General features: G+C 57.7%; 207 protein-coding genes, 4 tRNA genes and 2 pseudogenes (2 of these 213 only partly in view). 80 read left to right on the forward strand and 133 right to left on the reverse strand.

The window, feature by feature from the left end; translation table 11 throughout:
- On the forward strand, positions 1 to 55 hold the 3' portion of the coding sequence (locus HUW35_RS17285) for a nicotinate phosphoribosyltransferase (protein ID WP_181253464.1). The gene continues 1,361 nt to the left of window position 1, outside the view; 55 of the gene's 1,416 nt are visible here — the last part of the coding sequence; its start codon lies beyond the left edge, outside the window; its stop codon occupies positions 53 to 55.
- Positions 56 to 156: 101 nt separating this feature from the next.
- Complete coding sequence (locus tag HUW35_RS17290) at positions 157 to 993, forward strand: ADP-ribosylglycohydrolase family protein (RefSeq protein WP_181253465.1); 837 nt, start codon at positions 157 to 159, stop codon at positions 991 to 993.
- Positions 994 to 1,012: 19 nt separating this feature from the next.
- On the opposite strand, the gene HUW35_RS17295 is transcribed toward HUW35_RS17290, so the two are convergent.
- Entirely contained in the window at positions 1,013 to 1,480 is a 468-nt protein-coding gene (locus HUW35_RS17295) for a hypothetical protein (protein WP_181253466.1), read from the reverse strand.
- 27 nt (positions 1,481 to 1,507) lie between these two features.
- Positions 1,508 to 2,221 carry an NUDIX domain-containing protein gene (locus HUW35_RS17300; RefSeq protein ID WP_181253467.1) on the reverse strand — a complete coding sequence of 238 codons (714 nt, stop codon included), beginning with the start codon at positions 2,219 to 2,221 and terminating at the stop codon, positions 1,508 to 1,510.
- A 159-nt stretch (positions 2,222 to 2,380) separates the two neighbouring features.
- On the opposite strand from HUW35_RS17300, the gene HUW35_RS17305 reads away from it, so the two are divergent.
- The 9 genes from HUW35_RS17305 to HUW35_RS17345 all read left to right on the forward strand — a co-directional run bounded on the left by HUW35_RS17305 (position 2,381) and on the right by HUW35_RS17345 (position 11,435).
- A complete protein-coding gene (locus HUW35_RS17305; protein WP_181253468.1) occupies positions 2,381 to 3,403 on the forward strand; it encodes an SPFH domain-containing protein in 1,023 nt (340 codons plus the stop codon).
- Positions 3,400 to 4,341: a sugar kinase gene (locus tag HUW35_RS17310; RefSeq protein WP_181253469.1), complete on the forward strand. Its 942-nt coding sequence runs from the start codon at positions 3,400 to 3,402 to the stop codon at positions 4,339 to 4,341. Before HUW35_RS17305 ends, HUW35_RS17310 begins: the two co-directional genes overlap by 4 nt.
- Before the next feature lie 233 nt (positions 4,342 to 4,574).
- The gene (locus HUW35_RS17315; protein WP_181253470.1) at positions 4,575 to 5,204 is read left to right on the forward strand and encodes a hypothetical protein; all 630 of its coding nucleotides are present in this window, start codon (positions 4,575 to 4,577) and stop codon (positions 5,202 to 5,204) included.
- Between the two features lie 330 nt (positions 5,205 to 5,534).
- Positions 5,535 to 5,765 (forward strand): AlpA family transcriptional regulator, encoded by a 231-nt coding sequence (locus HUW35_RS17320; RefSeq protein WP_181253471.1) that lies wholly within the window; start codon positions 5,535 to 5,537, stop codon positions 5,763 to 5,765.
- Positions 5,766 to 5,774: 9 nt separating this feature from the next.
- Entirely contained in the window at positions 5,775 to 7,430 is a 1,656-nt protein-coding gene (locus HUW35_RS17325; protein ID WP_181253472.1) for a replication endonuclease, read from the forward strand.
- A 149-nt stretch (positions 7,431 to 7,579) separates the two neighbouring features.
- The gene (locus tag HUW35_RS17330) at positions 7,580 to 8,053 is read left to right on the forward strand and encodes a hypothetical protein (protein ID WP_181253473.1); all 474 of its coding nucleotides are present in this window, start codon (positions 7,580 to 7,582) and stop codon (positions 8,051 to 8,053) included.
- A gap of 200 nt (positions 8,054 to 8,253) precedes the next feature.
- Entirely contained in the window at positions 8,254 to 9,084 is an 831-nt protein-coding gene (locus HUW35_RS17335) for an abortive infection family protein (RefSeq protein ID WP_181253474.1), read from the forward strand.
- A gap of 148 nt (positions 9,085 to 9,232) precedes the next feature.
- Positions 9,233 to 10,915 carry an antiviral reverse transcriptase Drt4 gene (gene drt4, locus HUW35_RS17340; RefSeq protein WP_181253475.1) on the forward strand — a complete coding sequence of 561 codons (1,683 nt, stop codon included), beginning with the start codon at positions 9,233 to 9,235 and terminating at the stop codon, positions 10,913 to 10,915.
- 142 nt (positions 10,916 to 11,057) lie between these two features.
- Positions 11,058 to 11,435, forward strand: coding sequence for a hypothetical protein (locus tag HUW35_RS17345; RefSeq protein ID WP_181253476.1), 378 nt, complete (start codon positions 11,058 to 11,060; stop codon positions 11,433 to 11,435).
- Positions 11,436 to 11,620: 185 nt separating this feature from the next.
- Here the strand turns inward: HUW35_RS17345 and HUW35_RS17350 are convergent.
- The 10 genes from HUW35_RS17350 to HUW35_RS17395 all read right to left on the reverse strand — a co-directional run bounded on the left by HUW35_RS17350 (position 11,621) and on the right by HUW35_RS17395 (position 19,752).
- Positions 11,621 to 11,697: transfer RNA gene (locus HUW35_RS17350), tRNA-Pro, on the reverse strand.
- A 137-nt stretch (positions 11,698 to 11,834) separates the two neighbouring features.
- A complete protein-coding gene (locus tag HUW35_RS17355) occupies positions 11,835 to 12,200 on the reverse strand; it encodes a MerR family transcriptional regulator (protein ID WP_181253477.1) in 366 nt (121 codons plus the stop codon).
- Complete coding sequence (gene ihfA / locus HUW35_RS17360) at positions 12,181 to 12,486, reverse strand: integration host factor subunit alpha (protein ID WP_043315900.1); 306 nt, start codon at positions 12,484 to 12,486, stop codon at positions 12,181 to 12,183. The genes HUW35_RS17355 and ihfA overlap by 20 nt, the downstream gene beginning before the upstream one ends.
- Before the next feature lie 130 nt (positions 12,487 to 12,616).
- Positions 12,617 to 14,995 (reverse strand): phenylalanine--tRNA ligase subunit beta, encoded by a 2,379-nt coding sequence (gene pheT, locus HUW35_RS17365; protein WP_181253478.1) that lies wholly within the window; start codon positions 14,993 to 14,995, stop codon positions 12,617 to 12,619.
- A gap of 80 nt (positions 14,996 to 15,075) precedes the next feature.
- Positions 15,076 to 16,089: a phenylalanine--tRNA ligase subunit alpha gene (gene pheS / locus HUW35_RS17370; protein ID WP_181253479.1), complete on the reverse strand. Its 1,014-nt coding sequence runs from the start codon at positions 16,087 to 16,089 to the stop codon at positions 15,076 to 15,078.
- A 193-nt stretch (positions 16,090 to 16,282) separates the two neighbouring features.
- Positions 16,283 to 16,642 carry a 50S ribosomal protein L20 gene (gene rplT / locus HUW35_RS17375; protein ID WP_010131381.1) on the reverse strand — a complete coding sequence of 120 codons (360 nt, stop codon included), beginning with the start codon at positions 16,640 to 16,642 and terminating at the stop codon, positions 16,283 to 16,285.
- Between the two features lie 36 nt (positions 16,643 to 16,678).
- Positions 16,679 to 16,873, reverse strand: coding sequence for a 50S ribosomal protein L35 (gene rpmI / locus HUW35_RS17380; RefSeq protein WP_010131383.1), 195 nt, complete (start codon positions 16,871 to 16,873; stop codon positions 16,679 to 16,681).
- 141 nt (positions 16,874 to 17,014) lie between these two features.
- Positions 17,015 to 17,542 (reverse strand): translation initiation factor IF-3, encoded by a 528-nt coding sequence (gene infC / locus HUW35_RS17385; protein ID WP_078086019.1) that lies wholly within the window; start codon positions 17,540 to 17,542, stop codon positions 17,015 to 17,017.
- Positions 17,543 to 17,597: 55 nt separating this feature from the next.
- Positions 17,598 to 19,544: a threonine--tRNA ligase gene (gene thrS, locus HUW35_RS17390; protein ID WP_181253480.1), complete on the reverse strand. Its 1,947-nt coding sequence runs from the start codon at positions 19,542 to 19,544 to the stop codon at positions 17,598 to 17,600.
- Between the two features lie 131 nt (positions 19,545 to 19,675).
- Positions 19,676 to 19,752 (reverse strand) — tRNA-Val (locus tag HUW35_RS17395).
- Positions 19,753 to 20,195: 443 nt separating this feature from the next.
- Between HUW35_RS17395 and HUW35_RS17400 the strand changes: the two genes are divergently transcribed.
- The 5 genes from HUW35_RS17400 to HUW35_RS17420 all read left to right on the forward strand — a co-directional run bounded on the left by HUW35_RS17400 (position 20,196) and on the right by HUW35_RS17420 (position 25,389).
- The gene (locus tag HUW35_RS17400; protein ID WP_066965008.1) at positions 20,196 to 21,188 is read left to right on the forward strand and encodes a DMT family transporter; all 993 of its coding nucleotides are present in this window, start codon (positions 20,196 to 20,198) and stop codon (positions 21,186 to 21,188) included.
- Between the two features lie 236 nt (positions 21,189 to 21,424).
- Entirely contained in the window at positions 21,425 to 22,858 is a 1,434-nt protein-coding gene (locus tag HUW35_RS17405; protein ID WP_181253481.1) for a circularly permuted type 2 ATP-grasp protein, read from the forward strand.
- Positions 22,852 to 23,787, forward strand: a complete 936-nt coding sequence (locus HUW35_RS17410; protein ID WP_181253482.1) for an alpha-E domain-containing protein — start codon at positions 22,852 to 22,854, stop codon at positions 23,785 to 23,787. The genes HUW35_RS17405 and HUW35_RS17410 overlap by 7 nt, the downstream gene beginning before the upstream one ends.
- Complete coding sequence (locus HUW35_RS17415; RefSeq protein WP_181253483.1) at positions 23,784 to 24,611, forward strand: transglutaminase family protein; 828 nt, start codon at positions 23,784 to 23,786, stop codon at positions 24,609 to 24,611. The genes HUW35_RS17410 and HUW35_RS17415 overlap by 4 nt, the downstream gene beginning before the upstream one ends.
- A gap of 67 nt (positions 24,612 to 24,678) precedes the next feature.
- The gene (locus HUW35_RS17420) at positions 24,679 to 25,389 is read left to right on the forward strand and encodes a peptidase (protein ID WP_181253484.1); all 711 of its coding nucleotides are present in this window, start codon (positions 24,679 to 24,681) and stop codon (positions 25,387 to 25,389) included.
- A gap of 54 nt (positions 25,390 to 25,443) precedes the next feature.
- Here the strand turns inward: HUW35_RS17420 and HUW35_RS17425 are convergent, their stop codons facing one another.
- From HUW35_RS17425 to uvrB, 6 genes are all read right to left on the reverse strand, one after another.
- A complete protein-coding gene (locus HUW35_RS17425) occupies positions 25,444 to 26,766 on the reverse strand; it encodes an ABC transporter permease (protein ID WP_181253485.1) in 1,323 nt (440 codons plus the stop codon).
- Positions 26,763 to 27,986: an efflux RND transporter periplasmic adaptor subunit gene (locus HUW35_RS17430; protein ID WP_181253486.1), complete on the reverse strand. Its 1,224-nt coding sequence runs from the start codon at positions 27,984 to 27,986 to the stop codon at positions 26,763 to 26,765. The genes HUW35_RS17425 and HUW35_RS17430 overlap by 4 nt, the downstream gene beginning before the upstream one ends.
- Positions 27,983 to 28,999: an HlyD family secretion protein gene (locus HUW35_RS17435; RefSeq protein ID WP_181253487.1), complete on the reverse strand. Its 1,017-nt coding sequence runs from the start codon at positions 28,997 to 28,999 to the stop codon at positions 27,983 to 27,985. The genes HUW35_RS17430 and HUW35_RS17435 overlap by 4 nt, the downstream gene beginning before the upstream one ends.
- Positions 28,996 to 29,952, reverse strand: a complete 957-nt coding sequence (locus HUW35_RS17440; RefSeq protein ID WP_181253488.1) for an HlyD family secretion protein — start codon at positions 29,950 to 29,952, stop codon at positions 28,996 to 28,998. Before HUW35_RS17440 ends, HUW35_RS17435 begins: the two co-directional genes overlap by 4 nt.
- The gene (locus HUW35_RS17445; RefSeq protein WP_181253489.1) at positions 29,940 to 30,623 is read right to left on the reverse strand and encodes an ABC transporter ATP-binding protein; all 684 of its coding nucleotides are present in this window, start codon (positions 30,621 to 30,623) and stop codon (positions 29,940 to 29,942) included. The genes HUW35_RS17440 and HUW35_RS17445 overlap by 13 nt, the downstream gene beginning before the upstream one ends.
- A gap of 103 nt (positions 30,624 to 30,726) precedes the next feature.
- The gene (uvrB, locus tag HUW35_RS17450) at positions 30,727 to 32,736 is read right to left on the reverse strand and encodes an excinuclease ABC subunit UvrB (protein ID WP_181253490.1); all 2,010 of its coding nucleotides are present in this window, start codon (positions 32,734 to 32,736) and stop codon (positions 30,727 to 30,729) included.
- A 238-nt stretch (positions 32,737 to 32,974) separates the two neighbouring features.
- Here uvrB and HUW35_RS17455 point away from each other — a divergent pair.
- Positions 32,975 to 33,050 (forward strand) — tRNA-Asn (locus tag HUW35_RS17455).
- 94 nt (positions 33,051 to 33,144) lie between these two features.
- Positions 33,145 to 33,220: transfer RNA gene (locus HUW35_RS17460), tRNA-Asn, on the forward strand.
- Positions 33,221 to 33,370: 150 nt separating this feature from the next.
- Here the strand turns inward: HUW35_RS17460 and HUW35_RS17465 are convergent.
- From HUW35_RS17465 to gyrA, 14 genes are all read right to left on the reverse strand, one after another.
- Entirely contained in the window at positions 33,371 to 35,374 is a 2,004-nt protein-coding gene (locus HUW35_RS17465; RefSeq protein WP_255463364.1) for a nucleoside-diphosphate sugar epimerase/dehydratase, read from the reverse strand.
- A gap of 80 nt (positions 35,375 to 35,454) precedes the next feature.
- Positions 35,455 to 36,348, reverse strand: a complete 894-nt coding sequence (locus HUW35_RS17470) for a glycosyltransferase family 4 protein (RefSeq protein WP_181253491.1) — start codon at positions 36,346 to 36,348, stop codon at positions 35,455 to 35,457.
- Positions 36,348 to 37,280, reverse strand: coding sequence for an NAD-dependent epimerase/dehydratase family protein (locus HUW35_RS17475; RefSeq protein ID WP_181253492.1), 933 nt, complete (start codon positions 37,278 to 37,280; stop codon positions 36,348 to 36,350). The genes HUW35_RS17470 and HUW35_RS17475 overlap by 1 nt, the downstream gene beginning before the upstream one ends.
- A 99-nt stretch (positions 37,281 to 37,379) precedes the next feature.
- Entirely contained in the window at positions 37,380 to 37,682 is a 303-nt protein-coding gene (locus HUW35_RS17480) for a ComEA family DNA-binding protein (RefSeq protein WP_181253493.1), read from the reverse strand.
- A 189-nt stretch (positions 37,683 to 37,871) separates the two neighbouring features.
- Entirely contained in the window at positions 37,872 to 38,588 is a 717-nt protein-coding gene (pyrF, locus tag HUW35_RS17485) for an orotidine-5'-phosphate decarboxylase (RefSeq protein WP_181253494.1), read from the reverse strand.
- Positions 38,589 to 38,642: 54 nt separating this feature from the next.
- Complete coding sequence (gene lapB, locus HUW35_RS17490) at positions 38,643 to 39,833, reverse strand: lipopolysaccharide assembly protein LapB (protein ID WP_181253495.1); 1,191 nt, start codon at positions 39,831 to 39,833, stop codon at positions 38,643 to 38,645.
- Position 39,834: 1 nt separating this feature from the next.
- Complete coding sequence (locus HUW35_RS17495; protein ID WP_255463365.1) at positions 39,835 to 40,062, reverse strand: LapA family protein; 228 nt, start codon at positions 40,060 to 40,062, stop codon at positions 39,835 to 39,837.
- A gap of 157 nt (positions 40,063 to 40,219) precedes the next feature.
- Positions 40,220 to 40,528, reverse strand: a complete 309-nt coding sequence (ihfB, locus tag HUW35_RS17500) for an integration host factor subunit beta (RefSeq protein ID WP_181253496.1) — start codon at positions 40,526 to 40,528, stop codon at positions 40,220 to 40,222.
- 140 nt (positions 40,529 to 40,668) lie between these two features.
- The gene (gene rpsA / locus HUW35_RS17505; RefSeq protein ID WP_078086000.1) at positions 40,669 to 42,348 is read right to left on the reverse strand and encodes a 30S ribosomal protein S1; all 1,680 of its coding nucleotides are present in this window, start codon (positions 42,346 to 42,348) and stop codon (positions 40,669 to 40,671) included.
- A 181-nt stretch (positions 42,349 to 42,529) separates the two neighbouring features.
- The gene (gene cmk, locus HUW35_RS17510) at positions 42,530 to 43,216 is read right to left on the reverse strand and encodes a (d)CMP kinase (protein WP_181253497.1); all 687 of its coding nucleotides are present in this window, start codon (positions 43,214 to 43,216) and stop codon (positions 42,530 to 42,532) included.
- A gap of 70 nt (positions 43,217 to 43,286) precedes the next feature.
- Entirely contained in the window at positions 43,287 to 45,572 is a 2,286-nt protein-coding gene (locus HUW35_RS17515) for a bifunctional prephenate dehydrogenase/3-phosphoshikimate 1-carboxyvinyltransferase (protein WP_181253498.1), read from the reverse strand.
- A complete protein-coding gene (gene pheA, locus HUW35_RS17520; RefSeq protein WP_181253499.1) occupies positions 45,573 to 46,676 on the reverse strand; it encodes a prephenate dehydratase in 1,104 nt (367 codons plus the stop codon).
- 33 nt (positions 46,677 to 46,709) lie between these two features.
- Entirely contained in the window at positions 46,710 to 47,789 is a 1,080-nt protein-coding gene (serC, locus tag HUW35_RS17525) for a 3-phosphoserine/phosphohydroxythreonine transaminase (protein WP_181253500.1), read from the reverse strand.
- A 220-nt stretch (positions 47,790 to 48,009) separates the two neighbouring features.
- Positions 48,010 to 50,589 (reverse strand): DNA gyrase subunit A, encoded by a 2,580-nt coding sequence (gene gyrA, locus HUW35_RS17530; RefSeq protein WP_181253501.1) that lies wholly within the window; start codon positions 50,587 to 50,589, stop codon positions 48,010 to 48,012.
- 246 nt (positions 50,590 to 50,835) lie between these two features.
- On the opposite strand from gyrA, the gene HUW35_RS17535 reads away from it, so the two are divergent.
- The 5 genes from HUW35_RS17535 to murQ all read left to right on the forward strand — a co-directional run bounded on the left by HUW35_RS17535 (position 50,836) and on the right by murQ (position 55,677).
- Positions 50,836 to 52,203: a TRZ/ATZ family hydrolase gene (locus HUW35_RS17535; RefSeq protein WP_181253502.1), complete on the forward strand. Its 1,368-nt coding sequence runs from the start codon at positions 50,836 to 50,838 to the stop codon at positions 52,201 to 52,203.
- Between the two features lie 120 nt (positions 52,204 to 52,323).
- On the forward strand, positions 52,324 to 53,028 hold the full coding sequence (gene ubiG, locus HUW35_RS17540) for a bifunctional 2-polyprenyl-6-hydroxyphenol methylase/3-demethylubiquinol 3-O-methyltransferase UbiG (protein WP_181253503.1): 705 nt from the start codon (positions 52,324 to 52,326) through the stop codon (positions 53,026 to 53,028).
- A gap of 18 nt (positions 53,029 to 53,046) precedes the next feature.
- The gene (locus HUW35_RS17545) at positions 53,047 to 53,715 is read left to right on the forward strand and encodes an HAD family hydrolase (protein ID WP_181253504.1); all 669 of its coding nucleotides are present in this window, start codon (positions 53,047 to 53,049) and stop codon (positions 53,713 to 53,715) included.
- Positions 53,716 to 53,793: 78 nt separating this feature from the next.
- Positions 53,794 to 54,537, forward strand: coding sequence for a YciK family oxidoreductase (locus HUW35_RS17550; RefSeq protein ID WP_305075985.1), 744 nt, complete (start codon positions 53,794 to 53,796; stop codon positions 54,535 to 54,537).
- A 192-nt stretch (positions 54,538 to 54,729) separates the two neighbouring features.
- A complete protein-coding gene (gene murQ, locus HUW35_RS17555; RefSeq protein WP_181253506.1) occupies positions 54,730 to 55,677 on the forward strand; it encodes an N-acetylmuramic acid 6-phosphate etherase in 948 nt (315 codons plus the stop codon).
- Positions 55,678 to 55,787: 110 nt separating this feature from the next.
- Here murQ and HUW35_RS17560 read toward each other — a convergent pair whose 3' ends face one another.
- Positions 55,788 to 56,126, reverse strand: a complete 339-nt coding sequence (locus HUW35_RS17560; protein ID WP_181253507.1) for a hypothetical protein — start codon at positions 56,124 to 56,126, stop codon at positions 55,788 to 55,790.
- Between the two features lie 162 nt (positions 56,127 to 56,288).
- Between HUW35_RS17560 and HUW35_RS17565 the strand changes: the two genes are divergently transcribed.
- The 4 genes from HUW35_RS17565 to HUW35_RS17580 all read left to right on the forward strand — a co-directional run bounded on the left by HUW35_RS17565 (position 56,289) and on the right by HUW35_RS17580 (position 60,188).
- Positions 56,289 to 56,750 (forward strand): hypothetical protein, encoded by a 462-nt coding sequence (locus HUW35_RS17565; protein WP_181253508.1) that lies wholly within the window; start codon positions 56,289 to 56,291, stop codon positions 56,748 to 56,750.
- Between the two features lie 315 nt (positions 56,751 to 57,065).
- A complete protein-coding gene (locus tag HUW35_RS17570; RefSeq protein ID WP_181253509.1) occupies positions 57,066 to 58,217 on the forward strand; it encodes an RNA polymerase sigma factor RpoD/SigA in 1,152 nt (383 codons plus the stop codon).
- A gap of 148 nt (positions 58,218 to 58,365) precedes the next feature.
- Positions 58,366 to 58,971: an acyloxyacyl hydrolase gene (locus tag HUW35_RS17575; RefSeq protein ID WP_181253510.1), complete on the forward strand. Its 606-nt coding sequence runs from the start codon at positions 58,366 to 58,368 to the stop codon at positions 58,969 to 58,971.
- Positions 58,972 to 59,174: 203 nt separating this feature from the next.
- Complete coding sequence (locus HUW35_RS17580; RefSeq protein ID WP_181253511.1) at positions 59,175 to 60,188, forward strand: glycosyltransferase family 4 protein; 1,014 nt, start codon at positions 59,175 to 59,177, stop codon at positions 60,186 to 60,188.
- Here the strand turns inward: HUW35_RS17580 and HUW35_RS17585 are convergent.
- Positions 60,167 to 61,315, reverse strand: coding sequence for a glycosyltransferase (locus HUW35_RS17585; RefSeq protein ID WP_181253512.1), 1,149 nt, complete (start codon positions 61,313 to 61,315; stop codon positions 60,167 to 60,169). The two genes, HUW35_RS17580 and HUW35_RS17585, sit on opposite strands and share 22 nt — an antisense overlap.
- A gap of 265 nt (positions 61,316 to 61,580) precedes the next feature.
- Between HUW35_RS17585 and HUW35_RS17590 the strand changes: the two genes are divergently transcribed.
- Together HUW35_RS17590 and HUW35_RS17595 are read left to right on the forward strand one after the other, a co-directional pair.
- Positions 61,581 to 62,501, forward strand: coding sequence for a TraB/GumN family protein (locus HUW35_RS17590; RefSeq protein ID WP_255463366.1), 921 nt, complete (start codon positions 61,581 to 61,583; stop codon positions 62,499 to 62,501).
- 330 nt (positions 62,502 to 62,831) lie between these two features.
- Positions 62,832 to 64,073, forward strand: coding sequence for an OprO/OprP family phosphate-selective porin (locus HUW35_RS17595; RefSeq protein WP_181253514.1), 1,242 nt, complete (start codon positions 62,832 to 62,834; stop codon positions 64,071 to 64,073).
- Positions 64,074 to 64,216: 143 nt separating this feature from the next.
- Here the strand turns inward: HUW35_RS17595 and HUW35_RS17600 are convergent, their stop codons facing one another.
- A complete protein-coding gene (locus HUW35_RS17600) occupies positions 64,217 to 67,768 on the reverse strand; it encodes an indolepyruvate ferredoxin oxidoreductase family protein (protein ID WP_181253515.1) in 3,552 nt (1,183 codons plus the stop codon).
- Positions 67,769 to 68,025: 257 nt separating this feature from the next.
- On the opposite strand from HUW35_RS17600, the gene HUW35_RS17605 reads away from it, so the two are divergent.
- Positions 68,026 to 68,496, forward strand: coding sequence for an Lrp/AsnC family transcriptional regulator (locus tag HUW35_RS17605; protein ID WP_078085981.1), 471 nt, complete (start codon positions 68,026 to 68,028; stop codon positions 68,494 to 68,496).
- A gap of 71 nt (positions 68,497 to 68,567) precedes the next feature.
- On the opposite strand, the gene HUW35_RS17610 is transcribed toward HUW35_RS17605, so the two are convergent.
- Positions 68,568 to 69,077 carry a shikimate kinase gene (locus tag HUW35_RS17610; RefSeq protein ID WP_181253516.1) on the reverse strand — a complete coding sequence of 170 codons (510 nt, stop codon included), beginning with the start codon at positions 69,075 to 69,077 and terminating at the stop codon, positions 68,568 to 68,570.
- Positions 69,078 to 69,131: 54 nt separating this feature from the next.
- The gene (locus HUW35_RS17615) at positions 69,132 to 69,854 is read right to left on the reverse strand and encodes a DapH/DapD/GlmU-related protein (RefSeq protein ID WP_181253517.1); all 723 of its coding nucleotides are present in this window, start codon (positions 69,852 to 69,854) and stop codon (positions 69,132 to 69,134) included.
- A 164-nt stretch (positions 69,855 to 70,018) separates the two neighbouring features.
- On the opposite strand from HUW35_RS17615, the gene HUW35_RS17620 reads away from it, so the two are divergent.
- Positions 70,019 to 70,651, forward strand: a complete 633-nt coding sequence (locus HUW35_RS17620; protein ID WP_181253518.1) for a class I SAM-dependent methyltransferase — start codon at positions 70,019 to 70,021, stop codon at positions 70,649 to 70,651.
- Here the strand turns inward: HUW35_RS17620 and HUW35_RS17625 are convergent.
- The 16 genes from HUW35_RS17625 to HUW35_RS17700 all read right to left on the reverse strand — a co-directional run bounded on the left by HUW35_RS17625 (position 70,577) and on the right by HUW35_RS17700 (position 90,851).
- The gene (locus tag HUW35_RS17625) at positions 70,577 to 71,695 is read right to left on the reverse strand and encodes a prenyltransferase (RefSeq protein WP_181253519.1); all 1,119 of its coding nucleotides are present in this window, start codon (positions 71,693 to 71,695) and stop codon (positions 70,577 to 70,579) included. The two genes, HUW35_RS17620 and HUW35_RS17625, sit on opposite strands and share 75 nt — an antisense overlap.
- Complete coding sequence (locus HUW35_RS17630; RefSeq protein WP_181253520.1) at positions 71,692 to 72,468, reverse strand: class I SAM-dependent methyltransferase; 777 nt, start codon at positions 72,466 to 72,468, stop codon at positions 71,692 to 71,694. The genes HUW35_RS17625 and HUW35_RS17630 overlap by 4 nt, the downstream gene beginning before the upstream one ends.
- A complete protein-coding gene (locus HUW35_RS17635; protein WP_181253521.1) occupies positions 72,468 to 73,880 on the reverse strand; it encodes a glycosyltransferase family 4 protein in 1,413 nt (470 codons plus the stop codon). The genes HUW35_RS17630 and HUW35_RS17635 overlap by 1 nt, the downstream gene beginning before the upstream one ends.
- Positions 73,881 to 74,125: 245 nt before the next feature.
- Positions 74,126 to 74,938, reverse strand: coding sequence for an OmpW family protein (locus HUW35_RS17640; protein WP_181253522.1), 813 nt, complete (start codon positions 74,936 to 74,938; stop codon positions 74,126 to 74,128).
- Positions 74,939 to 75,306: 368 nt separating this feature from the next.
- The gene (locus HUW35_RS17645; RefSeq protein ID WP_181253523.1) at positions 75,307 to 76,692 is read right to left on the reverse strand and encodes a glutamine synthetase family protein; all 1,386 of its coding nucleotides are present in this window, start codon (positions 76,690 to 76,692) and stop codon (positions 75,307 to 75,309) included.
- Between the two features lie 68 nt (positions 76,693 to 76,760).
- The gene (locus HUW35_RS17650; RefSeq protein ID WP_181253524.1) at positions 76,761 to 78,110 is read right to left on the reverse strand and encodes an aspartate aminotransferase family protein; all 1,350 of its coding nucleotides are present in this window, start codon (positions 78,108 to 78,110) and stop codon (positions 76,761 to 76,763) included.
- A 355-nt stretch (positions 78,111 to 78,465) separates the two neighbouring features.
- Positions 78,466 to 79,806, reverse strand: a complete 1,341-nt coding sequence (locus HUW35_RS17655) for a cyanophycinase (RefSeq protein WP_181253525.1) — start codon at positions 79,804 to 79,806, stop codon at positions 78,466 to 78,468.
- A complete protein-coding gene (locus HUW35_RS17660) occupies positions 79,803 to 80,204 on the reverse strand; it encodes a helix-turn-helix domain-containing protein (RefSeq protein WP_255463626.1) in 402 nt (133 codons plus the stop codon). The genes HUW35_RS17655 and HUW35_RS17660 overlap by 4 nt, the downstream gene beginning before the upstream one ends.
- A gap of 25 nt (positions 80,205 to 80,229) precedes the next feature.
- The gene (gene iadA / locus HUW35_RS17665; RefSeq protein ID WP_181253527.1) at positions 80,230 to 81,402 is read right to left on the reverse strand and encodes a beta-aspartyl-peptidase; all 1,173 of its coding nucleotides are present in this window, start codon (positions 81,400 to 81,402) and stop codon (positions 80,230 to 80,232) included.
- 16 nt (positions 81,403 to 81,418) lie between these two features.
- Positions 81,419 to 82,945, reverse strand: coding sequence for a putative basic amino acid antiporter YfcC (yfcC, locus tag HUW35_RS17670; RefSeq protein WP_181253528.1), 1,527 nt, complete (start codon positions 82,943 to 82,945; stop codon positions 81,419 to 81,421).
- Positions 82,946 to 83,026: 81 nt separating this feature from the next.
- Positions 83,027 to 85,894: a TonB-dependent siderophore receptor gene (locus tag HUW35_RS17675; protein ID WP_181253529.1), complete on the reverse strand. Its 2,868-nt coding sequence runs from the start codon at positions 85,892 to 85,894 to the stop codon at positions 83,027 to 83,029.
- Between the two features lie 759 nt (positions 85,895 to 86,653).
- Positions 86,654 to 88,069, reverse strand: coding sequence for a Type 1 glutamine amidotransferase-like domain-containing protein (locus HUW35_RS17680; RefSeq protein ID WP_181253530.1), 1,416 nt, complete (start codon positions 88,067 to 88,069; stop codon positions 86,654 to 86,656).
- 136 nt (positions 88,070 to 88,205) lie between these two features.
- A complete protein-coding gene (locus HUW35_RS17685; protein ID WP_181253531.1) occupies positions 88,206 to 88,514 on the reverse strand; it encodes a DUF6122 family protein in 309 nt (102 codons plus the stop codon).
- Entirely contained in the window at positions 88,514 to 89,188 is a 675-nt protein-coding gene (locus HUW35_RS17690) for a GntR family transcriptional regulator (protein WP_181253532.1), read from the reverse strand. Before HUW35_RS17690 ends, HUW35_RS17685 begins: the two co-directional genes overlap by 1 nt.
- Positions 89,189 to 89,243: 55 nt before the next feature.
- Positions 89,244 to 90,362: a hypothetical protein gene (locus tag HUW35_RS17695; RefSeq protein ID WP_181253533.1), complete on the reverse strand. Its 1,119-nt coding sequence runs from the start codon at positions 90,360 to 90,362 to the stop codon at positions 89,244 to 89,246.
- Positions 90,363 to 90,410: 48 nt separating this feature from the next.
- Positions 90,411 to 90,851, reverse strand: coding sequence for a VOC family protein (locus HUW35_RS17700; RefSeq protein WP_181253534.1), 441 nt, complete (start codon positions 90,849 to 90,851; stop codon positions 90,411 to 90,413).
- A gap of 168 nt (positions 90,852 to 91,019) precedes the next feature.
- Between HUW35_RS17700 and HUW35_RS17705 the strand changes: the two genes are divergently transcribed.
- The gene (locus tag HUW35_RS17705) at positions 91,020 to 92,120 is read left to right on the forward strand and encodes a hypothetical protein (RefSeq protein ID WP_255463369.1); all 1,101 of its coding nucleotides are present in this window, start codon (positions 91,020 to 91,022) and stop codon (positions 92,118 to 92,120) included.
- A gap of 100 nt (positions 92,121 to 92,220) precedes the next feature.
- Positions 92,221 to 92,943 carry an SIMPL domain-containing protein gene (locus HUW35_RS17710; RefSeq protein ID WP_181253536.1) on the forward strand — a complete coding sequence of 241 codons (723 nt, stop codon included), beginning with the start codon at positions 92,221 to 92,223 and terminating at the stop codon, positions 92,941 to 92,943.
- Between the two features lie 98 nt (positions 92,944 to 93,041).
- On the opposite strand, the gene HUW35_RS17715 is transcribed toward HUW35_RS17710, so the two are convergent.
- The 3 genes from HUW35_RS17715 to HUW35_RS17725 all read right to left on the reverse strand — a co-directional run bounded on the left by HUW35_RS17715 (position 93,042) and on the right by HUW35_RS17725 (position 98,671).
- Positions 93,042 to 94,364 (reverse strand): amidohydrolase family protein, encoded by a 1,323-nt coding sequence (locus tag HUW35_RS17715; protein WP_219932619.1) that lies wholly within the window; start codon positions 94,362 to 94,364, stop codon positions 93,042 to 93,044.
- Positions 94,365 to 94,534: 170 nt separating this feature from the next.
- Positions 94,535 to 97,381: a pitrilysin family protein gene (locus tag HUW35_RS17720; protein ID WP_181253537.1), complete on the reverse strand. Its 2,847-nt coding sequence runs from the start codon at positions 97,379 to 97,381 to the stop codon at positions 94,535 to 94,537.
- 201 nt (positions 97,382 to 97,582) lie between these two features.
- Positions 97,583 to 98,671 (reverse strand): Glu/Leu/Phe/Val dehydrogenase, encoded by a 1,089-nt coding sequence (locus HUW35_RS17725; RefSeq protein ID WP_181253538.1) that lies wholly within the window; start codon positions 98,669 to 98,671, stop codon positions 97,583 to 97,585.
- 372 nt (positions 98,672 to 99,043) lie between these two features.
- Here HUW35_RS17725 and HUW35_RS17730 point away from each other — a divergent pair, with 372 nt between their 5' ends.
- From HUW35_RS17730 to HUW35_RS17770, 9 genes are all read left to right on the forward strand, one after another.
- The gene (locus tag HUW35_RS17730) at positions 99,044 to 100,993 is read left to right on the forward strand and encodes a VacB/RNase II family 3'-5' exoribonuclease (RefSeq protein WP_181253539.1); all 1,950 of its coding nucleotides are present in this window, start codon (positions 99,044 to 99,046) and stop codon (positions 100,991 to 100,993) included.
- Between the two features lie 136 nt (positions 100,994 to 101,129).
- Positions 101,130 to 102,599 carry an aminoacyl-histidine dipeptidase gene (locus HUW35_RS17735; RefSeq protein WP_181253540.1) on the forward strand — a complete coding sequence of 490 codons (1,470 nt, stop codon included), beginning with the start codon at positions 101,130 to 101,132 and terminating at the stop codon, positions 102,597 to 102,599.
- Positions 102,600 to 102,787: 188 nt separating this feature from the next.
- Positions 102,788 to 103,282 carry a hypothetical protein gene (locus HUW35_RS17740; protein ID WP_181253541.1) on the forward strand — a complete coding sequence of 165 codons (495 nt, stop codon included), beginning with the start codon at positions 102,788 to 102,790 and terminating at the stop codon, positions 103,280 to 103,282.
- A 165-nt stretch (positions 103,283 to 103,447) separates the two neighbouring features.
- Positions 103,448 to 103,915: a Cys-tRNA(Pro) deacylase gene (gene ybaK / locus HUW35_RS17745; protein ID WP_181253542.1), complete on the forward strand. Its 468-nt coding sequence runs from the start codon at positions 103,448 to 103,450 to the stop codon at positions 103,913 to 103,915.
- Positions 103,916 to 103,945: 30 nt separating this feature from the next.
- Complete coding sequence (locus tag HUW35_RS17750; protein ID WP_181253543.1) at positions 103,946 to 104,584, forward strand: HAD hydrolase-like protein; 639 nt, start codon at positions 103,946 to 103,948, stop codon at positions 104,582 to 104,584.
- 43 nt (positions 104,585 to 104,627) lie between these two features.
- Positions 104,628 to 104,939 carry a YceK/YidQ family lipoprotein gene (locus HUW35_RS17755; RefSeq protein WP_181253544.1) on the forward strand — a complete coding sequence of 104 codons (312 nt, stop codon included), beginning with the start codon at positions 104,628 to 104,630 and terminating at the stop codon, positions 104,937 to 104,939.
- A gap of 132 nt (positions 104,940 to 105,071) precedes the next feature.
- Positions 105,072 to 106,064, forward strand: a complete 993-nt coding sequence (rdgC, locus tag HUW35_RS17760; RefSeq protein WP_181253545.1) for a recombination-associated protein RdgC — start codon at positions 105,072 to 105,074, stop codon at positions 106,062 to 106,064.
- A gap of 172 nt (positions 106,065 to 106,236) precedes the next feature.
- Positions 106,237 to 107,391 carry a hypothetical protein gene (locus tag HUW35_RS17765; RefSeq protein ID WP_181253546.1) on the forward strand — a complete coding sequence of 385 codons (1,155 nt, stop codon included), beginning with the start codon at positions 106,237 to 106,239 and terminating at the stop codon, positions 107,389 to 107,391.
- On the forward strand, positions 107,388 to 109,310 hold the full coding sequence (locus HUW35_RS17770) for a DUF3857 domain-containing protein (protein ID WP_181253547.1): 1,923 nt from the start codon (positions 107,388 to 107,390) through the stop codon (positions 109,308 to 109,310). The genes HUW35_RS17765 and HUW35_RS17770 overlap by 4 nt, the downstream gene beginning before the upstream one ends.
- A 16-nt stretch (positions 109,311 to 109,326) precedes the next feature.
- Here the strand turns inward: HUW35_RS17770 and gndA are convergent, their stop codons facing one another.
- A complete protein-coding gene (gndA, locus tag HUW35_RS17775; RefSeq protein ID WP_181253548.1) occupies positions 109,327 to 110,847 on the reverse strand; it encodes an NADP-dependent phosphogluconate dehydrogenase in 1,521 nt (506 codons plus the stop codon).
- 166 nt (positions 110,848 to 111,013) lie between these two features.
- On the opposite strand from gndA, the gene HUW35_RS17780 reads away from it, so the two are divergent.
- From HUW35_RS17780 to HUW35_RS17800, 5 genes are all read left to right on the forward strand, one after another.
- On the forward strand, positions 111,014 to 111,541 hold the full coding sequence (locus tag HUW35_RS17780; protein WP_181253549.1) for a PH domain-containing protein: 528 nt from the start codon (positions 111,014 to 111,016) through the stop codon (positions 111,539 to 111,541).
- 120 nt (positions 111,542 to 111,661) lie between these two features.
- Positions 111,662 to 112,408 (forward strand): PPC domain-containing protein, encoded by a 747-nt coding sequence (locus HUW35_RS17785; RefSeq protein WP_181253550.1) that lies wholly within the window; start codon positions 111,662 to 111,664, stop codon positions 112,406 to 112,408.
- Positions 112,401 to 113,252, forward strand: coding sequence for a triacylglycerol lipase (locus tag HUW35_RS17790; RefSeq protein WP_255463370.1), 852 nt, complete (start codon positions 112,401 to 112,403; stop codon positions 113,250 to 113,252). The genes HUW35_RS17785 and HUW35_RS17790 overlap by 8 nt, the downstream gene beginning before the upstream one ends.
- A gap of 124 nt (positions 113,253 to 113,376) precedes the next feature.
- Entirely contained in the window at positions 113,377 to 113,838 is a 462-nt protein-coding gene (locus HUW35_RS17795) for a hypothetical protein (protein WP_181253551.1), read from the forward strand.
- Between the two features lie 27 nt (positions 113,839 to 113,865).
- Positions 113,866 to 114,882 carry a mechanosensitive ion channel family protein gene (locus tag HUW35_RS17800; protein ID WP_181253552.1) on the forward strand — a complete coding sequence of 339 codons (1,017 nt, stop codon included), beginning with the start codon at positions 113,866 to 113,868 and terminating at the stop codon, positions 114,880 to 114,882.
- A 45-nt stretch (positions 114,883 to 114,927) separates the two neighbouring features.
- Here HUW35_RS17800 and HUW35_RS17805 read toward each other — a convergent pair whose 3' ends face one another.
- From HUW35_RS17805 to cysM, 11 genes are all read right to left on the reverse strand, one after another.
- Entirely contained in the window at positions 114,928 to 115,935 is a 1,008-nt protein-coding gene (locus HUW35_RS17805) for a tryptophan--tRNA ligase (RefSeq protein WP_181253553.1), read from the reverse strand.
- 84 nt (positions 115,936 to 116,019) lie between these two features.
- Positions 116,020 to 117,135 (reverse strand): DUF3524 domain-containing protein, encoded by a 1,116-nt coding sequence (locus HUW35_RS17810; protein WP_181253554.1) that lies wholly within the window; start codon positions 117,133 to 117,135, stop codon positions 116,020 to 116,022.
- 69 nt (positions 117,136 to 117,204) lie between these two features.
- Positions 117,205 to 118,101, reverse strand: coding sequence for an NAD(P)-dependent oxidoreductase (locus HUW35_RS17815; protein WP_181253555.1), 897 nt, complete (start codon positions 118,099 to 118,101; stop codon positions 117,205 to 117,207).
- 72 nt (positions 118,102 to 118,173) lie between these two features.
- The gene (locus tag HUW35_RS17820) at positions 118,174 to 118,974 is read right to left on the reverse strand and encodes an undecaprenyl-diphosphate phosphatase (protein WP_181253556.1); all 801 of its coding nucleotides are present in this window, start codon (positions 118,972 to 118,974) and stop codon (positions 118,174 to 118,176) included.
- Between the two features lie 69 nt (positions 118,975 to 119,043).
- The gene (gene tsaB, locus HUW35_RS17825; RefSeq protein WP_181253557.1) at positions 119,044 to 119,763 is read right to left on the reverse strand and encodes a tRNA (adenosine(37)-N6)-threonylcarbamoyltransferase complex dimerization subunit type 1 TsaB; all 720 of its coding nucleotides are present in this window, start codon (positions 119,761 to 119,763) and stop codon (positions 119,044 to 119,046) included.
- 283 nt (positions 119,764 to 120,046) lie between these two features.
- Positions 120,047 to 120,880, reverse strand: coding sequence for a hypothetical protein (locus tag HUW35_RS17830; protein ID WP_181253558.1), 834 nt, complete (start codon positions 120,878 to 120,880; stop codon positions 120,047 to 120,049).
- A gap of 486 nt (positions 120,881 to 121,366) precedes the next feature.
- Positions 121,367 to 122,377, reverse strand: a complete 1,011-nt coding sequence (gene hemH, locus HUW35_RS17835; protein WP_181253559.1) for a ferrochelatase — start codon at positions 122,375 to 122,377, stop codon at positions 121,367 to 121,369.
- Between the two features lie 346 nt (positions 122,378 to 122,723).
- On the reverse strand, positions 122,724 to 123,377 hold the full coding sequence (gene adk, locus HUW35_RS17840; protein WP_181253560.1) for an adenylate kinase: 654 nt from the start codon (positions 123,375 to 123,377) through the stop codon (positions 122,724 to 122,726).
- A gap of 218 nt (positions 123,378 to 123,595) precedes the next feature.
- Entirely contained in the window at positions 123,596 to 124,399 is an 804-nt protein-coding gene (gene mazG, locus HUW35_RS17845) for a nucleoside triphosphate pyrophosphohydrolase (RefSeq protein WP_181255780.1), read from the reverse strand.
- Between the two features lie 21 nt (positions 124,400 to 124,420).
- The gene (gene relA / locus HUW35_RS17850; protein ID WP_181253561.1) at positions 124,421 to 126,673 is read right to left on the reverse strand and encodes a GTP diphosphokinase; all 2,253 of its coding nucleotides are present in this window, start codon (positions 126,671 to 126,673) and stop codon (positions 124,421 to 124,423) included.
- A gap of 46 nt (positions 126,674 to 126,719) precedes the next feature.
- Positions 126,720 to 127,628 (reverse strand): cysteine synthase CysM, encoded by a 909-nt coding sequence (gene cysM / locus HUW35_RS17855; RefSeq protein ID WP_181255781.1) that lies wholly within the window; start codon positions 127,626 to 127,628, stop codon positions 126,720 to 126,722.
- A gap of 183 nt (positions 127,629 to 127,811) precedes the next feature.
- On the opposite strand from cysM, the gene HUW35_RS17860 reads away from it, so the two are divergent.
- Complete coding sequence (locus HUW35_RS17860) at positions 127,812 to 130,733, forward strand: response regulator (protein ID WP_255463371.1); 2,922 nt, start codon at positions 127,812 to 127,814, stop codon at positions 130,731 to 130,733.
- A gap of 12 nt (positions 130,734 to 130,745) precedes the next feature.
- On the opposite strand, the gene recO is transcribed toward HUW35_RS17860, so the two are convergent.
- The 7 genes from recO to HUW35_RS17895 all read right to left on the reverse strand — a co-directional run bounded on the left by recO (position 130,746) and on the right by HUW35_RS17895 (position 137,967).
- Entirely contained in the window at positions 130,746 to 131,504 is a 759-nt protein-coding gene (gene recO / locus HUW35_RS17865) for a DNA repair protein RecO (RefSeq protein ID WP_255463372.1), read from the reverse strand.
- A gap of 19 nt (positions 131,505 to 131,523) precedes the next feature.
- The gene (gene era, locus HUW35_RS17870) at positions 131,524 to 132,435 is read right to left on the reverse strand and encodes a GTPase Era (RefSeq protein ID WP_181253562.1); all 912 of its coding nucleotides are present in this window, start codon (positions 132,433 to 132,435) and stop codon (positions 131,524 to 131,526) included.
- A gap of 90 nt (positions 132,436 to 132,525) precedes the next feature.
- Complete coding sequence (gene rnc / locus HUW35_RS17875) at positions 132,526 to 133,206, reverse strand: ribonuclease III (RefSeq protein ID WP_181253563.1); 681 nt, start codon at positions 133,204 to 133,206, stop codon at positions 132,526 to 132,528.
- Positions 133,207 to 133,209: 3 nt separating this feature from the next.
- Positions 133,210 to 133,656, reverse strand: coding sequence for a DUF4845 domain-containing protein (locus tag HUW35_RS17880; protein ID WP_181253564.1), 447 nt, complete (start codon positions 133,654 to 133,656; stop codon positions 133,210 to 133,212).
- 69 nt (positions 133,657 to 133,725) lie between these two features.
- The gene (gene lepB, locus HUW35_RS17885) at positions 133,726 to 134,502 is read right to left on the reverse strand and encodes a signal peptidase I (protein WP_181253565.1); all 777 of its coding nucleotides are present in this window, start codon (positions 134,500 to 134,502) and stop codon (positions 133,726 to 133,728) included.
- A gap of 80 nt (positions 134,503 to 134,582) precedes the next feature.
- Positions 134,583 to 136,388 carry a translation elongation factor 4 gene (lepA, locus tag HUW35_RS17890; protein ID WP_181253566.1) on the reverse strand — a complete coding sequence of 602 codons (1,806 nt, stop codon included), beginning with the start codon at positions 136,386 to 136,388 and terminating at the stop codon, positions 134,583 to 134,585.
- Between the two features lie 178 nt (positions 136,389 to 136,566).
- On the reverse strand, positions 136,567 to 137,967 hold the full coding sequence (locus tag HUW35_RS17895) for a DegQ family serine endoprotease (RefSeq protein WP_181253567.1): 1,401 nt from the start codon (positions 137,965 to 137,967) through the stop codon (positions 136,567 to 136,569).
- A gap of 210 nt (positions 137,968 to 138,177) precedes the next feature.
- On the opposite strand from HUW35_RS17895, the gene mpaA reads away from it, so the two are divergent.
- Positions 138,178 to 138,912: a murein tripeptide amidase MpaA gene (gene mpaA, locus HUW35_RS17900; RefSeq protein WP_181253568.1), complete on the forward strand. Its 735-nt coding sequence runs from the start codon at positions 138,178 to 138,180 to the stop codon at positions 138,910 to 138,912.
- Between the two features lie 24 nt (positions 138,913 to 138,936).
- Here mpaA and ycjG read toward each other — a convergent pair whose 3' ends face one another.
- The 5 genes from ycjG to rpoE form a co-directional block, all read right to left on the reverse strand.
- Positions 138,937 to 139,884: an L-Ala-D/L-Glu epimerase gene (gene ycjG, locus HUW35_RS17905; protein WP_255463373.1), complete on the reverse strand. Its 948-nt coding sequence runs from the start codon at positions 139,882 to 139,884 to the stop codon at positions 138,937 to 138,939.
- 169 nt (positions 139,885 to 140,053) lie between these two features.
- The gene (locus HUW35_RS17910) at positions 140,054 to 140,539 is read right to left on the reverse strand and encodes a SoxR reducing system RseC family protein (protein WP_181253570.1); all 486 of its coding nucleotides are present in this window, start codon (positions 140,537 to 140,539) and stop codon (positions 140,054 to 140,056) included.
- A gap of 37 nt (positions 140,540 to 140,576) precedes the next feature.
- Entirely contained in the window at positions 140,577 to 141,626 is a 1,050-nt protein-coding gene (locus HUW35_RS17915) for a MucB/RseB C-terminal domain-containing protein (RefSeq protein WP_181253571.1), read from the reverse strand.
- An 86-nt stretch (positions 141,627 to 141,712) separates the two neighbouring features.
- Positions 141,713 to 142,402 (reverse strand): sigma-E factor negative regulatory protein, encoded by a 690-nt coding sequence (locus HUW35_RS17920; protein WP_181253572.1) that lies wholly within the window; start codon positions 142,400 to 142,402, stop codon positions 141,713 to 141,715.
- Positions 142,403 to 142,614: 212 nt separating this feature from the next.
- A complete protein-coding gene (gene rpoE, locus HUW35_RS17925; RefSeq protein ID WP_181253573.1) occupies positions 142,615 to 143,229 on the reverse strand; it encodes an RNA polymerase sigma factor RpoE in 615 nt (204 codons plus the stop codon).
- Between the two features lie 156 nt (positions 143,230 to 143,385).
- Here rpoE and nadB point away from each other — a divergent pair, with 156 nt between their 5' ends.
- On the forward strand, positions 143,386 to 145,083 hold the full coding sequence (gene nadB, locus HUW35_RS17930) for an L-aspartate oxidase (RefSeq protein WP_255463374.1): 1,698 nt from the start codon (positions 143,386 to 143,388) through the stop codon (positions 145,081 to 145,083).
- Between the two features lie 16 nt (positions 145,084 to 145,099).
- Here nadB and HUW35_RS17935 read toward each other — a convergent pair whose 3' ends face one another.
- Together HUW35_RS17935 and HUW35_RS17940 are read right to left on the reverse strand one after the other, a co-directional pair.
- Entirely contained in the window at positions 145,100 to 145,606 is a 507-nt protein-coding gene (locus tag HUW35_RS17935; RefSeq protein WP_370464605.1) for a protein YgfX, read from the reverse strand.
- Positions 145,581 to 145,826, reverse strand: coding sequence for a succinate dehydrogenase assembly factor 2 (locus HUW35_RS17940; RefSeq protein WP_181253575.1), 246 nt, complete (start codon positions 145,824 to 145,826; stop codon positions 145,581 to 145,583). The genes HUW35_RS17935 and HUW35_RS17940 overlap by 26 nt, the downstream gene beginning before the upstream one ends.
- Before the next feature lie 116 nt (positions 145,827 to 145,942).
- On the opposite strand from HUW35_RS17940, the gene HUW35_RS17945 reads away from it, so the two are divergent.
- Complete coding sequence (locus HUW35_RS17945; protein ID WP_181253576.1) at positions 145,943 to 146,995, forward strand: folate-binding protein YgfZ; 1,053 nt, start codon at positions 145,943 to 145,945, stop codon at positions 146,993 to 146,995.
- A 20-nt stretch (positions 146,996 to 147,015) separates the two neighbouring features.
- On the opposite strand, the gene ung is transcribed toward HUW35_RS17945, so the two are convergent.
- From ung to HUW35_RS17970, 5 genes are all read right to left on the reverse strand, one after another.
- The gene (gene ung / locus HUW35_RS17950) at positions 147,016 to 147,741 is read right to left on the reverse strand and encodes a uracil-DNA glycosylase (RefSeq protein WP_181255785.1); all 726 of its coding nucleotides are present in this window, start codon (positions 147,739 to 147,741) and stop codon (positions 147,016 to 147,018) included.
- 59 nt (positions 147,742 to 147,800) lie between these two features.
- Positions 147,801 to 148,385 (reverse strand): uracil-DNA glycosylase family protein, encoded by a 585-nt coding sequence (locus tag HUW35_RS17955; protein ID WP_255463376.1) that lies wholly within the window; start codon positions 148,383 to 148,385, stop codon positions 147,801 to 147,803.
- Between the two features lie 37 nt (positions 148,386 to 148,422).
- Positions 148,423 to 149,406, reverse strand: coding sequence for a hypothetical protein (locus HUW35_RS17960; RefSeq protein WP_181253577.1), 984 nt, complete (start codon positions 149,404 to 149,406; stop codon positions 148,423 to 148,425).
- 74 nt (positions 149,407 to 149,480) lie between these two features.
- Positions 149,481 to 149,963 carry a YajQ family cyclic di-GMP-binding protein gene (locus HUW35_RS17965; protein ID WP_181253578.1) on the reverse strand — a complete coding sequence of 161 codons (483 nt, stop codon included), beginning with the start codon at positions 149,961 to 149,963 and terminating at the stop codon, positions 149,481 to 149,483.
- Between the two features lie 78 nt (positions 149,964 to 150,041).
- Positions 150,042 to 150,578, reverse strand: a complete 537-nt coding sequence (locus HUW35_RS17970; RefSeq protein ID WP_181253579.1) for a YaeQ family protein — start codon at positions 150,576 to 150,578, stop codon at positions 150,042 to 150,044.
- Between the two features lie 96 nt (positions 150,579 to 150,674).
- Between HUW35_RS17970 and HUW35_RS17975 the strand changes: the two genes are divergently transcribed.
- Genes HUW35_RS17975 through HUW35_RS17990 form a run of 4 tightly spaced genes read left to right on the forward strand, consistent with a single transcriptional unit; the run spans position 150,675 to position 153,601 of the window.
- The gene (locus tag HUW35_RS17975; RefSeq protein ID WP_181253580.1) at positions 150,675 to 151,304 is read left to right on the forward strand and encodes a LemA family protein; all 630 of its coding nucleotides are present in this window, start codon (positions 150,675 to 150,677) and stop codon (positions 151,302 to 151,304) included.
- A 15-nt stretch (positions 151,305 to 151,319) separates the two neighbouring features.
- Positions 151,320 to 152,075, forward strand: coding sequence for a YgcG family protein (locus HUW35_RS17980; RefSeq protein ID WP_181253581.1), 756 nt, complete (start codon positions 151,320 to 151,322; stop codon positions 152,073 to 152,075).
- A 29-nt stretch (positions 152,076 to 152,104) separates the two neighbouring features.
- Positions 152,105 to 152,713 carry a TPM domain-containing protein gene (locus HUW35_RS17985; RefSeq protein WP_255463377.1) on the forward strand — a complete coding sequence of 203 codons (609 nt, stop codon included), beginning with the start codon at positions 152,105 to 152,107 and terminating at the stop codon, positions 152,711 to 152,713.
- 39 nt (positions 152,714 to 152,752) lie between these two features.
- On the forward strand, positions 152,753 to 153,601 hold the full coding sequence (locus HUW35_RS17990) for a PDZ domain-containing protein (protein ID WP_181253583.1): 849 nt from the start codon (positions 152,753 to 152,755) through the stop codon (positions 153,599 to 153,601).
- 108 nt (positions 153,602 to 153,709) lie between these two features.
- Here HUW35_RS17990 and lysS read toward each other — a convergent pair whose 3' ends face one another.
- Both lysS and prfB read right to left on the reverse strand, forming a co-directional pair.
- Positions 153,710 to 155,203: a lysine--tRNA ligase gene (gene lysS, locus HUW35_RS17995; RefSeq protein WP_181253584.1), complete on the reverse strand. Its 1,494-nt coding sequence runs from the start codon at positions 155,201 to 155,203 to the stop codon at positions 153,710 to 153,712.
- Between the two features lie 305 nt (positions 155,204 to 155,508).
- Positions 155,509 to 156,604, reverse strand: a protein-coding gene (prfB, locus tag HUW35_RS18000; RefSeq protein ID WP_181253585.1) for a peptide chain release factor 2 whose coding sequence is annotated in 2 segments (ribosomal slippage) — positions 155,509 to 156,531 and positions 156,533 to 156,604 — 1,095 coding nt in all. Because the reading frame shifts where the segments join, the coding sequence is not laid out codon by codon here.
- Between the two features lie 230 nt (positions 156,605 to 156,834).
- Here prfB and HUW35_RS18005 point away from each other — a divergent pair.
- Positions 156,835 to 158,019, forward strand: a complete 1,185-nt coding sequence (locus tag HUW35_RS18005; protein ID WP_219932620.1) for a pectinesterase family protein — start codon at positions 156,835 to 156,837, stop codon at positions 158,017 to 158,019.
- A gap of 27 nt (positions 158,020 to 158,046) precedes the next feature.
- Here the strand turns inward: HUW35_RS18005 and HUW35_RS18010 are convergent, their stop codons facing one another.
- The 14 genes from HUW35_RS18010 to ffh all read right to left on the reverse strand — a co-directional run bounded on the left by HUW35_RS18010 (position 158,047) and on the right by ffh (position 171,215).
- Positions 158,047 to 158,436 carry a MerR family transcriptional regulator gene (locus HUW35_RS18010; protein WP_181253586.1) on the reverse strand — a complete coding sequence of 130 codons (390 nt, stop codon included), beginning with the start codon at positions 158,434 to 158,436 and terminating at the stop codon, positions 158,047 to 158,049.
- A gap of 81 nt (positions 158,437 to 158,517) precedes the next feature.
- On the reverse strand, positions 158,518 to 159,042 hold the full coding sequence (locus HUW35_RS18015) for a hypothetical protein (RefSeq protein ID WP_181253587.1): 525 nt from the start codon (positions 159,040 to 159,042) through the stop codon (positions 158,518 to 158,520).
- An 87-nt stretch (positions 159,043 to 159,129) separates the two neighbouring features.
- Entirely contained in the window at positions 159,130 to 159,756 is a 627-nt protein-coding gene (locus HUW35_RS18020) for a LysE family translocator (protein WP_181253588.1), read from the reverse strand.
- 25 nt (positions 159,757 to 159,781) lie between these two features.
- Positions 159,782 to 160,693, reverse strand: coding sequence for a DMT family transporter (locus HUW35_RS18025; protein ID WP_181253589.1), 912 nt, complete (start codon positions 160,691 to 160,693; stop codon positions 159,782 to 159,784).
- Between the two features lie 76 nt (positions 160,694 to 160,769).
- Entirely contained in the window at positions 160,770 to 162,500 is a 1,731-nt protein-coding gene (recJ, locus tag HUW35_RS18030) for a single-stranded-DNA-specific exonuclease RecJ (protein ID WP_181253590.1), read from the reverse strand.
- 97 nt (positions 162,501 to 162,597) lie between these two features.
- The gene (gene thrC / locus HUW35_RS18035) at positions 162,598 to 163,989 is read right to left on the reverse strand and encodes a threonine synthase (RefSeq protein WP_181253591.1); all 1,392 of its coding nucleotides are present in this window, start codon (positions 163,987 to 163,989) and stop codon (positions 162,598 to 162,600) included.
- Positions 163,990 to 164,075: 86 nt separating this feature from the next.
- Positions 164,076 to 165,383, reverse strand: coding sequence for a homoserine dehydrogenase (locus HUW35_RS18040; RefSeq protein ID WP_181255788.1), 1,308 nt, complete (start codon positions 165,381 to 165,383; stop codon positions 164,076 to 164,078).
- A 276-nt stretch (positions 165,384 to 165,659) separates the two neighbouring features.
- Positions 165,660 to 166,409: a DsbC family protein gene (locus HUW35_RS18045; RefSeq protein ID WP_181253592.1), complete on the reverse strand. Its 750-nt coding sequence runs from the start codon at positions 166,407 to 166,409 to the stop codon at positions 165,660 to 165,662.
- 140 nt (positions 166,410 to 166,549) lie between these two features.
- The gene (gene xerD / locus HUW35_RS18050) at positions 166,550 to 167,452 is read right to left on the reverse strand and encodes a site-specific tyrosine recombinase XerD (protein ID WP_181255789.1); all 903 of its coding nucleotides are present in this window, start codon (positions 167,450 to 167,452) and stop codon (positions 166,550 to 166,552) included.
- Positions 167,453 to 167,542: 90 nt separating this feature from the next.
- Positions 167,543 to 167,893, reverse strand: a complete 351-nt coding sequence (gene rplS / locus HUW35_RS18055; protein WP_066965310.1) for a 50S ribosomal protein L19 — start codon at positions 167,891 to 167,893, stop codon at positions 167,543 to 167,545.
- 78 nt (positions 167,894 to 167,971) lie between these two features.
- Positions 167,972 to 168,739, reverse strand: coding sequence for a tRNA (guanosine(37)-N1)-methyltransferase TrmD (gene trmD, locus HUW35_RS18060; RefSeq protein WP_181253593.1), 768 nt, complete (start codon positions 168,737 to 168,739; stop codon positions 167,972 to 167,974).
- Positions 168,739 to 169,293: a ribosome maturation factor RimM gene (rimM, locus tag HUW35_RS18065; protein ID WP_255463378.1), complete on the reverse strand. Its 555-nt coding sequence runs from the start codon at positions 169,291 to 169,293 to the stop codon at positions 168,739 to 168,741. The genes trmD and rimM overlap by 1 nt, the downstream gene beginning before the upstream one ends.
- Before the next feature lie 40 nt (positions 169,294 to 169,333).
- The gene (gene rpsP, locus HUW35_RS18070) at positions 169,334 to 169,573 is read right to left on the reverse strand and encodes a 30S ribosomal protein S16 (protein WP_078084810.1); all 240 of its coding nucleotides are present in this window, start codon (positions 169,571 to 169,573) and stop codon (positions 169,334 to 169,336) included.
- A gap of 214 nt (positions 169,574 to 169,787) precedes the next feature.
- A complete protein-coding gene (gene ffh, locus HUW35_RS18075) occupies positions 169,788 to 171,215 on the reverse strand; it encodes a signal recognition particle protein (protein WP_181253595.1) in 1,428 nt (475 codons plus the stop codon).
- Positions 171,216 to 171,345: 130 nt separating this feature from the next.
- Here ffh and HUW35_RS18080 point away from each other — a divergent pair, with 130 nt between their 5' ends.
- Both HUW35_RS18080 and HUW35_RS18085 read left to right on the forward strand, forming a co-directional pair.
- On the forward strand, positions 171,346 to 172,176 hold the full coding sequence (locus tag HUW35_RS18080; protein ID WP_255463379.1) for an inner membrane protein YpjD: 831 nt from the start codon (positions 171,346 to 171,348) through the stop codon (positions 172,174 to 172,176).
- A gap of 68 nt (positions 172,177 to 172,244) precedes the next feature.
- Positions 172,245 to 173,516, forward strand: a complete 1,272-nt coding sequence (locus HUW35_RS18085; RefSeq protein ID WP_181253596.1) for an HlyC/CorC family transporter — start codon at positions 172,245 to 172,247, stop codon at positions 173,514 to 173,516.
- 58 nt (positions 173,517 to 173,574) lie between these two features.
- Here the strand turns inward: HUW35_RS18085 and rnhB are convergent, their stop codons facing one another.
- The 15 genes from rnhB to rpsB all read right to left on the reverse strand — a co-directional run bounded on the left by rnhB (position 173,575) and on the right by rpsB (position 189,090).
- A complete protein-coding gene (rnhB, locus tag HUW35_RS18090) occupies positions 173,575 to 174,189 on the reverse strand; it encodes a ribonuclease HII (RefSeq protein WP_181253597.1) in 615 nt (204 codons plus the stop codon).
- A 21-nt stretch (positions 174,190 to 174,210) separates the two neighbouring features.
- Complete coding sequence (lpxB, locus tag HUW35_RS18095) at positions 174,211 to 175,338, reverse strand: lipid-A-disaccharide synthase (RefSeq protein ID WP_181255791.1); 1,128 nt, start codon at positions 175,336 to 175,338, stop codon at positions 174,211 to 174,213.
- 39 nt (positions 175,339 to 175,377) lie between these two features.
- Entirely contained in the window at positions 175,378 to 176,157 is a 780-nt protein-coding gene (gene lpxA / locus HUW35_RS18100) for an acyl-ACP--UDP-N-acetylglucosamine O-acyltransferase (RefSeq protein ID WP_181253598.1), read from the reverse strand.
- 174 nt (positions 176,158 to 176,331) lie between these two features.
- Entirely contained in the window at positions 176,332 to 176,769 is a 438-nt protein-coding gene (gene fabZ / locus HUW35_RS18105) for a 3-hydroxyacyl-ACP dehydratase FabZ (RefSeq protein ID WP_078084816.1), read from the reverse strand.
- Between the two features lie 95 nt (positions 176,770 to 176,864).
- Positions 176,865 to 177,962 carry a UDP-3-O-(3-hydroxymyristoyl)glucosamine N-acyltransferase gene (lpxD, locus tag HUW35_RS18110; protein ID WP_181253599.1) on the reverse strand — a complete coding sequence of 366 codons (1,098 nt, stop codon included), beginning with the start codon at positions 177,960 to 177,962 and terminating at the stop codon, positions 176,865 to 176,867.
- A gap of 30 nt (positions 177,963 to 177,992) precedes the next feature.
- Positions 177,993 to 178,508: an OmpH family outer membrane protein gene (locus HUW35_RS18115; protein WP_078084818.1), complete on the reverse strand. Its 516-nt coding sequence runs from the start codon at positions 178,506 to 178,508 to the stop codon at positions 177,993 to 177,995.
- A gap of 182 nt (positions 178,509 to 178,690) precedes the next feature.
- Positions 178,691 to 181,261, reverse strand: a complete 2,571-nt coding sequence (gene bamA / locus HUW35_RS18120; protein ID WP_181253600.1) for an outer membrane protein assembly factor BamA — start codon at positions 181,259 to 181,261, stop codon at positions 178,691 to 178,693.
- 84 nt (positions 181,262 to 181,345) lie between these two features.
- Entirely contained in the window at positions 181,346 to 182,704 is a 1,359-nt protein-coding gene (gene rseP, locus HUW35_RS18125) for an RIP metalloprotease RseP (RefSeq protein ID WP_181253601.1), read from the reverse strand.
- A gap of 9 nt (positions 182,705 to 182,713) precedes the next feature.
- Positions 182,714 to 183,946 carry a 1-deoxy-D-xylulose-5-phosphate reductoisomerase gene (ispC, locus tag HUW35_RS18130; protein WP_181253602.1) on the reverse strand — a complete coding sequence of 411 codons (1,233 nt, stop codon included), beginning with the start codon at positions 183,944 to 183,946 and terminating at the stop codon, positions 182,714 to 182,716.
- A gap of 124 nt (positions 183,947 to 184,070) precedes the next feature.
- Positions 184,071 to 184,916 carry a phosphatidate cytidylyltransferase gene (locus HUW35_RS18135; RefSeq protein ID WP_181253603.1) on the reverse strand — a complete coding sequence of 282 codons (846 nt, stop codon included), beginning with the start codon at positions 184,914 to 184,916 and terminating at the stop codon, positions 184,071 to 184,073.
- Between the two features lie 87 nt (positions 184,917 to 185,003).
- On the reverse strand, positions 185,004 to 185,765 hold the full coding sequence (uppS, locus tag HUW35_RS18140) for a polyprenyl diphosphate synthase (RefSeq protein WP_181253604.1): 762 nt from the start codon (positions 185,763 to 185,765) through the stop codon (positions 185,004 to 185,006).
- On the reverse strand, positions 185,765 to 186,322 hold the full coding sequence (frr, locus tag HUW35_RS18145; protein ID WP_181253605.1) for a ribosome recycling factor: 558 nt from the start codon (positions 186,320 to 186,322) through the stop codon (positions 185,765 to 185,767). Before frr ends, uppS begins: the two co-directional genes overlap by 1 nt.
- Positions 186,319 to 187,056 carry a UMP kinase gene (gene pyrH, locus HUW35_RS18150; RefSeq protein WP_078084825.1) on the reverse strand — a complete coding sequence of 246 codons (738 nt, stop codon included), beginning with the start codon at positions 187,054 to 187,056 and terminating at the stop codon, positions 186,319 to 186,321. Before pyrH ends, frr begins: the two co-directional genes overlap by 4 nt.
- 290 nt (positions 187,057 to 187,346) lie before the next feature.
- On the reverse strand, positions 187,347 to 188,210 hold the full coding sequence (gene tsf / locus HUW35_RS18155; RefSeq protein WP_181253606.1) for a translation elongation factor Ts: 864 nt from the start codon (positions 188,208 to 188,210) through the stop codon (positions 187,347 to 187,349).
- Positions 188,211 to 188,343: 133 nt separating this feature from the next.
- Complete coding sequence (gene rpsB / locus HUW35_RS18160; RefSeq protein ID WP_181253607.1) at positions 188,344 to 189,090, reverse strand: 30S ribosomal protein S2; 747 nt, start codon at positions 189,088 to 189,090, stop codon at positions 188,344 to 188,346.
- 583 nt (positions 189,091 to 189,673) lie between these two features.
- Here rpsB and map point away from each other — a divergent pair.
- The 8 genes from map to HUW35_RS18200 all read left to right on the forward strand — a co-directional run bounded on the left by map (position 189,674) and on the right by HUW35_RS18200 (position 200,369).
- On the forward strand, positions 189,674 to 190,444 hold the full coding sequence (gene map / locus HUW35_RS18165; RefSeq protein WP_181253608.1) for a type I methionyl aminopeptidase: 771 nt from the start codon (positions 189,674 to 189,676) through the stop codon (positions 190,442 to 190,444).
- A 134-nt stretch (positions 190,445 to 190,578) separates the two neighbouring features.
- Complete coding sequence (locus HUW35_RS18170) at positions 190,579 to 193,314, forward strand: [protein-PII] uridylyltransferase (protein WP_181253609.1); 2,736 nt, start codon at positions 190,579 to 190,581, stop codon at positions 193,312 to 193,314.
- A gap of 53 nt (positions 193,315 to 193,367) precedes the next feature.
- Complete coding sequence (gene dapC, locus HUW35_RS18175) at positions 193,368 to 194,543, forward strand: succinyldiaminopimelate transaminase (RefSeq protein ID WP_181253610.1); 1,176 nt, start codon at positions 193,368 to 193,370, stop codon at positions 194,541 to 194,543.
- A gap of 24 nt (positions 194,544 to 194,567) precedes the next feature.
- Positions 194,568 to 195,236: an endonuclease III gene (gene nth, locus HUW35_RS18180; protein ID WP_181253611.1), complete on the forward strand. Its 669-nt coding sequence runs from the start codon at positions 194,568 to 194,570 to the stop codon at positions 195,234 to 195,236.
- A 40-nt stretch (positions 195,237 to 195,276) separates the two neighbouring features.
- The gene (locus HUW35_RS18185) at positions 195,277 to 195,621 is read left to right on the forward strand and encodes an ArsC family reductase (protein WP_181253612.1); all 345 of its coding nucleotides are present in this window, start codon (positions 195,277 to 195,279) and stop codon (positions 195,619 to 195,621) included.
- Positions 195,622 to 195,694: 73 nt separating this feature from the next.
- Positions 195,695 to 196,726: a 2,3,4,5-tetrahydropyridine-2,6-dicarboxylate N-succinyltransferase gene (dapD, locus tag HUW35_RS18190; protein WP_181253613.1), complete on the forward strand. Its 1,032-nt coding sequence runs from the start codon at positions 195,695 to 195,697 to the stop codon at positions 196,724 to 196,726.
- Between the two features lie 417 nt (positions 196,727 to 197,143).
- Positions 197,144 to 198,274 carry a succinyl-diaminopimelate desuccinylase gene (gene dapE / locus HUW35_RS18195; RefSeq protein WP_181253614.1) on the forward strand — a complete coding sequence of 377 codons (1,131 nt, stop codon included), beginning with the start codon at positions 197,144 to 197,146 and terminating at the stop codon, positions 198,272 to 198,274.
- 139 nt (positions 198,275 to 198,413) lie between these two features.
- Positions 198,414 to 200,369, forward strand: a complete 1,956-nt coding sequence (locus HUW35_RS18200) for a S9 family peptidase (RefSeq protein ID WP_181253615.1) — start codon at positions 198,414 to 198,416, stop codon at positions 200,367 to 200,369.
- A 63-nt stretch (positions 200,370 to 200,432) separates the two neighbouring features.
- Here the strand turns inward: HUW35_RS18200 and HUW35_RS18205 are convergent, their stop codons facing one another.
- From HUW35_RS18205 to HUW35_RS18215, 3 genes are all read right to left on the reverse strand, one after another.
- Positions 200,433 to 200,810: a hypothetical protein gene (locus tag HUW35_RS18205; protein ID WP_181253616.1), complete on the reverse strand. Its 378-nt coding sequence runs from the start codon at positions 200,808 to 200,810 to the stop codon at positions 200,433 to 200,435.
- Between the two features lie 6 nt (positions 200,811 to 200,816).
- Entirely contained in the window at positions 200,817 to 201,368 is a 552-nt protein-coding gene (locus HUW35_RS18210) for a flavodoxin (RefSeq protein WP_181253617.1), read from the reverse strand.
- A gap of 324 nt (positions 201,369 to 201,692) precedes the next feature.
- A complete protein-coding gene (locus HUW35_RS18215; protein WP_181253618.1) occupies positions 201,693 to 202,187 on the reverse strand; it encodes a Spy/CpxP family protein refolding chaperone in 495 nt (164 codons plus the stop codon).
- A gap of 244 nt (positions 202,188 to 202,431) precedes the next feature.
- Here HUW35_RS18215 and HUW35_RS18220 point away from each other — a divergent pair, with 244 nt between their 5' ends.
- The 3 genes from HUW35_RS18220 (at position 202,432) to HUW35_RS18230 (ending at position 205,422) form a co-directional block, all read left to right on the forward strand.
- Positions 202,432 to 203,136 carry a response regulator transcription factor gene (locus HUW35_RS18220; RefSeq protein WP_181253619.1) on the forward strand — a complete coding sequence of 235 codons (705 nt, stop codon included), beginning with the start codon at positions 202,432 to 202,434 and terminating at the stop codon, positions 203,134 to 203,136.
- A gap of 5 nt (positions 203,137 to 203,141) precedes the next feature.
- Entirely contained in the window at positions 203,142 to 204,515 is a 1,374-nt protein-coding gene (locus HUW35_RS18225) for an ATP-binding protein (RefSeq protein ID WP_181253620.1), read from the forward strand.
- Positions 204,516 to 204,723: 208 nt separating this feature from the next.
- A complete protein-coding gene (locus HUW35_RS18230; protein WP_181253621.1) occupies positions 204,724 to 205,422 on the forward strand; it encodes an SRPBCC family protein in 699 nt (232 codons plus the stop codon).
- Between the two features lie 89 nt (positions 205,423 to 205,511).
- On the opposite strand, the gene rluB is transcribed toward HUW35_RS18230, so the two are convergent.
- The 5 genes and pseudogenes from rluB to HUW35_RS18255 all read right to left on the reverse strand — a co-directional run bounded on the left by rluB (position 205,512) and on the right by HUW35_RS18255 (position 210,490).
- The gene (rluB, locus tag HUW35_RS18235; RefSeq protein ID WP_255463380.1) at positions 205,512 to 206,486 is read right to left on the reverse strand and encodes a 23S rRNA pseudouridine(2605) synthase RluB; all 975 of its coding nucleotides are present in this window, start codon (positions 206,484 to 206,486) and stop codon (positions 205,512 to 205,514) included.
- Positions 206,483 to 207,550, reverse strand: coding sequence for an SMC-Scp complex subunit ScpB (scpB, locus tag HUW35_RS18240; RefSeq protein ID WP_181253622.1), 1,068 nt, complete (start codon positions 207,548 to 207,550; stop codon positions 206,483 to 206,485). Before scpB ends, rluB begins: the two co-directional genes overlap by 4 nt.
- 302 nt (positions 207,551 to 207,852) lie before the next feature.
- Positions 207,853 to 208,704 (reverse strand): annotated as a pseudogene (locus HUW35_RS18245) (ScpA family protein); the annotation flags it as partial.
- A 198-nt stretch (positions 208,705 to 208,902) separates the two neighbouring features.
- On the reverse strand, positions 208,903 to 209,526 hold the full coding sequence (locus tag HUW35_RS18250; protein WP_181255793.1) for an L-threonylcarbamoyladenylate synthase: 624 nt from the start codon (positions 209,524 to 209,526) through the stop codon (positions 208,903 to 208,905).
- 37 nt (positions 209,527 to 209,563) lie between these two features.
- Positions 209,564 to 210,490, reverse strand: a complete 927-nt coding sequence (locus HUW35_RS18255; RefSeq protein ID WP_181253623.1) for a PHP domain-containing protein — start codon at positions 210,488 to 210,490, stop codon at positions 209,564 to 209,566.
- 378 nt (positions 210,491 to 210,868) lie between these two features.
- Here HUW35_RS18255 and HUW35_RS18260 point away from each other — a divergent pair, with 378 nt between their 5' ends.
- The 8 genes from HUW35_RS18260 (at position 210,869) to HUW35_RS18295 (ending at position 217,527) form a co-directional block, all read left to right on the forward strand.
- Positions 210,869 to 211,645, forward strand: coding sequence for a VC0807 family protein (locus HUW35_RS18260; protein ID WP_255463381.1), 777 nt, complete (start codon positions 210,869 to 210,871; stop codon positions 211,643 to 211,645).
- 107 nt (positions 211,646 to 211,752) lie between these two features.
- Positions 211,753 to 212,052, forward strand: coding sequence for a YciI family protein (locus HUW35_RS18265; RefSeq protein ID WP_181253624.1), 300 nt, complete (start codon positions 211,753 to 211,755; stop codon positions 212,050 to 212,052).
- A gap of 68 nt (positions 212,053 to 212,120) precedes the next feature.
- Positions 212,121 to 212,804, forward strand: a complete 684-nt coding sequence (locus HUW35_RS18270; RefSeq protein ID WP_181253625.1) for a TIGR04211 family SH3 domain-containing protein — start codon at positions 212,121 to 212,123, stop codon at positions 212,802 to 212,804.
- Positions 212,805 to 212,927: 123 nt separating this feature from the next.
- A complete protein-coding gene (locus tag HUW35_RS18275; RefSeq protein ID WP_181253626.1) occupies positions 212,928 to 213,599 on the forward strand; it encodes a peptidylprolyl isomerase in 672 nt (223 codons plus the stop codon).
- Positions 213,596 to 214,351, forward strand: a complete 756-nt coding sequence (locus tag HUW35_RS18280; RefSeq protein WP_181253627.1) for a pyridoxine 5'-phosphate synthase — start codon at positions 213,596 to 213,598, stop codon at positions 214,349 to 214,351. The genes HUW35_RS18275 and HUW35_RS18280 overlap by 4 nt, the downstream gene beginning before the upstream one ends.
- On the forward strand, positions 214,352 to 215,263 hold the full coding sequence (locus HUW35_RS18285; RefSeq protein WP_181253628.1) for a Rossmann-like and DUF2520 domain-containing protein: 912 nt from the start codon (positions 214,352 to 214,354) through the stop codon (positions 215,261 to 215,263).
- Positions 215,260 to 216,030 (forward strand): RNA methyltransferase, encoded by a 771-nt coding sequence (locus HUW35_RS18290; RefSeq protein WP_181253629.1) that lies wholly within the window; start codon positions 215,260 to 215,262, stop codon positions 216,028 to 216,030. The genes HUW35_RS18285 and HUW35_RS18290 overlap by 4 nt, the downstream gene beginning before the upstream one ends.
- 375 nt (positions 216,031 to 216,405) lie before the next feature.
- Entirely contained in the window at positions 216,406 to 217,527 is a 1,122-nt protein-coding gene (locus HUW35_RS18295; RefSeq protein WP_181253630.1) for an OmpA family protein, read from the forward strand.
- Between the two features lie 537 nt (positions 217,528 to 218,064).
- Here the strand turns inward: HUW35_RS18295 and HUW35_RS18300 are convergent.
- Genes HUW35_RS18300 through HUW35_RS18315 form a run of 4 tightly spaced genes read right to left on the reverse strand, consistent with a single transcriptional unit; the run spans position 218,065 to position 222,457 of the window.
- The gene (locus tag HUW35_RS18300; RefSeq protein ID WP_181253631.1) at positions 218,065 to 219,078 is read right to left on the reverse strand and encodes an ABC transporter ATP-binding protein; all 1,014 of its coding nucleotides are present in this window, start codon (positions 219,076 to 219,078) and stop codon (positions 218,065 to 218,067) included.
- Positions 219,079 to 219,086: 8 nt separating this feature from the next.
- Positions 219,087 to 220,613 carry an iron ABC transporter permease gene (locus HUW35_RS18305; protein WP_181253632.1) on the reverse strand — a complete coding sequence of 509 codons (1,527 nt, stop codon included), beginning with the start codon at positions 220,611 to 220,613 and terminating at the stop codon, positions 219,087 to 219,089.
- The gene (locus HUW35_RS18310; protein ID WP_181253633.1) at positions 220,610 to 221,647 is read right to left on the reverse strand and encodes an ABC transporter substrate-binding protein; all 1,038 of its coding nucleotides are present in this window, start codon (positions 221,645 to 221,647) and stop codon (positions 220,610 to 220,612) included. Before HUW35_RS18310 ends, HUW35_RS18305 begins: the two co-directional genes overlap by 4 nt.
- Positions 221,648 to 221,680: 33 nt before the next feature.
- On the reverse strand, positions 221,681 to 222,457 hold the full coding sequence (locus tag HUW35_RS18315; RefSeq protein WP_255463382.1) for a hypothetical protein: 777 nt from the start codon (positions 222,455 to 222,457) through the stop codon (positions 221,681 to 221,683).
- 552 nt (positions 222,458 to 223,009) lie between these two features.
- On the opposite strand from HUW35_RS18315, the gene HUW35_RS18320 reads away from it, so the two are divergent.
- Positions 223,010 to 224,533, forward strand: coding sequence for an adenylate/guanylate cyclase domain-containing protein (locus tag HUW35_RS18320; RefSeq protein ID WP_181253635.1), 1,524 nt, complete (start codon positions 223,010 to 223,012; stop codon positions 224,531 to 224,533).
- Positions 224,526 to 225,623, forward strand: coding sequence for a hypothetical protein (locus tag HUW35_RS18325; protein WP_181253636.1), 1,098 nt, complete (start codon positions 224,526 to 224,528; stop codon positions 225,621 to 225,623). The genes HUW35_RS18320 and HUW35_RS18325 overlap by 8 nt, the downstream gene beginning before the upstream one ends.
- Before the next feature lie 169 nt (positions 225,624 to 225,792).
- Here the strand turns inward: HUW35_RS18325 and HUW35_RS19025 are convergent.
- Both HUW35_RS19025 and HUW35_RS18335 read right to left on the reverse strand, forming a co-directional pair.
- A pseudogene (locus HUW35_RS19025) lies at positions 225,793 to 226,150 on the reverse strand (GMP synthase (glutamine-hydrolyzing)); the annotation flags it as partial.
- Between the two features lie 88 nt (positions 226,151 to 226,238).
- Positions 226,239 to 226,511, reverse strand: a complete 273-nt coding sequence (locus tag HUW35_RS18335; protein WP_181253637.1) for a hypothetical protein — start codon at positions 226,509 to 226,511, stop codon at positions 226,239 to 226,241.
- Positions 226,512 to 227,231: 720 nt separating this feature from the next.
- Between HUW35_RS18335 and HUW35_RS18340 the strand changes: the two genes are divergently transcribed.
- Positions 227,232 to 228,935: a glycosyl hydrolase family 18 protein gene (locus HUW35_RS18340; protein ID WP_181253638.1), complete on the forward strand. Its 1,704-nt coding sequence runs from the start codon at positions 227,232 to 227,234 to the stop codon at positions 228,933 to 228,935.
- A gap of 181 nt (positions 228,936 to 229,116) precedes the next feature.
- Here HUW35_RS18340 and guaA read toward each other — a convergent pair whose 3' ends face one another.
- Positions 229,117 to 230,686, reverse strand: partial view of a glutamine-hydrolyzing GMP synthase gene (guaA, locus tag HUW35_RS18345; RefSeq protein WP_181253639.1) — the 3' portion only. Its footprint extends 8 nt past the window's final position; 1,570 of the gene's 1,578 nt are visible here — the last part of the coding sequence; the start codon falls outside the window, past its right edge; its stop codon occupies positions 229,117 to 229,119.

Here is a 230,686-nt window from a genome sequence, read left to right on the forward strand (position 1 = left end):
CCGCACTCTGGCGGCGGTACCGGCCACTGAGACACTATTGACTGCTGCGGGATAATTATGCGGCACTATCTGGGAGGAAAGCCGGCATTGCCGGCCTTCCCATTACCTGAAATAAAACCCTGAACTGTCAGTAAGTCGTCAAGAGGTCTGCTGGATATGCTCATCGAAATTGCTATTGGCGATGCCTACGGGGCCGGCTTCGAATTCTGTGATCGCGAGAAAATAGTCCGGCACAATAATTTGGACCAATACATCGGGCACCCTTTGGGAATACCAGCCGGACGCTACACCGACGATACGCAAATGAGCCTGGCCGTAGCCGAAGTTATCCTCAACATGGAGGCCCCTTCGGCACATGATTTTGCAGAGGGCTTTGTCCGCGCCTATAGACGCGATCCCCGAGCCGGCTATGCGACTGGCTTTCATACGCTGCTGGAGCAGTGCCATACGGGTAAAGACCTGCTAGATCGCATCCGCCCAAATAGTCGGCGGAACGGCGCCGCCATGCGCTCCGTTCCGCTGGGACTGATCCCCGACAGAAAGGAATTGATGTCGATAGCGGAAACCCAGGCAGCAGTCACCCATAACACCGAGGCAGGAATCCGCTCTTCGCAGGCCGTAGCCTTGATGGCGCATCTACTCTTTTATCAGCGCGCAGCTATTGCCGAGCTCCCTATCCTCGTGGAGCAGGAACTTGGTCTACCGATCTCAGGAGACTGGTGTGGTGAGGTCGAATGCGACGCGATACAAACAGTCCACGCCGTCAATACGGCATTACAGCGGAATCGCCAGCTGTCGACGCTGCTGATCGATTGCGTCAGTTTTGGTGGCGATACCGATAGTGTTGCCGCCATTGCATGTGGCATAGCCTCTCTATCCAGTGAATACACCAACGATATTCCCAGGCAACTCATCGACGGGCTCGAAAACGGTACCTACGGTCGCCAATATCTGATTGAGCTAGACCGAGAGCTCGCCACCCGTTACGAGTAGATTTGAACCGAGCAACCTATCATGACAGCAGCCGCTCGAAGTGCTGCTTAACCGCGGCCCAGTTCGGGAATTCCGCGCCGCCATATTGGATCAGCGTTCCTTCAAAGCGCTCCTGACCTTTCCCCTCCGTTAGGTTGTCGATCAAGTAATGCCCCCGGCTTAGATCCTTGTGCGGGCTGATGATCAGGCGGTTGACCACGTCATACCCCAAGTACTCCTCGACCCATAACCGCTTTTCCATGTAGCTGTGCGGGTTCTTAAGAGACGGTGCGGTCAAAACAAACGCCGCCAGTCGATCCTGCTCCTGCAGCCAGCGATAAACCTCTATGGCACCAGGCAGTGGGGCCATGCCGGAATAGAATCCGGGGATACTTTGCGGAAATCGGACCTCAGGGTACTCCCTCTGGTATTCTGAGTAAGCGCTGTCGTAATCACACAGCGTATGGTCCATATCGACATAGACGATTAGCTTGTTCTGCCAAACCATTGAACCTCCACGCTTAGTACGTAAATACTAAAGTTCCAGGTTGCGCACAAAAGTGAAACTGCCCGATTTTGCCCGCATCTTGTACAAGCTTGCCGGACGCCCTCCTTCCGAGCGCTTTTCACCGGTATCAATAAGAAGGTCCGCCTGCTCTATTCGCCTGCGGAACGACTTCTTCTGCAACGGCTTGCCAATGATTACTTCATGGACCTGTTGCAGTTCAGGCAAAGTAAACGTTTCTGGCAAGGCATACGCCGGGACGATGCTGTAGAGCGCCTTCTGAACCAACCGCCCATGGGCGCGGCGCAGAATCTCCTTGTGATCAAAGGCGAGCGCCATCTTCTCGGCCTTGCCAATTGGCACCCAGGCAACATCCGATACGGTTTCGATATGGCTTTCACAAGCCTGGTGGGCGATGAGCGCGGTATAGCAGATAGTCACTGACCAGCCACGCTTATCTCTGCCTGCGCCACCAAACGTATAGAGCTGCTCAATATATGGGGGAATGACTCCGGTCTTTTCTTTGAGCTTCCGTACCACGGTATCTTCCAATGTCTTGTCTTCGGACTCCGAGACAAAACCACCCGGCAACGCCCATTTTCCCTTCTCAGGGTGATTGGAGCGCTCTACAAGCAATACTTTCAGTATGCCCTCGTGATAGGTAAACAGGACCGCATCGACGGTCAGCAACGGTGCGTCGAAAGCGTGCTTATCGTAATTCGCTAAATATTCCCGCTCGTTCATTCACCGCCCCGATTAGTGTCAATTGGCCACTTATAGTAGTGCCGGCCCTGCCGCGGTGCAACTTTCAGTGACATTTCGTCACTTTCTCTTGACCGGATAGTGTCTTTAGGCCACCATTATGACTATAAGTGACCAATCGACACTATATGGGAGGGCACCATGCTCAGCATCCGATATTACAAGGCGGACTCGTCTACCTACGTAGTGATGAGCGTCAACGGCAGGGTACGGCGTAAAGGCAAAGGGCTGAGCTTTTTCTACAACACGGCAACGACCTCCATTGCCGCGATCCCCATCAATGTCCAAGAGGCACCTTTCATCTTAAATCTGCAAACAGCGGACTTTCAAAACGTCACGGTACAGGGTGAGGTGACCTTCCAGGTATCCGACGCACAAAGGACTGCCGAAATGCTCAATTTCAACTTGCGCCCGGATGGCAGTGCGTATGTTTCAGAAGACCCGCTCAAACTAAACGACAGGGTTGTTCGCACCGTTCAGGCACTTGTCCAGAGCACCATTCAGGCCAATGGATTACGCGAAGCCCTGGGTTTAAGTCAGTCGCTCGTGACCCTGATAAAAAACCAATGGTCTCTGGAGCCCGCACTGGAGCGCCTGGGCATCACCGTATTGGATGCAACAATTACTGCCATCGCCCCTACTCCTGAAACGGCCAGGGCCCTGGAGGCACAAACCCGGGAAGAAATTCTGAAACAGGCGGACGATGCCATTTATGACCGGCGCAAGTCCGCGGTCGAACAGGAACGTACCATCAGAGAAGCCGAACTCCAGACCGAGCTGTTCGTCCAGCAAAAGGAACAGGAAATAGAGGAATCCCGCATCGACAACGAACGGACAATCCTGCGCAAACAGGCGGAAACAGAGCAAGAGCGGCTCGACACACAGATCGAGGCCGAGAGTCACCGCCATGAATTGGTGAGACTCAGCGTCGAGAACCGCCGTTTAGAGGCTGATGCAGACGCCTATGCCATCACCGCACGGACGAAGGCTTGCAAGGAACTGCCGGCTGACTACTGGAAGGCCATGGCGCTGACGAAGATGGCTCCCGAGCAACTGGTGGCCATGTCTCTCGACACATTGGCCGAAAACGCGGAAAAGATCGGCGAACTGAACTTTACGCCCGAGCTCTTCGGCCAGCTGGTGAGAAAAGTACAGCGATCATGAGCGACAGGAATCATCTGCGGGTAGTACTGATCACCCGGAAGACCCGTCTGCAGGAATTGATCGAACGCTTCAACACCTGGGCTCAAGCCAGGTTCTACTTGGAGCACAACCATGTCGATGTGCAGGATTACTTGAATGAGCACGACGTATACCAGCAGCGCTTGCAGCAGGCGGAGCAGATCCTGAAACCGATCGGCCGCTTTCAGCTGCTGGAGCGCAGTCTTCTGGCCAGTTACCAGTTCAGTGAGCGCGATATCGTCGTGGTGCTCGGCCAGGATGGACTGGTGGCCAATACCCTGAAATATCTGCACGGCCAACCTGTCATAGCCGTCAATCCCGATCCAGCGCGTTGGGACGGTAAACTGTTGCCGTTTAACATAGAGGACCTGCAGCAGACCATGGAGCAAACCCTGAGCGCTTGTGTCGGTTACAAGTCGGTTACCTTTGCCGAGGCAATCACTAACAACCGGCAGCGCCTGATTGCGGTCAACGACCTGTTCATCGGCCCCAAAACTCATACCTCGGCCAGATACCGGCTCAACTGGCGTGGCGTCAGTGAGGAGCAGTCCTCATCGGGAATCATCGTGTCCACCGGGATGGGCTCAACTGGCTGGTTTCAGTCGATCCTCGCCGGCGCCATGGCAGTGTCAGCACAGAAGGCGCATCCGCTGCAGGGAGGTTTCGCCTGGGACGAGCATCGCCTACAGTTTTCCGTCCGTGAACCCTTCCCCAGCCAGCTGACCGGCGTCCAGTTGGTGTTCGGAGAAATTACTACTAGAACCTGCCTCACACTGGAATCCCATATGCCCGAGAATGGCGTCATATTTTCCGACGGAATAGAAGAGGACTACATTACCTTCAATTCTGGCACCACCGCCACTATAAGAATTGCCGAAACCGCTGGCCGACTAGTTGTGCCAGATACTGGTAAAGATTAACCACATAACACCTCCTCCTCATAGAATCATTGAGATCCATCTTCAATCGACGACCGGTACTTTAGTAACTGTGACCATCGAGCTATCAGCACAGCCCAAAGCAGCTTTCGACTAGACTGCGCCACTGACTTTCTCGGACCCCTAGCTACTAGCTCGATCGTAAGAGCCGATACGAGATTATTCCACATGCTAGCACTCAGCTGGAGCGAAAGATCTCCCCCGGCCCCAGTACAATGGAAGCACTACTAAGCCGCTCCTTTCAGCTCGAAACGGAGATAGCACGATTATTCGACCTCCCCCAGGCCGAGCTCTCTCATCGGACTTGGGCTTCGAAAGTGATGTGCAGCATAGCCTTGGAGCATGCCGCATCAGCAAAAATTCTAATTGGTAATGGTCACAAAACCTCAGCCATCAGCCTTTTCAGGCTGCAGTATGAAGCTCTCGTCAGATCAATATGGGTAGCTCACGCCGCTTCTGATACACAAGTTGCGGCTCTTTGTGAGCTCATTAATGAATCAAACTTCAGCCGACTAAACAATAAACAGCTTTCTGTTGATGCGATGCTCAAGGAACTCAAGAATCACCTTCCTGGCGACGTCATGGACAGGCTGATGGAATTCAAGGAGACCTCATGGAAACCGCTCTGCTCCATGGTTCACGGTGGCGTCATGGCATTACAGACTCACGCTGCGGATTTCCCTCCGGATCTGTTGAAAGATATCGTCAAACTTTCCAACGCGGTTTCCTGCCTTGTCGCCAACTCGTTGACCAATATAAGTTCCGATCGATCTTTTGCAGGATTCACCACTCGACTCTATAAAACGTATCGCGACTGCCTCCCAGATAAAGAAGTCGAGTATTGATCCCCCCTCCCTCCTTCGCTCAATTGGGCCTTTTTAGACTGCCTATCTCGGATCGAACGGAAAGCTGTGCAAATATCAACCAAATCAAGTGCTCTGAAATACAGAAATCTGCTCATTTTCACCGCTATTTTTTCTGAGCAAAGCTTGGGGCTAATCGACGAAGTTGAACCCTCTTTCTGGACCGAAATCGACGGATTTCGATCATTTGGGTGTTTTATGACCAAATATTTTTTGTAACCCTGTGACCCTGTTTTAACCCTCCGCCCTATTCACAGTTAACCCAACTGCCTTTTACGGTTCATCCATCGCTGAAAACACAGGTGGATACCAATGTCCCGCGAAGCACTTAAAAACTCACGAGCGCTGTCCGAGATCGAGGCGGCAAAATATATTGGCATGAGCCGCTCTTATCTCGCCCAGGCCCGAATGGATGGCCGACGGGATAACCGTACCCCAGCCCCACCCTTCATCAAGATCGGCAGATCCGTTCGTTATCTCCGGGAAGATCTGGATACCTGGCTGAACAGCTTTTCAAAGCTTGAGCACCTGGGACAAGCGTAGGTATCCGCCATGACGGTCTTTGCCGTGGACCAGGCCCTACGTATTACCGACGGTTTCGGCACGCATGAGTGCTGCACCTTCCGGGCCCATATCTTCAGGTCTCACGAATTCATCTGCCTTGCCCTGGCGCAGCACTACAGGCGCATCACCCTGACCGATGGACATGTAAAAGCCAACGAGTCTCTCAGGAAGATCCACGAGACTCTAAAGCTCGGGAAGTCTTTCGAGGGACTGCTCATGACCTCCCCGGACGAAGACGTCCGCCGGTTTGCTGAGCACAAGGCAAAAATACTGAAAGCAGCCTTCTTCCTTGAGAACAAAGCTGGTCGGTATCGCAACGGCTTGAAGAAGACCATTAAAGCGGTCGAGAATTGTCAGCTGACCTTCCCCCATCCCGACCCCCTCCAGGCAAGCCATGAAGAGATCATGCCTGCACTTGCACGGGTATTCTGTCCGGACTGGTGGCGGCGTGGTATCCGCACACTTCAGGACACCTATCTCGAAGCGGTACATATCCAGATAGGCATGGTGCACAAGCGTGCGGGTATCTATGCGAGCAATCACGGAGTCAACCGAAAGCTAGCCCAGTGGAAGCGCAATGAAGCGGTACTAGCCGCCCTTGAAGCGGAGAACGAACTAGGTGAAGTGTTCAATCTCCTAGACGTGGCCAAGCGAAGCGTCGCCAACCTGGTCAATCGCCGCAATGAGCTAATGACCCGTATGGCGGGCTTTGAAGCGATATCCAAGAAGCAGGGTCACACAGGGGTCTTCTTAACCCTGACAGCACCCTCCAAGTACCATAGCCACAGGACTAACGATGGTCAGCCAAACCCTGCCTATACAGGGTCAACCCCGGCCGACACTCAAGCCTACCTTAACCGCCAGTGGGCTAAGATCAGGGCCAAGCTCAACCGAATCGGGGTCAAACCGTATGGGTTCCGCGTGGTCGAGCCTCATCATGACGGTTGCCCCCACTGGCACATGCTGCTCTTTCTACCCCCAGAGCAAGTGAAAGATACCCTCAGTATCTTTCGCCACTATGCCCTGGAGGTTGACGGCAATGAGCCTGGTGCTCAGAAACGCCGCTTTACCGTCAAACACATAGATTCCAATAAAGGAACAGCCGCGGGTTACATCGCGAAGTACATAGCCAAGAACATAGACGGTGAGAACGTCGGCGCGGATCTCTATGGACATGATGCGATCGAGAGTGCGGTGCGCATTCGTGCCTGGGCGTCTACCTGGAAGATCCGCCAATTCCAGCAGATCGGCGGCCCCAGCGTTACCGCGTGGCGGGAGTCCCGTAGGCTTGCCCATAGTGAGCATGCAGAAGCCGCTTTGGACTCAATAGATAGCGAGTTATTGGAAGGGCTTATCGAGGCTGCGGACAAAGGAGACTGGGAAACCTTTACCGAGCTGTCCGGCGGGCCTACTCCAGAACGAGCCAGCCTGCCGTTGCGGGCGCTACACGTCGTCAAAAAAAGCCTGAATAAATACGGCCAAGAAGCTCAAAAATTGATCGGCCTTCTGTTCCAAGCGAAATCCAGGGTTATCACGCGTTTTCACGAGTGGACAGTTCGACTGGTTGCTGAATTCGAAAGTTGCGGAGCGGAAGCGAGAGCAATAGGAGGGGCGAACGCCCCTCCCTTGGAGTTCTGTCAATAACTGTACGCCATCAGCTTTCTTTAGACTCACCTTACTGATATAAATAAAATAATACGCGCCGAACCGTTGTATGATGAAGTAGCAAGTGCAGTGGTTATTGACTGGAAGTCAGCGGCACACAAATAAGTAACGAGCAGAAAGGACACGACGTGAAAGCGATAAGCAAAGCGGCATTATTTCTATCAATCGCCATCGCAAGCCCATTCAGTGCAGCAGCTTGCTCTATAACCGACGTTAAATCATGCAATACGTGTTCGCAGCTAGACGCAACTATTGACTATGAAAACCCAAGTGCTGGAGATTACTTCCGCGGAGCTCGTTGGAACGGGTTATACGCTGCATATCTCCGAAACTGCCCATTAATAGGTGCAAAGCTTATTAAGAAAGGAGCGAACCCCGTAAGCGGCGGCCTTTTTGGCTCTATGATTATGACGGTATCGCAAAAGTGGCCACATAACGACAAGAAAATTAACGAAATGTGGGCATCCCTCTTATTAACTGCAGACGCAACATTGGATAAAAATATAAAAGAGGCTGATCGCAAGGACACAAAAGAAATTGTTGCAGAAGTAGGAAGCTTTAAGCCTGACTATTTTGATTTATATATACTTTTTGAAGACTGAGCCGAAGATTTTCGACATAAAATGATCAAAACAGGTCCTCAACCTCCCGACGAGGACCGTTTTTTAAAGTACATGCATACACTAGGAATCTGAACTGACGACAAAAAGTTAACAAAGGATTCTTTCAATTCATACGCACGCATACTGTTAGCGCCCCTCTGCTGCTGGTGCTAGCCTTCCCCATCTGGATTTCAGGTTATATGAGAAAAGAAATACCAGCACCGATCATAGCTGTTTTATCAGAAAACTTACCAGACATAGAAACTCACGCAGGCTTAGATAATTTATTTCTGTATGCTGACGCTCCAGGCGAGCCCCCACCAGGCTCAAAACCAGTAAAAACTCAAGCTTGGCTACGCCGAATTAATAAGGACTCACCCGATCCACTGGCTATACTTGGCAAGCTTCTGGAGTGCTATATAGAAACTCCCAGGCAGGAAGAAAAAATAGGCGAGTTCGGAACTCCAATACCTAACTTTGATCCCAAGAATGAGTTTAAAGACAAACTTGACTCTATTTTAACCCAATGCAATTTAACTTATATCTCTGGAGGGTATATCTCCGATGGTAGCTCAACTCCAAGTAAGTCCCTGGCTCAACTAATAAAGGGAAGAGATATTCCTGCCATTGATGCCGAATTTAATCGCGCACTTGCAAACGTGACTTCTGAGCCAAGAGAGGCCGTTTCTGCTGCGTGCAATATTCTTGAATCAATTTTTAAGACTTACATTGCGGACGAAGAGTTACCTCAACCAAATAAGCAAGACTTACAAAGTGTCTGGAAGGTTGTAAGATCAGATTTAGGTTTTGAGCCGAATCTCTTGCAAGATAATGACCTTAAAAAAATTCTAACTGGAATTCTGTCAGTAGTTGACGGAATTGGAGCCTTCAGGTCACATGCCAGCTCTGCACATGGGCAAGGCCGAAAGCTCTACAATGTCAAACCTCGTCACGCACGGCTAGCTATTCATTCAGCACATACGCTATCACATTTCGTACTAGAAACATGGGATGAAAAACGTGCAAAGTAAAACTTACAAGAAGCTAAGCCCACACCGGAAATACCCTCCTGCTACGCTCAAAAAAATACTACAGTGTACAGCGTTACTCGACAGGCACCGAAATATATCGCTTAAATTTAGTATCGCATGATAAAACCAATCGAACAGGCCCTCACAAGTGTTACTCCCTCCAACTGACAGCAAACGCCACTTATACGAAGCGCTAACTAGGCACAACTATTTCCCAAACCAGAAAGAGGGAGCAAGAGAGTTGCCGCCTTGCTTTTCTACCACTAGCTTCACTCCTGAAATTGTCGAACTTCTAGTTAAAATTGACGAGCCAAATAAGCAGGCGCCTGTAAATCGTATAGCCCTCGGCTACGATCAGGTTATCTACTCGTTGACGCGACACAATAACGTTCCAAGAATGCTTGCCTTACCCCACCCTAAAGCTTATGCATTGCTTGTAAAGAATATTTATGAGAATTGGGATGATATAGAACACATAGCCAATAATGACCACAGTGTAATTAAGCCAGATCAGCATCAGGATGGTCGCATGCTGGTTATGAACTATGAAGGCTTATGCGATAGAACAGAACGAGCCCTATTGAATGGGTTCGGAATGCGATTTGTTGTACATACAGATATATCAAGCTGTTTTCATAGTATATATACGCACTCAATTCCTTGGGCAGTTCAAGGTTTTGAGGAAGCAAAGGAGAAATTGGCTAAAAACAGCCCCAAGCATTGGTCTGACGAACTAGACAAGTTCCAAAGAAAAGCAAAAAGGAATGAAACGCAGGGGATAGCTATCGGGCCTGGCACTTCAACAATTGTTGTAGAGCTTGTACTCAGCGCGGTAGACCGGACCCTAAAAAATGCAGGCTATAAATTCCATAGATATATAGATGATTACGTCTGCTACTGTGAATCACACGAAAAGGCCCAATCTTTTATTCAGGCATTAGGTCTCGCTCTAAGAAAATTCAAGTTAGATATAAACTTGCACAAAACGCACATAGCAGAGTTGCCGGAACCGATGAGTGACCAATGGGTTACTGAGCTGTCTGCTGCTCAACCTCTAGGATTTGTTGGTAAAGATGGAATACGAGAAATAACTGATAACGAAATTGTTACCTTTCTAGATACAGCGGTTAGATTAAATAAATCAACTCCAGATGGAAGCGTCGTAAAGTACGCGGTTAGCTACTTATTAAGGCTGGCGAGTGAAAAAACAATTAAGCAACTGCTAGATTACAGCATTCATTTAGCTTGGCACTATCCTGTTCTGATTCCAATGCTTGATCAAATGCTTTCTTCCGATGCAATTCTTCCAGAAGACTACAAAAATCAGCTCAATGCGATAGCATTAGAGAACGCCAAAAAAAATAGATCGGATGGCATGGCGTGGTCATTGTACTACCTAAACAAATATGGATTGAATTGCACTGTAGAAGTTTATTCTGAAGTCTACAAAACACGTGATTGTATGGCGTTGATGTGTCTTTATGCCAATGGAGCCAGCGAACAACATATTATTGACTTTGCGATGACGCTTCTTTGCAAGCCTGCGTATGAGCGGGATCAGTACTGGGTATTGCTATATCAAATATATAAAGATGGGAAAATTCCAGATCCATATAAAGACGGTGTTTTCGAACTGTTAAAGAGATATGAAGTTGACTTTATGGCAGGCGAAAACTACCAGACCAAAGCCCAATCATACTGCGACTACATTAACAACCCATTTATCGACGTCGATGAAACCCAACCCCTTACCTTTGATACATGGATAAAAAAACATTCCCAGGAGGTAGAGATTGGTGTTGAGCAGCCCAAAGAACAAGAGAATGCATAGGCGTCAACGGTGCACTCCCTCTGTAGCCATTGCGCAATGAGTTTTTTATGCCGATCCCAGCTCACCACCAAATCTTCGCAATAATTGCGCACATCATTGGCTCCCCTACAGCGAACCTTAAACATATGGATAGGAATAGCTTATGAAAAGGAATTATCGAAGAAGGAAGAGCCCGGGGGCATCAATTCTAAGAGATACCGCTGGTGCTGCGGCAACGGGATCTCTAGGGAAGGTGTTTTTGTTCGGTATTTTTGGCTTTCTTGTGCTTTATTTCGGGTTCCCATTTTTCATTGACCCTATGATTGCGCGCAATGGGGAAGAAGGGGTTATGAGTGGTGTTGCTAGGATCCTAGAGCGCAGATCTATTTGGGCAGAGCGCCTAGGTATAGCAGTATTACTACTCTGCTCAGCTTTCGCTATTTTCAGGAAGCTGGTGGATTGCAAAGTAGACAAGGATACGCAGAAGTTTACTGTGGTCGCGGCTAAGGTAGCCTCCAGAGCCATCCAGAAAAACACTTAGCCAATTGATACACAGCTGGGGCACCTATTTGAAACGCTCCCACTCAACGCCAACTGTAGCCATTCGTCAGGGGCAAGTAACTTCAGAGTTGGCGTATGCCTGGACTTAATATGGACTTAAATTTCAGACACAAAAAAGCCCGCTCAATTGGCGGGCTTCTAAGTCGTTGATTCTCAACGGTTTTATGGTCGGAGTGGCCGGATTTGAACCGACGACCACCACACCCCCAGTGTGGTGCGCTACCAGGCTGCGCTACACTCCGATAAGAGCAAATCAAGCTGGGTGAAAATCACGTAAGTGCTTGATTTATAAGGGGCATCGCTTGGCGATGAGGCGCAAATCATACCGAAGTACGGAGGGAATGCAAGCCCGTTTTGCGCCTTTTTGACTCTGGATGACTCAGGCTTCAACTTCCAACAAATCCAGCACCCCTTCCAGCTCGGCAATCATCTGTGGGATCACCTGTTGCAACTGTACGGTCTGTACTTTTTCGGAGCTGCCACTTTCCATCTGCAGGCGTGCGCCGCCGATGGTGTAGCCCTCTTCGTACAGGAGTGCGCGGATCTGGCGGATGAGGATGACATCCTGGTGCTGGTAATAACGCCGGTTTCCTCGACGCTTTACCGGGCTGAGCTGAGGGAATTCCTGTTCCCAGTAGCGCAGTACATGCGGTTTGACTGCACAAAGCTCACTCACTTCACCGATGGTGAAATAGCGTTTTCCCGGGATAACCGGGAGTTCGCTGTTATGACTCGCTTCCAGCATCTTCTTCTACTCGTGCCTTGAGTTTTTGCCCCGGCTTGAAGGTGACTACCCTTCTCGCGGAAATGGGGATTTCTTCACCAGTCTTTGGGTTCCTTCCCGGACGCTGGCTTTTGTCACGCAGGTCGAAATTGCCAAACCCCGACAGCTTGACCTGCTCGTTATTTTCAAGGGCGTTGCGGATTTCCTCGAAGAAATATTCGACGATTTCTTTAGCTTCGCGCTTGTTGAAACCCAGCTCTTCGTACAACTTCTCGGCGAGCCCGGCCTTGGTCAGTGCCTCTGTCATTGGTTCCTGCCCAACAGATTCAGAGGCGTCGACTCCCGGTTTTTAAGCCTGGTACCGCTGCGGCTTGTAACCCGGAGGCAGACGCTCTCGGGATACGCTCGTCAACTTGCGTATCCCGGAGCGGACCGGTTTAGCGCAGGCTGGCGTTGTATTTTTGTTCTAGTTCAGAAACAACCGCTTCTACAGCGGCATTGATTTCTTCGTCATTAAGGGTGCGCGAGGGATGCTGAAAGGTCAAGCCCATGGCGACACTTTTTCTATTAAAATCAATGCCTTTGCCCTGATAGACGTCAAAAATGTTGAAGTCCGTCAAATATTCGCCGGCAGCCTTGACCGCCGATTCAGCCAACTGGCCTACCGGGGTCTCAACGTCCGCCAGGATGGCGAGGTCGCGGCGCACTTCCGGGAACTTGGACAGCGGAGCAAATGCGGGGATTACCGCCTGCCCCAATCCGTCCAGGCTGAGCTCGAACAGGAACGCGGCCTTGGGCAAATCAAACGCCTGCTGCAGCTGCGGATGCAGTGCACCCAGTGTTCCCACCGGTTCGCCGTTACGCAGTACCTGGGCACACTGGCCGGGGTGCAGCGCGGGGTGCTTGGCGGGCGCGAAGGTGAATTCGGCATCGGCGTCGTAGTGCGCCAGCAGCGCCTCTACATCGGCCTTGATATCGTAGAAGTCCACCAGGTCCTTGTTGCCGGTCCAGCCTTCCGGCTGGCGGGTGCCGTAGATCAGGCCCGCAATCATGCGCTCCTGCTTGAGGGCTTCCCCGGCGGGCACGAAACGCAGCCCGGTCTCGAACAGGCGCAGGCGATCCTGCTGGCGGTTCAGGTTGTACTGCAGTGCCTTGACCAGCCCTGCCATCAGGGTGGTGCGCATCACGGAGAGTTCCGCGCTGATCGGGTTCTGCAGGGCCACAGGCTCCACTTCCGGATCGAATTTGGCGGAGGCTTCACGATCGATAAAGCTGAAGGTGATGGCTTCCTGGTAGCCGCGCGCCAGCAGGGTCTGCTCCAGGCGTGACTGGGCGACGATGGCTTCGTTGCGCGGCACTATGTCCAGGGAAGCTTTCATGCTCACGCTGGGGATGCGGTTGTAGCCGTATACCCGCGCCAGCTCTTCCAGCAGGTCGGCTTCGATGGCGATATCAAAGCGGAAGCTGGGCACCAGGAAGGTCCAGCCCTCGGCGTCTTCAGATAGCTTTTCGAGGCCCAGACGGGTGATGATCTCGACGATGTCGCTGTCCGGCATATCAATACCGAGACCGGTTTGTACGCGCGCGCGACGCAGGTTGATTCTGCGCTCTGCGGGCATGGCTTCAGTCACTTCGCGCAGGTGTACCGGGCCCGGCTCACCGCCAACGATATCCAGCAGCAGCTGGGTGGCGCGCTCGATGGCCTTTTCCTGCAGGCGGTAGTCCACGCCGCGCTCGAAGCGGTGGGAGGAATCCGTGTGCAGGCCGTAGGAACGGGCCTTGCCGGCGATGGCCAGCGGGCTGAAGAAGGCGCTCTCCAGGAAGATGTCTTTGGTGGCATCGGTGACGGAGGAATCCAGGCCGCCCATCACACCGGCGATGGCCAGCGGGCCCTTCTCGTCCGCAATCAGCAGGGTATCGGCATTCAGCTCTACTTCCTGCTCATCCAGTAGGGTGAGCTTTTCGCCCTGCTCTGCCATGCGCACCTTGATGCCGCCGGTCAGTTTGGCGAGGTCGAAGGCGTGCATGGGCTGACCCAGCTCCAGCAACACGTAGTTGGTGACATCCACCACCGGATCGATGCTGCGCAGGCCGCTGCGACGCAGGCGCTCCTGCATCCACAGCGGGGTTTCCGCATCGATGTTGATGTTGCGGATCACGCGGCCCACGTAGCGCGGACAGGCGTCTTCGGCCATCAGGGATACCGGGAAGCTCTCTTCGATCACCGGTGCGACGGGCTCAATGGCCGGCTCGGTGACGGCACAGCGGTTCAGCACACCCACTTCGCGGGCAATACCGGCCACACCGAGGCAGTCGGAACGGTTCGGGGTGAGGTCCACTTCGATGGCGCTGTCGTCCAGCAGCAGGTATTCGCGCAGGTCGGTGCCGGTGGGGGCGTCGCTGGGCAGTTCCCAGATGCCGTCGCTATCGTCGCCGAGTTCCAGCTCGGTCTGGGCGCACAGCATGCCGAAGCTCTCGACGCCGCGCAGCTTGGCTTTCTTGATTTTGAAATCACCGGGCAGCTTGGCGCCGACCAGTGCAAACGGAATCTTGATGCCGACGCGGGCATTCGGCGCACCGCAGACGACCTGCATGTCGCCCTCCGGGTGGCCCTTCACCTGACACACGCGCAGCTTGTCGGCGTCCGGGTGCTGTTCACAGGCGATGATCTCGCCCACCACGACACCGGAAAACGCACCGGCGACCGGCTCTACGGCGTCTACTTCCAGGCCTGCCATGGTGATCTGGTCGGCCAGCTGTTGTGCTGTCAGGTCCGGGTTTACCCACTCCCGCAACCAGGCATTGCTGAATTTCATAATCGTTCTCTAATTCTGAATTCTGTTATGCGCTTTGCGCTGTTCGCCTGCAAGGCAGGCTCCTACCTATGGGATTCGCGTTAGAACTGCTTGAGGAAGCGCAGGTCGTTGTCGAAGAACAGGCGCAGGTCGTTCACGCCGTAGCGCAGCATGGCCATACGCTCTACCCCGAGGCCGAAGGCAAAGCCGGAGTACTTTTCGCTGTCGATATCGCAGGAGGCGAATACGTTCGGGTGCACCATGCCGCAACCGAGGATTTCCAGCCAGCCGGTGCCGGAGCACACGCGACAGCCTTCGCCGCCACAGTTGGTGCACTGGATGTCCGCTTCGGCGGAGGGCTCGGTGAACGGGAAGTAGGACGGGCGGAAACGCACCGGCACATCCGCTTCAAAGAACGCTTTCAGGAACTGGTCGATACAGCCTTTCAGGTGCGCAAAGCTCACGCCCTCGTCGATCACCAGGCCTTCTACCTGATGGAACATCGGCGAGTGGGTGACATCGGAATCACAACGGTACACGCGGCCCGGGCAGATGATGCGCAGCGGCGGATTGGTCTTCTCCATGGTGCGGATCTGCACGGAAGAGGTGTGCGTGCGCAGTACCGTGGAGGGATCGATATAGAAGGTGTCGTGCATGGCGCGCGCGGGGTGGTGCGCGGGAATATTCAGGGCTTCAAAGTTGTAGTAGTCCCCTTCCACTTCCGGCCCCTGCTCTACGGAGAATCCGAGGCGCTGGAAGATTTCCTCAATGCGGCGCAGGGTGCGGGTGATCGGGTGCATGCTGCCCTGATCTTCACCGCGGCCGGGCAAGGTGACGTCGATGGTCTCTTTGGCCAGCTTTTCTTCGATGGCAGCTTTTTCCATCGCTTCGCGGCGGCTGTTGATCGCTGCCTGCACCTGCTGCTTGGCTTCGTTGATTTTGGCCCCCGCTGCCGGGCGCTCTTCCGCAGACAGTTTGCCCAGGCTTTTCAGCAGCGCGGTAATCTGACCTTTTTTCCCCAGGTAATCTACCCGCACCTGGTCCAGAGCCGCGAGGTCGCTGGCGTCTTCTACGAGTGCCAGCGCCTGCTCGGTGAGGGACTGCAATTCTTGCATTGAAACCTTCTCGTTCTGATCGATGAGTGACAATTGGAAGTTTTGGCCGCCCCGGTATCGATAGTACACACCGGGTGCGACAGAATTATTTTTAGCAAAAGCTGATAAAAAAATAGGGAAGAGCCAAACAGCCCTTCCCTATTCTTAAAGCACAAATCCGCCCTTGCGGGCCGATTTATTCTGCAGGCGCTAATTAAGCTGCCAGGGCTGCCTTGGCTTTTTCAACTACGGCAGCAAAAGCGGCTTTATCGTATACCGCCAGATCAGCCAGAACACGGCGATCCAGAGCGATATCCGCCTTTTTCAGGCCGGCAATCAGTCGGCTGTAGCTCAGGCCTTCAGCGCGGGACTGGGCGTTGATACGCGTGATCCACAGAGCGCGGAAGTTACGCTTCTTAACGCGACGGTCGCGGTAAGCGTACTGACCAGCTTTGATGACTGCCTGCTTGGCTACGCGGAATACGCGAGAACGCGCACCGTAATAACCTTTAGCCTGCTTCAGAATTTTCTTGTGACTACGACGCGCCACTACACCACGTTTTACACGGGCCATATCAATATCCTCTTAAAACTTTGCGTGTGCAGCCAATTACTTGGCGCGCAACATACGATCGACCAGGGTGGCATCAGACTTGTTCAAAGTGTTGGTGCCGCGCAGCTGACGCTTACGCTTGGTGGTCATCTTGGTGAGGATGTGGCTCTTGTTAGCGTGCTTGTGCTTGTAGCCCGAAGCGGTCTTCTTGAAGCGCTTGGCAGCGCCAGAATGTACTTTTGCTTTCGGCATTTTGTACTCCAAAGTGAATAATGGCCCATAAATGGGCTTTGTTAATAGGCCACAGGCCTGGGCCTGCGACTGTGCGGGAGTGAGAAGGCAGCCGTCGCCCGATCACTTCCCGAAAAGAAGGTGCAGGGTTACCCCTGCGCCTTACTTTTTCTTTTTACTGGGCGCGATGACCATGATCATCTGACGGCCTTCCATTTTTGGCCGCTGCTCCACAGTACCCAGCTCCTCGAGATCTTTCTCGATGCGCTGCATCATTTCCATCCCCAGCTCCTGGTGGGCCATTTCACGGCCGCGGAAGCGCAGGGATACCTTCGCCTTGTCCCCGGCTTCCAGGAAGCGGGTCAGGTTGCGCAGCTTGATCTGGTAGTCGCCGATATCGGTACCGGGACGGAACTTCATTTCCTTGATCTGCTGCTGCTTTTGTTTCTTTTTAGCCGCATTTTTGGCCTTTTTGGCCTCAAAAATGTGCTTCCCGTAGTCCATGATCTTACAGACTATGGGATCGGAGTCCGAGGCAATTTCAACGAGATCCAGGCTGGCTTTCTGCGCTTCTTCCAGCGCCTCTTCCAGAGAAACAATACCTACCTGTTCACCATCCGCACCAATCAGTCGCAGTTGCGACGCCTCGATCTGATCATTGATACGGGCCTTCTTGGACTTTCCTTTCATATCTCGTTTAATAACACTCGTCTCCGATGATTTATAAAAATGTCTATGAGATGGCTCAGGCGTCAGCGCTCTCGTTAGCACTCTCAATAGACGAACGGCCGCGGCGATCCACATCTTGGCTGAGGAGCTCAAGGAATGACTCGTAAGTCATGGTTCCGAGGTCCTCACCGCTACGTGTCCGCACGGCGACCGTCTGATTTTCCACTTCCTTATCGCCGATCACCAGCAAATAAGGAACACGCTGAAGCGTGTGCTCGCGGATTTTAAAGCCGATCTTCTCGTTTCTCAAGTCAGCTGCAGCACGGAAGCCTTCGGCCCCCAGCTTGGACTCGAGATCACGACAGTAATCGGCCTGTCGGTCAGTGATATTCAGCACTGCCACCTGCTGGGGAGCCAGCCAGGTCGGGAAGGCCCCTTCGTAGTTCTCGATCAGGATACCGATAAAGCGCTCGAAGGACCCGAGGGTCGCGCGGTGCAGCATCACCGGGGTCTGACGGGAACCATCTTCCGCCACATACTGGGCGTCCAGGCGGCCCGGCATGGAGAAGTCCACCTGAATGGTACCGCACTGCCATACACGGCCGAGGCAGTCCTTCAGGGAGAATTCGATCTTGGGCCCGTAGAAGGCGCCCTCACCCGGCAGCTCTTCCCACGGCAGGTCCGCTGCATTCAGCGCGTCTGCCAGTGCTTTTTCTGCCTTGTCCCAGCTTTCGTCGGAACCGACGCGCTGTTCCGGACGGGTGGAAAGACGGTAGATCACCTCTTCGAAGCCGAAGTCTTTATAGACCGCGTGCAGCAGGTCCATGAATTCGGATACTTCGGACTGGATCTGATCTTCGGTACAGAAGATATGGCCATCGTCCTGCACAAAGCCGCGCACGCGCATCAGGCCGTGCAGGGAACCGGAAGGCTCACTGCGGTGACAGGAGCCGAACTCCGCCAGACGCAGGGGCAGATCGCGGTAGCTGCGCAGGCCCTGGTTGAACACCTGTACGTGACAGGGGCAGTTCATGGGCTTGATGGCAAACTGACGCTCTTCGCTGGTCAGGGTGAACATGTCGTCGCCGAACTTGTCGGCGTGACCGGATTTCTGCCACAGGGAGAAGTCCACCAGCTGCGGGGTCTTGATCTCTTTATAGCCGCGCTCGCGCTGGCGCTCGCGCATGTACTGCTCAACGGTGCTGTACACGGTCCAGCCGTTCGGGTGCCAGAACACCATGCCCGGCGCTTCTTCCTGAATATGGAACAGGTCGAACTTCTTCGCCAGCTTGCGGTGATCGCGCTTCTCTGCCTCGGCGATGCGGTGCAGGTACGCCTTGAGTTCTTTCTTGTTGGACCAGGCGGTACCGTAAACACGGGTCAGCATTTCGTTGTTGGCATCGCCGCGCCAGTAGGCACCGGCCACTTTGGTCAGCTTGAACGCCTTCAACTTGCCGGTAGACGGCACGTGCGGACCGCGACACAGGTCTTCGAAGTCGCCCTGACGGTACAGGGAGATATCTTCATTGGTGGGAATACTGGCGATAATCTCCGCCTTGTATTCCTCGCCCAGTTCGCGGAAATACTTGACCGCGTCATCCCGCGGCAGCAGACGACGACTGACCGGAATATCTTCCTTGGCCAGCTCTTCCATACGCTTTTCGATCTTCTCGAGATCTTCCGGCGTAAACTGACGCTCGTAAGCGAAGTCGTAGTAGAAGCCGTCTTCGATCACCGGGCCAATAGTGACCTGGGCACCGGGGTACAGCTGCTTGACGGCTTGGGCCAGCAGGTGCGCGGTGGAGTGACGGATAATTTCCAGCCCTTCCGGCTGGCGATCGGTCACGATGGCGAGTTCCGCGTCGTGATCGATAACAAAACTGGTATCCACTTCCTTACCGTCGACCACACCCGCCAGGGCAGCTTTTGCCAGGCCGGGACCAATATCATTGGCAACGTCGAATACGGATACGGAATCGGAAAATTCGCGACGGGAACCGTCAGGGAGGGTGACAACAGGCATTGCACTTCCTTATCTATCAGTGGCGATCCCTACGAAAGACCGCATGACTTATGGTGATGGCGGGCTGGAAGCCCGAAGCGAGTCAAATCAGCCTAGCAGAACTAGCGCATTAGAGGAGACTCACGGGAAATTGGTAGACCCGAGCAGATTTGAACTGCTGACCTCTGCCATGTCAAGGCAGCGCTCTAACCAACTGAGCTACGGGTCTAAAGACTGGCAGACTGGGAACATTCAATAAGACAGGCCCCGCTGCAGAGGACGCGAACTTTAGCACCAGCTTTTGGCCATTTCAACACGCTTTGAAGAAATTATTTTCCCGCCATTTCCCTCTGGTGAGAGCATCCCTCCAGAGCAGGTAATAAGGGCGAAGTTTCTTGCGCCGCAATTACCCGCTTCAGCGGGTACCGAGTAGACCGACCGTCCACCCTTATGGCTTAATGTGGCTTCTCCCGGAATGAACCGCAGGCGATTCATGCTCTCCCAAATGGCAGTCAAAACAGTCTGGCTAAAGCTACGCACTCATCGCGTCGGCCTGCTGTCACCTGCCTGAATTTCACCAGTCACGAACGACAACAGCCGCGCCGCAAGGCCCAGGTTGTTCGTCAAACCCTCCGGCCTTAAGGCGCCAATCAAGTAGTAAGGCACAAGGCCATGGAAAATACCCAATCCTCCACGAACACTAACGGCTTCCTGCTCGCCCTCGGCGCAGCTGCCCTCTTCTCCATCAAAGCCATCTTTATCAAGCTGGCCTACCGCCACGGCGTGGACGTGGAGACATTCATCCTGCTGCGTATGGCACTGGCGCTGCCGTTTTACGTGGCAATCCTTATGTTGCTGAAGCGACAGCAGGCGTGGCGCCCGGTCAGCCGCCGCAATCTCCTGCTCACGGTGATCCTGGGGCTCTGTAGCTATTACCTGGCGAGCTATCTCGACCTGCAGGGATTGCGCTACATCAGCGCCAACTTTGAGCGCCTGATCATCTACCTCTACCCCACTCTGGTGCTGTTCCTGGGCTGGTGTTTTCTGGGTAAGCGGATATCCATCCCGCAGCTGCTGTGCATCCTGGGCGCCTACGCGGGCATTTTGCTGATCTACTGGCAGGACCAGAATTTCAGCACCGGCGCCCTGCCCCCGACCTGGGTCAACCTGGATGCAATCAGCTGGGGCGCGCTGCTGACCTTCGGCAGCGCACTGAGCTTTTCCATCTATGTGGCATTCAGTGAGGGTGTGATCCGCCAGCTCGGCAGCCGTCAATTTACCGCGCTGGCGATGATGGTAGCGAGTGCGGCAATCGCATTGCACTTTGCGGTACAGGCCGACTGGGGCCGGCTCCATCAGCCGTGGCCGGTCTATGGCTACGCGCTGACGGTCGCCTTCGTGTGCACGGTCGTGCCGTCACTGATGATGAGTGCAGCCATCCAACAGATCGGCTCGGCCAGCACCGGCGCAATCGGCACCTCCGGCCCGGTAATCACCCTGATTGCGGCGGCACTGGTATTGGGTGAACCCTTCTCCGTTTACCATTTTGCGGGCATGGCGATCATTCTCGGCAGCCTGCTGGCGATGAAAAAGGTCAATGGGATAAAGACCGTACCGGTGACGACGGCGGAAATACCGCAAAAACCGGAAGTCCAGTCCCGCTAGCCCAGTACCGCCTGCGCCTTATTCATCCCCTCTATGGGGCACCGCGACGCAACTCCGCGCGCGGTCGCCCCATTTCCGCCCGCTCTCCCGGCCAAATTCCGAATATTCCCCAGGCTCCTCATCGGCACACCCCAGTTTTGGGCAAAGCCGCGCCCCGCTCTGGCTCACAGGCACTGGCACGGTGCTTGCAAATTTATGGGAGCAAATTAACAAAAAAATAAAACGGGGACCCATGGATGACGGCAATTGAACAACCTGCACCCCACCTCTACGATGAGATGCTGTGTAGCGACGGCGTTCACGAGCACTACCGGGCCTACCTGCAGTGGCTTGAGAACACGCCGGACGCCACCCTGGAACAGAAACGCCGCGAGGCCGATACCCTGTTCCGACGATTCGGCATCACCTTCAATGTCTACGGGGAAGAAGAAGGTACGGAACGCCTGATCCCCTTCGACCTGATCCCCCGCATCATTCCCGCCTCCGAGTGGACCCACCTTGAGCTCGGGCTGCGCCAGCGGGTTACCGCCCTGAATCGCTTTCTGCACGATATTTACCACGATCAGGAAATTCTCCGCGCGGGCATCATTCCCGCCGACCAGGTTCTGACCAACCAGCAGTTCCAGGTGGCAATGCTCGGCGTCGACCTGCCCGGGCACAATTACATCCCCATCACCGGCGTCGACCTGATTCGCGACAACAATGGCGAGTACTTTGTACTGGAGGACAACCTGCGCACCCCGTCCGGCGTTTCCTACATGCTGGAGAACCGCAAGATGATGATGCGCCTGTTCCCGGAACTGTTTCTGGCACAAAGCGTGGCACCGGTAGAACACTACCCCAACCTGCTGCTGGAAACCCTGCAGGGTGCCAGCGATGCAGACAACCCTTGCGTGGTGGTACTCACCCCGGGGCGTTACAACAGCGCCTTTTTCGAGCACGCCTTTCTCGCGCAGCAGATGGGCGTCCCCCTGGTGGAGGGCGCCGACCTGTTCGTGCGCAACGGCTGTGTTTACATGCGCACCACTACCGGCCCGCGTCAGGTGCACGTGATTTACCGCCGCATCGACGATGCGTTTCTCGATCCACTGGCCTTCGACCCCAGCTCCATGCTCGGCGTACCGGGACTGCTCACCGCCTACCGCGACGGCAATGTCATTCTCGCCAATGCCCTGGGTACCGGCGTCGCCGATGACAAATCCATTTACCCCTACGTGCCGGACATGATCCGTTTTTACCTGGACGAGGAACCCATTCTCAACAATGTGCCGACCTGTGTATGCCGCAAGGAAGAGGATCTGGCCTATGTGCTGGAGCACTTGGAGGAACTGGTGGTGAAGGAAGTGCATGGCGCCGGCGGCTACGGCATGCTGATCGGCCCCAAGGCAGACCGAGAGGAACTGGACACCTTCCGCCAGCTGCTGCGCAACAACCCGGCCAATTACATCGCGCAACCGACCCTGTGCCTGTCCACCTGCCCGACCATGGTGAACGAGGGAATCGCACCGCGACATATCGACCTGAGGCCATTTGTGTTGAGCGGCAATGAAATAAAACTGGTGCCCGGCGGCCTCACCCGGGTGGCCCTGCGCGAGGGCTCCCTGGTGGTCAACTCTTCCCAGGGCGGCGGCACCAAAGACACCTGGGTACTGGAGGGCGCCCCATGCTGAGCCGCACCGCAAACAGTATTTACTGGATGGCCCGCAGCCTGGAACGGGCAGAAAACCTCACCCGCCTGCTGGATGTCAGCCACAACATGTCGCTGATGCCGAATTCCAAGGGCGGCCAACAGGAACTGCTGGCGCCGCTGACCATCACCGGCCGCCTGGATCAGTTCCGCGAAACCTATCCGCAGTTGAACGCCGAAGCACTGCTGGAATTCTTCCTGTACGACGAAAGCAATGACGGCTCCATATTCAGCAGCATTCGATCCGCCCGCGACAACGCCCACAGCGTGCGCGACAAACTTTCCTCAGAGGCCTGGGAAAGTATCAATGCAACCTGGCTGGAGCTGCGCCACCGCCGCCAGCGCGGCATCAACCACGAGGGGGTGAAAAGCCTGATCGACTGGATCAAGCAGCGCTCACATGAATTCCGCGGCGCCGCCTACGGCACCATGCTGCATAACAATGTCTTCCACTTCATGCGCCTGGGGACCTTTATCGAACGGGCGGACAATACCGCGCGTATCCTGCGGGTAAAACTCGAGGTGATGGAATCGCAGCACAACAGCAATCACGCTATCGACTTCTACCAGTGGAATGCCCTGCTACAGAGCCTCGGTGCCTACGAGGCCTACCACGATAAATACACCGGCGGACTCACCACCCGCAATGTTACCGAGCTGCTGATTCTCTCCGCGGAACTGCCGCGCTCCCTGCGCTACTGCATTGGTGCGCTGATGAGCCAGCTGATTGCCATCGAGGGGGACCAGGGCCAGGCAGCCAAACGCCTGTGCGCGGAACTGCATGCACGCCTGGAGTATGGCGAGGTGGACTTCATCATCCGCTTCGGGCTGAACGACTACCTGAACGACCTGCTGCGGCGTATTCACGCCATCGGCGACGAGATTCACCGCAGTTACTGGGAGGGCGCATGAAGCTCAGCATTGACCATGTCACCGACTTCACCTACGACACCGAAGTCACCCACAGTATCCAGTACCTGCGACTGACACCCCAGGCCTCTGCCGGACAGCAAATCCTGCAATGGCACCTGGACGCACCGGGCAGTGTGCACCGCACCCTGGACACTTACGGCAATATTCTGCACGTATGCACCGTGGAGCAGCCGCACCAGGGCATCACCATTCGCGCCCAGGGCACCGCGGAGATCGGTGAAGACGAGCAACCCGAACGTGAAAACCGGATACCCCCGGAGGTTTTTTTGCGCACCTCCCCGCTCACCGAACCCAGCGATGCGATGCGGGAATTCGCACGGGGCTTTCGCCCGGCAAGCGCGCAGGCGCAAGCGGGCCGGCACCAGCTGATTGAATTGATGTCTGCGCTGCTGGAGCGCATCCCCTACCGCAGCGGTATGACCCATGCCGAAAGCAGCGCGGCCGACGCCTTCGCCCAGGGGTTTGGGGTATGCCAGGATCACAGCCATATTTTTATCGCCTGCTGTCGCTGGCTGGGCATTCCCGCGCGCTATGTCAGTGGCTATGTGCACGCCGGAGACGACCAGCATATTGCCAGCCACGCCTGGGCCGAGGCGTGGGTGGAAGACGCCTGGTACAGCTTTGATGTGAGCAACGGGCTTTCGACCACCAACCACCACCTGAAACTGGCCCACGGCATCGATTACCTGGATGCGTCTCCGGTACGCGGGATTCGCTGGGGTGGCGGCGCGGAAAGCATGCGCGCCTATGCCCTGGTAGACCAGGTGGATCGCCGCACAATGGAAGAGCAGGCGCAGCAGTGAGCAGACTCATGACAAGTTCCCCGGCTGGTGCTACCTTTCCTGCGCACAACACGCGCACAGGATTGCCATGACGTACTGTATTGCCATGCGATTGAACGAGGGGCTGGTGTTTGCCTCAGACACCCGCACCAACGCCGGTGTCGACCAGGTTGCCAGCTTTCGCAAAATGCACCTTTTCCAGCAGTCGGGGGAACGCTGCTTTACCCTGCTCACCTCCGGCAACCTCGCTACGTCCCAGAACCTGATCAGCCGCCTGCAGATCCAGATTGAAGAGAATGAGGAGCACAACCTGTTTACCGTCGGCAGCCTGTTTCGCGCCGCGGAACTCATCGGCGAACAGGTGAAGTCGATCATTTCCCACAATGCCCAGGGACAGCAGAATGCCGGCGTGGACTTTGGCAGCCACATCCTGTTCGGCGGGCAGATTCGCGGCGAGGCGCCACGCCTGTTCCATATCTACCCCGAGGGCAACTTCATCGAGGCCACCGAAGATACCCCCTACCTGCAGATTGGCGAGAGCAAATACGGCAAACCCATCCTGGACCGGATCATCCACTACGATACCGGCCTGAACCAGGCGGTAAAATGCGCCCTGATTTCCTTCGACTCGACTATGCACTCGAATTTATCGGTGGGTATGCCGCTGGATATTGCCGTGTATCGCAATGACGCGCTGGAACTCAGCATGGAGCGGATCGAAGCGGACGATGATTACTTCAACCGCCTGCGACAGTCATGGAGTGCCGGCATCAAACTGCTGTTTGACGATATGCCGTGACTGCAGGCCGAACCAGAACGCGCAGGCGCTTGCGCCTGCCGTCCAGTCGGATTCTCAATCACTCTGCAGCGCATCGATAGGGTTGAGGCGCGAAGCCTTGATTGCCGGATACACCCCGAACAGCAGGCCGATGGCCGCACATACGCTGAATGACAGCAGTATCCCGCTCAGCGACCAGGACACGGCCCAGCCCGCATAGAGCGCAATCACTTCCGACAGCAACACGCCGAACAGAATACCCAGCAAGCCGCCGAGAATGGCAATGGTGAAGCTTTCAATCAGGTACTGACTGCGGATATCCCGCCGCGTTGCACCTACGGCGCGCAGCAGGCCAATTTCGCTGGTGCGCTCTAGTACCGTGGCGAGCATGATATTCATGATGCCGATGCCCCCGACCAACAAAGAAATGCCGGCAACACAGGACATCACGATATTGAAAATGGCCTGGGTTTCCATCTTCTGTGCCATCAGTGCCGCCGGTACCACCATGGTGAAATCCTTGACGCTGTTGTGACGACGATTGAGCAGGTGGGCAATGGCCCGCGCCGCCTCACCGGCATCGGTGCCGTCCACCAGCCTGAATTTCAATTCGGTCACTTCCGCGGCGAGCGGCTCACTGGGGAAGCGCTGCATCGCGGCGGACAGGGGGATAAATACCTGATCCTGCTCCGCGCCGAGACGCACCCCCTCAAACTCAGAACCTGCCACAAACGGCGAGTCGAGCACGCCGACGACGGTAAACCAGAGCTGATTGATCTTGATCCGCTCCCCCAGCGCAGAGCGCCCGGGGAACAGTTGCCGCGCTACCGACTCCCCCAGCACCGCCACCTGGGCGAAATACTGCTCATCTTCGGGCTCAATCAAGCGACCGGCAGCGAGTTCAAACGGAGACATACGGAAATACGCGGGACTGACACCGGTAGCTGCGGCCTCGCTTTTTCCAAAACGGCTATAAAGAGCGTAGGTTTCCAGGGATTTCTGGGCCGCGAAGGCCTCGACAAAATTCAGGGTAGCCAGCACCGCCTCGCCGTCGCGCAGGCTGAGACCCGCGGACTGCTTGCGCTGTTCGAACAGCTCCTCCTTCTCCAGCTCCGGCCCCTGCACAATCAGGTTGTTGAGGCCCATTGTCTCGATCATGCGCAGGGCTTCGCGCTCGGCGCCCTTGCCGATATTGAGCATGGCGATCACCGCACCGACGCCAAAGATCATGCCCAGCAGAGTCAACAGGGTACGCAGCTTGTGCTGGGAAAGTTCTGCCAACGCTTCACGAAAACTGGTCAGCAGCGCACCGCGGCCACGGGACAGTTTGAACAGTGCAACAAACTGCGCAAACCGGGAACTGCCAAACGCTCCTACCGCGTTGTCTTGCGCGCTCATGTATCTGCCTCCTGCGACATCCGGCCTGCCGGAGATACCTCGTAGAGGGAAATCCGCTCACCGGGCTCGAGGCCTTCGGTGATTTCAATGTGCGTGGGGGTCACCTGCCCTGTAGTGACATTGCGACGCTGGAAGCGCCCATCGCGGTAGAGATAGACAAAGGCACCCGCACCATCCCGGAACAGGCTCTGCGCCGGGATTTCCAGGCGCGGACTGGCATCCACCACCTGAATCTGCGCACGCACGTCGCGATCGAGTTTGAATTGCCGGGGAAACTGCTCATCAAACGCCGCCACTACCTGATAGTACTTTTGAGGATTGCCCCGCTCGATGGTCGAGGGCGCCGCGCTGACAGTTTTCACTTTGGCGGCGAAGCGCTTTGCGGGATCCGTCTCGAACCACACGCTCACCGCCTGCCCTTCCGCAAGACCAATCGCCTCGCGCTCTGCTACCTGCAGCTTTGCCTGCATCACGCTGGTATCCGGCAGGTCGGCAACCTTGTGCCCCGGCCAAACTTGACCGCCCACCTTGGGTTTGTCCCCGCGCCAGTTGGCGGCATAGGTCAAGATGCCATCGTGGGGCGCCACAATTTCCAGCTCTGACAGCCCCTCCTGCAAACGCCCTATCTGCGCGCTGTGCTTTTGTTGTGCCACTGCGAGCACGGCCAGCTCGCCCTCGGCACCGGTCGCGAAGCGCTCGCTTTTCCAGTCCAGGTAATCCAGTTTCGATTGCAGGTAGCGGGTATCCAGCTGCTCTTCCAGGATCTCCAAGCGCGACTTGAGTCGGTCATCGTCCACGGAAAAACGCTCGGCAAAGCCCTTCTCGACCGCCACCTGGTCAATATCCGCGAGAATCGCCACCTGCTCGGTATCCAGCAGGCCACGCTTTTCCCGCAGGTCTTCTTCTGCCTGGGTCAACTCACTTTTCGCGTAGCTCTGGCGTCGACGCATCGACTCGCCATCAAAACGGGCGATCACATCGCCCTTTTTCACCAGCGAATACTCCGGCGCAAGCCAGGCAATAAATTTCGGCGGCCCCGATGATGGTGCCTGAATGGCGGTGGCGGACTCCGCCTGCAGTTCACCCCGCGCCGGCACCAGCCCTACCCTTTCGACGTACTGAACTTCGAAAAGCAGCGGTTCCGACTGCTTTTCTGCGCAGGCGCCAAGCAGCGTGGACAGACACAAAAGCAGGATACTTAACGAGGATTTTGACTTCACAGCACCTCCTCCGCCGACGCCAGCTTTTTCCCCGCGGGATCGCCAAGGGACAGGGATGCCGTCATGCCGGGTTTCAACGACGAGCCTCCAGTTTCCTCAAGCCCCACCAGCAGATCGACTACCCGGCGCCGGTCACCTGTGGCGCGGTCGCGCACCACCCTTCCAAGCTCCAGAATCTCGCCGCGCAAGGTAACCGCTTCCGCACCATCGATGGCCACGGCTACGTCCGTACCGATACTCAGGTATGCCTTGTCTACCTCATCGGCCTGCGCGCGTACCCGCATCTGACTGAGATCAGAGATCTGCAGCACCGGCTGACCAAATCGCACCGATTCACCCGCGGAGGGCTTTTCCCCCTTCCAGTTGGCGACGTACTGCACCAGGCCCGAGATAGACGCTTTAACCTTGAGCTTTTCCACTTCAGACTCGAGCACCGCCACCTCCCCTTCGGAGCGCGCGACCTTATGCCTGGCCATGGAGATACGCAGCTCACCCGTGCGCTTGTGCATTTCCGCGAGCTTGCGCGCCAGGGTCAGGTCGTTGCGGGCAATTTCAAAATCAATTGCGGCTTTTTCCCGTTCGATTCTCGACATGGACTGATCGAGGATCTTGGCTCGGCGCTCCGCCTTTTCGAATTCCGCGCGCTTTTCCTCGATCGCCAGAATATCGTCTTTTGCGGTCTGCTTTTCCTTGAGTAGGGTATTGTTGAGCTCACTGCGCCACTGCTTGAGCTCGGACTTCTTTTCGATCAGCCGCTCGCGCACCGCCTTGTCATCGAACGCGACCACAACCTCACCCTCTGCTACTTGACTGTTTTCGGGCACCATGCGCTTGATGCTGTACTGCCACATGCGGTCGATCGCTGGTGGCGCCACCATGACCGAGCGCGCCGATTCCAGCTCTCCTGCAATCGGCAGTATCGACGTGCGCGCCGACCGATGCGCTGTTTCCGTGATTTCCTCGCCACAACAGGCGGTGAGCAGTAAGGTGAGTAACGCGGCCATCTTTCTCATTGGGCTGCCCCCGCAAATTCAATGCGCGCACCCATGCCCGGCAGTAGTTCAACCTCTGGCATTTCGATGAATTTGAATACCAGGCGATAATAAAGTCCCGGCCCCAACTGCTGTCGTTTTTGCGGCTGCGTAGAAACTTCGGCAAGCCGTGTGGGAATACGGCGTTCCAGATAAGCATCAAATACCAGCTCGGCTTCCTGCCCGCTTTGTACCCGGCCTGCGTCCACCTCATGCAGCCAGGCTTCAACGTACAGGTCGCTCAGGGAAGGGATTTCCGCAATCAACCAACCCGGTTGGGCCGTCATCCCCACAAATACCCGCTCACCGGTCCAGGGATGTTTGCCGTACAGAACCGGACCAGAGCGCTCGGCACGCAGGGACATGGACGCAAGCTGTGCGCGCTTGTGCTCGAGCCGGGTCTGCGAAGTGGCAATTTTGGCCCGCTGCTTTGTCGCCGCCACTTCGCGGGTCAGCTCAGCCTGCGCCAACTCCTTGCGCGCCTTGCGCACCGCGGACTCGGCTTCCTTCTTGGCCACCTGGTAGGACTCGAACTCGTAGGCACTCAGGTACTGCTCGGGTACCGCGGCATCGATAGCGGCCTTTTTCAGCAATAACTCCGCGCGCTTGAGAGCAAACTTTTTTTCCAGCACATCCTGCTCGAACTTACTGTCGTCTTTCTTCAGCTTTTCCTCTGCGGTTTCCAGGGCCACCATTTCCGAATCGATTTCCCCCTGAATGGTCGCGCCATCAAACACGGCGACAATCTCGCCGGGCTTTGCCACCTGCCCCTCTGGCATCAACCACTGCACCTCCACCCGCCAGTTATCGGTCATGGGCGACATAAACGACTGGCTTTCTTCCGCCCGCAACTCTCCGCTTAGCAGCAGCGGCGCTTGCAGGGCCACCACCGGGTTTGCCGCGAACAGCAGTACAAGCAGCGCTATACGGTACATTTTGAATCCTCCACCACTTCGCCGTCGCTCATCCGGATTATGCGCTGTGCGCGGCTGGCCACTTCCTGCTCGTGGGTCACCATCACAATGGTCTGGCCTTCGCTGTGCAGGGCGCAAAGCAGTTCGAGAATTTCTTCGGAGGTTTTGCTGTCGAGGTTGCCGGTGGGTTCGTCGGCAAAAATGACCTTGGGACGATTGATCAGCGCCCGTGCGATGGCCACACGCTGACGCTGGCCACCGGACATTTCAAAGGGACGATGGTCAATACGGTGGCCGAGCCCCACCCGGGTAAGCATTTCGGCGGCGCGTATACCGGCATCCTCAGAGCCACTGGCATCGGCAAATCGCAGCGGCAACATGACATTCTGCTGAGCGGTAAGACGCGGTAACAGGTGGAAAGTCTGGAAGATAAAGCCGATATGGCGATTGCGGATGGCGGAGAGGGATTCGTCGTCGAAACTGGAAACTTCGCGGCCGTCGAGCCAGTACTGGCCGGCTGTCTGCTGATCCAGACAGCCCAGGATATTCATCAGGGTCGACTTGCCGGACCCGGACGAACCCATCACTGCGACAAATTCATTCTTTTCAATATGCAGGGAAACATCGCGCAGCGCCGTCACTTTGGCATCGCCGTCGCCATACTCCCTGCGCAACCCTTTTATTCTTATCACGCGCCAATCCATTGTCAGCCAGCTAGCCGGCTTATGTAATACGATATCTACATATACCGTTGCAGGTTACCGAATACCCCCTGGCAGCGCAATCAGTCCCCGACTACTGCTGCTCCTTGAGCTGGGTGATCTCATCGCGCAGTTTCGCCGCAGCTTCAAACTCGAGATTCTTGGCGTGCTGGTACATCTGCTCTTCCAGCTCTTCGATCCTGGCCCAGCGCTGCTGATCAGTGAGCGGCTTCTGGTCGGCTTTATAGGCTCCGCCTTTCTCCGCCACTTTGCGACGGCCACGGCCCGGAACGCCCGGTGCGATGGCGCCCTCCATAATATCGGCAACGCTTTTAAAGATACCTTTCGGGGTAATGCCGTGCTCCTTGTTGTGCTCCAGCTGCTTTTCCCGACGACGCTGGGTTTCATCCAGCGCCCGCTGCATGGAATCCGTAATCTTGTCCGCGTAAAGGATTGCCCTGCCCTCGAGGTTACGGGCGGCGCGACCAATGGTCTGAATCAGGGAGCGGTCCGAGCGCAGGAAACCTTCCTTGTCGGCATCGAAAATGGCAACCAGGGAGACCTCGGGCATATCCAGGCCCTCCCGCAACAGGTTGATCCCCACCAGCACATCGAACTCACCAATACGCAGGTCGCGGATGATCTCCACCCGTTCCACAGTATCGATATCCGAGTGCAGGTAGCGCACGCGTACGCCGTTGTCGCTCAGGTACTCGGTCAGATCCTCTGCCATGCGCTTGGTCAACACGGTAATCAGCACGCGCTGCCCCGCATCCACACACCGATGGATCTCGGACAGCGTATCGTCCACCTGTGTGGCCGCCGGGCGCACTTCCACTATCGGATCTACCAGGCCGGTGGGGCGCACCACCTGCTCAACCACGGCACCGGCGTGCTCCGCCTCGTATTTGCCCGGCGTCGCGGATACAAAGATCGTCTGTGGCGACAGGTTCTCCCACTCCTCAAACTTCAGCGGGCGATTATCCAGTGCCGACGGCAGACGGAACCCGTACTCCACCAGGGTCTCTTTGCGCGAGCGGTCGCCGCGGTACATACCGCCGATCTGCGGCACGGTCACGTGACTCTCATCGATGATCAGCAAGGCATCGTGCGGCAGGTAATCGAACAGCGTGGGCGGTGGCTGCCCCACGTCGCGTCCGGAGAGATAGCGCGAATAGTTTTCCACCCCGTTGCAGTAGCCCAGCTCCTGCATCATCTCCAGGTCGTAACGGGTGCGCTGCTCCAGGCGCTGCGCTTCCAGCAGTTTGTTGTTGTCGCGCAGCTGTTCGAGGCGCTCCTTGAGCTCGTCCTTGATCTGGTCGATGGCCTTGACGATGGTTTCCCGTGGCGTCACATAGTGGGACTTGGGGAAAATCGTGATCCGCGGCACCTTGTGTAGCACCTCCCCGGTGAGCGGGTCGAACAGGGTGATCTCTTCTATTTCCTCATCGAACAGGGACAGGCGCACCGCCTCCATATCCGAATCGGCGGGGTAAATATCGATAATGTCCCCGCGTACCCGGTAGGTCGCACGGCGGAAATCGGCATCGTTGCGGGTGTACTGCAGCTCTGCCAGGCGGCGCAGGATCGTGCGCTGATCGACGATATCGCCGCGGTCCAGGTGCAGCACCATTTTCAGGTATTTGTCCGGATCGCCGAGACCATAGATGGCGGACACCGTCGCCACCACGATCACATCCTTGCGCTCGATCAGCGCCTTGGTGGCGGACAGACGCATCTGCTCGATGTGCTCGTTGACCGAGGCATCCTTCTCGATGAAGGTATCCGACGACGGCACATAGGCTTCCGGCTGGTAGTAGTCGTAGTAGGAAACAAAGTACTCCACGGCGTTACGCGGGAAGAACTCCTTGAGCTCGCCGTAGAGCTGCGCCGCGAGGGTCTTGTTGTGGGCCATGACAATGGCGGGCCGCTGCACCTGGGCAATGACATTGGCCATGGTGAAGGTCTTGCCCGACCCGGTCACACCCAGCAGGGTCTGGTGAGCGAGACCGTCGCCGATGCCTTCTACCAGCGCCTCGATTGCGGCTGGCTGGTCACCGGCCGGCTCGTACTTGCTCACCACTTCAAATGGTCGCGATTCCATATACCCTACTCACTCATAAGCTCTGCACGCGCGGCGCGCGCATCCAAGAAGGAAATTGTAGGCGGATGACCACCACGGCGACAAATCTCACCACCTCAGTCACACGCATCGGCGAGAAAATAAACACTGCAAAATCAAAGAGTTATTTTTAAATAAAGGGGTTGACCTACTCTGGGGTGCTCTATAAGATACGCGCCATCTGACCGGGACGACATTTTCCGGACCGATCAGACACAGTTCCGCCTTAGCTCAGTTGGTAGAGCAAATGACTGTTAATCATTGGGTCGCTGGTTCGAGCCCAGCAGGCGGAGCCAAATTCAAAAACCCCGCAGCCGGCAATGGCTACGGGGTTTTTATTTAGAGCTATGCTCTATCGGGAGCCCCAACCAACAGGCCCCACCCCAAAATTCCGCCTTAGCTCAGTTGGTAGAGCAAATGACTGTTAATCATTGGGTCGCTGGTTCGAGCCCAGCAGGCGGAGCCAAATAAAGAAACCCCGCACCTGAAAAGGTCGCGGGGTTTTTTATTGCCCGATTTTCTTGCACGGCGGGTTTGCCGCCAAAAAATAAAAAACCCCGCGCAAAACGCAGGGTTTCCATGAGCCTCCCAGGTCTATCACCCGGGCATCCAGGGCTTACACTTCAGGCATTTCCCCAGTCAAACGACGCACTCGGCTGCGGCCACCGGTGGGCAACTGCTTCACTTCCGCACCGCGCTCTGTTGCAACCGTTGGCAGACCCTGCGCTGCAGCCGTGGCAATGGACTGGTTCCAGACCACGTCGATCAGCTCCTGTTTCGGCGCATAGTCTTTCACCGCCTCAACCAGGATGCGATGGACACTTTCCGCGTCCTGACGGGCGCAGGCTTCACGCAACTCACCAATAAACAACTGCAACTGCTCACTGGACAAGCGCTCTTCTTCTGCTCGCATGATCATCGGATGATCGGTGCCCGCAACCTTGTCTCCCAGCAACAACTCTTCGTAGAGTTTTTCCCCGGGGCGCAATCCGGTGATCTGGATTTCGATGTCCCCATCCGGATTGGCCTCGTCGCGTACGGTGTGCCCCATAATCTGGATCAGGCGCCGGGCGATATCCAGGATGCGCACCGGCTCTCCCATATCGAGAACGAAAACCTCGCCCTTGCGCCCCATACTGCCCGCCTGCAGTACCAGCTGTGCGGCTTCCGGGATAGTCATAAAGAAACGGGTCACCTTGGGGTGGGTCACCGTTACCGGGCCACCGGCATTGATCTGGTCGGTAAACAGGGGAATAACCGAGCCCGAAGAGCCGAGCACATTACCAAAGCGCACCATGCACACCCGGGTGCGACCAAAGCGCCGCCCGAAATCCTGACAGATCAGTTCTGCCAGGCGCTTGGTTGCACCCATCACATTGGTGGGACGCACCGCCTTGTCGGTAGAAACCAGCACAAACTGCTCAACGCCTGAGGCCTCGGCAGCCTCCAGCACCGAAAGTGTGCCAAGGACATTGTTCTCGGCGCCCACTGCGACGTTCTGCTCTACCAGCGGCACATGCTTGTAGGCCGCTGCGTGATAAATCGTGTGAACTTTGAACGACTGGATAATCTCCGCCATCCGGATGCGATTGCGCACATCGCCCAACAGCGCTGTCACTTCTACCTGAAGATTTTCATCCAGCTGCTGCTGGCGCAGTTCCCGCTCGATCTGATAAAGGGAGAACTCCGAGGCCTCCAGCATGATGAGCTGCGCAGGGCCCCACTGGATGATCTGCCGACAGAGCTCAGAACCAATGGACCCCCCCGCCCCGGTCACCAGTACGATCTTGCCCGCAATGGAGGAGGACACCAGCTCTTTCTGGGGCTCCACTGGCGCACGGCCGAGGATGTTTTCGTAGATCTGGGAGACATCGGAGACGCGCCCAGCGCTGTCCACCAGCTCCTCCATCCCCGGAATCACTTTCACCACCACGCCCCGCTCTCGCAGACTGCGGGTGATTTCCCGGCGCCGGCGCTTGGGCACTCCGGGCATGGCGAGCAGTACCTCGGAAATATCCCGATCAGCAATGACTTCCAGAATATTGGCGGGACTGTATACGAGCACCCCGTCGATCAGGGTGTTTTGCTTGGAGGCATTGTCATCGAAGAAGGCGACGGTTTTGTACATCTCACCGTGGATCAGCCCCTTGTAGAGTTGAAGACCCGCGGTGCCGGCGCCGTAGATAGCCACCCGGTTTTTGTGGATTTCCAACGCCATCTGGTAATAGATACGCACCAGCCAGCGGGAGCCGCCTACGGTAATCAGCGCAAAACACCAGTAAATAACAGGAACTGAACGCGGCACACCCGCGTAGGTGAGGTAGGAAGCGACGGCGAGCACCACAGCAGAAGCGGTAACCCCCTGGAGCACAGCAACGATCGCCTGCTGCCCCATGTAGCGAATTACCGTGCGGTACAACCCCAGCCGCAGGAAGATGAAACTACTGGAGACGAGGGTCATCCCGAGGCACAGCGCCATTGCCGGCTCGGTAACCAGGCCGGCCCCATTGAACCGGATGGTCATCGCCAGCAGGAATGCCGCCGTCAACATCAGCAGATCGTATGACAGCATTAAAACTGGCTTGTAGTTTTTTTGCGCAGCCTTGTAAAAGCGCTTCACTATTCCCCCAATATGATCCGGTCCCGGATCAGAGCGATCCATTCCCTAAACAAGTACATCTCACCTTCCGATGGAATAATTCAAGCCACTCCAGATACTACCAGCAGCAACGCCACCATGGACGTGCAGAGCATCACGGACAACTCGATAAAAAGTGAAGTTTTTACCCCAAACCTCAAAGCCATTCGCTGGTACAGGTGTTGCCGGTGCGCTTCCCACCAGCGCTCCCTCTTCAACACCCGGACAATCAAGGTCACTGTCGCATCCAGCCAGAAGGGCAAAAATACCAACAGCGGCACCAGCCAGTGGAATACCCCCTGCTGCCAACCAGACACACCCACAGCGAATGCCGCCAGGCCAATTACCGTAGAGCCCGCATCCCCGAGGAAGATACGCGCCTTCGGCCAATTGTAGTACAGAAACGCGACACTACAGATGGCAATCAGAAGACAAATACCCGCCAGGGTCGTCGCACCCTGCAAAGCGCAGACGATGCCCAACGTGGCAAAGCCGATACCGGTCATGCTGCCCGCAAAACCGTCCATGCCGTCCATAAAGTTGTACAGGTTGATGCACCACACACCGGCAAAAATCAGAACAGGCCACAAAAGCCAGGGCTCGACTTGAGGCGCGAGTGAATACAATAGCAACGATACGGACAAAGTTTGCACAGCAAAGCGCAAACCGGCGCCTAACTGACGTAAATCGTCTACCAGTGACACTAAAAACAACAGGAGAAAAGCAAAAACGGTGCCAATAGAGAGCGTAATACCACTGACCACAATGCCGCAGGTGACACCGGCAATCAGTGCCCAGCCACCGGTACGCGGCACCGGCGTCTCATGCAGGGAGCGATGATTTGGCGTATCCAGCGCCAGGTTTCCCAGGCGGGCAAGCAGTACACGCAGAATACACGCGGTCACCACACAGGACACCAACAACGGGGCCAGCCAAACCTCCACTACCGCCCCCATTATTTACCCCTCAAGAATTGACTGTATCGCCCATCCGGCCGCCAGTTGAGCCGCGATTTTAGACGCTCAGCACTATAAAGCTCGCTCCTCGCCACTTCAAGGACGCCAACTTTAACTCCGAGAGTCGACAGAATCCGAAATGGCAGCAGCAGCAACCCGGCGAAAAGGCGATCACTTTTTACACTGCGCCCACTGGCTGCCGCACTGATGGCGGCGAGGTTGTAATACCGGGGCTCAGCGGCGATAAACACCTCACGATTACAACTGGAACCCGCCAGTATCACTATCGCGGACAGCAGATCTTCCAGCGCTACAAAGCTGCGGTATCCAGTCGCCGGCACCACGGGAACCAGCTTGCACCACCGCCTCAACCGGTTCCGCCACACGAACGCACGCTTGCGCGGGGTCGGCTGCCCTACCCCCGCATATCCGGAAAACTCGCCGTAAACAGCCGCCGGACGTAAAATATTCACTCGCATCTTGCAATGCCGGGCCAATAAGCCCTGCTCTGCGCGCCACTTACTCTGCCCATAGGGATCGGTGGCTGGCTGCCCGGCACTTTCTCCGGCAACCTCTCCTGCGGGCGCACACACCGCCTTGACACTGGAGAGGTATATAAACTGATCAGCCCCCGCCTTGTCAGCGAGGGACAGCAATGCGCATGGCAACTGACTGTTTAGCGTGTCCGCCAGTGCGGGGTTCTTACGGCAATCCCTTGCGGACGACATCCCGGCCGCATAGACCACGATATCCCCCGGCTGAAATACGCCGGCAAACGACTCCGCTGTAAACTCCCCGATCTGAAGGTGGCTACACCCCTGCGGACCGGCCGCACCACGAGATATGGAGAGCACCGCCTTGCCGTCCTCAACCAAGTAGCGGCACAAGGCCGAACCGATATATCCCGAACTGCCTATTACCACCCAGCGCATTATTACGTTTTCTACCTTTCTATATATTCCGGTTGAGCCCGGCTCGATCCAGTCCCACAAAAAAAGACAGCGCCTTATGGCGCTGTCTCGGCGAGATCATTACAGCTGGATCCGATCCTTGTTCTTCTCCAGCGTGGCAACCCCGATCCCCTTCACCTCCAGCAACTGCTCCATGCTGGCAAAGTTTCCGTTCGCCTCTCGGTACTCCACAATCAGCGCCGCTTTTGCCGGGCCGACGCCTTCAAGCACCTCGGACAGCTCCTCTGCGGAAGCCGTGTTCAGGTTGACCAGTGTCTGCACCTGCTCCTGTGATGCAACTTCTTCAGCGCTCACCATTGGCGCATTGGTGAGCAACAGGGCAACAGCAAAAATTGCAGCCAGCGGGATACGGAAAAATTTCATGGCAAAATCCTTTTTGGTTGTTTTGTGTTTACACTCCTTTTACTTCCGAGGGACGACAAACCTCCCCAAGGCACGCAAAACTCTACCATCTACAACCGGGATTTTTGAGCGAATCGCCATTACACGCTATTACAGCGCGGCACACCCGATCTCAAATTTGAACAGCCGTTCCAACCCGAGCCCCGGGCCTTACCGCTCCGATTTCTGAATTTCTTCCACGATCGCTGCCAGCGCTTCTGCCGGCTTGTCCGCCCCGGTAATCGGGCGGCCAATCACCAGATAATCAGAGCCATTTTTCAGCGCCTGTACCGGGGTCACGATACGCCGCTGATCACCTGCGTCAGAGCCCGCCGGACGAATACCGGGTGTCACCAGGGCAAAATCCGCTCCGCATTCAGATTTCAGCTTTTCGGCTTCCTGCGCGGAACACACCACGCCGTCCAGCCCACTTCCCTGCGCGAGCTTGGCCAGCGCAACCACCTGATCGGCGAGAGGACGGGTGACTCCAACCGGCGCCAGCTCATCTTCCGCGGTACTTGTCAGCACGGTGACCCCAATCAGCAGCGGGCGCTTGTCCCCCAGCGGTGCCAGAACTTCGGCAGCCGCGCGCATCATCCGTTCGCCGCCGCTGGCATGCACATTGACCATCCATACGCCCAGGTTCGCCGCCGCGCGTACCGCCGCGGCTACGGTATTGGGAATGTCGTGGAATTTCAGGTCCAGGAACACCTGAAACCCGGACTCCACCAGCTTGCGCACCAGGTCTGGCCCGGCAATAGTGAACAGCTCTTTGCCGACCTTTACCCGACACACCGAGGGATCAAGTTGCGCGGCCATCGCCAGTGCGGCTTCCGCATTGTCGTAATCCAGCGCCACGATCACCGGAGAGGAAACTGAGTCAGTCAATGAACACCTCAAAAGTCAAAAACAGGTTGAAGAGTGTGCGCTGCGGGCAGAAGGTCACTCGCCCTCAATACCCTTTACGGAGCGCACGCTATCCCAGCGTTTGCAGCTGGGGCAAAGCCAGTGCAGCTGGTTACCGGAAAAACCACAGTTATTACAGCGGTAATGAGGCCGGCTGGCGATAAGCTGGTCAATCAGGTTTTTCAGCAGGAACAGGTTTTCCCGGGCGCGGCCCTGGGTGCTATCCACGTGCAGGTTAAGAAAATGTCCCAGCCCGCGCAGAGATGGACGCAGCGCCAACTGTTTACCGATAAAAGCGGCCGCATCCGCCTCACTCCTTTGCTGATGTATGCGCTCGGTCAAAGCAATCAGCACACTGTTGGAGGGATGCTCTTTGAGTAATCTCTCCAGGTAATCCACGAGGCCAGACTCATCTCCCACCGCTTCATAGCTGGTAATCAGTAGCTCGAGGATTTCAGGAATATAGTCAGGATTCTGCTTCGGCACCCGCTCCAGCACCTTGATCGCGCTCTGTGGACGCCCCAGCAGGTATTCGAGACGCCCGAGCAACAGGTTCGCACGCACTGAATGGCGATCGTATCCCAGTGCCGCGTCGATATGCTTGCGCGCGCTCAGATAATCCTTTCCATTGATCGCTTCGTCCGCCAGCTCACAACAGAAATGTGCCTGTATCGGGGCCCACTCTTCAGGCAATTTTTTAAAACGGCGACTGTGCAACAGGTTGACCGCGTGGATGGCTTTGGCCCACTCCCGCTCATCGCGATATACCTCGACCAGATATTCCAAACTGGTGCTGCGCAACTCGGAAGATGTTTCCACCAGCTCCTGTAGCAGGCGCTCGGCACGATCCAACCATCCCGCGGCGATATAGTCCCGGGCCAACTCCAACTGGGCCTTTTGCTGACTGATACGATTCAGGCTCGGGCGGGCAAGAAGGTTCTGGTGTACGCGGATGGCCTGGTCGTGCTCGCCGCGCTTGCGCAGCAGATTGCCAAGGGCCAGATGGGTTTCGAAGGTAGCACTGCTGACTTCCAACGCATCGATAAACTTTTCGATGGCGTCGTTGTGGCGCTCACTGAGAAGGTAATTAAGGCCCTGCGCATAGGACTGCGCCAGCGCCTGGTGCTGATTGTTTTTAGCACCTTTCTTTTTGCCACTCTTGCGACCGAGATACCAGCCGATACCGATGGCGGCAAAAATGAAAATGAAAAACGTCAGGTCGCTCAACTCATTCTCCGGCAACCTGGCGTCGAACAGTATGCAGCTCGCGCTCAGTACGCAGTAACTGACGCTCCAGCGCCTTCACCCGGCGCCGCTCGGTCCAGTACGGCAACAGGCTGGCCAGGAAGCCCAGCAAGGCACCGATCAGCAAGAAGCCAATCAGCCAGAACCCCACGCTCCCCGGAAACAGGTCATATCCGGCGAATCTCGGGGTAATACTTTCCGGATTGTCCACGGCGAAATAAACGCCCAATGCTATACAGGCGAGAGCGAGTCCCCCAAACAGTAATCGAGATATCCAGCGCAGAAATGACAAATGAACCTCCGACTCCGGAAGGAGTGCAATATCTATAATCCGTTACAGTGTTAGCCCACTGCGATCAGCACGGCAATCAAGCGTTTTCATACTCGTCGCGCTGCATCTGCTGATTTACTCTGTCCCTGAGTTCTTTTCCCGGCTTGAAGTGAGGCACATACTTCCCGGCCAGTTCGACGGAATCCCCGGTTTTGGGGTTACGCCCGGTTCGCGGCGCGCGGTAATGCAGGGAAAAACTGCCAAATCCGCGTATTTCTATCCGCTCACCTTCCGCCAGCACACCCGACATGGTGTCCAGCATGACTTTGACCGCCAGCTCCACATCCTTTACCGGCAGCTGATCCAACCTCAGAGCTATCTTATCGATCAGTTCAGACTTGGTCATGCAGTCCGCAATCCTTTCTAAGTCATTGATTATTCTGGAATAGCGGCAATCATCTAATAGAAAGCCGGACTGGGCAACCCCAGTCCGGCTTTCGGATAGCTTCAACTCATTGAGCTGAGGCCATGAATAGCAAGGACCTATTAGTCTTTGTTATTCATCTGAGCCTTGATCAGGTCACCGATAGTCGCCGGCTGAACCTGCTCAGCCTGCTTCTTGCTGTGATCCTTGATCGCCTGCTTCTCGTCGTCCTGATCCTTGGCTTTGATGGAGAGGCTGATCACGCGGTTCTTACGATCCACGCTGGTGATCTTGGTCTCTACTTCTTCGCCTTCTTTCAGAGCGTTGCGGGCGTCTTCAACCTTGTCGCGGCTGATTTCGGAAGCGCGCAGAACGCCTTCAACTTCGTCCGCCAGGGTGATGATGGCTTGCTTGGCGTCCACTTCTTTGATGGTACCCATTACGATGCTGCCGCGATCGTTGTTGGTTACGTAATCAGAGAACGGATCGGATTCCAGCTGCTTGATACCCAGGGAGATACGCTCGCGGTCGGAGTCGATACCCAGGATAACGGTTTCCAGCTCGTCACCTTTCTTGAACTTGCGTACGGCTTCTTCGCCAGCTTCGTTCCAGGAGATGTCGGACAGGTGAACCAGACCGTCGATGCTGCCGTCCAGACCGATGAAGATACCGAAGTCGGTGATGGACTTGATCTTACCGGAGATCTTGTCGCCCTTAGCGAATTTACGCGCGAAGGCATCCCACGGGTTTTCTTGACACTGCTTGATACCCAGGGAAATACGACGACGCTCTTCGTCGATGTCCAGAATCATTACCTCGACCTCGTCGCCAACATTGACAACTTTGGACGGGTGAATGTTCTTGTTGGTCCAATCCATTTCGGAAACGTGTACCAGACCTTCCACACCTTCTTCCAGCTCTGCGAAGCAGCCGTAGTCGGTCAGGTTGGTTACAACAGCCTTCACGCGGCTGTTTTCCGGGTAACGCTGCTTGATGGAGACCCAAGGATCTTCGCCCAGCTGCTTCAGACCCAGGGATACGCGGCTGCGCTCGCGGTCGAACTTCAGGACTTTTACTTCGATCTCGTCGCCAACGTTCACGATCTCGCTCGGGTGCTTGATGCGCTTCCAAGCCATATCGGTGATGTGCAGCAGGCCGTCGATACCGCCCAGATCTACGAACGCGCCGTAGTCGGTCAGGTTCTTCACGATACCCTTGATCGCCATACCTTCTTGCAGGCTGGCCAGCAGTGCTTCGCGCTCTTCGCTGTTCGCTGCTTCCATTACCGCACGGCGGGAAACAACAACGTTGTTGCGCTTGGCATCCAGCTTGATCACTTTGAAGTCGAGCTCTTTGCCTTCCAGGTGCGCGGTGTCGCGAACCGGACGTACGTCTACCAGAGAGCCGGGCAGGAATGCGCGGATGTTGGCAACGTCAACAGTGAAGCCACCTTTAACCTTGCCGCTGATAACACCTTTAACCACTTCGTCTGCAGCGTGTGCAGCGTCGAGGATTTTCCAGGCTTCAGCGCGCTTGGCTTTTTCGCGGGACAGACGGGTTTCACCGAAGCCATCTTCAACGGCTTCCAGAGCTACCTGTACTTCGTCGCCGATCTGCAGATCGACTTCGCCTTTCTCGTTTTTGAACTGCTCTGCCGGAATAACACCTTCAGACTTCAGGCCCGCGTGTACGGTTACCCAGTCTTTATCGATGTCGATAACCATACCGGTCACGATAGCGCCAGGCGCCATCTCAACACTCTTCAAGCTCTCTTCAAATAACTCAGCAAAGTTCTCGGTCATTACTCATACCTATATGGGGCAGGCCCGGCCGGGGATGACTGTAAAAGGTAGTCAATCTTCAGCTCAGACCCCACCGCGCTGCCAGCACGCGGGTCGGATTACAACAGCGGCCGGGCGATTCTGGCTGATCCCGGCCGCTGTTGTTAAAAAACTGATTTTAGGAACTGTTTGCCAGTCCGGCTCAGGCGATACGTTTTTGTACCAACTCAAGCACCTTTTGCAGAACACCGTTTATATCGATGTCCGTGCTATCCAGCACTGTGGCGTCTTCCGCCGGTGCCAGTGGGGAGGCTGCGCGGTTCATATCCCGGTCGTCCCGGGCGCGGATGTCCTCCAGCAGGTCGCGGAGGCTAACAGAAACACCCCTGCCCTGCAACTGATCGAAGCGCCTGCGGGCGCGCTCTTCCGCGCTGGCGGTCAGGAATATCTTGACCGGCGCGTCAGGGAAGACTGTAGTGCCCATATCACGACCATCCGCCACCAGCCCCGGGGGGGCGCGGAAGTCCCGCTGGCGCTGCAACAATGCCGAGCGCACCGCCGGAATCGCCGCCACCTGAGACGCCGCCATGCTCACCCGCTCCATACGGATATCCCGACTGACATCCTTGCCCTCTAGCATCGCACTGACTTCCCCTCCGGCAATGGCAAAGCGAATATCCAGATTGGCCGCGATCTCGGCCACACGCGCCTCGTCTGCCAGATCTACATCTGCATTGAGGGCGGCCAGCGCGGTCACGCGGTACAGCGCGCCGGAGTCCAGCAGCGCATAGCCCAGCTTGTCCGCCAGTAACTTGGCGATAGTGCCCTTGCCGGAGCCGCTGGGGCCGTCGATGGTGACCACTGGGGCCTTGGTGGTTGCTTCTGTCATAACGATCGGTACTGCTCGCGTTAATCTTGCGGATCGGGTTCTAGGTTAGCGGTATAGGCTGGAGGCGCGCTCAGCGCACCTCCAGTTTCATACCCGCATTGGTGGCCAGCTCAGCGAAGTTCGGGAACGAGGTCGCGACATTGGCGCAGTGCTGGATACGAATATCCGCGCCGGCGCGCAGGGCGGCTACAGCGAACGACATGGCAATACGGTGATCGCCCAGACTGTCCACCTCACCACCGCCAAATACGGTGTCGCTACCACCCTTACCCTGAATCACAATGCCATCCGGGGTCGGCTCGGCGTCAATCCCAAGAATCTTGAGGCCGTCCGCCATCGCCTGGATACGGTCACTCTCCTTGACCCGCAGCTCTTCGGCGCCGGTCAGAACCGTCTCACCTTCGGCACAGGCAGCGGCGACAAAAATTGCCGGAAATTCGTCGATCGCCAGGGGAACCTGATCTTCCGGAATATTGATGCCTTTCAGGGGAGCGTAGCGCACGCGGATATCCGCAACCGGCTCGCCGCCCACTTCCCGGCGATTTTCAAGGGTAATGTCGGCACCCATCTCCCGCAGGATTGTGATGGCACCGTCGCGCGTCGGGTTGATCCCCACGTGCTGCAGCAACACATCCGAGCCCGGCGCGATGCTGGCCGCCACCATGAAGAAAGTCGCGGAAGAAATATCTGCAGGTACATCGATCTGGCATGCGGACAGCTTGCCGCCACCGGCGAGACTGGCGCGGGCGCCATCGCGCTGCACCTCGTAGCCAAAGCCCGCCAGCATCCGCTCGGTATGATCCCGCGTGGGAGCAGGCTCAGTGGTACTGGTTTCACCATCGGCGTACAGGCCGGCCAGCAACACACAGGATTTCACCTGCGCACTCGCCATGGGCAAAGTGTAATCGATCGCCTTCAGCGCCTTGCCACCCTTGATCTTTAGCGGAGGACGGCCACCCTCGCCGGTTTCCACCTCGGCACCCATTTCACGCAGCGGATTGGCCACGCGATTCATGGGGCGCTTGGAAAGGGACTCGTCACCGGTCAGGGTCACATCAAACTTCTGGCCAGCCAGCAGCCCTGCCAGCAGGCGCATGGAAGTACCGGAATTACCGACGTACAGTGGCCCGGGAGGTGCCTGCAAGCCGTGCATACCAACACCGTGGATGGTGACGCGACCATTGACCGGCCCTTCGATCACCACACCCATATCACGGAAAGATTGCAGGGTGGCCAGTGCGTCCTCGCCCTCAAGAAATCCTTCTACTTCGGTGACGCCTTCCGCCAGGGAACCCAGCATGATTGAGCGGTGCGACATAGACTTGTCGCCCGGCACTCGCAGATCACCATTCACAGCACCGCCCGGCTGGGCGATAAAAGTTACTTCCTTCGCTTCCATAGTTTCTGTATACGCTTTTTTGGCCAGCATTTTTGTAAAGTGATCCCGCGCCGCCTTGGCACGGGTAAAAACCCCCATCAGGTGTTCGCTGTCGCCGCTGGCAATGGCACTGCGCAGGGACGCCAGATTGGAGGTGTAGAGATCGATCGATTTTAAAATCGCGTCCCGGTTGGCGAGCATGATGTCCCGCCACATCACCGGATCGCTGGAGGCGATACGGGTAAAGTCGCGAAAGCCACCGGCGGCGTAACGGAAGATATTTTCATTCTCCGCGTCGTGCGCAAGGGTATCCACCAGGCCGAAGGCAATCACATGCGGCAGATGGCTGGTGGCGGCCAGCACTTCGTCGTGCTCCGACACCGGCATGTTCAGCACCTCGGCGCCCACGGCTTGCCACATAGCCTGGACACGTTGCACATGCACTGCCCCAGTACTCTCCCCCGGGGTGAGGATGATGCGGTGGGCAATATAGAGATCGTCACGTGCGGCGGTAACACCACTCTGCTCGGAACCAGCAATCGGATGCCCGGGCACCAGAAACTCCGGCACTACACCCCATACATTTTCCGCTGCAGCAATCACACTGCCCTTTACACTGGCACCATCGGTTACGGTAACGCCGTCAGGAAGGCGGCCTTTCAGCTGGGCGAATACCGCCTCTACCGTCAGGGTGGGCACGGACACAAAAATCACATCCCCAGCCTGTAGTTCCGGCAGCACCTCGGCAATATCGGTAACCGCACGGTCCACAACACCGAGCGCCACCGCCTGCTCACAGGTCTGTGCGCGACGCGCCACGCCAATGACCTCACGGCAACCGCTGGCAGCTTTCAGACCCAGCGCAAGACTACCGCCAATCAGGCCAATACCGACCACGACCAGGCGCCCCACTACAGGATCATTCGCACCAGTGTCGCTCAAGGCTTCCTGCCTGCCCCGATCCCCCGCCTGCGACATTTACAGCACTCCGCGCGGGTAGGAGCCCAGCACTTTCATATCCGATGCACAGGCACCGACATCCTTCAGCGCCGCCGCCACATTGTCGCCATCCTGGTGACCGACAAAATCGATAAAGAAGACGTAAGTCCAGTTGCCAGTCTGCGCCGGACGAGTTTCCACCCGGGTCAGATCAATACCGTGGGTCTGGAACGGCACCAGCAGATCGTGCAGTGCACCCGGCTCGTTGCGCATGGAAACCATCAGGGAGGTTTTGTCATCGCCACTGGCCGGCACGGCCTGGGAGCCGATAATCAGGAACCGGGTGGAGTTATCCGGGCGGTCCTCGATTTTTTCATTCAGGATTTTCAGGCCATACAGTTCCGCCGCCATATCGCCGGCAATGGCCGCTGCATTCCACTCACCCTTTACCCGCTTGGCCGCTTCCGCGTTACTCGCCACTGCGACCCGCTCCACATTGGGGTAGTAGGAATCCAGCCACTTGCGACACTGCGCCAGGCTCTGGGCGTGGGAATAAATACGAGTGATGGATTCCTTGCGGGTAATATCCGAAATCATCAGGTGCTGGTGAATCCGCAGCTCCACCTCACCACAGATCTTCAGGTTTGAGGTCATGAAGTTATCCAGGGTGTGGTTGACCACGCCCTCGGTGGAATTCTCAACCGGCACCACGCCGTAATTCACCGCGCCAGCTTCCACCTCGCGGAACACCTCATCGATTGCCGCCAGCGGTTTGGACACCGCAGAGTGGCCGAAATGCTTCAGTGCCGCCTGCTGGGTAAACGTGCCCTCGGGGCCGAGGTAGGCCACCTTAATGGGCTCTTCCAGGGCCAGGCACGCAGACATGATTTCGCGAAACAGGCGCGCCATTTCTTCACCGGTCAGCGGCCCGGGATTGCGTTCCATCGCGCGACGCAATACCTGCGCCTCGCGCTCGGGGCGGTAATACAACGCATCTTCGCCGTTACTCTTTTTCACTTCCGCGACTTCCAGCGCGCAATTGGCGCGCTCGGAAATCAGCCGTGCGATATCGCTGTCGATATTGTCGATGCGATTGCGCAGTTCGAGCAGACGCTCGTCCTGCGGCGGCTTTTGTTCAGACATATCTCTCGCCTAAATTCTGATTCAATACTCGAATTAACCGTTGCGCTGCTCGAAGTCCGCCATAAAGGCCACCAGTGCTTCCACCGCCTCCAGCGGAACCGCGTTGTACAGGGAGGCGCGCATACCGCCCACGGAACGGTGCCCCTTGAGTGCCAGCAGGCCGGCTTCCTCGGACTCTGCCAGGAATTTCTTGTCGAGGCTGTCGTCCGCAAGAACAAACGGCACATTCATCCGCGAGCGACTCTCCACCGAGACCGGACTGGAGAAGAAATCACTGCGATCGAGGAACCCGTAAAGCAATTGGGATTTTTTCAGGCTCAACTCCGCCATTGCCTCGACACCGCCCTGGGCCTTCAGCCACTTGAACACCAACCCGGAAAGGTACCAGGCAAAGGTGGGCGGGGTGTTGTCCATGGACTGACCATCTGCGGCAACTTTCCAGCTGAGACTGCGCGGAATATCCGGCAGCGCGCGGTCCAACAGGTCATCGCGCACAATACCCACGGCGATACCCGACGGACCGATATTTTTCTGCGCTCCGGCGTAAATAAAGCCGAACTTCTCTACCGCAAGCGGCTGCGACAGGATGGTGGAGGACATATCCGCAACCAGCGGACTTTTCACCTCTGGAATGTACGGAAACTCGACACCACCAATGGTCTCGTTGGGCGTGTAGTGGAAGTAAGCGGCGTCGCTGCTTTCCTGCCAGGTATCCGCCGCCGGCGCATAGGAAAAGTTGCGATCTTCTGCCGAGGCCACGATATTCACCTCGCCGTAGCGCCGCGCCTCCTTGATGGCCTTTTCCGCCCACTGCCCCGTGTGGATGTAGTCGGCAGTCTTGCTGCCGGCACCGAACAGGTTCCAGGGAATTGCACTGAACTGGCCGGTTGCGCCGCCCTGTAGGAACAGCACCTTGTAGTTGTCGGGAATGCCCAGCAGGTCCCGCAGATCCTGCTCAGCCTCTTCCGCCACTGCGGTAAACTCTGGCGAGCGGTGACTGATCTCCATTACCGAGCAGCCCACACCCTGCCAGTCCAACAACTCTTCCTGCGCCTGCCGCAATACTGGCTCCGGCAGCGCCGCAGGACCCGCACAGAAATTAAACTTCCTCATCGACGTACTTCCACAGAAGAAAACAAATGTATGTACACCCCGGAGCAAACCGGGGCGCCCTGAATTAAAAATTCACCAGATGGGCCAATGTCGAAACCCCCAAACCCAAAACACATCACCGGGAGTTACAGGCCTTTCGCCAGGCAACAATGCTGACCGCACAAAGCCAAAAAAGGCCGCGAGATTTCGCAGCCTTTTGGGGGTCAACCAGATTCAGTCATTACTCCTCGACGGCACCGTCAGCAGCCGCTTCACCCTCACCTTCGGGGTCATCTGCTTCCTGAATCCGCGCCAGACCCACAAGGTGCTCACCGCTCTTCAGGCGGATAACCCGGACACCCTGCGTGTTACGACCGAGGATCGACACCTCGTCGACACGGGTCCGCACCAGGGTACCCTGGTCGGAAATCAACATGATTTCCTCGCCCGGGTGAACCTGACAGGCGCCAACCAGGGCACCGTTACGCTCACTTTCAGCGATAGCAATAACACCCTGGTTACCGCGCCCCTTGGTGGGGAAGTCTGCTGTTGCAGTGCGCTTGCCGTAGCCATTCTCGGTAACCATCATCACCGAGCCGCCCTCTTCCGGGATCACCATGGCGATCACATAAACCTCGTCGGCCATGCGGATACCGCGCACACCGCGGGACACACGCCCCATGGAACGCACGTTCTGCTCGGAGAAGCGCGCGGCCTTGCCGGCACTGGTCAGCAGCAGCACGTCGCGGCTGCCATCGGTAATCGCGGTGGCTACCAGGCGATCCCCCTCTTCCAACTCGATCGCGCGCAAACCAACACTGCGCGGACGGGAGAAAGCGGTGAGCGGGGTCTTCTTCACCGTACCGTTGGCGGTGGCGAAGAAAATAAAGTGGTCTTCGTCATACTCGGATACCGGCATCATGCTGCTGATGCGCTCGCCCTCTTCCAACGGCAACATATTCACCATCGGACGACCGCGAGATGCGCGCCCTGCAGTGGGTACCTCGTAGACCTTCAGCCAGTACACCTTGCCGTGGTTGGAGAAGCAAAGAATAGTGTCGTGGGAATTGGCGATCAGCAGGTGTTCGACAAAGTCTTCGTCTTTCACCTGGGTGGCAGATTTACCCATGCCGCCACGACGCTGCGCCTGATAGTCGGCCAGCGGCTGGCTCTTGGCGTAACCGCCATGGGAGATGGTCACCACCTTGTCTTCCGGGGTGATCAGATCCTCTACAGAAAGGTCCTGGCGGGAAGCCACGATATCGGTGCGACGGGCATCGCCGTACTCTTGTTCCAGCGTTTCCAGCTCTTCGCGGATCACCTGCATCAGGCGTTCCGGGCTACCCAGAATTTCCAGGTACTCGGCAATCTGCTCGAGACGCTCGCTGTATTCCGCCAGCAGCTTGTCGTGCTCCATACCGGTCAGACGGTGCAGGCGCAACTCAAGGATGGCCTGGGCCTGAGCCGGAGACAGGTAGTAGCTGCCGTCGCGCAGGCCAAACTCCTGCGGCAGGTCGTCTGGGCGACATGCATCGGCACCGGCACGTTCCAGGAACTGCTGCACCTCACCTACCGGCCAACCCTTGGCCAGCAATGCCTCACGGGCGTCTGCCGGGGTGGCGGAGGCCTTGATCAGCTCAATCACCGGATCGATGTTGGAAATGGCAATCGCCAGACCTTCCAGGATATGCCCACGCTCGCGCGCCTTGCGCAACAGGTACACAGTGCGTCGGGTAACCACTTCCTGACGGTGGCGAATGAAGTATTCCAGCAGCTGCTTGAGGTTCAGCAGTTTTGGCTGGCCGTCTACCAGCGCCACCATGTTGATGCCGAAAACGCTCTCCAGCTGCGTCTGGGAATAGAGGTTGTTCAGGACAACATCACCCAATTCACCGCGCTTGAGTTCGATAACCACACGCAGGCCGTCTTTGTCAGACTCATCGCGCAGCTCGGAAATACCTTCGATTTTCTTGTCTTTTACCAGCTCGGCGATACGCTCGATCAGGCGCGCCTTGTTCAGCTGGTAGGGAATCTCGTGAATGATGATGGTTTCGCGGCCGGACTTTTCGTCCCGCAGTACTTCCGCCTTGGCACGGATATAGATTCGTCCGCGGCCAGTGCGGTAGGCCATCAGAATACCGGCGCGCCCATTGATGATCGCACCCGTGGGAAAATCCGGGCCGGGGATATATTCCATCAGCTCATCGATAGACAGCTCACTGTTATCGATCAGCGCCAGACAGCCGCGCACCACTTCACTCATATTGTGAGGCGGAATGTTCGTGGCCATACCAACCGCAATACCGGAGGAACCGTTAACCAGCAGGTTGGGCACCCGCGATGGCAGGACTTCCGGCATCTGCTCGGAGCCATCGTAGTTATCGACAAAGTTGACGGTTTCTTTATCCAGATCCGACAGCAGCTCGTGGGCGAGCTTGTCCATACGGATCTCGGTATAACGCATTGCAGCCGCGCTATCGCCGTCGATGGAACCGAAGTTGCCCTGGCCGTCGACCAGCATATAGCGAAGGGAGAACGGCTGGGCCATACGCACGATGGTATCGTAGACCGCACTATCGCCATGCGGATGGTACTTACCGATCACGTCGCCCACTACACGAGCAGACTTTTTGTAGGGCTTGTTCCAGTCGTTTTTGAGTTCGTTCATGGCGAAGAGCACGCGCCGGTGTACCGGCTTGAGTCCGTCGCGCACATCAGGCAACGCACGGCCCACAATCACGCTCATCGCGTAGTCGAGGTAGGATTGCTTAAGCTCTTCTTCGATATTGATCGGAGAAATTTCTTTGGCTATTTCGCCCATATTTTCAGGCATTCCTTATCGTTAACGCCGCCAGCAAGGGCTGGCCCCCTCAATGCCCAGACGGCGTACCCGACATCGGGTAGCACAGCCAAAGGCTGAGAAACAGGCGGGGCTCACTGGTCACAGCCCCGATCAAGCGGGCGATTCTACCACAACTGGCGCCGCGTAGGACGACTTGTGCAGACTTGTTCACGCCGAGTTACGCCGCTAAAGTCTGCGACTTTCCTCTGGGACAAAAAACAGACAATGGCTACCGCAAAAACCCCCGATCAACCTCGCAGCGCGAACAAAAAACAACCGATCGACACCCTGATACACGCTCGCTGGATTATTCCCGTGATCCCCCAACAGCGCGTGTATGAGAATTGCTCGCTAGCCATTGATGACGGCGTCATCGTCGCCATCCTGCCCAGGACGGAAGCGCAGCACCGGTTTGCCCCCTCGGAAGAGCACTTTCTGGACGAGCAGGTACTCATTCCGGGGCTGATCAACACCCATAACCACGCTGCCATGAGCCTGCTGCGCGGCTTTGCCGACGACCACCCGCTGATGACCTGGCTGGAGAAGCATATCTGGCCAGCGGAGCAACAATGGGTTGCCCCGGAGTTTGTCGGTGACGGCACCCGCCTCGCCATTGCCGAAATGCTGAAAAGCGGCACCACCACCTTCTCCGACCAGTACTTCTTCCCGGAAGCCACCGCTGCGGCCGCCCGCGACGCCGGCATGCGTGCTCAGATCGCCTTTCCGGTGATCGACTTCCCCAATGCCTGGTCCAGAAACGGCTTTGACGCCATCGAGAAAGGGCTCGCCCTGCGCGACGACTACCGTTCCCACCCGCGTATCGGCCTCGCCTTCGCCCCACATGCACCCTACACCGTAGGCGATGAAACCCTGGCGAAAATCGCCGTGTACGCCGGTGAGCTGGGCATGGCGGTACAGATGCACCTGCACGAAACCGCCGGCGAGGTGGAACGCGCCGTGAGCGATACCGGCGAGCGCCCCACCCAGCGCCTGCACCGCCTCGGCCTGCTGTCCCCGGAAATGCTGTGTGTGCACATGACCGCACTCAACGACGACGACATCACCCTGCTGCAGAAAACCGGCGCCCACATCGCCCACTGCCCGCGCTCCAACCTCAAACTCGCTTCCGGGTTCAGCCCGGTGGGCAAGCTGCTGGAGGCCGGCATCAACGTCTCCATCGGCACCGATGGCGCAGCCAGTAACAACGGACTCGACATGCTGCTGGAAACGAACACCGCCGCCCTGCTGGCCAAGGCCGTCGCTGGCGACGCCGCCACCCTGCCCGCCCATCAGGCCCTCGCCATGGCCACCATCAACGGCGCCCGCGCCCTGGGTATCGACGATGTGACCGGCAGCCTGGAAGCCGGCAAAGCCGCAGACCTGTGTGCGGTGGATTTGAGCGCGCTGGAGCAGCAACCGCTGCACGACCCGCTGTCCCAGCTGATCTACACCGCCAACGGGCACAATGTGCGCAACGTGTGGGTGGCAGGGAAGCAGCTCCTGAAAGAGCGCGAGCTGACCACCCTGAACGAGGAGGAACTCAGGCAACGAGCCGGGGTATGGCGTGATAGAATCGCGGGTCGCCTGAACTAGGCAGGTGCTGACGTAGTCAGACAATAAGAATCGAAGCTGGTGGTCCCGGGAACCGTTTCCGGGAACGGCAGCGCCAGCAAAGGTGGGAGAAATGGATCCCACACAGACATTAAGGCCCAAATGACCAACGTAGATCCGGCAGAAATCGCCAAATTCGAACAACTGGCCAGCCGCTGGTGGGACCAGCAGGGTGAATTCAAGCCCCTGCACGAGATCAACCCCCTGCGCGCCAACTATATAGACCAGCGCGCCCCCGTCGCCGGCAAGAAACTGCTCGACGTCGGCTGCGGCGGCGGCATCCTCACCGAGTCCATGGCCCAGCGCGGCGCAGAAGTTACCGGTATCGACATGGGTGAAGCCCCACTCAATGTGGCCAGGCTACATGCGCTGGAGAGCGGCGTCAGCATTGACTACCGGCGGATCCCGGTAGAAGAACTCGCCGAAAAAGAACCCGGCAGCTATGACATCGTTACCTGCCTGGAAATGCTCGAACACGTGCCCGACCCGGCCTCTGTCATTCGCGCCTGCGCCAAACTGGTCAAGCCCGGTGGCCACCTGTTCTTCTCTACCATCAATCGCACTCCCAAAGGCTGGTTATTTGCCGTGGTTGGCGCCGAGTATGTCCTGCGCCTGCTGCCCAAGGGCACCCACGAATACGGCAAGTTCATCCGCCCGTCAGAACTCGGCCGCTGGGTGCGCGAAGCCGGATTGCAAAGCCGCGACATCACCGGTATGACCTACAATCCCCTCACCAAGCAGTACAAACTCAACCCGAGGGACGTAGACGTCAATTACCTGATGCACACCACCCGACCCGCAGAATAAATCCAGAAGTACCTATTGATGAAAGCTGTACTGTTCGACCTCGACGGCACCCTGTTCGACACCGCCCCGGACTTCGTGGTGGTACTCAATGAGCTGCGCCAACAGGAGCAACTCCCGCCACTGGCGGACAACACCATTCGCGAGGTGGTTTCCAACGGTGCCCGCGCCATGGTGCGCCTGGGTTTCGGTGTCGACCAGGGCCAGACCGGGTTCGACCAGCTGCGCGAGCGGCTCCTCGACCTGTATCTCGCACACCTCGCCAAGCACACGGTACCCTTTCCGGGCATCGAAAAGTTGCTGAACCAACTGGCGGAATATGGAATTGCCTGGGGCGTGGTCACCAACAAGCCTTCCGCCTACACCATTCCGCTGCTGCAAGCATTTGCACACCTGCCCACGCCCGGCGCGATTATCTGCCCGGACGATGTCACCAACCGGAAACCGGACCCAGAGCCCATTTTGCTTGCCTGTAAACGGATCGGCTGCGAGCCGTCTGAAGCAATCTATGTGGGCGATCACGTGCGCGACATCCAGGCCGGACGCGCCGCGGGCATGCCTACCGTTGCCTGCAGCTACGGCTATGTCGACAGCGGTGACGACCCGGAAAACTGGAACGCCGACCACCTGATTCATAATGCCAGCGAAATCTGGCCGCTGATCCAACAGCATTATCTGAACAAGCCATGATCGATGCCGGCACATACGGCATACGAACATCGAAATCCGCAATAAAAGAAACGAGCTCGACCATTGATGTCTGAAACCATCACCGACTACACCGCACCCGCAGACCTGCTGAAAGACAAGGTCATCCTCGTTACCGGCGCCGGAGACGGCATTGGCCGTGTCGCCGCGAAAACCTATGCAGCCCACGGCGCAACCGTGATTCTGCTGGGGCGCACCGTGCCGAAACTGGAAGCGGTGTACGATGAAATTGAAGCCGCGGGCGGCGCCAAGCCCGCCATCCTGCCAGTGGACCTGGCCGGCGTGAAATGGGAAGAACTGGAGTACCTGGCACAGGGTGTGGATCAGGAATTCGGCCGCCTGGACGGCCTGCTGCACAATGCTGGTGTACTTGGCCAACGCACACCAATTGCCAACTACCACTACGCCACCTGGCAGCAGGTAATGCAGATCAATGTGAACGCCGCCTTCGGCCTCACCAAAGCCATGCTGCCGCTGCTGGAAGAGTCCAAGGCCGGATCGGTGATCTTTACCGGCTCCGGCGTCGGCCTGAAGGGCCGCGCCTACTGGGGCGCCTACTCCGTATCCAAGTTCGCCACTGAAGGCATGATGCAGGTGCTGGCAGATGAAGTGGAAGGCGTATCGAATATCCGCGTCAACAGCATCAACCCCGGCGCCACCCGCACCAATATGCGCGCCGCCGCCTACCCGGCCGAAGACCCGCAAAGTGTCACCACCCCGGAAGACATTATGCCCACCTATCTCTACCTGATGGGTGACGACAGCATCGGTGTCAACGGCAAGCAGTTCAACGCGCAGGGCTAACGGCTAAAACCGCGCATCAAACTGCGCCCTGGCAACACATCAACAAGCGACCCTGTTCGCACTTATCACAATCCCCCTGGGCCCCGGGTGGTGGCGCGGAAACCCCGTGATTACACTTTCCGAGGCCCGGCTGCATCCCTGCCTGACCGCAGCGCACCCATCTCATCATCGCGCCCAATCGGCGAGGGGGATATGAACACGTCACTTGCGAACGAACTCGGATCCCTGGCCAGCGAATCCCGCAATCCGGATACGCAGGATATCGACCTGCTGCCGACCATGGGCATCCTCGAAAAAATCAATGACGCTGACAGCGGCGTGCCCGCTGTCGTCCGCCAATGCCTCCCCGATATCGCCCGTGCCGTGGATGCCGTGGTCACCGCCTTCAAAAACGGCGGCCGCCTGATCTATATGGGCGCGGGCACCAGCGGTCGTATCGGGCTACTGGACGCCGTGGAGTGCCCGCCGACCTACGGCGTGCCGGAAGGAATGGTCATTCCGCTGATTGCCGGTGGTGAGGCCGCTGTGCACCGGGCCCAGGAAGGGGCAGAGGACAGTCAAGAGCTTGGCGAAGAAGACCTGAAAGCCATCGAGCTGCAAAGCAAAGATGTAGTGGTCGGCATCGCCGCAAGTGGGCGCACCCCATACGTTACCGGCGGTTTACGCTATGCCCGCAGTCTCGGCTGCACTGCCATCGCCCTCGCCTGCAATAAATCGGCGGTGATAGCCAAAGACGCGGATATCGCGATTTTGCCTGAGGTCGGGCCCGAGGTACTCACCGGCTCCACCCGCATGAAAGCAGGTACGGCACAGAAGCTGGTGCTGAATATGATCACCACCGCCAGCATGATCCGTATCGGCAAAAGTTTTTACAATCTGATGGTGGATGTGAAAGCGACCAACCAGAAGCTGGTGGATCGCACTCGCCGCATCGTCGCCGATGCCACCGGCGTATCCTATGAGGAAGCGGACCGGATACTGGAACAGTGCGATCACAACGCCAAAGTGGCGATCATGATGATCCTGAGCGGACTGGAACGCGCGCCGGCAGAGACCGCGCTGGAAAATGCAGATGGATTCCTTCGCCTGGCGCTACAGAACCTGGGAGCAAACGGGGGCCGCCCTAGCGGCACTCTCTAAAAGTTTGCTCAAGCAAAACCTTAAAAACGCTCGAAATAAAAATACCCGGGGAAACCCGGGTATTTTTATTGCCTGCAAAGCAGAAGTGAGCCTAATAAGAGCGACGCCGATTACTCCGCGGCGGATTCAATATCATCGGCGACTTCGGCAACTTTATCTGCAACATCATCCGCAGCCTCTTCAACAGCTTCAGATGTTTCGTCGAGCGCGTGCCCCATGGCTTCCGGCACATCGGCAAACACATCCCCCTCGACGGATGCCATCATCTCTTCGGAAGACTTAGCAGTCTCGGCAGCGGCGGTTTCCGCCTCTGCGACCGCTGCTTCCATTTCTTCGACAATGGTCTCTTCCGCTGTGACCGCTTCTGGCGCAGTGCTATCCAGATTCGCGTAATAAAAGTAACCACCGATGGCGGCAATGGCTATGGCGGGAACGACAAGTTTTTTCATTTCCAACCCCTGAAAGTGTTGATTTATGATTATTTTCAAACTGCAGCACAACCATTTTTCCATGCCACGCGAGGTGTGAATGTGACCAGCAGCTCAAATTGGATTGTGCGACGCCCGCCGCTGGGGCAGAATCATTAGAACTCAACGATCACAACTGACATTATGCGAAAGATTACACAGGCCCAGACTCTCTCCACTTCCCTGTTACTAAGCGCGGCAGCTATCGCCACGCTCGCGTGCGCCCCCCTGGCCAGCGCCGATTCCCTGCAGGCACAGCTTCAACAGTGCAGCCAGTTTAGCGACGACAACAAGCGTCTCGCCTGTTACGACAAGCTCACCGGCAGTCTGCAAAAACACGCGGAACAACAGTTTGGCCAGGAGCAGAAGCAGGCGGTTGAGGAAGCACCTGAATCCATCACCGCCACCATTACCAAAGCCGAAGAAGGTGCCTACGGCAAATTCATCTTCACCCTCGATAACGGCCAGGTGTGGCGCCAGACGGATACCAAACGTTCCATATTGAGGGATGGCGATCAGGTGACCGTCGAACGCGGTGCCTTAGGCTCTTTCCGGATGCGCAAGACTACCGGCGGCCGCACCATGAGGGTAAAGCGGGTCAACTGACGAGCCTTCGCAAAATGACCAAACTGACAGTTATGACCACGTCAGAGCGGCGTGGTTATAACTAAAACAACTGCCCTTCTCTTTTTTCACTTCCATTTTCTCTGTCAGCGCTGTCTTAGTCCGGTTATTTCACTCCGGAAACCTGCTGGTCGGTCTTTTTCCGGCGCAACATTCAACCGTCATCTATATTCAACTTGTCTACATGGCAATTTGAACGCCATGTCTCGATCCTGCGAAAGGACGACGCCGGTGGTTTACGGCAGGCAGGCGGTCACAAAGGCTACACCGCTCTGCCACAAGCATAAGGTTCAGACTTTGTCCCGAGTAAACATCGACTCAAGGGATGACCAATGGCTGAAGGAAAATAGCAACAATCTCGCCGGAGATGACTTCTCTCAAGAAGATCCGGTGCAACCCATACAGACTCGTGCGGAGCCTCGCGAAGAGGAGTCCACATCCAGCGAATCAACGGCGGAAAGCGTCAGCACGCCGATGCAGAATTACCTCAAACACCTGTATCGGCTTGATCTGCTGACTCCGGAAGAGGAAAACGCAACGACCTGTCTGCTCCGCGAACTGGAGGACAAAATTATCGCCCTGCTGCAAAAACGCGGGGTCACCCTGGTAGACCTGCGCAGCGAGGGCGTGGAACAGCGCGGCAGTACCGGTGCCTACGATCACGGCCTGATTATTGCCAAAACGGCGGAGCTGCTGGAAACCGGGAAAATTTCCCAGCGGGACCGCAGCTCATTGCAAAACCTGATGAAACGCTTCAAGGCCCAGCGCAAAAAGCTGATCCAGTGCAATCTGCGGCTGGTGATTGCTATCGCCAAGCGCTTCCGCAATCCGTCGGTTCCGTTTATCGATCTTATTCAGGAGGGTAATGTCGGACTGATGAAGGCCATTGAGCGCTTCAAACCTCAGATGGGGTATCGTTTTTCTACATACGCCTACTGGTGGATCCAGCAGGAAATTCAGCTCACCTTGCGGCGTAACGACGACCTGGTTCGCCAGCCCGCCAATGTGCAAGATGACCTGCGCAATATTTATCGGGCCATCAACCAAGTGCGCGCCGAGGGGTTACCGGCATCGGATGAGAACGTCGCTAAACAGACCGGGCTGGACCTGGAGCGGGTACAGAGCCTGCTAAAACTGCCGGGGCCGACTGGCTCGCTGGACGACCCGATCTCGGATGACCAGAGCAGCACCAGGCTGGACTACGCGCCGGCCAATGAACTGTTCAATACCGATGAACTGGTCTCCAACCAGGAACTGGCGCAGCGACTGCGCGAAGCCGTGGCTAAATTACCGCCCAGGCAACGCACGGTGCTGAGCCTGCGCTATGGCCTGATTTCCGACCGCGACTGCTCCTTCCGCGTGATCGGCGAGCAGCTCGGCCTGAGTCAGGAGCGTGCGCGGCAGCTGCATTCGGACGCACTCAGGCAGCTGAAACGACAGTGGCGCTGACCCGCGTAAAATCCAACACCGGTAAAAACCGGTAAAACTGAGAAAGCCCGGGACCTCCTCACACCGACGTCCCGGGCTTGCCAATGTTGGAATTCCGGCTAATCTTGCAATGACCAGCCTCTAACAGCGATAACTGGCGATTTGGATTATGCCCCTCTCTCGACCTGTGGCCATTCCGGCATCCCGTATTTTTCCTTGTATTTTTTTTGCCGGTATTGCCAGCGCAGTCACCTGCCCCCCTGCACATGCCGAGGGCTGGCTGAAGGAAGGGTCCCAGGAGCTGATCCTGAGCGGAGGTAAAGGCATCGGCAGTGCACTGATCCAGCAGGATTCTACCGCCGGCGCAGATCTGGTGGGCGCAAACTGGTCTTATCTGTTTTACGACTACCCCAGCCAGCACCACTTTCAGTGGTGGGCCCAGGTCAGCTACAGCTATATGTGGCGGGACTATCGCGGACGGGATCAAAAGCAGCATATCTGGGAACTGAAACCGGTACTCCGCTGGTATCCACGCAGAGAAGCGCGGGGACTTTTTGGTGAAGTCGGTGTGGGCGCGGCTTATCTGGACGAGCGCAGCTTTGGCGCTGTGGAGCTGTCTACCAACCTCAATTTCTCCCTGCATTTTGCCGCGGGCTACACCTTGCAGAGTGGTAACACGTTATCTCTCCGCTACAGCCATTTTTCCAACGGCTATACCAACACCCCCAACCCCGGATTCGACTTTGCATCACTGAACTGGCACACCAGGTTCTAAGACAACCGGCTACAGGCGACGCAATAAAACAGTCACATATCGATAAAATCCCTGTCATACCAGCGGTAGAGAATGGTGCCTTACTGAATGCCCGGTGCGGGCAATTCGCCAGGCGCCGTACCGATATCAGGACTTCGTAAATATCCTGCCTGAATGTTTTGAATTCCCGGACGGCGCACCAGAGACAGCGGACGTGTAGCCCCATGATTCAGACTATCTGCCACCTGATTGCCAGCCGGGAACACGGAGGCCTGGAAAAGCATGTTGCCGATTTATCACGCTGGCAGGCACACAATACGGATGCTCAGGTAGCGGTAATCGCTCACCCGAGGTACTTCACCACCCTCGATGACAGAATCCATTTTATTCCGCTGAATACGGATCGCAGTCGACATCATCCAAACCTGGTGTGGAGACTCGCCAACCTGATTCGCAAGGGCGAATACCAGATCGTACACGGCCACGGCTCCAAATCCGCGCAATTGCTGGCCGCAGTGCAACCCTACACAGAAACCCGACAGGTCATTACCCGACACAACGTGCGGCACCCTCGAGACAAGCTGGCCAGTGCATTTGATGCACGTATCGCTATTAGCCGCGCTACCGTTGCCAACTCCAAACTGGACTGGAACATCATCCCCAATGGTATCGAGCTGGCCACGCCGGCCGCGAACGCGCCGCTCCTGCAATCACTGCCGGATGACAAGCCCAGGCTGCTGGTGGCGAGCCGGCTGATCAAGGCACGCCAGGTGGATTTATTGATTGCCGCCATGCCCTTGCTGCCGGATTACCGCTTGATGGTTCTGGGTGACGGCCCAGAGAAAGACAACCTGCGCAAACAGGTTTCACAGCTTGGGATTGAAGAGCGCGTAACATTTTTTACTGGCGATAACCTGGTAGCCAATTTTATGCAGGCCGCAGATCTCGTCATCATTCCAGCTGCGGCAGAAGGAACACCTTACACACTGGTAGAAGCGCTGCTACACCGAAAGCCGGTGATCGCCAGTTACAGCGGCAGCGCAGAAGAATACCTGCCGGAGGCCTGCCTGCTTAAAAATCTGGAGCCGGAACATATTGCCGAGACAATTGACCGAGCCCTGTCACATCCAGGATTCGAGAATGCATTCTCCGGGCTGTTCGCTCAGGCTGCGGATGAATTCACCCTCGACGCCATGGCCAAAGCCACCTGGCAGGTTTACTCGCAGCTAACCGTCTGAAGGTCATTAAACCAATCCACGGCTTGCGAGGCAGTCTCGGTAAGACTGAAACCGGAAAAATCCAGCGGACCTGACTGCTGCAGAATATCCCCGGCAACCGATGCCAGCGCTTCGAGACGACTTACTGAGCTGCCGGTACCCGCATCCGTCACTACGCCTTGCGGGAAACACCGCTTCAGCAACTCGATACCAGTACCGCCAGTTGCCACCGCGGGGCAACCCATGGCCAGGGATTCCGCCACTACCCGCCCACTGGAGCGCTGTCCGGCACCAGGGTCGCCAGTGAGATCAAACGTGATACGCGCGCTGGCATAGAGCTCCCGCATATCCCGACGCGGTCCAAGAAACAGTACGTATTCCGACAGCCCCATGGTCTCCGCGCGCCGCTCCAGGGTGCGGGCAAACTTCTCGTGCCCCGGCATAATCTCGCCTACGATCAACCCGAAAATATCCTGTCGCTGTTGCTTGAGTACCGCGAGTAATTCCAGAAACTGCTCCTGCCCTCTTCCCGGACCTATGGGCCCCGGCAACAACAGCCAGTTACGCTCTTCCAGCTGGGGAAAATCATTCAGGAGCCGGTGGTGCCAGTGACCGGAAACCTTTGCATTCTTATCCAGCTCGCGGGTGTTCACGCCGCGATACAAAGTGCGCAGCTTGGCTGTATCCGAATGACGCTGTGAAAACTGCTGCGCCAGTTCATCGGAGGCCGAAAGGACCAGCTCCCCCTGCGCCAGTGCAGCGTTGGCACGGCGCTTGCGGAACAGTCCGGTGGTCGGCCACTGGTGCACACTGGTAACCAGTCGCGGACGGCTCCCTGCAGGGAGACGCTTCCATACCTGAGCGCCATGCCAGGCACACTGAGCACCGCGGCACAGCAGGATATCTGCATCCAGCGCCTGCACCTGCTGGCGCAACTTACGATGCAAGCGTCCGTTAAGCCACCGCCGCTGATTCAGGGGCAACTCGAAATGCTGGCAGTTATGCAGCGTGAGGCGGGAAACCAGCGCCCCACCAGCGGATATCACCGCAGAATCATGCCCCAGACGGGCGAGCTCAACAGCAAACTCCAGTGCTTCCTGTGCGAGCTCTCCTTCATCGAGAGATGGCACCAGTTGAACAATCCGCATAACTGCTAACGCCTCAAATCCCTGTAAACTATTCGAATTATTTCCTCACTGACTGGACTTTGTTCAGCCATTGAGGGAACCTCGATTGTACAGCTGATTTCTGCGCCACGGCGCTCAATTTCCACATTGGCGATGTAAATCACAAGTCGCGCGGAATCCTGTAGAATTTTGTGCCGCCTGACTCGTTTTCGACGTTTGCCATGAACAAGAAGCGAGCAGTTCATAACTACAATACGACGGAACTCATATGCACGCCCGGATCTCTATGGCAGCAAGCCACTCTCCACGTAATATCCAGACCTATTTGGGCAGGCTACTTGCCGTAATCACGGTAGCAATTGCCCTCTGTACCTCCCCTGCCTGGGCAGAGAGCGACCGCGGACTGTTACTGCAGGCAAAAAAAGGCGCCAACACCGTCTACCTTCTCGGCTCGATTCATCTCGCCGACGACAGCTTTTATCCGCTGCGCGAGACTATTGAACAGGCTTACCGGGATAGCGACGCACTGGTGGTAGAGGCAGATGTCATTGCGATGGAGTCAGACCCGGAACTCCAGAGCAAAGTCATGCTGGAATCCCTGTACCCACCAGGGCAACAGCTGAAAGACAACATTTCCCCGGAAGTGTATGCACAACTCCAGGCGTGGTTACGTAAACGCCAGATACCCGAGGCCAACTTCAATCGCATGCGCCCTGCCATAGCGATGATCACCCTCAGCCTGATTGAAATGCAGATGCGCGGCCTCGACCCCAAGGCCGGTATTGACCGGCACTTCCTGAATCAGGCACACAGGGAAGAAAAAGAGATCCTGGAACTGGAGAGCGTGCTGCAACAACTGCGCATGCTGAATAGCCTGAAAAAGCCAGAACTCTTCCTGCAACAGACCCTGGAGCAGGTATCGGAAATGGACACTTTTGTTCCGCGCATGACCAAGGCCTGGAAATCGGGTGACCAACAGGCCCTGTACCAGCTGGTAATCAAGGAAGGATTGGACGAACACCCGGAATTTGCACAGCTCTATGAGTTGCTGTTCTACCAGCGCAACCGGGAAATGGCCGAGAACATCGACAAGCTCAGCCAGCGCTACAAAACCCTGTTTGTTGTGGTGGGTGCCGGCCACCTTGTGGGAAGCAAGTCCGTTACGGAGCTGCTGGAAAAGTCCGGATTCAGCATCGAACAAATCTGAACAATCTCCCGGGGTTGCCTTCGCGAGCAATCTCGGACACCCTTTCACACCCCACCTCTCCCCGGCAGCTCACACTTGATGTGCGAACTGCCTATACTCCCTCGCGTAATGACTGCGAGCTGTCGTAGCTGTCTTCAGTGCCCAACTGCGCCCCGGGCTCACCTGTGTCGAACCGGCAACCCCATACCCTGCGTTTGTTACAACATTATTACAGTTGGACATAAATCATTTTATGGATTCGCGAGATGTCAGAAATGTTTCTAATTTCTGACAGTTTGATGATGCTGATACACTCCGCGGCCATAAATTCGCAGAAAAATAGGACTGTACATGCAACCCTTCCACAAGAGCCTGATGGCCTTGACCATGACCAGCCTGCTCTCTGGAGCTGCCGCGGCAGATGAAGCGGAATCCAAGGGCGGCCTGAAAATTACCTCCGACGACGGAAACTTTTCCGCCTCGTTGGGTGGGCGCATTCACTTTGACACCTACCTGTTCGATACCGATATCGAAGATCCCGTGAGCACCACGGATTTTCGCCGGGCGCGCATCACCCTCAAGGGCAGTATCTACGACTGGAAATACGTGCTGGAGCAGGACTTTACCGGCGGCAGTACCCCCGGCGGCTTCCGCGATGTGTTTATCGCCCATAAATTCCTGAACGGCGAGGTGCGCATCGGCCAGTTCAAGCCCTTCCGCTCCATGGCCGAGATGACCAGCTCCAACGAAATCACCATGTTGGAACGCCCCTTCTCCAGTGCCACAGGCCTGTATGAGGACTACCAGTTCCAGCAGGGCATCGGCTGGACCGGGGTAATGGACTGCTTCACCATGGGCTTGATGGCATTTAACCTGCGCGACGCCAGCACCCCGCGCAATGCCGGTATCGGCACTGCAGGCCGCCTCTCGTGGGCCCCGATCAATACCGATATGGCCACGTTCCACCTGGGCACGTCCATCAACTACGAGAACGCCAACCAGAACTCCAGCGACCTCACCGCCGAGGCTGACTACGCTGGCCGCCGCGGCCCCTCCCAGCTGATGGCGCTCACCCCCGGCGACCTTGGCGGAGATGTAACCACTGCTGCACTGGAGCTGGCAGGCAGCTACGGCCCCCTGTATGTACAGTCGGAATATGTCATCGGTGATTTTGAGGCCGACTACTTTCTGAGTGAGGCCGATTTCGAAGACGAGTTTGGCGCACCGGCACCCTTCTACTGCGATCCGCAATTCGGCTGCTATATCCAGGATCAGTCGGTACACACCTGGTATGTTCAGGGCAGCTGGATGCTGACCGGAGAGCACAAGACGTACAATCAAAAGCGCGGCGCCTTCAACTCCGCCAGACCCTCAGGTGATGGCCTCTGGGGCGGCGCCTGGGAGCTCACAGCCCGTTACGACACCATGGAAAACCGGGATATTCGCGACCTGAAAGCCAACAGTGCGCAGGTTGGTGTGAACTACTATGCCAATCGCAACGTGCGCGTGATGCTGAACCTGATCTTTGGCGACAACGAGTTTACCGGTGACAAAACCAACCAGCTGGGATTGCGAGTGCAAATGGGCTGGTAAAACGGTTGATAGGGGGCTGGCACTAGCCAACCCTGAAAACCGACAGGTTCACCAAGAAATGTGATCCACAAAAAAAAGCGAGCCAATTGGCTCGCTTTTTTTGTACCACTCAATTTCGCGACAATCGCCGCGAAACCGGGGCATCAACCCACTTGCTGGGCTTTGGCAGGGTCAAACACTTCCACTTGGGCGGGCGTGTCTTGCACGGTCTCCTTCGGGTTGTAGAACCGCTGCAGAGACAGATCGCGTGCTTCCCGCGCCAGCTCCACATTGCGATCCTTGACCAGGCCATAACCGCGTATTTGATCCGCATATCCCAGCAGCTCGATGGCTGCAGCGTGGTTCTCCGCATTCAAACGGCCAACGACTTCATCTACCAGCTTTTCGTATTCACGAATCAGTGAGCGCTCCATCTTGCGCTCGGCGGTATAACCGAAAACATCCAGAGCGGTTCCACGCAGGAATTTGAATTTGGCCAGTACACCGAACGCCTTGTGCATCCAGCCACCGAACTTGATTTTGCGCGGGCGCCCGAGATTTTTATCGAAGCGGCTGATCAGCGGCGGTGCCAAATTGAACTCCAGCTCAAAGTCACCGGCAAAGTTTTCCCGCAGGGATTCCACAAAGCGCCCATCGCTGTAGAGGCGCGCCACCTCGTATTCGTCCTTGTAGGCAAGCAATTTCGCATAGTTGCGTGCAACCACCTCGGCCAGTGCTTCACTACCCGGCACTTTGAGGATTTCCGCCCCCTTGACCTTGTCTACCAGCGCCCGATAGCGCTGCGCCAGCGCCGCATTCTGATAGCCCGTGAGATGGGCAGTGCGGTGGGCAACAATTTCTTCCAGCCCTTGAGGCAAGGTTTTTTCTTCGTCGCGGGAAAGCAGACGATCCAACGCCGCGCGGTCCTGTGCCGCCAATCGTCCAGCGGCAAGCCCCTGCAGATTACCCTCAACGGCGACACCATTCAGGCGAATAGCTTCGCGAATCGCATCCAGCCCCAGCGGAATCAGTCCTTTTTGCCAGGCGTAACCGAGCATGAAGATGTTCGCCGCCAAGGTGTCCCCCAGTGCCGCCTTGGTCAGTGCGTGCCCCTCCACCACATCCAACTCCGCAACCGCGTCCTTGATGGTATCGAGTACCGCCTGTGGAGAGTGAATGTCCTCACGCCCCAGCACGGATGCCGCGGTTGGGCTCAGATGGGTATTCACCACTGCGCGGCTGTGGGTTTCATCCAGCTTGGCGAGACTCGCAGACAGGTTACCGGCAGCGATCAGGTCACAGGCCATCAGGCCGTCGGCACGGCCGTCAGAGATACGCACGGCCTTGAGCGCTTCAGGACTATTGGCAAAACGCACATGGGAGTACACCGCCCCGCCCTTCTGCGCGAGACCGGTCTGATCCAGGGTGCTACAGGCCTTGTCTTCAATATGCGCCGCCATCGCCAGCAACGCGCCAATGGTCACCACACCGGTACCACCGACGCCGGTCACCAGCAGGTTGAATGGCTCACTCAGGTCCGGCAGTTCCGGTGCCGGCAGCTTGTCCGCTTCCTGACACAGGGTATCGCCGACACCGGCGCGCTTGTTCAACTTGCCGCCCTTCACCGTGACAAACGACGGACAGAAACCGTTTACGCAGGACATATCCTGGTTGCAGGTGGTCTGGTTAATACGGCGCTTGTCACCCAGGGCGGTATCAACTTTTTCCACGGCGATACAACTCGACTGGGTGACACAATCCCCACAGCCCTCACACACCAGCTCGTTGATAAACGGGCGCCCTTCCGCTTTCGGCAACAGACCGCGCTTGCGCTTGCGGCGCAGCTCCGTGGCACAGGTCTGGTCGTAAACAATAACGGTACAGCCGGGCGCCTCGCGCAATTCCTTCATCACGGCGGGCATGTGATCCCGGTGGCGGATTTCCACCTCACCGGGGAAGCTCAGTTTTCCTTTGTACTTGTCGGTGTTGTCCATCACCAACACCACCTTGTTTACGCCCTCGGCAAGAACCTGACGACAGATCATGTCCGGCAGCAGTTCGCCATCGTGGGGCTGGCCGCCGGTCATGGCGACGGCGTCGTTAAACAGGATTTTGTAGGTGATATTCACCTTTGCCGCCACTGCGGCGCGAATCGCGAGAATCCCGGAGTGGAAATAGGTCCCGTCACCGAGATTGACGAATACATGAGGCTCGCTGGTAAAGGCCGCCTGGCCAATCCAGTTGACCCCCTCTGCACCCATCTGGGTAAAGGTGTAGGTTTCCCGGTCCAGCCACTGCGCCATGTAGTGACAGCCAATCCCCGCCAGCGCTCGGCTGCCCTCGGGCACGCGAGTGGAGCGGTTGTGGGGGCAACCGGCACAGAACATCGGCAGGCGCGCAACGCTGGAACCGGCCTGGGCCGAGATACGCTCGGCCAGCGCATCGAGCCGCATCAAGCGATGCTTGGCGCGCTCGTTCAGGTTGTCCTCACCCAGCAGGTAACCAAGTACCTGGGCCACCACCGCCGGGGAAAGCTCGCCATACATGGGAAGCAGCGGATTATCGTGCTCGTCGACCTTGCCGAGGATGCGCGGGAAATGCGGGTCACGCAGATGGACGTTGTACAGCTCTTCTTTCAGCTGCACTTCCATCAGGCTGCGTTTTTCTTCGAGCACCAGTAGTGAATCGAGGCCGCGGGCAAACTCCTGGATACCTGGTACGTCCAGCGGATAGGTCATGCCCACCTTGAGAATCCGGATTCCCAGCGCGCGGGCACCGTCCTCGTCGATCCCCATATCCTCAAAGGCCTGCATCAGGTCCAGATGGGCCTTACCCGCAGTGACGATACCCAGTGTTGCCTCCGGGTTATCCAGTACCAGCTTGTTCAGCTGGTTGGCACGGGCAAATGCCAGCGCAGCGGGACGCTTGTAGCGCCACAGGCGCTCTTCCTGCTCGAGGGGATTGTCCTGCTTGCGGATATTGAGGCCGCCCTCGGGGCGCTCGATTTCCGGGTACTGGAATGAGACCGCAGACGGATCCACTTCAACGGTGGAAGCGCTGTCCATATTTTCTGCGAGGGTAATCATCGCCACCCAGCAGCCGCTGAAACGAGATAGCTCCAGGCCATACAGGCCGTAATCCAGCACTTCCTGGACCGTGGCCGGGTTCAGCACCGGGATATGCATATCGACGAAAGCGAATTCGGATTGCCCGGGATAGGAGGAGGATTTACAGCCGTGGTCATCCCCGGAAATGATCAGTGCACCGCCCTTGGGGGAAGAACCCGCGGCGTTGGCGTGGCGAAATGCATCGCAGGAGCGGTCTACGCCGGGGGTTTTGCCGTACCAGATACCGCAGACCCCATCCACTTCGGCGCCCTCAAACAGGCCCACCTGCTGGGAACCCCATACGGAAGTCGCCGCCAGCTCTTCATTCACACCGGGCACAAAGCGGATGTTGTATTCGTCGAGTAGTCCGCTGGCACGGGACAACTGCTGGTCGTAGCCACCGAGGGGAGATCCGCGGTAACCGGAAATAAAAGTGGCGGTATTGAGGCCGCGCGCCTGGTCGATACGCATCTGATCAATTGGCAAGCGCACCAGCGCCTGGATGCCGGAAAGCAGTACCTTGCCCTTGAGAATGGTGTACCTGTCGTCCAGGGAGACTTTTTTGGTAGTGACTGCCTGAGAATCGGTGTTCACTTTCTGCTCACTCATACGCCTACTTCTACTCGCTGGTATGTGGTGGTCCACTACTGAAAGGGACGTCCGCTAATTATTGTGATTCGAGGCGCGCGTCGCAGTCTCAGGCGCTGATTTAAACGACTTATTCTGTGGCAACCCAAAATAGCGACGGCGTGGTCAAGTCATACTAGAGCCTAAAGCTCAATGAAACATTGCTTTATTTACAAGTTTGCACGTAAAATTATGACAGCCATCTCGGCCAAACAAGAATTTGTAGGACAGGAGTTTATATGAAGCGCTCAACCGACCTGGATGATTTCGACCGCAAGATTCTGCGGGCGCTGCAGGAGAACGCCGATTATTCCATGGCTGAGCTCGGAGACAAAGTGGGCCTGTCTCACACGCCGTGCTGGCGTCGCATCAAGCGCCTGGAGGCAGAAGGCATCATCCGTGGCCGCGTCACCCTCCTGGATCCGCGAAAACTTGACCTCGGAGTCACAGTATACTGCTATGTGACCATCCACAACCACGACGAAGAATCCCTGAACAGTTTTGAGTCCGCGGTACAGGATGTGCAGGAAGTGGTGGAATGCTACTCCACTAGCGGAGACAAAGATTACGTGCTGCGCGTGGTAGTAGACAGCGTAGAGCACTATGAGCAGCTGCTGAAGCGCTCGCTGGTGCACCTGCCCAATGTCGCGTCGGTGAATTCCACCTTCGCCCTGAAACAGGTCAAGTACACCACCCAGCTGCCACTTTAACTGGCGAACGACCTAAAGCTGTACCGGGTGCCTCGTTGCACCCGGTACAGTCGTCTTGTCTGAAGAGTCGATTAGCGAGACTGCAGCTTGCTGACCACCTGAGCCAGAACCTGCTCAAGGGATTGCTCGTCACAGTCGACCACGATATCCGCGTATCGCCGATACAGCGCCTGCCGCTCTTCGAACAACTCCTCAAAGCTTTGCCCCGGCGCCTTGGCGATACCGCGGCTTTCGTAATTGTGGATTCTGCGACGCAATTCATCTGCTGAGCAATTCAGGAAAACCGCGGGGCCGAACTTTAGCAGGTTGTGCATACCTTCTTCGCTATACACTGCGCTGCCGCCGGTGGCGATAACATGATTGGGCAGGTGTGCCTCGGCAATCACCTCTCCCTCGATACGGCGAAGATTCAGGTAATCGCTCTCATTCATGATTTCCTGCAGGGTTTTGTCTTCCCGCAGCTGGATCAACACATCCGTATCCACAAAATCTTTTGCCAGCTCCTTCGCCAACAAAACCCCCAGCGTACTTTTGCCGGCACCCGGCATTCCGATCAGTACAACACTGCCCTGCTTATGCATTGTTATTAGACTTCCTATTAGACGCTTTGTGAGACCCGATACGGGGCTTGCCCCTCAGTCTCCTCGCCGCGGCAGCACCAGCGACCGCAGCCAACCCAGCAGGCCATTGCCCGCGAGCAGCATTTTATCCAATTCATCCAGATTGTGCGCCTGCCGGAAACTGTCGGCAAACAGAGCCTCGCGCGTGATCATGCGTCGCCGAGGATTGATCTGCTTGATCTCGCGCGCCGGATTGCCCGCAACCACAGCATTGGCCGGTACATCCCGGGTCACCACACTGCCCGCCCCCACCACGGCGTTGTCGCCGATTGAAACGCCCTTGCAGATGATGGCGCTGTCGCCGATCCAGACATTGTTACCGAGTGAGACCGGCTCGGTGCAGCGAAATGGCCGGGTGCGGTTGTACAGGCCATGCCAGTCCGAGTCGGAAATGTACACGTTGGCGGCGAGCATACAGGCGTCGCCAAGGGTAATAGACTGGCCGGCAGAAATACGCACGCCGGGGGAAATGAGCACGTAATCACCAATCGTAATGTACGCTTCACCACCACGGTGCCCCATGGCGGTAAGCCGGATACAGTTATCCGGTGTCGAGATCAGATGCGGGAAGTCCCCCAGCCGAATATTGCTGCCAAACACCTTGACCGACGCCGGGTGCATGATTTCCGGTTCGCACCCAACCGCATCAAATTGCGGCAAAAGAAAGTGGCGGCTGCGCCAGTTGCGAAACCGGAGCAACAAGCGCTTCAGCCAATATGGTCTATGATCCTTGCGCATGGTCTTTCGAGGCCACTCATGTTGTTGGTTGAAATCTTGTTATTGAATTGGGGCCCAGCCACGCAATCATTTTGTCACGGGATCTGCGCTACCAGCACATTGCAAAGCGTTGTGCGCGCCGGTACTGTCAGGCGCACTTCAATCAGTTATCACAGAATAGAAAAATGGAAACCTCAATCCCGTTCGATTTACCCCTGGACATCGAAACCGTCAAAGGCTTTCTCGACCCACAAGAAGGCGAAGCTCTGTACCGGCTGGCCGCAGAAGCCAGCGATCGGGGGCCGGTCCTAGAAGTAGGCAGCTATTGCGGCAAATCCACCGTCTATCTTGGCAGTGCATGCAAACTGATGAACAACTCCCTGTTTGCAGTAGACCATCACCGCGGATCGGAAGAGCACCAGCCCGGTGAGGAATATCACGATAGCGAACTGTTCGACGATCGCAGCCAGTTGATGGACAGCTTCCACAACTTCCGCAGCAACATGCGCGCGGCGGCGCTCGAAGATCACGTCGTGCCGGTTGTGGCCCCGTCGGCAGTGGCTGCGCGACACTGGAACACCCCGCTCGGGCTGGTGTTTATCGATGGCGGCCACTCCCTGGAAGCCGCACTCACCGATTACCGCAGCTGGAGCCGGCATATCGTGCCCGGCGGATTCCTGGCGATCCACGACATTTTTCCCGACCCGAAGGATGGCGGTCAGGCGCCCTATGAAATCTATAAGTTAGCGCTGGCTTCCGGTCAATTCGAAGTGGTGGAGATGGTCAAGACCCTCGGTATCCTGCGCCGAATCCAGTAAGTTCACCTGCGTAAACAGACCGCTGGCGGGAGTAAGCCCCGCCAGCGCATCCGCCGCCAACAGCATGGCACCCACCGTCCAGGTCGTTTTTTCTTCCGGCCAGACGGCACTGTCCCGGTAAACGTATCCAGTCCAGTAACCACCGTCCGTGTCCTGCCAGCGATGCAGCCCGCGGTAGATAGTTTCCGCCCTGGCGGTATCACCCGCGGCCAATAAAGCCATGGTAAGCTCGCAGGATTCCGCCACGGTTACCCAGGGCTCATCGTTCACACAGCGGCAGCCGAGCCCGGCCACAACAAACTCATCCCACTTCTGCTGCAGGCGCAGGCGTGCGCCGGCTCCATCGAACACCCCGGTCAGCACCGGGTAAAACCAATCCATAGAGAAGCGCGCCTTGCTCTCCCAGGTACGGTCGAAACGATGGGGCTTTTCCCGCAGCGCCTTACCTAACATGGTGCGCGCTCGCCGCCAATCGGGCTGGGGAAATGCCAGCACCACAGCGATATTGATCGCACACTCGAGGCTTTTGTATATCGAGGAACAGCCGGTAATCAGAGCATCCTGCAAAGGCTCGCCCTGACTATTTACCGCCCACTGTATTTCACCGTGCTCAGATTGCAGCGTCAGGACAAAATCGATTGCTTTTTTAACCATCGGCCAGAAGCGCAACAGAAAATCCCGGTCGCCGGTAATCAGAAAGTGATGCCAGATACCCGTGGCGATATAGGCAACAAAATTGCTTTCACGCCGCTCGCGATTGTCCACCTGCCCATTCTTGTAGGCAGCCCACCAGCTGCCATCTTGCAGCTGGATACCGGCCAGCCAGGCATAGGCACTTTCCGCCGCCCGGTACTCGCCGGCAATACTGAGCCCCATGGCCGCTTCCACATGATCCCAGGGATCCGCGTAGTGGCCACTGAACCAGGGGATACAGCCGTCTTCCAGCTGCTGGGAGAGAATGTAGTCCGCACTACGCCGGATAAAGTCCAATGGAAATAGCGCAGGCGGCTCCTCTGTAATCTGTAGTTCCGGGGCGTTATTCATGCAGCAATCCCCTGCTCTGCAGATTCTTTGTTCGAGGTCTGCACCGGGGCCACCTGGGTCTCAGGCTGCCCAGGCTTCACAAAATACAGGGCAATACTTTTACCCAGAATCGGGTTACACAGTTTTTCCAGCCAGCGGGTCAAGCGCGGCTTCTGCATCAGATCCCAGACCAGGAACCTGTGATAGGCGGCAATCGCCGGATGCTCATCGCGCCCCCACAACAGGCACTTGAGCCACCAGAAAGGCGCGTGCAGTGCATGGGCCTTGTGACGGGCAAAAAACTGATGCCCCAATGCCTCGATATTTCTGCGCAGGTGCTTTTCGCGGAATATCCGGATATGTCCACCCTCCACCTGGTGGTAGGCGTCGGACAACTTCCAGCACACCCACTCTGGGAAAAATGCCGGAACCGTGGCCGCGAAAATCCCGGAGGGTTTCAGCACACGATTGATTTCAGCGAGCACACCCTGGTAATCCTCGATATGTTCCAGTACCTCGGAACAGATCACCACATCAAAAAAATCATCGACAAACGGTAGTTGCAGGGCATTTCCCACACCGAACTGCACCCGTCCAGTCTGTTGCCCGGCAGTGATAAAAGGTTGAGCGCGCTCACTTGCAGTCGTGATATCCCGCAAACTCAGGTCAATACCAAAAATATCCACCGCGTCGGTCAGCATCAGATGGATGGCATGACGACCTTCGCCACACCCCAGATCCAGTACCCGCTGTCCGGGCTTCAGATTCAATAACGCGGGATCTACGGTAATCATCAGGCAGCCTCCCCGCGGTTCTTCCCCTCGGCGCACGCGCTGTCGGCCACACTCCCCGCCTCGCCGGCGGCTGCGCTGTTGGCAGATTCTTGCGCTGCTAGATGGTGTTCGCCAGAGACAGGGGCTTGCGCCCTGCCCTCGTCGCCGATAATGGTCCGGTAGTAAGACACCAGATGAGAGGCAGCTACCTGCCAGGAGAAGTGCTCTTCTATACGTCGTCGTCCGGCAGCTGCCAGTGATTTGCGCAGCGCTTCGTCGCCTAGCAGCTGGTCAATAGCCCGGGCCAGCGCACCGCTGTCACCTGCTGGTACCACAATACCCGCATCGCCCACCACTTCTGGCAAAGCACCACCATCGCTGGAAACAACCGGCACGCCGCAGGCCATTGCCTCTCCGGCCGGAAGCCCAAAGCCTTCGTAGAGCGAAGGACAGACAACCATGCCGGAAGCGGCGTAATGCTCGACCATCTCGCGATTGGAGATACCGGATACAAATCGCACCGCCGATGCCAGACCCAGCTCCTCGAGCAACTTCTCGGTCGCCCCACCACTCTTCAGCCGACCAACCACCAACAACTTGAGCTGCGGGTAACGCACACGCAGCAACGCCAGAGCCTGCAAAAGAAAGCGCAGTCCTTTCAACGGCTGATCGGCCGAGGCGGTGGTCATAATCTGAAACGTGTCTGGAATGATTTGTGGCTGAGGAGCAAACACTTCCGTATCGATGCCGTTATAAATCAACTTCAGCTGGGACGGTGCCACGCCAAATTGCTCGACGATATCGCGCAATGATTGCGCCGATACCGTGACAATATTTTGAAGGCGGCGGGATACCTTGATCTGCATTCCAAGAAAGCTGTGCCAACGCCGCACCAGTAGTCGATAGAACCAGTCCGGTGCAGCATCGATCGCCAGTTGGCGGTCGCGGGTGATCGGGTGGTGAATCGTCGCCACCACCGGCAAGCCCTGTTTTTCAATGTCCAGCAGGCCATAGCAGAGTGACTGGTTGTCGTGCACTACGTCGTAGTCTTTGCCCTTCTTGCGCAGGTAGTGCGCAACCCTACGGCCAAAGGTATAGGGTTCGACAAAGCCACCGGTGAGCTTACCCCACCATTCGTAAAAGTCTGCCCAGCTCAGTAGATGCTTCGGTTTCAGAGCGCGTGTCGGGTGCGGATGTTCATAGAGGTTGAGCCCGGGCATCTTGATCAGGCGCACGCGCGGGTCCAGCTCTGGATAGGGTTGACCGGAAATCACGTCAACGCGATGTCCCGCCTCTACCAGCGCTTTGCTCAGATAATGAAGGTAAATCCCCTGCCCGCCGCAGTGGGGATGGCTGCGATAGCCCAGCAAGCAGATATTTAATGGCCGCGAACCGGCCGGTGGACCGTCTGTACGATTTCCCAAGGCGGTCATAGTTTCCCCGTAGTTATTGTTTTGGCGAACACAAAATCGGGCGCCGCAAAGGGCGAAGAATACACCGGCAAAGAAATGACTGCCAGACAGAATCCGTCCACCATCAAGGCTAGACCACTCAGTCCGTCTTACGGGGGTCAGGCTCTAGCTCAATTGAACCGCCAGGATGGGACCCGCAACACAAAACCCCGACCTCGCAACAGAAGCAAGCGCCGGGGCAATAGTGTCTGGAGCATTTGATCAGGTCAGAAGCTGAACTTGTAGCCCACGCCAAGATTGAAGATCCAGGAGTCGTACTCCAGCTTGTCTTTGTAGCGAATGGAGTCAACTACGATGCCGTTACTCAGCACCACATTATCGACGCCGACTTCAATTTCGGGGTCCGCATCGACATACATGGCGGATGCATTGAACAGCCAGTTGGCATCGCGGCCGAATTCAATATCAATCCCCACCTGCGCAGTCCAGCCCCAGGAACTACCAAAATTGATCAGACCGCGATCCACGCGGTCAACAACTGCGCCATTTGCATTGACCACGTCCTGAACAAATACCGGACGCAAAAAATCCTGCTTGATGTCGGTATAGTTCACACCGATCCCCACATAGGGCTGCACCCAGGATTCAACACAAACCGGGTACCAGTCGACAAAAAAGCTGGTTACGTTGGTTTCGAAATTACCCAGGCTATCGGAACTGAAGAAATCAAATTCATCGGAAACCGCGTAGGTGCTGTAGTCCGCATCCAGCTTGGCGCTGTTCATGTGATACAGCTCGACGGCCCAGTGGTCGGCCACAAAGTAAGTACCGTTAATAAACCAAGTGGTATCGTTATCCAGATTCAGGGAATCACCGATTCGCACCGGAATAAATACGTCGGGATCATCGGGATCCCGGACATCTACGACGGTAGACTCGGAAAAAACGGAGTCATCGGTTTCCATATAGGCGGCACCGACACGCAAGATAAGATCACCGCCATTAAAGTCGGCAAAGGCCGGCGAAGTTGCACCCGCGGCAACAATGGCCAACGGCAGAAGAAGGGACTTGGTTCGCATGGGTAACTCCTTGTAACTCTGAAATGCTCCATAGCCGCAGGAGGGTCGTCCATTAAAAAGTGACCCGTGCGTGCGGTTAGTTTCAGTATAGGCGGAGTTTTCTGGAAAACAGCAAGTACTGCCTATGCATTGACCTGCATATAGGAAGAAATTTCTGCAAAAATATTTTGCTCAAAAAAAATGCCCGCCATAAGGCGGGCCAGTTTTCTCGAACACACTTTCAGGAGGAGAGTTTGCGACGCACTGTGTACGCAAGTTCACAGCTGTCTGACTTAGGTATAGCAGACCTTTTCCATCCGCCACACACCCTGTCATCAAAGCCGTTGCTTACTGGTCGCAATCCACGCCGGAAAAAAACCGGCATCCATTTATACCCTTTGCAGGTAACTCTGGTATTCCACGTCGGTTACCCGGGCGGCAATTTCTGCCTGCTCCTGCCGTTTGAGCAACACGAACAAGTCGACGAACTCGGGATCAAAGTACTCCTGCCACAGGGCACTTTCCGCGAAGCGGTCAAGCGCACTATTCCAGGTGTTGATCAACTGCTCGCTTTCGACCTGATAGGCATCCCCTTCTACAGGTTTGGGCGGCTGTAATTTATTCTCCAGGCCATGGCAAACCCCGGCCAGAATTGCTGCCAGCACCAGATGGGCGTTGACGTCTGCACCGGCAATGCGATGCTCGATCCTCCGCGCCTTGGCCTCACTGGCCGGAATACGGAATGTCACCGTGCGATTGTCATATCCCCAACACAGGTTCAGTGGCGCGTGGCTGCTTTCCTGAAAACGGCGATAGGAGTTTGAGTGAGGTGCAAAGATTGCCATGGCATCGTTGGCCGTGGCCATCATGCCCGCTACCGCGTGGCGCAATAACTCCGAGCCCACGTCAGTGCCGTCGTCAAAGACATTGTTGCCATCTTTGTCCACCAGACTCATATGCACGTGCATGCCGTTGCCCGCGAGCTCGCCAAACGGCTTGGCCATAGCGCTCACGCGCAGGCCGTGGCTGCGGGCCACCCCTTTCAGCAAGCGTTTGAACAACAGGGTCTGGTCGGCGACCTTTACCGGATCATCACAGTGCAGCAGATTGATCTCGAACTGTCCCGGCGCGCACTCGGACAAAATGGAGTCGGCGGGAATGCCCTGCGCTTCACAAGCCGCACGTACGTCGGCAAAAAAGTGCCGCTGGGCATCAAGTTCCGATAGATCGTAAACATCGGTGGAAGGCACCAGATCGGAGTCATTGTCACTGACCGGGCGCGGGCGCCCCAGTTCATCGGCATCTTCCCGCAGCAGGTAGAACTCCAGCTCAGTGGCACATACCGCCTTGTAACCGAGACCAGCCAGGCGCTCGACCACCTTCTGCAGCTGTGCGCGGGGGTCCGCGTAGAGCGTTGTTCCATCGGCTTCGAACAGCTGCATATGCAGCTGCGCGGTCGGTTCGCGGTGCCAGGGCGCGAGCGAGATGGCAGAAACCGGCTGACAGACACCGTCACTATCACCACTGGCAAACACCAGCGGGCTGTTCTCAATATCGCGCCCCCAGATATCCAGGCTCACCGCACTGCGCGGCATCTGCAGGCCACCAGCCAGCAGTTTTTTTGCTGAATCAGCCGGCAACCATTTGCCGCGGGGGATGCCGTTGATATCAAACACGAAGCCCTCGATCCATTTGAGATCGGGGTGCCCGGCGAGAAATGCATCCGAATCCGCGAGCAACTCAGAAGACGGCTGATATTGTTTTTGTGCTGCCATAAAAAGATTCACATTGGTGGGAGGTTCGGCCCCGAGAGTTGGATACGCTCGGGGCCTATGCGACGAGTTTACGCCATGGCGCGAGCAGTATCATCCAGCGCACGGTGCGCCTTTTCTACCAGCTCGTCAATCTGCTCGATCGTGAGAATCAGCGGCGGAGCAATAATCATGGTGTCGCCAGTGGCACGCATCACCAGGCCGTTCTTGATGCTCATGTCCCGGCAGACGCCACCCGCGGTGCAATCGTCGTCGAAACGTGCGCGGCTGTTTTTGTCTTTCACCAGCTCCAGCGCACCAACCAGGCCAAGCGTGCGGGCCTCGCCAACAATCGGGTGATCCGCCAGTTCCGCCCAGCGCTTGGCCAGGTACGGGCCAGTGGTGTCGCGGACAGTCTCGATGATTTTTTCTTCGCGCAGGATATTCAGGGTGGCTATACCTGCCATACAGGCCGCCGGGTGCGCGGAGTATGTGTAACCGTGGGTGAACTCGCCACCCTTGGACTTGATCACTTCCGCCACACGGTCACTGACCATGGTGCCGCCCAGCGGGAAGTAACCATTGGTCACAGCCTTGGCAAAGGTCATCAGGTCCGGCTTCATACCGTAGTAATCGGCACCGAACCACTCACCGGTCCGACCGAAGCCGAAAATCACTTCGTCCATCACCAGCAGAATGTCGTACTGATCCAGTATTTTCTTGATTTCCGGCCAGTAGGTTTCCGGCGGGATGATTACGCCACCGGCACCCTGGATCGGCTCGGCAATAAACGCCGCTACCTTTTCCGGCCCCAGCTCCTGGATCTTTTCATCCAGACAGCGCGCTGCATGTACACCGAACTCTTCCGGGGACATGTCACCGCCTTCGCCAAACCAGTAGGGCTGCTGGATATGCTCGATATAGTCCAGGCTCTGGAACTGCTTGTGCATGCCACTCATGCCGCCGAGGCTGGCACCGCCAATGGTGGAACCGTGGTAGGCATTCTTGCGGGAGATAACGATACGCTTCTCGGGCTGCTCTTTGAGGTCCCAGTAGCGGCGGATAATACGCAGGTTGGTATCGTTGGCCTCACTGCCGGAACCGGTGAAGAACACATTGTTCATGCCAGCCGGGGTCACTTCCGCCAGCATGTCAGCCAGCTCGATGGACGGCACAGTAGTGCACTGGAAGAAGCTGTTGTAGAACGGCAGCTTGTTCAGCTGCTCGTAAATGGCTTCGCTGATTTCACGACGGCTGTAGCCGAGGTTGCAGCACCACAGGCCCGACATGCCGTCGAGCATTTTGTGGCCATCAATGTCGGTGATATAGGCGCCCTCGGCGCTGGTGATCACTCGTGTGCCCTGGTTACCCAGATCGTGGAAATCGGTAAACGGGTGCAGCAGGTGCTCGCGGTCATGCTGTTGTAGCTGGCTTTTGTTCATGAACTCACTCCTGAATCGAATTGCGTCAGAGACGCCCCTGCGCAGCGGGGCCAAAAATGTGATCACATTTTAGGGGTAAGAACGGAGATGGTGCAACTGGTATTCGCAGCAGGTGCATCGACACATGGATAGATCAAGCGTAGTGCCGATTGAGAGCCAGTGGTCGCGCGGGTTTAGCTGAAGGGGCCAGCGGAGATAAAGGAAAGGAGAAGGGCCGGAAACCGGCCCGAAATGGTGAAAAGCATGGTGGAAAGGCGCCATGGACAGTGAGAACCAGCGGGTCACCATGGTGTGGGCCCCGCCCCGATTGAACCTGCCCGCGAGGAACTGCGTTACGAGGGCTTCAGTAGCCGCTCTATTCCGCCGCTTGGATCGATACCGACACCGGCTCAATATCGAGCAGCACCCCAACCACGGAATACTGGTCCTTGGTGCCGGAGCCGTAGTGCCAGTACCCCCTGGAATCATCGGTCTGGCGAAAGCGAAACAGGACACCACGGCCGGTCTGGTCGTCAAATGTATAACGTCTCAACAACTGCATTTCACTATTGTCCAGTAGTGAAAAACCGAGCAGCTGATCCAGGCGCTGGTTACCCAGGGCCATACCAGCACCCTGGGTGGCACGGTATCCAAATGCCTCTTTGCCCGCCGTTTCGCTGCCTTTCGCTGACACTTCCAGGCTCTCCCAGTCAAGGCTGTCGCCATCACTCAGCACGCTAAGCTGCACCCCGTTCACGGAAAATGCGTTTTCCCCGGACGCAAACTGCGCACCGCGGCCGTCGGTAATCACCAGGTTGCCGGCGCCCACAACGGTCAGGGTTTTCGCGTCCAGGTTCACCAACACACCGGTGTCCTCATCCACACCAAACCCCAGTCGCTCAGCCGCTGCCGCGCTGTGCCCCAGGGCCCGCACGAGCCGTCCCAGGCGTGCCTTGCGATCAAAGTGCTGGTCGACGATCCCTACCGGCATGAATCCCAGTCCGCGGGCGAGCAGCAACTGGCCGGCCTCCTGGCTTTCCATCCCCGCATACTCACTCACGCTGGGCAGGGTCAGTGCGCTGAGTGAATCTCCGGCGGCAATCATGGTATGACTCATGATGGCCGCACCGGCACTGGTACCTCCGACCACTGCGCCCTGCGACAACTGGGTACGAATCGCCTTCAATACGGGGGTATCCTCGCCTTCCGCATCCAGCAACGTACCGGTAATACGCATCTGGTCACCGCCCACAAACCAGATGCCACCAACATCTTCCAGGCTTTCAGCCAATGCCCGGTCATTGCCACCCTGCAGCCACTGACTTTCATCCACGGACTCCGTGGCAGGGTCGTCTTTCACCGCGATGGGCAGCACACGGATATCACCGGCAAAACCATAGCGGCGCAGATCCTCGGAAAACTGCTGCGCATAATGAGCCGGCCGACCGGATGCCGCCGGCACGATTGCCACGTTCGGAAACCCGGCGGGAATAGCATCAATAAATGCCCGGTAAACCCGGCTGTTATCACTGCGCAAGGCACCACCGACAATCAGCAGGCTACCTGACTGTCGCGACGCATCACGCTCTTCGAGCCCCGCTTCCTGTGCACGGACAGCGATCCCCTCGACTAAAGCCCCGTCATCTTCGCCCGCACACCCCAGTGTGGCGAGCAGCAAGATACCCAGGAATGACGCTGTCATCGTTGAAAATTTCATAAACTGCTTTCCACTCGAAAAAATTCTGACGCAGATGCCTTCAGGCGAAACCGGTCTGCTGTGACCGTTTCTCTTTCGCCCAGCGTCCGCTCCTCGCGCGGGCTTCTTCCGCAATACTCTTTGAAACAGCGACTGAAATGGGAAGCGGAGCGAAACCCGCATTGCTGTCCAATAGCATCAATACTCAAACTGCTCTCAAACAACAGCTTGCGCGCCTGTTGCAAACGCAGCTCACGATAAAAACGTGCTGGCAATACACCTCTCCGTCGACAGAATATCCGCTCGAGTTTTTTGACGGAGATATCGAGATAAGCCGCCAGCTCGCCGGTTTGCAAGGGCTCGGAAAGGTTACTGCGCATCAGCGCCAGGGCCTCGTCGAACAGGTGTCGGTCTTGCATTGCTGCCACAGGATTTCCCCAGACGTTAGTCGGAACGCTCCGCTGTCTGCGGTTGGCGATCAAACAACTGCCAGCGCCCCTTCGCCATCACGTGCGTAATCTGAAAGCGCTGTGGATCCACCAGGATCAGGTCGGCATCGCGTCCCGCAGCTACCTGCCCTTTGCGCTTGAGACCCAGCGCACGCGCCGGGTTACTGGTCACCACCTGCAGTGCCCGGGAGATCTCTACCTTTTCGCGCTGTACCGCACTGCGAAACTCGTCAAACAGGCTGGCGATCGCACCCACTTCCATATCGCGCAGCTCGCCGAGATCACAAAAGTTTGTGAGGGACCCCTGGGCATCAGAGGAAAACGTCAACTGATCCACTGGAGCGCCCTGCTCCAGCGCCATTGCCAGCGCCTGGCTCGCGCGCATTTCGCCACTGGCCAGAATCTCCTCGGTCGTAGACGTTGTGAAGTCGATGAAACCACCGGCGCGGGCAAACTCCACACCATGCTCCAGTAGCGAAGTATTGCGATTCATGTGTGTGGGATAAAACTGGGAAATGGGAATCTCAGAATGTTCCACCACATCGAACAGCGGTTGCAGACGCCCCGAACCATCGCCCACATGCACGCTGATCACACCGCCCTTCCCACTCAGCAGGCCGGCAACCCGAGCGTCTGCCGCAATGCGGATCAGCTCATCCCGCGAGGGGTGCGAAGATCGATGATCGGATATGGCGAGCTCGCCGACGCCGATTATGTTGTCCACCAGCATGATGTCGCTGCGTACGCTGCCGGTCAGCGTATTCACCGGCACCTGGTAGGAACCGGTTTGCATAAAGCAGGTAATACCCTGCGCCTCAAGGGCCTTGGCCTTGCCGAACAGTTCATTCAGGGTACGGGTAGTCGCATCGGTACCCAGAGCGCCCACAACGGTGGTTACCCCCGCGGCAATCGCATCCCGCACATCCAGTTCCGGTGTACGTGAGCCGAATCCGCCCTCGCCACCACCGCCGCTGATATGTACCAGAGTGTCAACAAGGCCCGGCATCAACCAGGCGCCGTCAGCATCCACTACCTGACCGACAGATTCCGGCAGGGTCAAATGCTGGTCGATCTTTGCCACGCGATCTCCGGCCACCAAGACATCACATCGGCCGAGGCTGCGCGGGGCGAAAACTTCCGCATTTTTAATCAGAGTGATTTGAGACATAAAAACTGCTTAAAATTTAAAAACCGGATACCGCGGCGATCAGCACCGCGAGCGACGCAAACAGGAACAGCATTCCCTGCAAGGGCAGCACAAAGCGCACCCATATGCCCCAGTCCAAACGCGCCGCACCCAGGCAACCCATCAGCGCCGCAGAGGTGGGCACCACAATATTGGTAAGTCCATCGCCGAGCTGAAATGCGAGCACCGCCGTCTGTCGCGTGACTCCCACCACATCGGCGAGCGGCGCCATGATCGGCATGGTCAACGCCGCCTGGCCGGATCCGGAAGTAATAAAGAAATTGAACACCGTCTGAAAAGCCAACATAAACCAGGCTGAGACAGCACCAGACACGTCCGCAAGGCTGCTGCCCGCAGTGTGTAGAATCGTATTCAGGATACTTGCCCCCTGGGGATCATCGCCCCCCAGCAACAGCACAATACCCTTGGCAAATGCCACAACCATGGCGGCGGGCAGCAATTGCTGAGCCCCCTCTTTGAACGCTGCGGCCGCTTTGTTCGCGGTCAGGCCATTAAGCCCAAACCCGATGGCCACCACAGCAATAACAATACCCAGGGTAAAAAACTGGCTGGCAATTTCAGGCAGGAAATAACTGCGCTCCACCACGCCCCAGATCATCCAGGCAATACCGGCACAGAACAGCAACAACACCCAGCCATCACCACGCACCATGGTCTGCAGGGCGTTTGCGGAAACCGCTTTATCCCGAAATACACGGTCAGACTCATAGGCCAGAGACCGCGAGGGCTGCCGCTGCACCCGGCGCGCGTAAAAGATCGTGTACCCCGCGAGCCCGCAGGTCGCCAGTAGCCACAGGGCCATACGCAAGCCGCTACCGGACATCAGGGGCACACCGGCAATTCCCTGGGCAATACTCACACCAAACGGGTTCATCCACGAGGTGGCAAAACCCACCTGTGTGGCAACATAGGTCACCAGCAGCGCGGTGATACTGTCATACCCCATGGAGACCAAAAGTGGCACCACTATCAGGGTAAAAGGAATCACCTCTTCCCCCATTCCGAAGACAGCGCCACCCAGGGAAAACAGAAAGCACAGAATCGCGAGATACCAGTGCCCGGCATCACGATTACGCGCAATTACCTGGAACAGGCCGCGCTCTACAGAGCCACTGGCAAATATCAGACCGAATGCGCCACCGGTAAGGAGAATAAACGCAAATACGCCGATAGATGCCCCCCACTTGCTACCAGACACCATGCCCTCGAAGGCAAAGTTGAGGAACCCGATACCACCGCCCTCGGCAAACAGCGACATACCCGCCGGTTCATCCGATGCTCTCTGATAGCTTTGTGGATCAATTACACTGCGCTCGACACCGTTGACCACCTGCGTGACGGTTTCGAAGGTACCTGCGGGAATCAGGAAGTTCAGAGCGAAAGCCAACAGTGCTACCGCCAGCAAAATCAGATAAGTATCTGGCATTGCCCAGGCTTTGTTCACCGTTTGTCCCTCTGCATCCGCAACATCGGCGCAGGAGGAATGGGTATCGCTTGTCTGCATAGGAGTACACCGCAGTAAAAGAAAAAGGGGTGGCGGGCGCAAACTGCGCGCCCGCCGGGATCAGGTCCTGTGAGACGCCGATCAGAACGCGTGGCCGTAGCTCAGGGTATAGAACCGTCCCATCGCGTTATGGTTAAAGTTATCCACGTTAGCACTGGTACCCAGCACCAGAGGCGGCTCTTCGTCCAGCAGGTTTTTGACCTGCAGGCTCAGCCAGCTACCGGTGTCGAAGTCTCGGCTAACGCTGAGATCGAAGGTCAGCCAGCTGTCGACTTCCACTCCGCCGTTTTCATCCATGTTTACTTTTGACAGGAAGTACTCAGCACCCGGCTCCATCAACGCATCCAGGGTGCGTTGAGACGGATCATCGGCATAGCTGTGGGTGTATCTGGCACTGAGGGTGGAAGACCAGTTCTCGTAGCGCCAGCGCAGGGAGCTGTTTGCCAGCCAGCGGGGGTAGGTGTACTCACCAGCCTCGCTGATCACGCCGGAGACTTCTGATGGCAACTTGTCAAATTGCGCCATATAGGTTCCATCCAGCGTAAAACGGAAGCTGCCCCAGTTTTCGGTATCCAAGTGTTGCGTAAAAGCAAGGTCAACACCACTGGTCTTCTGCCAGCCAAGATTGGTCAACTGGAAGTGGGCATCCACAACAATATTTCCAACCACTTCCAGGCCTGGCTGACCGGGCAACAGCTCACCGGCCTCCACTATCGGATACTCTCCCGCCAGTGCGCGTAAAATAAAGTCGTCTTGCTCAATGCCGATCAGGTTTTCGTGCTCGATATTCCAGTAGTCAATACTGATCTCGGTATCTTCCGTCGGCTTCAGCAGGAAGCCAGCGCCCCAGGTAGTGGCGGTTTCGGGCTTCAGATCGTCATTGCTCACATCTTCAGACAGCAAAGACTGACCATCGGCAGTGGGGTCACCATCACAGGCACCCGGTGTCGCCTCACAATCCACGGTATAGCTGGAAAGCAAGGTGCCAGCACCCACCTGCGCCAGCGAAGGCGCTCGGTAGGAGGTAGACCAGTTACTGCGGAAAATAACTGCATCATTAAATGCGTGGCGCAGCGCAACCTTCGGGTTGGCGTCTCCACCGAAACTGTCGTAATAGTCATATCGCAGTGCTAACTGGAGCTCGGTAGTTGCCGCCAGCGGAATCATCTGCTCGGTATACACTGCCCACTGGTTCCGCGAGGCATTGGCGGAAGTGGAGCTGAATCCGAGAATTGGCTCAGGATTATAGGTCGTTGATACTGCATCGGCAGCCGGCATATCGTTAACGGTCTCGCGGCGGAATTCACCCCCAATTGCCACCTGAATCGCGCCGGCAGGAAGCTCTATCCAACTTCCGGAAATATTTCCGTCAATCGCGTAAAGACTGGATTTACCACTGCGCTTGGCATCGGTGCGGACAAACTCGTCAATCGCATCCACCTGATCAGATTGACCATTGAACGGGTTGTACCATGCGGTGGTTTTACCAACATCTTCACAGGTTTCGCCAGCCCCATAGCTCGCGCTCGGACGCACCAGATCCAGGTCCCAACGATTCACGACCGTACCGTCAGTACACAAGTTGCCCAAGCTGGCGTTGTAAAAAGCTTCGGAGTTGTAAAGACCAGAAATGCCACGCTGTTCTGATTCACTGCGTCCCAGGTTGGCCGCCACTTCCCAGTTCCAATTGGATACTTCGCCACGCAAGCCAGTTACCAGACGAGTCGACTGCGACTCGACTTCAACTGCCCTTGCGTCCGGGAACTTCCCGTAAGCAAAAATCGGATAGCCATAGAAATCTGAAAAATCACTGGTAGGCGCGTCAGGACTGAAAGAACCCTCTTCCACGATATCCGCTTTCAATTGCTCTGGCCAAAGTGGGCTCTCCGGATCAAAGGGCGCTCGTGAAAAGTTGGCAGGAGAAGACGTACCGCGAGATGCCGTTGTCTGCAGCATCAAGGTGTTGAACCACTCGAGGTTGTCAGAAATATCGTAATTGAAGGTACCAACTACGCTCGCACTTTCGTACTCATCCTGAGTCGCAGCAATCGCGTTGGTATTGAACGCACAGTATTCACCGAAATCCCCAAAACCAAACTGATCCGCAGGACAGCCGTCCTCGTCGGGAGACTGGGTTTGATCGTAGTACATCGAATAGAAATCATTGAAGCTGGGGTAAATACCCTGCTGGCTCGGGCGCACGGAGTTCGCCGTCAATTTACGGTCGCGATCGTACATCGCATTGCGTGAAAACAGGTCCACTACCACCATGGTATGGCTGCGTTCGCCCTCGCGGCCCCATACCCAGTTCAGGTTGTACTTGCCTTCATCACTGCCAGCAGTGGAGTTACCGTGGGTCAGCGTGACTTCATTACCGGTAAAATCTTCACGCAGTACAAAGTTCACCACGCCCGCTACTGCGTCGGCGCCGTAGGTGGCAGCGGCGCCACTGGGCAACACTTCCACACGCTCGATAGCAGACAGGGGAATGGAGTTCACATCGACGAAGGACTCCTGCCCTTTGGCAAATGAACTGACGGATACACGGCGGCCGTTGACCAGTACCAGAGTGGAACTGGCACCCAGGCCACGCAGGGAAACACCGGCAGCGCCGACCGGAGTATTGCTGGATAGCGGCCCACCGGTTGCTGTAGAAAAGGTGCCGCTGCCGCCACCAGTCTGGCTCAGCTGCTGCAAAATTTCGATCGGTGACGTAGCGCCGGAGGCTTCGATATCGTCACGGTTGATCTGCACTACCTGTACCGCGCCCTCGGTATCCAGGCCCTTGATGTGAGTACCGGTAACCACCACCTCTTCTACGGTGGACTCCGCCGGTTGCGTCACTCCCTGCGCCATAACAAGCGCGCTGCCGCCCATCAGGGAGCAACCGACAGCCAATTTTACGGCCTTGCTTAAGGGAGATTTTTTCAACTGGGTTCTGTTATCCATTTTATGCCCTCCAGGAACCTGGTTCCTGTCTCTATTGGTTCTCTGTGATCTTCGTTTTGACCAGCGCCGTCCATCGACATCTGGCGATTTCGTTGAGGAAGAAAACCGGCGGCATTGCAGTGCAACCCAGTCACCGTACAGCGCGAACGACGCACGCAAATACGCCACGGACTGACACAGTAATTTGGGTAGGAGATTTAAGAACGGATAAATCCGACTTATAGCTTCCTTGCGCCCGCATACATTTTTTAATGGCTATGGCTATCTTGGATTTGCTGTTGAATACGAAAACATTCGCAACGAACATTCGCAACAATAGGCAGGAGAAACCAGACAGGAAAGCTCAAAAAATGCGGAGCCCCCGGTTAAACCGAGGCGGGGAAGCTACTCGTCAAACCACTCGCTGAGGTAGTAGTTGGAGGAGCAGCGCTCAATGGCAGCAATATTATTCATTTTGCTCTATATGCCTTGCACTTTGCGCTTGATGGTTGAAGCCCGATCAGCCGCTGTTACACCTACCAGCCAATCTTGATCTAATTTTTATCACGCTGAAAAAATACTGTAAAGCATTTCCGTTGAGTAATTTTATCTGCACATAGATCCCGGAGACAGCCGAATTAACTGCAACACGCCCGCGCCAAAGGAGCACTTTCTTTCGCGGAGACAAAAGGAATTTCAGGCCACAAAAGAAGACCGGGAAGGAATTGCCTTCCCGGTCTTCAGGTTTACCCACACTTTAATGCTCGAGAAAGTCGCGGCTTACTGGTAGGGCTGATTCAGATAAAAATTGGACGAACGACCGTCTATCCCGACCCGCTTCGGCGTAACATTGCTCGCTCCAGTGGATATATTGAATTGGTCGAACTCACTGAGCTTATAGCGCAACACATCCTCATAAACGACTGGCAATCCACATTGCGCCTGGGTCCGGGAAGTCTGCGCATCCTCCTGCAAAACGTAGACGTTACCAGCCCCGTCCACTACCCCGCTGCCATCCGGGGTGAAGAAAATAGAGGTCGCCTCATCTACACCGACCCCCTGGATACCTGCGGGAAGGCCCGCCATAAATGCCATCAGCCGGCCCATGCGATCGCGCTCGGCAAAATGGGTATCGACAATCACGCCCTGCATGATGGCAGTACTCAGAAAGCCTGAAGAAATATTGATGTATTCGTGGCACAAGTCGGTGACAGCCTCCGACGAATAAGCGCCGAGCACGCCATCGGGATCGTAGATGGATTCCGACTGCACCGCGGCACCGGCCGATGTGCCCCCAAGAACGCCGCCACGGGCCATTACCTGATCCAACGCCTGCTGCAACGCAGTGCCCTGCCACTGATTGAGATAGTCTGACTGGTCTCCACCGGCGATCCAGACAAATTCTGCAGAATTCACCGCCCAGGTAACATAGTCATCATTGGCGTGCTGAGGGCGATCGACAATGAGGGTTTCCACGGAATCCGCATTCAGCAAACCCATGAGGTAATCGTTGTAGCCATCGCTGCCACTGGTGCGCAGCACCACAACGTCGCCACCGCCAATCAACGGCTCAACCCTGCGCGTAAAGGCCGCATCCACATCGCTGCCACCGCCCATTACCAGAAGCCCGCCAGCGCCCTGCTCCACACAGACATCCGCTTCGCTGCCAGTCATATAACGGGTAAGGCCGCCGGGTTTATCGGGGCGCGCACCCAGCTCGCAGGTACCACCACCGCTACTGCCGCCACTACTGCCACCGCTGCTACTTCCTCCCCCACTACTTCCACCGGTATCGGGGATACCGTCGACGGTGAGGGTGTAATCACCGCGGCCGCTGTATCGGGTTACCTTGAGCGTATACAGCCCGCTGCCATCGACATAGACGCTGGCAGCTTCCGGTCGATCACCGGTTTCCGCGCTGTAGAGTCGCTGGGAGGCATCGTACAGGTGCCAATCGAAGTCATCGCCACTGGAATGATCCAGGGAAATGTCCAGATTCGCCGGGGAATCGACATTGAAGTAGTACCAGTCCTGATCACGTCGATTGGCAATATTCCCCGCAACCGCCTGGGCGGAACACAGCGGGCCATCGGCATCGGACTCGGCGTCATTTGATTCACTTTCCGCAGACACACAGGCAAATGCGCCGTTACTTAACACGGAAAACAACAATACAGGTATCAGTTTACTTCCCATGGTTGGCTCCTTGAGGCTTGTTTATTTTTATTGCCGAACAAGGGTACCCAAGGGATCGACCCCGAACATCGAATTCGGGGCCGATGGGAAAAAACAGTCAAGTTTGGGAAAAAACAGAACAGTTTGCCGCGCGGAATCAAATACCGCAGTCGAGCGCATCCAGCAGCATATGCGTGACCAGACCGATACCCAGCCAGCGTATAGGCTTCCAGGGCAAAAACATCATGGCCCCGTAGAAAGAGATGGGAAACATTTTATGCAGGGGGTGGAAATTGATGCTGCAGCGGCCTGGATCGTAAATCGGGGAAGCCAGTAAATGGTCGAGATCCACCAGGTTGGCAGCCAGCATCACCAGTGCCGCCTTTTTCCAGTCGTCGCGAAAGAAAAACCACGCGATTGCCAGTGGAATCAGGACATGTAAAACAATATGGATATAGCTGAACATCAAGACGGCATCAATTCTTCGGCGGAAATAGAACCCAGGCCCTCTTCGATGTCCTGGCGTATGGCGGTGCGGACCTTCTGCTCATCGCCACTGGCGATGGCGGCAATCAGGTCCTGATGTCGGTCCGGCAGCTCCTGAACACCAAAACGCTGAAATACCAGATGCTGTAGCGGCGCGGTCTGCAGCCACAGGCTTTCGATCAGCGACAGAATGATGTGCGGGCGGCCGAGGCGATAGAGAGTAAAGTGAAACTCCAGGTTGGCGGTGACATATTCCTGGATATCTTTTTTATCGAGAGAGGCTGTCACCCGGTCATCCAGGGCCTTCAACACTGCCAGTTCTTCTTCACCGACGAACGGCAACGCCTGGGCCGCAGCCTGACACTCCAGTGCCACCCGCGCCGCACAGATTTCATCCAGCTTTTCGCGGGTCATGGTCGGCACAGTGACACGTCGGGTATCCGACAGCTCCAGCGCGCGCTCAGAGGTCAGCCGGCGCAGCGCCTCTCGCACCGGCATCGGGCTGCAATCCAGATCTGCAGCGAGACCGCGAATGGTAATCGCCCTGCCTGGCAGGAACTGGCCGCGCAGTATGGCGTCGCGCACCTGATAGTAGACTCGCTCCTGGGTGGTGCGGAACTCTTCCTGTGGCTCGGTAAACTCGGCGTTTCTCAATGGCGGCCCCGTAGTACTGGTGTCGAAAAGTGCCCGGAAGTGCTCGCCGCACCCCTCAGGCAGACATCGCCAGGGCCAATTTGTGTGGCGCCTGATCGCTGCCGACCGCAATCAGTGCATCGGCAATGGCACCAGTTTGCCACATTTCAAAGAAATCCTCCGCTACCTGCTTGCCGGCCTCGGTCACCGCATTCCAGTATTTGAGGCGCTCCTCGGTCGAAAGCTTCACAAAATCGTCCCGATCGGGGATCTTGCCGAAGGGCAATTTGGCCACCCACGCGGGAGAGGGTGCCACCAGGATCACATTGTCCATGGCCCCACCGCGCACCCAGCGCCAGCGGAAACTCTTGTCGAACCAGCCCGGCACCATATACGGGAAGAAGTGCGGATACAGCACCAGCCCCTGCGGATGCTGGAAGCCGAGGTCGAAATGGTAGTCGGTGATGCCGCCGTCCCGATAATTGCCCGCCGGTGCCCCCGTCGGGGTGGGCACGCCGGCCATCACCAGCGGGATGGAGCCTGATGCCAGCACGGCAGGGCACACATTTTCCGCAACGAGTGGCGTGTTGACCGTAGAGAGATTGCGGAAGGCGACAGATGGCGCCTCGCCGGAGTGGAACACAACCCGGTCCCAGAAGGCTCGCAGGGTGCGGCGGCTCACGGCATTGGCCAGCGCCGATGCCAGCAGCGCGGGTGCCAGCACAGCCTTGTTATCGCTGCCAAGGGGGCCGCGTCCCCGCACGGTAACAAAATGGCTGCGCCATACGGGATTGGCCGCCACCTGGGCTGCGCCCTCCTCCCCCAGCACATCGAGCAGGATCTTCTCGCCGGCAGCGGTAATCTCACCCGGCGTGGGTCGCTCACTGGCATAGGTCTGGTTTACGTAGCCGTATTCCAGCTTTTCCAGGGACGCCATGGGGTCAGAGGTGGCGTAACACATATTGCGGAAACTGCCGATGGAAGACCCCAGTGTCGCGATGGGATCCTTGCGGCCGCGAAAAAATTCGCCGATCAACACGCGATCGAGCTGGCTAATGGACAGCCACTTGGGGCCGCCGGAGGCGCCCACCAGGGTGGACACCATCTGCTGCTGCAGACCTTCCTCGCGCACCCTGCGCGCGGCACTGGCCCCGGCCAGCACAACACAATTCTCGAATTTTTTCGCTTTCGCCATCTTTGCGCCCACAAACTACTGTCTTTCGTGATTACCGCTCGCCAGTGATTACCACTCGCCGGTGTTTTCCATTGAAGCCCACGGCTCCTGGGGCTCGAGCGCATCGCCCTTCTGCAGCAGCTCAATGGAGATATTGTCCGGCGAGCGCACGAAAGCCATATGACCGTCGCGGGGTGGTCGATTAATGGTCACCCCCATATCCATCAGGCGCTGGCAGGTTTCGTAGATATTGTCCACGCGGTACGCCAGATGACCGAAGTTGCGGCCGCCGGTATAGGTTTCCGGGTCCCAGTTGTAGGTGAGCTCGAGACACGGGCGCTTGTCGCCATTGGCAGTATCTGCATCGCCCGGGGCGGCAAGAAATACCAGGGTAAAGCGTCCCTTTTCGTAATCATTGCGGGTTACCTCGTAAAGGCCCAGCTTGTCGCAATAAAATTCCAGAGATTTCTCAAGGTCGGTGACTCGCACCATAGTGTGCAAATATTCCACTGCATCGCCTCCTTTGGGGGATTACAATCCCAGTACATCAATCAGGATGACTACTTTAGCCACCCGCCACAAAGTTACCAGAGCGAAATGTACCAAAAATACTATCGACAGTTTTTACAGGCTGCCCAAAAGGCGGTCTCTCCGGATTGCGACTTACCGGTTTTGCACATGGCGTGCCACTCCCACCACTACTGGCCCGATGTGACCCTCGACGCCGTCAATGCCTACTGGCAGGACGCCGCCGAGATGGCGGACAGCAAATGGGACAAGATATTCGGCGAGAAGATACCGGCCTTCCAGCGCGGTATAGCAAGTACCCTGAACCTCCCGGATCCGGCACAGATTGCCCTGGCGCCCAACACCCACGAGCTGATCTACCGGCTACTCAGCGCTTTCGACCTGAGCAAGCCACTGCGCATCCTGACCACGGATGGCGAATTCTACAGCTTTGCCCGTCAGTTGATGCGCCTGGAGGAACTGTCCAATGTGGAGGTGGAACGCATTCCCACGGAGCCCTTCGACACCCTGCCCCAGCGCTTTGAGCAGGCACTGCACAGCGGAGACTACCAGCTGGCCTACGCCAGCCAGGTCTTTTTCGATTCCGGCGTGGCCTTCCCCGGCCTGCTGGAGCTGGCCGCGCGCAAGCCGGAAGGTACCGAGATGGTAATTGATGGCTACCACGCTTTCTTCGCCCGCCCTACCGACCTCAGCGCCATCGCCGACAAGGTGTTCTATACCGCGGGATCTTATAAATATCTGGGCGCGGGCGAGGGTATGTGCTTTATGAGTATTCCGCGCAACTGCCAACTGCGCCCCCTCAACACCGGCTGGTTCGCGGAAATGGCAGAGCTGGAAAACCGCACCGGGGGGGTGGGCTTTGGCAACGACTGGCTGCGTTTTGCCGGCGCGACCATGGATTACTCCCCGCTGTACAAGGCGCTTGCGGTACTGGATCTGTATCAGCAGGAAGGTATTACGGTGGATTCCATCCACGCTTATGTGCTGCAAAACCAGCGCCGTTTCCTCGCCGCCATGGATGCAGCAGAGCACCCGTTACTGAACCGCGACAACCTGATTGCTTACGATCTGGACAACGGGCACGGGCATTTCTTCACCTTCCGCTGTGGCAGTGCGGAAAACGCTGAATTACTGCAATCGCAACTGCGCGGTAAAAATGTACTGTGCGACCGTCGACAGCAGCTGTTGCGACTCGGATTCGCCCTCTATCATCCGGAAGAGGAAACTTTTGCGCGATTATTCTGTGAATGAGTTGTCACCGTTCACCTGATATTCATCTTCGTAACGTAACAATGGATTCCATAGCTAAGAAGCAGCTATGAAGTATCTCTGGCAATATTAAGGATTCGCCATGCAAAGAACCCTGAAACTATTTACCGCTGGCCTGCTGGCCGGGCTTGTCGCCTTCACCACTGGCTGTGGCAGCGACGATAAAAACCGCACTTCCGGCACCCTGATTTCCATTTCCGCGCAGGGAGAAGCGAGCCAGGCTCCGGATATCGCCAACCTGTCCGCAGGCGTCGTGACCGAGGCCGATGACAGCAATGCCGCAATGCAAGCCAACGCGAAACAGATGGAAGCATTGATGCAGGCGATCAAAAAGGCCGGCATCGAGGACAAAGATGTACAGACCAGCGGCATCAGCCTGAACCCGCGCTACGATTACCAACCCAACAGTGAGCGCAAGATCATCGCGTATCAGGCGCGCAACACCGTCAGTATTACCGTGCACAAGCTGGATGAGCTGAGCGCGGTGATCGATGCAATGGCAGCCGCCGGCGCCAACCAGATACACGGCCCCAGCTTTTCCATTGGCGAACCAGAACCCCTGCTGGCAAAGGCGCGCGACAAAGCGCTGAAGCAGGCGCAGGCCCGAGCGGAGTCCTATGCTGAGTCCCTGGGCACCAAGGTGCGCAGAATCGTCAGTATTTCCGAAGGCAGCCACGGCGGCATGCCGCGACCGATGGCCCGCATGGAAATGGCCGCAGCCAAGGATAGTGCCAGCACCCCCATCGCACCGGGTGAGAGCAGTGTTTCGGTGAATTTGGAACTGGTGTTTGAGCTGGAAAAATAAATCCCGCGATGACAGTTTCACACACAAAAATCCCGGCAGTTGCCGGGATTTTTGTGTGTGAGCTATGGGTACTACCTGGAAAACCGTAACACTCCCGCCTATTCCGGCTGCTTGTAAACCACCCCGCCTTTCATCACAAACCGCACCTTCTCCAGGGTAGAGATATCTTCCAGCGGGTTGCCCACGACCGCCACCATATCGGCCCACTTCCCCGCTGACACGCTGCCCAGCTCATCCTGGGCGTTGAGCAGCTGCGCCGCATTCCAGGTGGCCGCACGGATGGCATCGGCCGGGCTCATCCCGCCCTGCACCATCAGCGAAAACTCCTTGGCATTGTCTCCGTGACGGCTGACACCGGTATCCGTGCCAAAGGCGATTTTCACTCCCTTGCGATGCGCACGATAAAATGTGCCCTGAATCAGCGGGCCGATCTTCGCCGCCTTGCTGCGCACCATATCCGGGAAGAATCCATCAATAGCCGCTTTCTGGGTCACCCAATCCCCCGCCATCAGGGTCGGCACATACCAGGTGCCGTGTTCGACCATCAGCGCCATGGTTTTGTTGTCCATGTAGGTGCCGTGCTCAATGGAATCAACACCCGCGCGAATCGCCCGCTCCATTCCTTCTTTGCCATGGGCGTGTACCGCTACCGTAAATCCGTAGTCTTTTGCTGTGGCGACAATCGCTTCAACCTCATCCTCCATGAACTGCGGATTCTGGCCACTTTTTGCCACACTCAGTACGCCGCCGGTTGCGGTAATCTTGATCAGGTCCGCGCCGTCCTTGTAGCGCTGTCGCACCGCCTGCCGGGCACTGGCCACACCGTTGACGACGCCCTCCGCCGGCCCAGGGCTACCCATCAACGAGTGGCGATAGCCGTTAGTAGGGTCTGCGTGACCACCGGTAGTCGCAATAGACTTGCCCGCAGTAAATACCCTCGGCCCCGCTATCTCACCCCGATTGATGGCGTTGCGCAGACTTACCGTGACATTGCTGTTGTCCCCCAGATCCCGCACCGTGGTAAAACCGGCCATCAGCGTGCGCTCAGCGGTATTGACCGCGCGCAGGGTGTAATCCGCCGGGTTCCAGGTAAAGGTCTCGGTATAGGTACGCGGGCCGTATTCGTAGGCCAGGTGGGTATGCATATCCATCAACCCCGGCAAAACAGAAAACCCACTGAGATCGATCACGCGCTCACCATCACGCTGGGTAAACCCCCGCTCCACCGATTCCACCTTGCCGTCCACGACATGTACCGTGCGCTTTTCGAGCAGGCGACCGCCCTCACTGTCGAACAGCCAACCGGCGTGGACGGCGATATTCTCTGCCTGGACCAGGGACGCAAATGCCACCAGGCACATTCCCAGCAGGCCGTGAAATACACCTTTCGCACGCGTTGAAATTATTTTGGGTGTGATCATGAAGTATCCAGTTTTTCGGGCGGAATGGGACAGGCCCTGTTTATTGTATTGCTCGCGGGCTTTGGCAGATATGAGGTCACAGCACCGCGGCAACACAATTTACCGTATCCAGCCGCCATAAAAAAAGCCCGGCACAAAGGGCCGGGCTTTTACAACTCCACGAAGAAGCGCTATTCCGCTGCTGGGAGCACCTCTACCTCACCGATTCCCAGCTCCTCGATGGGCTTCTGAATCTTGCTCAGGTCACCCACCACCATCCAGGTGAATTGGCCCGGTGCAAGGTACTCTTTGGCCGCTGCCGCCACCTGCTCCTGGGTCAATGCGCTAACCCGCTGCGGGTAGTTGGCGATATATTCCGCGGGCAATCCTTTCTCTATCTGCCAGGCGATACTGGATAGTAACTGCCCCTTGGTCTGGAAGCGCGCACTCTGCTTCAGAACTTCATCGTCCTGATAGTCTTTCAACTCGCCCTCTTTTATCGGGCGCTTGCCCAGATACGCCTTGTATTCCTTGAGCAACTCTTGCATCGCGGGTGCCGTCTTGTCGGTCTGCACCGGCGCGAACACGATATACGGCCGCTGCGCCTCGGTGTCCAGGGATACCGCGCGCGCGCCATAGGACCAGTGCTTGTCTTCGCGCAGGTTCATGTTGATCCGCGAGGTAAATTTGCCGGCTATGGCTGAGGCCATCGCATCAAACGCCTCGGCCCCCTCCGCTTGCCACGGCGGCATGACCAGTCCGGCCATAATATAGCTCTGCTGCGCACCCGGCCGGTCGAGCAGGAAAATGCGCGCCTTTTCCGGGCGCTGCACCACAGGAATATCCAGTGCCGGCAGCGGGTCGCTCGGGGCATCCCAGCCACCGAGGGTATCGTTCAGCAGTTTCTGGATCTCGTCCCTGGTGACATCCCCCACCACCGTCAGCTGCGCGTTATCTGGTCTCAGCCAGGTTTTGTGGAAATTCACCAGGTCTTCGCGGGTAATCGACTGGATTGCCTCCGGCGTGCCGGAACCGGTAAGGGGCGCGCCGTAAGGATGATTCTCCCCAAACAGCAACGGCGGCAGCTTGCGCATGGCCAGCCCCTGGGGCTGAGCCTCTTCCTGACGAATGGAGTCGAGCCAGTTGGATTTCACCCGGGCCAGATCCGCCTCCGGGAACAGGGGATTGGAAATCACATCCCGAAACAGCTCCAGCGAAGGCTCCAGCTGGGTTTTCAGGGCGCTGAAACTGAGCGAGTTGTAATCCAGACCGCTGCTCGCACCAATAGCCGCGCCCAGCTCTTCCTGACGCGCGCTGAACGCGAGGCTATCGAAATCCCCTGCCCCTTCACTCAACATTCGCGCCACCACCGATGCCAGTCCCGGCTGCTCGCCATCGGCAGAGGCACCGCTGCGGTATTGCAGGCGCATGAACACCACCGGGGTATCGTGCCGCTCCGCCAGCACCACCTTGAGGCCGTTATCGAGGGTGAAGGACTGCTGCTCCGGGAGATCCAGCTCGACTGTCTTGTCTACCGCCGGCAACTTACTGCGATCCACATCCTCACCGGTGACTTCGAACTTTTCTTTCGGCGTAATGATCATGGTGAAATGGTTGGGCTTCAGCCACCTCTGCGCCACATCCTGTACATCATCCACAGACACCTTGGCGTAATCCTCGATCCCATTGAGCAGGGCTCCCGGGTCGTCGTAATAAAACTCCGAGCGCGCAAGCAGATCGGTCTTGCCGCCAAAGCCACCGATCTTCTCCAGCCCTTTCACCAGACTGGCAAACTCACTTTGCTTGATACGGCGCAACTCCTCCTCGCTCACACCCGTCCTGGCAAACTCGCGCAGCTCGTCATTGAGGAGTTTCTCGACCTCTTCCACGGACTGCCCCGGTTTCACATCCACCATCACGATGATCTGGCCGGCGAGCTGACGCGCGTAGTAAAACGCACTGACACTGGTGGCTACTTGCTCGTCACGCACCAGCCGGCGGTAAAGCAGGGAATTTTTGCGATTGGCCATCAGGGAGGTGAGCAGGTCCAGTGCGTCTTCTTCGTCACTACCAATCGCCGGTACATTCCACACTTTGTAAATACGGGTTTGCGGTACCTGATCCGTAGTTACCAGGCGCTTGTTGACCTGGATCGGCAGCTCCCAATTCTTCAACTCGTCCGGGACCGAGGTGCTGGGGATATCGCCGAAATACTCGCGCGCTTTCTTCATTGCCTCCTCGATCGTAATGTCGCCGGCGATAACGAGGATGGCATTAGCGGGCTGGTAATAATCGGAAAACCACTGTTTGACGTCCTCCAGGCTGGCCTGATCAAGGTCTTCCATGGATCCGATGGTGGTCCAGGAGTATGGATGGTCAGATGGGAAGGTATTCTCGGCAATCAGGTCGAATGCCTGGCCGTAGGGACGGTTCTCTCCCTGGCGTTTTTCGTTCTTCACTACCCCACGCTGTTCGTCGAGTTTCTCCTGGCTGATGGCACCCTTGAAGTGCCCCATTCGATCGGACTCCATCCAAAGCGTCATATCCAGTGCGCCCACCGGTACGGTTTCGAAATAATTGGTGCGATCATTGCTGGTAGTGCCATTCATATCGGTGGCACCGGAGCGTTGGAAGGGTTCGAAGTACTCGCCGGGAAAATTCTCCGAGCCGTTGAACATCAGGTGTTCAAATAAATGGGCGAAACCGGTTTTGCCGCGGACCTCATCTTTCGAGCCGACCTTGTACCAGATATTCACTGCCACCACCGGCGCCTTATCATCCTCATGCACGATTACGGTAAGGCCGTTTTTTAACTTTTCCTTGTGATACGGCAGCTCGATTTTTGGGGGCTGTACAAAAGCACCATTACGACTGGCTGCGGCTTTGCTGCTGGCAGCAGCTTCCTTATCCATGCGCAGGGCTTTGTGCACATTTTCGGAACGCTCACCGCCCTCCCCATCGCGGTCGCAACCGGCCATCCCAGCCGACATCAATAAGACGAACAAGCCGACTGGTACCAGACCACTTCGCAATTTCATTGTCACTTATCCTGATTTTGCATCCGTTCAATGCAGGCAAGTGTAGGCAAAAAAAACGGGCGCCGTGGCGCCCGAAATATACTTCACAGAGAGACGATGTCATCGCCAGGGAGATTCGATCGGCCGCCAGGCGGCCTTACCGGTCACACGTATTGGACCTTTAACAGTTGGCTTTGCAGAGCACAGAGTTCAGCGTCCCTTTCAGGCCGCTGCGGAGTCTGCCTTGTTCAGCGCATCCTTGTGGCCGAAACGCTCTTCAGCGATACGATCCGCAACATGGGCAGTGGTCTCACCAGATTCATCGGCACGCTGGAAAACTTCTTCCATGGTGGTGCCAATGGTCTCGATATGCGCCTTCACCTGCGCCGCGTTGTATTCGCCAAGCTCCTGGCCCATCTGCTGGTAGTACACATCAATGATGCCACCGGCATTGATCACGTAATCCGGCGCGTACAGGATGCCTTTATCCTTCAGCACCTGTGCGTGGCGCTCTTCGGCCAGCTGGTTGTTGGCTGCGCCGGCGATGGCGCCGACCTTCAGGCGGTCGATGGTGTTGTCATTGAGGATTGCACCGAGGGCACAGGGGGCGAACAGGTCCACGTCCAGGTCGAAAATTTCATCGGCGCCAACGGCGGTGGCACCCAGCTCGTTTACCGCACGGTCAATGTTGTCCTGGAAAATATCGGTAACGAACAGTTCCGCACCCGCATCTTTCAGCAATTTACCCAGACGGAAACCCACATTGCCCACACCCTGGATGGAAACTTTCAGGCCGTTCAGGTCGGTACGGTTCCAGCGGTGTGCAACAGCCGCTTTCAGGCCCACGAACACGCCATAAGCGGTGGACGGGGACGGGTCGCCACCGTGTTCCTGGCCCGCGATAACGCCGGAAACAAATTTACTGCGCTCGGCAATAACTTTCATATCCTCAACACTGGTGCCGGAGTCTTCCGCGGTGATGTAGCGGCCACCCAGGGTATTGAGGAAGTCGCCCATGGCGCGCAGCAGTTCGGGGGTTTTCTCTTTGCGGGGGTCACCGATGATGACGGACTTGCCACCACCCAGCTTCAGGCCGGCCATGGCAGATTTGTAGGTCATGCCACGTGACAAACGCAGAACATCATTCAGCGCTTCGGAGTCGTCCGCATAGGGCCACATGCGACATCCACCCAGTGCCGGCCCCAGATTGGTGTTGTGCACCGCGATAATCGCTTTCAGACCACTTTTTGCGTCGTGATAAAAGGCGACTTCTTCGTGATTATCGTAGGCGGGGTGGGAAAAAATACTCATAACAATCCTCTCCGGAGGCCGGTTTTACGTCGGCGCCAGACGCGGCCAATTGTGTCAGCTCTGTCCGCAACCGTGTTTTATTGTAGGCTCTTAGAATATAGCCACTGGGCACTTATGGGCATTGCATTCTTTGCAGTCACAGACCAATAAGTATCGAACTCATCCTAAAATTTCATTATTTTTGGGATGAGAACACCCGCGAAAACCAAATCGGCGCACTGGTCACTTCTTGCACAACATTGATGCCCCACCCCGTGAACGGCCCCTTCCTCACTGCAAGCACCCGCCTGCGGCGACTGCGCTGGCCTGTCACCGTCCGTCTGGTAGAATCCGCGCCCTAACAGACCTACCCCGAGTAACAGAGATACTTCCATGCTCAACGCCGACGCCCTGAAACAGCTGTCCCAGCTGAAGACCGACATCCGTTCCACCAAGGAATTTGCCGAGGGGCGCGTACGCGGCAGCAGTGGCAAGTTCGGGTTTGTGGTGCTGGACGACGGGCGCGAGGCATTCCTGCCGCCGGCGGAGATGGACCGGGTATTTCCCGGGGATCGGGTAAGGGTCAGCCTGACCGAAGAGGACAATGGCAAGCTTTCCGCTGAACTTGATCAGCTGGTCGAGTCCAGCCTCAAATATCTGGTGGGCCAGTACGTCCAGCGCGGCCAGGGCCACTTCATCCAGCCCAGCGAACACGGCCTGTCGCGCTGGATTTTCCTGCCCCCAAAGGCCCGCGGCAAAGCACAGCCGGGTGAATTCATCGCCTGCTCACTCACCCGTCACCCGTTCAAGGACGGAAAGTCCCAGGCGAAAGTGGAAACCGTAATCGGCAAGCCGGATAACGCCGGTATCGAGCACGCCTTTGTGGTCGCCCAGTATCGACTGCCCAACCAGTTTGGAAAGGAAGCACTGCAACAGGCGGAATCCATCCCGGCACGGCTGGAAGCACTCTGCGCCGAGCGCAACGACCTGTCAGCACTGGGTTTTGTCACCATCGATGCGGAAACCACCAAAGATATGGATGACGCCCTTGCCGTCACCGAATCCGACGACGGCTGGACCCTGCACATCGCGGTGGCCGACCCCTCCAGCCTGATCGAGGCAGGCTCTGCGCTGGATAAAGAAGCCCGCAAGCGCGCCAACAGCGTCTATCTGGCAGGCGAAACCCTGCCCATGCTGCCCGCAAACCTGTGTGAAAACAGTTTCTCCCTGATTGCCGGTGAACTGCGCCCGGTATTGGTGATGCGTATTGAAGTGGGTAAAGATGGCGCCCTGAAAGGCTTCGATTACGAGTTTGCCGCCATACGCTCGCAGCACAAACTGAGCTATGCCCAGGTAGCGCAATTTATCGAGGGCGATGCGTCTGCAGTACCCGCTGAGCAACACGACAGCCTCCGTCGTCTGGACGTCCTGAGCAAAGCCCGCGCAGCGTATCGCGCCGGCCACTCGCTGGTAATGGAAGACCGCCCGGATTACGACCTCATCCTCAACGATCAGCGCAAGATCGAGCGCATTGAAAAGCAGCAGCGCACTGCAGCCCAGCGCATGGTGGAAGAAGCCATGCTGGCTGCAAATATCTCTGCCGGTGAAAAGCTCGCCGAGCTGGGGGCTGGCTGCTTCTCTATCCACCTGGGTTTCCGCGACGAACGCATGGCAGAAATCCGCGCACTGCTGAAAGAAACACTGCCGGAGTATGCCGAGCAGGACCTGCATCAGCTGGACGTCTATCTGAAGCTGGTGAAAGAGCTGGAATCCCACAGCGATACCGAAATGCACAACGTTCTCGCCGTACTGAAGCGCATGCTGCGCCCGGGTGAACTGAGCAATAGTGCCGCCGCTCATTTGGGGCTGGGTCTGGCACACTATGCGACCGTCACCTCACCGATCCGCAAATTCAACGACCTGCACAACCACCGGGTGTTGCGCGCCGCCCAGCAGGGAGAAACCCAGCCGGCCCTGGACGATGAGCAAAGCGAAGCCTTACAGCAAAGCGTCGGCACAGGCCGCCAGGCAGATCGCGCCCTGCAACAATGGCTGTTCTGCCAGTTCCTGGAAGGCAAAACCGGCGAAGAGTTCACCGGCACCATCACCCTGGTCAACGGTGCGGGTATCGGTGTGCGCCTCGATGAATTCGGCATCAACGGGTTTGTCCGCTTCAACAGCAAAAAGAATCCGTTCGAATTCGACGGCAAGCGCCTGCGTATCACCCGCGGCGAAGAAACCTTCCAACTGGATCAACAGGTTCAGGTGAAAGTGGCCGCGGTCGACACAGAAAAACGCCGCATTGCTTTTGAACTGGCCAGTGAAAGCACCAGTGCAGAGTAAAGTCGCCAACCCGTGACACCGGGTGACCGGTCTCGCGCATGCCCAGACTAGACTTCCAGCTGCGGAGCCAAAAGCTCCGCGGCCGTCTCCGGCCCATCCGGATTTACCTATCCACGGTCAAGATCAAGGAACCACCATGTCCACCATTGCCGAACTCAACCCGCAACCCCTGTGGAAACACTTTGCCAAGCTGTGTGAAATCCCCCGCCCGTCCAAGCACGAGGACAAGGTGGTGGCGTATATCCTGGACTTTGCCAATGCCCGTGGCCTCGATGTAAAGCTGGACCAGATCGGCAATATCATCATCAAGAAACCCGCCACACCGGGCATGGAAGATCGCAAAATACTGGCGATGCAAAGCCACGTGGATATGGTGCCGCAGAAAAATGCGGACACGGATCACGATTTCCTGACAGATTCCATCAAGCCCTACATCGACGGCGAGTGGGTGACAGCCGAGGGCACCACCCTGGGCGCGGACAACGGCATCGGTGTCGCGGCCATTCTGGCACTACTGGAATCCACTGATATTCCCCACCCGCCGCTCGAGGCCCTGCTGACCATCGACGAAGAAGCGGGCATGACCGGCGCCAAGAACCTGCAGCCGGGCCATTTCGAAGCGGAACTGCTACTGAACCTGGACACCGAAGACGAAGGCGAGCTTTACGTGGGCTGCGCCGGCGGCGTGGACGTCAACGTCGCCCTGCCCTACACCGCAGAACCGGTGCCTGCAGACCACAAAGCCTTCAAGTTGAGCGTGCGCGGCCTGCGCGGCGGCCACTCCGGGCTGGATATCGACAAGGGCCGCGGCAACGCCAACAAAATTGCCAACCGTATTATCGACGCCGCACAAACCGAACTGGCGGCCCTGCGCATTGCGAGCCTTGACGGCGGCAGCCTGCGCAATGCGATTCCGCGCGAATCCTTTACCGTCATCACCGTACCTGTGGACAATGCCGCCCGCCTGATGGAGATTGCCCTGCAGCAGATCGCGATCATCAAGGCAGAACTCGACAACGAAGCCAAACTGGATATCACCCTGGAGGAGTGCGAAGCACCCGATAGCGTTATGGACAGTGCCAGCCAGCGCAAGCTGATCCTCGCACTGCGCGCCTGCCCCAACGGAGTCGAACGGATGAGCACCGCACTGGAGGGCATTGCGGACACCTCCAACAACCTGGCACGCGTGGTGACCGAGACCGAAGACGGCGCCAGCCGCGTGCGTATCCAGTGCCTGGTGCGCAGCCTCTCCGACAGCGCCCGCGACCAGCACGGCCTCAACGTTGCGGCGGCATTTGAACTCGCCGGCGCCGCAGCGTCTCTGGACAACGCCTACCCGGGCTGGACGCCGAATATGCAGTCCCCGCTGCTGGCGTTGATGAAAGACGTGTACAAAGAGATGGAAGGCGCAGATCCGAAAGTAAAAGTGATTCATGCTGGCCTGGAATGCGGCCTGCTGGCCAAACCCTACCCTCACTGGGATATGGTTTCCTTCGGCCCCACCATCCGCCGCGCCCATTCTCCGGAAGAGCGGGTACATATCGAAAGCGTGGGCAACTTCTGGAATTACTTCCTGAAGGTAGTTGAGGCCATTCCTCAGCGCTGATAGCGCGTCCAAGTCCGGCCTCAATGCCGGGCTTTTTTGTATCTGCCGCATGCAGATCAAAGCCTGAGAACAGGACCTTCGCACCACCCCGAAAAAAATTTAATTCCCCGAAAACGACCATAAAGGGAACTTAAATCCAAAACACCAGTCCTACCCCGTCGATAACAACGTGAAGAACGCCCCCTACTATGAAAGCACTCTACCTGTTTTTCGCTCTCTTTCCCTGTATCGCAATGGCCAATAGTGAATCCAAGATCGCAATTGGCATGGGCACACCATACGGCGGATTCGCCGGCTTGAAATACTCGGTAAAAGCAAATGATGACATCTTCTATGCCGGAGCCGGTCTCGCCCACATCGAGGATTCAGACATCGGCCTGACACTGGGCTGGGAACGCGCCCTGAATGAAAAGCATGGACTCGGGATTGCTTTGAGAACCCGGACCGTAGACGGCGGTAATGCTTACTATCCAGCGGGCTATTTCGGGCTAGATGAACCCACTATCCGAAAGGACGGATATGAGGTAGCGCTGTACGGCAATTACACGTATTACTTCAGTGGCGCCAGTCAGTCCGGTTTTCTCGCGGGTGCCAATATCGGAAAGCAGTACCGTAAAGACAATGTAAGAAGCTATTTCAGGAACGGGACGTTTATCGGGATACATCTCGGGTATCAGTTTTAGCGTCTGCATCCAGCCTCGCCAGTGAATGAGCCTGAAGGACCGGAGCTAATAATGCTCCGGATCAGGAAAGCCACCATCAGGCACTTTCTTTACGACAAAATTTGCGCATTTTGTATTCCCGGGCTATTAAAGACAAAATGGGGAAAAATCTGATACCCACACAGTATGACACCCGCTATCAACAGGGCTAAAAAGGCCAGGATTCGCCACAGTATTCACGAATATGCCCACGATCCCGGCGCGGATTCCTATGGACTCGAAGCTGCGACAAAGTTACAAGTAGACCCTGCACAAGTCTTCAAGACTCTGGTGGTGAGCCTTGACGGGAAGCAGCTCGCTGTGGGGATTATCCCTGTGGAATCCCAGCTCAGTATGAAATTGATCGCCAGGGCTGCCGGTGCCAAAAAAGCGGAAATGGCGGACAAGCAGCTTGTGCAGCGATCCACCGGTTATGTACTTGGTGGTGTCAGTCCCCTTGGGCAGAAAAAGCCCCTGCCTACATTCCTGCACGATTCTGCAAAAGCCCATGAGTCCCTGTTCGTTAGCGCTGGCCGCCGGGGGCTCGAGATAGAACTCGCACCGCAAGACCTGCTCGCACTGACGCGCGGCACCTTTGCCAACCTCTGCCAGTAGCGTCGCACACGAAACCTATGAAGGAGACTTATGCCTGCTTATCAATGGCTGCTTTTTGACCTGGATGGAACCCTGAGCGACCCGGCGGAAGGCTTTGTGAATTCCATGAATCATGCGCTGCTCGCTCACGATTACGCGCCGCGTACTGCCAGCGAGTTGACGCCATATATTGGCCCGCCGCTGGAAGTTACCCTGGCCAAGCTCACCGGCTCGGAAGACAGCACGCATATCCGGGCCCTGGTAGACAAATACCGGGAACGTTATTCGGATACCGGTTACGCGGAAAATTCCCTGTATCCCGGTATTAGCGAGATGCTGGAACGCCTCAGCCAAGCTGATGGTATTCGACTCGGGGTATGCACTTCCAAACGCGCTGACTTTGCAGAACGTATCCTCAAGCAATTCGACCTGTATCACTATTTCGAGTTTGTGAGCGGCGGTGATGTGGGAATCGCCAAGTGGCAGCAACTGCAGGGATTGCTCGCAGAGAACAGGATCACTACCCGATCCCTGATGATTGGCGATCGCCATTTCGACCTGTCCGCCGCTGCAAAAAATCAGCTCCCCTGTGCCGGGGTTCTGTGGGGCTACGGCTCCCGCGCGGAGCTCGACGAGCACGATCCGGCCCACCTGTTCGCCCACCCCGCGGAAATCCTGAACATTGTTTGACGGCTGATGTCCGAACCCCCACACCAACAAAAAAGGAAACCCTGTGAAATATTTTCTTGTTGCTCTGTCCCTTATCGCGCTGTCTGGCTGCGGCACCGTTACCACCCTGAGCAGCTCCGACGCCGAGATTGCCAGCAACCTTAAAAAGCAAAACTCTGGCTGCGTCAGTGTGCCCCGTGTCTATAGCGGTGTTGCCTACAATATGTGCAAGTTGAACTCCAATGGCAGCTCCATTTATTTCCTTCCAATGGTCGGGGTTTATCTGGTCGACAGCGTATTCTCGGCCGCCACAGACACCGTCGCGCTTCCCTATACCGTCTACGCACAAAGCCAGAAAGGCAGCTTGGACCTGTAAACATAACGCTCAAATTTTATACGGCTGCGTGAGACTTACCGGGAACCACCGGTCCCGACTTTGACTGGTTCCCGCGTTGTATACATCGCATAATGCGCGGCCAAATTTTCAACCCGACAATTGGCCTGCTGTATGTGGTTTAAAAACCTGCGCGTCTACCGACTTACCCGCGAATTCACACTTTCTGCTGAAAAATTGAACGAACTTCTGGAGCCAGACGCCTTTGTGCCCTGCGGCAGCCAGGATATGGCCCGCTACGGCTGGGTTCCGCCATTGGGGCGTCACGGTAGCGAACTGGTACACGCCGCCAACGGCTACCTGATGGTATGTGCCAAGAAGCAGGAAAAAGTGATCCCCGCTGCGGTGATCAATGAGAAGGTAGAGGAGATGGCCCTGGCTATCTCGGAGAAAGAAGCCCGCAGTGTCGGTCGCAAGGAACGCCAGAACCTCAAAGACGAGGTTTTGCTGGAGATGCGCCCCAAGGCCTTCGCCCGTTCCCGCCTGCAATTTGCCTATATCGATCCCAAGGATGGCTGGATCGTGGTCAACGCCTCCTCCGCCAAGGCCGCAGAAGAGCTGCTGGAGAACCTGCGGGAAGCCATCAGTAGCCTCTCCGTGGTACCGCTGGCGGCGAAGAATATTCCCCAGCAGTCCATGACCCACTGGCTCACTGCGCCGGAAGCGCCGCCCAATTTCGAGTTCGGCCACGAGTGTGAACTGCGCGATCCACAGGAATCCGGCAGCGTGATCCGTTGTAAAAACCAGGATCTGTGCGCTGAGGAGATCCACAACCACCTGGTGGCGGGCATGCAGGTGCACAAGCTCGGGCTGGTATGGCGAGAAGGTGTCGAGCTGATGGTGGATGACCAACTTTCCATCAAGCGCCTGAAGTTCAGCGACGCGGTTACCGAAAAGGCCGACAACGCGGACGCAGACAACGCAGCCCAACGCTTTGACATCGAATTCTCGGTGATGACCCTGGAGATCTCCGCACTGCTCAAGGATCTGCTAACCGCATTTGGCGGCCTCAATACGGACACTGCTAGCGTCGACGAGATCGTCGCCCGCGCCTCCCGTGCAGACAGCGAACAACAGCTGGCGGCGGAAGTGGAAGAAGTGGTCTAAGTAGGCTCATTCCCACCTGGTTACATAGCAACTGCGGCAACGCAACACGGCCATGGATGGCCGCTAGTTTAGTCTCGGCTGCTATGCCTTTACCCCTCCAATCGCAAAAAAGATCGAGGTTTGAGATACTCGGGGACAATCAAGAATAACAATCAGGGAAGGAAGACTATTCATGTCCACCAATGCCTCGGCTTCCACTCCAGAAGTCCCCCCCGGATCCGGCTGGGACGCTTCCAAGCCGGTTGCTGACCGCAGCGGCCTGTCGCAAACCGAGCTCGACAAGATCGACCCCCTAAGTGTCGCCAGACCGAGAGCAGTGGGATGGGAGCTTGTGCTGTTTATAGCCACCTTCGGCCTTTACTTCTCCTACTATCTGTACCGCTTGACGAAAGACTGCCGAACGATCAATCGAGAACCGGTTTCTCCCGGCTGGTGGATTCTCACTCCCTACTTCCTTCTGGCCCAATTCTTCGCCTACCCCCGACTACTACGACTACTCGAGAATGCAGAAACCCGCTGCCAACTGCCGCCCGCCTGGGGCGGATGGAAAAGAGCCTGGCTGATCGGTATGTGGCTAGTAACCCTGCTGATCAATATCGCCGACAAAGTACCCAATTCCGATCAATGGTTTGTTGCTGTTTTCTTCGTCGGTACTGTCCTCTTTTCGGTCTTGCACACGCGGGTAAACCGTATCCGCAGCGCATACTGGGAACAGCTGTCAGAAAACTCCATCCCTGCACGACGCTTCCATGCGATTGAGTGGGTCATCTCGGTAGTCTGCCTGCCGGTTGCCACCATACTGCTGTGCGTTCTGCTGTTCTACACACAGCTCTTTGGCGGGAACCAATTACAGCAGTTAAACAACGGGGACATTGCTTCACAAGAGGGACACCCGTTTTCCATTGAAGTTAAGGGTGACCACTGGGCGCGCGTAGAAATCGGTTCCCACTCAGACGGGACGGCACTTATGGAATTGGAAGGTGCCAATACCGACGCCTACTTCGTGGTTTTCCCGCATGGAAAAGAATCTTCTCTGGATCAGATCTCGGCATTTCGCACCGAAGAGGCCTCTGCCGAGTTTATGCAAACAAGCTGTAAGGAAAATCGTGAGTTCCTCGATGGTGGCGATCATACCGGCAGCCAAATTATGGCTTCCCTCACCTGTGAAGGATCACTACTGGGTAACAAGGTGCTTGTAACCAGCAGATCCATCGAAACGGATCAGGGAATTTACGAACTCTACGGACAACTTATTGCCACGAAAGCCGATTTCGCGCACTCGCTTGCCGACTATCAAAGTACGGAGAAAGGATTTCGCCCACTATGAAATCTATCGTAACCACCTTCTTACTGCCGCTGGCATTCGTATTGCCGGTGAGCTCCGATGTATCTGCTGCGGAATCCTCCAAAGACAACATCAGCTGGACCGGGGAGACTAATCAGGCGCTGATGGATTTCTCGAAGGAGTATCTGCTTGGCGATGTCCCATCCAGATACACATTGGCGGGATTCCGAGCGGATATCCACGTTGGCGAGTCGGAAGTACGATCCAGAATCCAGACCGTCACCTACTACGCTACTTCCAGTGAAATTGAAGAACAGGGAAACGAGCTCATCTACTTCAACCGGGGTAATGAGCGGCTCACCATCCACTCCGCGGGGTCCATTTCCCCGGATGGGAACATTCAGGTGTTCGACCCGGCCAACATCCAGGTGGTGGAATCGAATCAATACAATACCTTCACCGACACCAAAATAGCGGTGATTCCAATACCGGGACTTTCCAGTGGCGGTCTCAGCTTTGTCGATTACGAAGTCATCACGGACAAGTCGCAACTGGAAGCGCCATGGTCGAGAATTTTTTATCCCCGGGGCACCTACGAGTACCAGAACTACCACGTCCAGGTCAGCAGCGCCCCCGGTGTCGACCTGCAGTACCAGAATGCCAGTGATGCACTTCACTGCAGTGCCGAATCCGGCACCATTACATGCGCAGCCAAACAGATAGCGGCACTCAAGCGAGATAACACCGTCTATTGGCGGGACGTGATCAATCAGCTGGTGGTTACCGAAGGGGATTTACCCTGGACAGATATCGCCACATTGATGCAAAACAAATTCGATGATGCCCGGGTGTCTTCGGCGGAGGTCGACAAGCTCTTTACGACGCTCACAGAAGACCAGCCCTCGCTGGAAGCAAAGATTTCTGCAATCCACCAGTTTGTCTCCCGAGAAATCCGCTACAACTCCATGTCCGGGCTCGGCAATGCGATCACCCCGCACAATATTCACGAGACCCTGCACAATCGCTATGGAGACTGTAAGGACAAATCGGCGCTATTGCTGGAATTGTTGCAGAGACTTGGACTGAACCCCATTCCGGTTCTGGTAGCGACCGAGCGCAAAAGCCTGGCCAACCTGACGCTTCCCGCAACGAATTACTTCGACCACGTGATCGTATGTAATGACCAGCCGGAAATGAACTTTTGCATCGACGCCACCGATACTGACACCGACTGGAGTGCGCTTCCCGCTTGGATTCAGGGCAGCGCTGCGCTACCGATTAAACCAGTCACGGAGCCAGTGACACTGCCGCTGAACAAGTATCGCTGGAAGATGGACGCCAATACGGAAATTGCATTCGACGAGAAAGGTGGGCAAATAGAAAAGACGACGCGAAAGTACTCCGGGGAGTATGCGGGCTCAATGCGTTCGATACTCTCTGCCCGGGCACCGGAGGAACGAATTGAATGGGCGCAGAAGCAGTATCAGGAAGTCTACGGCTCCGATAAGGAACCGCAGTTTTCATTTACCCATTCCGACCAAATCGCGCCCGAGCTTCTGATTCAGTCCGAAGTCCAATACGAACCCCTGTCGGATCCGGAAGCGAATCTGGCCTATACCGAATATGACAGCTGGATGCGGGACGAGCTGCAGAGCCTGGTCATCGACAACGAGCACTATGGCTACCAGTTTCCCGGACTCAGCGTGGAATCCCGCTATGCGTTTGACCTTGGAAAACTCTGGGCGTTGAGCTTCCCCGGGCAGACACTGGACCTGAAACACAAGTACGGTTCACTTTCACGGTCCGTCCACGAAATATCCCCCAAGGAACTCGAAGTCATTTCCAGACTGGAAATACCCGCTCGCTATGTTCCAGTAGAGGAAATTAAACCGTTCAACCAATTCCTGGCCACCCTGAAACGGGAGGCCAAGCTGCGCTTTGAAGCCGAAAAACTAGATTGATATTGAAGGCCGGGACTCAGAGTTTTTTGACCGGTCTTCCCGTTTCACTCCACAGCACGTGGTACTTCTCCTGCTCCGGGCGATCCACACGTGAGAAAGTGTGCGCGCCAAAGAAGTCGCGCTGCGCCTGCAACAGATTCGCCGGCAGCGATTCACGACGGAATGCATCGTAATAACTGAGCGCGGAAGACAGTGCCGGCACAGGAATACCGCCGATGGTGGCATCGGCCACGGCCCGGCGCCAGTTGCCCTGATGGCTTGCGATCTGATCGATAAAGAAGTCGTCCAGAAGCAGGTTCGAGAGCTTGGTATCCCGCTCGTAGGCATCGCTGATGGACTGCAGGAATACCGCGCGAATAATACAGCCTGCCCGCCAGATTCTGGCGATCTCGGCAAAATTCAGCTCCCAGCCCTGTTCCCGAGCCGCGAGCTTCATCAGGTCGAATCCCTGTGCGTACACGCAGATTTTCGCGCAATACAGCGCGTCGTGCAGTTGCTCGATGACCTCCTCGCGTTTCTCCTGGGGCAACGGTGCTACGTCCGGTCCCACCAGCTTCTTGGCCGCACGGGTGCGCAACACCTTGCGCGTAGAGAGGGAGCGGGCGAATACCGCTTCCGCAATACTTGGCGCCGGGCAGCCCACCTGCAGTGCGCCAACCGCGGTCCACAGGCCGGTTCCCTTCTGCCCCGCGCGATCGAGAATCACATCCACCAGCGGTTTACCGGTTTCAGAGTCGAGGGTGTCCAGCACTTCGGCACTGATGTCGATCAGGTAACTGTTCAGCACCCCTTTATTCCACTCGCGGAAGACTCCGGCAATTTCCTGCGGGGTCATCTCCAGGGCACTGCGCATCACATCGTAGACTTCGCAGATCATCTGCATATCGGCATATTCGATACCGTTATGCACCATTTTCACAAAGTGCCCGGAACCGATGGGGCCGATATAGGCAGCGCAGGGTTCGCCCTCTACCACCGGGTTGCCCGGCTCGAAACGCTCGATGGGCTGTCCGGTTGCAGGATCCACCTTGGCGGCAATGGCATGCCAGACCGGCTCAATACGCGCCCAGGCATAGCGGTCGCCACTCGGCATCAACGACGGTCCGAAACGAGCACCCACTTCACCGCCGGATACGGCGGTGGTAAAGAAGATCAGCTTGCCTTCGTAGCGCTTGCAGCGTTCTACAGAGTCGGTCCACAAGCTGTTGCCGGTATCGATCACGATGTCGTCCGCCTGCAGCCCGGCATCGAGCAGCTTGTTGCACACGTCATCTACCGGCGCACCGGCGGGAACGGAGAGAATCACCAGGTGTGGCGCTTTCACCCGCGACAGGAGCTCAGTGTAGGAATTGCAGACTTCAACCCGGGCCGGCTGGTCGCCGCGCTCTTTGGCATCCTGTTCCAGCAGCGCCTCGAGCCGCCCGTGGTCCAGGTCAAACGCGCATACGCGGTATCCGTTGTCGACGAGGTTGAGTATCAGGTTTTTCCCCATGACCCCCGCGCCAATAAAACCGATATCGCAAAGTGCATCTGACATGAATCTCTCCAGAAAAATGGTGCCAATTTGAAGCGGGCGGAGTATAGCAACCCGAAGCCCGCGCCGGGAGGCGGATTTTGCCGCTGGGGTGACCGGGTGTTTCTCCGCTCCCGGTCAGGGATTACAATCTGGGGCAACCCCTTTCCATCCCGCCGGATACAAGCCTATGACCACTCAGCCAACCGCCCCGCACGTATTCTCTGCTCCCTGGGGGCGCCAGCTGGTGCTGATCACGTCCCTGTGCGGTGTCATTCTGTTTGGCATCAGCGCGGTATTGCTGGCGAGAGCGCCAGAAAATCCCCCCTGGATGTATCAGGTGGGTACTTGGATGCCGCTGGCGATATTCGCCCTCTGCGCACTTTTTTCCGTGCGCGGTTACAGCCTGCAGGATCACTATCTTATTGTGCACAGGCCGGGCTGGCGCACGCGGGTCAATCTGGAGGATTTGCAGTCGGTCTCCCATCAGCCGGATGCAACCCGGGGGTCCATCCGGATCTTTGGCAACGGTGGCCTGTTTGGCTTTACCGGCCTGTTTCGCAACCAGAAACTGGGCCGCTACCGCGCCTTTGCTACCGACATTTCCCACACGGTGGTTATCCGACTTCCCATCCGCACCATAGTGGTCACACCGGACAATCCGCAAAAGTTTGTGGATCTACTGCACCCGCTCGCTCGCGACGCGGACACGAATTAATACCTCAGATAACAGTCCGGCTTTCAGCGCACTGCCAATAATCAGCGTTTCGCTGGCGCTGATCTACACTGAAACCCAGTGACGTAATTTCGACTGACCGCGCCACTGGCGGGAGGAACTATGCAGTTTATGACCCCATCAAAGCTCGTGAGCGCGCTAATTTTTGCCCTGCTCTGCAACTTCACCTGGGCCGACGAAGCCCGCACCGAAGTCCTGCGCTTTACCAAAGGTGCCACCGGAACATCAGTTTCAAGCAATATCACCGGCTATAACACGGTAAATTACAAGGTCACCGCCAAGGCGGGCCAGCAAATGGTGGTCAAGCTATCTACCAACCATACGGCAACCTATTTCAATGTTTATGCGCCGGGCAGCGGCCCCGGTGATGCCGCCATATTTATCGGCTCCACCAATGGTGATCGCTACGCTGCCACACTCCCCAAAAACGGGACCTATACCATTCAGGTTTACATGATGCGCAGCGCCGCCCGACGCGATGAATCGGCGGACTTCAAGCTGCGTGTGGATATCGACAGCGCCAACAGCAGCGACTCCAGCTCCGAACGCGGCCGGAGTCGCATCGCCTGGGATTACGATGCCAGCGGATATCTGCCCTGCTCTGCCGGAGAACCCAACTTCCGCCGCCAGTGCCCCATGCAGGTCAAGCGCGCGCCCGGTTCGGCGGAAATCAGAACCCGCAAACCAATAGAAGAGCATGGCCAGCGGGTGCTCTACTTTGCCAACGACCGCTTCAGCACCGACGACGGCAGCCCATTGAACTGGCAGCGCCAGGGAGACAACTGGTGGCTGGCGGCGGGGAAGCAGGAGTACTACCTGATTCCAGACGCCGTGATTTTTGGTGGTTGAAGCGGGTAGAATCGGTGTTGATCCATTCAGACACCGGTTTCCTTTTATGGCTACTCGCTTAAATACGCAGTATTTCCCCATTGGTAAAATCTCCGCGGTGTTTTTATGCGGCCTGCTATCGACGCTTGCCAGGCCCACGCTGGGCGCGCCCTCCCAAACCAATGACTGCGTGATCCTGCTGCACGGACTGGCCAAATCCGAAAGTTCGATGGAAAAGCTGGAACGGGCCATCGACAAGGCAGGGTATATCGCGGTCAATGTGAATTACCCTTCGACCGATTTCCCCATCGAAAAGCTCGCCGGCCCGGCAATCGCCCCCGCCCTGGACGAATGCGCCCGGGCAACAGGCGATGACAATGCGCCAGCATCGCAGGTGCATTTTGTCACCCACTCGATGGGTGGCATTCTGGTGCGTCAGTACCTGAGCCGGGTGAATATTGAAAACCTGGGACGGGTGGTCATGCTGGGCCCACCCAATCAGGGCAGTGAAGTGGTGGACAAGCTGGGCAGTTTCCCCGGTTTCCACTTTATCTTCGGCGATGCGGGGCTGCAGCTCGGCAGCGGTAAAATGAGTGTTCCGAACACACTGGGAGGCGCGAATTTTGATGTCGGTATCATCGCCGGAACCAAAAGCATCAATCCGATCCTTTCCGGCATGCTTCCGGGCAAGGATGACGGAAAGGTCACCGTATCGCGCACACGCCTGCAAGGGATGCAAGATCACCTGGAAATGCCGGTCACCCACGTTTTCATGATGAAAAACCCAAAGGTCATCCGGCAGGTAATCCACTATCTCCAGCATGGCCGTTTCCAACGAGAGACGGAACAGCATAGCGGCGTATAGGCCAGGAAAGTCTACTGAACGCCTAAATCTGCCGGCAAAATGGCTGGCAGAACGACTAAACGACTATTAGCCCCTCCGCGAATCTACACTGGATGCCTTGATTGATCCTTTATCAGGGCTACCAGTGCGAATAAACCTGCTGCTCCGACATTCACTCTGCGCACCGCTGCTGGTGCAGCTACTATTGTGCGCCCTGCCCGCGGCTGCCGATACCAGCGTTAGCCACGCCCTGCGTGAAAGAGTGGAGCTTCATAGCGACAGCCCCGCATCCGCCCCCCAAACCCAGACTGCGCGGGTTACCGCGACCATCAATGGCCACCAGGCCATCGAATACCTGATCGATGCCAAAACCGGCCAATCGTTAGAGCTTGACGTGCACAGCAGTAATACCCGGGCGGGCTACCGTATTACCGCACCTGCGGCTCCGCGCGCACTGCACCGGGGCCACGGCCAGCACTCGCGCTTTTCCGTGACCCTGCCGAGAGACGGCACCTACAAGGTTCTGATCTACCTGATGCGCAGCGCAGCACAGAACGGAGAGAGTGCCGAGTTTGCCCTGGATATACGCCTGAGCAATCCTGGCTGATTTACCACTTGCCGCAGATTTTTCACGATGCAGAACACAGGCGCTCAAACTAGCGAAGCCGGACAGCAGAATAGTGTTTCTGCGGACTACAGTGCCGCCATAGACCAGGTCGACAGCTGGGTGGATGGTGCGATCAAACTGATACCCAACTTCACCGTCGCGCTATTGGTATTACTGATTGCCTTTATTCTTGGCAGTATTTTCCGGTTTGTTGTGCGGCGGCATCTCACCCGCAGAGACCGGAGTAATCTGGGAGAGGTACTGGGTAGCCTGGTCAAGTGGAGCGTGATACTGGTGGGCTTTCTCCTTGCCGCCACCATTGTCATGCCCAGCCTCAAGCCCGGTGACCTGATCGCCGGATTGGGCGTGGGCTCCGTGGCCATCGGCTTTGCGTTCAAAGATATTCTGCAAAACTGGCTCGCTGGTCTGCTCATTCTCGTGCGCCAGCCTTTTGAAATCGGCGATCAGATCAAAGTCGCAGACTTCGAGGGCACCGTACACCGCATAGAAACCCGCGCTACCCTCATCGACACCTACGACGGCCAGCGGGTGGTCATGCCCAACAGTGACATCTACACCAACGCCGTGCTGGTAAAAACCGCCCACACTAAACGACGCAGCGATTTTGAAATCGGAATTGGCTACAGCGACAGTATCGGCGAGGCGTGTGACGTTATCCGCAGTGCGGTGACACAGGTTGAAGGCGTTCAGCAGTCACCGGCGCCGGAAGCCCTGCCGTGGGAGCTCGCCGCCAGCTGGGTAACCATTCGCGCCCGCTGGTGGACGAATAGTGCCCAGACCGATGTCACCCATATACGGGCTCGGGTCATTCAATCGGTAAAAGAAGCGCTGGATGAAGCGGGTATCGATATGCCGTTTGAAACCCAGGTACATCTATTTCACGACCAGACCGACGAATCCGATGGAAAACCGGGTCAACAGAGGGAGGGCTGGCCCGCGCCCCCGGCAAACCGCGGAGAAAAACAGGCCGGCAACGCTGAGAGGGAGCGCGGAACCGGAAATACCGGCCCGCAAAATAAATGAGCCCACTGGATAGTGGGCTCAGGAGTAAAGCGCTAGGTCAGCGTATCAGCCAATCTTGCGGATACCCACCGCTTCGCGCAGTTTAGCGAGGAAAGGACGGGAATAGGCACGCGCCTTTTCTGCGCCTTTTTCCAGCTCCTCTTCAATCTGCGCCGGATTGGCCAGCAGGGTTTCATAGCGCTCGCGCGCTTCACCAATCTGCCCGTTGATCAGTTCAAACAGCTGTTTCTTGGCCTCGCCCCAGGCGATTCCCTCTTCAAATGCCTTGCGCATTTCCGCGGTCTGCTCGGGTGTGGCAAACGCCTGCCAGATCTGGAATACGGTAGAAGTATCCGGATCTTTCGGCTCACCCGGCTCCAACAGGTTGGTCTTGATCTTGTTGATGTGCTTTTTCAGTTTCTTTTCCGGCAGGAACAACGGAATGGTATTGCCGTAGCTCTTGCTCATCTTGCGGCCGTCGAGGCCCTGCAATACGGAAACATGCTCATCGACCACCGCTTCGGGCAGCGCAAAGTGCTCGCCGTAGTGGTGGTTGAAACGCGCAGCGATATCCCGCGCCATTTCGATATGCTGAATCTGGTCCTTGCCTACGGGCACCTTGTTGGCATTGAACATCAGGATGTCCGCGGCCATCAGGATCGGGTAGCTGTACAGTCCCATATTGATTCCGAAGTCTGAATCCTGACCGTCATCGCGGTTGGCATCCACCGCAGCCTTGTAGGCGTGTGCGCGGTTCATCAGGCCCTTGGCGGTCTGGCAGGTAAGCAGCCAGGTCAGCTCAGGGATTTCAACGATATCGGACTGGCGGTAGAAAATCACATTGTCGGTATTCAGCCCCAGGGCCAGCCAGGTTGCGGCGATTTCCAGGGTGGACTGGTGAACCTGTTCCGGATCCTGACACTTGATCAGCGCGTGGTAGTCCGCCAGAAAATAGAAGGACTGGTTATTTTCTTCCTGGCTGGCGGCAATGGCCGGGCGAATCGCGCCCACATAGTTACCCAGGTGGGGAGTGCCAGTAGTGGTAATGCCGGTAAGTACACGCTGCTTGCTCATAAATCCTAGAGGTTCCGTTCTTGCTAATCGTCAATCGGCGAATCAGGGCCGAATGATACCCGTTTCCCGCGGGGGGTTGTATGTTCAGGTCGATTTGACCTGCCCGCTGGCACACTCGCTCAGCAGCGTGTGGTACTGCACCCTCATCTGGTCCCAACTGAAATCCGAGATATCCGGTACCGGCGCCACCTCACCGGCTTCGATCCCCTTCGCGCAGCGCAGCATGGCGCTGCTGAGGTTGGCTGCACAGGACTCCACATCGTCGGAGAAGCGCCAGCCCCGCCGCCCGAACCACTCGGGGTAGGCGAGATTATCCGGCACCAGCGGCTGGCAGCCCGCCGCTACCGCCTCCAGTACCGCCAGCCCCTGAAAATCGTGCCGTGCGGTGGAAATCACGGCGTGGCTCTGTCCCAGCAGCTGGCGATATTCCCCAAGGCTCTGTCGATACCCCCAGGCACCCAGCGCGCCCAGCTTGTCGAGCAACTTCCGGATATGGGCGAACTCCGACGGTTGCCGCCGGAATTGCTGCCCCACCACATGCAGGGTAAATGGAATCTGCTGACGCCCGAAACGCCGCACTGCGGCCAGCAGGATATCCGGGCCCTTATCGTACTCCCAGCGGTGATTCCAGATGAAGGTTGGACGCGCCGGCTTGTCCGGCGGGACCATGAAGGCGTCACGCTCCAGCGGTACCGGAAGCACCCTGGATTTGTCCGCAATCTCCCGGCAGATACCTGCGGGCACATGGTCGGGCAATTTTTGCAGCAGTGCTTCCGCCCCCTGCAGCAGGGTATTGCGGTTGTATTCAGAATTGAACAACAGCAGGTCCCCGCTCAGCGCGGTATAAATGTTAAGCAGCTGGGGCTCTACCGAGGGCACCGCATCTTCACTGCGCGGGTAATCAAACTGGTTCTCATGGAAATACACCGCCGTGGGGACTCTGGCCAATTCTGGCACCAGCCCGCGCAGCGAAGAGAGGTCCGTCATCGACGTGGCTACAATCAAATCCCAGGGCTGGCGCAGGATCGACAGGGCATCTCCCCTGCCCCAGCTGAGGCTGTTGCCGCGCACCCGCCAGCTGAAATAACGTGGCGGTAGACTGAGCACCGTCCACTGCCAGTCGGGAATGGCGGCCACCAGGCCGCGCCGCCAGCGCTTGTGACTGTCGGCATCGTAAGCGGAAAGCAGAAGCACTTTCACGGAATTACCTGAAGGTTCAAGGATGGAATGGGGAAATGGCGCCGGCCGAACGACCGGCGGAAACGCAAATCAAGACCCGCTGTTTTCAAAGTCCCGCAGGTTGGTCAAACGTGCAAACAGACTGGAGGTGTCCCAACGACCACCGCCCAGTGCCTGCACTTCACTGTAAAACTGGTCCACCAGCGCGGTAACCGGGAGTAATGCGCCGTTGCGCTGGGCCTCATCGAGTACGATTCCCAGATCTTTGCGCATCCAATCCACCGCAAACCCGTGTTCATAGTCACCGGCCAGCATGGTTTTATAGCGGTTTTCCATCTGCCAGCTCTGGGCGGCGCCCTTGGAAATGACCTCCACCACCTGCTCGGGATCCAACCCGGCAGCGCGGGCAAAATGCAGCCCTTCGGAAAGCCCCTGCACCAGCCCCGCAATACACACCTGATTGACCATCTTGCACAGCTGTCCACTGCCTACCGGGCCCATCAGATTGAGTGCCCGCGCATAGCTATTCAACAACGGCGTCACACGCTGATAATTGGCTTCATCGCCGCCCACCATAATGGTCAGGGCGCCGTTCTCCGCCCCCGCCTGGCCGCCGGATACCGGCGCATCGAGAAACCCGATGCCCCGCTCGGCGGCCGCCGCTGCCAGTTCACGGGCAACGTTGGCTGATGCGGTAGTGTGGTCGACAAAAACACTGCCGGATGCCATCCCGTGAAAAGCACCGTCACTGCCAGTGGTCACCTGTCGCAAGTCATCGTCGTTTCCGACGCAGGCAAAAACAAATTCCGCCCCGCTGGCGGCTTTAGCGGGTGTCGTAAATGCTTCACCAGCGTAGGTTTCCAGCCATTCACTGGCCCGGCTACCGGTGCGGTTGTAGATCTGTACCCGGTAGCCGGCGCGCGACAGGTAGCCCGCCATGGGGAAACCCATTACACCGAGCCCGATAAACGCCACTGTAGTTGTCATAGAAATACCCGATCAGAAAAAACATTCAGCGGTATATATGTTACTGCTGCATTCACATTAGAGTCTGCGGCGTCAGCTGGAGAGGATCAACCAGATCAGCGCGCCACCAAGCAGGAAGCGGTAAATGGCGAAGGGGCCCATGCCAATACGACTGATAAACTGCAGGAAAAAGTGGATACACAGGTAGGCACTGATTCCGGAAAGCACCACCCCGAGAATAATATTTCCCCACGGCACGACTTCTGTATCGAGCAGATCGAGGGTCAGCAGCAACGCGCTCAGGGTGATCACCGGGATCGACATCAGGAAAGAGAAGCGCGCCGCAGCTTCACGCTTCATCCCCAGCATCAAGCCGGCGGTCATGGTAATACCGGAGCGTGAGGTCCCCGGAATCAGTGCCAGCACCTGTGCCGCACCGATCATCAACGCCTTTTTCCAATCCAGTTTGCCCAGTTCGTCCCGGCGGGCACCGTGTACATCCGACCACCACAGCAGCGCACCGAAGACGATGGTGGTGGCAGCAATCACGGCCGAGGAACGCAGGTGGGTTTCGATAAAGTCCTTGAATATCAGCCCAGCGAGCCCGGCGGGGATGGTTGCCAGCACAATCAGCCAGGCGAGGCGCCCTTCGTCGCTGAATTGGCCGGTCTTGAAGCCGCCTAACCCGTCGACAATCAGTTGCCAGACGTCCTTGCGGAAATACACCAGCACGGCAATCAGGGAGCCGAAATGCACCGCTACGTCAAACGCCAGCCCCTGATCCGGCCATCCCAGAACCTGGTTGGGTAGAATCAGATGCGCAGAGCTGGAAATGGGAAGGAATTCGGTCATGCCCTGAATCAGGGCCAGAATAATGGTCTGAAAGGTTTCCATACTGTTTACTACATTCGCCAGCGGCAAGTGCCCTGCGCTGGCATTTGTTAATTGTTATACGGCGCTCTGTCAGCGCGCGCGAATACGCTCGCGCTTTTTCCAGGTCACCTCGTTGCGCAGGTATGCCGGCTCCAGAGCATCGGCGGTGACATATTCACCCTTTTGCCACAGATCTGCCGCTAACGTGACAATATCCTGTGCATGGATGGCCGCATCTTGCCAGATTCCCAGTGGGCTCAGCGCCGAAAGTTGCGGATACTGCCAGCCGGGTCCAGCTGCATACAGCGGACATGCGTCCCCAGCAGCCCCCAGAAACCCGCCCTGCTCCAGGGCCGCTACCACTTGCTCCGGGCTGGATACCGCATCCGCCAGAATTGCCTCCCCCGGGCGATCTGACGAATAGAGTCCCCAGTATACCTCCTGCATACGCGCATCCAGCGCCGCCAGTACCGGAGCGCCGCTCCAGTCCGACTGTGTACGCACTGCCCCCGCAGCCATCGCCGCAAGACTGGAAACCGGAACCACGGGCTTGTCCGATGCAAAAGCCAGGCCCTGTACGCAGCTGATGGCGATGCGCAGGCCGGTAAAGGATCCAGGGCCCTGACTGACCGCGAGAGCGTCAACCTCGGCCAGGGAGCTCTGGGCTTGCGCCAGTACAGACTCCACCATGGGCAGCAGGCGACGGGTATGGTCACGCTCGGCGCGGACAAACTGCTCGCAGACGCGGCCATCCTGGTACAGCGCCACAGAGCAGGCACCGGACGTGGTATCAACAGCCAAAAGTTTCAAAGCTTGGAATCCGTGATGAATAGCGGAGAGACGGCCCCACCTCCACTCTCCAATACCCGCAGGATGCAGGACAGGGAGGGAACAGGACCTAAATCAGGGGCGAATTGTGGCATGCCCAGCGACAAACGCAACTGGCGCCTCTGCCGCGTTCCATATACCCCTTTTTGATAACCGGCGCCCCGATGGGTGTTCCAGCTTTGCCGAACATCCAAAAACAAAAGCCCCGGCCATAATGGCCGGGGCTGAGTGGACTGCACTGGGCATACGCTTGTATCGCCCGGGATCAGGACTTCTTCGGTGGACGACCTCGGCGAACACCGGCCTTCTTGGCCGCAGCTTTGGGCGGACGCCCGCGGCGGGCAGATTTTTTGGGGGCCGACTTGACCTCCTTGGTGGCAGCCTTTTTGGCCGCGGCCTTCTTGGGACGGCCTGGCGATTTCTTGGCGGCTGACTTTTTGGCCGCAGGCTTCTTGGCTGCAGACTTCTTCGCCGGGGTCTTCTTGGCCGCCGACTTTTTAACAGCTTTCTTCTTTTTCGCCGCTTTGGACGCTTTCTTGGCCTCGGCCTTGGCTTTGGCTGCGGCCTTTTTCTCCAGCGCTTTGGCTTTGGCTGCGGCCTTCTTCGCCGCGGCCTTCACTTTTGCGGTCGCTTTTTTCTCTGCGGCTTTTACCTTCTTGGCATCGGCCTTGGCGCGGGCTTTTTTCCAGCGACTTTCGAAAGCTTTCACCGCTTTCTCAAGCTCTTTATCCGCCTTGGCAGAAAGCTTCTCAGCCATCTCCGCCACTTTCTGCTTGGCGGACTCCTCGGCCTGACGCACCGCGTCCATCGCACTGGCCTTGGCCAACCCGACCTTCGCCTCAGCAAGCTTGGCGCGCTGTTCACGCAATTTGCTATTTGCAGAGCTCAGTGATTGCTTGGCAGCAGCAGAACCGGTTTTCTGGACCCTCGCGCGGGCTTTCCCCACACGATCCAGTTGTGCATCCATTGCTTTCGCAGCGGAATCCACGGCTTTCTGCGCCTTGGCTACCACCGGTGAAGTGTTCGCGGCGGCCTTGGCTGCCGGCTTGGCTTTGGCTACACGTTTTGCCTTGGCCTTTTTCTTTGCGACTCGTGCCATCCCTTGTCTCCTCTTTCTCTGTAAAAGAAGTCACCCTGAACACAGAACTACGTGCTGACCGACATTTCAGATCAATCCGACTGGATTGCTGCCGGGAGCGCTACCGCTCCCGACAACCATGTGGACTCCGGAAATGTCCCGCCACTCTCGAATGCGGCAAAAACCCTGAGAGCCTCCCCGCCGGAACCTCGCTCACTGATATCGGCCAGGGGAAATTGTGATTCCTCTCTGTAGTGCCTGACAGTGATACCCGACAGTGGTGCCTGGACCGATATCATCGACTGGAAGACTGCCTTAATCTCACTGAAATTCGGGCAACCCAGCCATTCAAAATGACACGGTTGTATCAAAGTTAATAAAAAAAATAGGGTTTGCAAGAAAAAGGGTCAAAAAAAACCGAATTTTCGGAAGAAAATCGGTTTTTTTTGATTGCCGGAGGATGTTTTAAGGTTTTTCCCGGCTGTGCGGTAAATCGGACTGAAAAAATTACTTGCCCGGTATTCCCGGAATTCGCTCCCGGGCAATCGCTTCCAGCAACTGAATGTGGTCTTCGCGCGCATTCAAAGCCGGTATATATCGATATTCCCGGCCGCCGGCCTCGATAAAATTAGCGCGATTCTCTACCGCAATTTCCTCGATAGTTTCCAGGCAATCAGCGGCAAACGCCGGGCAGATCACATCCACACTGGATACGCCACTCTGGCCCCACTCAAGCAGGGTTTTGTCCGTATAGGGCTGCAGCCATTCCGCCTTCCCGAAGCGGGACTGGAAAGTGATTTCCCATTTTTCCCGCGGCAGGTTTAACGCCTCTGCGAGCTTCTCTGCAGTACCACAACAGTGCAGGTAATAGGGGTCGCCCTTGCGGGTATTGGCTTTGGGAATACCGTGGAATGACATCATCAGTTTTTCCGCCACACCGTTCTTTTCCCAGTGCTCCCGTACCGAATTCGCCAGTGCCTCAATATAAAGAGGGTGCTGCCAGTAGTCGTGGACCACGGTGATATCAGGCACGTTGCGTGAACTGCGAATGATATCCGCCACCTGATCATATATGGCGCCAGTGGTTGTAGCGGAATACTGCGGATAAAGGGGGATCACCGTAAAACTGGTGGCTCCCGCCTGAGCCAGCCGAGAGATGGTGTCCTCGAGGCTGGGGGCCCCGTAAGTCATCGCATATTCAACCAGCAACTGGCCAGCCGGGGAAACTGCCTCCAGTCGCTGCTGCAGCAGTTGCACCTGCCGCTGCGTGTAATAGGTAATCGGGGATCCGGTCACCGCCTCTCCATCCAGCCCCTGGTTCCAGATTTCTTCGTAGGCCGGCGCAATTCGCTTCGGCCTCAAGGGCAGAACAAAGAGGTTGAGGATCAACTTCCACAATGGCCGCGGTATTTCCACCACGCGGGGATCAGACAGAAACGCCCGGAGAAATTGCCGTACTGCCGCCGGCGTCGGTTCCGCAGGCGTGCCCAGGTTCATCAGAATGATCGCGTGAGCCATATTCGTTTCACACTCCAGTAGGTATTCAGTGGCCAACAACAGGCATCAATGGTTGATCTGGAATCGCCCGGTGCGGATAACCTGCCCGGCCTTCCTCCGCCCGCGATTCGGAATCAAGTCGAATTGTGGGGCAGGAGTATTTCAGAAACTGGCAGAAATGTATTTAGCAGGCTTCTTATGCACACAGATAGTCTGCGCCAATCAGACAAGCATCACCCCGCACACCGTCAGCGCGGAGTTGCGCTAACAGAACGCAAAAAAGCTCCCGAAGGAGCTTTTTAGAGAAGAAGCAGCAAGAAGCTTCTTGCCCGCGCGCTATCACAGGACTTCGACCCGCTCAGGGGACTCAGCTAAGGGCTGCGATCACCTGGTCGCGGATAGCATCCATAGAGCCTACACCTTCTACCTTACTGTACTTGGGCGCTGACTCGGGCTGGCGCTGTTCCAGCTCGCGGTAAAAACCAACCAGAGGCTCGGTCTGCTCGTGATAGATGGAAAGACGATTGCGCACGGTCTCTTCGCTGTCGTCGGCGCGCTGTACCAGCGCTTCGCCGGTCACGTCGTCCACACCTTCGGTTTTGGGCGGGTTGTACACCAGATGGTAAACGCGACCAGAACCTTCGTGTACACGACGGCCTGACAGGCGCTTTACGATTTCCTCGTCGTCCACGGCAATTTCCAGCACGTGGTCGATGGATACTTCAGCATCCAGCATGGCCTGAGCCTGGGGAATGGTGCGAGGGAAGCCGTCGAACAGGAATCCGTTGGCACAATCCGGCTCTGCAATACGCTCTTTGACCAGAGCGATGATCAGGTCATCGGAAACCAGTTTGCCCGCAGCCATGATGTCTTTAGCCTGCAGACCCAGCGGGGTACCCGCCTTGACCGCCGCCCGGAGCATGTCCCCGGTAGAAATCTGAGGAATTCCAAACTTCTCGGTGATGAACTGGGCCTGAGTACCCTTACCAGCGCCCGGAGCGCCCAGAAGTATGATTCGCATAAAGAGATAATCTCCAGATCATGCCGAGGCGCAGCGCAGTCATTGCGGCGGGCCACCGTAAAAAGAGCGCTACCTTACACTTTGCCCCATGCCAGAACAAGTCCGCATGTGGTCTGGCCGAATTCGGTAATTTTTTTACAAAACTCGGCAATTTTATTCCAGATCCAAGAGTTTAGCGCCACTTGCCGCTCCGCGACCGCCCCTGCCTTGCACCAAAACTACTTTTTGGCCTCTTCCCAAAGCTGGTCCAATTCTTCCAGAGAAACGTCTGAGGGCTGCAAATTCCGTTGTTTCAGCGCAGATTCCACCGCGCCAAAGCGCTGCTGGAATTTACGATTACACTGGCGCAGCGCCGCTTCAGGATCCTCGTTCAAATGCCGGGCAACATTGACGCAGGAGAACAGCAGGTCTCCCAATTCTTCACGGGAATGTTCGCTATTTCCACTGGCAATGGCTTCGCGTAATTCCCGCACTTCCTCTTCGACTTTAGCCAACACACCATCGATCTCGGGCCAGTCGAAACCCACTTGAGAGGCGCGTTTCTGCAGCTTGGCGGCTCTGGTCAGTGCGGGCAATCCCGCTGCAACACCATCCAGTGTGCCCTGCTCTCCCTTGGCTTCCCGCTCCGCAGCCTTGATCAGTTCCCAGTTGGCTTTCACCTGTTGCTCGTCGATCTCGCGGGTCTGATTGTCCCCATGCAGATCGCCGGAAGGAAATACATGGGGATGGCGCCGCACCAGTTTCCTGACCAGGGTATCGACAATACGGGAAAAATCGAAATGGCCCTGCTCCCGTCCGAGCTGGGCATAAAAAATCACCTGAAAAAGGAGGTCACCCAGCTCTTCATGCAGGTGTTCAAAGTCCTCCAGCTCAATGGCCTCTGCCACTTCGTACGCCTCTTCAATCGTAGAGGGAACAATGGATGAAAACGTCTGCTTCAGGTCCCAGGGGCAACCGCCATCCGGGTTGCGCAGCTGTGACATCAGAAACTGCAGGTCTTCTACGGTATAGGTTTCTTTCATGTCTGCCATCAGGTTACAAAATCAGTGAAGAATACGCCGGTTGGCCGACGCAACATTGGGCAGCTGGTTGATGCGATGCAGCACCTGGCTGAGCTCTTCGAAATTGTGAATCTCGGCAGTGATTACCATATCTACCGTGTGCTTGTGTTTGTTAGAGCGGGTCTGCATGGCGGTAATGTTGATGCGCTGGCTATCCAGCATGGCGGTGATATCCCGCAGCAGACCGTGACGGTCGTATGCTTCCACCATGATTTCGACAGAATAAAGATCGCTGGGTTTTTCCGCCCACTCCACCTGCAGGATGCGCTCCGGCTCATCGGACTGCATACGCAGCATATTGGCGCAGTCCTTACGGTGAATGGAAACACCGCGCCCCTGGGTGATGTACCCCATGATGTCGTCCCCCGGCAACGGATTGCAGCAGCGGGCGATCTGCGTCATCAGGTTACCCACACCGTCGATGTAGACGTCGGCCTGTCCTTCGCGGGCAACCGGCGCCGTCAGGGAAACGACCGGCTCCCCCCGCTCGACTTTTACCATGCGCTGGGCAGCATTGAGCACCTGGCCGACACCGATATCGCCGGCGCCAACCGCCGCGTAAAGATCGTCCAGGGAGTGCATGTTGAGTTTCTTTGCGAGCTTCTCGAAATCGAAATCCGCTAGCGCCAGTCGCTTGAACTCGCCATCGAGGATGGACCGCCCTTCCGCGATATTCTGGTCGCGCGCCTGCTGCTTGAACCAGTGAATAACCTTGGCGCGGGCCCGCGAGGTGGTGATGTAACCCATACTGCGGGAAATCCAGTCACGGCTGGGTGCCTCGCGCTTGCCGGTGAGGATTTCCACCTGGTTGGCAGTTTGCAGTTCGTGGTTCAGGGGCACAATGCGCCCGTCCACCTTGGCACCCCGGCAGCGGTGACCGATTTCCGTATGGATCCTGTAAGCGAAATCCAGCGGCGTGGCACCGCGGGGCAGATCGACCACGTGGCCATCCGGGGTAAACACATAAATCCGAGTGTCGACATCGCTGGCCTGGAGGTCGTCCTGCAGCGGGTTGCCACCCACCTCCTCGTGCCAGTCGAGTACTTGGCGCAGCCAGGAAATTTTCTGCTCGTAGCCGTCCTGACCATCCAGCTGGCCGGATTTTTTGTCGGTTCCCTTGTACCGCCAGTGCGCACACACCCCGTACTCGGCTTCCTCGTGCATGGCAAACGTGCGGATCTGGACTTCCAGTACTTTGCGCTCGGGACCGATCACCGCAGTGTGCAGGGAGCGGTAACCATTTTCTTTCGGCGATGCGATGTAATCGTCAAATTCGTTGGGGATATTGCGCCACAGGTTGTGCACGATTCCGAGCACCGCATAGCAGTCCCGTACCGTGGGCACCAGGATACGCACAGCGCGAATGTCATAGACCTGGGAAAAACCGATATTTTTTCGGCGCATCTTCCGCCAGATGCTGTAGATGTGTTTGGCCCGGCCAAATACTTCGCCTTCGATCTCAGCCTTGGACAGTTCGTTGCGCAACATGTCCAGTACATCGTCGATATAGTCCTGTCGCGCCAGGCGTTTTTCATCCAGCAATCGCGCGATCTGCATGTAATCGTCGGGTTCCAGGTAGCGGAACGAAAGGTCTTCCAGCTCCCACTTGATATGTCCGATACCCAGGCGGTGGGCAAGCGGCGCATACACGTCAGCCACTTCCCGCGCGACCCGGCGGCGCTTCGACTCATCCGCCTTTTTCGCTGCGCGGATGGCGCAGGTGCGTTCGGCCAGCTTGATCAGCGCCACGCGCACATCGTCCACCAGTGCCACCAGCATGCGACGGATATTTTCCGAATGCTCTTCTACCGCACCACTCTGGTTTTCCTCGCCGGTATCCGCGCTGCGATTGCGGATCACCGCCATCTGCAGGACACCGCGGATCAGCTTGGCGATGGTTTCTCCCATTTCTTCGGAGACCACCTTGAGTGACAGGCGATTTTCACGTACCGCGCGGTACAGCATGGCAGCGCACAGGGCTTCGCCATCAATCTGCAGGTCCGCGAGAATCTCGACCATTTCCAGGCCGGTAAGAAAGCTGCTGGTCCCCTCCGCCCAGATATTTTGCGCGTCGATGGAGCGATGCTCCGCCTCCTCGCTGATTTCAATGGCCTTGCGGAGGGTCACCAGAGTCCCGCCATCCAGCTTTGCCAACGCCTGAATATGGCGTAGCCAGGCCTCTCTATCGAGGGTGCCGTCGGCCAGTCGCGGGTAATTTTTTCTGACTTGTACCAATGTATTAACTCGCGGTCAGAATGATCGGAAAAATATGTTTTTGCGTTTAAGCCGGGGCGCCAGCATTAAACAGACCGGAAGAAAGATACCGGTCACCGCGATCGCAGATGATCGCCACGATCGTGGCATTTTCTACTTCCCGGGCAATTTTCAGGGCACCGGCAACAGCACCGCCAGACGACACCCCACAGAAGATACCCTCTTCCCGGGCCAGGCGACGGGTCATCTCCTCCGCCTCCTGCTGACTGATATCCATGATCCGGTCGACTTCGTCCGGCACAAATATTTCCGGTAAATAAGCCTGAGGCCAGCGTCGAATGCCCGGAATGGCAGAGCCCTCTGTGGGCTGCAGACCGACAATCTGCACCTCCGGGTTTTGCTGTTTCAGGTAGCGCCCGCACCCCATGATGGTTCCGGTGGTCCCCATGGAAGACACAAAATGCGTGATGCGTCCTCCGGTCTGACGCCAGATCTCCGGCCCGGTTGTTTCGATATGGGCGGTGGGATTATCCAGGTTAGAGAACTGATCCAGTACCAGCCCCTTCCCTTCCGCCTGCATTTGTAATGCCAGATCTCGTGCACCTTCCATGCCCTGTTCGGCGCTCACCAGAATGAGTTCGGCTCCGTAGGCCGTCATTGCCGCCTTGCGCTCTTCGGTAGCGCTTTCGGGCATGATCAGGATCAGGCGGTACCCCTTGATCGCCGCCGCCATGGCCAGCGCGATTCCGGTATTGCCACTGGTGGCTTCGATCAGCGTGTCGCCCGGTTGAATCTGACCTCGGGCCTCCGCGCGGCTGATCATCGACAGTGCCGGACGGTCCTTTACGGATCCCGCGGGGTTATTACCCTCCAGCTTGAGCAGGATGGTATTGGAAGTCTCTCCCTGGAGGCGTTGCAGCCGTACCAGGGGGGTGTTGCCAACGCAATCGGCAATGGTCGGGTATTCCATAGTCAACATCTGATCCATCGGACTATTCAAGGGGATTGGCGGCGCACATTCTACCCCCGAGGCGGCGCGGCTGCGACTTCGCATCGCAGACAGGCAGTAGATTCCGCGCAAAAACCGACTATTTTGGGGTGGCTTCTGTGGCCAGCAGGCGTAGAATCGGACAAAAATAACACAACTAACGCAGAAAACATGGCCCACGCCCCCGCTAACCATTCCCGCCCCGCGCCACAGCCGTCGCAGGAGCGGATCCACAAACGACGTACCGGCAACCGCCGGCTGTCGTTGCGGGCAATTATGTTCCGCTACACCATGGCGCCAGCCCTGATCATTTCAGTTCTGCTGAGCCTGCTGTTTACCCTGCAACAGATGAGCGACCGACGTGACCTGCTGCTGAGTCACGGTCGTGCCAGCGCGGAGCAGCTGGTGGAACTCATTCATCTCAGCGACGGGCATTCGTTCGAAGACCGCATCAAGTGGCTGGATAAAAGCCTGCTGGCACTGATGCTGGAGCGGGATATGATCCGCTCGGTGCAGCTGTACCGGGCCGACCGCAACGACGCCGGCGAGGAAGAATTCACCCTGATATCCAGTGTCGGTCCCCGTCCGCGTACCGCCTTTAAAGCGGAGGAACTGCGGGGCAAGCAGGCACATATTTACGAAGACCTGAAAAGCCTGCAGGTGCTCCATCCGCTGCGCGGGGAAGATACCAACTGCTGGCTGACCATTGAGCTCCACCGCCCCTACTTCCTGGTGGGCACCTACCAGGTGGCACTGGTCGGCCTGCTCGGACTGATCGTGTGCGCGCTGATCGCACTGGTGTGGGCCGTGGTGCTTTCCGAACGCGCATCCCGCAGCCTGGAGCACTTCAAAGACTCCCTGCGCGCAATCGGCCAGGGGAAATTCACCGCGCGCGCGGCCAATTCCCGCAATCTGGAAATGTCCCAGCTGGGAGAGGAAATCAACCTGATGGCAGACAACCTGGCGGAGTTCCTCCGGGACTACCAGGACGGTCTGCACCAGTCCATGGAGGATCTGCGCCAGTCGCTGGATTCCATGGAAGAACAGAACATTGAACTGGAGCTCGCGCGCAAAAAAGCGGTGGAAAACAGCCGGGTAAAATCCACCTTCCTCGCCAATACCAGCCACGAGATCCGCACACCACTGAACGGAATCATCGGTTTTACCAACCTGTTGCTGAAAACCGAAGTAGACCAGCTGCAACAGGACTACTTGCAAACCATCCTGCGCTCGGCGGAAAGCCTGCTTACCACCATCAACGATATTCTCGACTTCTCGCGCATCGAGTCCGGCAATCTCGTGCTGGATCACAGCCCCATGAACCTCGGTCAGGTTCTGGAAGAAACCCTGCAGATCCTCGCGCCCTATGGCTACGAGCACAATCTGGAGCTGGTGCCCTTTGTCGATCCACAATTACCACCATCGCAAATCGGTGATCCGCTGCGAATCAAGCAGATCCTGACCAACCTGGTCAGCACTGCCATTCGCTGCTCGGAGAACGGCAGTATTCCGGTCCGCATTGCCGTACAGAGCGGTAAGGAATCCGAGTTGATGATGAGCATCAACATCGTCGACAACGGTGCGCGCTGTGACGAACAGGGGCGCCGCGAACTCAAGCAGCTACTCGGCAATAATCCGCCGCAGCAGATGACCAACAACGGTATGGGCCTGAGTATCGCCCGCAGCCTGGTCCACTCTATGGGTGGAGAACTGGCCATCGAAGACAACGACCAGGGAGGCTGCTCCTACTGGGTGCAACTGCCCCTGACGATTGACCGCAACCGCTCGGCGGTCACCCGCGAACAGTTCCCCGGATGCCGCCTGTTGCTGGTAGACCCCAACCCCATGACCCGCCAGCAGATTTATCAGCAATTGACGTACTGGCAGGCGGAGCCTCTGGAGCACAGCGACAGCAGTAATCTGGTACCCACCGTTGAACAGATGTGGCGACACGACGCTCTACCCGATGCCCTGATTATCGATACCGCGGTAGCGGAAGACGATTTCGAGGCATTTATTGGCACCGTGAAGCAGCTCGTGGACACCTATCAGTGCCGCGTGGTGATCCAGGGTTCACCGGTAGATTTGCGCCGCTGCTACGACGCGCTGCGCTCGCGGGTACTGGCCTTCCTGGGCAAGCCGGTGAGCCGCGAAGGGCTATTGCGCGCACTCAAGCGTGCAGTCCCCAATCAGGCCCAGTCCCGCCCCCAGAACGACAGCTTCCCGGTTCTTCCCTGGCCAGCCAAGCCTCGAGTATTGGCAGTGGATGATTACGAAGCAAATCGCCTGCTGATGAGCGAATTTCTCAGTGCCCAGCATGTCGAGGTAACCGTGGCAGCGAGCGGCGAGGAAGCTCTGCAACTTTGGCGGGAACAGCATTTCGATATGATTTTCATGGATATCCAGATGCCCGGTATGGATGGCATCGCCACTACGACGAAAATCAGAGAGGAAGAATCCGGGCGACGCACCCCGATCATTGCCCTGACCGCACACGTCGGTACTGAGGAGAAATCCCGCCTGCTCAGTGCCGGACTCGACGATTACCTCAGCAAACCCGTCAGCGAAGCCCAGCTCACACACACCGTGAAACGCTGGATGGAAGTTTACGCCCCACCGGCTTCAGCGGAGTCTCAGTCCCCGCTTAAAGGACCCCGACTGGTAGATATTAGTGAAGGGCTGAATCTTGCCAACCAGGATTCCGGCCTGGCCCGCGACCTGCTGGGTATGCTGCTGAAGGGGCTCCATGACGACGAGCAGGAACTGTCCCGCTTGCACCGGGAAAAAGACCACAAAGGCCTTTTCGAACGGGTACATCGCCTGCACGGCGGATGCTGTTATTGCGGCGTGCCGCGCCTGCGAGCAGCAACGGAACAGTTACAGGAGCTGTTGCGCCCGGTGCACGACCAGAGTTCGCCGAAAATCGACGAAAAAACTTACCAGAGAGCTTACGAGCAGGTCAGAGAGGAGATTCGCAGCCTGCGTGACTGGGCAGCGGACCAGGATCTGGAGGCCCTGTTTGGGCTGGAGGGTGACTCGGTGGGAGATACAGAGGAGCCCGGCAAGACAACAGCGGAAGCTGCTGCAAAATAAAAGTGGCAGCCTTTAGCTTTCGCTATAAACCTGGCGAAACAGCTCTCGGCTGCTGAGTGGGCGGCTGCCGAGCAGCGGATGTAACAGGAGGCGAGTAAGTCGCTTCGCCGCGGAGAGTGTTTCGCTATCCGGGACAGAGCAGGTTTCCGAATCCGTCAGTTGCGCCATTCGCAGCAACCGTTCACCCAGAAATTCTCCCGTGCGCAGTGGGCGCCCGTGAGGGACAACCATCGGCATAAACCCCTCTTCCAGGGTCAATCTGTACACGGCGTCGGCGCGTATCGGCGCATGCTCCGTTGGGCTGTAGTCCAACTCCGGACAACTGCCCAGGGCCTGCAACAGGCTCAACTCAAAGCAGCGCAGCGGCATTTCAAGCTCCGCACTGTGCTCACCAGACACCGCCGCCAACGCATCCAGCAATCGCTGATAGGCCGCGAATACGGATACCAGACTCTCCCCCTCAGGCAGCAAGCGCACCAGCAACTCATTGGCGTACAAACCGGCGTACACGGCCCTCCCCTTTAGCCACAGGGACTGCCCGGCGCTTTCCAAGGGCCCGAGAGTTTTCAGGTTGTGACGCCCGAGGAGGGTCACCAGTAGAGGGGAGAAAGGCTGCAGGGCCCGCTGTCGCCGCTGTTTGTCACGGCGCGCCCCGCGGGCAATACAGGAGATGCGCCCGTAATCCGGGGTCAGCAACTCAAGGATGAGGCTGGAGTCCCGGAAGGGACGCGAGTGCAGAATATAAGCCGGTTGCGGGGGCAGCTGCTGCACGATGATTCAGGGGCTCGGCTCAGCGCTTGTCCACGTAGCCAAGGCTGCGCAGCGCACGCTCGTCATCGGACCAGCCGGATTTCACTTTCACCCACAGGTTCAGCATGACCTTGCTGTCAAACAGGCGCTCCATATCCAGCCGCGCCTGCTGGCCGATCTGCTTGATCCGCTCGCCCTTGGTGCCAATCAGGATGCGCTTCTGCCCGTCGCGCTCGACCAGGATCGCCGCGCTGATATGCAGGATCTTCCCCTCCTGCTCGAACTCTTCCACCTCTACGGTCACCGAATAGGGAATTTCCGCACCCAGCTGACGCATGACCTTCTCGCGAATGATTTCCGCGGCCAGGAAGCGAGAACTGCGGTCGGTGATCTGGTCTTCCTCGAAGAAGTGCACACCTTCAGGGAGGCGTTCGATAATCACGTCTTCCAGCGCCTGCAGGTTGGACGCCCGCAACGCGGAAAGCGGTACAACCTCCGCATCCGGGAAGCGCTCGGACAGGGCCTGCAACTGCGGCAACAGTTCCGCCTTGTCCTCAAGCTGGTCCACCTTGTTGACGGCAATGATCAGCGGGCACTTGAGGCCGCGCAGCTTCTGCGCCACCAGTTCGTCACCTTCTGTCCAGCGCGCCCGCTCTACCACGAACACCACCACATCCACATCCCTGGTGGAGCTGATGGCCGCGCGGTTCATGTAGCGGTTGATCGCCTTTTCTTCACCCGCGTGCAGGCCGGGAGTATCCACGAAGATAATCTGGTTACTGCCCTCGGTCTTGATACCGAGCATGTTGTGGCGGGTCGTCTGAGGTTTGCGCGAGGTGATGCAGATTTTCTGCCCCAGCACATGATTTAGCAGCGTGGATTTTCCCACGTTAGGCCTGCCGACAATGGCCACGTATCCACAGCGGGAAGGTGGGTTGTTTGATTCACTCAAGGAAAGTCTCCGGGCCCCTGGGGCCGTCCCACTGCAAGCCGTTAAACGGGCCTGAAACGTGGGCAATTGATAATGATGCCGATTATAGAGTCAGCCCTGCCCGGTCAGTCGAGCGTAGGCTTCGCTGGCGGCGGCCTTCTCTGCCGCGCGCCGGTTGCCGGCGGTACCGCGCACCGGCTTGTCCAGCCCGTGCACACTGCACTCCACCACAAACTGCTGGGAGTGCTCCTCACCACCGATCTCCACCACCTTGTAGGCCGGCAGCGGCTTCTGGCGTGCCTGCAGCCACTCCTGCAAGCGGGTTTTGGGGTCTTTGGCGGTTTCCAGTGACAGCTTGTCGAGACGAGGCCCGAACCACGCCAGCACCCGCTCACGCGCCGCTTCCAGGCCCGCATCCAGGTATATCGCGCCGATGATTGCCTCCACCGCATCGGCGAGGATGGAAGCGCGGCGGTGCCCGCCACTTTTCATCTCACCCTCACCCAGGCGCAGGCACTCACCGAGCTCTAGCTCCCGCGCCAGCTTGGCCAGTGTTTCGCCACTGACCAGTTGCGCGCGCAGGCGACTCATCTGGCCTTCGCGACCTTCTGGAAATTTTTCAAACAGGGCGGCACTGATGGTAAACCCGAGAATCGAGTCCCCCAGGAATTCCAGCCGCTCATTGTTGCGGCTGCCGTGGGATCTGTGGGTGAGCGCCAGAGTGAGCAGATCCGCCCGGGTAAATTGATATCCCAGGCGGTTGCCAAGTCGTTGCAGATGGAGGTCTGTCACCGGTTAGTAATCGTCTCTCTTGCGAAACTGCTCAAGGTCCACCAGTGGCTCGCAACAGAGCTCGGGCTTGGCAGTATTCAGTTGTTTATCGAACTTCATCACCACGTCCAGATTGTGGAACAGCGGCTGACGCAGCTCGTAATTGATGCTTACCAGGGTGCTGTCAGCACCGCGGATAATTTTTACCGACTGGGTCGGTTCACCGCGCACATTGTTGATGGTGAAGTACCGGTCGAGCTCCCGCTTGATCTCGGTGTTGCTCATCTCCCGAACACCACTGTTCTGGGACAGACTGTGCAACCCCTCCTCCACAAAGTGCGCATCGATGTAGGCCGGTCCCAACTTGGACACAATCGTCAGGCCGAACCCGAACACCGCAATCACAAACAGCCAGCCCCAGTAACTCATGCCCCGTTGTGCGGCCAGCGGTGAATGTTGTTGTAATGTCATTGCGTAGTACCGTTTTATCGTTATTTAAAGCCGGTCCATGGTTTAAGTATTTGTGGTATTTATCGAGTCCTACTCGATGCCACCTACCCGGTCAAAGCTGGGCAGGCTCATTAGTTTGTCCCAATGCATCCAGATTGCAAAGGCCTTGCCGACAATGTCCTTCTCGGGCACGAACCCCCACTTGCGGCTGTCCAGGCTGTTGTCCCGGTTGTCACCCATCATGAAATAGTGGCCTTCGGGTACTACCAGCGTGCGGATATTGCCGTAAATGCTCGGATTGACCTGTTTGGCCATCAGGTGACGACGGCCATCAATGTCCTCCCACAGGAACTCTTTTTGCGGGTTACCCGGGGGCAACGCCTGGATCAGCTCCTGAGGTGCGGGCTTGCCATTGATGAACAGCTGGTTGTTGACCACCTTGATCTCATCCCCCGGCAGACCGATAACACGCTTGATGTAGTAGGTCTCGTTGGCATGGGGTGGGAAGAACACCATTACATCCCCACGCTTGGGTTCGCCGATATCCACCACCTTGGTGCGGGAAACCGGCAGGCGCAGGCCGTAGGCGTACTTGTTAACCAGGATGAAATCACCCACCTGCAAGGTGGGGTCCATGGAAGCGGACGGGATCTGAAAGGGCTCGACCAGAAAGGAGCGCAGCACAAATACAATCGCCAGCACCGGGAAGAAGGACTTGGCGTACTCCACCACCACAGGCTCCTGAGCCTGCTGGCCCTTCGCGGTCAACGCTTTGCGCCCGCGCGCCAGAAACAGCACATCAAACAGCCAGATTACCCCTGTCACCACCACCAGCAACAGCAAAATTAGGGGGAAATTGATATCCATTCAAAAGTCTCTTTCTGACTGGTTTTTATCGAATGCTTTCCGGGCCCCGGCACCTGTCGGGGCGTCTCGGCACTATGAAATCAGTTGTCTACCTTGAGCACGGCCAGGAATGCGTCCTGCGGCACTTCGACCCTACCCAGTTGCTTCATACGGCGCTTACCCGCTTTCTGCTTTTCCAGCAGCTTCTTCTTACGGGTGACGTCACCACCATAACATTTCGCAGTTACGTTCTTACGCAACGCTTTTACCGTGGTACGCGCAATCACCTGACCACCAATGGCGGCCTGGATGGCCACGTCAAACATCTGACGCGGAATCAGCTCTTTCATCTTTTCTGCGAGCGCGCGGCCACGCTGCTGCGCATTGTCCCGGTGCAGAATCACTGCCAGCGCATCCACGCGCTCACCGTTGATGAGGATATCAAGACGAACCAGTTTTGCCGGGTCAAAACGCACAAAGTTGTAGTCCAGGGAGGCGAAACCACGGCTTACCGACTTGAGCCGGTCGAAGAAGTCCATAACCACTTCGCTCATCGGCAGCTCATAGCGGAGGGAAACCTGCCCACCCACATACTGCATGTCTTTCTGGATACCGCGCTTTTCCACACACAGGGTGATCACATTACCCAGGTACTCCTGGGGCACGAGGATATTTGCTTCGACGATCGGCTCGCGCATTTCCTCGATCATGCCCAGGTCCGGCATGCGCGAGGGGTTGTCCATATTGACCAGGTCACCGTTGGTCAGCTGCACCTCGTAAACCACCGTGGGGGCTGTAGTGATCAGATCCAGATCGTACTCGCGCTCGAGGCGCTCCTGAATGATCTCCATGTGCAGCATGCCGAGGAAGCCACAACGGAAGCCAAAGCCCAGGGCATCGGAGGTTTCCGGCTCATAAAACAGCGAGGCGTCGTTCAGTGAGAGTTTGTCCAGAGCATCGCGGAACGCCTCGTAATCGTCAGAGCTCACCGGGAACAGGCCCGCGTAGACCTGCGGCTTCACTTTCTGGAAGCCCGGCAGCATCTGCACTTCTTCCGCACCCTTCGCGTGGGTCAGGGTGTCGCCTACCGGGGCACCGTGGATATCCTTGATACCCGCCACCACAAAGCCCACTTCACCGGCGCGCAGCACACCGGTCTCTTTGCGCTTGGGGGTAAATACCCCCACGCTGTCCACGACATGGGGACGGCCGAGAGACTTGGTAACTATCTTGTCTTTGGTTTTGAGCGTGCCCTGCACCACACGCACCAGCGACACCACCCCGAGGTAGCTGTCGAACCAGGAGTCGATGATCAGTGCCTGCAGCGGCGCGTCCACATCCCCTTCCGGTGGTGGCACCAGGCGCACCAGATCCTCCAGCACGTCCTCTACACCAATGCCGGATTTGGCACTGCAGCGGGTCGCGTCGGTGGCATCGATACCGATGATGTCTTCGATTTCCTCTGCCACCTTTTCCGGTTCCGCCTGCGGCAGGTCCATCTTGTTCAGTACCGGAATCACTTCCAGGCCCTGTTCGATGGCGGTGTAGCAATTGGCTACGGACTGCGCTTCAACACCCTGGGCCGCGTCCACCACCAGCAATGCGCCCTCACAGGCAGCCAGGGAGCGGGATACTTCGTAGGAGAAGTCCACGTGTCCGGGGGTGTCGATGAAATTCAACTGGTAGGTTTTACCGTCGCGAGCGGTGTAGTCCAGAGTCACACTCTGGGCCTTGATGGTAATGCCCCGCTCCCGCTCGATATCCATGCTATCGAGCACCTGTGCGGCCATCTCGCGGTCGGTCAGGCCGCCGCAGACCTGGATAAAACGGTCGGCGAGGGTGGATTTCCCGTGGTCGATGTGAGCGATGATGGAAAAGTTGCGGATATGGGAGAGATCAGTGGCCACTGCGAGGATAAAACCTTTTAAAAATCAGTGAGTTAATGAGCGGACCGGGCCGCGCTGTGGGCGCAAGTCTAACAGGTTGCAGGAAAAGTGCATCCGATCTGCGCGGAGCCCCGGTAATTCAAGGGCTACAGGCCATTGATGGGCCCCGTGTACTGCGGGGCCCGTCCGCTCACCGATCTCAATCCTCCTCGATCTGGATAGTGCGGAAAGTGGGCTGGCCGCCGCGGAAGAAGCGGATCGGGAGCAGCTCACCCTTGGGCAGTTTCTTGACGATTTTCTGATAGTCCGCCAGAGACTCTACCTGGTCAAAACCCAGCTGGGCGATGATATCGCCGCCGCGCAGGCCCGCGTTGGCGCCAGCCTTACCGGGCACCACCTGCTTGACCAGTACGCCACTTTCCACGCCGAGGCGCTGCTTGAGGCTCTCCGGAATCTCATCCACCACCAGCCCCAGACGGCCGCCCACATCGGAGTTGGCCGGCGCACTGGACGCCTGCTGGCCATCGTCATCGCCGGGCAGCGCACCCACGCGCACCTTCAGTTTGCGCTGATCGCCTTCGCGCATCAGGACCACAGGCACTTCGGAACCGGGGCGGATCTGCCCCACTACATGCGGCAGGTCGCCGGACATGTTGATTTTCTCTCCATCGAAGTGGGTAATGATGTCACCGACCTTGATGCCAGCCTGGTCCGCCGGAGATCCAGCCTCGAGCTGGCCCACCAGCGCACCGGACGGCTTACCCAGCCCCATGGCGGTGGCCAGTTTGCGGTCCACGTCCTGGATACCTACACCCAGCCAACCGCGATCCACACGCCCTTTCTCTTTCAGCTGCGCGACTACGTCCTGGGCCAGGCTCGCAGGAATCGCAAACGACAAGCCGATAGAGCCGCCACTGCGGGTATAAATCTGGGAGTTGATGCCTACCACTTCGCCATCCAGGTTGAACAGTGGACCGCCGGAGTTACCCGGGTTGATAGCCACGTCGGTCTGGATAAACGGCACATAGTTTTCGCGGCTCTCGTTGGGAATGCTGCGCCCCATGGCACTGATGATGCCCGCGCTGGCCGAGTAATCCAGGCCGAACGGCGAGCCGATCGCCACCACCCATTCGCCCACTTTGACCCGCTCGGAATCTCCCCAGCGCACCGTGGGCAGACCATCCGCATCCACCTTGAGCAGCGCCAGGTCGGAGCGCGGGTCGGTACCCACTACCTTGGCGTCGTACTCGCGGCGGTCTGTAAGGGTAACGCGCACCTCGTCGGCACCATCAACTACATGGTTATTGGTGACCACATAGCCATCTTTTGAGATGATGAATCCCGACCCCATACTGGCCACAGGCCGCTGCTGGCGCTGACGAGGCTCCAGCAGATGGCGGAAGATATCCGGAATCTGCTGTTCGTACTGCGGAGGAATCGCGTTGCGTGCAACGCGGCTGCGCTCCACGGTATTGATTTTTACGACTGCCGGGGAGTTCTGCTCGATAAGGTCCGTCAGTTCCGGCAGGCCGCGCGCGCTAGCGGCGGCCGAGACAAGAAAACAAAGTGCAAGCAAAAACTGCGAGTAGCGTGCAACCATCTGTATTACCCCTGATAAGCGCTTTTACTAATATTCAAAAAAGTGCATTCCGAAAGGTCACCTGCGCGGTTATCACTTGGTGTTATCCGTGACAGGTGTCTCTGCTGACCTATGCTACCGGGCAATGCCGGTCGGCCAGTACCACACTGTTAGTTAGGAATTTCGTGGAAAAGTTCTCACAACCGAGTGTAAAACAGTGTTAAGGATTTCATGACACAATCCCATCAGACGCCTGCCAGCGCCACATTGCGCCCCCGCACCCAGCGAGGTCTGTTCCGCACCCAACGACTCCAGTATGGGCAGTCGGCACTGGGCGCACCGCTGTTCTATTTCCCGGCGGACATCTGCGATGAAAACACCGGCATCGTGATGGCCGGCACTCACGGCGACGAGGTCGCTGCAGTGGTCACCCTGTCCTGCGCCCTGCGCTCGCTGGAGGCCGGACAACTACGTCACCATGTGATCCTCGCGGTCAATCCCGACGGCTGCCAGCTGGGAACCCGCTCCAATGCCCGCGGCGTGGACCTCAACCGCAACTTTGCCACCATCAACTGGAAGCCCGATGGCACCGTATACCGCTGGAACAGCGCCGCGGACGAACGCGATGTGTATCTCTCTACGGGCACCCGCGCCGGCTCGGAGCCGGAAACCCAGGCCCTGTGCCGCCTGGTGACCGAACTCGAGCCTGCGTGGATGATCTCCATCCACGAACCCCTCGCCTGTGTCGAAGACCCCCTGCAGAGCCCCCTCGGGCAGTGGCTGGCAGAGCGATTCGAGCTGCCGCTGGTCACCGAACTCGGCTACCAGACGCCCGGCTCCTTCGGCACCTGGTGCGCAGAGCATCAGTACCCGTGTATCACCCTGGAATATCCGCCCATCTCTGCAGACGTGGCCAGCGAGGAATATCTGGCAGTCATGACCGACTTACTGCGACTTGCGCCCTAGCCGGCAACGCACTATCTCAAGTGCTCACGTCCAGTAGACCCGACCGTCCGCAAAACGCAGTGGATCGACATCCTTGGCCAACCAGGTAGGGCCATCGAGATCCACAAAGCGCGCACTGCTGCCCAGAGGCCAGGCAGCCCGGATCGCCCGGGAGGTACACAGCATACAGCCGAGCATTATCTGGAACCCCTGTTGCGAAGCCGCCTGCTCCAGCAACAACGCCTCCCGGACCCCGCCAGTCTTGTCCAGCTTGATATTCACCATATCGTAGCGCCCCAGCAACCGCGGCAGGTCCGCGCGGGTGTGGCAACTTTCGTCCGCACAAATCGGCAGCGGGTGCGTAAATTGCGCCAGATACTGATCCTCCGCCGAGGGCAGTGGCTGCTCGAGCATCGCCACTCCCTGCTCCGCCAGGGATTCACACAGCGCCGGCAGGCCGTCTTCCGACCAGGATTCATTGGCATCGATCACCAGCTGACATTCCGGAGCGGCTGCGCGCACGGCCGCTACCCGTTCCAGCACCCGCTCGTGATTGAGCTTCAACTTGAGCACCGACACACCACTATCCGCTGCCGCCTGCGCCGCCTGCGCCATGGCGTCGGCATCCCCGACCACCAGTGTCTGCACTGTGGGCAGCCACGCAGGGCCGCCAAACCCGCGTCCGGATTTCTGTTGCTGCCAGTCCTCCAGCGCGCAGTCAACGGCATTGCGCGCGGCCCCTGCGGGCATCACTTCCTGTAACTGCTCGCGGGTCAGCCCGTCGCGCAGGGACGGCAGCACCGAAGACACTTCCGCCAGCACCGACTCGACGCTTTCTCCATAACGCGGATAGGGCGTGCACTCGCCAATACCGGTCACCCCTTCCGCCGAAAGCTCCACCACAACTACCTCAGCCTCGGTGCGCGCACCGCGGGAAATGACAAAAGCCGTCCTCAGGGGCCAACGCTCGGCATAGCAACGCCCTTCAAACATCCATACGCTCCTCATCGGCAGCACACCGCACAGGTCAGCCTTCAGTGTAGAAAGTTATCTGCACACAGCGGGGGTAATGGCGAAAAAGCCCACCGGGGGCACTTGCGGGTCGATAAAGAAATCGGGAGGGAAAAGATGAGGACGCGCTGGGAGCGCGGCAAATGAAGTGTCAGGGCAAGGGAGTAACAGGAATTACACAGGGCTTCCCCTGCTCCAGGCGCAAAAACTGCGGCGCCATCGCCGGATTGTTGCGCTGCAAATGGCTGTACAGGCGCACGCACACTGCACCCAGAAGGAAACCGCCGAGGGCACCGAGAATGGCCCAAAGCTCACCACCTGATACACCGCCCAGCGCTTGTCCTGCCAGCGCACCCAGAACCAGCGTCACAAGTGGCGCCAGATAAACAAGCAGTGCACCGCTCGCCAGGGTATTCTCGGCAATACCGATGACCGCGGTATCGTGGAGCTGGATGCGACGGAGGGTTTCAGGCGCCACCGAAACTCGTACCTGCGACGCCTTTGTCCAGAAATCGCCGAGGAGCCCCGTACCGCAACCAGACTTGGCGGCACAGCTGTGGCAACCGCTGCGTTGCACGGTTTCCACCCAGATACCGCTTTCGTCCAGGGCCACCACCCTGCCTCGCTCTTCAATCATTGCTCTGGTTCGCTGGTTAAATACGGGAGGCCGCAGATCAATTTCTGGTAGCCACGGCCTGGGCGACTAACTGAGCAGTATTGTCAGGAATCTCGCCCACCACGGTAATGGTATAGCGATCACCATTGACTTCAATATGATCCATATAGGCGACGGTAGCCCCGCGTACCGCGCGCCCTTTGTAATTCATTTCCGGCCCGAGCTTTTGTACGAACACGGTAAAGGCACTGAGACCATCGCTGTACACCAGCATTTCACCATCCGCGAGCTCACGTGCTGCAACCGCCTTGAAACCGGGCGGCAGCCAGCCCAGGTGCCAGCGGCTCACCAGGCTCCCGCAATGTCCGGAACCATCGTTCTCGCGCGCCGAATCGGACTGCGGCTGCAGATCACTGTCTTCAATGGGGGAGAGATCGAGTTCGACGAACTGGAAACGCTCCAGCACACGACCGGCGGGCGCCACCAGAATAGACTTGAGCGGCAACCCGGTTTCCTTGTCGACGCTGATCACCACACCAAAGCGATGCGGATCCCGCGGACGCGCCTGCAGCACGACCGCTTCACGATCCGCGATGCGCTCTTCACCGCGGATCAAAAACTGGTAATTGTTCTGAACATTCTGCAGACCGCTACTGCTCCAGAGCCCCGCGCGAGACAGCGGGCTGCCATCTCGCCGACACTGGGCGCCGTGCCCACGACTCACCAGCTCCCGCGGAGCCCCTGTGAGATAGCGAATCCGCTCCACCTCTTCACCGTTGCGCACACCGTGTACCACTTCCAGGGTTTCCATCACCCCCACATGCTCGAAGGTAACCAGCCCGCGGTACTCCAGACTTGTCACTGCAGTGGCGAGTTTGGCCAGGATTGCCTGGGTCTCCAGCTCCGTTGCCGGTGATACATAGACCGGCTCCTCCGCGCCTGGCGCGGATGACTCGGTCTGCGCGCTCTCACGCGAATTGGGGTTTTCCCCTCCCCGGTCAGTACTTTGGGCACTGGCCAGAGGTACGTGGAGAGACATCGCCAACAGCAAAAAAGCCAACAGCGAGCTGTTGGCTTTGGGGGCGGAATAACTGAAAACTTTCGCCATGTTCATTTCTTATACCGGGAGCTCAATAACTTGGGGGCGCACAATCAGGCGCCCCGACTTCTCTACTCCGACCTTACTCTACTGACCTACTCTGCCGGACGCTCACCGTAGGTGGCCCGCGCAAAGGGCACCATCCCCTGACTGCCCACCCGGGCGGCCTGCTCCGAGTGCTCAATCATAACCCGGTTAAGGTGACGCATCAGCTCTGGAGAAGGAATCACCTGAACCTGGGGTGACGGCCCCATACGCTGATCCGGGACCAGCTGCGGCGCGGTGCTTACTGCACGCGTATTGAGCGAGGGCATTGCAAATCCACTGGGCATCGGCACAGACTGCACCGGCTGCTGCGCGGGGCGCTCCACTTCGGCTACCAGCTCCCCATCAGGCTGCGGGGACTGTATCTGTTGCACTCCCAGCACTGCAGCAAATGCTACCGTAGCAGCAACTGCACCGCGAGACAGCGGCCGCCACCAGCGGCTGCGTGCCGCGCTGTTGCCGGCATCGTTGGCTGAAGCGGGCTGTGCCGACTCCGCCAGCGACGGCTCATCGGCAATTGCCGCGGAAATACTGGCTGCGAGACCGAGATCTACCGGCGCCACCTGTTCACCGCGGATGACATTGGCCGCCAGCTGATAGCGCGACCAGCGCTGCTGGAGATCGCCGCCAGAGGCTTCGCTCTCCTTTAGCAGGCGCTGAATCTCCAGCTCGGAGGCCTCGCCATCCATCAGGGAAGATAGCGACTCATTCAAACGCTGTTGATGATTCCCGTGGGACATACGGGTCAACCCTCTTTAAGTGCAATCCAGTGAGCGTGAAATTCACGCCCTGTGTGTTGGTTTCTGAGACCGGGCTCTGACAAAAAAGTTTTATCCAGCAGGCAAAATTTGTGTGAATTCGTCGAAAATTTTACCTGTCGTCCCGGTCATACCGTCTGGTTAGATCCAGAACCTCGAAACTGCGATCTCAATAAAACAAAACTGACTAAATATTAGCCGCGCCCATCCACCGGCTCAGGCTCGCCCGCCATGGCGGCCTGGACCGCCCGGTCAATAGCCTCTCGGGCGCGGAAGATACGGGAACGCACGGTGCCTACGGGGCATCCCATCACCTCGGCGATTTCCTCATAGCTCAACCCTTCCATCTCGCGCAGCGTCACTGCGGAGCGGAGATCTTCCGGCAGGTCCCGAATAGCCCGGTGCACGGTAGCCTCAAGCTGGTCGCGAAAAAGCTGGTTTTCTGGGGTCTCGTTATCCCGCAGGAGGTCGGCGCCGGAATAGAACTCGGCATCCTCCAGATCCACATCTGAAGATGGGGGGCGACGACTGCGGGAAACCAGATAATTCTTGGCGGTATTGATGGCGATACGGTACATCCAGGTATAAAAGGCACTTTCACCACGGAAGTTCCCCAATGCCCGGTAGGCCTTGATAAAGGCCTCCTGTACCACATCGTTTACTTCTGCATGATCATTGATGTACCGGCTGACCACGGCCATGATTTTGTGCTGATACTTCAGCACCAGCAGGTCGAAGGCGCGCTTGTCACCTTTTTGAACCCGCTCTACCAGCTGGCGGTCACTCGGTGACGCCTGTTGCCCTGTCATCCCCTACTCCCAACCGCGGCCCCGGGGCAATTCCGCCCGGAGTCCAGGATTATTCTGTTGTGTCCAAGACACCGAAATTTGGTCATAAGTTCCTGACAAATCGGTAATTTTTGAAGATGGCGTATACTACGCGCCCCTCAACACGAATAAAACTCCATGAGCGAAGAGGCGAAATTACCCTTGAGCACCGACGAGAGCATCAAAACCAGCACCGGCGAGACGGCCCACACGAACCACTATGACTACGACGTGCTGGTTATCGGCAGTGGCGCCGCAGGCCTCACCCTGGCCCTGCACCTGGCTGCGCGCCACCGCGTGGCCCTGCTCTCCAAACAACGCCTGCGCGATGGCTCCACCTGGTTTGCCCAGGGCGGTATCGCCGGGGTACTGGACGAGTCGGACTCGGTCGAAGCCCACATAGCCGATACATTAGATGCAGGTGCCGGACTCTGCCACCCGGACGCGGTGCGCTTTACCGTGGAAAACAGCCGGGACGCCATTCACTGGCTGATCAACCAGGGGGTGGACTTCACCCGCGAGGACGACGGCGACTACCACCTTACCAAAGAAGGCGGACACAGCCAGCGACGCATCATCCACAGTGCCGACGCCACTGGCCGTGCGGTGCACAGCACCCTGATCGAGCGGGTGCGCAACACGCCCAATATTGACTGTTTCGAACACCATATTGCCCTCGACCTGATCCGTCAGCCGGATTCTGCCACGGGCAGATTCCGCTGCGCCGGAAGCTATGTCTACAACAAAAAAACCGAGGAAGTTGAGGTCTTCCAGGGCCGCGCGGTGGTACTCGCCACCGGTGGCGCCGCCAAGGCTTACCTGTACACGAGCAACCCGGACGGCGCCAGCGGCGACGGAATTGCCATGGCGTGGCGCGCCGGTTGCCGGGTGGCGAATATGGAATTCAACCAGTTCCATCCCACCTGCCTGTACCACCCGAAAGCCAAATCGATGCTCATTACCGAAGCACTGCGCGGCGAAGGTGCGCAGCTGAAGCTGCCCAACGGCGAACGCTTTATGCACCGCTTCGACAAGCGCGGCGAGCTGGCACCTCGCGATATCGTCGCGCGCGCGATCGACCATGAGATGAAACGCCTGGGGGCAGACTGTCTGTATCTGGACATCTCCCACAAGGACGCGGATTTCGTGCGCGAGCACTTCCCCACGGTATACCGCAAGTGCCTGGAGTACGGCATCGACATCACCAGGGAGCCGATTCCGGTGGTGCCTGCAGCCCACTACACCTGTGGCGGTGTGATGGTCGACCAGAACGGTCGCACAGACCTGGACCAGCTCTACGCCATCGGCGAAACCACCTTCACCGGACTGCACGGCGCCAATCGCCTGGCCAGTAATTCGCTGCTGGAGTGCGTGGTCTACGCGCGCTCCGCGGCCATGCACATCGACGCGACCCTGGGTGAAATATCCGCACCGCGACCGGCACTGGCCTGGGACGCTTCCCGCGTCACCGACTCCGATGAAGACGTGGTTATCTCACACAACTGGGATGAACTGCGGCGGTTCATGTGGGACTTTGTCGGCATCGTGCGCACACGCAAACGCCTGCTGCGGGCCGAACACCGGGTGAAACTGCTGCAACAGGAAATTCTCGAGTTCTACGCCAACTACAAGATCACCAGTGACCTTATTGAACTACGCAACCTGGCGGTGGTTTCTGAATTGATCATCCGCTCCGCGCTCGACCGGCGTGAGAGTCGCGGATTGCACTATTCCCTGGACTATCCGGGCCTGCGGGAACTGGCCATGGATACCATTCTGGTACCGGAGAACTTCGCCAACCAACGGCCGTTTATCGACCTGCCCGGCCAGGCTTGATCCACCCCTTGCCGCGCTAGCGAGAGAAACGCAGTGCCACCAGCAACCGGCGCCAGTCATCGGCGTCGGCGCTATCCCGGCACAAAACCAGGCGCACTCGACGGCCGTCGAGATCGCGGCCGTTGATCACGATCAACCAGCGCCACAATGTCAGTTCACCAGTGAACCTGAACTCCCGCCTGGCTCCCCCCCTGGCCTGCCAGTACCAGCGTCGTTCGGCGGTGGACAGCCGTCCGACACCACGCAGCAGGCGTCGCCATTCAAGCAGGGCAAATGCCAGGATCGCCGGGATCATCAGGGCAACAAACATCCAGGGAAGACGGGAGAAGCCAACTAGCAGACAGCTCTGGATCGCGAGCAATACCAGAGACGTCTGTAGGACGCGGGACGGTGTGAAGTCACAGGCCAGCCTGGCACTGCGTTCACCAGGTGATCGGGAGGGTTTCGCAGCGCCATCCCTTACCCGAAAGCCGGAGGCCGCGCTGCGAACAGAGGGATCAGTCCTGCAGACCGGTGTTGTCACGGATGATCTGCACGATTTTCTTCAATTCCGGATCCTCGGGATCTTCCCGGCGCAGGAACCATGCAAACAGGTCCTGGTCCTGCTCATCCAGCAGCCTGACATAACGCTGTTTGTCCTCTTCGGAAAGCGTCTCGTAAACATTTTCCAGAAACGGCAGCAGTACCAGATCCAGCTCTAACATGCCGCGGCGGCTGGCCCAAAACAGACGGTTGCGATCCATACTTCTTTCTCAAAGCCAAGTTGCGAATTGCCCGCAGTATACCGGTAGTTGAAATCCCGCGGCAAAACCCCAGATACTGCACCACACGAAACAGCGCCAAAGGTAGTAAGTTCAGCATGGATCAACAGCAGTGGCAGGATTATCTCAGCAGCCAGGGAGCCCAATGGATTGACGGCGCAGCCGAATTCGATACTGGCACCAGTACCGACTTGCAGCTGATCGACCTGAGCCCAATGGGCGCCATTTCCATTGTCGGACCCGACAGCCAGAAGTTTCTGCAGGGGCAGCTCACCTGCGATCTGGTAAACCTGCCCGACGAACACCTAACACTCGGCAGCCACTGCAACCCCAAGGGACGTATGATCAGCGCCTTCCACGCACTGAAAATTGACCAGAGCGAGTTTGTCCTGTTCCTGCCTCGAGACCTGACCGCCATTGCCCTTGCCGCGTTAAAGAAATACTCGGTCTTCTTCAAGGCCGAACTGACCGACATCAGCGACCAGCAGCACTGGTTCGGCCTCGTCGGCCGCGATGCCGGCCCGGCCTGCAGCCAGCTGCTGAATCTGTCGAACAGTACCGAGTCCGACCTGGTACCCGGCCAACTACGCACCTTCGATCACAATGGCCACCGCGCTCTTGCAGTCTGTGTGAGCGAGCGCAATGTAGTCGTGCAACTTCCCACTGAACAGGCGCCGGACCTGTGGCAGAAGTTGACCGCAGGCCCCGCAGTGGCCGGCAGCTACAACAAATGGCAACAGCAGTTGATCGAGTCCGGGCTGCCACAAGTACACCATGCCACCAGCGAAAGCTTTATCCCACAGATGCTGAACCTGCACCTGCTGGGCGGGGTAAGTTTCAAAAAAGGCTGTTATACGGGGCAGGAAGTGGTTGCACGCATGCAATACCTGGGCGCCGCCAAGCGACGCATGTATCGGGCGACAATTGATGGAAAGTCGCTGCCGCAGCCCGGCGACGAAATTTTCATCCCGGGTGGCAGCTCAAGTATCGGCAATCTGGTGCAGGCGTGTCGCTCTGGAGAAGATATCGAGGTGCTGGCGGTACTCACCAAAAGCAAAGTGGCCGATGGCGAACCACTGCAGCTCAAAGACGGACGCGTACTCGAGCTACAGGAACTGCCCTACGACGCGGATGCCGACCCACTTACCTGACGCAAGCGATATAAACCGCGCTATCCAATTTCCACGGCTACCCGGCGCAGCTCACTGGCTGCTGGCAGCGCCCAGTTGATGGGCGCTTCACCCCGCTGCTGGAGGTAGCTATTCGTCTGGGAAAATGGCCGGGTACCGAAAAATCCCCGGTGCGCGGACAATGGAGATGGATGGGGGCCTTTCAACACCAGGTGCTTGCGGCCATCGATGAAACTGCCTTTTTTCTGCGCGTAGCTACCCCAAAGGATAAACACCACGCCCTCGCGCTGCTCCGCCAGCGCATGTACCGCGGCGTCGGTAAACTGCTCCCAACCGCGCCCCTGGTGGGCGCCCGCCCTGCTCTCTTCAACGGTCAGGGTCGCATTCAACAACAGTACCCCCTGCTCCGCCCAGGGCTGCAGACATCCGTGATTGGGCGGCTCAATACCCAGATCCGACTGCAGTTCCTTGTAGATGTTTTTCAAGGACGGCGGAACCCGCACGCCCGGCATGACCGAAAAACACAGGCCGTGTGCCTGACCCGCACCGTGGTAGGGGTCCTGCCCCAGAATGACCACTTTTACCTGATCGAACGGCGTTGAATTAAAGGCGTTGAAAATCTGCCCGCCAGGGGGAAAAATGCTTTTCCCCGCCTGCCTCTCTTCCAGCAGAAACTGTCGCAACTCTGCCATATACGGCTTATTGAATTCCGGCTGCAACACAGAAAACCAACTGGGGTGAATTTTGATATTGCCCGGAGCCTGCATAACCTGATCATCCAGTTTCAATCGACTGGAAACCGCGCTCGGTTTCAGCCGGATAACTTCTATAAAAATTTGTGAATTTGAGTGCGCAGCGCCGGCACCACTTCCTCATCGAACCAGGGGCGGCGTTTCAACCACAGGGTATTGCGAGGACTGGGGTGCGGCAGCGGAAACAGGCTGTGAGGCAGCGCATCCGCATAGTGGCGCACATTTTCGGTAATGCTGCCATACCAGTGCGGCAGATAGTAGCGCTGGGCATACTGGCCGATCAGCAGGGTTAGCCGGATATTCGGCAGCTGCTCAAGTAGCTGGCGGTGCCAGGCAGGTGCGCATTCCGGCCGCGGCGGCAGGTCTCCGCCCTTGCCGCGTCCGGGATAACAGAAGCCCATGGGTACGATGGCGATGCGAGATTCATCGTAGAAAGTATCGCGGTCCACCTGCAACCAGTCGCGCAGCCGATCACCGGACGGGTCATTCCAGGGGATGCCGGTCTCATGGACCCGGGTGCCCGGCGCCTGCCCGACAATCAATAACTTTGCCGAGCGCGCGGCACTCAAAACCGGTCGGGGCCCCAGGGGGAGGTACTCTTCGCACAATCGACAGCCGCGCACCTCTTTCAGCAACAGCTCAAGATCGCGCTCGCTCACAGCGACCTCACTAGTAATCCATGCACTGAACCACCCCTTACTCGCCGGGCGCGGCAGGAAACGCCAGCTGCATGAGCAGGCCACGGCTATCCTGCGGCGCGGCCGCGCGCGTCACACCGTTATTGTCTAGCACCACGAAAATCCCGTCCCGGTTTACCGCAAGCCCTTCGCCCTTGCCGAACCGGGTCTTGCGATAGGCGTATTCTTCCCCCTCTTCCACATGCCGGTACTGAATACACCAGTCCGCTTCGAGGGTATCGATGTCTCGCCGACACACTGCAAACGCATTGCGCTCCAGGGTAAATAGCGACCCGTCGTAATAAGCCAGCGCGGTCAGGTCTTCCGAGCGACCGCGAAAGTCCAGGCCAGGCACCGCTGGCACCAGATAAAATCGCTGCCCGACACGGTCGCCCGCTGCAAGCTTTAGCAGCCCGCGCGGTTCCCGCTCCAACGCCACCCAGAAATCGTCGGCAACCTTGACCAGACCTTCGCTCTCTGCGTTGAACAGCTGCAGAAAGCCGCGCTTTCGCGCGGACTCGGACCAGCGCACGGGCAACCAGTGCCCGGCGTTATCCTTCAGATCAAGCCGGGCAATACGATTGTACCGCTCACTCAACAGGTAAATGCCCGTGTCGTCACAGGTAATCCCTTCAAAATCCATGCTGAGTGATTTGCTCGCGTAATGCAGTGCCCGCGCCTTTGCCGTAACCGGCTGATCGCCGGGCAGCGGTGGACGGGAAAAGTTCGCGAAAGAGGAGAGTTGCACAGACCTGCGTCCGGGCTCGGGATAAAGCCGATAGATCTGCTCGGACGACTTGTCCGCAACCGCGAGCAGATCGCCGTTACAGAAACTCAGGCCGGAGACATCCAGCCCTTCGCTGCCATCGATCCACCAGGCGTGCAGTAACTGCGCGGGCATCACCGGTACCGGTCCGATATCCGGAACTTTCGATGCCCCTACCGAGGCTCCGGTAGCAAGCGCCGTCAATATGCCCACACCCACGACTGCGCTGCTACACATGCGGCGTATGAACCTGGTAAGAACTGGCAAACTATCCCCCGCGCAATCGCATCTGGTCGAGGTCGGGAAATGACTCAGTCGCGGAAGTTATTGAACTGCAACGGCTGCTCCAGCTCTTTACCCCGCAACATGGCGATCACCTGCTGCAGGTCGTCTCGCTTCTTGCCGGTTACCCTGACTTGGTCGCCCTGAATAGACGCCTGCACCTTGAGCTTTTCCTCCTTGATGATCTTGACGATCTTTTTTGCCAGCTCTTTGTCGAGGCCATTTTTCAGGGTGACCGCAACTTTCACCTGCTTGCCGGATTGCTCCTCGTCGCCCACGTCCATGGCCAACGGATCGATGTCACACTTGATCAGGGCCGCACGCAGCATATCCACCATCTGGGTCACCTGCATTTCCGACTCGGCGCGGAGCGTCAGCGCAAAGTCCGACATTTCCACTTCGGCATCCACGCCCTTGAAATCAAAACGATTGGTGATGGTGCGATTCACCTGGTCCACCGCGTTAGTCAACTGGTGTTTATCTACTTCGGATACGATATCGAAAGAAGGCATTATCTGGCTCCACTTACAAATTACTAACTTCAAATTGGTCGACAAAGCGCCCGCAGCTGTGCGGGCAACATGAAAATTTTATTTCCAGCGCTGGGGCAGGACTTCTACATTCTGGTCGGCGGCGGCCAGCCAGAGGTGCCCATCCTGGATGGTGACACTCAAATCCATATTGCGCTCCGCCAGCGCCGCCAGTTGTGCGCACTGTTCGGCGGGCAGGAAAAACACCTGCAGATTGTCGAAGCGGGCGCAGGCAGATTCCATCTTCTGCCACCACACCGGGGCGGTGCGCTGCCCGTAGGCATATACCATGACGTTTTGCGCGCGGCCACAGGCCTTGCGCACGCGATCTTCCGCAGGCACCCCGACTTCAATCCAGGTTTCAATTTCACCGCTGAGGCTGTGCTGCCAGAGGTCCGCTTCGTCGTCACTGGACAGCCCGCGGGTAAATTCCAGCTGCTCACTGGCATTGTGGGCGAAGGCCAGCAGGCGGATCATCATACGCTCATCGGTTTCGGACGGATGCCGCGCCACGGTGAGCAGATGCTCCCCGTAATAATCCCGATCCATATCGGCGATCTGAAGCCTGGCTTTGAATATGGTAGCTTTTAATGCCATTACTGCTCTCTGATTAGGTTGGCAGGACGAACTTGCCGGATGCCGACAGATTGGAGACTATTATTGTCTTGTTCAGGACCAACATGGATGAATGGAATGAATTCTGCACTCTCAGGCAAACCGAATTTTTCCCTGCGCCGGCTGTGGCAAACCCTGCTGCTCTCACTACTGGTTTTCGGCCTGAGCGGCTGTGGCATCAACAATATTCCCAGTTACGATGAAAATGTGAAGGCCGCCTGGGCCCAGGTACAGAACCAGTACCAGCGCCGCGCAGACCTGATTCCCAACCTGGTGAAAACCGTCAAAGCCTATGCCGCGCACGAGCGGGAAACCCTCGAAGCGGTTACCGAGGCGCGCGCCAAGGTAAGTTCGATGCAGGTAGATTCCGGGATCATTAACGATCCGGCCAAGCTGCAGCAATTTGAGGCAGCACAATCCCAACTCAGCAGCGCCCTGTCCCGCCTGATGGTGGTGGTGGAACGCTACCCGGATCTCAAGGCCAACCAGAACTTCCTCGCACTGCAATCCCAGTTGGAAGGCACAGAAAACCGCATCAGTGTGGCCCGCCGGGATTATATCGCCGCGGTGGAACGCTACAACCGCGAAATCCGCACCTTCCCGGGGCGTATCTGGCACAGCATCCTGTACAGCGACATGCCCATTCGCGATACCTTCGAGGCTACCAGCCAGGATGCTGACAAGGCGCCTGAAGTCGACTTCCAGTAACCAGCGGGGCCCTGCATGACGATCCGACGGATCGCCCTACTTCTGATCCTCTGTCCGGCCCTTGTGTGGGCCGGCTTTGCGGTTGCCGAAGTCAAATTCCCGCCGCTCAGCGGGCGCGTGGTGGACACTGCCAACCTGTTGAGCCAAAGCACCCGCTATCAGCTCACAGAGATGCTGCAACAGCAGGAGAAAGAAACCTCCAACCAGATCGTCGTGGTCACCCTTCCCGACCTTCAGGGGCTAACGATCGAAGAATACGGCTACCAGCTGGGCCGACACTGGAAAATCGGCCAGAAGGACAAGGACAACGGCGCCCTGCTGATCGTGGCGCCGGCGGAACGCGAGGTGCGTATCGAGGTAGGTTACGGGCTGGAAGGTGCACTCACCGATGCCCTGTCTTCGAATATCATCCATACCAAAATCCTGCCCCAGTTCCGCAACGGCAATTTTGATGGCGGCGTGACCGCGGGCGTCGAGTCCATTATCGCGGCGATCAAAAATGAATATGTAGCAGAGTCTACGGAGTCCAACGAGAACCGCCGGCTCGCGCTACTGGTCGGTATTTTCCTGCTGTTTGTCATGCTGCAGATATTTGGCGCATCGGTACTCGGCGCGCCCGCCGGGGGCAGCAATTACCGCCGCGGGCGCTACGGCGGCTACTATGGCGGCGGCGGTTTTGGCGGCGGCTACGGTGGTGGTGGCGGCTTTGGCGGTGGTTTCGGCGGAGGCGGAGGCGGCTTTGGCGGCGGCGGCGCTTCCGGCGGCTGGTAATACAGACCAGGGTCACACGGAATATGACGATGCTCAATGCAAGCGAAAGACGCAAACTTACCGAAACCATCAAGGAGGTAGAGTCGCGCACCGATGCCGAGGTGGTTACGGTGCTCGCGCGCCAGTCCGACAACTACCTGTATATCTCGACCCTGTGGGCCGCATTCCTGTCCCTGTTGCTCGCGCCTCTGATGCAGTTCCTGCCCTGGTGGATCGAATACCAGCAGGCATTCACCCTGCAGTGGATCCTGTTCATCGTGCTCGCAGTGCTGTTCCGCTGGCGACCGCTCACCATGAAGCTGGTGCCGAAAAAAGTACGTTTCTGGCGCGCCTCCAATCTTGCCCGCAGACAATTTCTCGAACACGAGCTCCACAGTACCAAGCACCGCCTGGGGCTACTGATCTTTGTCTCCCAGGCAGAGCACTATGTCGAAATTCTCGCCGACCGCGGCCTCGCGGAACAGATTACCAATGAGAGCTGGCAGGAGATCGTTGAGAATTTCATTCACGAGGTCAAAAAGGGCAAAACTGGCGAGGCCTTTGTGCACTGTGTAGAAAAATGTGGTGAACTACTCGAGGAAGCCGCCCCCGCCACGACCATCAAGAACGAACTACCCAATCACCTGGTACTCCTATAATTTGCTACTAACGGCAAACCGAAGTCGATTGGTGACCCCATGATGTTGCGCAAATACACCCTCCCCCTGGCGGCCCTGTCCCTGCTCGCAGTCGGCGCGGCCGTAGGCCAGTGGATAGGTTCTGACTCCCCCTCCACACCAGCAATTTTTGCTAGCCAGCCCGGCGCGCCCAAGGGAAACCTGGGAGAGCGGGTACAACAACTGGAAAAGACGCTCGAACAGACCCTGAAAATTCAGGGGCAACTGCTGGAGCTGGTCAATGAACTGAACAGCAGATTCGAGCCCGGCGAGGGGGAAGAAGGGACCCGGCACGCAGGTATCGCCTCCACGCAGCACGATATGGTTTCCAGCGAACCGCCGCAAAACCATCACCAGAACCGCTACGATCGCATGCGTGAAAACCAGATCCGCCAGCTTACCGAAGAGGGATTCAGTCCCGAGCGCGCCGCTTTTATCGTGGATAAGCAGGAGCGTATTCAGTATGAACAGATGCAGTTCAGCTACGAATACCACCACATGAAGGACAAGCGCTCGCCGGAGGCCAAGGCCCTGCAGGAAAAGATGCAGACCTACAGCAACCCGCGCCGGGTATTCGAGAATGAGCTGACGGATGCAGAATTCGAACAGTACCTGCAGGCTTTTGGCGGGCGAACGGAAATGGAAATTGGCGACCTGCTGGACGGCACGCCGGCGCATGAGGCGGGCCTGCGACCCGGCGACAAAATAATCCGCTACAACAACGAGCGTATCTACCATATGGGCGACCTGCGCACCCAGGTCTACCAGGCCAAGCCCGGGACCTCGGTCGAGGTGGAGATTCAGCGCAAGGGAAGCTCGGCCCCGGAAACCATCTATCTCCCCGCGGGCCCGCTCGGTATTCGCGGCTAGCGCTGGCAGCTTCCCTTACATCCACAAAAAAGGCGATGGTCACCGACCATCGCCTTTTTTTTGTTTTTTGCTGGCTCTTGGTTTCGCGAGCAGCGCTTTCCGTGAAATTTACTCTGCAGAAACTTCCGGGCGCATATGCGGGAACAGCAGTACGTCGCGAATGGAAGGAGAATTGGTCAACAGCATTACCAGGCGATCGATACCAATACCTTCACCAGCGGTCGGCGGCAGTCCGTATTCCAGCGCGCGGATATAGTCGGCATCGTAGTGCATGGCTTCATCGTCACCGGCATCCTTCTCAGCCACCTGCGCTTTGAAGCGCTCTGCCTGATCTTCCGCATCATTCAACTCGGAGAACCCGTTGGCGATTTCGCGGCCGCCGACGAAGAATTCAAAGCGATCGGTCACGAACGGGTTATCGTCGTTGCGACGCGCCAGTGGCGAAACTTCGGTCGGGTATTCGGTGATGAAGGTCGGCTGGTCGAGACGGTGCTCAACGGTTTTCTCGAAAATTTCAATCTGGATTTTGCCCAGCCCCCAGATATCCTTGAGCGGAATCTCCAGGTTTTGCGCAACCTTCTTAGCGCTCTCAATATTGTCGATATCGGAGGCTTTCAGTTCCGGGTTGTATTTGAGGATCGAGTCGAACACGCTGATACGGTCGAACGGCTTGGCAAAGTCATAGCTGCTGTCCTGGTAATTGACGGTGGTGCTGCCAAGGACGTCGGTGCAGATGCCGCGGATCATGTTTTCGGTGAGATCCATCAGGTCGTTGTAGTCCGCGTACGCCTGGTAGAACTCGAGCATGGTGAACTCGGGGTTATGGCGCGTGGAGAGACCTTCGTTGCGGAAGTTGCGGTTGATTTCATACACGCGTTCAAAGCCACCGACTACCAGACGCTTGAGGTAGAGTTCCGGCGCGATACGCAGGTACATGTCGATGTCGAGTGCGTTATGGTGGGTCACAAACGGACGCGCGGTGGCACCGCCGGGAATGACCTGCAACATGGGGGTTTCCACTTCCATGAAGTGGTTGTTATTCAGGTAGCTGCGGATGTAGCTGATCACTTCGGAGCGAATACGGAATACGTCGCGGGATTCCGGGGTGGCGATCAGGTCCACGTAGCGCTGGCGATAGCGCATTTCCTGGTCTGCGATGCCGTGGAATTTCTCCGGCAGCGGACGCAGGGCTTTGGTGAGCAGGCTGTACTCTTCGCAGTTGACGTAAAGGTCGCCCTTACCGGATTTGTGCAGCTGGCCTTTTACACCGACGATGTCGCCGATATCCCAGGTGCCCCAGCGTTCTTTGATGCCTTTCTGCGCGGTTTTGTCGGCGTACAGCTGGATGCGGTCGGTGACGTCCTGGATGACCATGAAGGGGCCGCGCTTGGCGAGGATACGGCCGGCAACGCAGGCGGTATTGCCTTCGGTTTCCAGTTCTTCCTTGGATTTTTCACCAAACTCTTTTTGCAGGTCGGCGGCGAGGTTTTCGCGGCGAAAGCTGTTCGGGAAGGCGTTGCCCTTCTCGCGCATGGCACTCAATTTGGCGCGGCGCTCGGCGATCAGTTTGTTTTCGTCTTGCTGAGTTGGTGTGTTGCTCATGATCTATCACATGTCTTTAGGTGTGTTTCGGACTTCGTAACTCTCGGGAGTTCTTGGTTGGAGTCCGTGACGGCGGAACATCGGCTATTCCGTTTCGATTAAATTGCCGGGAGCAATTTAATACAGCGAAGCTGGCCGAAGGGCCAGGCACATGGACGTGCCCGGTAAAACCGCTGTAAATACGTCCATGTACGCTGCGTCGGCGACGTCCCTGTCGCCGACGCTTTCGAAACTTAATCCCCGGCACTTGCCCTTCGCTTCCTACCAAATTACTTCGTTAGCAGGATACGAAAGCAAACTAGACCTTAGAGGCCTGCCTTCAGGCTCGCTTCAATAAACTGATCCAGGTCCCCATCCAGCACTGCCTGGCAGTTGCTGGTCTGAACGCTGGTGCGCAGGTCTTTGATGCGCTGGTCGTCCAGTACGTAGGAGCGGATCTGGCTGCCCCAGCCGATGTCGGATTTGCTCTCTTCCATCGCCTGCTTTTCGGCATTGCGCTTCTGCATTTCCTGCTCGTAGAGTTTTGCCCGCAGCATCTTCCAGGCTTTATCGCGGTTCTGGTGCTGGGAGCGTTCACTCTGACAGGCAACGACGATGCCGGATTCGATATGGGTCAAACGCACGGCAGAGTCGGTTTTGTTCACGTGCTGACCACCGGCACCGGAGGCGCGGTAGGTGTCTTCACGCACCTGGGATTTGTCCACTTCGATCTCGATGTTGTCGTCGATCTCGGGAGAGACGAAAACGGAGGTGAACGAGGTGTGGCGGCGGTTGCCGGAGTCGAACGGGGATTTCCGTACCAGGCGGTGTACGCCAGTTTCGGTGCGCAACCAGCCGAAGGCGTATTCGCCCTGGAAGTGGATGGTGGCACTTTTGATGCCCGCAACTTCGCCAGCAGAGGCTTCTTCCAGGGTGGTTTTGAAGCCGTGGGCTTCGCCCCAGCGCAGGTACATGCGCAGCAGCATTTCGGCCCAGTCCTGGGCTTCGGTGCCGCCGGAGCCGGCCTGGATATCCAGATAGGCGTTGTTCGCGTCGGTTTCGCCGGAGAACATGCGGCGGAACTCGAGAGTTTCCAGCTGCTGCTGCAGGCCTTCGAGTTCGCTGGCGACTTCCGCTACGGAATCTTCATCGTCCTCTTCCACGGCCATGTCGAGCAGCTCGCGGCAGTCGCTGATGCCACTGTCGAGGTCATCGATGGTCTTTACCACGGCTTCGAGGGAGGAGCGTTCGCGACCCAGGTCCTGGGCGCGGTCGGGGTCGTCCCAGACACTGGGCTCGGCCAGTTCCAGTTCGACTTCGGTCAGGCGTTCTTTCTTGCCAGCGTAGTCAAAGATACCCCCTAAGAACGTCGGTGCGCTCTTCGAGGTCTTTCAGCTGGTTGAGAAGCGGATTGATTTCCATAGATGCGTCGGCTTCTGTCGGTTAAATCGGGCGCGCATTCTACCTCAGGCAGCCCCGAGAAATAAGGGGGCAAGCCACCGGCGCAGGTGTTTGGCCGCAACTGCCTTCGAGTCGCTGGCCGATGTCCAGTGTAGACGCGATGGCATCTTGAGACGCCGGCGGCGACAGCGCTAGAATGGCCTGACCAAAAATGATAACGATCAGACCAATTTTTGAACGGAGCTGATGTCATGGCGACGAACACCTACCCTTCCCCCACCCTTGCTTCTCGCTTGTCGAGTGGTGTCCCTATGCTCTCCCGGGCGCGAACCGGCCTTGTGCGCCTACTGGCAGTCCTCGCGGTCTCTGGCTGTACGGAGGCCCAGCAGCGGAAGTACGACGCGGTAGTTGCGGCCACATCCGGGGATATCGCACTGGCCAGCTACCCCACCATCGCGGAGGCCCTGGCACAGGCTCCAGCGCAGGGCGATGAACCGTACGTAATTTATCTCCCTGTCGGGCAGTACCGGGAAAAAGTACTGGTAGATAAACCCAACGTGCACCTGGTTGGCGCCGACCGCGACAAGACGGTCATCAGTTACGGTGACTACGCGGGTATGCCGGCCCCCGATGCCGAACCGGGCTCGGGCGTAACGATGGGTACCTTTGCCACCGCGACACTGACAGTGGAAGCAAAGGACTTCCGCGCGGAAAACCTGACCATTGAAAACAGTTTCGACTTTCTCGCCACCGATGCCCTGCCCAAAGATCATACCGACAAGATCAATGGCACACAGGCGGTCGCGCTGGAAACCGGCGTTAACAGCGATCGCTCCGCGTTTCGCAATGTGCGCCTGCTGGGCTATCAGGACACGCTGTTTGTCCAGGGAGGACGCAGTTACTTCGTGGACAGCGTGATCGAAGGCAACGTGGATTTTATCTTTGGCGCAGGGCAGGCACTGTTCGAGGACAGCGATATCGTGACGCGCCCGCGGGGTACGAAACGGGAAAATGTGGGTTACGTGACGGCACCGAGCACCGATATCAGCAACGCGTTCGGACTGGTATTTCTAAACTGCAGGCTGCTGAAGGCACCGGGTGTGCCCGCCAGCTCATCTCCGCTTGGACGCCCCTGGCACCCCACGACGACCTTCCCCGATGGCCGCTATGCGGACCCGGATGCCATTGGTGCCGCGGTGTTTATCAATTCCTACATGGATGACCACATCACTGCAGACGGCTGGGCGTCCATGCGCGGCACCAGTAGAGACGGCAGTAAAAGTACGGTATTCACACCGGAAAGTGCGCGATTCTTCGAGTATCAAAGCCACGGCCCCGGCGCCAAGCCACACCCCCAGCGACGTCAGTTGAGCGATGCGGAAGCGGAAACCTATACCCGCGATCGCATTCTGGCGGGCTGGCAACCGTCTTTCTGAACGGCCATATATCCACGCGCCAGCGCTTTATTCGCCGCTGGCGAGATGATCCAGAATGCCGCATTTGGGCGAGTCGTCTCCGGCACAGGCGTCAGCGAGCCCTCGCAGGCTGCTGCGCATCGCCCTGAGACTTTCCAGCTGCTGCTCAACCTGTAGCAGCTTTTCTTCCACCAGCAATTTGGCATCGTGACTGCGTCGATCGGGGTTTCGATACAGCGCCAACAGCTCCCGTACCTCCTCAACCGTAAAGCCACAGGCCCGGGCGCGCTGGATAAACTGCAGCGTAGCCACATCGGACTGGCTGTACTCCCGGTAGCCATTGGGATTGCGCTGCGGTACGAGCAGATCAATCGACTCGTAATACCGCAACGCTTTTGCCGTAAGCCCCGCACGCTGGGCCGCTTGTGAAATATTCATGGTGAACTCCTCACAGCAATCCTGTCCATTTGCAGAAATTCTGGAGGTTACCGTAAGGGGAAGGTCAAGACGGCAGCCGGGCTAGCGCTGCTGCGGCGCACTGCCCGAGGTTGCCTGCGCGCAATCGGTAAACTGGTACTGGCCTTCCTTGGCCGGATCGAAACCCAGCTCCAGCGCCGCGTCGAGGAAGCTGGCGGGTATCCGATGCATCAGCACGTCGCCGGTGGCACCACCACATACCGCGGGATACATGCGATCGGTTCGCACTGCGCAGCGGGATTCCTGCACCCTTATGCCATTCTGCGCCAGCTCTGCACCACTGGCAGCGAGGCTTTTGCCGCCGCCTTCGCACTGCTTGTTACCCCGCGCTTCCATCACCCACAGGCTCTGATTGTCCTGCACAGGCTGACTGGCACCAGCGTCTGCGCCCGCCGCATCCTGTCCGGGCTGCTCTGCCCCGCCCTCGGGCTTCTGCTCACCTACAGACCCGCTTGAGGTCTCGCTTTTAGACTGAGTTTCCGGCGCTTGCTTTTGCGAAGAATCACACCCACCGATCGCCATCAAGCACACGGCCGCAATGGCGACTCTTAGCCATGTATGACACATAAAGCTCTCCTTTTGCCGAATTTCCATTTCTAAACCCGCTTTACCGAACTCTCAGGCTCTCCCGCCCGTGCGCGAAACCTGCATGTTTCAGCTTAGCGCGAGCCAGCCACCGACGCCGAGCATCAATGTGCCGGCAATCCGGTTCATCAGTCGCACATTTTCACCCTGGTGCAGCAAGCGACTCAAAGTGCGACCGCCACTGGCATAGATCAGCATACAGATAAACTCCAGCGCCAGAATGATACACAACAGTACCACCATCTGCGGCAACAGCGGCTTCCCCTGATGGATAAATGGCGGCAGCAACGCGATAAAAAATGCCCACCCCTTGGGGTTTGCCACCGCCGTGAGAAACCCCTGGCTAACCAGGGACCATCGGGGAATTGCCGGCTGCTCACCACTCGAGGGTTCTACCAGAACCATGCGCCCGCGCGCACGCCACATCTGGATGCCCAGGTACGCCAGATAGGCGCCACCACAGTATTTGAACACCTGAAAAGCTGCCGGGTACTTGAGCATGAAACCGGCGACACCGAGCACCGCAGCAATGGCCACCAGCGCCACACCCCACAATTCACCGAGCATCATCCACAAGGTCCGACGCACACCAAACGCCATTCCCATGGTGAGCGCCAGGGTCATGCACATTCCCGGGGTTATGGAGACAAAGAAAAACGTCGGCACAAACAGTGCGAGCAGAGACCAGTCCAGCATTCGATACTCCTCAATTGCATCCGGGTCAGTGATGGGTGCCCTGGTGGTTCCCAAAATGGCTGACGAACATGCCAGCGAGCATCAGGCCACAACCAATCAGCTCGCGCCCGCTCAGCATTTCATTCAGGAACAGCCAGCCCGCGGCCACGGCAAACACAGACTCCAGGCTCATGATCACCGTAGCGTGGGACGGAGCCGCATTGCGCTGCCCGAGCAGCTGAAAAGTGAAGGCGATCGCGGTGGAGAAGATCATCATGTACGCAATCGGCCAGGCGGCATCCCAGGCCGCCTGCACGGTAGGCTGCTCCACCATCAGTGAAGCCACCGCAGACAGTACCCCACACACCAGAAACTGGATTGCAGCCAGTCGCAGCGCATCGTAGCGGTGTACCAGATAGTCCGCAGAGAGCACCTGTATCGCAAACACAAAGGCACTGGCAAACACCATCAGGTCGCCGATCAACTGCGCCTCTTCGGAGAAGTCCGCAAGCCAGTACAGCCCAATCAGTGCCAGGGCCACCCCACCCCAGGTCCAGCGGTTGGTCCTGTGGCCCAGGGACAAACCGATAACCGGCACCAGCAACAGATAGAACCCGGTAATAAACCCTGCCCTTCCCGCCGTGGTATACAACAGGCTGGCCTGCTGCAATGCCGCACCAAGAAACAACCAGAAACCAAGCACAGCGCCGCCCGGCAGGCATTTACGCCAGCGATGGCTTACCGGTGTGCCGTCCTGTTCGCCGGGCTGTACATCCCGGCGCGAAGAAAGCCAGTAGACAATGGGGACCAGCAAAAGCCCGCCCAGGAAGAACCGCCACGCGTTGAACGCCAACGGCTCTATATGCTCCATGGCAATTTTCTGCGGCACAAACGCGAGGCCCCAGAAAAGTGCTGCCAGTAATAACAGAAGCTCGGCTCTCGCCTGTTTTTGATTCATACCACTCACCGGGAAGTAGCGGGCACACCCATCGCGCCCGCTGATAGAAATAATTTGGGAAACCCGCTGATGATGCTCAGAGGGGATGGATATGGCTGACCATCAGCTGCAAGGACTGCCGCCCGCGAAACTCATTGATATCCAGCTTGAATGCCAGCTGGACTTTCTCCACCTGGGCCGGCCAGAAGTCCGTATCGATGTTGAATGCAATAGCATCCAGCGCCTGTTGTGGCGCGGCCACGGGTGCAACCACCATTTTCAGGTGCCGCTCGCCGACGATACGCTGCTGTAACAGCAGGAACTCGCCATCGAATTCCGGCTCCGGGAACGCCTGCCCCCAGGGTGCACAGGCGCGCAGTATCGCCGCGGTCTCCATGGAGAACTCCTGTGGCTGCAATTCGCCATCTGTCTCTATCACCGCCTGCAATTGCGACTCATTGAGACGCCGGCGCACTGCCCGCTCGAAAGCCTCGGTAAACGCCGGCAGGTTTTCCGCCGGCAAACTCAGCCCGGCAGCCATGGCGTGGCCGCCAAATTTGCTGATCAATTGCGGGTGGGTCGCCGCCACATCACTCAGCGCATCGCGAATATGCAAACCGGGAATAGAACGCGCGGACCCCTTGATCAGATTATTGTCACCATCGGCAAACGCGATCACCGGACGGTGGAATTTTTCCTTGATACGGCTGGCGAGAATCCCTACCACTCCCTGGTGCCAGGCGCCGTCATACAGGCACAGGCTCCAGGGCAAACCCTCTTCCGCAAGCTGCAGTTTTTCCAGTGCCGCCATTGCCTCCCGCTGCATGCCCGCCTCGATCGCCTTGCGATCGCGATTGAGACTGTCGAGCTCCGCCGCCAGCTCGCGGGCTTCTTCCGGGTCCCGGGTCAACAGACAGCGGATGCCTGTACCGATATCGTCCAGGCGACCCGCCGCATTGATACGCGGCCCCAGAATAAACCCGATATCCGTGGTCGACAGGCGCGCACGATCCCGCCCCGCCACATCCATTAGCGCCTGGATACCCGGACGGCAGCGACCGGCGCGGATTCGCGCGATCCCCTGATGCACCAGCACACGGTTGTTGTGATCCAGTGGCACCAGATCCGCCACGGTACCCAGCGCCACCAGGTCCAGGTACTCCGCCATATTGGGCGCGGGGATACCGGCTTCCTCGAACCATCCCCGGGCCTGCAATACACTTTTCAGCCTGCTCAGCAGATAGAAAATGACACCGACCCCAGCGAGATTCTTGCTCGGGAAGTCGCAATCGGGCTGGTTGGGATTGACGATGGCATCCGCGTCGGGAAGCTCACTGCCGGGAAGATGGTGATCGGTCACGATGACCTTGAGGCCCGCTTCGCGCGCGGCGGCCACCCCATCAATGCTGCTGATGCCGTTATCGACGGTGATCAACAGGTCTGGATTGTATTCCCGCGCCACCTCGACAATTTCCGGGGTCAGGCCATAGCCGAACTCAAAGCGGTTGGGCACCAGGAAGTCCACCGGTCCGGCACCGAGCGCCCCCAGAGCCAGCACTGACAGGGTGCTGCTGGTGGCCCCATCGGCATCGAAGTCGCCGACGATCAGGATTTTCTCTTGACCGCGCACGGCGTCCACCAGCAGGTTGACCGCCGCCTCGACCCCGCGCATGGAAGCGGGACTGTGCAATCGTGTCAGTTGATGATCCAGCTCGTCATCGCTGGCGACGCCGCGCCCCAGCAATACCCGCTGCAGAATCTCTGGTGTAGAGGAAGTAAAACGGCCAGAGGACAAATCCACTGGCCGTCTTCGAATAATCGCGTTCATCGCATCCGGTCGCTGTCGGTTTTATGGTTCCTGAGTTTACCGGTATTCCCCGGCAAACTGCCATTCTATCGCCGACCGGCTGCGGCTCAAGCAGCGCTTAGCCCAGAGCGCTTGAGATAAAATCGTGTACCGCAGAAAGGTCGTTTTGCAGAACTTGCATCCGCTCCTCCCGTTGCAGCAGGTCCTGCATATGGTGGGGCAGCGGAACCTGGGTACCCGGCAGCGCCTTGTCCACGGCCTCGCTGAATTTGGCCGGGTGCGCCGTTGCCAGGCACACCATCGGCTCGGCCTTGGATTTGCGTGCGCGCCGCCCTGCTTCCACGCCGATGGCGGTATGCGGGTCCAGCAGGTATTCGGTGGACTCGAACACCTCGCGAATCACTTCAACAGTGCGCTCGTCCCCTACCCGCTCGGAGGCAAACAGGGTACGGGCTTTTTCCAGAACGCTGTCATCCAGCTTCAGCGGCGCGCTGCGATCTGCCAGCAGCTCCGCTACTGACTCGCCATTGCGATCGTAGAGATCAAACAGCAGGCGCTCGAAGTTGCTGGACACCATGATATCCATACTCGGTGACAGGCTGTGCACCAGCGGCTTGGGTGAGTGGTCGTTGGCACTGATACAACGGTGCAGAATATCGTTGGCGTTGGTGGCGATCACCAGCTGGTTGATCGGCAGGCCCATACCCCGCGCCAGGTATCCGGCAAAAATATCCCCGAAGTTGCCGGTCGGCACAGAGAAATTCACCGGACGGTACGGACCACCGAGACTCAGCGACGCGTAGAAGTAATAGACGATCTGGGCCATGATCCGCGCCCAGTTGATGGAGTTCACCGCAACCAGGCGGCGGCCATCGGGCAGGAAAGACTGATCCGCAAAGCTGGCTTTGACCATATTCTGGCAATCGTCGAAATTGCCTTCCAGCGCGATGTTGTAGACGTTGTCCGACAGCACCGTGGTCATCTGCTTGCGCTGCACCTCGGATACCCGGTTGTGCGGATGCAGGATGAAGATGTCGATGTTCTCGCAGTGACGGCAACCCTCGATCGCTGCAGAACCGGTATCCCCGGACGTGGCGCCCAGCACTACCACTTTTTCGCCGCGCTTTTTCAGCAACAGGTCGAACAATTGCCCCAGGAACTGCAGGGCGAAATCCTTGAACGCCAGGGTCGGCCCCTGGAACAGTTCCATCACCCACTCGTTGTGATCGGTCTGCACCAGCGGCGCGATCGCGGTATGGCGGAAATTAGCGTAGGCGCGGTCGATGATGCCGCGCATTTCGTCTTCAGTAAGATCTTCGGAGACGAACGGCCACATAATGCGGAATGCCAGTTCCCGATAATCCAGCCCCGCCATCTCCGCAATTTCTTCGCGGCTGAAGGTGGGCAGTTTTTCGGGAACATAAAGCCCGCCATCGCTGGCGAGGCCTGTGAGAACGGTATCGGCAAAGCTGAGAGACGGCGCGCGGCCGCGGGTGCTGACAAATTTCACGGTGTTGTACTGATCTGAATAATTCTTGATAGGGGGAATGAGGTGGGCGCAGCGCCCACCTCAAATACATAAATTGCTGAATCGGATCAGCCGAGGGTCTCGACGCGAATGCGGACCACAGGGCTCTGGATGCTGTCCAGCGCCTCGATCTGGTTGACCGCCTCTTGCAGCTGCGCTTCACGCGCGCGGCTGGTCAGTAGCACCACCGGCACCAGCTCTTCATCTTCCGCCGGCTCGTGCTGGATCAGTGCCTCGATACTGATGCCCTGATCACTACAGATTTTTGCAACCTGAGACATGACGCCCGGTTTGTCGAACGCAGAAATACGCATGTAATAGCTGGTCTCGGCCTCAGACATGGGCAGAACATCGTCCAGATTTCCCTGGCTGTCCTGGGTCACACCCGCTAGCGGCACGCGCTGGTCGGGGCGCACATTCAAGGTACGCGCCACATCGACAATATCCGCAATCACTGCAGAGGCCGTCGCCTCGGCACCAGCGCCGGCACCGTAATACAGGGTCGGCCCCACGGCATCGCCATTGACCAGCACCGCGTTCATCACACCGTTCACATTAGCGATCAGGCGACGCTGGGGAATCAGGGTCGGGTGTACGCGCAGTTCCACACCATCGTTGGTGCGCCGCGCAATACCCAGATGCTTGATACGGTAACCCAGTTCATCAGCGTACTGGATATCCTCTTTGGCAACACCGCTAATCCCCTCGGTGTACACCTTGTCAAATGCCAGCGGCACGCCGAAGGCCAGCGACGCCATGATCACCAGCTTGTGCGCTGCGTCGATACCTTCCACGTCAAAAGTCGGATCCGCCTCGGCGTATCCCAGTGCCTGGGCCTGGGCCAGCGCCTCGTCAAAACTGCGACCCTTCTCGCGCATTTCGGTCAGGATGTAGTTGCCGGTTCCGTTGATGATCCCCGCCAGCCACTGGATGCGGTTACCGACAAGACCTTCGCGCAGGGATTTGATGATCGGGATGCCACCGGCGACTGCGGCCTCATAGGCAATGGTGACGCCCTTGTCGGCGGCTGCAGCAAACAGTTCGTTGCCGTGCTCGGCGATCAAAGCCTTGTTTGCGGTAACCACGTGCTTGCCGTTGGCGATGGCCGTAAGCACCAGTTCACGGGCCACGGTGGTGCCTCCGATCAGCTCAACTACAACGTCGACATCGGGGTTGTTGACCACATCGAATATTTCGCGGGTGACGTTCAGGCCACTGGTATCGCAATCCGGGTTATCACGTCGCGCGCCAATCTGGACGATCTCTACAGCGCGGCCACAGCGCGCAGCGATTTCCTCACAGTTCCGCGCCATGACATTGACCGTACCGCTACCTACGGTCCCGAGACCACAAATACCGATACGTACCGCGGGCAGGCTGCCCACAGATTTTGAATTTTCTACTACCTTGGTGGCTTCGTCGGCAAATGCGCTCACAACATCCCTCCGCGCATGACTCTTATGGAACACAGCGCAATAACTGGCGTTTAAATCAAAAAAAGGTCGACAACCTTACTGAGATCGGGGGGAAATTGTCAATTAAATTGCGCAGAGCGGTCAAATATCCACCGCCGCGCTACTCCACCCGTATCCCATAATGCAGAAGGCCGGCAATTGCCGGCCTTCTCAGGGTCATTCCGTCGGTACCGGGCTTCAGATACCCAGCGCCTTGGCCAGGGTGTCCGGCGGCAGGTAGCCGGGCACCACGGTACCATCTTCCATCACAATCGTGGGCGTTCCGCGCACATCGATCACTTCGTTACCCATTTTGTACTGAGCCGCCACCGGATTGTTCTTGCAGACATCCAAGGGCACATTCTTGCGGTTCTTCAGGTCAGTGAGCGTCTGGTTGGGATCGTCAGCACACCACGCGGTGGCGATCTTGCGATAGCCCACGGAATTCAGGCCCGCGCGGGGAAAGGCCAGATAGCGCACTTCGATACCCATACGGTTCAGCTTGGGGACATCGTCGTGCAGCTTGCGGCAATAACCGCAGTCCACATCGGTGAACACGTAGATATGTGCCTTGGTTTCGCCCTTGGGGGAAAACACGATCATATCTTTCAGATCCTGCTCTCCCATCACCTCTGCACGGTGGCGACCGCGACGCTGCTCGGACAGGTTAACCACCTTCTGTGGCCCCAGCTCAAACAGGTCGCCGGCAATAAAGTGACCGCCATCTTTGGAGACGAACAGCACATTGCCGCCATTCACATCCACCTCGTACAGGCCGGGAACCGGGCTCTCACGCACATCCCCGAAATTCGCCTGCGGATTCCCCGCGGCAAGCTTGGCCTTGATCTGCTTGGCTGTGGCGGCGTCCACGTCCGCAACGGCAGCCTGCCCCAACAATAAAGATGCGGTGGCAACGAGCGCAGAGAGTGGCTTGGCAAGAAAGGTCATGATTCGGTTCGCTCCAGATTATTCGTCATTCTTCGACAGCGCTTGCGGTCGTGGGTTCAGCCCAGTATGGCACCTGTCTCTTGTATTCGAGCAGTTAGTGCGCGTTTTACTACATGCACGGCGCAATTACCACGCACCAATTACCCGCGGGGATGGTGTTCGCCGTGTAGAGCCTGCAATCTGGCCCGGGCCACCGCGGTATATATCTGTGTCGTGGACAGATCCGAGTGCCCCAGCAGCAGCTGGACAACCCTCAGGTCTGCGCCGTGATTCAACAGGTGTGTGGCAAAGGCGTGGCGCAGGGTATGCGGGGACAACGGCTTATCGATACCCGCAACCTTTGCCCAGTGCTTGATGCGGTACCAGAACGTCTGACGGGTCATGGCGGCCCCGCCGCGACCGGGAAAACAGGCGTCACTCTCCCCCATTGCCAGCAGCTGCGGACGGGCCGTGCCCAGGTATCTCTCCAGCCAGCGCTCAGCCGCGCGCCCCATGGGCACCAGTCGCTCCTTGCGCCCCTTGCCATACACGCGCACCACACCCTGACGCAGATTCAGTTGCGACAGGCTCAGCCCTACCAGCTCACTAACCCGCAGCCCGCAGGCGTAGAGCAACTCAAGCATGGCCCTGTCCCGCAGACCAATCGGGGTCTCGGTATCCGGGGCCTCCAGCAGCAGCTCAACATCGCCCTCCGAAAGCGATTTCGGCAACGGCTTGGGTATTTTGGGATTGTCCACTAGCGCCACCGGGTCATGCTCTATCATCCCCTGGCGCAGACAGTGACGGTAAAAGCTGCGCAGTGCGGCCAGCGCCCTGGCGCTGGAGCGCGCTGACTGCCCCGCCTCGTGACGACTGCCGAGATAGGTCAGGATATCCTCGCGAATGACCTGACCGAGGTCTTTGCCGACGCAGGTGCAGTACTCAGCAAATGCGTTCAGGTCGCGACCATAGGCCGCGCGAGTGTGCTCACTGACCCCGCGCTCGGCCCACAGCATATCGAGCCAGGCGGTAATCAGTCCTTGTGGATTGTGGAAGTTGCTCATCGCGCCATTAAAGCACAGGCCTCCCCGTGCGGTTTCTTCAGGCATAAAAAAACCGGAGACAAGCTCCGGTTTTTCGTGTCGCAGGAAAACTCAGCCGAGCTTTTCCTTGATGCGAGCTGCCTTACCAGTCAGGTTGCGCAAGTAGTACAACTTGGCCTGGCGAACGTCACCACGACGCTTCACAGCAATGCTATCTACCAGCGGGCTGTGGGTCTGGAAGGTACGCTCAACACCAACACCGTGAGAGATCTTGCGCACGGTGAAAGAGGAGTTCAGGCCGCGGTTACGCTTGCCAATCACAACGCCTTCAAACGCCTGCAGACGCTCGCGGTTACCTTCTTTTACCTTTACCTGAACGACAATGGTGTCGCCCGGGGCAAATTCAGGCAGTTCGGCTTTGAGCTGTTCAGTTTCCAGCTGCTGGATGATTTTGTTGGTCATTTGGAGTTCTCCAAAAGGGTTTTGTGTAGCCTCACGGCTAGATCACCGAATTACTCCCGCCTCCCGGCGAATTCGATATTAATTCTGTTGCTCCGGTGGCACTTCCTGCAGGAACTCATCCAGCAGTTGCGCCTGTTCCGGAGTGAGCGCCAGCTTTTCCAGGAGGTCTGGCCGGCGCTGCTGCGTGCGACCCAAGGCCTGCTTGAGTCGCCAGCGGCGTATCTTTTCATGGTTACCGGAAAGCAGAACCTCCGGCACCTTTTCGCCGCGAAAATCTTCCGGGCGAGTATAGTGCGGGCAATCAAGCAACCCCTGGGCGAAAGAGTCTTCCACTGCCGACAGGTCGTGCCCGAGGGCGCCGGGTATCAAACGCGTAACCGCGTCCACCAGCACCATGGCAGCGAGCTCGCCACCACTGAGCACGTAGTCGCCAATCGACCACTCTTCATCAATCAGGGCGTCAACCAGTCGCTCATCCACCCCTTCGTAGCGCCCGGCCAAAAGAACCAGGTTACCGCTGTGGGAAAGATGCTCGACTCCGGCCTGATCCAGCTGTCGCCCCTGGGGTGACAGATAAATCGACCGCGCGGGACCCGCCTCCTCTGCCCAGGCTCGCGCTTCGGAAAGCGCCTGGGACAACGGCTCAGCCAACATAACCATGCCGGGGCCACCGCCGTAAGGACGATCGTCCACAGTACGATGCCGGTCACTGGTGAAATCCCTGGGATTCCAGCAGCGCACTTCCAGCAGGCCGTCTTTGACCGCCCGCCCACTGATACCGTAGTCGGTCAGTGCGGAGAACATCTCCGGAAAGATGCTCACCAGGGCCACGCGCCTGGCCGCCATCAGAACTCGGGGTCCCAATCGACGGTAATCTGGCCCGCGTCGAGATCGACGCCCGTGATGAATTCACCGGGCAGATACGGAATTAGGCGCTCGCGCCCGTCGTCACCGCCCCGCACCACCATCACATCGTTGGCACCGGTTTCCATCAGTCGCACCACTTCGCCGAAGCGGTATTCACGACCTTCAAACTGGCTCACCACCTGCAGACCCTGCAACTGGTGCCAGTAGTACTCGCCATCTTCCAGCTGCGGCATTTCACTGCCGGCAACTGCAATATCTCTCTGGCAGAACTGCGCCGCGAGATCGCGGTCGTCCACACCCTTGATATGCACGATCAGGCCCTTGCCGTGGCGCTTGCCTTCTTCGATATCAAGAGATTGCCACTGCCCTTCACCCTGCGCCCCGGCGGCCTGAAGCCACAATCGGGAAAAATGCAGGATATTGTCCATTGGCTCGGTAAAGGAGTGCACCTTAACCCAGCCCCGGACGCCGTACACCGAAGTGATACGTCCGACTGTGACCAGTTCTTCGCGATTTACCGAATGCTCAGCCACAGCCATACCCCGGATACAGACAAATGGGCAAAATCAGGGATCAGGCAGATTCTTTCAGCAGCTTGCTGACGCGATCAGAAACCTGTGCGCCCTGGCCTACCCAGAATTCAACGCGCTCACGGTCGATGCGCAGACGCTCTTCCTGACCACGGGCTACCGGGTTGAAGAAGCCAACACGCTCAATGAAACGACCGTCGCGGGATTTGCGGCTGTCAGTCACAGTCAGGTGATAAAACGGGCGCTTCTTTGCACCGCCACGAGCCAAACGAATGGTTACCATGTAGCTATCCTGTAGTTTCAACACTCACCGGTCACACTTTATGACCGGCATATCCCGCCTCACGGCGGTATTTCAGACATTTGCCGAGACAAAAATCTGCTTTTAAATCAATGCCCAGCGGCCAAGGGCCAGCTGAAAGGCGGCGTATTCTAATGCACCCTTTACGGTTTGTATAGCAGCGAATAACACCGCCAGAATCGAGGGTGATTCCAGCTTACTTCTTGCGGAAACCCGGCGGCAGGCCGCCCGGCATTCCGCCCATACCACCTGGCCCGCCAAGACCTCCGGCGCCACCACCCATGCCGGGCAATCCGCCCAGCCCACGCATCATTTTGCCCATGCCGCCGCCTTTGAGCTTCTTCATCATCTTGCCCATCTGCTTGTGCTGCTTGAGCAGGCGGTTCAGATCCTGGATCTGAGTGCCGGAACCGGCGGTGATACGCCGCTTGCGGGAACCGTTCAGCAGGTCGGGGTTGCGGCGTTCGTCCGGAGTCATGGAGCTGATCAGTGCGTCCATGCGGCGGAATTCCTTACCCATATCCGCCTGCTGCGCGGCCTGGGCGAGACCACCCATACCGGGCATCTTGTCCATCAGGGCGCCAAGTCCGCCCATATTCTGCATCTGCTGCAATTGGTCGCGCAGGTCCTCAAGGTCAAAGCCCTTGCCCTTCTGCACTTTCTTGACCAGCTTTTCCGCTTTGGAGCGGTCAATATTCTGCTCGGCCTGCTCAATCAGCGAGAGGATATCGCCCATCCCCAGAATCCGGGAGGCGATACGGTCCGGGTGGAAGGTCTCCAGCGCATCGGTTTTTTCACCAACACCGATGAACTTGATCGGCTTGCCAGTCACATGGCGCACGGACAGGGCCGCACCGCCGCGGGCGTCACCGTCCGCCTTGGTCAGCACCACACCGGTCAATGGCAGCGCATCGTTGAAAGCACTGGCGGTATTGACCGCATCCTGACCGATCATTGCGTCGATCACGAACAGGGTCTCCGCGGGGTCCAGCACCTCGTGAAGCTCGCGAATCTCGTCCATCAGCTGGTCATCGATATGCAGGCGACCCGCGGTATCCACGATCAGCACGTCGGCGAACTGCTTGCGCGCTGCCTCTACCGCACCGCGCGCGATATCAACTGGCTTCTGATCCGGCTCGGAGGGGTGGAAGATCGCCCCGACCTCTCCCGCAAGGGTTTCGAGCTGCTTGATGGCCGCCGGACGATAGACGTCGGCACTCACCACCATGACCTTTTTCTTTTCCCGCTCCTGCAGGTACTTGGAAAGCTTGGCGACACTGGTGGTCTTACCCGCACCCTGCAGGCCAGCCATCAGGATGACTGCCGGCGGCTTTACGGCCAGGTTCAACGGCGTGGCCGCCTCCCCCATGACCTTGACCAGCTCGTCCTGGACGATCTTGACGAACTGCTGGCCCGGGTTCAGCGCCTTGCTGACCTTCTGGCCAACAGCCGCAGTGCGCACCTGCTGTACAAAGGCTTTTACCACCGGCAGCGCCACATCCGCTTCCAGCAGAGCCTTGCGCACTTCGCGCAGGGTGTCGCGGATATTGTCATCCGTCAGGCGAGCCTTACCTGTGACTTTTTTCAGTGCCGACGACAGACGGTCGCTCAGGTTATCGAACATATCACCTTCTCAAATCGTAAATGCCGTAGTGGCCCGGCCTACCGCCGGTACCCCAAAAACGCGGCAGTATAGCTCAGGCGGGCTTTCCAGCACAGGCGCGCTGTGACACACTGCCTGCCCGGAACACATAATGAACCAGCAAGACGGATTTACCCTAATGGCGGCATTCGCCCACTGGATGGCAATTGCACTCTATATAGCCACTACAGTAGTAGCGGCTGCCACCCTGTCTCGCCAATCCCAGTCCCGCAGACACACCCTGCTGCTCGGGCTGTTCGCCGGCGCCGTGGTGGCCCACGCCATCTCCCTGAAATTCACCCTGCTGGCTGACAACGGCTTCCGCTTTGACCTGCTGGCGATGCTGTCGCTGATCACCTGGTCTGTCGCCCTGCTTCTACTGTGCCTCTCCCTGCGTCACCAGCTCACACTGCTGATACTCGCAATTGCGCCACTAGCAGCCCTCAGTGAGCTCGCTGCGGTACACGCGTGGGGTACTGCTATACCGCGCTCGCAGATTTCACCGGGGATTGCGGCCCACGCGCTGCTTTCCATCTCGGCCTATGCACTGCTTACCCTAGCGACCCTGCAGGCAATCTACCTGTACTGGCTCAACCAGCAATTGCACAACCACCGCCCCGCCGGTATGAGCCGGATGCTGCCGCCACTGCAAACCATGGAAAGCCTGCTGTTTGGCCTGATCGCGTTCGGACAGCTGTTACTGACCGCATCCCTGATAACCGGCGCCCTGTTCGTGGATGACCTCTTCGCTCAGCACCTGGTTCACAAAACCGCACTGTCGATTTTTGCTTGGATCCTGTACAGCATTTTGCTGTGGGGACACTGGAAAAATGGCTGGCGCGGCAACACCGCGGTACGCTGGACACTCTCCGCATTTGCCGTTCTGTTGCTGGCATTTTTCGGCAGCAAACTGGCATTGGAAGTCATTTTTTCCGGCGGCTGAGCCGCCTGACTTGCGGCATGCGCCGTTCTGATCCAATATCGCCCTGATTCAACAGAAAGAGCTCCCCCTTGAACGACCTGCCGCCCGGCCTGTTATTTGCACTGATAGGCCTGCTGATTGTTATTTCCGCTTTCTTTTCCAGCTCCGAAACCAGCATGATGGCGCTGAATCGCTATCGCCTGCGTCATCAAGCGAAAAGTGGACACCGCGGCGCCAAAAGGGCCATGGAGCTGCTCGCACGCCCGGACAAACTGATCGGGGTCATTCTGATCGGCAACAACCTGGTCAATATCCTCGCCTCGGTGATCGCGGGCGCAGTATTTACCAAACTCTATGGCGAGGCTGGAGTCTGGTACGCCACCGCTGCGCTAACCGTAGTCGTGCTAGTCTTCGCCGAGGTCACACCGAAAACCATCGCCGCCCTGCATCCGGAAAAGATCGCGTTTCCCGCCAGCCTGTTGCTGCGCCCACTTCTCTTCTTACTTTCACCTTTCGTGTGGCTTGTGGGCAGTGTGTCCAACGCCCTCGCCCGCCTGGTGGGCGTGGAAGCGGGCAAGGAGTCGGAGGCGGAACACTTGGCTCCGGAAGAGCTGCGGTCGGTCGTGTTCGAGTCCGGCGCACTGCTGCCGACCAAGCACAAAGGCATGCTGCTTAACGTGCTGGACCTCGACCAGGCCACCGTGGAAGACATCATGATCCCGCGCAACGAGGTGATCGGTGTGGACCTGGATAATTCCGCAGAAGCTATCCTGCAGCAACTGGCCGAGAGCAGTTTTACCCGCCTCCCGGTTTACCGCGGAGACATCAACCAGGTAGTCGGCATACTGCACCTCCGACGGGCGGCCCAGATACTGCGCGACGGACCGGAAGACCTTACCGCGGAGACGCTCAAATCTCACCTCAATGAGCCCTACTTCGTACCCGAGGCAACCCCGCTACCCACGCTGCTGATGAATTTCCAGCAGAAAAAGCGTCGCATGGGACTGGTGGTGGACGAGTACGGTGAGGTGATGGGGATTGTTACCCTGGAAGACCTGCTGGAAGAAATCGTGGGCGATTTTACCGCAAGCCCGGTACCCAGCGATGATGAAGAAATCGTAAAGCAGGAAGACGACTGGTACCTGGTAGACGGCGGTACGTCCATCCGCGAGATGAACCGCACCCTGCACTGGCACCTGCCCACTGACGGCCCCAAAACATTTAACGGACTGATCATGGAACACCTCGAGAGTATCCCGGAGGGCAACATCAGCCTCTACATTCAGGACTACTTGATCGAGATTGTAGAGGTGTCAGACAAGATGATTACCAGCGCGCGCATCAAAAAAGCCGGCGGTTAAAGAATAAGCATAAGGGAATTACGGAACACCTAATCCTGCGGGCCCAGGCCCGCGGGACTCAGATCAGCTCCAGCTGACGCCGCACCGGCGCGAAGCTTTTCCTGTGCACCGGAGACGCACCCAGCCGGGCCAGAGCTTCCATATGCACTTTGGTGGGATAACCCTTGTGGCCTGCCAGGCCGTAGCCGGGATACTGCTGATCCAGCGCCACCATCTCCCTATCCCGGGTCACTTTTGCCAGGATCGACGCGGCTGCAATCGAAGCAACCCTATCGTCCCCCTTGACCACCGTATCGCACTCGTAGTGCCACTGCGGCTTGCGGTTGCCATCTACCAGCACGTATTCGGGCTGCACCGACAACTGCTCTACCGCCCGCTTCATGGCCAACATACTGGCATGGAGAATATTGAGCTGATCAATTTCCGCGACCGTGGCGCGGGCAACGGCAAAAGCCAGCGCCTTTTCGCGGATCTCATCAAACAGCGCCTCGCGCTTTTTCTCGGACAACTTCTTGGAGTCTGCCAGCCCCATCACCGGGTTCTTTGGGTCCAGGATAACCGCTGCCGCCACCACATCGCCGGCGAGCGGGCCCCGCCCTACCTCATCGACACCCGCCAGAAGATGACCGGTGTAACTGCAGACATAGGGAGGTAAGGAGGCTTTGGCTTTCATGATGGCTGGATTCTTTAGGCATTATTGCTTGATGAGATTGCACACCGCGTCGGCGGCTTTTTCGGACGCATCGCGTCGCAGCTCCTGGTGCATTTCGCTGAAGGTTCTGCGCAGCTGATCACCGAGTAACGGGTCGTCAAAATAATTCAGCACAGCCGCACCCAGAGCCTCCGGGGTCGCATCGTCCTGAAGAATTTCAGGCACCAGCTCGCGCTGTGCCAGTAAGTTGGGCAGGGACACCCAGGGCGTGTGCAACATCCGGGAAAAAATGGCGTAAGACAGGCTCGCCATCTTGTACGCCACCACCATGGGCTTGTTCATCAGCATGGTTTCCAGGGTGGCGGTACCCGATGCGATCAGCACGGCATCTGCAGCCGCCAGCGCCTGCTGGGACTGCCCATCAAGAATCGTCAGCGGCAACTCCTCCGCCCCCGGGAGATCGGCAACCTGCTGCTGCAGCTGCGCCTTGCGCTCCGCACTGGCAGCAGGCAACACGAACCGGAGATTGCGACGTCGCTGGTAACACCATTGCGCGGCCTGCAGAAAAAGCGGCCCCAGTAAACGCACTTCGCCCCCTCGGCTACCTGGCAGCAGAGCCACCACCTGATCGTCTTCCGCAAACCCGAGAGCTCGCCTTGCCGCCTGAACATCGACTTCCAGTGGAATTTCATCTGCCAGCGGATGGCCCACGAACGTCACGGGGACATTGTGCTCCCGGTAAAACTCCGCCTCAAAAGGCAGCAGGGTCAACATATGGTCGACCGCCCGCGCAATTTTCTTGATCCGCCCCTGACGCCAGGCCCACACCGATGGGCTGACGTAATGCATGGTGGGAATTCCAGCAGATCGCAATGCCTCTTCGAGGCCCAGATTAAAATCGGGAGAATCAATGCCGACAAACAGGTCCGGGGGATTGACGAGAAAGTGCTGGCGCAGCGAACGGCGGATTTTCAGAAGCTCAGGGAGGCGCTTGAGCGGCTCCACCAGCCCCATAACCGACAATCGCTCCATGGGAAACAGAGATTCGGCACCGAGGGCTTGCATACGCGGCCCCGCGATACCCACCACTTCTACCCGGCGGAAACGCTTTTGCAGCGCTCCTATCAGGCCCGCGCCGAGAATATCCCCCGACGCCTCACCGGCGAGCATACCGATACGCAACACTTCTCGCTCAGACACGCAGTTACCTCAGCGAACGATGCCGCGGGTGGAGTTTTCCAGGGAATCGATCCACGGCTGGATGACCGCTGACTCCTGCCGGAGGTTGGCGAGGGATTCCAGCGCTTCGTCGGTAGTCAAACCGCGGCGATAGACGATTTTGTAAGCTTTGTTGATCAGGGCAATCTCTTCCCTGCTGAAGCCCCTGCGGCGCAATCCTTCCGCGTTGATGGTTTTTGCCTCGGCCGGATTGCCAGCCACCATCACATAAGCGGGAACATCCTTGCCGATACCCGCGCCCATACCGGTAAAGGCATGCTCGCCAATAGTGCAGTACTGATGTACCAGGGTGTAACCGCTGAGGATTGCCCAATCGCGCACAAATACATGACCGGCCAGGGCCACGTTGTTGACCAGAATCGTATGATTGCCGATAACGCTATCGTGACCGATATGCGCATAAGCCATCAGCAGATTGTCATTGCCGATGGTGGTCTCGCCGCGATCCTGTACAGTGCCACGATGGATGGTGACACCTTCGCGAATAACGTTGTTGTCACCGATTACCAGAGTGGTGGCCTCGCCCTGGTATTTCTTGTCCGGGGTATCCTGCCCTACCGTGGCAAACTGATAGATGTGGTTATTTTTTCCCAGCGTGGTAGGCCCACTGAGAACGACGTGGGAGGCGATTTCACAGCCATCACCGATTTCCACGTCCGGCCCAATGACACTGTAAGGGCCTATCTTCACGCCCTCACCGATTTTCGCCGAATTGTCGACGATGGCGGTCGGGTGAATACTGGTCTGCATTCTGTGGTCTTCTCCTCACCGGCTCAGTTCAGCCTGCACCGGCCTGCAGGCCAGAAAGCCCCGCAACCGGCAACGCAGACAACTTTGCTACTTTACCCACGAACGGCGAATATAAAAAACAATTTGGTCACAATGAGCCGTGCCCATTGCAACCAGACAGAGTTTGCGGCGGAATCAGATCTTTTTAACGGCGCAAAGAATGTCCGCTGACGCCGCCAGCTCTCCATCGACACTGGCCTTCCCGGCAAACTTCCAGATACCGCGGCGCTCGGAAACCACCTCGGATTCCAGCTGCAGGCGATCTCCCGGCACTACCTGGCGCTTGAAGCGCACATTGTCGATACCCGCAAACAGATAAAGGTAACCGTCTTCAGGTTTCTGCCCGAGGGTTTTGAAACCCAAAATCCCGGAAACCTGCGCCAGGGCCTCAACGATCATGACCCCCGGGAAAATCGGCACTTCTGGAAAGTGCCCATTAAACACCTCTTCATTAATCGAGATATTTTTGTAGCCCTTGATCAACTTGCCCTCTTCCAGCTCGACGACACGGTCCACCAGAAGAAAAGGATAGCGGTGCGGCAGGTATTGACGAATTTCCTGTACGTCCATCATGACGATTTGTCCCCAGAAACCACTTCGGGGCGCCAAACGCCCCGAATTTACGGATAAATATCTATTTAACAACCAAGTCCAGCAACAAACCGACCTTAGTCCACTCCACCTTTCGGTGTGCTGGCTGAAACGTCTTCCCGAGAAGCCTTTTCTGTTACAGCCTCTTGCAGCGATTTTTCAACGCCAGTGAGGCGGCGCGCCATCTGGTCAAGCTGCCCAAAACGCACCGCGTTACGGCGCCAGGAACGACTATCGGAGAATGGTATACCGCTGGAATAAGAGCCAGCTTCCTCGATGGACTTGGTGACGAGGGTACGCGCAGTGACGTGTGTACGGTCGGCAATGGTCACATGGCCAACAATTCCCACGCCGCCGGCGATCGTGCAGTGCTTGCCTATGATTGCACTGCCGGCAACCGCCGAGCATGCAGCCATGGCTGAGTAGTCACCAATCTGCACATTGTGCGCGATTTGCACCATATTGTCGATCTTGACCCCACGGCCGATCTGCGTATTGCCAAGGGCGCCACGATCAATACAGGTATTTGCACCGATCTCTACTTCATCGGCAATCTCTACCCCGCCAAGCTGGTGGATCTTGGTCCACTTGCCGTCACTGGGGGCAAACCCGAAACCGTCGGCACCAATCACGGTATTGCTGTGAACCGTACAGTCGGCGCCGATAGCGCAACCGTGATAGATCACCACACCGGGAAACAGGCGAGTGCGTGGGCCAATGGTACTTCCCTCACCAATCACGCAACCGGGCGCAATCACCGAGCCCTCCGCGACACAGACATGCGCCTCGATTACCGCACCGGCCCCCACATACACACTGGGATGCACCTGCGCGGTGGCATCCACCCGTGCGGTAGGGTCAACACCGGCAGTATAGCTGGGGGTAGTATCGTAGATGGCCGTCGCCCGTGCGAAAGCGTGATAGGGATTGGGAACAATCAGTGCCGAAACAGGACAGGACTCCGCCTGTTCTTCTGTCACCAGCACCGCACAGGCGCGGGTTCCGGCCAGAAAGCGGCGATAGTTGGCGCTGGCCAGAAAACTGACCTGGCTCGCATTGGCATCTTGCAGGGTATTCAGCCCGGTGGGAACCAGGTCTGCACTGGCCCCTGCCGCCAGGCGCAATTCTGCGCCCAGCTTTTCAGCCAACAGCGCCAGTGTTGGCTGCTCGCTCATGTTAAAGCTCCAAACGCTAGCTGAAACGGCTTATTTTGCCGCGTTCAGGCGCTTCACCAACTCTTCAGTAAGGTTGGCATTGGTACCGGCGTAAACCGCAGCGGTTGCATCCAGAACCAGGTCCAGTTTGCGCTCTTTGATCAGCTCTTCCAGAACGGCCTTGGCTTTCGGCAGCTGGTCCTTCTGCAGGTCCTGAACCGCCTGACCTTCCATCGCGCGCAGTTTTTTAACCGCAGTTTCAAAATCGGAGCGCTTGAAGTTCATCTTGCGCTGGTGCTCAGCCTTTTTCTCTTCAGACCAGGTAACACCGTTTTTCTGAGCGTCTTCGGCCATTTTTTGCACTTCGGAGCGAATGCTCTCCGCACTGTTCTGCAGCTGCGAGTACTCTGAGCTGGTTTTCAGGGCATTGATTTTGGACGAGGCTTTTTCAGTGCTCATGATCGCAGCCTGAATATTCACCACCGCGACTTTGGTTTGCGCTACCGCGGCACCGGTGAACAACAGGCCCGCCAGCAGAATTGCACTTGCTTTTACAAATTTGAACACGTTAATTCTCCGTATCTCTGTCCATTTCCCGCACTAACCAGAGTGCGGATTATTATCAGTTTTTCTACCCGCTTCCCGGGGCTGCAACCCTATCGAGAATTGGCGCTAGTTTCCATGGGTTTGTCCCGCCCGGTTGAGCAATTTGCCCAACCGGTAGGATTAACAGGGACTAAACCCGTGCATTAGAAGCTATTACCCAGTGAGAACTGGAACACTTCAATTTCATCATCCTCATTCTGCTCCAGCGCCTTGGAAAGACTGAATGTCAGTGGGCCGAAACCAGTAATCCAGGTCAGGCCTACGCCCGCTGAAACGTTGAGGTATTTCGCGTCAATATCGTAACAGTTGAGCTGAGTTACGCCACAGTTGGAGCTGAATACGTTACCCGCATCGATAAAAAACGCAGACTGCATTGAGCGCTGGTCTTTCACAAAGGGAATCGGGAAGATGACTTCCGCGCTGCCTTCGACCAGGATATTGCCACCAAAAGGATCCGGTCTGCGACCGGTTGACTGGGTCGCCAGCTCATCGGTTGCGGTGTTCAGCAGATAACAGCGTTTGCTCACGTTGCCCTCGGCGTCCACCGCACATGCCTCACTCAGGTAAGATTCGGCAGGGGTTGAGCGCGGCCCCAGGGAATTCCGCTCAAATCCACGCACGGAGCCGAAACCGCCGCCGTAGAAGTTCTCAAAAAACGGCAGCTGACCGGTATCACCATACCCTTCCGCATAACCGAGACGCGTGCGCAGACGCAGGGTCAGATCCTTGGTAAGAGGACGGAAATACTGGGCGGTATAAATAAACTTGTAGTATTCGAGGTCACCACCGGGAAGGGCTATTTCCATGGAGGCGCGCTGGGAAGCACCCCGGGTCGCGAGAATCCCGCGGTTCAGAGTGGAACGCGCATAAGATGTGGTCAGGGACCAGGAATCGAACTCGTCTCCGTAGAGATCCACAAAACCATTGAAGTCCGTATTCAGCAGGCCCGGCTCTACGGGCATACTCAGATCCAGAGCAACACCATCTTCAACGGCCACACCGAGCTCATCCAGTACCGCCTGACGATCGCTAAGATCGATTTGGCCGGTCACGTTACTCAACGGACGCGGTGACGCCACGATCTCCTGAACAGAATTGCCGTGGGTGCTCAACTCCAGGTGGTTAAACCCGACGTTCAGACCTACACGGGAAATTTCAGAAATCGGGTAACCAAAGCTTAGGCCTGCACCATAGGTGGTGGTGTTATAGCTGGAGAGGTTGATCTCGGAATAATCCCGCTCCTGATAGAACACATTGAAACCGCGGCTGACCCCATCAGGCGTGAAATACGGATCGGTATAGGAGAAGTTCACCACCGACTGGTATCTGGAGGTATTCACCGCAAAACCAACGGATTTACCGGTACCAAGCCAGTTGTTTTCCTGAACATTGGCACCCAGCACCAGGCCACTGCCCTGCGCGTAACCCACAGTACCGCCGATGGTACCGGATGGCTGCTCCTCTACGGTGTACTCCACGTCGATCTGGTCGGAAGTACCGGGAACCTCGGTGGTTTCCACCTGAACTTCCTTGAAGTAACCCAGGCGCTCGAGACGAACCTTGGACTGTTCGATGCGGGCAGAGGACGCCGAAGCGGATTCCATCTGGCGCATTTCGCGGCGCAGAACATCGTCGGAGGTACGCGTGTTGCCACGGAAATTGATCCGACGCACATAGGCCCGCTTACCCGGATCGATAAAGAAGGTCACCTTTACGGTTTTGTCATCTTGATTCGCTTCCGGCATGCCGTTGACTTCGGCAAAGGTATAACCCTCGTTACCAAGGCGCTTGGTAATGTAATCGGAAGTAGTGGTCATCAGCACCTGAGAGAAGGTTTGCCCTTTGCGCACCAGCAACAGGCGACGAATTTCCTTCTCGGAAACCACTGGATCGCCGGCGAGCTCCACATCGGAAACCGTGTACACATCGCCCTCGGTGATGTTCACGGTGATGAATACACTCTGCTTGTCCGGGCTCAATGACACCTGAGTGGAATCGATTTTGAATTCCAGGTAACCCCGGTCGAGATAGTAGGACTCGAGTCGCTCCAGGTCGCCGGTCAGCTTTTCCCGGGAGTACTTGTCATCACTGTTCAGCCAGGACAGCCAGCCGGTGGTCTGGAGTTCGAAAATCTCCCCCAGCTCGTCATCGGAAAAAGCGCTATTGCCGACAATGTTGATGTGCTTGATGGCGGCAACGGAGCCTTCATCCACCACAACCTTCAGTTCAACCTGGTTGCGCGGCAGCTCTTTGACCTCGGTTTTTACACTGGCGCCGTAGCGGCCCTGCGCGACGTACTGGCGCTGCAGTTCCTGAGCGAGCCCCTCGAGGGTCGCGCGCTTGAAGATCTGGCCTTCCGCAAGACCGTTGTCATTCATGCCCTTGAGCAGGTCTTCGGTCTTGATCGCCTTGTTACCGGTGATTTCGATCTTTGAAATCGCCGGTCGCTCCCGCACGGTAATGACCAGCACGCCACTTTCGCGACCGATCTGGATATCCTGAAAGTATCCGGTACGGAACAGTGCGCGGGTTGCGCTCTGGATATCCAGGCTTTCGATCTGGTCACCCACCCGTACAGGCAGTGCAGCAAAGACCGAACCCGCAGAAACCCGCTGCAGGCCCTCAACGCGAATATCGTTGACCACAAACGACTGGGCATAGGCAGCAACTGGCAGTGCCAGGCCAAGCGAAGCCGCTTTCAGGAAATTCTTCATCTACTAATTCCGAGTTGTTATTCGCAATTCCAGCCGGGCCAGATTGCCCGTTCTTATTCCACCCCACCTACCGGGGGCAGAACCCTAAAGACGCAGGATGTCGTTGTACAACGCTAGCGCCATGATGCCGAGCACCATTGCCATACCCACCTGCAGCCCAATCATCTGTACCCTCTCCGATACCGGAGAGCCTTTAACGGCCTCAATACCGTAGTAAAGGAGATGCCCACCATCGAGAACCGGGATAGGCAGCAGGTTCAACACGCCGAGACTGATACTCAGCAGCGCCAACAGTGACAGAAAAGACTGCCAACCTGCATCCGCCGAAGTGCCGGCCACTTTAGCAATGGTGATTGGGCCGCTCAAGTTACGGGTAGAGAGCTGCCCGAACAGCAGCTTCTTCAGGCTTTCGAGAGTAAAGACCGTCTTGCCCCAGGTTTCCTCAAGTCCTTTGTTCAGCGCACCGAGCACGCTGTAGTGATAGCGGCGCACCTTGTCTTCCGGCCAGGATGCCGCCACCGGCAGCACACCTATGCGCCCAATGGTCTCGCCACTGTCGAGCTTCACTGCATCGGGGGTAATCGACACCCGCTGCTCCGCACCGTCACGTATTACAGCCACTTCCACCGGCTGCTCCGGGTGCGCCTTGATATAGTCCGTCCACGCCTCCCAGGTATCGAAACTGCGCCCGTCGCTGCCGACCACTTCATCGCCCGCCTGCAGACCGCCGCGCTCGGCGGGGGTATCGGGGTTTACCCGGGCGAGTTTCATGCTCACCGAGGGTATCCAGAGCTTAACCCCAATCTCTTCCAGCGGATCCGGCACTTCGCGCCCCGCCAGCCAGCGCTCGATATCTGCATACATGTGGTACTCGAGCGGGGAGTCCGGGTAGCGCACCGAGAACTTGATATCCCCGGAGTCACCGAGTCGGTTGGCCAGCTGCCAGTTGAGCGCCTGCCACGTCGGCGTGGGCTGGTCGTCGATGGCAAGGATTTCCTGGCCGGATTCAAGACCCGCCACAGCCGCCAGGCTGCCCGGCTCTACAGAATCCACGATCGGTACCGGCCCGGAGGTTCCACCAAGGAAAACACCCCAGAACAGAACAATCGCCAGCAGAAAGTTGGCAACGGGGCCCGCGGCGGCAATGGCCATCCGCTTCCAGACACTTTTGCGGTTAAACGCCTGGTCCAACTCTTCTGGCGCCACTGTGCCTTCGCGCTCATCAAGCATCTTGACGTAGCCGCCGAGCGGGATGGCTGCAATGGTGAACTCCGTCCCGTGACGGTCGTAACGGGACACCAGACGGCGGCCGAAACCGACCGAAAAGCGCAGTACCTTGACCCCACACCAGCGCGCCACAATAAAGTGGCCAAACTCGTGAAAGCTCACCAGCACACCGAGGGCAATCAGGGCCCAGACTGCAGTCTGTAAAAAATCTAGCATGGGGTCAGTTTACATTGATCTCGATTGCGGGCACGGCATGCCCTTGTGGGTGCCGTACAGCTCTTCCAACACTTCGCAGGCCCGCTCGCGAGCGATCCGGTCAGCGAGTTCGACTGCATCCAGGCCTGTCAGTTCAACCACAGGGGTGGTTTTCATGACCTTTTCAATCACTCGGGCAATCCCCGTGAAGGGCAAAGCGCCCCCGAGAAAGGCGTCGACGGCGATCTCATTGGCAGCATTCAGCACCGTGGGTGCACTTCCCCCCGCCTCCATCGCTTCCCGCGCCAGTCGCAGACAGGGAAAACGCGCCTCGTCCGGCGCTTCAAAGTCGAGACGCCCCTGAGCAATCAGGTCCAGGGCCGAAACCCCGCTGTCGATACGCTCCGGGAATGCCAGTGCATGGGCAATTGGGGTACGCATATCCGGGTTGCCCATCTGCGACAGCAGAGAGCCGTCGCGATACTGCACCATGGAATGGACGATACTCTGGGGATGCACCACCACCTGAATATCCGCCGGGGTGGCGTGAAAAAGATAGCAGGCCTCGATAAATTCGAGCCCCTTGTTCATCATTGTCGCGGAATCTACGGAGATTTTGCGCCCCATAGACCAGTTGGGGTGGTTGCATGCCTCATCCGGCGTGACACTGTCCAGCGCTTCGAGCGCGGTAGTGCGGAAAGGCCCACCGGAACCGGTGAGCAGGATACGCTCGACGCCCGCCTGTTGCAGGTTTTCATACGGGTACGGCAGGCATTGGAAAATGGCATTGTGCTCGCTGTCGATGGGCAGTAGCTGGGCGTCACTTTCCTCCAGCGCAGCCATAAACAGCGGCCCCGCCATCACAAGGGATTCCTTGTTCGCCAGCAGCACTTTTTTCCCGGCACGCACGGCGGCGAGGGTCGGCTGTAGCCCGGCAGCGCCCACGATGGCGGCCATTACCACAGCCACTTCGGCATCGGACGCCACCCGGCACAGGGCATCCACGCCCCATAGCACCTCGGTGGGCACATCTTGGTTGCGTAACGCCAGCTGCAACTGCTGCGCTTTCTGCTCCTCCAGAACCACCGCATAGCGCGGCGCGTACTTCCGGCACTGCTGCGCCAGCTCTTCTACACGGTCACGCGCGGTAAGAGCGAACACCGAATACTTGTCCGGGTGGCGCGCAAGCACATCCAGCGTGCTGACGCCAATGGAACCGGTGGACCCGAGTACACAAACGGGTTGTGGGATGGTGGAATGCATGGAAACGAACTACCTCAGCGCCCCACGCACGAATCCAGGAGATCCGGTCGCGGGGCCAATTTTCGTCGACGGTGCAGTGGCGGGGACAATCACAAACAAAATATGCGCTACGCCTGAATACTGGTTACAGATACTTTGGCAGCTCGCTGGCAAGTGCCGCCATGGTAAATACCGGCAGCGCTGCAGTGAGACTGTCGAGCCGATCAAGAATACCGCCGTGCCCCGGCAGGATACGACTGCTGTCCTTGATACCGCGATGACGCTTGAACATGCTTTCGACCAGGTCGCCGATCACCGACGCCAGCGCGGTTACCAGCACGCCAAAAGTAAACAATATGGTGTTCTTGGTCGGCAGATCGAAGGCAAAGGAAACTGCCAGCGCCAGCACCAGACAGGCCGCCAGCCCCCCGAAGAAGCCCTCCCAGGATTTACCAGGGCTCACCTCGCGTGCCAACTTGTGCTTGCCAAATTTGCGGCCCACGAAATAGGCGCCCACATCGGCAGCAACCACAACGGCCACCACGAACAGTACCAGCCAGGCACCGTGATCCTGTCCCTGCAGAATGACCACAGACAGCCAAGCCGGCACCAGCACCACAAGGCCAATCAGGCCACGGGCCCAGCGATTGCCCCACAGCATGGCGCTGGCCGGGTATCCCTGCACCCACAAAAATGCCAGCGCCCACCAACCGCAGGCTACTGCCAGAATCTGGCGGGCGCGATCGGTATCAGGGCTGGAGAAATCAAAATCGAAAACGTAGCGCGCAGTAGCAACCAGTGCCGCCCCCAGCGCTGCCAGGAATACAAACCGCAAGGCGCGGTTCAGGTTAGAGAGATTGGCCCACTCCCAGCCGCCGAGCACGATGACCGCGCCAATAGCGAGGGAGAACCACTGCAGAGGTACCCAGAAGAGCAACCCGAGGAAAAAAGCGACCAACACCAGCGCGGTAATTATTCGTTGTTTTAGCACCGTTAAACCCTTGATCTATTTATTCTGGTGGCTGGCTGAGCACGGCACCCAGTCATCCAGCGCACATTCCAGTTTCTTGCCTTGGCCTCAGGCGTGCGCTTCCAGGCCACCGTCACTCCGGCCACCGTAGCGGCGGTCCCGCCGCCGGTAGGCATCCAGAGCACTATCCAGCTCCTCGACTCCGAAATCAGGCCACAGTGTTTCAGTGAAATAGAACTCACTGTACGCAGCCTGCCAGAGGATGAAGTTACTGATTCGCTGTTCGCCGCTGGAGCGGATCAAAAGATCCACCGGCGGCAAATCCGCCAGCTGCACACGCTCTCCCAGTGCCGCATCGTCAATCGACTCGGGGGAACGCTCACCACGGGCAACCTCTTCCGCCAGCGAACGGGCGGCTTGCGCGATATCCCATTGACCACCGTAATCTGCAGCGATTACCAGGGTGCCATTACTGCCCTCACGGGTCAGCGCTTCAGCCTCGGCAATCGCCCGCTGCAGACGAGGTGAAAACCGGTCGCGGCGCCCTATCACCCGCAATTGCACACCCTGCTCCTGCATTTTGCGCGCCTCGCGGCGCAGATAGGAGTGGAACAGGGTCATCAGCAGCTCTACCTCTTTGGGTGGACGCTGCCAATTCTCGCTGGAAAAGGCAAACAGCGTGAGCACCTCGATATGGCGCTCCTGGCAGGCTTCGATCAGATCGCGAATCCGCTCGACGCCCGCCTTATGTCCGGCGGATGGGGACAACCCCCTGCGGGCCGCCCAACGGCCATTGCCATCCATGATGATGGCGACGTGCCGCGGCCCCAACTGTTCGTGCGCTGCCACACCGGTACCGCCTGTAGACATCAGATTTCCATCAGGTCTTTTTCTTTCGCTGCCAGCGCCTTCTCAACCTCAGCAACGTATTTGTCGGTCAACTTCTGGATTTCATCCGCTGCGCGACGCTCATCGTCTTCGGAGATTTCCTTGTCCTTGACCAGTGCCTTCACTTCCGCCAGCGCGTCGCGACGGTTGTTGCGAATGGATACCCGCGCGCTTTCCGCTTCGCCCTTGGCCTGCTTGATGAAGTTCTTACGGGTTTCCTCGGTGAGCATCGGCATGGGGATGCGGATCACGGCACCAGCAGTGCTCGGGTTGAGGCCGAGGTCAGACTTCATGATGGCCTTTTCAATATCGGGTACCAGATTCTTCTCCCAGGGCGTCACTGACAGGGTACGCGCATCTTCTACGGTGACATTAGCCACCTGGGACAGCGGGGTGTCAGAACCGTAGTAGGACACCTGGATGCCATCGAGAATACTGGGGTGCGCACGGCCGGTACGAATCTTGTTGAAGTTGCCACCCAGGGCCTCCAGGGCTTTTTTCATGCGCCCTTCTGCTTCTTTCTTGATATCTTCAATCACTGATTCACGTCCTCTTCAATAAGTGTGCCCTCTTCACCGCCGACAACGATATTCAGCAGTGCGCCGGTTTTATCCATGCGGAATACCCGCACTGGCATATTGTGTTCGCGGCAGAGGCAAATTGCAGTTAAATCCATAACCCCGAGCTTTTTGTCGAGCACCGCATCGTAAGTGAGGCGGTCGTAACGGGTGGCATCGGGCACCAGTACCGGGTCGGCGGAGTACACACCGTCAACCTTGGTGGCCTTGAGTACCATTTCCGCTTCTATTTCGATACCGCGCAGGCAGGCTGCGGAGTCGGTAGTGAAAAACGGATTGCCGGTACCGGCGGCGAAAATCAGAACCTCACCCCGCTCGAGATAGCGGATGGCCGCGCGGCGGTCGTAGTGATCCACGATCCCACTCATCTGGATCGCCGACATCACGCGGGATGAAATATTCGAACGCTCCAGCGCGTCACGCAGAGCGAGGGCATTCATTACTGTGGCCAGCATTCCCATGTGGTCGCCAGTCACCCGGTCGAGACCGGCCGCATTCAGGGCCGCGCCGCGAAACAGGTTGCCACCTCCGACAACCAGGCCGACCTGAACACCAATCCCGACCAATTGGCCAATTTCCAGTGCCATCTTGTCCAGCACTTTGGGGCTGATACCAAACCCCTGCTCGCCCATCAGCTCTTCTCCGCTGAGCTTTAACAGGATTCGCTTGTACTTGCGGTCTTTAATACCTGGCATCCATTGTTCCTCAACTGTCACGGGCTAAATTCTGTGTTGAGACGCAACCGACATTCCGTCGAGCGCCCGCCGAACATTACAACAAATTCGGCGCTTTACCTATGGCCCACCCTTTCGGCAGCCCCTCAAACTCTATATTGGGCCTCACAGAGCACCCAATCGCTCAAATTCTGAACACAAATTGCGGTGGGCCAGATACCACAACGGGGCGCCCCGGCAGTATTCTGATGAACACACCGGGAGCACCCCGCTGGCGCCAGCGGCACTATGGCCGCCGGCAATCTCAGGCATCAAGAGCTGGATTTTACCTGTGCAGCCACTTCTGCTGCGAAATCCACTTCTTCCTTTTCGATACCTTCACCGACTTCGAAACGCACGAAGCTCACCACGTCCGCACCGGCATCTTTAACCAGCTTGCCAATGGTAACGTCCGGGTTCTTAACGAAAGGCTGTTCCACCAGGCTGTTTTCCTTGAGGAACTTCTTGATACGGCCGCCCATCATCTTCTCGACGATTTCGGCAGGCTTGCCTTCCATATCCGGCTGCGCCTTGATGATTTCCTTCTCTTTCTCCAGCACTTCTTCCGGCATATCTTCCGGCTTCACAACCTGCGGGTTAACCGCGGTTACGTGCATGGCCACATCGCGTGCCACTTCAACTTCGCCACCGCTCAGGGCAACAATCGCTGCGATACGGTTGTTGGAGTGTACGTAGGCACCAACTTTGGGCGCTTCAACTACCTGGATGCGACGTACGCCGATGTTTTCACCGATCTTCTGAACCAGTGCTTCACGGGCATCTTCCAGCTCACCCGCCATCAGGGCAGCAACATCTTCCTGACGGTCGGCAAATGCCTTGTCGACAACCTTGGCAACAAACGCCTGGAAGTTGTCATCGCGCGCCACAAAGTCAGTCTCGGAGTTCACTTCTACCAGAACACCGTAGCTGCCGTCCTCGGCAACTTTAGCGGCAACAACGCCGTCAGCTGCGGTACGGCCTGCTTTCTTGGCCGCTTTCAGGCCGGAGGCCTTACGCAGATCTTCAATCGCTTTTTCGATATCACCATCGGCCTCGGTCAGTGCTTTTTTGCACTCCATCATCGGCAGGCCGGTACGCTCGCGCAGTTCTTTTACCATTGACGCGGTAATCGCCATGATTCAATCCTCGGGTTCAGATTCAAATTCTTTGATGGATTTGAAAAAAAGGGGCCGGATAAGTGGCCCCTTTTCCCTGCAGCGTAACCCATTCGTGTTACACCGCCAGTAGCCTGCGGCTAGGATTCCGTGATCAGGAATCAGCTGCAGCCTGATCGTCGTTCGCTTCTACGTATTCGCTCTGAGCAGCGCCACCGGCTTCGGCAGCACCAGCTACTACAGCGTCAGCCACTGCAGTGGTGTACAGCTTGATAGCGCGAATCGCGTCATCGTTGCCGGGGATTACGTAGTCAACACCTTCCGGGCTGCTGTTGGTATCAACGATACCGATTACCGGGATACCCAGCTTGTTCGCTTCCTGGATGGCGATGCGCTCGTGTTCAACGTCGATCACGAACAGCGCGTCGGGCAGGCCGCCCATGTCCTTGATACCACCGATGGAGCGCTCAAGCTTCTCCATGGTACGGGTGCGCATCAGGGCTTCTTTCTTGGTCAGCTTCTCGAAGGTACCGTCCTGAGACTGGGCTTCGAGATCGCGGTAACGCTTGATGGAAGCGCGGATGGTTTTGTAGTTGGTGAGCATACCACCCAGCCAGCGGTTGCTGACGTAAGGCTGACCTGCACGCTCGGCCTGTTCCTTGATGGACTTCTGCGCAGCGCGCTTGGTACCAACAAACAGAACTTTCTTCTTCTGCGCAGCCATGCCTTTGATGATTTGCAGGGCTTCGTTGAAGGCCGGAACAGTGTGCTCCAGGTTGATGATATGAATCTTGTTGCGGGCACCAAAGATGAATTGACCCATCTTGGGGTTCCAGTAGCGAGTCTGGTGACCAAAGTGGACACCAGCCTGCAGCATATCGCGCATGCTGACTTGCGGCATAATAAACCTCAGTTATCACATGGAATCGGCGAGCCTTAATAATGTCGACCGATTCCCGGGTTACATCCTCCATACCCCCCATTCACCAATCCCCACCATCATAAATATGACCATGAAGACACCCAGGCGAATGTGCCGGTAGTATGTGCGGCGTTTGTTCAGAGCAAAGGGAAAACCCCGCCCCGTTGATTGATTTCACCCTGGGCACTGCCCAAAGCGGCGCGCTTTATACCATATTCCCCGGGGCGCTGGAAGTGTGGCGACTGCCAAAATACGCCTGCTACCACCCCTGTAACGCCTACCGCCACTTCACCACCACCAGCCACCTCACGCGCCTGAACCACAAACAGCGCAACAGAACCCGATACACTACTTCGAATCCGCAGACTCGTAGGACTATAACGTCCCAACAGCGGCTTGGCGCCCGGAGAAGCACACAGAGGTCTACCGCGTTAACGGTGCGGTGCCCGTAGTAATGCTGAGGCGCGGCAATTCCGCTACAATATCGCGCCGCACAGGGCCGCCGACGCAATTGGCGCGCACCAAATGTGCCCACAAATGCTCAGAATTTCCGGGAAAATCCATGACCAACGCAGTAAAGACTCCTGAACAGATTGCCAAAATGCGCACTGCCGGCCGCCTGGCTGCAGAGGTGCTGGAAATGATCGGCGAGTATGTGGTCCCCGGGGTCACGACCGAGGAGCTCGACAGACGCTGTCACGAGTACATCGTTGATGTGCAGAAGGCCATCCCCGCCTGCCTCGGCTATCGCGGCTTCCCCAAATCCATTTGCACCTCGGTCAACGAGGTGATCTGCCACGGCATTCCCTCCGAATCCAAGGTGCTGAAGAAAGGCGACATCATCAATATCGACGTTACAGTCATCAAAGATGGCTGGTACGGCGACACCTCCAAGATGTACTTCGTCGGCAAACCCGCTGCCCATGCGGAACGCCTGGTCAAAGTCACCCAGGAGTGCCTGTACAAGGCGATCGAGATCGTCCGCCCAGGTACCACCCTCGGGGATATCGGCCACGTGATCCAGCAACACGCGGAAAAGAACTACTACTCCGTGGTCAAGGATTTTTGCGGCCACGGCATCGGCGACGTGTTTCACGAGGACCCCCAGATTCTGCACTACGGCAAGCCGGGTACCGGGCAGGTGCTGGAAGAAGGCATGACCTTTACCATCGAGCCCATGATCAACGCCGGCAAACCCGGCAGCAAGGTACTGCGGGACGGCTGGACCGCCGTCACCGTCGACCGCCGTCTGTCCGCCCAGTGGGAACACACCATGGCCGTGACTGCGGATGGTGTCGAAATCCTGACCGCGCGCAAGGAAGAGTCGTTTTAAGTCGAGCCTGGACAAAGCGCTTTACCCCCAGACTCGCACTGCGATCAGCACAATCGCGTGAACATGGCCTCTAGCGGCCAGGGAAGGAACAACCGGACCGGGCATTCCCCGGTGCCGAACCGGAATCTACACAGATGAATTCCATGCAGCTGGCCCACATCCCGCACTTTCAGAAGCCTCTATTCTTCTTCGATCAGTCGCGCTTCCGGCGCGACCTGAACGAGGGTAAACGCCCTACCCTGGAAATTTTCAAGGACGCCGTGGGCGCTGCCGACACCCATATGGCACGCCGCTTTCGCGAGGGCGAAGATGTCCGCACCCTGGTGTACGAGCGCGCCCTGTTTGTGGACTGCCTGCTCCACTATGCCTGGCATCAGTTCCAGTGGCCCGACAACATCAGCCTGCTCGCCGTCGGCGGTTATGGACGGGGGGAACTGCACCCCAAGTCGGATATCGACCTGCTGATACTTAGCGAAGACAAGCCAGACGAAGCCACGGTCGACAATATCGAGCGACTGGTCGCATTCCTGTGGGACCTGAAGCTGGATATCGGCCACTCCGTGCGCACCATTGACCACTGTATGGAGATGGCGGCCGAGGACATTACCGTTGCCACCAACCTGCTCGAGTGCCGCACGGTAGTCGGCAATCCGGCCCTGTGTGAAACCCTCAACGAGCGTATGACCCCGGAGAAGATCTGGGCGGCCGATGCCTTCTTCAGCGCCAAGTACAGCGAGCAGCAAGCCCGCCACAGCAAACAGCAGGGTGCTGAATACAATCTGGAACCCAACATCAAAAACGCCCCTGGCGGTCTGCGCGATATCCAGACGATCAACTGGGTCGCCAAGCGCTACTTTCAGGTGCGCACCCTCAAGCAGCTACAGGGAAAGGGTTTCTTTACCGAGGAAGAGTTCGCCATCCTGCAATCCGGCGAGGATTTCCTGTGGCGGGTACGCTACGGCCTGCATCTGCTGGCGGGCCGCCCTGAAGAGCGACTGCTGTTCGATTACCAGCGCGAGCTGGCGCGGGAGTTCGGCTACAAAGACAACGACACCCACCTGGCGGTCGAGCAGTTCATGCACACCTATTACCGGATCGTGATGGCGCTGCGCGAGCTGAACGATGTGCTGTTGCAGTTCCTGGATGAAGTGATCCTGCAACGGGGCAAACACCTGCCGGTCACCCCCATCAACGAGCGCTTCCAGCTTCGCGGCAACACCATCGAAGCAGCGGTGACCCGCACCTTTATCGAACACCCGCCCGCCCTGCTGGAAATCTTCGTGCTGATGGCCAATAACCCGGAAATCCACGGTGTCCGGGCTTCCACCATCCGCCTGATCCGCGAGCATCGCCACCTGATCGACGATGAGTTCCGCGCAGACCCGGCCAACACCCGGCTGTTCATGCAACTGCTGCGCAGCCCGCGCGGGCTTTCCACCCAGCTCACCCGCATGACCCGCTACGGTATTCTCGGCCGCTATTTGCCCGAGTTCGGCCGCGTCACCGGGCAGATGCAGCACGACCTGTTCCACATTTATACCGTGGACGCCCACACCCTGCAGGTGGTTCGCAATATGCGCAGCTTCCGCGGCGAAGACGCCTGGGAGAAGTTCCCGCTCGCGGCCGAGATACTGTCGCGCATGCGTAAACCCGAACTGCTGTATATCGGTGGCCTGTACCACGATATCGCCAAGGGGCGCGGCGGCGATCACTCCAAGCTCGGGGTAGCGGATGCAGATGCATTCTGTCGTCGCCACGGCCTCTCGGCGCGGGATCGCCGACTGGTGTGCTGGCTGGTAGAAAAGCACCTGCTGATGAGTGCGGTATCGCAAAAACAGGATATTTCCGATCCCGAAGTGGTACACGCCTTTGCCGCAGAAGTCGGCGACCGCGAACACCTGGATTACCTGTACGCACTGACCGTGGCAGACATCAATGCCACCAACCCGGACCTGTGGAACAGCTGGCGCGCCAGCCTGATGCGCCAGCTCTACCAGCATACCCAGCGCGCACTGCGCCGGGGGCTGGAAAACCCCATCGACCGCGATGAAATCTACGAAGAGACCCAGGCACAGGCGCGCAATATGCTGCGCGCCATGGGACTGCCGAGCAATGTCGTGGAAGATATCTGGTCCGAAATGGGCGAGGACTACTTTGTGCGCGAGAGCGCCGACAGCATCACCTGGCATACCGCCGCCATTTACCAGCTGCAGAAGGATCCGGAACGGGACGCCGACAGCGATACCGTGGTGCTTACCCGCAATTCCGGCCCGGGCGAGCACGACGGCGCTACCGAGGTATTCATTTACACCCCGGACCGCCCGAATGTGTTCGCTGCCGTGGTGACCGGCCTCGACATGCTCAACCTGAACATCCACGACGCACGTCTGTACAGTTCCGCTGGCGGCTACACCCTGGATACCTTTTACGTGCTGGACGAGTCCGGCCAACCGCTGCTGGACGAGCCCCACCGCCTGGAGCAGATCCGCAACACCCTGCAGCAGGAACTGAAGCTGGTGGAGGACTACTCCAAAGTGATCCAGCGCCGCACACCGCGCCGCCTCAAGATGTTCCACCTGCCCAGCCAGGCCCACATTTCCACCGAACCGGAAGACACCTACAGCACCCTGGAAATCACCAGTGCCGACCGGCCCGGCCTGCTGGCCCGTATCGCGCGCATCTTCATCACCCACGATCTGCGCCTGCACAACGCCAAGATTTCTACCTTGGGGGAACGCGTCGAGGATATCTTTCATATTACCGACGCCGACGACAAACCACTGGACGACCAGCAACTGATCGAAACTCTGGAACAGGCCATCTGCCAGGAACTGGACGCCCACCAGGCGACACTCCCCCCGCAGCCATGATCGGGTAACGGCACCAGACTCCCAGAATAAACAGCCAGGCAAACAGAACAATCATGAACCCTAACTTGCAACAGCTGCAGCCCTACCCTTTCGCCAAGCTCGCCAAACTGAAAGCGGGCGTGGAAGCCCCAGGGGAACTTGCGCATATTGCGCTGTCGATTGGCGAACCCAAACATACACCACCGGCGTTTGTACGGGACGAATTGATCGACAACCTCGACAAGCTGGCCGCTTATCCGGTAACCAAAGGACTGGATCCACTGCGCGAAACTATCGCCCGCTGGCTGTGCGAGCGCTTCCAGCTGGATACCGTGAACGCAGACTCCCAGGTAATCCCGGTGAACGGTACCCGCGAGGCGCTGTTCGCTTTCGCCCAGGCCGTGGTATCCCCCGGATCCAAGGTCCTGATGCCCAATCCCTTCTACCAGATTTACGAAGGGGCAGCCTTCCTCGCCGGCGCCGAACCCCACTTTATCAATTGCCGGGTTGAGACCGGATTCAAGCCGGACTTCGACGCGGTATCCGAATCCGTGTGGCAGCAGTGCGACCTGCTCTACCTGTGCACCCCGGGCAACCCCACCGGTGCGCTGCTGGATATCGAAGACCTCAAGAAGCTGATCGCACTGGCGGACCGGTACGACTTCACCATTGCCTCCGATGAGTGCTATTCCGAGCTGTACTTTGACGAAGATAATCCGCCGGTGGGCCTTCTGCAGGCCTGCGCGGAGCTGGGTCGCAACGATTACCGCCGCTGCGTGGTGTTCCACAGCCTGTCGAAGCGCTCCAACCTCCCCGGCCTGCGCTCCGGGTTTGTCGCCGGCGATGGGGAGATCCTGGAAAAATTCCTGCTCTATCGCACCTACCACGGCTGCGCCATGCCCGTGCCCACCCAGTACGCGTCTATTGCCGCCTGGCAGGACGAACAGCACGTAAAAGAGAACCGCGCGCTGTACCGACAGAAGTTTGATGCAGTACTGGATATTCTCGATGGCTGCCTGGATGTACAGAAACCAGAAGCCAGCTTCTACCTTTGGCCGCGAGTCGGCGATGGCGAAACCTTCGCCCGCGAGTTGTTCCGCCAGCAACATATCACCGTGCTTCCCGGCGCCTACCTCGCCCGCGAAGCCAACGGTGTCAATCCCGGTGCCGAATATGTCCGTATGGCCCTGGTCGCCACCCTGGATGAATGCATCGAAGGGGCAAAACGCATCAAGCAGTTCTGCCGATAAGCGTACGCTGTAAACGAATCGACAATGACCGCAAAGAACCTATTAAAAAAAGAGCGCGTGGAATATGTGCTCAACCGGCTGGAAGAGCTCTACCCGGAAACGCCGGTCCCGCTGGACCACTTTGACGCCTACTCCCTGCTGGTGGCGGTGCTGCTGTCGGCACAGTGCACCGATGAGCGGGTCAACCAGATCACGCCCGGCCTGTGGGCACTGGCAGACAATCCGTACGATATGGCGAAGGTCCCGGTGGAAAAAATCCGCGAGGTCATCCGCCCCTGTGGCCTTTCCCCACAAAAATCGAAAGCGATTCAGAAGCTTTCGGAAATCCTGGTCAACGAATACCACGGCCAGGTCCCGGAAAATATGGCAGCACTGGAAACCTTACCCGGTGTGGGCCACAAAACCGCAAGCGTGGTGATGGCGCAGGCCTTCGGCCATCCCGCTTTTCCGGTGGACACCCACATCCACCGCCTGGCCCAGCGCTGGGGTCTCACCTCGGGTAAAAACGTGGTGCAGACAGAAAAAGACCTGAAGCGCCTGTTCCCAAAAGAAAAGTGGAACAAGTTGCACCTGCAGATCATTTTCTACGGCCGGGAGTTCTGCTCTGCCCGCGGTTGCGATGGCACTGTCTGCGAGATCTGTACCACCTGCTATCCCGCGCGCAAGCACCCGAAAAAAATCAACAAAGCCTGAAGCCGTTTTCAGGATATTGAGCACTGATACAGGAAATTCCATGATTACCCTTTACGGCATCAAGAATTGCGACACCGTAAAAAAAGCCCGCAAGTGGCTCGAACAAAACGATGTAGCGTACAGTTTTCACGACTTCCGCGAAGATGGCATGAGCGATGTTCCCCTGTCCCAATGGCTACAGGAATTCGGCTGGGAGCAGGTATTGAATCGACGCTCCACCAGCTGGCGCGCGCTGAGCGAAGTGCAAAAAACGGAAATGGACAACGGCAGTGCCGAGTCGCTGGCCAGCGAAACCCCCACCCTTATCAAGCGTCCGGTAATGACCAAAGGTGATAACACCCTGTTTGGCTTCAAGGCCGACAGCTACGCCAGCTTCGTCAAGTAACGCACGCGAAGCAGTCGAGTTACCGCACATCAAACCAATTGAAAAAATTCAGACTCAGGAAAAGGAAACCATCATGAGTAACGTATATAGCATCGGCTTCGGCGTCGGCACCTGCAACAGCAAGGGCGAATGGCTCGAAGTTTACTTCCCGCAACCCCTGCTGAACCCGGCGGAGGAAGTTGCCGGTGCGGTGACCGGCACCTTGAATATTGACGGCGGCAATGTCGCCGTCGCACTGGAGCAGGCGCAGCTGCAGCCGCTTGCAGATCAGCTGGAAAGCGCCGGCGCCAGCGAGCAGGCAGAGATTCTGCGCCAGTTTGCCGGCAGCCAGCGCCCACTGGTGGCCGTGGTCCTGCACAGCGACGATGCACCGCAGTCTGTTCCGGAGTCTTACCTGAAGCTGCACCTGCTGTCACACCGCCTGGTAAAGCCTCACGGCACCAAGCTGGACGGCATTTTTGGCCAGCTGGCAAACGTTGCCTGGACCAATCAGGGCGCGATCGATCTCGAAGAGCTTCCCCAGCGCCAGCTGGAAGCGCGCCTGAAAGGCGAGCTGCTGGAAGTTTCCTGCGTGGATAAATTCCCGAAAATGACCAATTACGTGGTACCAAAAGGTGTGCGTATTGCACACACTGCCCGTGTGCGTCTCGGCGCATACCTGGGTGAAGGTACCACCATCATGCACGAAGGGTTTGTAAACTTTAACGCGGGCACCGAAGGCCCGGGCATGATCGAAGGCCGTATTTCTGCGGGCGTATTCGTCGGTGCCGGCTCTGATCTGGGCGGCGGCAGCTCTACCATGGGCACCCTGTCCGGTGGTGGCAACATCGTGATCGCTCTCGGCGACGGCTGCCTGCTGGGTGCAAACTCCGGTACCGGTATCCCTCTGGGCGACCGCTGCACTGTGGAATCCGGCCTGTACATCACCGCGGGCACCAAGGTTGCCGTGCTGGATGACAAGGGCGAAGTTGCCGAGTCCGTCAAAGCCCGCGATCTGGCCGGTAAATCTGACTTGCTGTTTCGCCGCAATTCCAGCACAGGTGCGGTTGAGTGCCTGACCAATAAAAGCGCGGTTGAACTGAATGCCGAGTTGCATAGCAACTGATTGATACGCCGCCGGTTACCGGGTCCGCTTGAAGCAGGTCCGGTGGCGGCAAAGCACTGGGGGAGCCTTTCGGAATCGCTGTAGATACATCCCTGTACGCTCCGGCGGTGCCATCCGTGGCACCGACGGTTCCGAAAAGCTCCCCCAGCGCTTTACCTTCACATGAACAAAAGTACTTCGTTCGGAACCACCGAGAAATAATAATTGCGCTCGGCAAGTAAACCGAACGTCGATGCGAAGGCCCCTCTGGCGGTGTTTTTTCGTGAGACCTTCTAAAACAGGGATGTTTTAGAAGAGCCCCCAGGGATGGGTTAACGGGGGGCGCCTAGCTCGTGTCTCGCGAGAAGCCACCGCCAGCCAGACCGCCACATAACAGGACTAGTGCTCCCCAAAACCAGGGAGCCGGTAAAAACTCCCATGACTCCAACTGTAAAACTTACCTGCGACCTGATCAGCAAAAAATCCGTAACCCCAGAAGACGCTGGGTGTATGGAACTAATGCTCGAACGCCTGGAAAAAATTGGCTTCAAAACCGAGCACCTGCGCTTCGGTGATACCGATAATTTCTGGTCCGTACGCGGCGAAGAAGGCCCCCTGTTCGCCTTTGCCGGCCACACCGACGTCGTGCCCACCGGCCCCGAAGAAAACTGGCAGTACCCGCCATTTGAGCCACAAGTCGTCAACGGTATGCTCTACGGCCGCGGTGCCGCGGATATGAAAGGCTCCCTTGCCGCCATGGTGGTGGCGTGCGAAGAATTCGTCGCCGCCCACCCCGACCACAAAGGTCGTATCGCCCTGCTAATCACCAGCGACGAAGAAGGTCCGGCAAAGCACGGCACCGTAAAAGTGGTCGAATGGCTGGAAAAACGGGGGGAAAAAATCGACTGGTGTCTGGTGGGTGAACCATCGAGCACCACCCTCGCCGGCGACGTCATCAAGAACGGCCGCCGCGGCTCACTGGGCCTGGAACTTACCGTATTCGGTATCCAGGGCCATGTTGCCTACCCGCACTTGGCAGAAAACCCGGTACACAAACTGGCACCGGCCCTGGCCGAGCTGGCCGCGGAGGAATGGGATCAGGGCAATGATTTCTTCCCTGCCACCAGCTTCCAGGTTTCCAACATCAACGGCGGCACCGGAGCCACCAATGTGATTCCCGGCGATGTGAAAGTCGTATGTAACTGGCGCTTTTCCACCGAGACCACTGCGGAACAGCTGGAGAGCCGCGCCCGAGCGATTTTTGATAAACACGGCCTGAAGTACGAAGCCAACTTCAACCTGTCCGGCCAACCCTTCCTCACTGCCGAAGGGCCACTGGTGGAGTCCGCACAGGCCGCCATTCGCAAGGTCACCGGCCGCGAAACCGAACTGTCCACTGCCGGCGGCACTTCCGATGGCCGCTTTATCGCCCCGACGGGCGCACAGGTCGTGGAACTGGGCCCGGTAAACGCCACCATTCACAAGGTGGACGAGTGCGTGAAAGCTGATGATCTCGATCTGGTAAAGGACATGTACCGGGAAATTCTCATCGGGCTCCTGGCCAAGTAAGCGCAGATCGATTGGCGTATATGTGACATAAATCACAACCTTGTCGCCCGCTCTCCCTTTCAATAGGGAGCGGGCAGCGAGGTTACCGCCAAGTCCCTACTGCCCCATACTTTTTCCTGACGCATTACATGGAGTTTATATGCGCCTTACTGCTTACCTCTGTTTTCTTTTCTCCCTCATAGCCCCATCGGCCTTCGCCGCCCCCGTTCCCCTCGACGACCTGATCCGTCACCCTGAAGTGCACCAGGTAAAGCTTTCCCCTACGGGTACACACCTGGCGGTACTGCGGCAATTTGAAGGCGAGCGGGTGCTGGTCATCATGACTCTTTCACCACTCAAAATTACCGGCTCCCTGCGCTTCCGCGGACAGGAAGAGGTAGGACAGTTCTACTGGGCGAGTGACGATCGGGTGGTCGCAGAAGTCATGACGAAACGCGCCGCACTGGAAGCGCCGGTAAATTACGGATCGCTGTTTGCGATCAATGCGGACGGCACCCGTGGCAAGAATATTTTTGGCTACGCCGCCGGTGAACAGCAGACCGGCAGCCGTATCAAGAAAGCAGAAGCCACCTATGCGCACGCCACTATTATCGACCCCCTGGTGGACGACAAAAATGAAATTCTGATTTCCACCTATCCGTGGGCCAGAGACTGGGAGACGCACGGTGATGTGTACCGGCTGAATATTTTTACCGGCGTAAGACGCCCGGTTGTAGGCCTACCCCAGGTTGGAGGGCGTGCCTATACGGATGGTCGCGGCGAACTGCTGTTCGCCAATGGCACCAACCGAAAAAATGAATACGAGCTATATGCCAAGGCGGAAAATGGCTGGGAACAGGTTACTCACCCTATTCTGCGCCACGCCACTCCGGTCGGGTTTGATCACGAAAGCAACCTTGCCTATCTGGTAGTGGACACGCCCAATCAGACACAGGCCCTGATTACCTGGGATGCGGAAAAGCAGGTTGTTGAAAAAGTCGTGCAGGACGAAATCACCGATATCAGCGATGTCCTTGTGCAACCCCGCAGCCAGCGCCCGATCGGGGTCTACCTGAATCCGGACTACCCCGCGGTGGAGTTTTTTGATGAAGGCGAAGGCTTTGCGCCGTTTTATCGCGGCCTGAAGCAGGCGTTTCAGGGTTATCACATCAATTTCACCAGCTTCACCCGGGATGGCAAAAGGGGCGTTCTCCAGGTTTCCGGTGACCGCCTCCCCGGCGATTTCTTTCTTGTGGACCTGGAATCCAAAAAAGTCGATTTTCTGCTGTCGTCCGCAGACTGGCTGGACCCACTCAAACTGAACCCCATGCGTGCGGAGCACTTCGAATCCTCTGACGGCCTGCGAATCAGTACCTACCTGACCTTCCCCGCCAATAGCGAGAAAGCCGGTAAGCTTCCCATGGTGGTGATGCCGCACGGCGGTCCCCACGCGCGGGACTTCTGGGGCTTTACAAGGGATGCACAGATTCTTTCCCAAAACGGCTATCTGGTGCTGCAGGTCAACTTCCGCGGCTCCACCGGGTTTGGCGACCAGTTTCACAATGCCGGGAAAAATGAGTGGGGCGGCAAGATCCAGCGGGATATTGCCGAAGCCGTACAGTGGGCAGTTGCGGAAGGACACGCAGATCCGGAGCGGGTATGTATCTATGGCGCCAGCTTCGGTGGCTACTCCGCACTGATGAACCCGATTCGCTACCCGGAACTGTATCAGTGTGCAGCGGGCTATGTGGGGGTTTATGATCTGGAGCTACTGTACAAGGAAGGCGACATCCGTCGACGCGACCGTGGCATCGCCTACCTCAGCGATACCGTCGGCCTGGATCCAGAGCATATGCGGGCCAACTCACCGCTCTATCACACAGATAAGCTCGACCTGCCATTGTTTATCATCCACGGAGAGGAGGATGAACGGGCACCGGTGGCCCACGCAGAGGCAATGCTGGAAAAGCTCGAAGCAGAAGGGAAACCTGTGAAATCTCTTATCGTCGAGCACGAAGGGCATGGTTTCTACAATGAAGACAACCGAAAATTGCTCTATACCCAGCTACTCGGTTTCTTCGATTCACATATCGGTGTCGGCGCCGCAGAACAGTAACTGACTTCCCGTATACAAAAAACGCGGCCCCTGGCCGCGTTTTTTATTTTCCCTGCACGGGAATCAGTGCAGTCTGCCGTGGCGGGCGACGGGCACCTCGGGCTCAGGTTCATCGAAGCCATGTGCCATCACAAAGTAATACAGCACCTGCTCCTGACCATCGGCCTCCGCCATCAGGTCGAAAATCACCTCCTCCTTCTCTCCGCGCGTCATACGCACAGAACTCACCAGATCCGGCTCGATAAAGACCTCCCCGATCAGACGCTTACCCCGCACCAGCTGTACCAGCAGTGTGTTGGCGTTTTCCTGGGTGAAACGCCAGTGGAAGTCATCGTCGTCGTACAGGATGGAATCCGGGGTGCCGGCGCGTAGGATGCAGTTGCAGTGATCGGCCAGCCAGGGCCAGAAGTCCTGCAATGTCAGAGAATCTGCGTGCGGCATAGGTGATCAGTCCTCAAGCCGGGCAACACTTTCTGCCCCGCCTTCCAGACCAAACTCCTCCGCAATCTGCTCGCACCAGTCGTTGAGGCGCGCGCAGGTCATTTCCTCCTGCTGGTCTTCGTCGATGGCCAGGCCGACAAAAATATTCTGCCCCGCAACTTCCGCCTTCGAAGCTTCGAATTCATAGCCTGCGGTCGGCCAGTGACCGATGATGGCCGCTCCATTGGCGACAATCACGTCGTGCAGCATACCCATGGCGTCGAGGAAGTAATCCCCGTAACCAAACTGGTCACCGAGGCCGAACAGCGCCACGGTTTTGCCGGAAAAGTCGATTTCCTGGACATCTTCCCAGAAATCTTCCCAGTCGGACTGGATCTGACCAAAGTCCCAGGTGGGAATCCCGAAAATCAGTTGCTCGTAGTCCCCGATCTCGACCTGGGTAACATCGGCGATATCGTGGATATCCACACGCTCTTCCCCCAGCCGCGCGGCGATACGCTGGGCGATACTTTCGGTGTTGCCTTCATCACTACCGTAAAACAGGCCGATCTTGCTCACTGTCTCTCCTCAAATACCAGATACTGCCCCGCCCTTCACTACCCCGATTCCACACCAGTGGCGGGATGACGAGTAGATTGCCGGGACTTCAAGGGACCGGGTCGGGGCGGGCATTCTCCCAACAAAGGGCAGGTACGGCAAGGAGCAGAGCGACAACGCGACTGCCCAGGACTAGCCAAAGAGGATATAAAAAAAGCCCCCGGATATGGCGGGGGCGTCAGAGGATGGTCTGCCGGCGGTTGGGGTGGGAGCCGGCAGCCCGGGGTGAGTGACTGATTCAGGGGAAAGCGCGTGGCCCATCGTATGGTGACCCGCTAACCGCATTTAGCCTTCGTCTTTCTGCCAGCGCTGCATGCGCTTCTCGTGGCGTTCCATGCGCTCGGCCTTCATTTCCGCCAGCTTGGCCTTCTGCTCATCGGTGAGGATGGATTCGAACTGGACCTGCTTCTCATGCATGCGCTGCATTTTCTGGACTTCCAGTTTGCCCAGCTCGGCTCCCAGACTGTCCAGGGTGGCTTGGTCGGCGCCGGATTCAATGGCCTCGCGCAACTGTTTGCGCAGCGCATGCCATTCCTCGCGCTGTGCCTTGCGCGCTTCTTTACTCGCTTCGCGGTTGGCCTTCAGTTGCGCCTTCTGGCCTTCGGTCAGGTCAAGCTTCTCCGCCAGGTGCTCAAACATACGTTCTTTGTGGTGACCGCCGTGGTGTCCTTTGTGCCCGCGATGCCCCTGGTGTTCATCCGGGAACGCCAGAACCATGCCCGAGGTGGTCAGTGCGCTGCCCAGTACCAGGCTACCTGCAAGTGCTTTCCATTTATTCATAGGGTTCATCCTCAAGTGATGCTGGTTGGTGATACCGGTCGGCGACAACCGTTGTCTGGTGATTCGCGAGTCGGTAGGTGCATACTAGGCTCAGCCAATGTAAACAGGGGATAACTGCGGTAAACATTTGTTAAGAACGGTAAAACACGCAAAACCTTCCCGCATTGACGGTCACCGCTGGGCATATAATCCCTTCACACATAGTTGATTGAACAATAGCGATTAAACGGGACATTCGAGATTCATGAGCCATATCCTGCTGGTCGACGACGACACCGAACTGACAGAACTGCTGGAAGAGTTTCTGGTGGGAGAGGGATTTGCAGTAACTGTCGCTAATGATGGAGGCCGCGGCCTGGAACTGGCTCGCAGCCAGCCATTCGACGCGCTGGTACTGGATGTCATGCTGCCGGTACACAATGGTTTCGACGTTCTGCGCAAATTGCGCGAGGACGCCAGCAATCCAGGACATTCACTGCCGGTAGTGATGCTGACGGCCAAGGGCGACACCGTGGACCGCATTGTAGGCCTCGAAATGGGTGCCGACGACTATCTCCCCAAACCCTGCAACCCGCGGGAACTGGCCGCCCGCCTGCGCGCCATACTGCGTCGCGGACGCTCGGAAGTGGAGACCGGTGACGACAACCTCACCAGTGGCCCCCTGCGCCTGCTGCCCCGCGAGCACCAGTGCTTCTGGGCAGACCAGGGCGTCAACCTCACCGGCGCCGAATTCTCCGTGCTTCGAGTATTGGTCGAAAACGCCGGCGAAGTGGTCAGCAAGGAAGTCCTCACGGAGAAGGCCCTCGGCCGTAAACTGATGCCCTACGACCGCTCCATCGATGTCCACGTCAGCAATATCCGCAAAAAGCTCGCAGAACAGGGAGCCAGTCGCGAGCTGATCATCAATATCCGCGGTGCCGGGTATATGCTCACCGACAGCCAGGGATAACAGCCATGAGCAGCCTTTTCGGCCGGATGTTTTTCGGTGCCTGGCTCACCGCGGTGATCATGGTGCTGGCCGCGGTATACATCACCCATATTCGCGAGTTTGGCGACCCGGCCCAGAAAGATCGCTGGGAAGGCCCCGAGCTGTTTCGCGAAATCACCCACAACCTGCGCATGACCCGCCGTCACGGTATCGAGCACTTCCGCCACTGGCTGGAACGCCAGCCCGTTGATGTCCAGAAGCGGATTTTCGCCATCGACCGGGATGGCAATGAGATACTCGCGCGGACCGTCCCCCAGTCCATGGCACCGCTGCTTGCCGCACTCAGCTACCGCAACCGCGAGGCCCGGGGGCTGGTCGACAAAAAGCCCAGCGTGGCATTCTTCGTCCCGCGCCGCGGCGGCGAAAGCCTGAGCGTGGTATTTGTTGCCGGTAAAAGTAAGGAAGAACTGTTGTTGCGCTTTGTATTGCGCAGCTTCTGGCCGATCCTGGTGCTCGCCACACTCGCTTCCGGCCTCGCCTGTTACTGGCTGGCGCGCTACCTGAGCAAGCCGCTGGACAACCTGCGCACCGCCACCCGGCGGGTTGCCGCGGGCGACCTCAGCTACCGGGTAACCCCGACCCTGCGCGGGCACAGCCGCGAACTGGGGGAACTGGCGGCGGATTTTGACTCCATGACGGCGCAGGTTCAGGAATCCATGGCCGAGCAGCGACGCCTGATCAAGGATGTCTCCCACGAACTGCGCTCCCCCCTGGCCCGTCTGCAGGTGGCTCTGGGCATCGCCCGCCAGAAAAATGTGCAGGCGCTGGACCCGGAGCTGGATAAGATCGGCAAGGCCGCCGACTACCTCGAAGATATCATTGCAGACATCTTGTCCTTGCCGGTAAGCGGCAACGATGAGCGACCTCTGGACGATGTGGTGGAAATCAACAGCCTGCTGGCGGCACTGCGTGACGACCTGAAAGATGAGGCGACAAGCAAGCAGGTGCGCTTCGATATCCGTAGCGACGAGCGCGAGTTGCTGGTGGCCACACGCGGAAGCTCGCTCACGGCCGCGCTGGAGAATATCCTGCGCAACGCGATCAAATACAGCCCCGCAGGCAGCCAGGTGGCCGTGGACATCCGGCACAGCGGCGACCAGTGCCAGATACAGGTAACCGATTCCGGCAACGGCGTGCCGGAATCCGAACTGCAGGCCATCTTCCGCCCCTTCTATCGCACCGATGAGGCCCGCAGCCGGGAGAGCGGCGGCTTTGGACTCGGGCTCGCTATCGCGCAGCGCACGGTGGCACAGCACAACGGCAGTATCGAAGCCTTCAACGTAGCGGGTGCGGGCCTTGCCATTCGCATCAAGTTGCCCTGTGTTGATGCAAATTTCTAAATGATCGGCTAATCGAGAGCGACAGCGAAAAACGCGAAACAAAATTCTCCACGTCCGGGTAACTGGCGAACCTCTGCGCCAGCCAGTACACTTTCAAGCCAACAGCTGTACCAAAAGTAACCCCGCCTCCGCGGGGGAGCGATAACGACAACCGCCTGCTAGCGCCGTCTCCAGACAGGCTTGCGGGAAATCGATCGGGGGATAGCGCATGCGCTGGATACTCTACATTCTGATTTTTCTGGCCCTGCTGGTGCTCGCAGGCTTCCTGTTCCCACGTGTGGCGACTACCGAACGCAGTGTGTATATCGCCGAGCCACCGGCAGTGGTCTTTCCCTACCTGAACAACTTTCGCAATTTCAACAAGTGGTCGCCCTGGTATCAGATAGACCCGGAAACCGAATATACCTACGAGGGCTTTCCGGAAGGCAACGGTGCGGTCATGAAGTGGACCAGCGAAAATCCCAACGTGGGCACCGGTTCCCAGACCATTACCGCCAGCGAGCCCTACTCGCGGATCGCCACCGATCTGGATTTCGGGCCACAGGGCAAAGCCAAGGCCGAATTCAGACTGCAGCCGCAGGGGAGCGGCACCAATGTGACCTGGACGTTTGCTTCGGAGATGGGTGGCAGCCCCATCGCCCGCTGGATGGGGTTACTGGTTTCGAGAATGGTTGGAAAATCCTACGAAGACGGCCTGCAGAAACTCAAAACCCTGGTGGAATCCGAAAGTGCCGGACAGGGAACGAGCGACGCCCCCTCAGCAGCCCCCACTCCTACAGAGCCAGGCACCCTGGAGCCCGAGAATGTCGACCCGGGTATGGAAAACCAGATTATTGAGGGTGACGACATCGAAGAGCCGGACACCGATGGCGATGCGCTGGAGGAATTTGAGGAAGAGCAGCCATAAGCTGCAATAGACAAGCACTCGCGCACAAAAAAGGCAGCCACTGGCTGCCTTTTTCATTTCTGCTTGAGGTCAACGAGACCCGCCGCGCCCTACCCGCGACGGGAGGGTTTGGCGCCGCCTTTTCTCGGTGCCGAGCGACCACGTGCATCTTCTTTCGCGCCTTTTGCACGGGAATCCCTGCCTTTGGCGTCCTTGGGCGCCGCACTCTTGACCGGAGTGCGCCCGCCCGCCGACGCGGTGGACTTGCGCAGCTTGCGGCGCTGACGCTGCAGGGTCTCTTTCTCCGCCTGAGTCAGTGGTCGCTGGCCCAGCTTCGGCAGCCCGGCGGTAATGCACAGGTCATCAATTTCTTTGGGTTCCATCTCGATCCACTGTCCAACCCGCACGTGGGACGGGATAAACACGCTGCCGTAACGCACGCGCTTGAGTCGGCTGACCCGCACACCCTGTGACTCCCACAGGCGACGTACCTCGCGGTTACGCCCTTCCATCACCACGCAGTAGAACCAGCGGTTGGTACCTTCGCCGCCACTCTCCACGATATCGGTAAAACGCGCCTGCCCATCATCCAGCAATACACCGCTGGTCAAACGCTTTTTCATATCGTCGTCCACCTGGCCCTGGATACGTACCAAGTACTCGCGATCGATGACCGATGATGGATGCATCAATTTGTTCGCCAGCTCACCACTGTTGGTAAACAGCAGCAGGCCGCTGGTGTTGAAGTCCAGACGCCCCACGGAAATCCAGCGGCCGCTTTTCAGGCGCGGCAACCGGTCGTAAACAGTGGGGCGACCTTCCGGGTCGTGGCGAGAGCAGATTTCCCCGATGGGCTTGTTGTAAAGGATCACCCGCAGGCGGTTGTCCTCGCTGCCAGACAGGCGTTTGCCGTCAAATTCGATCTGGTCGTCTTCGGTTACCCGCTCACCCAGGCCGGCCACTTGACCGTTGACCGTGACACGGCCCGCCTCAATGGCGCGCTCCATTTCCCGGCGCGAACCCATGCCCGCACGGGCCAGTACTTTTTGCAGTTTTTCGCCCGCTGGCGCCACGTCATTACTCATGAATTGAGGTTTTCCGGGGATTTGTGTTCGTCTTCATTGGTTGTTTCCTCCTGGGGCTCTTCCCGAGCTGCCGGTGATTCATCTGGGCCGTCGGCAGAATCCGACGGCTCCTCGTCCGAAGCGGACTGCACGTCTTCCGCTTCTTCCGCTTCTTCCGCTTCTTCCGCTTCTTCCGCTTCTTCCGCTTCTTCCGCTTCTTCCGCTTCTTCCGCTTCTTCCGCTTCTACAGCGTAGTCTTCGGTCGCGATTTGTTCGGTACTTTCGGCTTCGGCTTCGGCTTCGGCTTCGGCTTCGGCTTCGGCTTCGGCTTCGGCTTCGGCTTCGGCTTCGGCTTCGGCTTCGGCTTCGGCTTCGGCTTCGGCTTCGGCTTCGGCTTCGGCAGTAGTGTCGTCAGCGACGTCGCCGCCTGCATCAACTGTAGACACCTCTGGCGCGTCACCATCGGTGGCGCTTTCCGCATCGGCGCCGGTCTCATTATTTACCTGTGACGGCGCACCGCCCTCACCGAGATCCAACGCTGCATTGAGGCTCTCGATATCCCGGATCTCCGCCAGGGTCGGCAGATCATCCAGGCTCTTGAGGTTGAAATAGTCCAGGAACTCACGGGTGGTCGCGTAAAGCGCCGGTTTTCCCGGCACATCGCGATGCCCTACCACCTTGATCCAGCCGCGCTCGGACAGGCTTTTCACAATATGCGAGCTCACCGCAACCCCGCGAATCTCCTCGATATCACCGCGGGTGATCGGCTGGCGATAGGCAATGATGGCGAGGGTCTCGAGGGTGGCACGGGAGTATTTCTGTGGTTTCTCTTCCCACAACTTGTTCACCCAGGGCGCCAGGTCTTCGGGCACCTGGAAGCGCCAGCCGCTGGCGACCTGTTTCAGTTCAAAACCGCGCTCGGTACAGCTTTCCGCGATCCGTTCGAGGGCCTCGCGCAGAGCCGCTTTTTCGGGGCGTTCACCCTCATCGATCAGGGACAGCAGACGATCTTCCGACAGCGGCTGTGCCGCTGCCAGCAGAGCGCCCTCCACGATCCGGCGCAATAATTCCGGGGCAATACTCATTGAATGGCGTTCACTTGCTATCAGCTGAACAGCGACGGAGTTGTCGCTTCAGCATCGGGTTCTTGTTCGCTGTCGGGCTCGACGTCGCTCGCTTCCGCGATCGATTCGCCCTGCACAGCCGGCGCATCGGCCGATTCAAAGCCTTCCTCGGCACTCTCCTCAGAAACCTGTTCTTCAGAAACACTTACCTCAGAAAAACTTACCTCTGGAACATAGTCTTCGGAGTCCAACGCATCCGCTACGTCGCCGTCAGCGATTTCGCTCTCATCCTCGCCCTGCTCCTCATCAGAGGACTCTTCCACCTCGCCGCGGGCGCGCACGTGAATGGGACCGAAAGATTCGTTCTGCACCAGTTCCAGCAGTGACTCCTTGACCAGCTCCATCACCGCGAGGAAGGTGACAACCACTCCCAGGCGGCCCTCTTCGGCACGGAACAGGCTGACAAAAGGCACAAACTGGCGGTGGCGGATTTTGTCCAACACCTGGGTCATGCGTTCACGGGTAGAGAGCTTTTCCTTCTCCACCTGGTGACTCTCGAACATGTCGGCGCGGCGCAGTACATCCGCCAGAGCAACCAGGACTTCTTTCAGGTCGACTTCCGGTTCCGGACGCGTGAGCTTGCGATCCGGGCCGGTTGCACTGGCCTGGTGGATCTCGCGACCCACACGGGGCAGCTCGTCCATATCTTCCGCCGCAGTCTTGAAGCGCTCGTATTCCTGCAGGCGGCGAATCAATGCGGCGCGCGGATCTTCACCCTCTTCTTCCTCTGCTTCTGGCGGACGCGGCAGCAGCATGCGCGACTTGATCTCCGCCAGCATGGCGGCCATCACCAGGTATTCCGCCGCCAGCTCGAAGCGTATCGCGCTCATCATCTCTACATAGGCCATGTACTGGCGGGTGATGTCGGCGACATTGATCTCGAGAATGTCGAGGTTCTGACGGCGGATCAGGTAGAGAAGCAGGTCCAGAGGGCCTTCGAAGGCCTCAAGAATGACTTCCAGTGCGTCCGGCGGGATATACAAATCGCTGGGCAGGTCGGTAAATGCCTTGCCCTCGACCATGGCGAAGGGCATTTCCCCCTGACGGGGGCCACTGCTGCCGGCCCGGTCACCGGCGCCAGCAACCTCTGCGGCACCTCCAGTCTCGGAATTCAAGGCTGCATCCACTTCCGCCGCAGCGGCTTCGACCGCGTCCACGGGCTGCTCGGCAGTCTCCGCGCCGGTGTCAGGATCGGCCACAGGGTGCTCTGCCCCGCCGGCTTCACCGGGGGCGACCGCAATCGCTTCTTCTATTTCGTCACTGGACACACTGCAGTCCTTCGGCACAACCAAACGGGCGATTATACATCAGTGTCAGCCGAGAATTTCATCAATCGCACCACAGCCCTGACGAATCAAAACCGCTTCATCTCCGGTCAGGTCTACCACGGTAGTGGCCTCAAGGCCGCAGAAACCACCATCGATCACCAGCTCAACCTGATGCTCGAGGGTATCGCGAATATCGTAGGGGTCGGTGAGAGGCTGCTCCTCGCCGGGCATGATCAGACTGCAGCTCATCAGCGGCTCGCCCAGGGTGGAAATCAGGCTCTGCACGATGGCGTTATCCGGTACCCGCAGGCCAATCGTCTTGCGCTTGGGGTGTAATAGTCGGCGCGGCACCTCGGAAGTGGCCGGCATAATAAAGGTATACGGACCCGGTGTGTGATTTTTCAACAGGCGGAACATCTGGTTGTCCACCTTGGCGTAGCTGGCGAGCTCGGAGAGATCCCGGCACATGAGGGTGAAATTGTGGTCCTTGTCCAGCTGTCGCAAGGCGCGGATACGCTCAACGGCGAGCTTGTCGCCCAGCCGGCAGCCGATGGCATAAGCGGAGTCCGTAGGAAACACGACCACACCGCCGGAGGAGACAATATCCGCCGCCTGAGTAACCAGACGAGCCTGAGGATTTTCCGGATGTATCTGGAAGAACTGCGCCACTTCTACCCCCTGAAGACGTTTTATAAAAGACACAATGCTACTGAATCTGATTGGCGTCAGTTTGCCACAGATTCCAGACCGGCTCGACGCCCGCAGGCAGGCGCACACAGCCCAGTGCGCGCCACGGCTGGTCGGGCTGATGGAAATCGCTGCCGAGAGAGGCCAGCAATGGCCCGCGCGGACCCGCGGCGGGTGCTCTCACCTGATCCAGCAGGCTGAGAATCTCGCGGGTCTGTACCGGATTCTGCTGTCCGCACACCACTTCCACCGCATCTCCCGCGGCAGCGCAAAAGTCCACCAGCAGGGCCCGCAGTTTGGTGCGAGTCAGTCCGTATTTGAGCGGGTGCGCCAGCACGGCAGCACCGCCGGCGCTGCGGATCGCAGAAATGGTTTCCACCATATCCGGCCAGGGCACGGCGACATCACCAATCTTGCCTGCACCGAGATAGCGCTTGAAGGCTTTGCCGCTGTCACTGACATATCCCGCCTCAACCATCCAGCGGGCAAAGTGCGGTCGCCCGATCACTCCCTCTCCTGCCAATGCCCGGGCGCCGGCGAGCGCGCCCGCAAAACCGCGTTTTTCGAGTCGCTCGGCAATCTGCTGCGCCCGCTCCCGACGCAACTGGTCACGCAGCCGGATCGCCTGGACAAGTGCCGTGGCCCGTCGGTCTACATTCAGCCCGACGATGTGCACTACCCGCCGCCCCCAGAGGGCAGTCAGCTCAATGCCTGGCAACAGGGTCAGTCCCTGCGCACGCGCCTCCGCCTCGGCCTCATCAATCCCCGCAACGGTATCGTGGTCTGTGAGCGCCAACAGTGTCACACCTGCCGATTTGGCCCTCGACACCAGCGCCGTAGGGCTTAAAATACCGTCAGACGCGGTACTGTGGCAGTGCAGGTCAATTTGACCAGTCAACGCTTGCTCAGTCAGCAAAGGACGACCAAGGGAATGTTCAGGGTCCATACTCTGTGTTCATTTTGGTTACCGCTGGTTTTAAAACCGTGTTCTGGATAGTGCGCAATTTATAGAACAGCCGTTTCGGCTTCCCCGGGAATTGATATTGATCCCCGGTCACCGCCTCAAGCAGGCCGGCACGAAGCCCGTATGGCCCGCGTGGAAAGGAACTTTCCCGCCGGATCGCCGTCACATACCAGTGCAGCGAGAGCAAGCTGCCCCAGCACTGCGGCATTCGGCACCCCATAGCATGGCAAGAAGTCATGACATGGTACGACGCACCAGACCGGCTCACCGGTTTCAGGGATAAGGCCCCGCGAACGGGGATCCACTATCGCCACTGACAGCTGTACAGTCAGCCAGCGGGCATTATCACCGGAACAGACCATGACCGATAGTAATCACAGTAATCCAGCCCCTCAGGCGGGCACGACCGCGGACCCGGCAGAAGGCCCGCTGCAAGCAGATGATACCCGGCAGTCACCGCAGAAAGAGAGCCTGCTGGCCAACCTGCTGCTTAATATTGTCATCCCCACCCTGATCCTCACCAAGCTATCCGGCGACAACTGGCTGGGCACCAAGTGGGCAATTGTGGTGGCCCTGGCTTTCCCCCTCGGCTATGGCCTGCGCGACCTGCAGCGCTCCGGTAAAATCAACTTCTTTTCCGCACTCGGTATCATCAGCATCCTGCTGACCGGCAGCATGAGCCTGCTGGAGCTGGATGCAAAATACATCGCGATCAAGGAAGCAGCCATTCCCGGCCTGCTCGGCATCGCCACCATCGCCAGCCTCTATACACGCTGGCCGCTAGTGCGCACCCTGATCTACAACGATCGCATTCTCGACACCCGCAAGATCGCCCGCACCTTGTCCTCCAACGGCAACGCGTCTGCTTTCGAGCGCACGCTGCTGCAGGCATCGTGGATGATTGCCGGCTCCTTTTTTCTTTCATCCACATTGAACTACATCCTCGCCGAAGTACTGCTGAAAAGCCCCCCGGGAACTGAGGCGTTCAATGAAGAGCTTGGCAAGATGACCGCACTCAGCTTTCCGGTAATCGCCCTGCCGGCAACCATTATCCTGATGCTGGTACTGGTATTCCTGTTTCGCCGCATCGGGAAATTGACCGGGCTCAAGCTGGAAGAAATTCTGGTGCAGCAGTGACCGCTGCGACATCGTTACAGGACAACAACATCGGGTAATGTCGAGCAGGAATCTGCGGCATAAAAACCGAATTTATAAAAACGGAACTCAGGAAACAGAAATTAATTATGTGGTACGCCATTATCAGCCAAGACGTCGAAAACAGCCTGCCCCTGCGCCAGTCTGCCCGCCCGCAACATATTGCGCGCCTGAACACGCTAAAGGACCAGGGACGTCTACTGATCGCCGGCCCGCACCCAGCCATCGACAGTGAAGACCCGGGTGAAGCCGGTTTTTCCGGCAGCCTCGTAGTTGCGGAATTTGCATCTCTAGAGGAAGCCAAGGCGTGGGCAGATGCCGACCCCTATGTGGAAGCCGGTGTTTACGCCGCGGTAACTGTAAAGCCCTACAAGCTGGTTCTGCCCTGATAGACAGAGCCGACTTGCAGACCATCAGTCACGATAAAAGTACACCAGTACCCGATTTGTTCCAGACCATGAAAAAGTTTTTGCACACCGTCGCAGCCAGCCTGATTGCTCTCGGCGCCAGCCACAGCCAGGCCATCAGCTCCGAACGCTACATCACCGACGAGCTCCATGTTCCGATGCGCTCGGGCCAGGGCAATGAATTCCGCATTCTGCACCGCGGCCTGCCCAGCGGTACCAAACTCACCCTGCTGCAGGATTCCCCGGATACCGGCTGGGCCCAGGTACGCACCCCGGGCGGAGAGGAAGGCTGGGTACGCAGACAATATCTGGAGGCCGAGCCGGTAGCCAAAATCAAACTGGCCCAGGCGGAAGCACGCCTGGAGCATATTGAAAGCCTGCAGGGAAACCTGGGCGGCGAAGTGCGCAGGCTCGAAGAAGACAACGGCAAGCTGAGCGTTGCGCTGAAGGCGGAAAAAGAGCGCGCGGATGCCCTGTCCAGGGAGCTCAAGGAACTCAAGTCCCTGTCTGCTGACGCGGTTGCACTCAACCAACGCCACCAGAAGCTTCTCAACCAGCACGAGCTGCTGAAGCAGAAGCAGTCCATGAACCAGGCGGAAATACAGCGTCTCTCCAGCAGCGAAACACAGAAGTGGTATATGTATGGCGCCATCTCGGTACTGATGGGCGCAATCCTCGCCATGATCGCGCCCCACTTCCGTCCGCGTAAGCGCAATTCGGAGTGGGCCAACTAACGGCTTTCCCACACCACTGAGCAGCGGTTAGAATTTCATAACCGGCTCACAAAGCCCGGTCATCGACCGGGCTTTTTTATTTCCGGTGTCAGTTACCGAAGAACCAGAACAAGTGACTACTGCATGAAGATCCCCACCGTGTTCCGCGCCCTGTTCGCCGCCACTCTGGTGTGCTTTTCCAGCCTCACCCTGGCTATTACCAATAACCCGCGGGTAGCGCTGGAAACCGACCTGGGCACCATTGAGCTGGTGCTGTATGCCGACAAGGCGCCTGAAACCGTGAAGAACTTTCTCGGCTATGTGGATAGCGGCTTTTACAACGGCACGATTTTTCACCGTGTGATCCCGGGCTTTATGGCTCAGGGCGGCGGTTTCACCTTCGATTTTCAGGAGAAGGACACCAACGACCCGGTGGTCAACGAGTCAGATAACGGCCTTTCCAATGAACGCGGCACCATCGCCATGGCGCGGACCAGCGAGCCAAACAGTGCAACATCGCAGTTTTTTATCAACCTGGCAGACAACAGCCGCCTGGATGGCAGCGCCGATAAACCCGGCTACACGGTATTCGGCAAGGTCCTGCTGGGAATGAGCGTGGTCCAGCAGATCGCTGCGGAGCCCCGCGGCCAGCACAAGGCCTTTCGCGATGCACCCAACACTCCCGTGCGTATACTGAAAGCCACCCGCAAAGACACCAGTTCCGGCAGCGACTCGCAGCCAGACGCCACAAACGACAGCCGGGACAACAGTCCGGCCGACCCGAAAACCAACGCCACCGGAGGCAAAAGCCAGTGATTGCACTCAGCGTCAATCTCAACAAGATCGCCCTGATTCGCAACTCCCGCGAAGGCAACTACCCGGACGTGGTCGCCCACGCACGCACCTGCCTGGACGCAGGAGCGGATGGCATCACCGTGCACCCGCGCCCCGACCAGCGACACATTCGTCCTCACGATGTGCGCGACCTATCAGCGCTGTGCGCATCCCGTGACATCGAATTCAACGTGGAAGGTAACCCTTTTGCTGGCCCCATGGGCAGCTACCCTGGCCTGCTGCCGCTGGTACTGGAGACCAAACCGCAGCAGTGCACCCTGGTTCCCGACAGCAATGACCAGCTCACCTCCGATCACGGCTTCGACCTGAACAAGGACGGCGCCCGACTGGAGCCAATTATCCAGCAACTGCGGGATGCGGGCATTCGTGTCAGCCTTTTTATGGACCCGGATAAAACCCAGATTGGTCTCGCCAAAGAAGTCGGTGCGGATCGCATCGAACTGTATACCGGCCCCTATGCGGAAGCTGTCACGCGCCAGAGCGGCGACCTTGACAGCATTTTTGCCGCCCACTGTGCCGCCGCCGAACATGCCCTGCACCTGGGCCTCGGTATCAATGCCGGGCACGATCTCAACCTGATCAACCTGCCCCGCTACCGCACCCTGCCCGGCCTGCAGGAAGTATCCATTGGCCATGCACTGACCGTGGATGCAATCAGCATGGGGCTCGCGGATGCAGTGGCAGCCTACGTCAATTGCCTGGCGGGCAAGTAATTGCGCACACTGAACGTCATTGGCGCCGGCAAACTCGGTCGCACCCTGGCGCGACTGTGGTCCGAGCGCGGGGTGTTCCGGATTGGCAGTGTCTGCAATCGCAGTCTCGCTAGCGCCAGTGAAGCCACAGCGTTTATAGGCGCCGGCACAGCGGTTGCCGATATTTCCTCCATGGCGCCGGCGGATTGCTGGCTGGTTGCTGTCGCCGATGACGCCATCGAGGCCACCGCCAAAGCACTGGCCTCGCACTTTCAATCCCCTCCTTCACACCAGTCCGCCTCCGATCCCGTGGTATTTCACTGCAGCGGCGCGCTACCGGCCAGTGCACTCTCCGCATGCTCCGGCGCGGCTCTCGCCAGTGCACACCCGGTGCACAGTTTTGCCGATCCGCAACGCTCGCTCGAGGACCTGCAAGGATCTGTCGTCGCCCTGGAGGGAGACGCCACTGGACGCGAGCTCCTCAACGATGCTTTCAACGCGCTGGACTGCGCCTGCATTACACTGACTCCCGAGCAAAAGGTGCTGTATCACACCGGCTCGGTGATGGCCTGCAACTATCTGACGGTACTGATGGATCTCAGCCTGCAGACATTTGCCGCCGCCGGTATCGACGAGAGCACAGCGCGCAAACTGCTTGCGCCGATTGTGATGCAGACGGCAAAAAATAACTTTGACCTCGGACCACAAAAAGCGCTAACCGGCCCCCTGGCACGCGGAGATATTCGCACCGTGGCCCGCCAACTGGAGGCGCTCCTGGCGCTCGACAGCGAGGAACAGGGTCCTGTGCCCCCCTCACTGGCGACGGTCTACCGCACGCTCGGTGATGCCGCCCTACCCTTGGCCCGGCAGGCCGGACTGGATGCCGCCAGCGTGCAAAAACTCCACACTCTTTTCGACGAACAGAAACCGTGACCGACTCCCCCGAATATCTGAAAAAACGTGCGTTTTTTGACAGCCTGCTGACCATTTACGGGCGCAAGCCGGTGCTGGAAGCACTGGAAGACAACAGCCTGCCGGTGCATAAACTGCACCTGGCCGACAGCAACCGCAAGGATCAGCTGATCTCCCGAATCGAGCAGCTGGCCGCGGAACGCAAAATTGAAATTGCCCACTGGGATCGCAAAGGCCTTTCGCGCATCTCAAAAAACGCACGCCAGGATCAGGGTGTGGCACTGGATCTCGCACTCCCCCACTACGGCACCGCGGAACGTTTTCTGCGCGAGTCCGGTGACGATGCCTTCGAGCTACTGGCACTGGATGGCATCACCAACCCGCAAAACCTGGGCATGATCATCCGCTCGGCATGCGCCGGCGGCATCGACGGCATTATCCTGCCGCGCAAGGGCTGCGCGCAGATCGACCCGCTGGTGATCAAGGCCAGCGTTGGCACCCTGTTCAAGACCCGCATACTCCGCTGCGACCAGCTCGCGCCGGTATTGCAGGAATTTGCCGAGCGAGGCGCACGAGTTTGCGCCCTGTCTTCCCACGCGGAGGACACATTGCGCACCATCGACGACAAAACCCCTACAGTATTTGTACTCGGAAACGAAACCCACGGCGTTAGCCCGGCAGTGGCAAAGGCCTGCACACACCGCCTGCGTATCCCCATGCAAAATGGCGTGGAAAGCCTGAATGTCGCCATCACTGCAGCACTGATCAGCTTTCGCCACCAATATTGAGCAAGGGCTCGCGTGCAGGCCATCTTTTGGCGTGTTCGCGAGCCCCCCCTTTCTCCGCACTCCCCATCCCAATCCTCACCACACTCCCTGCAGACTTCCGCCGTATCACGTCGTATCTGGCCTCACCGACACAACATAAACAGTTTTCCGCCAATAATTTCCCAACCACCCGCTGCATGACTGGAAAAGTCGCCAAGATCAACTAATAAGTAACTGGTATAAACCGTGATCCCGCATTCGGTCATAAATTGAGCACCACGGTTTACCCGGAAATAATTTGCCAGAACACTGGCCGCAACCCGACTTCTGACAAACGCTCTCAAGACAGAGCCAACGAACCATAAAGACAAGATCATCAAGACAAGGAAGCCTCTTATGCCTTTCACACCCGAGCCGATTAAATTGACAGTGGGGCTTGCACTGGTTGCCGCCGTGGCGACCAGCACACCGGTGATGGCCCAGGAAGATCGCTACATCGACATCATGCCGTTCCTTACCCGCGTCGATGAAGATCGCAATACCGAGCGCCAGGGCGCGGGCATGCGCGCTGCCTACGGCTGGCAGACCCAGGGGAACTGGTTTACCGAAATACAGGTTTTCGGTGCCATGCTGGACGACAATTTCAATAACTTTGCCAACCCACCGCAACCAATCATCATTCCGTCCAACACCCCCTACGTTTACACCGGCGAGCTAACGCCCACCGGAGACCTGGAGCTGTCAGGCATCGGTATGGACGCCGTTTACAGTTTCAACGGTCGCAATGGATACTCCCCCTACCTGCTGGGTGGTGTCGGCGCCTCCCATAACAACACCAAGTTCGACTACGGCATCCAGGAAACCAACGCTTTTGTGAATTTCGGTGCCGGTATCACCAGTGGCGCCATCGGCCGTCACGGCCTCAAAGTTCGCGCTGAAGTCCGCTATTTCCGCGACTTTTTCGCCGACGACATGAACGATTGGCAATTTGGTATCGGGCTCAGTATTCCCCTCAACTGCCCACCAGTGGCTACTCCGGTGGTCGCGCCACCACCGCCGGAGCCCAAACAGGAAATTATCAATACGGACAGCGATGGCGACGGCGTGCTGGACCAGAACGACCGCTGTCCCAATACCCTGCCCGGCGCGGAGGTGGATGAATTCGGCTGTGTCGTTGCTGACCAGACCATCACTCTGGAAAACATCCAGTTTGAATTCAATTCCGCAAAACTGACTCCCAGAGCCGAAGCCGCCCTGAACAGCGTGGTGCAGTCCCTGCGGGACCAGAGCAACACACAGGTGGAAGTCGCCGGACACACCGACAGCCAGGGCAATGATGGCTACAATCTGCGCCTCTCCGGGCAGCGCGCAGAATCCGTGCGTCGCTACCTGGTTCAGAGTGGTATCAATGCCGGCCGTATCACCGCCAAGGGCTACGGGGAAACCCAGCCCGTTGCGTCCAACGCCACAGAGGCAGGCCGTGCGCAAAATCGCCGGGTGGAGCTGACCTTCCGCTGATCCGGTATGACAGCAGCGAGGAGATGGTCAACGCGCTTCCCGCTGTGAGTAATCCGACAGCCCCCGGGTATCGAGGTACCCGGGTAGCACAAAAGCCGGCATTTGCCGGCTTTTTTATTCACAATCCACAGAATCTGTGGATATGTCTGTTAACAACACTCGGGAAAACGCCGCCAGCCCGCATTACACCGTTGTAACCACTTTGTGAGGAAAATTTAACCAAATAGTTTTTTATTTGAAAATCAATAAGTTACAGACAACTTCAAAACACTATTGACAAATTCCAGCTGTAACTGAATGTACCAAATCATTCACTCTACTCTGTGGAAAGCTTTTTGACTTAGCCCTTTGGGGCTACTGAAATTGACGCCGGAAACGGGATAACTGACGGGAAATCGGGATTTGCACAGGAGAGAAGCACGGTTTGCTGGAAGGATCGGTGAAGGGGCCAAATTGGCGCATCGACCACCGGTATCGACGCGCTGTGCGATCGGCAAGAGGAAACGGGGGAAACCTGGTCAGGCCAGATTATCAGCCCTAAATAACGCGGGAAAAGGCTGCCAGCGGATGGGTGGTGATAATCCCCAGCTGGACGTGATCACCCGGTTCTGCGTGTACTTCATGACTGGTGCGCACACGCACCTGTGAGCCACTGCCGACGGTCACCGCGTACAGACGCGAGCAACCTTCATAGCGCACCCAGTCAATAACGCCGTTACCGTTTTCGGCAGGCATCAGCGAGAGGTCATCTGGCCGCACCAACAGGTCGACACTACCGCTGGCGCCATCGATCGGGATACCCGGAGCCAGGCCCAATTCAGTTTCTACTCTCGCCAACTCAAGCTGCCCGGGCAGGAAGCTCGCCTCACCGAGAAAGCGCGCCACAAACCGGCTGGCCGGCTCTGAGAAGCAACGCTCCGGAGTATCCAGCTGCTCCAGCTGGCCAGCATTCAGAATCCCCACTCGGTCGCCAATGGAAAGCGCCTCTTCCTGATCGTGGGTAACCCAGATCGCGGGAATGCCGGCCGCCTTGAGCGCCTCGCGAATTTCCCAGCGCAAACTGTCCTTGAGTGCTGCATCAAGGTTGGACAGGGGCTCATCCAGCAGGACAAAGGCGGGTTCATGAGCCAGCGTGCGCGCAAGCGCCACACGCTGTTTCTGCCCGCCAGACAGGCTTGCCGGTTTGACGTGGCGGAAGTTATCCAGGCCGAGCAGCTTCAGCCAGTGATCCGCAAGTTTGGTGTCAGTTAGCCGGAAGCACACGTTTTGCTGCACGGTAAGGTGGGGAAACAGGGCAAAATCCTGAAACACCATTCCCACGTTGCGTTTTTCCGGCGGCACAGACTTACTCGCCGTCGAACGCCAGGGACCCAGCTGTATCTCTCCCTCGGAAATCGGAATCAGTCCGGCCAGCGCCTGCAGAATCGTGGTTTTACCGCAACCCGTGGGGCCCACCAGCATCAGGACTTCATCATCCCCGAGGGCGAGATCCAGATTCTTCACCACGCGGGTAGAACCGTAATTAACAGACAGGTTACTTACTTTCAGCATGGCTGCGCTTATTTCCCAGTAACATCAAATTCGGCCCGGCGTTCGCCGGATAACATCAGGGCGAGCCCCAACGCAGACATCAAAACCAGCAGCAGGCCCGGAATCGCCGCCCGACCAAAATAGCCCGCTTCGTAAACCCGCCACAGATAGGTCGCCAGGGTTTCAAACCCGGTGGGTCCGAGCATCAGTGTCGCGGGCAACTCCCGCATCGCCTCCAGGAATACCAGCGCCGCACCGGCCACCATGCCGCGCAGGGTCAGAGGCAGCGTGATTCGCTGAAATGCCTCGCGCGGGCTGGCCCCCAACAGACGTGCCGCTTTCACCAGGCTGGGATCCAGCCCCTCTGCAGTGGAACGGACCGAACTGACAGCAAGTGGCAGAAAACGCAGTACATATGCCAGTACCAGCAGCCCCAGGGTCTGATACAGGAAGGGCAACTGCAAACCGACATACACCAGTGCCGTTCCCATAACGATACCCGGCACACCAAAACCAAAGTAAGTCAGGCGCTCCATAAAGCGTCCTGCGCGGCCGGCAATCGCCGCATGCGCGACAGGTATCGCCAGCACTACGGCGACCAGGGCAGCAAGGAAAGAGGCGTGGGCAGAATTCCACGCGTAGGCAAATTCGAAACCTGCCGTGCCTTCACGCACCAGCCAGATGCCGAACACCAGCAACGGCAGCACAATGGCCAGCACCGTCACCGGCGCTATCGCCAGCGCCATCAAACATCTCTGTGCGCGGGATGGCCAGAGGGTTAGATGACGCCCCGGCTTTTCCTTGCTGCCACGAACCCGGGATTCCAGGAACAGGACCAACCCCACAATCACCAATAACTGCAGCGAGAGTATTGCCGCCTGACTGAGCCCAAATGCGTTGTACTCGACAAAGATCACCCGGGTAAATGTATCCAGGCGCATGATCGCGGGAGTTCCGAAATCCGACAGGGTATACAGGGCCACCAGCAGTGCTCCCGCGGCGATTCCCGTCACCACACGGGGCAACACCACTCGCCACAGACTGACACCGATGGTCATCCCCAGAGTGCGTGCGGCATTGACCAGACTCGCATCCAGGCTCAACAGCGACGCCCGGGTAGTCAGCATCACAAACGGGTAGGAATAAAGCGTCATTACCAGGGTGGCGCCGGTGAGGCCGTTAACCGCGGGCATCGGCACCCCCAGCATTTGCTGGATCTCACCGCCGCGCCCGAACGCGGCGTACAGGGTAAAGGCGCCGATATAGCTGGGAATGGCCAGAGGAGCCGCCAGTACAATGAGCCACAGCCTGCGCCAGGGTAACTGGACGTAGGCGGTAATCAGCGCGAGTGGTACACCGATCGCGACTGACCCCAGAACGGTGAACAGCATCAACAGCAGTGTATTGCTGAGAACCTTAAGATTGTGCGCATCGAAAAGCTGGCCGCCTTCAGTAGCGAGCCCCACCAGCACACCTACCGGCACGAACGCCAGCAGTGCAATTACCAGGGCCAGCGGGTAGGACGCAGGCCACCTTGAACCGGGCCAAAGGCTCATAGGACCCCGACACGACGCATCAGATTGAGCGTGGGGCGAAGGTCGGCGAGTTCCGTCAGATCCACTTTGGGGGGTGATACCGTGCTCAGTGCAGGCAGCCCTGCGGGCGGCTTGACGCCGTCCACCAGCGGGATTTCATACGCTTCGGCAGCGAGGTATGACTGCACTTCCCGGGTAAGCAGGTAGCGGATAAAGTTGATCGGCAGATCGCCTTCTGTCAACGCCATGATACCCGAGGCATTTACCAGGCAGCCGGCATCATTGTTGGTAAAAGCGAGATCAACTTTCGCGTCCGGCTTTCCGGATTTCAGGCGCAAGGTGTAGTAATGGTTGGCAAAGCCCAGGTCCACCTCACCGCGCTCCACTGCCATCACCACACCGAGCTCGCCCGCGTAACTGGTGGCGTGCCGACTAACACCGCGCAGCCATTCCTCGGTTGCCTTTTCGCCTTCGAGCAGGCGCATGGCAGTGACAAACGACTGGAAAGAGGCGTAGGCCGGCGCCCAACCGATTGCGAGTTCGCTGTCCGCAAGCGCCATCACGCTTTCGGGAATCTGTGCCGGCGTCAGCCGATCGGTGTTATACGGCAGAGTGCGAATACGCCCGGTGACCGGTGCCCACTGGGGATACTGAAAGCCGGGTTTCAGCTGGCCAACAAGGTCGGCAGGTAATGGCCGCGCCAGGCCGGTATCGCTGACCAGCCCGATAGCACCGGAGTCTACCGCCCAGAACACATCTGCGCGCCGCACACCGGCCTTGGACTCAGCCACAATGCTGTTGGCCAGCGCCGCGTTGGAACCGCGACGGATCTGCAGGTTCAACTTGGGATTGCGCTTACGAATGGCTTCAAGCACATTTTCGTAAAGGCCGCCCTCACCTCTTCCGAGATAGAGGGTGATATCCCCTTCCAGCTTCGGCAACTGATCGACAGAGACCGCTCCGGCCTCCGCCGCCAAACTGCGCTGGATCGACAGCGGTAAACAGCTGATGGCCCCAACCGCGGCCAGATTGTGTAGAAAAGCTCTGCGCTGCACTTATTGTCCTTACTGTGACGTCTTCAGAAAGACTTAGAAAACGTCCTTGCGTTTTTTCTCTGCTTCCTCGAGAAGCGACTTGGCTTTATCCAGCTTGACCTGCATGGATTCCACCACCTTGCGGACGTCGTCCACACTGGACTTGCCATCCAGCGCCTGCGGCAAGGTGACGTTGAAGTCTTTTTCCAGGTCTTCCACCAGTGCAGCGTCCTGCTCGATCAGCGCGCCCTCTACACCTTCGAAACGGTGCAAGTAGGTATCGTGCACAATGGAGGTGGCGGCTTCTGGCAATTGTTCTGCGTATTTTGCCACAACGCGATCCAGCCGGTGTTTTATGTCTTCCAGGGTCTCCGGCATGGAGGTCGGTTCAGCCTCGGTGGTCTGCACCTTGGCCAACAGGCCCTTCTCCTGATATTGGGAAGCCAGTTTTACCGCTCCCAGTGCCTGCCACAGTGCCTGATTCAGTTTGGCTTGTTCTTCGCGCACCTTGGCGATGGGTTCGCCGGCGTCGATCGCCTGCTTAACACCGAAAATACCCTGCCAGATATTCGCGTATACCGGCACATAGTTGGTTTCGATAGCGGAGTGGAAATCCACCTCTTCCCAGTACTCCACCATGACATTGGAGTTGGCCGCTTTCTTGCCCTGTTTCTCGTAGGTATCGACCACTTCGTCGTACTTGGACACCAGCCAGTTCACTTCTTCGGAGTACTGCCCCAGATGCCCCTTGAGATCGTTGACATGGTCGCCAATGGCGCCGTTGGCAGACACCTGACCCGCTGCCAGCATGGCAAACAGGCCGAATGCCAAACCGCGATGCTTCCGCACCAAGGATACTAATGAGATAGATTGCATAGGACATTCCCAGTGATCAAACTTTGGGTAAATGATACTTATTATCAACCCCAAGCTCAAACCAATCCGGTGTAATAAAAGGTAAAGTGTGTCGGGTGGTGGATCTTACCGAACTTCTCCCGGAAATTCTCGGCCTCTACGGGAATCGCCGATCCCTACAACAGCAACCCGAGAGAGTGCCTGATGCGCACGACTGATGACGGGCCAAGCCGCCCTGATCAGGACAAAAATAGAAGGAAGATACTTTGAGCTGTGCAGTAAAGGAATCTGCGCGGAAACCGGTTAACTTGAGCAACACAGCGACTTACAGCTAACCAGCCCCAAATCAGCAACAGGGACGAAGGCACTCACTCACCATCTTCGGCGGGCCCGACGCAGCTAACCAATGCAACTACAGTGAAAGACCACCGCGATATATGGAGACGGTCAATAGTTGCGCAATAGCTGGTATAGTCCCCTTCCCGCTCGCCGGTGACAACGCCCAGTGACTGTGAATGGAGAGCCCTGTTGATCAAAAAGACCAAAGCCACCTTGCGGCACATCGCTGACGGTCTGCAGCTGCGTCTTGCGCGACTGCTGCCCCGCCATGTGCCGATTGCATTCAAGCTGGCTCTGGTCATGACGCTGCTGCTGGTACTCGGCATGGCCAGTCTCGGCCTGTTTATCAGTGACAACCAGAATCGCCTGATCCGTACCCAGCTGCACGATTTCGGCAGCAGCATGGCGCTGCAGCTGGCCAAACAGGCCAGTGAGCCGATCCTGTCTGAGAACAGCCTTAACCTAAGCATGCTGACCACCAATCTTGGGCTGGATGAAAAAATCCTCGGTGCGGGCATCTACGGGCATGACGGCAGCATGCTTTCTGCCTCCGGCATTCAACCGAATCTGGCCGAACCCAATTTCCAATCGAACAGCGTCACTGCCCAGCCCTGGTTCCGGCAAGCGACCGATGGGTCCCGGGAGCGGATGATCAGTTTTGTTGCCCCTGCAACCTATCAGGATGTGCAGGTGGGCTCTGTCGTAGTAACCCTGTCAGCCTCCCTGATGGATCAGGCAGCGGTGCGGGCACGCGATGCCATCATCTACGCTACCCTTGCCATGACGGTGTTGGCGTCTTTGCTGGCCTACTGGTTGAGCCGGCGCCTGTCGCTACCTATTCACCACCTGATGGAGGCGACCCGCGCCATCGACCGCGGCGACTTGGCTATCCGTATCGATCAGCAGCGCAATGACGAAATCGGCTTTTTATTCGAAGGATTCAACAATATGGCGGCAGGGCTGCTGAAGAAGTCGCAGGTCGAACAGGTCTTCTCCCGCTATGTATCAAAAAACGTCGCCGACAAGGTACTAGCGAACCTGGATGAAGTCCGGTTGGTCGACCGCCCCATTGAAGCAACGGTCCTGTTCGCAGATATCACCGGCTTTACTGCCATGTCGGAAAAGCTACAGCCCAGCCAGGTTTCCGAACTGCTCAATGAATACTTCTCCTTTATCTCCCGCGCCTGCTCCCTGTACGGTGGGGTCGTCGACAAATTTATTGGCGATTGCGCGATGCTGGTGTTCGGCGTGTTGGAAGACGACACCGATCATGCCTTCAACGCCATCAGCTGCGCCGTACTGATTCAACAATTGGCAGCGCAATTAAACGAAGAACGTCGAGCAGACGGCAGGCCAGAGATCCACTTCCGCATTGGTGTAAACTGCGGGGCCATGCTGGCAGGCAATCTGGGATCTGAAGAAAGAATGGAATACACAGTGGTCGGCGATGCAGTCAATCTGGCATCCCGTTTGTGCTGCGAGGCGCAACCGGATCAGATCATCATCCGCGAGCAGCTGTACAGCATGCTGAAGCCACGCATTGTCGCGCAGGCCGGGAAGACCCTACCCATCCGAGGCAAATCCACCCCGGTGGGTGTTTACTCCGTCCAGGATATACACCGCGACTACCAGCCAGCGCTCAGGGACAACCTGAGCAAAGTACTGAATACAAGAACCACCCAACCGAGCGAGCGGACCGCCGAACATGCCTGATTGCCGGATAGCGTTATTTTGCTTTCTGCTATTGCCCCTGCTGCCCAGCTGCAGCCTGATGCCTACTCAACAACAGACCCTGGAGGGGTTTTCCCCCGAGACCGTGGATCTGGCCCGAGAGCAGTCGGCAAACCTCGATAAGCTACAGGCCCTAGAAACCAAAACCCCAACTCAACGACGACTCATTGATCAGTTGCGCACCGACCTGCAGCAGTTCGAGCGCAGCGCAATCCGCACGGCCAATAGGCTGGAACAGCAGGGTGACTGGCACGGCGCAGAGCAGGTTTTAACCGGTGCAGCACGCGTACTACCTTCCAGCGAGGCCCTCCTAACGGCGCGCCAGCAACTGGCCGAGCGACGTCGCTTGCGGGAAGCACGTGTGCGCATGGAGCTGGAAATCCATCGCGGCGAGCAGTTACTGAAAGATACCGAGGCCTATCAACGTTTGCGGCAACTCAAGGGCCCCGGCGTGCTCACATGGCTGGAATTGAAAAATTTTCAGCGCAAGCGTCGCGCGTCTGCAGAGTCCTTACAAGAGCACGCCGAACTGGCAATGACTCGAAAGGATTACTCCCTCGCGCAACATGCCCTGACGATAGCCAAAGGCCTTTACGGAGACGATCTTCAGCAGGACGAAGACCAAAGGGGAAAACTCGAGCGTGATCTCGCCCGCGCCAATCAGGCACTTCGCCAGCAAAAGCGAAAGACGGCCATCACCTCACAGAAAAATGACTCCAGGAAACAGGCTGCCGAGAAAAGAGTCCTGCAAACCGCCATTGCCGACCTGGAAAAGACGCTGGGGGCTGGCGACCTGATAAACGCTCGACATCAGTTAGCCCACATACAGGCAATGTCTCCACAACATCCCAAACTGCCATCTCTGCAAAGAGAATTTCAGACGCAGTTAAACAGCCGGATCGAAGCAGCCATAAAGCGGGGTAACGACCTGTACAGTCAGGGCAATATCGAGCGCGCGCTTCATGTATGGCGCGACGCCAGGGTGCTGGATCCGAACAACCTTGAACTGCAGGCCAATATCGCACGTGCCGAAAAGGTGCTCCAGAACCTGCGAGCCCTGTCGACACCGTAAGAGGCTAGCTCGACGCGCAGACTATCGCTGCGGCAACGAGTAGCTGAGGGGGCACAAGTAACCGAGTTAATTACTGCCTGAAATGAAAGTTCTATTGAAAAACCCCGGCTGTAGTGCCGGGTTTTTAGTTTGTAGCTGTCAGCCACTAGTTCCAGTAACGGTTACCAGCCTACTCCCACTCAATGGTGGCCGGTGGTTTGCTGGATACGTCGGAGACCCCGCGCGAGATATTTTCGAGCTCATTGATAATCCGGCTGGAAACCTTCTCGATCAGCTCCTATGGCAGGTGCGCCCAGCGAGCGGTCTAAAGTCGACGGTTTGCAGCGCGCAGTGCCACCACGTATTCGTATCGCCCACGCCCCCAGCAACTTGACTGGCAAGAACACCACAAATGCCTAGCCAGTTTCGTGGTACCAGCCTGCATTGTGCAATTCCTCGATGCAGATATTTAGTGGGCAAGGCTTTTCGCGCGGTATAAGTTGCGCTCCGTCCAAACGCAGAATTTCCATGAGAATGCGTAGTGAAATGAAACATTATTGTGAGACTACCTAGAACAGCCGGAAGTGTATCGAGCATGCTCTGCTTCCCGAGTTATTTCCGTATTTTCAGAGACAGTTAAATTGCTCTCAGTTTATTTCCATTAATCACACCCGTCGACGGTCCGAACGGTTTCGGTTTCGGTTTCAGCCCCAGGTCAGTGAGTGCTTCGATAAGAAGCTTTTGCGTATTGAACTCCTTATCGGAGAGCTCGGAGTTCATGTGCAGATGACGACGCCATTCAGTGAGCTGATCCTGCATTTCCCAGATCGACTGCGCGATAGCATCGTGTGTGCCCGCCTGCTTGCGCGCATCGCCGTCAAACAACAGACCGCGGCCGGGCTCAACCACGCGAGCAGGCTCTAGGAAAAGGTCAGGGTAAACGCATCAAAATGCTGGCTGATATATAAAAGCTGCTCGACCAGTAATAGCATAATGCCGGCAGACAACAACGTCCGCGCTGGTATAAACAATTGCTTTCCACGGCCTGGAAACATCGAAATTGCACGCGTATAAAACCCCGGTGAGAATGCCGGGGTTTTACAGGCTTCGGAAAGAAGGGGGAGGCTGATCTGAAGACACGCCGATCGCGACAACAGCGATCATGCCCGCCAGCAGATTGCTCACAGCAGTCCCAGCAGCAACTTGCAACCGCCCGGGAAGCACAAAAATCCTAAAAATTTTTAAATGTCGCAAATATCTACCAATTTTTGAGATATATGCAGCACAAAATCCCAGCAAGATGCTGGTACTAAATGACAATTGGGCGTATCTTCAATCACGTACAGATGACAACGCTATCATTTTCTAATGACAGCGCTGTCCCGTGCCACTGGAAACTCAACGGCATTTGTCGTGACAGCACGGAGGGGAACGGCGGAGCTCGCTTCTACTTCCCGCCGGACACCCGGTACAACCATTTGTACATTCAAGCAGGCTATCTCGCTGTAGCAGTAATAGAGAAAGCAACAGTGAGGTCGCGGCGGGATTCCCGGGGTTTGCGCATTGATTCGCCGTTGGCCTTTTCGGTTTCAAACCAAGATGTTTCAAACCAGGATCACGGTGAAAAATATGAAAATAACGACGTATTTACGGCTGGCGGCAGCGTTCCTGCTCAGCCTATTGGCCGGGCAAGCGTACGCGTACGACTGCGGCGGCCTTCAGGTATATGTGGATGGCAGCACGTACAACTCGGGCGACACAGTCCAGAACAATTCGGTGGCCTACAGTTGCAAGGTTGGCGGTTGGTGCACTGTTGGGGGTCCCTATGCGCCCGGTGAAGGCTGGGCCTGGACCGAGGCCTGGTCCGACCTGGGCTCCTGTGATGGCAGCTCGTCTTCCAGTTCGTCATCCTCTTCATCCAGCAGCTCCTCTTCATCCAGTGGTTCCTCTTCCGGCGGAAGCTCCAGCGGTTCTACCAGCTGCGGCAACCTGCCGGTATGGGATGCGACGGCAGTCTATGTTGGCGGCAACGCCGTGCAGCACTCGAGCGTCAAGTACACCGCCAAGTGGTGGACTCAGGGAGATAACCCGAGCCAGAGTGGTGAATACGGCGTGTGGCGCAACGACGGCTCCTGCTCTGGCAGTTCCTCGAGCTCCAGCTCTTCCAGCTCATCTGGTGGTTCCTCTTCCAGCAGTTCGTCAAGTGGCGCCTCTTCCAGTGGCGGAAGCCGACTGGGCGGTTACTTCGTTCAGTGGGGCGTTTACCAGCGCAATTACCACGTAAAAAATATCGTCACCAGCGGATCTGCTGAAAAACTGACGCACATTTACTACGCCTTCGGCAACGTGCAGAACGGCCAGTGCACCATCGGCGATTCCTATGCTGATTACGACCGGTTCTACACTGCCGCAGAGAGCGTGGATGGTCAGGCGGATACCTGGGATGCCGGTGCGCTGCGCGGCAGCTTCAACCAGTTGCGCAAGTTGAAGCAGATGTACCCGCACATCAAGGTGCTGTGGTCCTTCGGTGGCTGGACCTGGTCCGGTGGGTTCGGTCAAGCGGCGCAGAACCCACAGGCATTTGCAGATTCCTGTTACAACCTGCTGCACGACCCGCGCTGGAACGGCGTATTTGATGGCATCGACCTCGACTGGGAATACCCCAATGCCTGCGGCCTTACCTGCGATACCAGCGGGTATTCCTCACTGACCGACGTCATGGCAGCCATGCGCGCACGTTTCGGTAACGAGCTGGTCACTGCGGCGATTACTGCCGACGGCACACCGGGAGGCAAGATCGACGCGGCGGATTACGCCGGTGCCTCCCAGTACGTCGATTTCTTCAATGTCATGACCTATGACTTCTTCGGCGCATTTGACGCGGACGGTCCCACCGCCCCGCACTCGGCCCTGTACGACTACCCGGGAATTCCGAATGCCGGCTTCTATTCAGACCGCGCCATCCAGGCACTGAAGAACAAGGGCGTGCCCGCAAACAAGCTTAATCTGGGTATCGGCTTCTACGGTCGCGGCTGGACCGGCGTCAGCCAGTCTGCCCCGGGCGGCTCCGCCTCCGGCGCTGCTGCCGGTTCATATGAAGCTGGAATCGAAGACTACAAGGTATTGAAGAATACCTGCCCGGCTACCGGCCTGGTGGCGGGTACCGCCTATGCGTTCTGCGGCGACAACTGGTGGAGCTATGACACACCGTCCACCATCGCCGGCAAAATGCAGTACATCGCCGATGAAAACCTCGGGGGATCGTTCTTCTGGGAGCTGAGCGGTGACACCGGCAATGGCGAACTGATTGGGGCCATGCACAACAATCAATAACTGAGTTGAGGTACTGCTCTGCGAGTCTTGCGACTCGCAGAGCAAGTTATTGCAGTAAAGACTGCAATACTTTCCAAGCGTTGTGACCCACAAATGAAAAAACCCAGCGCTTGCGCTGGGTTTTTTAGATCGGCGAATCTTGAGTGCCAGGCGATCAATCGCGCCCGTCACTCTGGCTCGATCATTCCCACTCAATCGTCGCCGGCGGCTTGCTGGAAACGTCGTAAGCCACTCGCGAGATATTTTCGATCTCGTTAATGATGCGATTGGACACTTTCTCGATCAGCTCGTACGGCAAGTGCGCCCAGCGCGCTGTCATAAAGTCCACGGTCTCTACCGCACGCAATGCCACCACATATTCATAGCGACGGCCATCGCCGACCACACCGACAGACTTCACCGGCAGGAATACCACAAATGCCTGGCTGGTTTTGTGGTACCAGTCCGCCTTGTGCAACTCTTCGATAAAGATGGCATCCGCTTCGCGCAGAATGTCCGCGTATTCTTTTTTCACTTCGCCGAGAATCCGCACGCCCAGTCCCGGGCCCGGGAAGGGGTGACGGTAGACCATATCGTACGGCAGCCCCAGCTCCAGACCGATCTTGCGCACCTCGTCCTTGAACAGTTCGCGCAGCGGTTCCACCAGCTCAAACGCCATATCTTCCGGCAGGCCACCCACATTGTGGTGGGACTTGATCACGTGGGCCTTGCCGGTCTTGGCTGCGGCGGACTCGATCACATCCGGGTAGATGGTGCCCTGGGCGAGGAACTTCACATCCTTCAGCGTGGCGGCTTCCTTGTCGAAAATCTCGATAAAGGTATTGCCAATAATCTTGCGCTTGGCTTCCGGCTCATCGACACCAGCCAGACGAGACAGGAATTCTTCCTCCGCATCGGAACGGATGACCTTGACCCCCATATTGTCGGCGAACATCTGCATCACCTGGTCGCCTTCGTTCTTGCGTAACAGGCCGTTGTCGACAAACACGCAGGTCAGCTGGTCGCCGATCGCCTTGTGCAACAGCGCCGCCACCACGGAGCTGTCGACGCCGCCGGAGAGGCCCAGCAGCACCTTGGCTCCACCGACCTGCTCGCGCACCTTGGCGATGGAGTCTTCAATAATATTGGCCGGAGTCCACAACTTCTCGCAGCCACACAGCTCGATCACAAAGTGCTCGTAGATCCGGGTGCCCTGCAGGGTGTGAGTAACTTCCGGGTGGAACTGCACACCGAAGAAATTTTTCTCCGCATTGTACATACCGGCAATCGGGCACGACGGTGTAGAGGCCATCAGCTCGAAACCTTCAGGCATTTTCACCACTTTATCGCCGTGGCTCATCCACACGTCGAGCAGCGCGCTGCCGCTCTCGTCGAGATGGTCGCTGATGTCGTGCAGCAGTGCGGACTGACCTTCCACTTTTACCTGCGCGTAACCGAACTCGCGCACATCGCTGCCCTGCACGGCACCGCCCAGCTGGTGCGCCATGGTCTGCATGCCGTAGCAGATACCCAGCACCGGCACGCCCAGTTCGAACACAGCCTGGGGCGCGCGCGGGGAGCCCTCTTCCGGCACTGACTCCGGGCCACCGGCGAGAATGATGCCCTGGGGGTTGTACTCGCGGATTTCCTCGTCGCTCATATCGAACGCGCGAATCTCGGAGAACACACCCAGTTCGCGTACGCGGCGGGCGATCAACTGAGTGTACTGGGAACCGAAGTCGAGGATCAGAATTCGGCTGGAATGGATATCT

It is taken from the genome of Microbulbifer sp. YPW1, from assembly GCF_013367775.1.
In the GTDB taxonomy this organism is placed as follows: Bacteria; Pseudomonadota; Gammaproteobacteria; order Pseudomonadales; family Cellvibrionaceae; genus Microbulbifer.

What these genes read in the sequence shown, in the direction of transcription:
- HUW35_RS17290 (WP_181253465.1), top strand. Translation starts at nt 157, where the DNA reads ATGCTCATCGAAATTGCTATTGGCGATGCCTACGGGGCCGGCTTCGAA.
- HUW35_RS17295 (WP_181253466.1), bottom strand. Translation starts at nt 1,480, where the DNA reads ATGGTTTGGCAGAACAAGCTAATCGTCTATGTCGATATGGACCATACG.
- HUW35_RS17300 (WP_181253467.1), bottom strand. Translation starts at nt 2,221, where the DNA reads ATGAACGAGCGGGAATATTTAGCGAATTACGATAAGCACGCTTTCGAC.
- HUW35_RS17305 (WP_181253468.1), top strand. Translation starts at nt 2,381, where the DNA reads ATGCTCAGCATCCGATATTACAAGGCGGACTCGTCTACCTACGTAGTG.
- HUW35_RS17310 (WP_181253469.1), top strand. Translation starts at nt 3,400, where the DNA reads ATGAGCGACAGGAATCATCTGCGGGTAGTACTGATCACCCGGAAGACC.
- HUW35_RS17315 (WP_181253470.1), top strand. Translation starts at nt 4,575, where the DNA reads ATGGAAGCACTACTAAGCCGCTCCTTTCAGCTCGAAACGGAGATAGCA.
- HUW35_RS17320 (WP_181253471.1), top strand. Translation starts at nt 5,535, where the DNA reads ATGTCCCGCGAAGCACTTAAAAACTCACGAGCGCTGTCCGAGATCGAG.
- HUW35_RS17325 (WP_181253472.1), top strand. Translation starts at nt 5,775, where the DNA reads ATGACGGTCTTTGCCGTGGACCAGGCCCTACGTATTACCGACGGTTTC.
- HUW35_RS17335 (WP_181253474.1), top strand. Translation starts at nt 8,254, where the DNA reads ATGAGAAAAGAAATACCAGCACCGATCATAGCTGTTTTATCAGAAAAC.
- HUW35_RS17345 (WP_181253476.1), top strand. Translation starts at nt 11,058, where the DNA reads ATGAAAAGGAATTATCGAAGAAGGAAGAGCCCGGGGGCATCAATTCTA.
- HUW35_RS17355 (WP_181253477.1), bottom strand. Translation starts at nt 12,200, where the DNA reads ATGCTGGAAGCGAGTCATAACAGCGAACTCCCGGTTATCCCGGGAAAA.
- ihfA (WP_043315900.1), bottom strand. Translation starts at nt 12,486, where the DNA reads ATGACAGAGGCACTGACCAAGGCCGGGCTCGCCGAGAAGTTGTACGAA.
- pheT (WP_181253478.1), bottom strand. Translation starts at nt 14,995, where the DNA reads ATGAAATTCAGCAATGCCTGGTTGCGGGAGTGGGTAAACCCGGACCTG.
- pheS (WP_181253479.1), bottom strand. Translation starts at nt 16,089, where the DNA reads ATGCAAGAATTGCAGTCCCTCACCGAGCAGGCGCTGGCACTCGTAGAA.
- rplT (WP_010131381.1), bottom strand. Translation starts at nt 16,642, where the DNA reads ATGGCCCGTGTAAAACGTGGTGTAGTGGCGCGTCGTAGTCACAAGAAA.
- rpmI (WP_010131383.1), bottom strand. Translation starts at nt 16,873, where the DNA reads ATGCCGAAAGCAAAAGTACATTCTGGCGCTGCCAAGCGCTTCAAGAAG.
- infC (WP_078086019.1), bottom strand. Translation starts at nt 17,542, where the DNA reads ATGAAAGGAAAGTCCAAGAAGGCCCGTATCAATGATCAGATCGAGGCG.
- thrS (WP_181253480.1), bottom strand. Translation starts at nt 19,544, where the DNA reads ATGCCTGTTGTCACCCTCCCTGACGGTTCCCGTCGCGAATTTTCCGAT.
- HUW35_RS17400 (WP_066965008.1), top strand. Translation starts at nt 20,196, where the DNA reads ATGGAAAATACCCAATCCTCCACGAACACTAACGGCTTCCTGCTCGCC.
- HUW35_RS17405 (WP_181253481.1), top strand. Translation starts at nt 21,425, where the DNA reads ATGACGGCAATTGAACAACCTGCACCCCACCTCTACGATGAGATGCTG.
- HUW35_RS17410 (WP_181253482.1), top strand. Translation starts at nt 22,852, where the DNA reads ATGCTGAGCCGCACCGCAAACAGTATTTACTGGATGGCCCGCAGCCTG.
- HUW35_RS17415 (WP_181253483.1), top strand. Translation starts at nt 23,784, where the DNA reads ATGAAGCTCAGCATTGACCATGTCACCGACTTCACCTACGACACCGAA.
- HUW35_RS17420 (WP_181253484.1), top strand. Translation starts at nt 24,679, where the DNA reads ATGACGTACTGTATTGCCATGCGATTGAACGAGGGGCTGGTGTTTGCC.
- HUW35_RS17425 (WP_181253485.1), bottom strand. Translation starts at nt 26,766, where the DNA reads ATGAGCGCGCAAGACAACGCGGTAGGAGCGTTTGGCAGTTCCCGGTTT.
- HUW35_RS17435 (WP_181253487.1), bottom strand. Translation starts at nt 28,999, where the DNA reads ATGAGAAAGATGGCCGCGTTACTCACCTTACTGCTCACCGCCTGTTGT.
- HUW35_RS17440 (WP_181253488.1), bottom strand. Translation starts at nt 29,952, where the DNA reads ATGTACCGTATAGCGCTGCTTGTACTGCTGTTCGCGGCAAACCCGGTG.
- uvrB (WP_181253490.1), bottom strand. Translation starts at nt 32,736, where the DNA reads ATGGAATCGCGACCATTTGAAGTGGTGAGCAAGTACGAGCCGGCCGGT.
- HUW35_RS17470 (WP_181253491.1), bottom strand. Translation starts at nt 36,348, where the DNA reads ATGGGGGCGGTAGTGGAGGTTTGGCTGGCCCCGTTGTTGGTGTCCTGT.
- HUW35_RS17475 (WP_181253492.1), bottom strand. Translation starts at nt 37,280, where the DNA reads ATGCGCTGGGTGGTAATAGGCAGTTCGGGATATATCGGTTCGGCCTTG.
- HUW35_RS17480 (WP_181253493.1), bottom strand. Translation starts at nt 37,682, where the DNA reads ATGAAATTTTTCCGTATCCCGCTGGCTGCAATTTTTGCTGTTGCCCTG.
- ihfB (WP_181253496.1), bottom strand. Translation starts at nt 40,528, where the DNA reads ATGACCAAGTCTGAACTGATCGATAAGATAGCTCTGAGGTTGGATCAG.
- rpsA (WP_078086000.1), bottom strand. Translation starts at nt 42,348, where the DNA reads ATGACCGAGAACTTTGCTGAGTTATTTGAAGAGAGCTTGAAGAGTGTT.
- cmk (WP_181253497.1), bottom strand. Translation starts at nt 43,216, where the DNA reads ATGACAGAAGCAACCACCAAGGCCCCAGTGGTCACCATCGACGGCCCC.
- HUW35_RS17515 (WP_181253498.1), bottom strand. Translation starts at nt 45,572, where the DNA reads ATGTCGCAGGCGGGGGATCGGGGCAGGCAGGAAGCCTTGAGCGACACT.
- pheA (WP_181253499.1), bottom strand. Translation starts at nt 46,676, where the DNA reads ATGTCTGAACAAAAGCCGCCGCAGGACGAGCGTCTGCTCGAACTGCGC.
- serC (WP_181253500.1), bottom strand. Translation starts at nt 47,789, where the DNA reads ATGAGGAAGTTTAATTTCTGTGCGGGTCCTGCGGCGCTGCCGGAGCCA.
- gyrA (WP_181253501.1), bottom strand. Translation starts at nt 50,589, where the DNA reads ATGGGCGAAATAGCCAAAGAAATTTCTCCGATCAATATCGAAGAAGAG.
- HUW35_RS17535 (WP_181253502.1), top strand. Translation starts at nt 50,836, where the DNA reads ATGGCTACCGCAAAAACCCCCGATCAACCTCGCAGCGCGAACAAAAAA.
- ubiG (WP_181253503.1), top strand. Translation starts at nt 52,324, where the DNA reads ATGACCAACGTAGATCCGGCAGAAATCGCCAAATTCGAACAACTGGCC.
- HUW35_RS17545 (WP_181253504.1), top strand. Translation starts at nt 53,047, where the DNA reads ATGAAAGCTGTACTGTTCGACCTCGACGGCACCCTGTTCGACACCGCC.
- murQ (WP_181253506.1), top strand. Translation starts at nt 54,730, where the DNA reads ATGAACACGTCACTTGCGAACGAACTCGGATCCCTGGCCAGCGAATCC.
- HUW35_RS17560 (WP_181253507.1), bottom strand. Translation starts at nt 56,126, where the DNA reads ATGAAAAAACTTGTCGTTCCCGCCATAGCCATTGCCGCCATCGGTGGT.
- HUW35_RS17565 (WP_181253508.1), top strand. Translation starts at nt 56,289, where the DNA reads ATGCGAAAGATTACACAGGCCCAGACTCTCTCCACTTCCCTGTTACTA.
- HUW35_RS17575 (WP_181253510.1), top strand. Translation starts at nt 58,366, where the DNA reads ATGCCCCTCTCTCGACCTGTGGCCATTCCGGCATCCCGTATTTTTCCT.
- HUW35_RS17580 (WP_181253511.1), top strand. Translation starts at nt 59,175, where the DNA reads ATGATTCAGACTATCTGCCACCTGATTGCCAGCCGGGAACACGGAGGC.
- HUW35_RS17585 (WP_181253512.1), bottom strand. Translation starts at nt 61,315, where the DNA reads ATGCGGATTGTTCAACTGGTGCCATCTCTCGATGAAGGAGAGCTCGCA.
- HUW35_RS17590 (WP_255463366.1), top strand. Translation starts at nt 61,581, where the DNA reads ATGGCAGCAAGCCACTCTCCACGTAATATCCAGACCTATTTGGGCAGG.
- HUW35_RS17595 (WP_181253514.1), top strand. Translation starts at nt 62,832, where the DNA reads ATGCAACCCTTCCACAAGAGCCTGATGGCCTTGACCATGACCAGCCTG.
- HUW35_RS17600 (WP_181253515.1), bottom strand. Translation starts at nt 67,768, where the DNA reads ATGAGTGAGCAGAAAGTGAACACCGATTCTCAGGCAGTCACTACCAAA.
- HUW35_RS17605 (WP_078085981.1), top strand. Translation starts at nt 68,026, where the DNA reads ATGAAGCGCTCAACCGACCTGGATGATTTCGACCGCAAGATTCTGCGG.
- HUW35_RS17610 (WP_181253516.1), bottom strand. Translation starts at nt 69,077, where the DNA reads ATGCATAAGCAGGGCAGTGTTGTACTGATCGGAATGCCGGGTGCCGGC.
- HUW35_RS17615 (WP_181253517.1), bottom strand. Translation starts at nt 69,854, where the DNA reads ATGCGCAAGGATCATAGACCATATTGGCTGAAGCGCTTGTTGCTCCGG.
- HUW35_RS17620 (WP_181253518.1), top strand. Translation starts at nt 70,019, where the DNA reads ATGGAAACCTCAATCCCGTTCGATTTACCCCTGGACATCGAAACCGTC.
- HUW35_RS17625 (WP_181253519.1), bottom strand. Translation starts at nt 71,695, where the DNA reads ATGAATAACGCCCCGGAACTACAGATTACAGAGGAGCCGCCTGCGCTA.
- HUW35_RS17630 (WP_181253520.1), bottom strand. Translation starts at nt 72,468, where the DNA reads ATGATTACCGTAGATCCCGCGTTATTGAATCTGAAGCCCGGACAGCGG.
- HUW35_RS17635 (WP_181253521.1), bottom strand. Translation starts at nt 73,880, where the DNA reads ATGACCGCCTTGGGAAATCGTACAGACGGTCCACCGGCCGGTTCGCGG.
- HUW35_RS17640 (WP_181253522.1), bottom strand. Translation starts at nt 74,938, where the DNA reads ATGCGAACCAAGTCCCTTCTTCTGCCGTTGGCCATTGTTGCCGCGGGT.
- HUW35_RS17645 (WP_181253523.1), bottom strand. Translation starts at nt 76,692, where the DNA reads ATGGCAGCACAAAAACAATATCAGCCGTCTTCTGAGTTGCTCGCGGAT.
- HUW35_RS17650 (WP_181253524.1), bottom strand. Translation starts at nt 78,110, where the DNA reads ATGAACAAAAGCCAGCTACAACAGCATGACCGCGAGCACCTGCTGCAC.
- HUW35_RS17655 (WP_181253525.1), bottom strand. Translation starts at nt 79,806, where the DNA reads ATGAAATTTTCAACGATGACAGCGTCATTCCTGGGTATCTTGCTGCTC.
- HUW35_RS17660 (WP_255463626.1), bottom strand. Translation starts at nt 80,204, where the DNA reads ATGCAAGACCGACACCTGTTCGACGAGGCCCTGGCGCTGATGCGCAGT.
- iadA (WP_181253527.1), bottom strand. Translation starts at nt 81,402, where the DNA reads ATGTCTCAAATCACTCTGATTAAAAATGCGGAAGTTTTCGCCCCGCGC.
- yfcC (WP_181253528.1), bottom strand. Translation starts at nt 82,945, where the DNA reads ATGCAGACAAGCGATACCCATTCCTCCTGCGCCGATGTTGCGGATGCA.
- HUW35_RS17675 (WP_181253529.1), bottom strand. Translation starts at nt 85,894, where the DNA reads ATGGATAACAGAACCCAGTTGAAAAAATCTCCCTTAAGCAAGGCCGTA.
- HUW35_RS17680 (WP_181253530.1), bottom strand. Translation starts at nt 88,069, where the DNA reads ATGGGAAGTAAACTGATACCTGTATTGTTGTTTTCCGTGTTAAGTAAC.
- HUW35_RS17685 (WP_181253531.1), bottom strand. Translation starts at nt 88,514, where the DNA reads ATGTTCAGCTATATCCATATTGTTTTACATGTCCTGATTCCACTGGCA.
- HUW35_RS17695 (WP_181253533.1), bottom strand. Translation starts at nt 90,362, where the DNA reads ATGGCGAAAGCGAAAAAATTCGAGAATTGTGTTGTGCTGGCCGGGGCC.
- HUW35_RS17705 (WP_255463369.1), top strand. Translation starts at nt 91,020, where the DNA reads ATGGCGTGCCACTCCCACCACTACTGGCCCGATGTGACCCTCGACGCC.
- HUW35_RS17710 (WP_181253536.1), top strand. Translation starts at nt 92,221, where the DNA reads ATGCAAAGAACCCTGAAACTATTTACCGCTGGCCTGCTGGCCGGGCTT.
- HUW35_RS17715 (WP_219932619.1), bottom strand. Translation starts at nt 94,364, where the DNA reads ATGATCACACCCAAAATAATTTCAACGCGTGCGAAAGGTGTATTTCAC.
- HUW35_RS17720 (WP_181253537.1), bottom strand. Translation starts at nt 97,381, where the DNA reads ATGAAATTGCGAAGTGGTCTGGTACCAGTCGGCTTGTTCGTCTTATTG.
- HUW35_RS17725 (WP_181253538.1), bottom strand. Translation starts at nt 98,671, where the DNA reads ATGAGTATTTTTTCCCACCCCGCCTACGATAATCACGAAGAAGTCGCC.
- HUW35_RS17730 (WP_181253539.1), top strand. Translation starts at nt 99,044, where the DNA reads ATGCTCAACGCCGACGCCCTGAAACAGCTGTCCCAGCTGAAGACCGAC.
- HUW35_RS17735 (WP_181253540.1), top strand. Translation starts at nt 101,130, where the DNA reads ATGTCCACCATTGCCGAACTCAACCCGCAACCCCTGTGGAAACACTTT.
- HUW35_RS17740 (WP_181253541.1), top strand. Translation starts at nt 102,788, where the DNA reads ATGAAAGCACTCTACCTGTTTTTCGCTCTCTTTCCCTGTATCGCAATG.
- ybaK (WP_181253542.1), top strand. Translation starts at nt 103,448, where the DNA reads ATGACACCCGCTATCAACAGGGCTAAAAAGGCCAGGATTCGCCACAGT.
- HUW35_RS17750 (WP_181253543.1), top strand. Translation starts at nt 103,946, where the DNA reads ATGCCTGCTTATCAATGGCTGCTTTTTGACCTGGATGGAACCCTGAGC.
- rdgC (WP_181253545.1), top strand. Translation starts at nt 105,072, where the DNA reads ATGTGGTTTAAAAACCTGCGCGTCTACCGACTTACCCGCGAATTCACA.
- HUW35_RS17765 (WP_181253546.1), top strand. Translation starts at nt 106,237, where the DNA reads ATGTCCACCAATGCCTCGGCTTCCACTCCAGAAGTCCCCCCCGGATCC.
- HUW35_RS17770 (WP_181253547.1), top strand. Translation starts at nt 107,388, where the DNA reads ATGAAATCTATCGTAACCACCTTCTTACTGCCGCTGGCATTCGTATTG.
- gndA (WP_181253548.1), bottom strand. Translation starts at nt 110,847, where the DNA reads ATGTCAGATGCACTTTGCGATATCGGTTTTATTGGCGCGGGGGTCATG.
- HUW35_RS17780 (WP_181253549.1), top strand. Translation starts at nt 111,014, where the DNA reads ATGACCACTCAGCCAACCGCCCCGCACGTATTCTCTGCTCCCTGGGGG.
- HUW35_RS17785 (WP_181253550.1), top strand. Translation starts at nt 111,662, where the DNA reads ATGCAGTTTATGACCCCATCAAAGCTCGTGAGCGCGCTAATTTTTGCC.
- HUW35_RS17800 (WP_181253552.1), top strand. Translation starts at nt 113,866, where the DNA reads ATGCAGAACACAGGCGCTCAAACTAGCGAAGCCGGACAGCAGAATAGT.
- HUW35_RS17805 (WP_181253553.1), bottom strand. Translation starts at nt 115,935, where the DNA reads ATGAGCAAGCAGCGTGTACTTACCGGCATTACCACTACTGGCACTCCC.
- HUW35_RS17815 (WP_181253555.1), bottom strand. Translation starts at nt 118,101, where the DNA reads ATGACAACTACAGTGGCGTTTATCGGGCTCGGTGTAATGGGTTTCCCC.
- HUW35_RS17820 (WP_181253556.1), bottom strand. Translation starts at nt 118,974, where the DNA reads ATGGAAACCTTTCAGACCATTATTCTGGCCCTGATTCAGGGCATGACC.
- HUW35_RS17830 (WP_181253558.1), bottom strand. Translation starts at nt 120,880, where the DNA reads ATGGCACGAGTCGCAAAGAAAAAGGCCAAGGCAAAACGTGTAGCCAAA.
- hemH (WP_181253559.1), bottom strand. Translation starts at nt 122,377, where the DNA reads ATGGCTCACGCGATCATTCTGATGAACCTGGGCACGCCTGCGGAACCG.
- adk (WP_181253560.1), bottom strand. Translation starts at nt 123,377, where the DNA reads ATGCGAATCATACTTCTGGGCGCTCCGGGCGCTGGTAAGGGTACTCAG.
- mazG (WP_181255780.1), bottom strand. Translation starts at nt 124,399, where the DNA reads ATGAAAGAAACCTATACCGTAGAAGACCTGCAGTTTCTGATGTCACAG.
- HUW35_RS17860 (WP_255463371.1), top strand. Translation starts at nt 127,812, where the DNA reads ATGGCCCACGCCCCCGCTAACCATTCCCGCCCCGCGCCACAGCCGTCG.
- HUW35_RS17880 (WP_181253564.1), bottom strand. Translation starts at nt 133,656, where the DNA reads ATGACATTACAACAACATTCACCGCTGGCCGCACAACGGGGCATGAGT.
- lepB (WP_181253565.1), bottom strand. Translation starts at nt 134,502, where the DNA reads ATGGATATCAATTTCCCCCTAATTTTGCTGTTGCTGGTGGTGGTGACA.
- HUW35_RS17895 (WP_181253567.1), bottom strand. Translation starts at nt 137,967, where the DNA reads ATGGTTGCACGCTACTCGCAGTTTTTGCTTGCACTTTGTTTTCTTGTC.
- mpaA (WP_181253568.1), top strand. Translation starts at nt 138,178, where the DNA reads ATGACACAATCCCATCAGACGCCTGCCAGCGCCACATTGCGCCCCCGC.
- ycjG (WP_255463373.1), bottom strand. Translation starts at nt 139,884, where the DNA reads ATGTTTGAAGGGCGTTGCTATGCCGAGCGTTGGCCCCTGAGGACGGCT.
- HUW35_RS17910 (WP_181253570.1), bottom strand. Translation starts at nt 140,539, where the DNA reads ATGATTGAAGAGCGAGGCAGGGTGGTGGCCCTGGACGAAAGCGGTATC.
- HUW35_RS17915 (WP_181253571.1), bottom strand. Translation starts at nt 141,626, where the DNA reads ATGGCGAAAGTTTTCAGTTATTCCGCCCCCAAAGCCAACAGCTCGCTG.
- HUW35_RS17920 (WP_181253572.1), bottom strand. Translation starts at nt 142,402, where the DNA reads ATGTCCCACGGGAATCATCAACAGCGTTTGAATGAGTCGCTATCTTCC.
- rpoE (WP_181253573.1), bottom strand. Translation starts at nt 143,229, where the DNA reads ATGACAGGGCAACAGGCGTCACCGAGTGACCGCCAGCTGGTAGAGCGG.
- nadB (WP_255463374.1), top strand. Translation starts at nt 143,386, where the DNA reads ATGAGCGAAGAGGCGAAATTACCCTTGAGCACCGACGAGAGCATCAAA.
- HUW35_RS17940 (WP_181253575.1), bottom strand. Translation starts at nt 145,826, where the DNA reads ATGGATCGCAACCGTCTGTTTTGGGCCAGCCGCCGCGGCATGTTAGAG.
- HUW35_RS17945 (WP_181253576.1), top strand. Translation starts at nt 145,943, where the DNA reads ATGGATCAACAGCAGTGGCAGGATTATCTCAGCAGCCAGGGAGCCCAA.
- ung (WP_181255785.1), bottom strand. Translation starts at nt 147,741, where the DNA reads ATGCAGGCTCCGGGCAATATCAAAATTCACCCCAGTTGGTTTTCTGTG.
- HUW35_RS17960 (WP_181253577.1), bottom strand. Translation starts at nt 149,406, where the DNA reads ATGTGTAGCAGCGCAGTCGTGGGTGTGGGCATATTGACGGCGCTTGCT.
- HUW35_RS17965 (WP_181253578.1), bottom strand. Translation starts at nt 149,963, where the DNA reads ATGCCTTCTTTCGATATCGTATCCGAAGTAGATAAACACCAGTTGACT.
- HUW35_RS17970 (WP_181253579.1), bottom strand. Translation starts at nt 150,578, where the DNA reads ATGGCATTAAAAGCTACCATATTCAAAGCCAGGCTTCAGATCGCCGAT.
- HUW35_RS17975 (WP_181253580.1), top strand. Translation starts at nt 150,675, where the DNA reads ATGAATTCTGCACTCTCAGGCAAACCGAATTTTTCCCTGCGCCGGCTG.
- HUW35_RS17980 (WP_181253581.1), top strand. Translation starts at nt 151,320, where the DNA reads ATGACGATCCGACGGATCGCCCTACTTCTGATCCTCTGTCCGGCCCTT.
- HUW35_RS17985 (WP_255463377.1), top strand. Translation starts at nt 152,105, where the DNA reads ATGCTCAATGCAAGCGAAAGACGCAAACTTACCGAAACCATCAAGGAG.
- HUW35_RS17990 (WP_181253583.1), top strand. Translation starts at nt 152,753, where the DNA reads ATGATGTTGCGCAAATACACCCTCCCCCTGGCGGCCCTGTCCCTGCTC.
- lysS (WP_181253584.1), bottom strand. Translation starts at nt 155,203, where the DNA reads ATGAGCAACACACCAACTCAGCAAGACGAAAACAAACTGATCGCCGAG.
- HUW35_RS18005 (WP_219932620.1), top strand. Translation starts at nt 156,835, where the DNA reads ATGGCGACGAACACCTACCCTTCCCCCACCCTTGCTTCTCGCTTGTCG.
- HUW35_RS18010 (WP_181253586.1), bottom strand. Translation starts at nt 158,436, where the DNA reads ATGAATATTTCACAAGCGGCCCAGCGTGCGGGGCTTACGGCAAAAGCG.
- HUW35_RS18015 (WP_181253587.1), bottom strand. Translation starts at nt 159,042, where the DNA reads ATGTGTCATACATGGCTAAGAGTCGCCATTGCGGCCGTGTGCTTGATG.
- HUW35_RS18020 (WP_181253588.1), bottom strand. Translation starts at nt 159,756, where the DNA reads ATGCTGGACTGGTCTCTGCTCGCACTGTTTGTGCCGACGTTTTTCTTT.
- HUW35_RS18025 (WP_181253589.1), bottom strand. Translation starts at nt 160,693, where the DNA reads ATGAATCAAAAACAGGCGAGAGCCGAGCTTCTGTTATTACTGGCAGCA.
- recJ (WP_181253590.1), bottom strand. Translation starts at nt 162,500, where the DNA reads ATGAACGCGATTATTCGAAGACGGCCAGTGGATTTGTCCTCTGGCCGT.
- HUW35_RS18045 (WP_181253592.1), bottom strand. Translation starts at nt 166,409, where the DNA reads ATGACCTTTCTTGCCAAGCCACTCTCTGCGCTCGTTGCCACCGCATCT.
- xerD (WP_181255789.1), bottom strand. Translation starts at nt 167,452, where the DNA reads ATGAGCAACTTCCACAATCCACAAGGACTGATTACCGCCTGGCTCGAT.
- rplS (WP_066965310.1), bottom strand. Translation starts at nt 167,893, where the DNA reads ATGACCAACAAAATCATCCAGCAGCTGGAAACTGAACAGCTCAAAGCC.
- trmD (WP_181253593.1), bottom strand. Translation starts at nt 168,739, where the DNA reads ATGGCGGCCAGGCGCGTGGCCCTGGTGAGCATCTTTCCGGAGATGTTC.
- rpsP (WP_078084810.1), bottom strand. Translation starts at nt 169,573, where the DNA reads ATGGTAACCATTCGTTTGGCTCGTGGCGGTGCAAAGAAGCGCCCGTTT.
- ffh (WP_181253595.1), bottom strand. Translation starts at nt 171,215, where the DNA reads ATGTTCGATAACCTGAGCGACCGTCTGTCGTCGGCACTGAAAAAAGTC.
- HUW35_RS18080 (WP_255463379.1), top strand. Translation starts at nt 171,346, where the DNA reads ATGAACCAGCAAGACGGATTTACCCTAATGGCGGCATTCGCCCACTGG.
- rnhB (WP_181253597.1), bottom strand. Translation starts at nt 174,189, where the DNA reads ATGAAAGCCAAAGCCTCCTTACCTCCCTATGTCTGCAGTTACACCGGT.
- lpxB (WP_181255791.1), bottom strand. Translation starts at nt 175,338, where the DNA reads ATGCTCGCCGGTGAGGCGTCGGGGGATATTCTCGGCGCGGGCCTGATA.
- lpxA (WP_181253598.1), bottom strand. Translation starts at nt 176,157, where the DNA reads ATGCAGACCAGTATTCACCCGACCGCCATCGTCGACAATTCGGCGAAA.
- fabZ (WP_078084816.1), bottom strand. Translation starts at nt 176,769, where the DNA reads ATGATGGACGTACAGGAAATTCGTCAATACCTGCCGCACCGCTATCCT.
- lpxD (WP_181253599.1), bottom strand. Translation starts at nt 177,962, where the DNA reads ATGAGCGAGCAGCCAACACTGGCGCTGTTGGCTGAAAAGCTGGGCGCA.
- bamA (WP_181253600.1), bottom strand. Translation starts at nt 181,261, where the DNA reads ATGAAGAATTTCCTGAAAGCGGCTTCGCTTGGCCTGGCACTGCCAGTT.
- rseP (WP_181253601.1), bottom strand. Translation starts at nt 182,704, where the DNA reads ATGCTAGATTTTTTACAGACTGCAGTCTGGGCCCTGATTGCCCTCGGT.
- ispC (WP_181253602.1), bottom strand. Translation starts at nt 183,946, where the DNA reads ATGCATTCCACCATCCCACAACCCGTTTGTGTACTCGGGTCCACCGGT.
- uppS (WP_181253604.1), bottom strand. Translation starts at nt 185,765, where the DNA reads ATGTCTACAGGCGGTACCGGTGTGGCAGCGCACGAACAGTTGGGGCCG.
- pyrH (WP_078084825.1), bottom strand. Translation starts at nt 187,056, where the DNA reads ATGCCAGGTATTAAAGACCGCAAGTACAAGCGAATCCTGTTAAAGCTC.
- tsf (WP_181253606.1), bottom strand. Translation starts at nt 188,210, where the DNA reads ATGGCGATTACCGCGTCAATGGTAAAAGAACTGCGCGAGCGTACCGGC.
- rpsB (WP_181253607.1), bottom strand. Translation starts at nt 189,090, where the DNA reads ATGCCGCAAGTCAGCATGCGCGATATGCTGCAGGCTGGTGTCCACTTT.
- map (WP_181253608.1), top strand. Translation starts at nt 189,674, where the DNA reads ATGACCAACGCAGTAAAGACTCCTGAACAGATTGCCAAAATGCGCACT.
- HUW35_RS18170 (WP_181253609.1), top strand. Translation starts at nt 190,579, where the DNA reads ATGAATTCCATGCAGCTGGCCCACATCCCGCACTTTCAGAAGCCTCTA.
- dapC (WP_181253610.1), top strand. Translation starts at nt 193,368, where the DNA reads ATGAACCCTAACTTGCAACAGCTGCAGCCCTACCCTTTCGCCAAGCTC.
- nth (WP_181253611.1), top strand. Translation starts at nt 194,568, where the DNA reads ATGACCGCAAAGAACCTATTAAAAAAAGAGCGCGTGGAATATGTGCTC.
- HUW35_RS18185 (WP_181253612.1), top strand. Translation starts at nt 195,277, where the DNA reads ATGATTACCCTTTACGGCATCAAGAATTGCGACACCGTAAAAAAAGCC.
- dapD (WP_181253613.1), top strand. Translation starts at nt 195,695, where the DNA reads ATGAGTAACGTATATAGCATCGGCTTCGGCGTCGGCACCTGCAACAGC.
- dapE (WP_181253614.1), top strand. Translation starts at nt 197,144, where the DNA reads ATGACTCCAACTGTAAAACTTACCTGCGACCTGATCAGCAAAAAATCC.
- HUW35_RS18200 (WP_181253615.1), top strand. Translation starts at nt 198,414, where the DNA reads ATGCGCCTTACTGCTTACCTCTGTTTTCTTTTCTCCCTCATAGCCCCA.
- HUW35_RS18205 (WP_181253616.1), bottom strand. Translation starts at nt 200,810, where the DNA reads ATGCCGCACGCAGATTCTCTGACATTGCAGGACTTCTGGCCCTGGCTG.
- HUW35_RS18215 (WP_181253618.1), bottom strand. Translation starts at nt 202,187, where the DNA reads ATGAATAAATGGAAAGCACTTGCAGGTAGCCTGGTACTGGGCAGCGCA.
- HUW35_RS18220 (WP_181253619.1), top strand. Translation starts at nt 202,432, where the DNA reads ATGAGCCATATCCTGCTGGTCGACGACGACACCGAACTGACAGAACTG.
- HUW35_RS18225 (WP_181253620.1), top strand. Translation starts at nt 203,142, where the DNA reads ATGAGCAGCCTTTTCGGCCGGATGTTTTTCGGTGCCTGGCTCACCGCG.
- HUW35_RS18230 (WP_181253621.1), top strand. Translation starts at nt 204,724, where the DNA reads ATGCGCTGGATACTCTACATTCTGATTTTTCTGGCCCTGCTGGTGCTC.
- rluB (WP_255463380.1), bottom strand. Translation starts at nt 206,486, where the DNA reads ATGAGTAATGACGTGGCGCCAGCGGGCGAAAAACTGCAAAAAGTACTG.
- scpB (WP_181253622.1), bottom strand. Translation starts at nt 207,550, where the DNA reads ATGAGTATTGCCCCGGAATTATTGCGCCGGATCGTGGAGGGCGCTCTG.
- HUW35_RS18255 (WP_181253623.1), bottom strand. Translation starts at nt 210,490, where the DNA reads ATGGACCCTGAACATTCCCTTGGTCGTCCTTTGCTGACTGAGCAAGCG.
- HUW35_RS18260 (WP_255463381.1), top strand. Translation starts at nt 210,869, where the DNA reads ATGACCGATAGTAATCACAGTAATCCAGCCCCTCAGGCGGGCACGACC.
- HUW35_RS18265 (WP_181253624.1), top strand. Translation starts at nt 211,753, where the DNA reads ATGTGGTACGCCATTATCAGCCAAGACGTCGAAAACAGCCTGCCCCTG.
- HUW35_RS18270 (WP_181253625.1), top strand. Translation starts at nt 212,121, where the DNA reads ATGAAAAAGTTTTTGCACACCGTCGCAGCCAGCCTGATTGCTCTCGGC.
- HUW35_RS18275 (WP_181253626.1), top strand. Translation starts at nt 212,928, where the DNA reads ATGAAGATCCCCACCGTGTTCCGCGCCCTGTTCGCCGCCACTCTGGTG.
- HUW35_RS18295 (WP_181253630.1), top strand. Translation starts at nt 216,406, where the DNA reads ATGCCTTTCACACCCGAGCCGATTAAATTGACAGTGGGGCTTGCACTG.
- HUW35_RS18300 (WP_181253631.1), bottom strand. Translation starts at nt 219,078, where the DNA reads ATGCTGAAAGTAAGTAACCTGTCTGTTAATTACGGTTCTACCCGCGTG.
- HUW35_RS18305 (WP_181253632.1), bottom strand. Translation starts at nt 220,613, where the DNA reads ATGAGCCTTTGGCCCGGTTCAAGGTGGCCTGCGTCCTACCCGCTGGCC.
- HUW35_RS18325 (WP_181253636.1), top strand. Translation starts at nt 224,526, where the DNA reads ATGCCTGATTGCCGGATAGCGTTATTTTGCTTTCTGCTATTGCCCCTG.
- HUW35_RS18340 (WP_181253638.1), top strand. Translation starts at nt 227,232, where the DNA reads ATGAAAATAACGACGTATTTACGGCTGGCGGCAGCGTTCCTGCTCAGC.